The organism is Pantoea pleuroti, assembly GCF_014156615.1.
In the GTDB taxonomy this organism is placed as follows: domain Bacteria; phylum Pseudomonadota; class Gammaproteobacteria; order Enterobacterales; family Enterobacteriaceae; genus Pantoea; species Pantoea agglomerans.
This window is the reverse complement of the sequence record NZ_SBFD01000005.1, coordinates 119,449-290,045: the sequence shown is the minus strand read 5'-3', so window position 1 is coordinate 290,045 and position 170,597 is coordinate 119,449. Positions and strand designations below refer to the sequence as shown.

The following is a 170,597-nucleotide window of genomic DNA, read 5'->3' as shown; positions in this document are numbered from 1 at the left end:
TTGTTTGGCCAGTCCAGCGAAAAGCTGCAGGAGAGGCTGGCGAAAATCGGCGTCACCAACTGGCAGCCGCAGAGCAATCCGGTGGTGCTGTGGGATATCTTCGGCGAGAAAGGCCATCCGGTTCGCGCCACCGTCTCCGATCTCGGGCCGCTGCTGCTGGCGCGACTGCTGAACCTGAATGAGGTGCAGAGCGGCGTATTGCAGATTATTTTCCGCATCGCCGATGACCAGGGTTTGCTGCTGCTGGACTTCAAAGATCTGCGCGCCATGACCCAGTACATCGGTGACAACGCCAAAAGCTTCCAGACCCACTACGGCAACATCAACAGCGCCTCAGTCGGCGCCATCCAGCGCGGGTTACTGACGCTGGAGCAACAGGGCGCGGAGCATTTCTTTGGTGAACCGATGCTGGATATTGCCGACTGGATGCGCGTCGACAGCAACGGCAAAGGCGTCATCAACATCCTCTCTGCTGAGAAGCTCTACCAGATGCCAAAACTCTACGCCACCAGCCTGCTGTGGCTGCTGTCGGAGCTTTATGAGCATCTGCCGGAAGCGGGCGATCTCGATCAGCCAAAGCTGGTGTTCTTCTTTGATGAGGCGCACCTGCTGTTCACCGACGCGCCGCCGGTGCTGCTGGAGAAAATAGAACAGGTCATGCGGCTGATCCGCTCCAAAGGGGTCGGCGTCTGGTTCGTCACCCAGAACCCGGCAGATATTCCCGATCGGGTGCTGGGGCAGCTCGGCAACCGCGTTCAGCACGCCCTGCGCGCCTTCACCCCCAAAGATCAGAAAGCGGTAAAAACCGCCGCCGATACCCTGCGCGCCAACCCAGCGTTTGACAGCGTCGAGGCGATTCAGGCACTGGGCACCGGCGAAGCGCTGATCTCCTTCCTGGATGCTAAAGGCAGTCCGTCGGTGGTGGAACGCGCCATGGTGATCGCCCCCGGCTCACGTATGGGTCCGGTCACAGGCGATGAACGCAACGGCCTGATCAACCATTCACCGCTCTATGGCAAATATGACAGCGAAGTTGATCGCGAATCGGCGTTTGAGAAGCTGCAAAAAGGGTTTCAGGCCGCCAGCGATCAGGCCAGTGCGCCTCCGGCGAAAGGCGACGATGTCGCGGTAGATAACGGCATTCTCGGCGGGCTGAAAGAGATCCTGTTTGGCCGTACCGGCCCGCGCGGCGGCAAGCACGATGGCGTGGTGCAGACCATGGCGAAAAGCGCCACGCGCCAGATTACCAATCAAATCATCCGTGGCGTACTCGGCAGCCTGCTGGGTGGTCGTCGCCGATGAAACCGGCTCTCTGCTAAGATCAGGATATGGATAAACAACACGAACTGAAACGGACGAAACGTCTGGCGCTGCTGCTGTTACTGCTGGCTGCAATTACCTTTATCGTTACGCTTTTTCTGCCGCCCGGCTTCTGGGTCAGCGGCGTAAAAGCGATTGCGGAAGCTGCGATGGTCGGCGCGCTGGCGGACTGGTTCGCGGTGGTCGCACTGTTCCGGCGCGTGCCGGTGCCCTTTATCTCGCGTCATACCGCCATCATTCCACGCAACAAAGATCGTATCGGTGAAAACCTCGGTCGCTTTGTGCAGGAGAAGTTTCTTGATACCGACTCGCTGCTCAATCTGATTCGCCGTCACGATCCTTCCAACCTGCTGGCGCAATGGCTGAATGCGCCAGGCAATGCTGACCGCATCGGGCGTCATCTGCTGCAGGTCATGCGCGGCTTCCTTGATCTGACCGATGATGCGCGGATCCAGACCTTCATGCGCCGCGCAGTGCATCGCGCCATCGACAAGGTCGATCTCAGCCAGACCAGCGCCCTGCTGCTGGAAAGCCTGACGAAAAACAACCGTCATCAGGCGCTGCTGGACGCGGCAATCGAACAGCTGCTGAAGCTGCTGCACAAGCCCAGTACCCGCGAGTTTATTGCCATGCAGCTGGTGCGCTGGCTGAAACGCGAGCATCCGATCAAAGCCAAAATGTTGCCGACCGAATGGCTGGGCGAGCACAGCGCCGAGCTGGTGGCAAACGCGGTCGATTCACTGCTGGATGATGTGGCGCTGGATCAGGGCCATGAGCTGCGCCTCGGCTTCAATCGGGCGGTCGACAAGCTGATCGTTAAACTGCAGAACGACCCGGAGATGGCAGAGCGTGCCGAGGAGATCAAAGGCTGGCTGAAAGAAGATGCCTCATTCAATCGCTACATCGGCGAGCTGTGGAATGATATGCGCAACTGGCTTAAGGCGGATCTCAGCAGTGATGACTCACGGGTGCAGGAGAAAGTGCGTGGTGCAGCATTGTGGCTGGGCGAAACCCTGGCGGCCGACCCGGCGCTGCGTGACTCGATGAATCAGCATCTGGAACAGGCCGCACGCAGCGTTGCACCCGAGTTTGCTGGCTTCCTGACGCGTCATATCAGCGACACCGTGAAGAGCTGGGATGCACGCGACATGTCGCAGCAGATCGAACTCAATATCGGTAAAGACCTGCAGTTTATCCGCATCAACGGCACGCTGGTTGGCGGCACCATCGGGCTGATTCTCTACCTGCTGTCGCAGCTGCCCCAGTTACTCCCGCTGCTGAGCCGATAACCGCCTGGTTTAGCCTGACGTGGGTGGATAGAGGCCAAACTCGGTAATAATGGCGCTAACAAAGCTGCGGATTTTCACCGTCTGGCGGCGGCCCGCCGGGATCAGCACATGCATGGGTCGTGCTGGCCCGGCATAATCGGGCAGCACCTGGACCAGCCGACCCTGTCTGATCTCTTCAGAGAGAATGGTGGCCGGTCCCAGGGTAATGCCATAACCCTCCAGCGCCGCATGCAGGAGCGCTTTCCAGTCATTTGATCGCATGCGCCCCTGCGGATGCACCTCTTCAACCTTACCGGCCTGGCTGAATACCCAGCGGCAGGGTTTTGAGGGCGACCAGATGCCATAAACGAGACAGGCGTGGTTCACCAGCTCCGCTGGCGTGGCGGGCACACCGTGCCGCGCCAGATAGGCTGGCGACGCGCAGGCTATCAGCCGGTAGGGCTGCAGTGGATGGGCGATGATCGAACTGTCCGCCAGCGCACCAATCCGGATCACCACCTCATAACCCTCTTCAAACGGATCGACCAGCCGATCGCTGAGTTCAAGATCGACCTGCGTTTCCGGAAACCGGTCAAGATAGCGGGTCACAAACGGCGCCAGGCTAAAAGAACCAAACGTGACCGGGGCGCTGACCTTCAGCGTACCGGACGGTCGCTGCTGCATATCCAGCGCAATCGCATCTGCTTCCTGCACCTCGGCCAGCACGATTTTACAGCGTTCGAAATAGTTGCGGCCCACATCCGTCAGGCTTTGCCGTCGGGTGGTGCGATGCAGAAGCAGCGTACCGAGATGCTTCTCCAGCATGGCGATATGCTTCGCCACCATCTGCGGTGAGATTTGCAAATGCCCGGCGGCTGCGGCAAACGAGCCCGATTCTGCGACAGTAACAAACACGTTCATGCTGGTGAGCCGATCCATGATTCCCTCCTGTTGGTTGTTTATATTGCGTCTGTTTGTCGATTTATTCACCTCCTGTTTTTAATTAAGGTCAGTGCGTGAAACTTATCGAGGAGCAACGTATGAAAATAGGCATTATTGGCGCAGGCTTTGTTGGCCGGGCGATTGCAAAACTGGCGATTCAGGCGGGACATCAGGTGATGCTCAGCAACTCGCGCGATCCACGAACGCTGTTCAGCCTGAAACCAATGATTGGCTGTGAAACCGGCACCGCCACCGAGGCCGCAGAGTTCGGCGACGTGGTGGTGATTGCCGTGCCGCTCACGGCAACGGAACAACTTCCGGCCACAGAATTGCGGGGAAAAATCGTGCTTGATGCGGTCAATTACTATCCCGACCGCGATGGCGAAATTGTAGAGCTGCTCAATGGCCGCATCAGCACCAGTGAACGGCTTGCCCGCCTGCTTCCTGACAGCCGCATCACCAAGGCATTCAATGCCATCCGCATGACCGATCTTGAAACTCAGGGCCTGCCGCCGGGTGATGCTAACCGGCAGGCGTTACCGCTGGCGGGGGATGATAGCGAAGGGAAAGCAACCGCCACGGCATTATATGAAGCCTTTGGATTTGATGCTGTGGATGCGGGATCGTTAGCAGAAGGCTGGCGTTTCGAGCGTGCGACGCCCGCCTATTGCGTAGCCCTCAATAAAGAACAACTCATCAGGACACTCCAGGAGACCACCCGGCGTTAAGTATAAAAAGCCGGTGGGAATAGAGAAAAGCGGCTGAAACCGTCATTCGCAGACGGCTAATAAATGCATGCTCCCTGAGCTGGCGCGGTTAGCCAACTAAAAAGGCCGCTTTCGCGTAATGCCGATCAGTTAAGACAGAAATGATCGGTTGAACGATCCAGTGGCTGTGTGAAAATCCCTAAAGAGGCATTATCCGCGGGCGGTAAAAAAGAAACCGCAGTGTTACCCGCTGCGGCGTTCTTAAAAGCTTAACTGATAAGCATTAAGCCTCACCAGCAGGGTTTTTTGTGGTCTGCGCCAGGTGATAAACGGTGGCTACGCTTGATCCAGCGCAGCCTGCGCCACGGCCATAAAATGTTTCACCCTCTCCCGATCCACATCGTTCCACCAGACGCCATCCACTTTGAGCGCGCTGGCCACAATAACGGCCTGCGTGCGGCCCAGAATCTGGCAGACGTTGGCGGGCGTGACGCCCGAACCCACCAGCAGCGGTAAGGTAGTTGCGGCGCGAATCTCGTCGATTTCGTCCAGCGTGGCGCTGTCACCGGTACGCTGTCCGGTAGCGATAACCGCATCCGCTTCGAAAAAATCGACATCGCGGGTCAGTTCCTGAATGGAGCGATCGGCCACTATCGCATGACTGCCGTGTTTAACGTGGCTGTCGGCGAACACCCTGATATGTTCGGCGCGCAGCTGACTACGGTAGCGCAGCGCTTTCGCGGCAGCCCCTTCAATAAAGCCTTCGTTGGCGATATAAGCATTGGCCCATTGATTGACGCGGATAAAATCTGCCCCACCCGCCAGCGCGGTAGCGAAAGCGGGTAGTGCGGCGTTCGCCAGCACATTAATACCCAGCGGCACGCCGAAACGTTCGCGCACTTTTTCCGTAATCACGGCCATCAGCGCTGGTGTTTCCGGACCAATATCCTCGGGTTTTGAAAAAGGAATATCGCCATGATTTTCGACAATCAGGCCGTGAACGCCGCCGAGAATATAGTTTTCTGCATCGCGTAATGCGCGATCAATTATCGCGCTGACGGGTTTGCCGCTATATTTTGGCGAACCCGGAAAAGGGTCACAGTGAATGACGCCAATAACCGCTTTAGGGCGGGAAAATATCGCTTGTATTGCATCAATTTTTTCTGCTGATATAGCAACCATCGCTTCTTTATCCTGTTCAGGAAAACACTATGCGTGTTTATGTGGCTGGTAATATTACTGTCGATGAAACCTGGTCTGTTACAGATGTTCCGGCTAAGGGCGCCTCTGTTCACGGTTATAAACGTTCGCAGGATATCGGCGGTAAAGGCGCGAATCAGGCGATACTTTTATCCCGTTGCGGTATTGAAACGTATTTAATTGCCGCGACCGGGTATGACAGCAATGGAAAATGGATCCGTCAGCAGCTCATGAACGAGCCCGTGACGTTACTGCCTGCGCAGCCCATTACTGCGTTGAGCGATACCTCACTTATTCTGCATAGCGCCGATGGCGACAACGCCATTATTACCAGTACAACGGCGGCAGATGCGCTGGATATCAATACGCTTAACCACCATCTTGCCAGCGCGCGTCCGGGCGATCTGCTGGTGCAACAGGGCAATTTCTCGCCCGGGAAAACCCATGCGCTGTTTAGCCTGGCCAAATCACACGGTCTGAAAACCGTATTTAACCCCTCGCCCGTACACGTCGGTTTTGCCTCATGCTGGCCGCTGGTGGATATCGCCGTGGTGAATCAGCACGAAGCGCAACAATTGCAACCCCGCGCAGTGAAAACGTTGGTAACCACACTTGGCAGCGCGGGTGCCTGGCTGACCCAGGGTGGCCAGCGTACGTTTTGCCCGGCGCAATCTGCCAATGCCATAGATACCACTGGCGCAGGCGATACCTTTCTTGCCGTGATGCTGGCTTCCGCGATCCTGCGTGGAGGTGAAATTGATTCATTAGCGCTTATTCATGCCAGTCAGGCTGCTGCGCTGACCGTCAGCCGTCATGGGACACTGCAGGCTTTCCCCACCGCAGAGGAACTCGCCGCACTGCTTCATACAGGCGGCGAGTCAGCGATTACTTAAACATCACGCGGTAGCTATCCACGTTAGCTTTGGTCACCACCGTGGCCGGCACCAGAATGGTTTTTGACACGGTTTTCCCCGACGCAAGCGTGTTCAGGGCTTTTACTGCCTCTTCACCCATCTTTTTCGGATCCTGCTGCAGCACGGCCGTGACATAACCGTCATCAATGCCGCTAATCGCTTTTGACGTCAGATCCCAGCCAAAGACTTTGATGTCCTTCTGGCGCCCCTGGTTTTCAACGGCAGCAATCGCACCCAGCAGTGCCGGTTCACCGGTCGCGTAGATAGCGGTTAAATCCGGGTTACCGGTAATCAGGTTTTCTGCCGCCGTCATCGCGGTATCCTGCACATTCTGGCCATCAACCACATCCGCCACGGTGATACCCGGATTGCTCTTAATGGTTTCTTCAAACCCTTTCTGACGCTGATTCTGCACGGCCGAATTCAGCGCACCCACAATGCCCAGTCGCGCTTTGCTACCCATATTCTTCGCTACATAATCGACAAAATATTTACCAATAATTTTGCCGCCCTCCAGATTATCCACACCCACCTGAGCCGCCTGAGGGCCCGCAGGTAATACCGCATCAATCGCAATCACCGGTATTTTAGCGGCGGCCGCTTCTTTTATAGCGGGCATAATGCCATTGACGTCAATGGCATCCACCATAATGCCCTTCACGCCCTGCTGAATATAATTTTCGATTGCATCATTTTGCGACACGGGATTATCGTTGGCGTTAAAGATCACTAAGTCCTTACCGCTGGCTTTCGCCGCTTCCTGGGCGCCCTTGTTCATCTGATTAAAAAACAGGGCCTGCTGATTAATCTGAACCAGCGCATAAACAGGTGCTGCATGAGCCAAAGAAAAAGCAGAACCCGCAGACAGCAAGCCGGTTGCCAGCGCAACAGCACGCAGTTTTCTGGTGTTAAATGCCATCATCTTAAAATTCCTCGTCGGGAATGAGCGATAACCAGTCGATCTCCGCATCGGGATGCAGAGGGATTATTGTTGGCGGGCAAATATCGTATGAATGGCTTGTTCAGCCTGAACCTGAATAACGTCGCTTCGGTTCACTGTCCATTATGGTGAACACCTGAAACGCGTTAAGCCGGTCTGGGAGTGACTCCCGGGTAATGCGGTAAACTGCTTTTACAATTTGCTTACGGCGGAGTTTTGTCAAGGGATTATTTTATCGTCAGCGACCATGGAAAAAACGGTGTCCGCTGCGCCTAACTATGTTACAGATAACCGATTCCGGGCAAGATGGCAGGTGATATGAGTAAAAAACGGGTGTTGTTATCCGATGTCGCAGCACTGGCCGGGCTGTCAAAAGCGACCGTATCCCGCTATATGAATCAAAGCATTATATTGCCGCAGGAGACCATCGACCGTATTGAAGCGGCGATTCATCAACTGGATTATCGTGGTAACAGCCTAGCACGCCGCCTGAGCAAGGGCGGCAGCGAAACCTTAGGGCTGGTGCTGCCCGATATCACCAATCCCTTCTTTGCCGAACTGGCGGATGCCGCTGAAGAAGCCGCCTCCGCCCATGGCTACAGCCTGGTGCTGTGCATCACCCGTAACCATCCTGGCAAAGAGAGTCAGTTTATTCGCTGGCTGGATACCTGCCAGGTGGATGGCCTGCTGTTTACCACCAACCATTCCGATAACGGCCTGTTGCGCAAAGAAATTAACCGCCACCAGCGCATCGTGTTACTGGACGAAGATATTCCTGGCAGCATGGTGCCGAAAGTGTTTGCCGATAATGTTCAGGGCGGTCGTATTGCCACAGAAAAATTGATCGCCGCGGGTCACCGTCATATCGCCTTTGTCGGCGGGCCAGACGAACTGATGAGCGTGCGCGAGCGCTATCAGGGCTTTTGCACCGCGATGAAGCAGGCTGGGCTGAACGTGCCGCCTGAATGGGTAATGTACGGTGAATATCAGCGTGAGTTTGGTGAACAGGCGCTTGAACGACTGTTCAGCCGCCGTGCGCGCCCTACCGCAGTCTTTGCCGCTAGTGATTATCTGGTGCTGGGTTTGCTGGATGGACTGCGTGCTCGCGGACTGAAAGCCCCCGAGGCGCTGTCGCTGGTCGGCTTTGATGACGCCACTTATGCCGACTTTACTCAACCCCGCATTTCGACCATTCGCCAGCCCGCGCGGGAACTGGGCCGCACGGCGGTTCACATCATGTTGCGCATTTTGAATGACGATCTCGCCGTTCCCGCCGAGACTCGCCTGCCGGTGGAATGGGTGGCGCGCGATTCGATACAAATTTGTTAACAACGTCCCAGAATGGCGCAAAAGTGCACAGCGCTGGCGCAAATAATGAGCTTTTTAATTTCGCAGGGTTATAGTGAGTAAACCGGTTTACTTAAAGTAAAAATTTAAATGCTTTTATTTACAGCGAGTTAGACCGCGAGCATAGAGCCTCTTTACAGGCTGGCACGGATGCTGCAATACCGTAACCGGCAAACAAATATCGTTGTAGCGTGTTGTTCTGTATGTAGCGACAAAAGTTTTATCCTGCAGGTAAACCGGTTTACAAGGGCGTAAACCGTGCAGGATAACCGCTTTTTTACATCCAGAGTAACTGTCCCGTTAGCGGTGATGGGAGTGATCACATGCAGCAAACACAAACTGCCCTGACACGGGTAGAGATGGTGAATATTACCAAGACCTACGGCGCGATACGGTCTCTGCGCGGTGTAAATCTGCGACTGGCCCCGGGTGAAGTGCTGGGTCTGGTGGGCGACAACGGCGCGGGTAAATCCACACTGACCAAGGTGCTGTCAGGCGCCGTCGTGCCCACCAGCGGCACGATTCGTATTGATGGTGAGGATCAGCATTTCAGTAACCCGGCGGATTCACGCCGCTGCCATATTGAGATGGTTTATCAGGACCTATCGCTGTGCGACACCGTCGATGTGGCAGGCAATCTGTTTATGGGACGTGAGCCAATGAAGTCGATTCTCGGCATTCCGTTTCTGGATGAAGAGAAAATGCATGCTGACGCACGAGAAATGCTGAAAGGTCTGGGGATTTCTATACCGGACACGCGGTTGCTGGTGCGCAATTTATCCGGCGGGCAGCGCCAGGCGATTGCGATTGCTCGCGCTGCCGCCTTTGATCCCAAAGTGCTGATCATGGATGAACCCACCGCCGCGCTGGCCGTTGCCGAAGTGGAGGCTGTGCTGGAACTTATCCGTCGGGTGTCGGCCCGAGGCGTGAGTGTCATCCTGATCACCCATCGCTTACAGGATCTGTTCCTGGTCTGCGATCGCATCATGGTGATGTACGAAGGCACCAACGTGGCGGAGCGCCGGGTGGCCGACACGGACCTGACCGAGATCGTCAATTTGATCGTGGGTGAGAAATTTGTCGCCCGCTCTGCCGCAGCGCACTGAGCGAGGTTACAGGATGACTATTATGAATCTGAGCAGTTCCCGTATGGCGCAGCACTCGTTGCCGCGTCGCCTTCTGCACAATCACTCTGGCGTAGTCAGCATCGCGCTGTTCTTCGTGTTTTGCTGTGTGGTGTTTTCTCTGATCACCGGAAACTTTCTCAGCAGCGCTAACTGGCTGAATATTATTCGTCAGAGTGCGCCGCTGCTGATCGTCGCCACGGCGATGACGTTGGTGATTACAACGGGCGGGATCGATCTTTCCGTGGGATCGACGCTGGCGCTGGTCGGCGCCCTGTCCGCTATCGCCCTGAATAACTGGGGACTGCCCTGGCCGATGGTATTACTGGGCGGCTTACTGCTGGGCGCGCTGATAGGCGCCATTAACGGCTTTTTTATCGCCTATGAAGGCATTCCGGCCTTTATCGTCACACTGGCTACGCTGGCAGTAGTGCGAGGTGTGGCGCTGCTGATTACGCAGGGCTACTCCATTCCCATCCCTGCTGACAGCCTGTTCGCCTTTATGGGGCGTGCCTGGGTGCTGGGCATCCCCATGCCCGCACTGATCGGCATCGTGGTGCTGGTGGTCGGCCATATCGTGCTGAACCATATGCGCTTTGGTCGCTATGTCACAGCAATTGGTGCGAATGCGGAAGGCGCACGGCGTAGCGGGATTAACACCAAAGCCGTGACTATGAAGGTCTACATCATCAGCGGCATGGCGGCAGCGCTGGCGGGCATGATCATCACCGCCCGTCTGGGCAGTGGCTCCTCTAACCAGGGCGAAGGCTTTGAGTTGCAGGTGATCGCCGCGGTGGTGCTGGGCAGTACCAGCCTGTTCGGTGGCTTCGGCACCATTATTGGCACGCTGTTAGGCGCGCTATCAATTGCCATCATCCAGAACGGCCTGATTTTGTCGCATATCTCTCCGTTTTACACGCAGATCGCCACCGGTACGATTATTCTGCTGGCAATCTGGCTGAACACCCGCATTCTCAACCCGACGCGATCGGTAGCGAAAGGATAGCGCATGAAACATTCCATTTTTCGCCATCCCGATCCGCTGCCACTGGGCACCACCAGTGGCTATGTGATGACCGTGCTGGGCCCGCTACCAGTGAGTGAAATGGGTGTGACGCTGATGCACGAACACATTTTGCTGGATGCCTCCGGCAAATGGGTACCGCCCTGCTGCTGTAGCGATCGTCATCTGGCGGAGATGCCGGTAAGCATTGAAAACCTGGGCGAGTTGTCCCTCAATCCGCTTATCAGCCGCGATAACTGTCAGCTTTTTGATGTGGATTTAGCGATTGAAGAGCTGATGAAGTTTCGGGCACTGGGCGGCGATACGGTGGTGGACCCCACTAATATCGGCATTGGCCGCGATCCAAAAGCACTCCAACGTATCGCGCGCCTGACCGGGCTGAATATCATCATGAGTACCGGACTGTATCTGGAACCGTCACATCCGGAATGGATGAAAACGATCAGCATTGAAGCGCTTTCCGACAAGCTGATTTATGACCTGGGCGGCAGAGAAGACAAACCCGACGTACTGGCAGGTCTCATCGGCGAGATCGGCGTTTCCAGCCGCTTTACTGCAAATGAGGAGAAATCTCTGCGGGCGGCGGGCCGCGCCAGTGCCGCGACAAGCGTGCCCATTGAGGTACATCTGCCAGGTTGGGAGCGATTGGGCCATCGGGTGCTGGATATCCTTCAGGAAGAAGGGGCTGACCTGCGCCATGTTGTGCTGTGCCACATGAACCCCAGCTTTGCCGATAAGCGTTACCAGCGCGAACTGGCACAGCGCGGAGCCTTTCTGGAATACGACATGATCGGCATGAGCTATTACTACGCCGATGAGTCCGCGCAGTCACCTTCCGATGAAGAGAATGCCCGCGCTATTCGCGAGCTGATCGATGACGGCTTTATTGAACAGGTTTTGTTGTCGCAGGACGTATTCCTGAAAACCATGCTGACCCGCTACGGCGGTCACGGCTATGGCTATATTCTTAAACATTTTATCCCGCGCCTGAAACGCCACGGCTTAAGCGGCGAACAACTTGAAACCTTACTGATTACTAACCCACAACGCGTTTTTGGTGGGTAAGGGAGAACCGTAATGCAGAAGAAAATTTTACTGGTCGGGGAATCCTGGACCAGCACGTCCGTTCACGTTAAGGGCTTTGATCAGTTTGCCACCGCCACCTGGCACAATGGCGCGACCGATTTTATGGCGGCGCTGGCCGACAGTAATTATGCCATCACCTATATGCCCGCCCATGCCGCCGCCACCGAGTTTCCTTTAACACTCAATGGACTTCAGCAGTGGGACGCCATCATTTTGTCCGACATCGGTGCCAATACGTTGCTGCTACATCCGGATACCTGGCTGAAGAGCCAGCGTACAGCAAATCGGCTGACGCTGATTCACGACTATGTGGCCGCGGGCGGCGCGCTGATGATGATCGGCGGCTACTTTAGTTTTCAGGGCATCAATGGTGGCGCGCGCTATCGCAACACGGCAGTTGAGAAAGTGCTGCCGGTTCGCTGCCTTGCCTGGGATGATCGTATCGAAACGCCCGAAGGCTCTTATCCCAGCGTGATCGAATCTCACGCGCTGTTCACCGATATGCCAGACGAATGGCCGTGGTTACTGGGCTATAACGAAGTAGAAATGCACCCAGAAGGTAAACTGCTGGCGACCATTGACGGCACTGAACATCCGCTGCTGGCGGTACGCGAGTATCAGCAGGGCCGCTCACTGGTCTGGACCAGCGATATGTCTGCACACTGGCTGCCGCAGGAATTTGCCCAGTGGCAGGGTTATCGCCAGCTGTGGATCAACTGCCTGGACTGGTTAACGGTGCGCGGCTGATGAACCAGAGCCAGATGCTGGCGCAGCAGCTGCTGCGCTTTGACACCATTAATCCACCAGGCAATGAAGCGGCCTGCATGCACTTTTTGGCGGACTGGCTGGCGGAACAGGGCTTTGACGTCACCTTATCCCCCTTCGGTGAAAATCGCCTGAACCTGATTGCCAGTTTGCCTGGCAGCAAGCCCGGACCGCAGCTGGGTTTTACCGGCCATATGGATACCGTACCGCTTGGCAATGCTGACTGGCAGTACGATCCTTTCGGTGAAGTCGTGGGTGACAAGCTGTACGGGCGCGGATCGAGTGACATGAAGGCTGCTGTAGCGGCCTTCGCCGTTGCCTGCGTGACTCATCAGCAGGCGATTCAACAAGGTTCTGGTGTCGTGCTGTTGATCACTGGCGGAGAAGAGACGGGCTGCGACGGCGCGCGGGCGCTGATTGATACCACTGACCTGCCCGAGGTGGGCGCATTGATCGTCGGCGAGCCTACCAGCAACTATCCGGTAATCGGCCACAAAGGTGCGCTATGGCTACGCTGTGAAACCCGTGGCAAAACAGCGCACGGCGCGATGCCGGAACTGGGCATTAATGCCATTTATCTGGCGGCTGACGCACTGGGCAAAATTCAGCATTTCTCACCTGGCGCACCGCACCCGCTAATGAAACAGCCCACTATTAACGTCGGACGCATTGCAGGCGGCCTGAACATTAATTCTGTGCCCGATCGTACACAGTTTGACGTGGATATCCGTAGCGCACCCAATCTGCAGCACGCCACCATTCGTCAGCAACTGACAACCTTACTGGGAGATAGCGTGACGGTGAGCACTCTGGTGGACCTGCCTGCGGTGCTGAGCGAAGACAATCAGGCCTGGGTTCAATCCGTTTATCAGCACTGCCAGCCGCTTCATGACGCCCTACTGACACCGCGCATTGTGCCCTACTTTACCGATGCATCATTGCTGTTGCCCGCGCTGGGCATGCCGCCCTGCATTATCCTCGGCCCAGGTGAGCCGTCAATGGCACATCAGACCGATGAATACTGCCTGCTGAGCCGGTTAGCGGAAGCAGAGACGCTATATGGTGCATTGATCAATGACTGGATGAGGTAATGGAGGGATGCATCAGACTGCTGGACGAATAGACTGTCACACGTTGCCTGCCACGAAAAAGGCCGCCCTGGAAGGCGGCCTTTTCGCTGTGATTGTCAACGCCGCTTAATCAACATAAACATACTGATAGCGAAGAACGCAAAACTCGGCAGAATCGCTCCCAGAATCGGCGGCAGACCGTAAACCAGACTCAGCGGGCCAAAAATCTGGTCCAGCACGTAGAACAGGAAGCCAAAGCTGATACCGGTCACTACCCGCACACCCATCGACACGCTACGCAGCGGTCCGAAGATAAACGACAGCGCCATCAGCATCATCACCGCCACCGACAGCGGCTGGAAGATTTTGCTCCACATATTCAGCTGATAACGTCCCGATTCCTGGCCGCTCTGCTTCAGATATTTACTGTAGCTATGCAGACCGCGAATCGATAACGCGTCCGGATCCAGCGCAACCACACCCAGCTTGTCCGGCGTCAGATTGGTTTTCCACTCGCCACTCAGGCTCTGTGAACCGGTAATCTGCTTCGGATCGGTGAGATTAGACTCATCAACCTGCGACAGTATCCAGCGCTTCTTAGCCGCATCCCAGGTCGCCGTCGCCGCGTAACGCACGCTCTGCAGACGACGCTGATCGTTAAAGCTGTAGATGCTCACGCCATCAATTTCGTTGTCGCCTTTAATGCGCTCGATAAAGATAAAGCTATTGCCATCTTTCGCCCACAGACCGTTCTGCGTCGAGACCAGTGCGCCACCGTAAAGCTGCTGCGCCCGGTAATTACGCGCCATCTGCTCGCCCGACGGCGCAACAAACTCGCCAATCGCCATGGTCAGCAACACCAGCGGAATCGCCGTTTTCATCACTGACAGCGCAACCTGCATGCGGGTAAAGCCCGCCGCCTGCATCACCACCAGTTCACTGCGCTGCGCCAGCGCGCCCAGTCCCAGCAGTGCACCCAACAGAGCCGCCATCGGGAAGAAAATCTCAATATCTTTGGGTACGCTCAGCAGGGTGTAGTAACCGGCACTCAGCGCGTTGTAGCTGCCCTGGCCGGTCTTGCGCAGCTGATCGACGAACTTGATGATGCCGGAAAGCGACACCAGCATGAACAGCGTCAGCATGATGGTATTGAAAATGGTTTTACCGATATAGCGGTCAAGTACGCGAAACATCAGACCGACCCTCCGCGGGTAAAGCGGGCGCGAATCCGACGCATCGGCACCGTATCCCACAGGTTAAGGAGCACCGCCAGCACCAGATAGCTGATATTTACAACCCACATCCAGAGCGCCGGATCGAGCCGCCCTTTCGCGCCGCTCGACTTCAGCGAACTCTGCAACAGGAAGAAAATCAGATAGAGCAGCATGGCGGGCAGCATCGACAGCACGCGACCCTGACGTGGGTTCACCACGCTGAGCGGCACCACCATCAGCGCCATCACCAGCACCGCGAACACCAGCGTCAGACGCCAGTGCAGCTCGGCCTGAAACTCAGGTGTCTTGTTTGCGAACAGGTCGGTCAGACTCGCCTGTTCTGCATCGTTAGGATCGAGCGTTGCCGCTTTATAGCCTACGATGGCCTGATAATTGGTGAAGTCGGTGATACGGAAATCACGCAGCAGAGCGGTGCCCTCAAAACGGGTGCCTTTATCCAGCGTCACCACCTGCGAGCCATCTTTATGCTGCTCCATGTGACCGCTGTCAGCCAGCACCACTGAAGGACGCGCGTTGCCCTTTGGCCGTAACTGCGCCAGGAACACGTTACCAAAGTTGTTGCCCTTCACATCCTCGACAAACAGCACGGCGCTGCCGTCGCTGGAGGTCTGGAACTGTCCGGCGGCCATTGCTGCCGCACCCGGGTTCGCTTTGGCGTTCTGCGTCACCTCATCCTGATAGCGGGATGACCATGGCCCCAGCCAGATGACGTTCACGGCCGCCACTATCGAGGTAAACAGCATCAGCACCATCGCCGCTTTCACCAGGACGGCCTTACTCAGGCCGCAGGCGTGCATCACGGTAATTTCACTTTCCGTGTAGAGCCGTCCCAGCGTCATCAGGATCGCCAGAAACAGACTTAAGGGCAGTATAAGTTGTGCCATTTGAGGCACACCGAGTCCTAACAAGGTCAGAACGAGGTTTGTCGGCACTTCGCCATCCACCGCGGCACCCAGGATCCTGACTAACTTCTGACAAAAGAAGATGAGTAGCAGGATAAACAGGATAGCCAGCTGGCTTTTGAGCGTTTCCCGAACCAGATATCTAATGATGATCACGCTTAGTACGCCTGTGAAAACTTGTCTTTTTGCAGGAAAATCGCTAGTTTCAACGCTTATCAGCCATTTTTCTTCATCAATGGCCGTCGCCGTAGCTAAATTTGTATGAAAAACGCGTCCGGGTGGTGAAAAAACAACATCTTGTCACCCTGATTCATTATGACCTCCAGCAGCAGAATGTCATGCTGCGACGATGAATAAATGGGTCATGAGCGCGCTACATTCTAGCGGCAGCAGCGGCCGTTGTCTTTAAGATTCAGGAGAGTGCATGGAGTTCAGTGTAAAAAGCGGAAGCCCGGAAAAACAGCGCAGTGCCTGCATTGTCGTTGGCGTTTTCGAACCGCGTCGTCTGTCACCGATTGCCGAGCAGCTGGATAAAATCAGCGACGGCTACATCAGCGCCCTGCTGCGCCGCGGCGAGCTGGAAGGAAAAGTGGGCCAGACACTGCTGCTGCATCATGTGCCAAATATCCTGTCCGAGCGTATTCTGCTGATTGGCTGCGGTAAAGAGCGTGAGCTGGATGAACGCCAGTACAAGCAGGTCATTCAGAAAACCATTAACACGCTCAACGACACCGGCTCAATGGAAGCGGTCTGCTTCCTGACCGAACTGCATGTCAAAGGCCGCAACACCTACTGGAAAGTGCGCCAGGCAGTAGAGACCTCTAAAGAGGCGCTCTACAACTTTGACCAGCTAAAAAGTAACAAAGCGGAGCCACGTCGTCCGCTGCGCAAGCTGGTCTTTAACGTGCCGACCCGCCGTGAACTCACCAGCGGCGAACGGGCGATCCAGCATGGATTAGCGGTCGCAGCCGGTATGAAAGCGGCTAAAGATCTCGGCAACATGCCACCTAATATCTGTAACGCCGCCTATCTGGCGTCACAGGCGCGTCAGCTGGCGGATGCCTTCAGCAAAAATGTCACCACCCGCGTCATTGGCGAACAGCAGATGAAAGAGCTGGGCATGAACGCCTATCTCGCGGTCGGGGCCGGTTCGCAAAACGAATCGCTGATGTCGGTAATTGAATACAAAGGCAATCCGGATGCGGAAGCACGTCCGATTGTGCTGGTGGGTAAAGGGCTGACCTTTGACTCCGGCGGCATCTCCATCAAGCCTGCCGACAGCATGGACGAAATGAAGTATGACATGTGCGGCGCGGCCGCCGTCTATGGCGTGATGCGTATGGTGGCAGAGCTGAATCTGCCGCTGAACGTGGTCGGCGTGCTGGCAGGCTGTGAAAACATGCCGGATGGCCGGTCGATGCGTCCGGGCGATGTGCTGACCACCATGTCCGGCCAGACGGTTGAGGTGCTGAACACCGACGCCGAAGGTCGCCTGGTACTGTGCGATGCGCTGACCTACGTCGAACGTTTCGATCCGGAAGTGGTGATTGACGTGGCGACGCTGACCGGTGCCTGCGTGATTGCGCTGGGTCATCACATCAGCGGCCTGCTGTCGAACCACAATCCGCTGGCGCATGAGCTGATCAGCGCCTCGGAGCAGTCAGGCGATCGCGCCTGGCGTCTGCCGATGGCGGATGAGTTCCAGGAGCAGCTGGAGTCCAACTTTGCCGATATGGCGAACATTGGTGGCCGTCCCGGCGGCGCGATTACCGCCGCCTGCTTCCTGGCACGCTTTGCCCGCAAATATAACTGGGCACACCTGGATATCGCCGGTACCGCCTGGCGCTCCGGCAAGGCCAAAGGCGCCACCGGACGTCCGGTGCCGATGCTGTCGCAATTTCTGTTGAATCGGGCAGGATTGAACGGCGACGATTAAGCGCCCTCTTTTCTGACAGCAAGGGCGGATATCATTCCGCCCTTGATCTTCTGATGAGCAAACCGATGAAAAACGCAACCTTCTACGTGCTGGAAACCGATGCAACGAGCGATGGCCTTAGCGCCGTTGAAGCGCTGGTGTGCAATCTGGCGGAAACACGCTGGCGGGCCGGAAAGCGGGTGTTGATCGCCTGCGAAGATGAACAGCAAGCCATTCGTCTCGACGAAGCGCTGTGGCAACGACCGGCAAACGCCTTCGTGCCGCATAACCTGGCGGGTGAAGGCCCGCGCTACGGTGCGCCGGTTGAGCTGGCCTGGCCACAGCGTCGCGGCAGTTCACCGCGTGACCTGCTGATTAGCCTGCTGCCCCACTTCGCAGATTTTGCTACTGCTTTCCATGAAGTGATAGACTTCGTTCCTTACGAAGACACGCTCAAACAACTGGCGCGCGACCGCTATAAAGCGTATCGCAGCGTTGGATTCCAATTGAATACGGCAGCGCCACCACAGCCGCAAACGACATAGCAGAAATGGAAAAGACATATAACCCGCAAGATATCGAGCAGCCGCTTTACGAGCATTGGGAAAAGCAGGGCTACTTCAAACCGAATGGCGATACCAGCCAGGAAAGCTTTTGCATCATGATCCCGCCGCCGAACGTCACCGGTAGCTTGCACATGGGTCACGCCTTCCAGCAAACCATCATGGACACCATGATCCGTTACCAGCGAATGCAGGGGAAAAATACCCTGTGGCAGGCGGGTACTGACCACGCGGGCATCGCCACGCAGATGGTGGTTGAGCGCAAAATTGCGGCTGAAGAGGGCAAAACGCGCCAGGACTATGGCCGTGATGCGTTCATCGACAAAATCTGGCAGTGGAAAGCAGAGTCCGGCGGCACCATTACCCGCCAGATGCGCCGTCTGGGCAACTCCGTCGACTGGGAGCGCGAGCGCTTCACCATGGACGATGGCCTTTCCAACGCCGTAAAAGAGGTGTTTGTTCGCCTCTATAAAGAGAACCTGATCTACCGTGGCAAACGCCTGGTGAACTGGGATCCAAAACTGCGTACCGCAATCTCCGATCTGGAAGTGGAAAACCGCGAGAGCAAAGGCTCGATGTGGCATATCCGCTATCCACTGGCTGACGGCGCAAAAACGGCCGACGGTAAAGATTATCTGGTGGTCGCCACCACCCGTCCGGAAACCCTGCTGGGCGATACCGGCGTCGCCGTTAACCCGGAAGATCCACGTTACAAAGATCTGATCGGCAAATTTGTGATGCTGCCGCTGGTTGGCCGTCTTATCCCTATCGTTGGCGACGAACATGCCGACATGGAAAAAGGCACCGGCTGCGTCAAGATCACCCCGGCGCATGACTTCAACGACTATGAAGTCGGCCGTCGTCACAAACTGCCGATGATCAACATCCTGACCTTCGACGGCGATATCCGCGACCGTGCTCAGGTGTATGACACCAATGGCGAAGCCAGCGATGCCTGTTCCGATGAGATCCCGGCGGCTTTCCAGAACATGGAACGCTTCGCGGCGCGTAAAGCGATTGTTGCCGCTGTCGATGAACTCGGTCTGCTTGAAGAGATCAAACCCCACGATCTGACCGTGCCTTACGGCGACCGTGGCGGCGTGGTTATCGAGCCGATGCTGACTGACCAGTGGTATGTGCGTACCGCACCGCTGGCGAAAGTCGCGGTTGAAGCCGTTGAAAACGGCGACATCCAGTTTGTACCGAAGCAGTACGAAAACATGTACTTCTCCTGGATGCGCGATATTCAGGACTGGTGTATCTCCCGTCAGCTCTGGTGGGGTCACCGCATCCCGGCGTGGTATGACGATAACGGTAACGTCTACGTCGGCCGCACCGAAGACGAAGTGCGCGCCGAGAACAACCTGGCCGCCGACGTCGCGTTGCGTCAGGATGATGACGTGCTGGATACCTGGTTCTCATCAGGTCTGTGGACCTTCTCCACCCTGGGCTGGCCGGAAAACACCGAAGCGCTGCGTACTTTCCATCCGACCAGTGTGCTGGTCAGCGGCTTCGACATCATCTTCTTCTGGATTGCCCGCATGATCATGCTGACCATGCACTTCATCAAAGATGAAAACGGCAAACCACAGGTACCGTTTAAAACCGTCTACATGACCGGTCTGATCCGTGATGAAGAAGGTCAGAAGATGTCAAAATCCAAGGGCAACGTGATTGACCCGCTGGATATGGTCGACGGCATTTCGCTGGAAGCACTGCTGGAAAAACGCACCGGCAACATGATGCAGCCACAGCTGGCGGAGAAAATCCGCAAACGTACCGAGAAGCAGTTCCCGGACGGCATCGAGCCATCAGGCACCGATGCGCTGCGTTTCACCCTGGCGGCACTGGCCTCTACCGGTCGCGACATCAACTGGGACATGAAGCGCCTGGAAGGCTATCGCAACTTCTGTAACAAGCTGTGGAACGCCAGCCGCTTTGTGCTGATGAACACCGAAGATCAGGATTGTGGACAGAATGGCGGCGAAATGACGCTGTCGCTGGCGGATCGCTGGATCCTGACCGAGTTCAACAACACGGTGAAAGCGTACCGTGAAGCGCTGGATAGCTACCGTTTCGATATCGCGGCTAACCTGCTGTATGACTTCACCTGGAACCAGTTCTGCGACTGGTATCTGGAGCTGACCAAGCCGGTCATGAACAGCGGCAGTGAATCTGAACTGCGTGGCACCCGTCATACGCTGGTTCACGTGCTGGAAGCGCTGCTGCGTCTGGCGCATCCGATCATTCCGTTTATCACTGAAACCATCTGGCAGCGCGTGAAGGGGCTGAAAAATATCAGCGACGACACCATCATGCTGCAGCCTTTCCCGCAGTACGATGCGGCGAAAGAAGATGCCGAAGCGAAAGCGGATATCGAGTGGATGAAACAGGCGATCGTCGCAGTGCGTAATATCCGTGCCGAGATGAACATCGCACTGAGCAAGCCGCTGGATGTGCTGCTGCGTGACTGCTCGCCTGCGGCGCTGCGTCGCGTTGAAGCCAACCGCAACTTCCTGTCGCGCCTGGCGCGTCTGGAAAGCCTGACCATTCTGCCTGCGGGCGAGAAAGGTCCGGTGTCGGTGACCAAACTGGTTGAAGGCGCAGAGCTGTTGATCCCGATGGCGGATCTGGTGGATAAAACCGCCGAGCTGGAGCGTCTGGCGAAAGAGCTGGTTAAGCTGGATGTGGAAATCGAGAAGATCGAGACCAAGCTGGCGAATGAAGGCTTTGTTTCGCGTGCTCCGGAAGCGGTAGTGGCGAAAGAGCGCGAACGCGTAGCGGACCTGCAACAATCAAAAGCAAAACTGATTGAACAGCAGGCGGTCATTGCGGCATTGTAAGCGTCTTAGCTGACAGCTTATTCATAAAGCCGGGCTTGCCCGGCTTTTTTATTGACCTCGTACAAATCCGGAAGAGATGATGACGACCAGCGCCACCCCGCTTATTGACCTCCAGGTGCGGCCGATTACTGCCGCCGATAATCCGCATATCGCCCAGGTGATCCGCGATGTTTCCGCGGAGTTCGGCCTGACGGCTGACAAGGGCTACACCGTTTCCGATCCGCAACTCGACCAGCTGTTTGAGCTCTACAGTGCAGAACAGAGCGCCTACTGGATTGTTGAGTATCAGGGCAAGGTGGTCGGCGGCGGCGGTGTTGCGCCGCTCGCCTGCAGCGCGCCCGATATCTGCGAACTGCAAAAGATGTACTTTCTGCCAGAGGTGCGCGGTCAGGGTCTGGCACGCGAACTGGCGCTGCGGGCGATAGAACATGCACGCAGCCACGGTTTCCGTCGCTGCTATCTGGAAACCACCGCCAGCCTGACGCGGGCCATTAAACTTTATGAGTCACTTGGCTTCGAGCATATCGACAGCGCGATGGGCTGCACAGGCCATGTCGACTGCGAAGTGCGGATGCTGAAGCAATTGTGAAACAGAGGCGGATTCCGTTAACGCGTCCGGATCAGAACGCCGGTACGCCGCTGTGAAAGCGTAATTCGTTGTCGGGTTCGCTAATTAACCGCCCTTCTGTTGCCCCAATCGCCTGCACCCGCGGCGTGATGTCTCTGGTGGCAATCTGCGCCGCCAGGGTTAAATAGTCCTGATAATGCCGCGCCTCTGAGCGCAGCAGCGACAGATAGAACTTCGCCAGTTCGTCATCAAGATAAGGTGCCAGACTGGCGAAACGCTCGCAGGAGCGCGCCTCGATGTAAGCACCGCATATCAGCTTATCCACCAGCGTTTCCGGTTCATGGGTGGTGACTTCGCGCAGCAGCGATTTCGCATAGCGGCTGGAGGTGATCTTCTGATAGACCAGCCCGCGCGACTGCATAATTTCCCACACCTGATAGAAGTGATGCAGCTCCTCTTTAATCAGCAGCACCATCTTCTCCACCAGTTCATCCGCCCACGGCAGCGCATTGCGCACGATGATACGTTTCGTGAGGTTCTTATGGGCGTTGATAAAGTCGCTGTCACCATCTTCGCGGAAGATAAAATCTTCATAAGGTTTCAGCCACGCCAGAATGGCGTCGCCGCTGGGTTTGTCGGCAACATATTTGCGGATCAACCACACTGCGGTCTGCGCGGCTTTCAGTTCGCACACCAGATGGTCGGTTAACAGCAGGGTCAGATTTTCCGGCTTGCGCGCCTCATCAATCCAGGCCTGCGGCGTGCGGCAGTGCAGAAACTGATAGATCGGTTCAAGTAAGGGTGCGTAGTTCATGATGTTAAAACAGGTGGCAGGGGTGACAGGCGGAGAACTCTCCGCCCCGGCTACTTAGTGGCGAATACCATCATCATCTTCATCTTCGATGGCGTCGTCATCTTCATCTTCGGCATCGGGATCTTCAAAATAGGTGCCCCAGCCGTCGTAATCGACGTTGTACTTACCAATCAGATTCACCAGCTGCTCAACCTGCACATCGATCAGTTCAGGCTTCAGGGCGGATTCGCTGATGATGTCGACGCACATCACCGTGGTGCCATCTTCCAGCTCCAGCTCTTCCGGCTCGGTCACTTCATAACCCAGCTTGAACGCATCAACGGCCGCTTTTTCCAGCGAATCAAAATTATTGCATGAGAGATGGTGCTCGATGGTATAGAGCGCATCAGGATCGCTGCCATCCTCCAGCAGCTCTTCAATAATCTGCCGCGTCTCTTCCTGCTGCTCTTCCAGTAATGCTTCATATGCCATGACGATATCCTCTCTGAGTTCGGCAATAATCAATTATTTTCCCATACTGCCCGTCGCGCCACTACACAAAACGAAAAGTTTATTAGCCCTGCACTTGAAAATGCATATTCATACGGTTAGATTGAATTTTAATTCACTTTAATGATTACCGGAGTGTTGTATGAGTCAGCTGTATCAGCGCCATTTCCTCAGGCTTCTGGATTTTACGCCCGCCGAGATTGATCACCTGCTTACCCTTTCCGTGGAATTGAAACAGGCCAAAAAAAGCGCCCAGGAAGTGCAGCATCTGAAAGGTAAAAATATCGCGCTCATCTTCGAAAAAGACTCGACCCGTACCCGATGCTCTTTCGAAGTTGCCGCTTACGATCAGGGTGCGAACGTCACCTATCTTGGCCCGAGTGGCAGCCAGATCGGCCATAAAGAGTCGATGCGCGATACCGCGCGGGTGCTGGGCCGGATGTACGATGGCATTCAGTATCGCGGTTACGGTCAGGAACTGGTGGAAACGCTGGCGGAACATGCCGGTGTGCCGGTGTGGAACGGCCTGACCACCGAGTTTCATCCGACCCAGCTGCTGGCCGATCTGCTGACCATGCAGGAGCATCTGCCGGGCAAAAAGCTCAGCGAGATGACGCTGGTTTATGTAGGTGATGCGCGTAACAACATGGGTAACACCATGCTGGAAGCCGCCGCACAGGTGGGGCTGGATCTGCGTCTGGTGGCACCGAAGAGCTGCTGGCCAGAGGAGCAACTGGTGGCGCAGTGCCGTGAAGCCGCGCAGCAGACCGGCGGGAAAATCACCCTTACCGAACATATTGCCGACGGCGTGAAAGACGCTGACTTTATCTACACCGATGTCTGGGTGTCGATGGGCGAAGCCAAAGCGGTGTGGGCCGAGCGTATCGCGCTGCTGCGTGACTATCAGGTGAATCGGGCGATGCTCGATCTGACCGGCAACCCGCAGGTTAAATTCCTGCACTGCCTGCCCGCCTTCCACGACGATCAGACCACGCTGGGCCAGCAGATGGCGGAACAGTACGATCTGCCCAACGGCATGGAAGTGAGCAATGAGGTATTTGAGTCGCCGCACAGTATCGTGTTCGACCAGGCCGAGAACCGGATGCACACGATTAAAGCGGTGATGGTGGCCACGCTGGGCCAGCGCTGACCGACCAGCACCGCGCAGCTGAGGACGCTGAGTCGCGCCCGCTCATAGCGGGCGATTCACCGTCTGATCTGGCCCGGCCTCTGATCGGCTAAGCAGGCGCAAACGTTTTCCTCTTGCTGCCCCACCGCGAACGGGTATAATGCGGCCCAATTTGCCGGAGGAAATATGCTACAGCACAGCGGACAATTTGACGCTCAATCACGCCTGACCGCAGGCGGTGCTACTGTTTCTTTCGGTCATCGACCCGATCTTAAAAAAGCCCCTTAAGCAGGGGCTTTTTTTTGTCCGCAATCCGGCCGCGCAGAGGAGACAGCTATGGCTAACCCGCTATATCGCAAGCACATTATTTCAATCAACGACCTCAGTCGTGAAGAGCTGGAACTGGCGCTACACACCGCCGCGAAGCTTAAAGCCCATCCGCAGCCGGAACTGCTGAAGCACAAGGTTATCGCCAGCTGCTTCTTTGAGGCGTCGACCCGTACCCGCCTGTCGTTTGAAACCGCCATTCATCGCCTCGGCGCGTCAGCGGTGGGCTTTGCTGACGGCAGTAATACGTCGCTGGGCAAAAAAGGCGAAACCCTGGCCGACACCATTTCAGTGATCAGCACCTACGTCGATGCGATCGTGATGCGTCACCCGCAGGAAGGCGCAGCGCGGCTGGCGACCGAGTTCTCCGGCGGCATCCCGATTCTCAACGCCGGTGACGGCGCGAACCAGCATCCGACCCAGACGCTGCTTGATCTCTTTACCATTCAGGAGACGCAGAGCCGTCTTAATCAGCTGAATGTGGCGATGGTCGGCGACCTGAAGTATGGCCGAACCGTCCACTCCCTGACCCAGGCGCTGGCGAAGTTTGACGGCAACCGCTTCTTCTTTATCGCGCCCGATGCGCTGGCGATGCCGGCCTATATCACCGACATGCTGGATGAGAAGAATATCAGCTGGTCACGTCACGACAGCTTTGAAGAGGTGATGCCGCAGCTCGATATCCTCTATATGACGCGGGTGCAGAAAGAGCGGCTCGATCCGTCAGAATATGCCAACGTCAAAGCGCAGTTCATTCTGCGTGCCGCCGATCTCGCTACGGCACGCGACAATATGAAGGTGCTGCACCCGCTGCCGCGCATCGATGAAATCACCACCGATGTCGATAAAACCCCATATGCCTGGTATTTCCAGCAGGCGGGTAACGGCATCTATGCGCGCCAGGCTCTGCTGGCACTGGTTTTAAACAGCGAACTCGCCCTGTAAGGAGATACCCCCATGACGCAGGACAACAAACTGCAGGTCGAAGCGATCAAACGCGGCACGGTCATCGACCATATTCCGGCGCAGATCGGCTTTAAATTACTCTCCCTGTTCCGGCTGACCGAAACCGATCAGCGGATTACCATTGGCCTGAATCTGCCCTCGGGTGAGATGGGCCGCAAAGATCTGATCAAGATTGAGAACACCTTTCTCACCGACGATCAGGTGAATCAGCTGGCGGTCTATGCGCCCCATGCCACGGTCAACCGCATCGACGACTATGAAGTAGTGGCGAAGATCGCTCCGACGCTGCCGGACCACGTTGAACGGGTGCTGACCTGCCCCAACAGCAACTGCATCAGCCGCAGCGAGCCGGTCTTCTCCAGCTTTGCCGTGAAGCAGCGCGCCGACGATGTGCATCTGAAGTGCAAATATTGCGAAAAAGAGTTCGCCCGCCATGTGGTGCTGGGTCACTGGTAATCGCCCTGCCCGACCTTATAATGGGCAACACCGGCGGCATCGCCGCCTGACGACGTAATCAAAGGAGCAATGATGTCTCGTGAAATCAGTACTGAAAAAGCCCCTGCCGCTATCGGCCCCTATGTTCAGGGTGTCGATCTGGGCAGCATGATCATCACCTCTGGCCAGATCCCGGTGGATCCGGCGACCGGCCAGGTGGCGGATGACGTTGCCGCACAGGCACGTCAGTCACTGGAAAATGTGAAGGCGATTGTTGAAGCAGCAGGTCTGAAGGTCGGCGACATCGTGAAGACCACGGTGTTCGTGAAAGACTTAAATGACTTCGCCACGGTCAATGCGGCTTATGAGGCGTTTTTCACCGAGCATGAAGCTCACTTCCCGGCGCGTTCCTGTGTCGAAGTGGCGCGTCTGCCAAAAGATGTGAAGATCGAAATCGAAGCGATTGCCATTCGTCGCTAATCTCCGTTGTTAACATCTATTGTTAACGAGGGCGCCTGCCTCTCTCCGGCTATCCCGGAGAGAGGCGGTGAATCGCTTAACGCTTAGCCGGTCGCCACAGCCACAGCAGCGCTATCGCCAGCGCAAACAGCACGCCAAAACCGACGCCCGTCGCCACCGCAGGTGCACCCGCCTTGATCGCCAGCGTATAGAGCCCCAGCATGATCAGCATGGCGCTGTTCTCACCCAGATTCTGCACCGCAATCGCATTACCTGAACCGACGCTCTCTTTGCCCCGCGCCTGCAACAGCGCATTCAGCGGCACCACAAAGAAACCACCCAGCGCACCAATCAGCATCAGCACCAGATAGGCATTCAGCAGAGAATGCTGCAGTGCGAAGACGACGACCATCACACCAATCAGCACACCGGCTGGCATACAGCGACGCACCGTTTCAAGCGTCACCAGCTTCGCCGCCGCCGCCGCCCCAATCACGATGCCAATCGCTACCATGGCATTCAGCGTGGTCGGCGTGGTGTTGTCACTGATGCCCAGCGCCACCGGCACCCACAGCACCAGCAGAAAACGCAGCGTCACGCCTGCACCCCAGAACAGGCTGGTGCCGAGCAGCGAGAAGCGCGTCTCCGCATCACGCCATAGCAGCGCGGCGGCACTGAAAAAACTGCGTGCCATCATACCCAGCTGCCAGCTCTGACCGGGACGCGCCGCCTGCAGTTTCGGGATAAACAGGTTGGCCACCACGGCAATGCCATAGGTCAGCGCACAGATCCCCAGCGCCGCCAGCAGATGCCAGTCAGCCAGCATCCCGCCCGCCACTGAGCCGAGCAGAATGGCGGCGATGGTCGATCCCTCCATCAGCCCGTTGGCTTTCACCAGCTTCTCGCCGTGGGTGATCTCACCGAGGATGCCATATTTAGCCGGAGAGTAAGCGGCTGCGCCCGCGCCCACCAGGGTATATCCGAGGAAGGGGTTGAAGCCGAAACAGATCACCAGCGCGCCCAGCAGCTTCAGGCTGTTGGCGAGCATCATCACCCGCCCTTTTGCCATGCTGTCCGCGACCTGACCGACAAACGGTGCCAGCAGAATGTAGGCTGCGACAAAGAGCATCTGCAGCACCGGCTGACTCCAGTCGGGATAGAACTGGCTTTTCAGCACGGCCAGCGTGGCAAACAGCAGCGCGTTATCGCCGAAGGCCGAAAAGAACTGGGCGATAATCACGGCGATCATGCCGCGTGACATCAGCGGCGCATTACGATCAAGGCTCATGCCTGCTCCTCTTCCGCCATTTTTTTCAGCGTGACGTAATCGGGTTTACCGCTGCCCAGCTGCGGCAACTGCTTCATCACCCGGATATCACGCGGCAGCGCCAGTTCTGGCGCACCCAGCTCGCGGGCCGCTTTCTGCAGGTTGTCGCGCGCCAGTTCAGCGTCGGTGGTGAACAGCACCAGTGCCTCACCACGCTGACCATCCGGGCGCAGCGAGGCGGCATGCTGTTTGTCCGGCGACGCTTTCAGGGCGATCTGCTCGACGATCTCCAGCGACACCATCTCACCGGCAATCTTCGCGAAGCGTTTGGCGCGCCCCTGAATCTGGCAGAAACCGCCGTCATCAAAGCTGACGATATCACCCGTGTCATACCAGCCCGCTTCCTGATTGCCTTCACCATCGTCGGCGACCGGCACTTCCAGCACGCCTGGATTCTCAACCCGCAGATACCCTTTCATCACGTTCGGCCCACGCAGCTGCAGCCGTCCGCCCTGCTCAATGCCCGGCACCGACATCAGCCGCGAATCCATGCCCGGCAGAATGCGTCCGACGGTGTGCGCCTTCGCCGCCATCGGCACGTTAATCGCGACCACTGGCGCGCATTCAGTTACGCCGTAGCCTTCAAGAATGCGAATGCCATACTTCTCCATGTAGAGCTGACGGGTGTTCTCCTGCAGCTTCTCCGCCCCCGCCACCACATAGCGCAGGCGGGCAAAATCATAGGGCGCGGCAAAGCGCGCGTAGTTGCCGAGGAAGGTCGAGGTGCCAAACAGGACGGTGCAGTTGCGGTCATAGACCAGCTCCGGCACGATGCGATAGTGCAGCGGGCTGGGATAGAGGAACACCTGCGCGCCGGTCATCAGCGGCGTAAACAGCCCGACGGTCAGACCAAATGCATGGAACAGCGGCAGCGCCGACATAAAGCGGTCGCGCGGGGTGAAGTCGGCGATGGTGCGGATCTGTTCAACGTTTGCCAGCAGGCTTTTATGTGAGTGTACGACGCCTTTGGGATTGCCTTCCGAGCCGGAGGTAAACAGTACCATCGCGGCGTCTTCCGGCTGCTGGGGCAGCTGCGCGCGATGCGGCATCAGCAGATGGGTGACGATCCACAGTTTGTCTTTACTGGTCACGGTATCTTTCAGATCTTCCAGATAGATCCACTGCACATCATCGAGCCCCTGCGGCAGATGCCACAGGTTGCCTTTGTCCAGGAACTGGCGCGACGTGAAGACCGTTTTGATCTGCGCGGCGGTCAGTGCCGCCCGCATGCCGTTCACGCCCGCCGTATAGTTGAGCATCGCCGGAACACGCCCACGCAGTGTGGCCCCGAAAATCGCCGCTGCCGTGACGGTGGTATTGGGCAGCAGCAGTCCTACCACCTCGCGCGGCTGGCTGTAGCGCTCCAGAATACGACCCACGCCCAGCGCCTTCTTCAGCAGTCCGTTGTAGCTGTCAGGTTTGAAATTGACATCTTCGATGCAGCGCTTAAACGCGCCATAACGCGTACGCGCCGCCAGAAACGCCTCAAACAGGGTTTCACGCGGACGCACCGCCATACGCGCTTCCATCATCACATGGTGCAGATGCTCACCGGCCAGCACGCGCCGATCGCGCGCCCGTTTCGCCTCCGGCATCGGAATGCGGGTGGCGGGCAGAATCGTCAGGGTGATGCGCGGGAACAGGCGACGTTTAAATACACCCGCCAGACGGCCAAACGGCGTGTACTCTGCGCCTTCAATGCGCATCGGCACCACATTCGCGCCCGAACGCGCCGCGACAAAACCCGCCCCGCTGTAGATCTTCATCAGCGATCCGGTGACGGTAATGCGTCCTTCCGGGAAGATCACCACCGGACGGCCGCTGTCGATCAGCCTGACCAGCTGTTTGAGCGCCATGGGTTTGGTGGGATCGAGCGGCACATAGTCGATAAAGGGTTTAACCAGCCGCATAAACCAGCTTTCGCTGATGGTTGAATAGACCGCGTAGACCGGTTTAATCGGCAAAAATAGCGCCAGCAATATGCCGTCGAGAAACGACATATGGTTCGGCGTGATCAATACCTTCTGCTTATGCAGTTCGGCGACGTCGCCACGCAGTTCGACCCGCCATAACAGGCGAAATATCAGGCGCAATAGTGTGAAAACCATGCCGGCTCCTTAGCATCGTGAAAATAGCCCCTCACGATGCAGGATTTGACGCGGTTCGACAACAGAATTATCGGTAACCTGACACCGCCTTCAGGGTGCCTGCCAGCCACCGCCCAGCGCGGCAATCAGCGCCACACTGCTGACCCACTGCGTGCTCTGCAGCGTGAGCAAACTCTGCTGCGCACTCAGGCGGCTGTTTTCGGTGGTCGCCACATCCAGATACGTAATCATACCCGCCTCATACTGCAAACGTGTCACCCGCGCCGAGGTCTGCGCCGCGTCGGTGGCGCGCTGCTGCGCGGCGATCTCGCCCTGCAGCGTGTTCAGCTCCACCAGCTTATCTTCCACCTCCTGCATTGCGGTCAGCACCGTCTGACGATAGGTCGCAACGCTGGCATCCCAGCCCGCTCGTGCCTGATCGACCTGTGCCGAAGTCGCACCAAAATCCAGCAGCGTGCCGCTCAGCTCCGGCCCCAGCGACCAGACGCGGTTCGGCAGCGAGAAGAGCGAATGCAGCACGGAAGAACTGACGCCACCGCTGGCGCTCAGGGTCAGGTCGGGATAGTAACCGGCCACCGCCACGCCCACCGCGGCATTGGCCGCGGCCATGTTACGTTCGGCGTAAGCAATGTCAGGACGGCGCTGCAACAGCTCGCCCGGCAGGGCTGCCGGAATCGCGGGCAGCGTGGCCGTCAGCGGCGCGGCGGTCAGGCTGAATTCAGCGGGTGCTTTGCCGGCCAGCAGCGCAATGGCGTGCTCCATCTGTGCGCGCTGCCACTGATAATCCTGCGCCGAGGCGCTGGCGCTCTCCAGCTGCAGTTGTGCCTGAGCCAGGGTCGCCCGCGACGCGGTGCCCGCCTGATACTGGCTGGTAATCACTTTCAGGTAGCGCTGATAAGCATCAACGCTCTGCTGATAGAGCGCGATTTTCTGATCCATGATGCGCAGCTGGAAATAGTCCTGCGCCAGTTCAGACTGGGCGCTCAGGGTAATATTGGCCAGTTCCGCCGCGCTGGCCGAGGCGCTGGCGCGGTTCTCCTCCAGCGTGCGTCGCAGTTTGCCCCACAGATCCAGCTCCCAGCTGGCGCTCAGCTCCGCCTGATGGCTGCTGCTGGTAGTGCGAACGCTGCTGTCAGTCGCGTGGCTGCCGCTGCGCGTCGCGCTGCCGTCATAGCCCAGCGAGGGAAACAGCGCCGCGCGTGACCCACTCGCCAGCGCCTGTGCCTGCCGGTACTGCGCGGCATAATTCGCCACGTTCTGGTTCGAGATGCTCACCTGGTTCAGCAGGCCGCTCAGGGTGGCGTCGTGATAAACCGCCCACCATTCACCTTTGCTTTGCGCATCAAGCGGCGTCGCCTGCTGCCAGCCTCTGGCCTCTTTATAGTGGACCGGCATCACCATCGCGGGGCGCTGATAGTCGGGACCGACGCTACAGCCGCCCAGCAGCAGCATCACAACAAAGGGGATAAGCGGTTTCATGGATCAGGATTCCGTAGGGCGCAGACGACGCCATTGACGTTGAGTGGCACGGCCCAGACGATCGAGCCAAAGATAAACAACCGGCGTGGTAAACAGCGTCAGCAGCTGGCTGAGCGCCAGTCCGCCCGCGATAGCGATACCCAGCGGGCTGCGCAGATCGGCATCACCGCCGCTGCCCAGCGCCAGCGGCAACGCGCCGAAAAAGGCGGCCAGCGTGGTCATCATGATGGGCCGGAAGCGCATCAGGCACGCCTGGGTGATCGCCTGCTGTGGCGACATGCCCTGCCGCCGCTCCGCGTCGATGGCGAAATCGATCATCATGATGGCGTTCTTTTTCACGATGCCGATCAGCAGGATGATGCCAATCAGCGCGATCACCGTGAGCTGCGTGCCGGTCAGCAGCAGCAGTAACAGCGCGCCGACGCCCGCTGACGGCAGGGTCGAAAGAATGGTCAGCGGATGGATGTAGCTCTCATAGAGCACGCCGAGCACGAGATAGACCGCCGCCAGCGCCGCCAGAATCAGCCACGGCATGGTCGCGGTCAGTTGAGAAAAGGCGGCGGCGGTGCCGGCAAAACCGGCGTGAAGGGTCGATGGCAGGCCCAGCTTCGCCATCGCCTGTTTTATCAGTTCCTGCGCCTGTTCCAGTGACACCCCCTCGTTGAGATTAAACGCCAGGGTGCTGGTAGCGGCCTGGCCCTGATGCGCCACCGACAGCGGCGCGTTGCCGCCGCTGAAGCGGGCAAAGGCGGAGAGCGGCACGCGGTCACCACTGTCGTTGATCACATAAAGCTGCTGCAGCGTCTCAGGATTGGCGGTGTCGCTATCCTGCAGTGACATCACCACGTGATACTGATTCAGGGTGTGATAGAGCGTGGCGATCTGCCGCTGGCTGAACGCATTGTTCAGCAGCGTATCCAGCATGTTCACGTTGACGCCCAGCCGGGTGGCGCGATCACGATCGATGGTCAGTTCCACCTCCTGGCCGCCGGTCTGTGAATCGGAGTCCACGCTGTTAAGCTCGGGGATCGCCGCCAGCGCCGCCTGCACTTTCGGCGTCCAGGTGCGCAGCAGATCGAGATCGTCCGCCTGCAGACTGTACTGATACGTGGCGTTGGCGCTGCGTCCGCCAATATGCAGGTCCTGTGCCGCCATCAGGAACATCTGCGCCCCGGCGATGTGACTGGTTTTGCGCGTCAGCCGGTTGGCCACCTCGGTGGCGGTCGCATCGCGCTGATCAAAATCTTTAAGCCGCACAAAGAAGTTGGCGCTGTTGCGGGAGCCAAACATCCCGCTGCCCATCGACGACATCACACTCTCTACCGCCGGGTCTTCCTGAATGATCTGCGTGAACATCAGCATTTTCGGCTTCATCGCCTGGAACGAGATGTTCTGATCGGCGCGCAGCGCACCCATCAGCAGCCCGGTATCCTGATTGGGGAAGAAGCCCTTCTGCACCACGACGAAGAGAAAAACGTTCAGTAGTACGGTCAGCAGCAGGCTGAGCAGCGTCAGTTTCTGATGGCGCATCACCCAGGCCAGCCCGCGCCCGTAGGCGGCCAGCAGGCGATTCAGCTGGTTTTCAATAAACTGCCAGAGCGGATGCGGCCGCAGGCTGACGGGCGGTTTCGGTTTCAGCAGCCGGGCGCAGAGCATCGGCGTCAGGCTCAGCGAGACAAACAGCGAGATCAGCAGCGACACGGTGAGCGTCACGGCGAATTCGCGGAACAGCCGCCCGACAATGCTGCCCATCAGCAGGATCGGGATGAACACCGCGATCAGCGACACGGTCATCGACAGCACGGTGAAGCTCACCTCCTGCGCCCCGCGCAGCGCCGCCCGCAGCGGGCTCAGCCCGCGCTCAATGTGACGGGTGATGTTCTCCAGCACCACAATCGCATCATCTACCACGAAGCCGGTGGCGATAATCAGCGCCATCAGCGACAGGTTATCCAGGCTGTATCCCAGCAGATACATCACCGCGCAGGTGCCGATCAGCGACACCGGCAGTGCCAGCGCCGGAATGATCACCGCCTGCAGATTGCGCAGAAAAACAAACACCACCGCAATCACCAGCAGCACCGCGATCAGCAGCGTCTCTTCGGTGTCATACAGTGAGGCGCGCACGCCAGGCGAACGGTCAACCACCACCTTCAGCTGGGTGTCAGCGGGCAGACTCTTTTCCAGCTGCGGCAACTGCGCTTTTATCGCGTCGATGGTTTCCAGCATGTTGGCACCCGCCTGACGTTTGATACCGATCATCACCGCCGGTGTGGCATTCAGAAACCCCGCCTGATAACGATCTTCCACCGAGTCATAGACCGTGGCGACGTCGCGCAAGCGCACCGCCTTGCCCTGCTGATAAGTGATGATCAGATCGCGGTAGCTGGCGGCCTTCTCAAGCTGGCCATTGCTGTCCACCAGCCACGACTGGTCACTGCTCTGCAAAATCCCTTTGGGCAGATTGGTGGTACTGTTAGCGACGGCGGCGCGCACCGTCTCCAGCGAGATGCCGTAATGGGTCAGCTTCAGCGGCTGCAGATCAATCCGCACCGCCGGTAAGGCGCTGCCCATCAGTGACACTTCGCCGACGCCCTGTACCTGCCCCATCGCCTGTTCGATTTTGCTCTCCGCCAGATCGTAGAGTTCGCCTGGCGTGCGGGTGGCAGAGGTCAGCGCCAGCATCACTATTGGCGCGTCTGACGGGTTAGCTTTGCGATAGGTCGGCAGCGAGGCCATTGCGCTGGGCAGCAGGCTGCGCGCTGCGTTGATTGCCGCCTGAACGTCGCGCGCCGCGCCATTGATATCACGGTCCAGTTCAAACTGCAGGATGATGCTGCTGGAGCCCTGCGAGCTGCTGGAGGTCATCTCACTGATACCGGCAATCTGCCCCAGCGAACGTTCCAGCGGCGTAGCGACCGTCGCCGCCATGGTTTCCGGACTGGCGCCTGCCAGGCTGGCGCTGACCATGATGGTGGGGAAATCGACCTGCGGCAGTGGTGCTACCGGCAGCAGCCGGTAGCCCAGCGCGCCCAGCAGCAGGATCGCCAGCGTCAGCAGCAGCGTCGCCACCGGACGAAAGATAAACAGCCGGGTCAGATTCATTGCCCGCTCCGCGCCCGCTGCTGACGGCGTTTCACCCAGGCGTTGCCGCGCTGCGCCAGCCCATCAAACAGGAGGTAGATCACCGGCGTGGAGAAGAGCGTCAGCACCTGACTGACAATCAGCCCGCCGACAATCACCAGCCCCAGCGGCTGACGCAGCTCTGCCCCGGAGCCGGAGGCCAGCATCAGCGGTAGCGCACCCAGCAGCGCCGCCATCGTCGTCATCAGAATCGGGCGGAAGCGCAGCAGGCAGGCCTGATGAATCGCGTCGCGCGCGCTGAGTTGCTGATGGTGTTCCGCCTCCAGCGCGAAGTCGATCATCATGATGGCGTTCTTTTTCACGATGCCGATCAGCAGGATCACCCCAATCAGCGCAATCAGGCTGAATTCGGTGCCCGCCAGCAGCAGCGTCAGCAACGCGCCCACCGCCGCCGACGGCAGCGTAGAGAGGATGGTCACCGGATGGATAAAGCTCTCGTAGAGGATGCCGAGCACCACATACATGGTGATCAGCGCCGCCAGAATCAGCCACAGCGTGTTGCCGGTGGCGCTCTGAAACGCCGAGGTTTCCCCCTGATAACGCAGCGTGGTGCTCTCCGGCAGCTGCAGCTGCTGCCGCACGTCCGCTATCGCCCGCTGTCCATCCTCCAGCGAATAGCCCGGATTAAGGTTGAAGGAGATCATCACCGCCGGGAACTGATTCAGCCGCATGTGCATCAGCGAGCCGGTGCGCTGGTGGACAGTGGCGATAGAAGTGAGTTTGACCATGCCGCTGCTGGTTGGGCTGGCGCTGGTGTCAGAGGCTGAAGTGGACGAAGACGACGATGTTGACGAAGACGTTGACGTTGATGAAGCCGTGCTGGTGGATGACGACGCCGAACTGCTGCCGGACGATTGCAGCCAGACATCATCAAACGACGCCGGGCCCTGCTGGTATGCCGGAGCCACTTCCAGCACCACCCGATACTGATTCGACTGGGTGAAGATGGTCGAGACCAGCCGCTGACCAAAGGCGTTATAGAGCGCGGTGTCCACGTCCGACGCAGTAATGCCGAAGCGCGCCGCTTTATCGCGGTTCAGCTCAACGTAAGAGACGCGCCCCTGATCCTGCAGGTTACTCACCACGCCATTAAACTCGGGCCGCTGCTGCAATGCCGCCACCAGTTTCGGCGACGCGCTGACCAGATTTTCACTGTCGGCATCATCGAGGGTGAACTGATACTGACTCGGCGAGACCTGATCGTTGACGGTGAGATCCTGCGCCGGTTGCAGATAGAGCCGGATACCCGCCACATCGGCGGTCGCCTGTTTCAGCTGGCTGATCACCTCGCTGGCGCTGAGATCGCGGGAGCCAAACGGCTTCAGGTTGATCTGCAATCGTCCGCTGTTAAGGCTGGTGTTGGTGCCGTCGATGCCGATCGTCGATGAGACGCTCTCCACCGCCGGGTTTTTCAGGATCCGCGCCGACAACGCCTGCTGCCGCGTTGCCATGGCGTTAAACGAGACGTCCTGTGAGGCGACGGTAATGCCCTGAATCAGCCCGGTATCCTGGGTCGGGAAGAAGCCTTTCGGCACCATCATGTAGAGCAGCGCGGTCAGTCCGAAGGTGGCCAGCGCCACCAGCAGCGTCAGTTTCTGATGGTTCAGCACCACGGTCAGCAGCCGGTCATAGCCGCGCACCAGGCGGTCGAACAGTTCGCCGCCCTTGCGGGCAAACGTCGACTGCTGTTCGGGCGGAATGTGGCGCAGCAGATACGCGCACAGCATCGGTGTCAGGGTCAGCGATACCACCATCGACACCAGAATCGCCACCGCCAGCGTAATCGCGAACTCCCGGAAGAGTCGCCCGACCACATCGCCCATAAACAGCAGCGGGATCAGCACCGCAATCAGCGAAAAGGTCAGCGAGATGATGGTGAAGCCAATCTGCTGTGAGCCTTTCAGCGCCGCCTCCATCGGTGACTCGCCCTGCTCCAGCCGCCGGGAGATGTTCTCAACCACCACGATGGCGTCATCAATGACAAAACCGGTGGCGATGGTCAGCGCCATCAGCGACAGATTATTCAGGCTGAAGCCCGCCAGATACATCACCCCAAAGGTGCCGACCAGCGACAGCGGCACCGCCACGCTCGGGATCAGCGTGGCAGCCACGTTGCGCAGGAACAGGAAGGTCACCATCACCACCAGCGCAATCGACAGCATCAGCTCAAACTGGACGTCGCTGATCGAGGCGCGAATGGTCTGGGTGCGATCGGAGAGAATGGTCATCTTCACCCCGTCCGGCAGCGCCGCCTGCAGCGCGGGGAGCTGCGCCTTGATGTTGTCCACCACCTGGATGACGTTCGCGCCCGGCTGACGCTGCACGCTGATCACAATCGCGGGCTGGTTGTTGGCCCACGCCGATTGGAAGCTATTCTCCGGGCCCTGTTCAATGTGGGCGATATCTTTCAGGCGCAGCGCCGCGCCATTCTCATAGCTGAGGATCAGGTTGCCGTACTCGGTTGCGGTGCGCAGCTGGTCGTTGGCGTCGATGGTCACCGAATGATATTTACCGTCAAAGCCGCCTTTGGAGCCATTGACGTTGCTGTTACCAATCAGCGTATTTACCGCCTCCAGCGTCAGATGATGCGCCGCCAGCGCCTGAGGATTCATCTGCACCCGAATCGCCGGCTGGTGGCCGCCCGCCAGCGTCACCATCCCGACGCCGGAGATCTGCGACAGCTTCAGTGCCACCCGGGTGTTGACCAGATCCTGCACCGCGGTCAACGGCAGCGTGCTGGAGCTGGCCGCCAGCGTCACCACCGCGCTGTCCGCCGGATTGACCTTTTTGTAGGTCGGCGGATTGGGCAGGTCGTCGGGCAGCAGGTTATTCGCCGCATTGATCGCCGCCTGCACCTCCTGTTCGGCGACATCCAGCGACAGATCGAGGCTGAACTTCAGGGTAATGATCGACGAGCCGCTGGCGCTGGTGGAGCTCATCTGGCTAAGCCCCGCCATCTGCCCTAACTGGCGCTCCAGCGGTGAGGTGACCGACGACGCCATCACATCCGGGCTGGCACCCGGATAGAGCGTGGTGACCTGAATGATCGGATAGTCGACCTGCGGCAGCGCCGAGGTTGAGAGGAATTTCCAGGCAAAAATGCCCGCGACCAGCACGCCGACCATCAGCAGAATGGTGGCGACCGGACGCAGGATAAACAGGCGCGACGGGTTCATTTCGACACAGCACCCGCAGCGGCGGGTTTCTCATCGGCCAGCGACACTTTGCTGCCGCTGGTCAGACGATCGATCCCTTCCGTCACCAGCCGATCGCCCGGCGAAACACCGCTGAGGATCGCCTGCTGATCGTCTCCGAAAGCGGGACCGGTGGTGACCGCTTTGCGCGTAACGCTGCGATCCTGATTGATCACAAAGACAAAGCTGCCGTCGCTGCTCAGCTGCAGCGCCTGGGCCGGGATCACCGTCGCGCCTTTCAGCACCCGGGTCTGCAGCCGCAGATTCACAAACTGATTGGCAAACAGCGACTCATCCTGGTTGGCGAACACCGCTTTCAGCGCCACGGTGCCGGTGGCGGTGTCGATCTGGTTGCTGATGAACTTCACCTCGCCGCTGCCGAGCTGATGCTGGTTGTCCTGATCATACAGCGTGGCGGGCAGGCTCTGCCCCTGATGCAGCACGCTGACCAGCGTCGGGATTTCGCTTTGTGGCACGCTAAAGGTCACGGCGGCGGGCTGCATCTGGGTAATAGTCACCAGGCCGGTGCTGCTGGCACTCTGAACCATGTTGCCGGGATCGACCTGACGCAGGCCGACGCGCCCGCTGATCGGGGCGGTGATCCGGGCATATTCAATGCTGAGTTTCGCACTGGCGATCTGCGCCTGATCGGCGGCGACGGCACCGCGATACTGCCCGACGGTGGCAATCTGGCTGTCCAGATCCTGACGCGCCAGTGCATCCTGCGCCGCCAGTTTGCGGTAGCGCGCCAGCGTCAGCTCTGCACTTTTCAGCAGCGCCTGGTTTTCGCTGAGTTCGCCCTGATACTGGTTCAGCGTGGCCTGAAAGCTGCGCGGATCGATCTGCGCCAGCAGCTGCCCGGCGCTGACTTTCTGCCCCTCGGTAAAGAAAACCTGCTCCAGCTGGCCGTCGACGCGGCTGGTCACCGTGACGCTGGCGTTGGGGATGACCGTGCCGAGTGCATTCAGCCACACCGGCACATCCGCCGTGCTGGCGACACCGCTGTGAACCAGCGTCGCCCCTCCGCCCATCATGCCATGCGCACCCGGTCTGCCCGACGGCATCCCCTCGCCCGGCCCGTGACCCGCCGACAGCAGACGCCAGATAACCCCAGCGATAATCGCCATCACCAGCAACAGGAGCAGCCATTTAAGCCCAAAGGAACGCGCGGGGCGAGAAAGGTGAGTCATCGTCGAACTCTTCAGATAAGCAAAAAAGAAATCCCGGAACGTGCGGAATGCGGCAGTGAGCGGCGGCGAGCAAAAAAGCGCCAGGCTTCACGGCGGCCATTATCAGTGAAAGGCGACGCGCCTTTCTATTGGCAAACTGTCAGGGTTTCGTTAAGAACGATGTTGATTTAGCGGGGGTTTTTACAGCGGTAACGGCAGGCTCAGGCGAGCAGGCAAAAAAAACCCACGCATCTGCGTGGGTTGGTGTAATAACAGGGTTCTCACTGCCGAAGCGGTGTTGTTTTCACACCCATCAATACCTCTGGGACTGCTATCCTCGCACTGATTGACCGCGCGGAGACAGCAGGAAAACGCAACCGAATTCGGGGAAGTGCAACGAGGTGTGAATATCCTTCACGCCTCGCTTACACTCTGATTTGTCTAAGATTTATCTGAAGGCGTGGCGGCAGGTTTGGTGTAGATGGCATCCGGTGCAATATTCATGTGTTTCAGTACCGGTCCCATGATATTGCCAAACACCGGCGCAGCAACCGAGCCACCGAAGTGATCGCCCGCCGTCGGATGGTTGATCATCACCACCAGCGCCACTTCAGGATGACTGGCGGGAGCGAGACCGGCGGTGTAGTTGACGTAGCCGCCATCATACTTGCCGCTGGTGCCCATTTTTTCCGCCGTACCGGTTTTGGTTGCCAGACGGTAGCCCGGCACCGCGGCTTTCAGCCCGGTTCCGCCCGGCAGGACGTCACTCTCCAGCATGTGCACCACCTCTTTCACCGTTTCCGGGTTGGCGACCTGGCGTCCCATGACCGGTGGCGTAACGCGGGTGATCGACAGCGGACGGTAAATGCCATAGGAGCCGAGCGTGGCGTATTCGCGGGCAATCTGCAACGGCGTCACACGCAGGCCATAGCCAAAGGAGAAGGTGGCCCGCTCGATATCTGCCCAGCGGGTGCGGTGCAACGGAAAGTAGCCGACACTTTCGCCGGTCAGCCCTAAGCCGGTCGGTTTGCCAAGGCCGAACGCATGATAGGTGTTGACCAGCGCTTCGGCGGGCATCGCCAGCGCGAGGTGTGACACGCCGATGTCGCTCGATTTTTGCAGAATGCCGGTCATGGTCAGGCGCGGCCAGTGGCCGACGTCGCGGATCAGGTGGCCGTTAACGCTGTAAGGCGTGGTGTCGATCACCGAATCCGGGCGCACCAGGTGGCGCTCCAGCGCTTCCATCACCACTAACGGTTTGACGGTCGATCCCGGTTCGTAGCTGTCATTGATGGCAGAGTTACGCATCTGCGCGGGCGTTGCCCCTTCATAGTTGTTGGGGTTGAACGACGGATAAGAGGCCATCGCCAGAATCTCGCCGGTGTCGATTTTCACCAGCACGGCTGCACCGGAGTCCGCCTTGTTGATCAGTACGCCGTCGCGCAGTTTGCTGTAGAGCGTGTACTGGTCATATTTGTCGATGCTGAGCTGTACCGTCGGCGGCTGGGTCGGCGGCTGATAGTTGATCATCGCGATGATATTGCCTGCGGCATCCTGCCGATAGACCTCTTTGCCCGGCTCGCCCTGCAATACTTTATCAAAGCCCTTTTCCAGTCCGTTCAGGCCGACGTTATCTGCCCCGACGATGCCGATCAGCGGCGCTGAGGCTTCGCTCATCGGATAGAAACGGCTGTCATCATAGACTTCGCTGATGCCTTTCAGCTTCAGCTCTTTAATATCTTTGGCAATGCCCAGCTCGACTTTACGCCCCAGATAGAGGAAGCGACGTTTCGGGTTGGCGGTGATCTGCGCCGCCAGCTCTTCGGGACGGGTGTTGAGCGCCGCCGCCAGATAGGCCCATTTGGCACTGGTAAAATCGGGGTTGCTCTCCAGCACGCGCTGCGGATCGGCAATCACGTCGCGCGACGGGACGCTGAGCGCCAGCGCTTCACCGTTACGATCCAGCAGCGTGCCGCGACTGGTCGGCAGCGTCACGGTACGCAGCGATCGCTGATCCGCTTCGTGCTCCAGCATCGGCTGATTCAGGAACTGCAGGTCCGCGACGCGCGCCAGCAGCACCACCAGACAGGTCGTGACGCCCAGGCAGATCAGTCGGAAACGAAAAGGGTTAAACGGCGCTTTTATCTGGTCTTTTCCCAGTAGTTTTTTAATCCGGGGCATGGCATTCCGCTGCGCAAAATAAAGAGAAAGGGGCTGGTGCCAGCAGTTATAAAGAAAGCGCTGGCCGTATAACAGGAAAACTGTGTATCAGTTCGTTATCGGCAGCCGATTTCTGGCAAAAAAAAACCTGCGCATCTGCGCAGGTTGGTGTAATCAAGAAAATCTATTGATGTTCACCCATCAATACCTCTGGGACCCTGAATGTAGCAAGAGGGATCGATCGGCTGCCATCTCTCAAACGCAACAGTTACCGGCAAAATGTAACCAGCCATGAGATCCTTACGCTATTGTGCAATCCTGATGTTTTTTGATTTCCACCAGGCAGCTCATGGCGTTTGGCCCCTGCGTCAGCGACGAGGTGCCGATATCGAGCGTCAGCACGTTGGGGTTACCCGCGCGATCGTGCGGCTGCCACGCCTTGCCAAAGCCGGGATCAAACCAGGCGCCGGTGGCGATAATCACTACGCCCTGCGTCACGCCATCGGTGATCCGCACGCCCGCCAGCATCACGCCGCGTGCGTTGCTGACCTCTATCTCGTCGCCCTCCACCAGCCCGCGCGCGGCCGCATCCTGCGGATGCATGTAGAGCGTTTCATGTCCGGCGGTTTTATTGCCCTGCACCGTTTCTGTAGCATCCAGCTGACTGTGTAACCGGTCGGAAGGCTGAATCGAGATCATGTGCAGCGGATAGTCGCGGCTGACCGGCGAACCGAGCCACTCCTGGGGTTCACGCCATTCCGGATGGCCGGCGAAATCGTCCAGCTGGTAGTCCGCAATGGTCTGGCTGAAGAGCTCGATTTTGCCGCTGGCGGTTTTAATCGGATTGGCCTGCGGATCGGCACGAAAATCATCCATAAACTGATAGGGTTTGCCCCCTTCGGGGATCTCCACAAAGCCGCGCTGCCAGAACTCTTCAAACGACGGGAAATCGATGCCTTTACGCTGATGCGCCGTCGCACACTGCTGATAAAGATGGGCGATCCACTGCATCTCGTTGCGCTCTTCGGTGAAGGTATCGCGGTAGCCGAGGCGCTCCGCCAGGTCAGCAAAAATATCGAAGTCGTTGCGCGCCTGATGCTGCGGTTTAATCGCCTGATGCATCGCCAGCACAAAGCGGTCACGGGAGGAGCCGCCGATGTCATTGCGCTCCAGCGTAGTGGTGGCGGGCAGCACGATGTCCGCCATCTGCGCGGCGGGCGTCCAGACGATATCCTGCACCACGACCGTATCGGGCCGCTGCCAGCCCTCCACCAGCCGGTTAAGCTGCTGGTGATGGTGGAAAGGATTGCCGCCCGCCCAGTGCACCATGTGAATGTCGGGATAGTGCAGGGTTTCGCCCTGAAAGCGGTAAGGCTGGCCGGGATTGAGCAGCATGTCGCTGATCCGCGCCACCGGAATCGACAGCCCGGAAGGATTGGGGCCGGTGCTCATCATCGGAGCCGGACCTTCCTGGCGCGGGTTGCCGACGCTGTTCATCGAACCGTGACCAAAAGAGAAACCTGCGCCCGGCAGGCCTGGCTGGCCGAGCATCGACGACAGCGCAATCATCATCCAGTAAGGCTGCTCGCCGCGATGGGCGCGCTGAACGGAATAGGAGCAGGTAATAAAGCTGCGCTTGCCGGTGAGCTGCTGCGCCAGATGCACAATGCGATCGGCCGGAATGCCGGTGATACGGCTGGCCCAGCCGGCGGTTTTCGCCACGCCGTCGGTTTCGCCCAGCAGATAGGCGCGCAGCTGAGGCCAGCCGGTGCAGTGGCTGGCGAGAAACGCTTCGTCAACCGCGCCGCGCTGGGTGATCTCATGACCCAGCGCCAGCATCAGCGCCACGTCGGTGTTGGGGCGAATCGGAATCCACTCGGCGTTAACAAATTCCGGGCAGTCATCGCGCATCGGGCTGATGTTGATCACCGGCGTGCCTTTGGCCGCCAGCTGCATCAGCGCCGGTTTCAGGCTGTGCTGCCCTGCGCCCCCCGAGGCGACCTGGGCGTTTTTCAGCGCCAGCCCACCAAAGGCGACAAAAATTTCGGCATGTTCCACCACCTGCGGCCATTCGGTGACGCGCCCGGTCAGCGGCATGTAGGTGCCAATCACATAGGGCAGGAAGAACTGCGCGGCGCCCCAACTGTAGTTACCCTGCTGATCAACGCCGCCGCCGCCCTGAAAGTAGAAGCGACGAATCAGGGTGCGGGCATGGTTAACACGTCCGGCCGATGACCAGCCGTAGGAGCCGTTGAAAATGCCCGATGCGCCATAGCGCTCGCGAATGCGGCGATTCTCCTCCGCCACCAGATCCAGTGCGGTTTCCCAGTCGACGGCAACAAAATCTTCCCGGCCACGCAGCGTACGGTCGCTCTTTTCGCGTGACTTCAGCCACGAGCGCCGCACCATCGGCTGACGAATGCGTTTGTCGGAATAGACCAGTTCAGGAATGGTGTGGATCATCGGTGACGGATCGGCATCGGCGAAGAAAGGTTCGCAGCCAATCAGGCGATCGTTTTCAGTGACGGCGGTAAAGGCGCCCCAGTGCGCCAGATGTGGCACTTTGGTTTTCATCGTTGTTTTTCACGGTAGCCAGGTGGGAGATTGAGCATAGCATGGTGCGACGCCTCAGCAGAAGACGTGCCTGCGGGTCCGATTTTGCCCCTTTTTGCGACGACGCTGGCATTCTGTCGGGTTGATGTGTCCGCCCTTTTCCGTAACACTGATGCGATGTGTAAACGTTTTCCCCAAAGCAGGTCAACGCATGGCTACCATAAAGGATGTTGCGCGACTGGCTGGCGTTTCTGTCGCCACAGTCTCCCGTGTAATCAATAATTCTCCCAAAGCCAGCGACAGCTCCCGACAGGCCGTAGGTCAGGCGATGGAGCAGCTTCAGTATCACCCGAATGCCAACGCACGTGCGCTGGCGCAGCAATCGACCGAAACGCTCGGCCTGATTGTCGGTGACGTCTCCGATCCCTTTTTTGGCGCAATGGTTAAAGCCGTGGATGAGGTGGCAGGTGACACCGGTAACTTTTTGCTGATTGGTAACGGTTACCATAATGAGCAAAAAGAGCGGCAGGCGATTGAACAACTGATGCGTCACCGCTGCGCGGCGCTGGTGGTTCACGCCAAGAAAATCCCCGATGCAGAACTGGAAGTGCTGATGAAGCAGGTGCCTGGCATGGTGCTGCTGAACCGGCTGATAAAAGGCTTTGAAAAGCGCTGTATCGCGCTTGACGATCGCTACGGCGCCTGGCTGGCAACCCGTCATCTGATCCAGCTTGGCCACCAGAATATCGCCTTTATCTGCTCGACCCACACTATCTCCGATGCAGAAGATCGCCTGCAGGGTTACTACGATGCGCTGAAAGAACATGGTCTGCCGTGCAGCGATCGGCTGGTCACCTGGGGCGAACCAGATGAAGTAGGCGGTGAGCAGGCGATGACGGAACTGCTGGGTCGCGGCAAAAATTTCACCGCCGTCGCCTGCTACAACGACTCAATGGCCGCCGGTGCGCTGGCGGTGCTGAGCGATAACGGCGTTCGGGTGCCGGAAGAGATGTCGCTGATCGGCTTCGATGATGTGCTGGTTTCGCGCTATGTGCGACCGCGCCTCACCACCATCCGCTATCCGATTGTCACCATGGCGCAGCAGGCGGCCCAGCTTGCGCTGGCGCTGGCCAACAATCAGCCGCTGCCGGAAGTGACCCATATGTTCAGCCCGACCCTGGTGCGCCGCCACTCGGTCAGCGGCCCGGCCTGAGGATGCTGTGGCCGGTTTATCCGGCCGCAGCGTTTACTGAAAGGCGCGCAGCAGCGTCTCCAGCGGCCTGACCAGCGCAATCACTGTTTCATCCTGTACCTCTGCGGCGGCATCCAGTGTCGCACGCATCTCCGCCACTTCACTGGCACCAAACGCCTGGTTACGAACGTAAGCATTAACCAGCGCGAGGCCCATGGCGCTCAGCACCTCAATCTGCTGGACGCTCTGTGCCAGCGGCTTCAGCGTTGCACTGGCGTTAATGATCGGCAGCACCGCGCTGGTGTTAGCCTGCCAGCGCTGCAGCGGCGCGCGAACCGCAGAGGCGGCAGCCGGATTATTACGATTGCCGATTAACACGGCGACCTGCTGCTCCAGCTGACGTACCGCCTCACTCTCAGCGGGCAGTACATCTGCCAGCCGGTTCAGGGGTTCATGGTAGTCGTAATGGCCCGCCTGAAACTTGAGATGCTGACGCGTGTAGTATTGCGCCGGTTCCAGCACCTCGGCCAGAACCCGCAGTGGGGCGATGTCATGCCCACTGGCCAGCCGCATCATCTGCTGCTCCGTCTGCGCATGTTGCAGCGTTCCGACCGACACGCTGCTCCAGCGATCCATCGCCGCCAGCCGCGAATACATCGAGTCGGTATTGGTGACATCCTGCGCCGACCATAACCGCTCGGCCACCACGAAGGCGCGCGGCCACAGTTTGGTATCAATAATCTGGCTGTTGATGTTTTCCGCCCACAGCGCCGCCTCGCCACCCAGCAGATTTTGCTGCACCTGCTCAGGTGTGGGCAGCGCGGGCGCGATGCCCGCAGGCGTCTGCGCCAGCCGTTGACCGCTGGTGGGATAACGCACGTTGCCTACCTCTGCATAACCTTTAAGAGCGTTCTGTTGCAGCGTGACCACCGGCTGGAACGGCCCCATCCAGCTATCCACGCTAAACCGCACCTGCCGCGTCGAGAGCCAGTTAATCTGACTGACCATCCGGCGGGCTTTGCCATCGAAGTCGATAAAACCGCGCCAGCCTGGCTCTCCCTGTATCAGCGTAAAGCTGCCCTTCACCGGGCTGCCTTTCAGCCGCGGCATGGTGAATGACCAGCTCTGCGCCTGGTCGCCTGGCCGCAGACGATCCTGGCCGTTGAGGCCCTGTGGCGTGACCTCATTGCGGTAGTGATAGCTGGCAGGCTGAGGCTGATCGAGGTAGAAACCGGTAGAGAGGATGCCGCGGTAGTTCTCTTTTGCCAGCGCGCTCAGCGCATCCTGGCCCTGCCACGACTGGATAAGAATGCTGCGCGGCAAGTCGGGATGGGCAATCTCATCCCAGCCCACCATCTGACGGTGATGGGCTTCCAGGATCTTCTCTACCCGCTGATTGAAATATGCCTGAAGCGCATGGGCATCTTTCAGATCGTGGTCGCGCATAAACTGCTGGATAGTGGGCGAGTCGTTCCACTGTGTCGGATCCACCTCGTCGCCGCCAATGTGCAGCCAGGGGTCGGGGAAGATCGCCGCCATCTCACCCACCAGCGTGTCGATCACCTGATAAACCTGTTCGTTGCTGGGATCGAGCAGCGGTTTAAAGACGCCCCAGCCGCGCTCCATCTGCCAGGGGCCGGGTGCGCTAATCAGCTCTGGCATTGCCACCGCCAGCGCGGACGCATGTCCCGGCATATCCAGCTCGGGCACCACACGCACCCCGCGATCGGTGGCATATTTCACGATCTCCCGCATCTGCTGCTGGCTGTAATAGTTGCCATCGCTGGCTTTCTGCTGCAACTGGGGATAGTGGCTGGAGGCGAAGCGCCAGCCCTGATCGTCGGTAAGATGCCAGTGAAAGACGTTCATCCGCGCGGCGGCGATGCCGTCGATCTGACGTTTAAGCGTCTCCACCGGCATAAAGTGACGCGCCGTGTCGATCAGCACGCCGCGCCACGGAAAGCGCGGATGATCGTGGATGGTGACATAAGGAATGGTCGTGCCCTGTGCGCCGTTTTGTATCAGCTGCAGCAGGGTTTCCATGCCGCGCATCGCGCCGAAACGGCTGGCCGCGGTTAACAGGACGCCGTCGCCATCGACCTGCAACTGATAGCTCTCATCGCTATCAGGTAGCGGCTGCGGATCCACCGCCTTCGCAATGACGATGCGGATAGTCGGTGCTGCCACCGGCTGGGTGGCGGGCAACAGCGGCCAGCCGGTCTGATTACTGATTCGCTCCAGCCAGCGCGCTTCGGCACCCGCCAGATGATCGCCGGTGATTTGCAGCGTCAGCTGCGGCGTCAGGATAAGCGTGCCGCCGCTGGCGGGCTGTTCCACCTGTTGCGGCCAGGGCATCAGCGGCAGCGGACTGGCCTGGGCGATCGGGCAGAGAGCCGAGAGCAGGAGCAGAGAACGGGGTAACCACATTGGCGGGCATCCTTGTAACGTCAACGTTTTGACAGGGCAGAACGTTGATTAAAGTTGCTGCTCGCCAATCCGCCAGTGAATCCTGCAGGAAACCTGAACCAGCACCCGATTTTTTACATCAGCCGGAGTTTTCCAGCCGGTTAAGGCTTCCTTGTTTCAGGTCAAATCTGATCGCAATAATTCTCAGCAATCACTACATGTAGGGAATAGAATCCTCCCGACCCCTATATGTAGTTTATGGAGAGAAAAATGGCGACGGTGGTAATCAAGCGTGATGGATGCCGGACAGGCTTTGATGCGCAGCGTATTGAGCAGGCCGTGGCGGCGGCGGCACGGGCAGCCGAAGTAGAAGACGCGGCCTGGTGCGCGCAGGTCGCTGAGCGCGTGGCATTGCGGCTGGCCGATAGTCCGGAAGTGGATATCCGTGAAATTCAGTGTGCAGTAGAAGAGACGCTGATGGCGGGCCCTTACCCTCAACTGGCCCGCGCCTACATTGAATACCGCCACGATCGCGATGTCGCCCGCGATCGTCAGAGCCAGTTACATCACGCCATTCGCGGGCTGGTCGATCAGACCAATGCGGCGCTGCTGAACGAGAATGCCAACAAAGACAGCAAAGTGATCCCGACGCAGCGCGATCTGCTGGCCGGGATCGTGGCAAAACACTACGCACAGCAGCAGATCCTGCCGCGCGATGTGGTGCTGGCGCACGAGCGCGGCGAGATCCACTATCACGATCTCGACTACTCCCCTTTCTTCCCGATGTTCAACTGCATGCTGATCGATCTGAAAGGCATGCTGACCAACGGTTTCAAAATGGGCAATGCTGAAATCGAGCCGCCTAAATCGATCGCCACCGCCACCGCCGTAACGGCGCAGATCATCGCGCAGGTCGCCAGCCATATTTACGGCGGCACTACCATTAACCGTATTGATGAAGTGCTGGCCCCGTTTGTTGAGCAGAGCTATGCCCGGCATCTGGCGATTGCTGAGCAGTGGCAGATCCCGCAGGCCGAGCAGTATGCGCGCCAGCGTACGGAGAAAGAGTGCTACGACGCCTTTCAGTCGCTGGAGTATGAGGTGAATACCCTGCACACTGCCAACGGCCAGACGCCGTTTGTCACCTTTGGTTTTGGCCTGGGGACGGACTGGGCGGCCCGGCTGATTCAGCAGTCGATTCTGCTTAACCGGCTGGCCGGACTGGGTAAAAATCGCAAGACGGCGGTGTTCCCTAAACTGGTGTTCAGCATTCGCGAAGGCGTCAACCGCCGGGCGGGCGACGTTAATTACGACATCAAACAACTGGCGCTGGAGTGCGCCAGCAAGCGGATGTATCCCGACATCCTCAATTACGATCAGGTGGTTAAAGTCACCGGCTCGTTTAAAACCCCAATGGGCTGCCGTAGTTTCCTGGGCGTTTATGAAGAGAACGGCGAGCAGATTCATGAGGGCCGCAACAATATCGGGGTGATCAGCCTGAACCTGCCGCGCATCGCACTGGAAGCGGGTGGTGATGAAGCGCGCTTCTGGACGCTGCTCGATGCGCGACTGCTGCTGGCTAAGCGGGCGCTGATGACGCGGGTGGCGCGGCTGGAGAAGACCAAAGCGCGCGTTGCGCCCATCCTCTATATGGAAGGCGCCTGTGGCGTTCGGCTGAATGCGGATGATGAAGTCGGCCCTATTTTCCGTAATGGCCGTGCGTCGCTGTCGCTGGGCTATATCGGCCTGCATGAAACCCTGAATGCGCTCAGCGGCGGTCATCAGCATCCTTACGATGACGCGGCCCTGCGCGCCAAAGGGGTAGAGATCATTGCTTACATGCGCGATGCCACCGAGCGCTGGAAAGCAGAAACAGGCTATGGGTTCAGCCTTTACAGCACGCCAAGCGAGAATCTGTGCGACCGCTTCTGCCGTCTTGATGCGGCGCAGTTTGGTCTGGTGCCAGGCGTTACCGACAAGGGCTACTATACCAACAGCTTCCATCTCGACGTTGAGAAGAAGGTCAATCCTTACGACAAAATCGACTTTGAAGCGCCCTATCCGCCGCTGGCGAATGGCGGATTCATCTGTTACGGCGAATACCCGAATGTGCAGCACAACCTCAAGGCGCTGGAGGATGTCTGGGATTACAGCTACGACCGCGTGCCCTATTACGGCACTAATACCCCGATTGATGAGTGCTACGAGTGCGGCTTCAACGGCGAGTTCACCTGTACCAGCCGCGGCTTCACCTGTCCGAATTGCGGCAACCACGATCCGGCGCGCGTCTCCGTTACCCGGCGGGTCTGCGGCTATCTGGGCAGCCCGGATGCGCGGCCCTTTAATGCCGGTAAACAGCAGGAAGTGCAGCGTCGGGTGAAGCATCTGTCTGAAGGACCGCTGGGATGATGCATATCCATCGCTACTATGATGTGGATATCGTTAATGGCCCCGGCACCCGCTGCACGCTGTTTGTCGCTGGTTGCGAACATCAGTGTCGCGGCTGCTATAACCAGAGCACCTGGCGGCTTGATTCCGGCGTGCCCTTTACGCTTGCGATGGAGGAGCAACTGCTGGCGGATTTGCAGGACACCCGCATTCCGCGCCAGGGATTGTCGCTGAGCGGCGGCGATCCGCTGCATCCGCATAACGTGCCGCACATTCGCCGTCTGGTGAAACGGGTGCGACAGACGTGTCCCGGTAAAGATATCTGGCTCTGGACCGGTTACCGGATGCAGGAGCTGAATGCGGCGCAGCGCGCTGTGCTGGTCTATCTCGACGTGCTGATCGATGGCCGTTTTGTCGAAGAGGAGAAGGATGCCACGCTGCAATGGCGCGGCAGCCGTAATCAGATTATCTGGCAGTTACGCTGAGCGGCGCGGGATTTCGCCAGACTCAATGATATTGACGCTCTCGCCCCCCGGCGTAAAAGCCTGCTGGTGCAGACAGCGTGCCACGTCGTGCGCGCTGACCGCCCGCCAGTTGCCCGGCAGCAGCGAAAACAGCGGTCCCGCCAGGCTTTCACCCCGACGCTTCTGCGCGCGATCTCCAAGCAGCAATGAAGGCCGCACCAGCGTGAGGCGCGGCCAGCCCTGATGGCGCAGCGCATTCTCCATTTCGCCTTTGACGCGATTGTACAAAAACGGTGAGTGACGACTGGCCCCGTGCGCGCTGACCACCAGCATCTGCTTCGCCCCCAGACGCAATCCGCTTAACCCGCTGTCCACCACCAGGGTGTAATCAACGTGAATAAAAGCCTGTTTACTGCCCGCCTGCTTACGCGTGGTGCCCAGGCAGCAGAACACCGTGTCCAGCGAACTTTGCAGCGGTCCGAGTACATCGGTGAGATCGGCCTCAACCGGGTTCACCACCTTGTTCATCGCGGGCAGTGGCCGACGGGTTGGCGCGATGATCTCATCGACGCGTGGATCCTCAATCAGTAAGCGCAGCAGATGCGACCCGACTAAGCCGGTGGCACCGGTCAGTAATACGCGATTCATCTCAGATTCATCCTTATTTCACTGCTGACTGGTTAAAAGATAGCTGATCTTAACGGGCTGGCTTGCGTTCTCACTCTCAGCGACCAGGCTTATAGCGTTATCCGGAAAGCGCGTCTCGCGCTCCACACGCTGAAGGAGGAAAAAAATGAGCAAGAAAGTGGCGGTTTTAATTACCGATGAATTTGAAGACTCAGAATTTACCTCACCCGCTGAGATTTATAAACGCGCCGGTTTTGAGGTGGTTACCATTGAGAAACAAGCCGGTAATGTCGTTAAAGGCAAGAAAGGCGAAGCGGAAGTGACCATCGATCGCAGCATTGATGATGTCAGCCCGGCGGAATTTGACGCCCTGCTCCTGCCTGGCGGCCACTCACCCGATGCCCTGCGCGGCGACGATCGTTTTGTTGCTTTTACCAAAGAGTTTGTCGCCAGCGGCAAGCCAATCTTTGCCATCTGCCACGGGCCACAGCTGCTGATTAGCGCTAACGGCGTGCGCGGTCGCAAGATGACTACCGTTAAAGCCGTTGCCATTGACCTGATCAATGCCGGTGCCGACTTCCATGACAAGGAAGTGGTGGTAGACGACGATAAGCTGGTCACCAGCCGCACCCCGGCCGATTTACCGGCCTTTAATCGTGAATCCCTGCGGATCCTCGAAGCGCTGTAAGCCGCGACGCCCTTTTCTGCTGAAAAGGGCGTTTCTATTTCTCCCGCTGCCAGGCAATTTTCTTGCCGAATCCCAGCGCATTATCCGTCATCTTCACTTCATCCAGCACAATCTCCCACAGCGGTGCCGACACTTTGCGTGAGACCGGAAAACGTTTCTGATAAGCGGCTCTGGCGACCTTCTCTGTTGACTCTTCCAGCCGTTTGACCCGGCCACGATATTGCACGCCTTTAATCAGCAGCACGCTTCTGGGCTGGCCATTGACGGTGCCCGCAACCTGCGGATTCTGCACCATTAACTCACCGTGACGGGTATCAGGTTCCGTCATGATCCAGAAGGCCATGCGCGTCTCATCAAAGACGTAGTAGCAGTTAGCGCACCACAGTTGATCGTCGGCGGTACAGCAGAGTGAAAGCACATGCTGCTTTCTCAGATAGCGAACCAGATGGGCGTGATCGGACAAGATAAACTCCTGGCGGTGCACCGGAGAGTGAAGCGCGCTACACTGCCCGGCACCTTTTTTTGGGAAATGATTGCGATGAGTCAGCTGTGGCAACTCTATATCGTCCGTACGGCGAAAGGGAGCCTGTATACCGGTATCACCACGGATGTGGTGCGCCGGGTCGCTCAGCACCAGAGCGGACGCGGCGCCCGCGCGCTGCGCGGCAAAGGTCCGCTGGACCTGGTGTTTCACTGTGACGCGGGCGATCGCGCCAGCGCCTCCAGGCTGGAGTATCAGGTCAAGCAACTGACCCGCCAGCAGAAATTACTGTTGGTGGCGGGCCAGCCCGGCTGTCTGGAGAGCTGGCTGGGTGTTACGGCTGGCGATTAAAGGGTTCGGCGTAGTCGATCTGCCCTTCCGCCCCGTCATACGCATTATCCGCCAGACGGTAGACCTGGAACGTTGCCTCTGTGCCCGGCCAGCGGCTGCGCAGGCCGTGGCGTGCCGCCGGTTCAAAACCAAAACGGTTGAACAGCGCGGGATCGCCCAGCACCACCACCGCGCTGTAGCCAAATTCATTGAGCGTATCCAGCCCCTCGTAAATCAGCTTGCTGGCAATTCCCTGACCGCGCAGCGTCTCATCGACGGCCAGCGGCGCCAGGCCAACCCAGCCGCGATCTTCACCCTGAACGCTGACCGGACTGAATGCGGCATAACCCAGCACCTGTCCCTCATCATCCGTCGCGACCACGCCTAAGGTCAGCAAGCCATCTTCACGCAGCGCCTGAGTCAGTTCCGCCTCTGCTGAGGTACTGAAGCAGCGTCTGAGCAGCGCGTCGATGCCTGCGGCATCCACGCCAATTTCACTACGAATCAACATGCAGCACCTGCGCGCGCCTGTGCGGCCTTCGCGTCCTGTTTCATGCCGGCGTCGACAAATGCCGCCATCTGCTCAATTGCCGTGCGTAACGCGGTGGGCATAGCCTCGGGTTCAATAGCATCCATTACGTTCTTCACCTCAAGTCCCAGTTCAGTGTCACCTTCAATCACCAGCCGGCGTTGAAAGAACAGCATGTCGGGATCTGCTTTACGTGCTGCCACCAGCAACAGATCATTGGCATTGCCCCGAAACCAGACATCCGCTTCGGACTGTTGCAATACCGCCAGTCGGCCGTCCTGCAGCGTGGTTATCCATTGCAGATTGAGATCGGCAATTTCAATACCCAGCAGGCGACCATCCAGAAAGTCTAACTCACCTTCAGCCAAAGCATGGCGAAATTGCCAGTTTAAGAGTTGTTGCAGAAGCAACTTTTTGACCGGGAATGGGGTGAACGCAGCGGGTAACCCTAAGATTTTAGGACCGTTTCTCACACAATGGGCATGTATCCGCTCTAACACTTTCGTCACTCCCTTCAGAAAATTTTACGTATATTGCCATATCCTTTTCTGCGCGCCTCCTCTGAGATCAATAAAAACCGCTGCCATGCAGGTAAAAAAAGCGCCGCCGGGCGGATGAATTTGAATTTCACTGCCCCAAATCAACACGCTGCCCGGACCAGATGCCTAGACTCGACGCCCATCTGCATGTTGAGAGGAATATCTATGGAACTGCTCTGCCCGGCAGGAAACTTACCCGCAGTGCGCACCGCTGTAGAGAATGGCGCTGATGCGGTGTATGTGGGGCTGAAAGATGACACCAATGCCCGTCATTTTGCGGGCCTGAATTTCACCGATAAGAAACTGGCCGAAGCCGCGCGCTATCTTCATCAGCATCGTCGCAAACTGCATGTCGCGATCAACACCTTTGCCCATCCGGATGGCATGGGGCGCTGGCAGCGGGCGATTGATGTGGCGGCGCAAAACGGAGCCGACGCGCTGATCCTGGCGGATATCGCCACGCTGGAGTATGCCGCGACGCGCTATCCCCGGGTTGAACGTCATCTTTCTGTACAGGCTTCGGCAACCAATCTGGAGGCGATTCGCTTTTACCATCGCCACTTCGATCTGCAGCGCGTGGTGCTGCCTCGCGTGCTGTCGATTCATCAGGTTAAACAGCTGGCGCGCAGCACGCCGGTGCCGCTGGAGGTGTTCGCCTTTGGCAGCCTGTGCATCATGGCGGAAGGCCGCTGCTATCTCTCTTCCTGGCTGACCGGTGAATCGCCTAACAGCGCAGGTGCCTGCTCTCCGGCGAAGTTTGTGCGCTGGCAGCAGACGCCGCAGGGCATGGAGTCACGTCTTAATGAAGTGTTGATCGATCGCTACGCCCCGGACGAAAGCGCGGGTTATCCGACACTTTGCAAAGGACGCTATATGGTTAACGACAAGCGTTATCACGTGCTCGAGGAGCCCACCAGTCTGAACACGCTGGAGCTGCTGCCGGAACTGCTGCGGGCAGGCATCGCCTCGGTGAAAATCGAAGGCCGTCAGCGCAGCCCTGCCTATGTCGCTGACGTGGCGCGCGTCTGGCGTCAGGCAATTGATCGCTGCAAGGCGCAGCCGGAACAGTTTGAAGTCGCACCACAGTGGATGCAGACGCTGGGCGATCTCTCAGAAGGTTCGCAAACCACGCTGGGTGCTTATCACCGTGAATGGCAATAAGGAGTCATGATGCAATATGCCCTTGGGCCGGTGCTCTGGTACTGGCCGACCGATACGCTGGAAGATTTTTACCAGCAGGCTGCCCGCAGTAGCGCGGATATTATCTACCTTGGCGAAGCGGTGTGCAGTAAACGTCGCGCCACACCCTATGCCCGCTGGATGGCGCTGGCCCGTGAACTCGCGGCCAGCGGCAAACAGGTGGTGCTGAGCACGCTGGCGCTGCTGCAATCGCCCTCTGAGCTGAAAGAGCTGCAGCGTTACGTTGAGAACGGTGAGTTCCTGATTGAAGCCAATGATATCGGCACGGTAAACATGGCCGCTGAGCGTCATCTGCCCTTTGTCGCGGGTCCGACGCTCAATGTTTATAACGCCGACACGCTGCAACTGCTGGTCAAAGAGGGCATGACGCGCTGGTGTATGCCGGTGGAGATGTCACGTGACTGGCTGCTACAGCTGCTGGAGCAGTGCGAGACGCGGGGTATCCGGCAGCAGTTTGAGGTGGAGGTGCTGGGCTACGGTCATCTGCCGCTGGCGCTGTCAGCGCGCTGCTTCACCGCCCGCTCGGAAAACCGCGCGAAAGATGATTGCGAAACCTGCTGTATCAACTATCCGACAGGCCGGCGCGTCAACTCCCAGGAGGGGCAGCAGGTGTTCGTCCTCAATGGCATTCAGACCATGAGCGGCTACTGTTATAACCTGGGTAACGATCTGGCCGGTATGCGCGGCCAGGTCGATTGCATACGGCTCTCGCCGCAGGATGTGACGACGCTGGCAGAGATCGACCGTTTCCGCGCCAATGAAAACGGCCACGCTCCGCTAATGGTCGCGAAAGGCAGTGATTGTAATGGTTACTGGCGCAAACTGGCGGGCATGACGCTGGCATCCTGAATAAAAGCACATACCGGCTATATTCCTGCTGAGGTTAGCAGTTTTAATATAAGGAATGATGCGTAATACTAAATGGTGCAGGCCTTAACTTAGCGCCTGCGCCATACAACGGGAGTAGTCATGTCTGATAAAAAACCTCTTCGCCTGTCCGTGCTGGATCTCGCACCGATTCCACAGGGCGCGACCGCACGGAATGCGTTCCATAATTCTCTGGCGCTGGCGCGTCAGGCTGAAAAACTGGGCTATCAACGCTACTGGCTGGCTGAACATCACAACATGACCGGGATTGCCAGCGCAGCCACCTCAGTGCTGATTGGCTATCTGGCGGCGAATACCGAGACTCTGAAGCTGGGCTCCGGCGGTATTATGTTGCCTAACCATGCGCCACTGGTGATCGCCGAGCAGTTTGGCACGCTGGCCTCTCTCTATCCTGGCCGTATCGATCTCGGCTTAGGTCGCGCGCCAGGTTCTGACCAGCGCACCATGATGGCACTGCGCCGTCATCAGGCCAACATGCACATCGATACGTTCCCCGAGGATGTGGCTGAACTGATTAGCTGGTTCGATGCCGAAGCGGATGCGCAGCCGCCAGTGCAGCCGGTACCCGGTCTGGGCCTGCAGATCCCGGTCTGGCTGCTCGGCTCCAGTCTCTACAGCGCACAGCTTTCAGCGAAAATGGGCCTGCCGTTTGCGTTTGCTTCCCATTTTGCCCCTGACCAGCTCTTCCAGGCGCTGCACGTCTACCGCGAGAACTTCCAGCCATCGGCGCGTCTCGACAAGCCTTATGCCATGGTCTGCATTAACGTGATCGCCGCAGACAGTGAGCGTGATGCTCGCTTCCTGTTTACCTCGCAGCAGCAGCAGTTTATTAACCTGCGCCGCGGCAAACCGGGCCCGTTACCGGCACCGGTTGAAAACATGGATAACCTCTGGTCGCCATCAGAACAGTATGGCGTACAGCAGGCGCTCAGCATGTCGCTGGTCGGCGATACGGACAAAGTGCGTCATGGGCTGGCCTCGCTGATGCGTGAAACCCAGGCGGATGAAATTATGGTCAATGGCCAGATTTTTGATTCCGAAGCGCGCCTGCGCTCCTTCGCCATTGCGATGGAAGCGGCTAACAGCCTGTAATCAGTTCTGCGGTGGGCGCAATCTGTCCGGGCTCACCGCCAGCTGACGACTATCCCTGGCCGGAGATTGCCCATACAGGCGGCGATACTCACGGCTGAACTGTGACGCGCTCTGATACCCCACCCGATAGCCTGCCGTACCGGCATCCAGCTTTTCCACCATCATCAAACGCCGCGCCTCATTCAGCCGCAGTTGTTTCTGGTATTGCATCGGCGTCATGGCCGTGACGGCTTTGAAGTGATGATGCAGCGAAGAGATACTCATGCCGACACTGCTGGCGAGCCGATCGATCTTCAGCGGCTGATGAAAGTTTTCCCGCAGCCAGCGGGCAGCCTGCGCGACCCGGTTGCCCGGCCGCTCAGCAAGCGCCATATTCAGGATGCGCGAACCTTCCGGCCCGGTCAGCAGCCGGTAGAAAATCTCCTGCTCAATGAGCGGGGCCAGCGCCTCAATGTCCTCAGGGTGGTCAAGCAGGCGTACCAGCCGGATAACCGCATCCACCAGCAAAGGTGAGACCTTATGCACGGTGACGCCACGTTCACTGTCTGGTGTCGCCAGCGGCAGCGTCGGGGGAAACTGTTCGAGGTAGCGCATCAGCCGGGATTCATTGATGGCGATACCAATCCCCAGATTGGGCTTTTCCGGCGTGGCGACGGTGACGCAGGCGCGTACCGGCATATCCAGCGTCACCAGCAGCAGATCGCCCGGACCATAGTGCAGCACCTCATCACCGATATGCAGCGCCTTACCGCCCTGTGCCACCAGGGCAAAACTGGCCCATTGAGCAAAGTGCATCGGCTCAGTCGGTGCTGAAACCCGGCCAAAAAACAGGCAATCTATGGCACTTGAATGCCGCCCATCCTCCGGAGCATGACGGGCAATTAACTGTGCCAGCCCCTGCCACTTCTCACTCTCTGTCACTGTGTTCTCCCCTCCCGCTATCTGTGCTGATATTACCTGACGCTGAGCGGAATACCTGTCCCGTTGCGTTACTTTTGCAGGATCGTGCAAGAAGCTTGCAGGATTGCACTACCCGCTTTTCGGCGCCAGCGCGCATAGTCTTTCGACGCAATCATTACGGCGGAGAACAACATAATGAAGGCACTGCAGAATAAAATCGCGCTGGTAACAGGCGCCTCAAAAGGCATTGGTGCGGCGATTGCCATCGCTTTTGCCGCGGCTGGCGCCCGCGTCGTGGTCAACTATCGTCAGGATGAAGTGGGAGCGGCTGACGTGGTCAGCGATATCGTCACCCTGGGCAGTGAAGCCGTGGCGGTACAGGCAGATATCTCTCTCCTGCGCGATGTGGAACGGCTATTCGCCACCACCGCAGAGTGCTTCGGCGCGCCCGACATTGTGGTGAACAATGCGGGCAGCTTTCATCACGGCGAGTTTGCGGCGCTGACGCTGGAGGAGATGCAGCAGCAGATTAACGTTAACCTGCTGGGTACGCTGATGGTCTGTCAGCAGGCGATTCGTCACTTCCCGGCGCACGGTGGCAGCATTATTAATCTCAGCGCCCTGAACAGTAAAAACAGCACGCCGGGTTCCGTGCTCTGGGCGGCAACCAAAGGCGCAGTGGATACCCTGACCCAGGGACTGGCGCGCGAACTGGGCGCAAAGAACATCCGGGTTAACGCCCTGGCACCAGGCATGATTCTGACGGAGGGATTACTGGCCGCGAAGAGGATGAGCCCGCAGCTCAAGGCACAACTACTGGCTGCCACGCCGCTGGGACGCTTTGGTCTGCCGGAAGATGTGGCGCAGGTTGCGCTGTTTCTCGCCTCAGAAGAGTCCGCCTGGGTCAGCGGCGAACGCGTGATGATCAGCGGCGGTGCCTGACAGGCATAAAAAAAGGGAAGCCATTGGCTTCCCTTTTTGTTACGACGCTAAGTCGTTATGCATCACGACGACGTGGAGCGGCGGCTGCGCCCTCTTCACGACGTGGACCACGGCTACCTTCACGGTTGAAAGTACGTCCGCCGCCTTCACGACCACCTTCACGGCGTTCAGAAGAGAAGCGACGACCACCTTCACGGTTAGCTGCGCCCGGACCGCCTGCACCTGGACCGCTGCGACGCTCACCGCCAGCTGGACGACGGTCACCACGGCCTTCGTTCGGCTGTGCATCACCCAGTAACTGCATATTCATCGGCTTGTTCAGAATACGGGTACGGGTAAAGTGCTGCAGCACATCGCCTGGCATGCCTTTCGGCAGCTCGATAGTCGAGTGGGTACCGAACAGCTTGATGTTACCGATGTAACGGCTGCTGATGTCGCCTTCGTTAGCGATAGCGCCAACGATGTGACGAACTTCAACACCATCATCGCGGCCTACTTCGATGCGGTACAGCTGCATTTCGCCAACGTCACGACGTTCGCGACGTGGACGATCGCCATCACGGCTTTCGCGGTTTTCACGCGGAGCACGAGAATCGCCGCGTGCTTCACGGCTGTCACTACGGCCATCACGCTCGTCACGATCGCGGTATTCGCGACGTGCCGGACGCGGTGCTTCTGGTGGCAGAATCAGAGGACGTTCGCCCTGTGCCATCTTCAGCAGTGCTGCTGCCAGCGTTTCCAGATCCATTTCTTCTTCTGGCTGCATTTTAGCCAGCAGAGCGCGGTACTGATCCAGATCGCTGCTTTCCAGCTGCTGCTGAACTTTAGCAGCAAACTTAGCCAGACGACGCTCACCCAGCAGTTCTGCGTTAGGCAGTTCTACCTCAGGAATGGTCAGCTTCATGGTACGTTCGATGTTACGCAGCAGACGGCGTTCGCGGTTCTCAACGAACAGCAGCGCACGGCCAGCACGGCCAGCACGACCGGTACGGCCGATACGGTGAACGTAAGATTCTGAGTCCATCGGGATGTCGTAGTTAACAACCAGGCTGATGCGCTCAACGTCCAGACCACGAGCCGCAACGTCGGTTGCAATCAGAATGTCGAGACGACCATCTTTCAGGCGCTCAAGCGTCTGCTCACGCAGAGCCTGGTTCATGTCACCGTTCAGCGCGGCGCTGTTATAGCCACTACGTTCCAGCGCTTCTGCCACTTCCATGGTTGCGTTTTTGGTACGCACGAAGATGATGGCAGCATCAAAGTCTTCTGCTTCCAGGAAGCGAACCAGTGCGTCTGTTTTACGACCGTAAGCGGTCCAGTAGCTCTGGCTGATATCAGGACGCGTGGTCAGACTTGACTGAATACGCACTTCCTGTGGATCTTTCATGAAGCGTTTGGTGATACGACGAATCGCTTCAGGCATGGTTGCAGAGAACAGCGCGGTCTGATGATCGGCTGGAATTTGCGCCATGATGGTTTCAACGTCTTCGATGAAGCCCATGCGCAGCATTTCGTCTGCTTCATCCAGCACCAGGCCACGCAGGTTAGAAAGGTCTAACGTGCCGCGTTTCAGGTGGTCAAGCAGACGGCCAGGCGTACCCACAACAACCTGTGGTCCCTGACGCAGTGCGCGCAGCTGCACGTCATAACGCTGGCCGCCGTAAAGGGCAACCACGTTCAGGCCACGCATGTGTTTAGAGAATTCGGTAACTGCTTCAGCAACCTGTACCGCCAGTTCGCGGGTAGGTGCCAGCACCAGGATTTGTGGCGCTTTAACAGTAGGATCAATGTTGTGTAACAGCGGCAGAGAGAACGCCGCGGTTTTACCACTCCCGGTCTGCGCCATGCCTAACACGTCACGGCCCGCCAGCAGGTGAGGAATACACTCAGCCTGGATTGGGGATGGCTTTACGTAGCCCATGCCATTCAGTGATTCAAGGATGTCGGCGTTCAGGCCAAGGTCAGCAAAAGTGGTTTGAATATCAGTCATGTAGTACACGTGCCTCTTAGATTGCGGCGGCCAGTCTACATAACTCGTCGTGAAAACTTTCAGTCATTTTCATCAAAAAGTGTGAACCGGCTCAAATTAAAAGTTTTGACGAACAGAAAAGCCTTCATCCTTTAAGATGATGACTTAACAGGTTTTACAGGCAAATTAAGTTCGTCAGCTATTGCTGGTCAGATTCTGATAAATCGTCTTGTGCCTGGCCGAGTTGCGCCAGTTCCAACAATGCGTATCGGTGTTCAACAAAGTTATTGACGTTGTTGGCCACCGCCAGTTTGAACAACGCTTTCGCGTCGTCCTTCTCCCCCAGACTTAGGTAGTACTTACCTAAATAGAAGTTGGTTTCACTGAGATGTTCAGCGAGCGAGGTGTTATCCGTTGCGTCCGCCTTGAGACTTTCCATCAACGTTTTCTCGTTGATATCTCCAAGGTAGAACTCGACAATATTCCATCCCCATTGATCTCTGACCGCTTTGTCGTGACGCTGTTGAAGCGCGACTTTTGCCTTGTCGACATCCATCTCACGTTCAACGAGATAGAGCCACAAACTGCGGAAAGGATCGTTAGGATCGTCTTGATAAAACGCCAGCAGATCATCTTGCGCTAACTTGTATCGACCGCCGTAATAGAGGGCGATACCACGGTTTAAATGCGCATAGTTGTAAGTTGGATCAAGCTCAAGTACAGAATCAAACGCTTCATAGGCGGCATCAAAGTTGCCCGCCTGCGTTAAATATATGCCTAAGTAGTTAAACACTTCGGGCATATCTGGTCTTATAGACAGCGCTTGCGAAAAATCGTTCCGCGCTAATGCCCGCAGACCTAAACTATCATACAACACTCCGCGCTCATATAATAGCTGTGCGCGTTCATCATCGGTGAGAGCGCGACTGGCAAGAATTTGTTCCATGCGCGCCAGTATCACTTCCTGCTGCAGTGTGGGCTGTAAAGGCACTGCAAGAACTTCGTTCTTACGCCAATTGGAGTTGCTGCATCCTGCCAGCGTCAAAGCTGTCGCAACAAAACACCAGCGCAGAAAAGGCTTCATTTCCCACTCCCGAATACAAACATTGGGATAACCATCCTGTCATCCGCCTGCTGTGCACAAGGATTCCCGCCCTCGCGATGATACAAACGCCCCTCTCTGCCAGGCAGAGAGGGGCAAATCAGCAACGACTTATTCAGCAGCGTCAGGCGTGGTCACCGCGACAGCTTCTTCAGCCTGCGGCTTAGATTCTGTCGCTTCTTTGATGCTCAGACGTACACGGCCCTGGCGATCAACTTCCATCACCTTAACCGGTACTTCCTGACCCATCTGCAGATAGTCGGTCACTTTCTCAACGCGCTTATCAGCGATTTGTGAAATGTGAACCAGACCTTCTTTACCACCGCCGATTGCAACGAAGGCGCCGAAGTCAACGATACGGGTCACTTTACCACTGTAAACGCGGCCCACTTCGATCTCTGCGGTAATCTCTTCGATACGACGAATCGCTTCTTTCGCTTTCAGACCATCGGTCGCAGCGATTTTCACGGTGCCGTCATCTTCAATTTCAATCGTTGTGCCGGTCTCTTCGGTCAGTGCACGAATCACTGAGCCGCCTTTACCGATCACATCTTTGATCTTGTCAGAGCTGATTTTGATGGTGTAAATGCGTGGTGCGAATTCAGAAATCTCAGTACGCGGTGTGCTGATAGCCTGTTCCATAACGCCCAGAATGTGCAGACGCGCACCTCGGGCCTGGTTCAGCGCTTCCTGCATGATTTCACGCGTGATGCCTTCGATTTTGATGTCCATCTGCAGCGCGGTGATACCTTCACGGCTACCGGCTACTTTGAAGTCCATGTCGCCCAGGTGATCTTCATCGCCCAGGATGTCAGACAGAACAACAAACTTCTCATCTTCTTTCACCAGACCCATTGCGATACCGGCAACGGCGGCTTTGATTGGCACACCTGCATCCATCAGCGCCAGTGAGGCACCACAGACAGAGGCCATTGAAGAAGAGCCGTTAGATTCGGTGATTTCAGAAACAACACGAATGGTGTAAGGGAAATCTTCCGCTTTAGGCATTACCGCTAACACGCCGCGCTTCGCCAGACGACCGTGACCAATCTCACGACGCTTCGGCGAACCTACCATGCCGGTTTCGCCAACAGAGTATGGAGGGAAGTTGTAATGGAACAGGAAGCTGTCGGTACGTTCGCCCATCAGCTCATCAAGGTTCTGCGCATCGCGGGTCGTACCCAGCGTTGCAGTAACCAGTGCCTGCGTCTCACCACGAGTGAACAGTGATGAACCGTGTGTACGTGGCAATACGCCAGTACGCACATCCAGACCACGGATCATATCTTTTTCACGACCATCGATGCGTGGCTCGCCATTCAGGATGCGAGTACGAACAACGGTTTTTTCAAGGCTATGCACGATGTCGCCGATTTCTGAACCATCCAGCGTTTCATCTTCAGCCAGCAGCGCAGCGATGGTTTCGTCTTTAATGACGCCAACCTGCGTGTAACGCTCCTGCTTGTCAGTGATGCGGTAAGCATCGCTGATGCGCGCTTCTGCCAGGGCAGCAACACGAGAAATCAGTGCGGTATTGGCCGCTTCTGGCTGCCAGTCCCAGCGTGGTTTGCCCGCTTCAGCAACCAGGGCATTGATGTTTTCAATAACGATCTGCTGCTGGTCATGGCCAAAGACCACGGCGCCCAGCATCTGCTCTTCTGACAGGATCTCAGCTTCAGATTCAACCATCAGAACGGCATTCTGCGTACCGGCAACCACCAGATCCAGACGAGACTGTTTCAGCTCATCTGCGGTTGGGTTCAGGACATATTGATCGTTGATGTAACCAACACGCGCAGAACCAATTGGGCCATTGAACGGCAGACCAGAAAGCGCCAGTGCAGCAGAAGCACCGATCATGGCAACGATGTCCGGATGAACCTGTGGGTTCACAGAGACAACAGTGGCGATAACCTGAACTTCGTTAACAAAACCTTCCGGGAACAGCGGACGAATCGGGCGGTCAATCAGACGCGAAATCAGGGTTTCGCCTTCGCTTGGACGGCCTTCACGACGGAAGAAGCTGCCTGGGATACGACCAGCAGCGTAAGTACGCTCCTGATAGTTCACGGTCAGTGGGAAGAAATCCTGACCTGGTTTAGATTTTTTCTGACCTACTACAGTGACGAATACTGCAGTATCGTCCATGCTCACCATAACAGCGGCTGTCGCCTGGCGAGCCATCATGCCGGTTTCCAGCGTGACGGTATGTTGACCATATTGGAATTTGCGTACGATCGGATTCAGCAAAATCAAAGTCCTTAACTTCGGGGCATGGCTATCTGTAGCCCGCCATTGATTACCAATCTTCAGTTGCATCCTCGCGACTAATGACAACCCTCGACCGCCCCTGCGGTAAAGCCTCTCATTAGCCGCGCGAAATTCTGCAAACTAAAGATCACACTAAGCAACAATACATCAGTTTGGTCCGGATTGCTGCCGATTGCTCGAAAAAAGGGGCCATAAAGGCCCCCTCTTCACGAAACTCGCACAAATCTGATCGTAAGCTGCACAGAGTGCAAAAGCCCGCATAATGCCCCGACGATCAGATTCTTCAGACTTAGCGACGCAGACCGAGACTTTCGATCAGGCTGCTGTAGCGTGCAACGTCTTTACGCTTCAGGTAGTCCAGCAGCTTACGACGCTGAGATACCATGCGCAGCAGACCGCGGCGGCTGTGGTGGTCTTTTTTGTGCTCAGAGAAGTGACCCTGCAGATGAGTAATCTGCGCGGTCAACAGGGCAACCTGAACTTCAGTTGAACCGCTGTCGTTAGCACCACGGCCATATTTAGCAACGATCTCTGCTTTAGCTTCTACGCTTAGAGACATAATAAACTCCAGTAATAAATGAATGTATGGGTGCCGATCTCTAATTCAGCATCCCGCTTTAAAGCCGCGCTATTCTACTCTGCGCCCGATAGCAACGCAAATGCCCCATCAGCGAAAAGTGAACGCCTGGCTCAATCCTGATACTCAACAACCAGACGACGCGGCGCAAGCCGGCCATCGTCGGCAATTTCTGCCATACCGATAAACTTACGCGCTTCGCCTTCCGATACCCTTACCAGCCCCTGCGCAGGCGCATTACTGGCCTGTACCGGCTGTCCCTGGCGGAAGAAATCTGCCACGGCAGGCGGGATATTCACTTCAGGGAAATCAGAGGCGGGGCTGTCCATCGGCAACAACAGCGGATCGAGCTGCGTTTCCAGTGGGATGCCGGCTTCTGTGGCTTCCGTCAGCAGGGTATTGAGCTGTTCCAGCGTCACCATCCTTTCATACGGATAACGGGCAACCTGAACGCGACGCAGCATAATCACGTGCGCACCGCATCCCAGCTTTTCGCCCAGGTCATCGATGATGGTACGGATATAGGTGCCTTTGGAGCAGTGAATTTCCAGCTCCAGCTCATTATCCTGCCAGCGAATAAATTGCAGCTCATAGACAGTGATCGGACGCGGTTCACGCGCAATCTCAATGCCCTGACGCGCATATTCATACAGCGGGCGTCCCTGATGCTTCAGTGCCGAAAACATAGAAGGCACCTGCAGCGTTTCGCCGCGGAAGCTCTCCAGAGCACTGTCCAGATCGGCCTGGCTGAAGCTGACCGGACGCGTCTGCACGATGTTGCCATCGGCGTCTGACGTGTCGGTCCGCTCGCCCAGTCGGGCAATCACGCGGTAGCGTTTGTCGGAATCGAGCAGATACTGCGAAAACTTAGTCGCTTCACCCAGGCAGATCGGCAACATGCCGGTAGCCAGAGGATCCAGCGCGCCGGTATGTCCTGCACGATTCGCGTTAAAGATACGCTTCACTTTCTGCAGGACATCATTCGACGAGACGCCTTGTGGCTTATCCAGCAACAACACGCCATGGACGTCGCGACCGCGACGACGCGGACGACTCATTACGCCTCCTCGTCATCGCCAGTGGCATCCGGACCACGGCGCTCAGTATCGTTCTTCACGACGCTGGTGACGAGATTGGACATGCGCATCCCTTCGACTAACGAGTTGTCGTAGAAGAAAGTCAGCTCAGGCACGATACGCAGACGCATCGCTTTGCCCAGCAGAATGCGGATATAACCTGACGCTTCTTTCAGCGCTTTCAGGCCATGTTTAATCGCTTCTTCATCTTTGTCGTTGAGGAAAGTCACGAACACTTTTGCGTAAGCGAGATCGCGTGAGACTTCAACGCCTGATACGGTGACCATCATGCCAAGACGTGGATCTTTGATCTCACGCTGCAGGATCATCGCAATCTCTTTTTGCAGCTCTTGTGAAACGCGCTGCGGGCGACCAAATTCTTTCGCCATCATTATTTCTCCCAAATAATTCGGGAGGCCAGAGGCCTCCCAAATTGCAACACATCAGCAGTCTATTACTCGATGGTGCGTTTAATTTCGATGATTTCAAACACTTCGATCATATCGCCAACGCGAACGTCGTTGTAGTTCTTCACGCCGATACCGCACTCCATGCCGTTACGCACTTCGTTGACGTCATCTTTAAAGCGACGCAGAGATTCCAGCTCGCCTTCGTAAATCACCACGTTGTCGCGCAGGACACGGATTGGATTGTGACGCTTGATGTTACCTTCCGTCACCATACAACCGGCAATCGCGCCAAACTTCGGTGATTTGAACACATCGCGCACCGCAGCCAGACCGATGATCTGCTGTTTGTACTCTGGTGCCAGCATGCCGCTCATCGCCGCTTTAACTTCGTCAATCAGGTTATAGATGACAGAGTAGTAGCGCAGATCCAGGCTTTCTGCGTCAATGACGCGACGCGCAGAGGCATCGGCACGAACGTTGAAGCCAAGGAGGATGGCGTTAGAGGCCGCAGCCAGGGTCGCATCGGTTTCGGTAATCCCGCCCACGCCTGAACCAACAATCTTCACCTTCACTTCGTCGGTGGAGAGTTTCTGCAGGGAGTCGGAGATTGCTTCTACAGAGCCCTGAACGTCAGCTTTCAGAACGATGTTCAGTTCAGACACTTCGCCTTCGGTCATGTTAGCAAACATGTTCTCGAGCTTAGATTTCTGCTGGCGAGCCAGTTTAACTTCGCGGAATTTGCCCTGACGATAGAGCGCAACTTCACGTGCTTTCTTCTCGTCACGTACCACGGTCGCTTCATCACCCGCAGCCGGCACGCCGGACAGGCCCAGAATCTCAACCGGGATAGATGGACCCGCTTCCATGACTTCGCGACCCAGTTCGTCACGCATTGCACGAACGCGGCCATATTCGAAACCACAAAGAACGATGTCGCCTTTGTTCAGCGTACCTTCACGTACCAGCACGGTGGCAACCGGACCACGACCTTTGTCGAGGAACGATTCGATCACCACGCCGCTCGCCATACCTTCACGGATAGCGGTCAGTTCCAGCACTTCCGCCTGCAGCAGGATAGCGTTTAACAGGTCATCAATGCCGGTACCCGCTTTCGCAGAGACATTAACGAACATGTTTTCACCGCCCCACTCTTCCGGAATGATACCGTACTGAGTCAGTTCGTTTTTAACACGATCCGGATCCGCTTCTGGCTTATCGCACTTGTTCACTGCAACCACAACCGGCACTTTAGCGGCTTTGGCGTGCTGAATAGCTTCGACAGTCTGTGGCATCACGCCATCGTCTGCTGCAACCACCAGGATAACGATATCGGTCGCCTGCGCACCACGTGCACGCATCGCGGTAAACGCGGCGTGGCCCGGGGTATCCAGGAAGGTGACCATACCGTTGTCGGTTTCAACGTGGTAAGCACCGATGTGCTGAGTAATACCGCCCGCTTCGCCAGAGGCGATTTTAGTGGAACGGATATAGTCCAGCAGGGACGTTTTACCGTGGTCGACGTGGCCCATGATGGTGACAACCGGAGCACGAGACTCCTGCGCAGCATCAGTATCACGATCGTCCATTACCGCTTCTTCCAGCTCGTTCTCACGACGCAGGGTCACTTTGTGGCCCATCTCTTCGGCAACGAGCTGTGCAGTTTCCTGGTCGATGACCTGGTTGATGGTCGCCATCGCGCCCATTCTCATCATCGCTTTAATGACCAGAGAACCTTTCACCGCCATTTTGTTAGCCAGTTCGGCTACGGTGATGGTTTCGCCAATCACAACATCGCGGTTAACGGCCTGCGCTGGCTTGTTGAAGCCCTGCTGCAGTGCGCTAGGTTTGCGATGCTTGCCGCCTTTACCGCCACGAACCTGCGCACGCGCTTCTTCACGGTCAGTTTTGGCTTCAGAGTGTTTGTTGCCTTTTTTCGCCGGACGCGCAGCTTTAGCAGTAGTACGCGCACGCGCACGACCTGCTTCAACCTGGCGGTCGTTTTCGTCTTCCGCCTGACGGGCATGGGTCGAAGTGGTGACGTGATAATCGCCTTTATCCTCTTCTTCCGGTTTTTCCCATTCAGCTGATTTCTCTTCAGCCAGACGGCGGGCTTCTTCTGCTACGAGGCGGGCAGCCTCTTCAAGCTTACGGCGGGCTTCTTCTTCAGCTTTACGCTTCAGTTCGGCAGCTTCAGCTTCGCGACGGGCTTTGTCTGATTGCGCAGCCCTGGTCACTTCGTCGGTAGGTTGATTTGTCACTTTATCATTTTCCGCTGCTGCACGTTTGGCCTTGTCAGCGGCTTCGCGCCTGGCTTTATCTTCGGCTTCACGTTGCGCTTTCTGTTCAGCTTCGCGACGGGCTTTTTCTTCAGCCTCGCGTTGCGCCTGCTCTTCCGCTTCACGCTGCGCCTCGGCTTCAGCTTCTGCCTGAGCTTGCTCAGCCTCTGCATCACCCTTCACATAGGTACGCTTTTTGCGGACTTCAATTTGCACCGACTTACTTTTACCCCCGGTGCCTGGAATATTCAAGGTGCTGCGCGTTTTACGCTGCAGCGTCAGCTTAGCTGAACCGACCTGACCGTGTTCACGGTTCAGATGAGATAGTAAGGTTTCTTTCTCTTGCTGGGTCACTGCGTCATTTTCAGACTTAGGGATCCCCGCATCAGCAAATTGCTGTACCAGGCGATCGACCGGAGTCTGAATTTCTGCGGCCAGCGATTTTACGGTTACATCTGTCATGCTGTTCCTTCCTGTTATTACGCGTCATCGCCGAACCAGCAGATATTACGTGCGGCCATAATCAGCGCGCCGGCTTGTTCATCAGACATGCCTTCAATATCCGTCAGATCGTCAACACCTTGCTCAGCGAGATCTTCCAGCGTGCAAACGCCTTTCGACGCCAGGCGGAACGCCAGCGCACGATCGAGGCCTTCAAGATTCAGAAGATCCTCAGCGGGCTCCTGATTTCCAAGACTCTCTTCTTTCGCCAGTGCCAGGGTGGTTAACGCATTTTTTGCTCGTTCACGCAGGGCTTCAATGGTCTCTTCGTCGAGGCCGTCGACTTCCAGCAGCTCGTTGATTGGCACGTATGCCAGCTCTTCCAGCGAGGAGAAGCCCTCTTCCACCAGTACGGTGGCGAACTCTTCGTCGATGTCGAGATGTTTAGTGAACATATCGATCGCTGCATGTGCTTCAGCCTGATGCTTAGCCTGCAGATCATCGACGGTCATCACGTTCAGCTCCCAGCCACTCAGCTGTGAAGCGAGACGCACGTTTTGGCCGTTACGGCCGATCGCCTGAGCCAGATTGCCAGCTTCTACGGCGATATCCATGGTGTGGTTATCTTCATCAACCACGATTGACGCCACATCGGCCGGAGCCATGGCGTTAATAACAAACTGCGCCGGGTTATCGTCCCACAGCACGATATCGATACGCTCGCCACCCAGTTCACTGGAAACTGCCTGAACACGCGCGCCGCGCATGCCCACACAGGCACCCACCGGATCAATACGTTTGTCGTTGGTTTTGACTGCAATTTTAGCGCGCGAACCCGGATCACGAGCAGCGGCTTTAATTTCAATCAGTTCTTCGCCAATTTCTGGCACCTCGATGCGGAACAGTTCAATCAGCATTTCTGGTTTAGAACGCGTCACGAACAGCTGCGCGCCACGCGCTTCCGGACGTACAGAGTAGAGTACGCCACGAATACGGTCGCCTGGACGGAAGTTTTCACGCGGCAGCATATCTTCGCGCAGAATCACCGCTTCGGCATTGCTGCCTAAGTCGAGGGAGATGTTGTCGCGGTTAACTTTCTTCACCACGCCCGTGATAATTTCGCCTTCCTGCTCACGGAACTGATCAACCACCATTGCGCGCTCAGCTTCGCGCACTTTTTGCACGATAACCTGCTTAGCAGTCTGGGTGGTGATACGGTCAAAGGTGACCGATTCAATCTGATCTTCGACATATTCGCCCAGATTGAATGCTTCATCTTCGAAGCGGGCCGCATCCAGCGTGATCTCGCGCGTCGGCTGTGTCACCTCTTCTACGATTTCCCAGCGGCGGAAAGTATCGAAATCGCCACTGCGGCGATCAATGCTGACGCGTACCTCAATTTCCTGCTCATACTTTTTCTTGGTCGCAGTCGCCAGCGCGCTCTCCAGCGCTTCGAAGATTTTCTCACGCGGCAGGGCTTTTTCGTTAGAAACGGCTTCTACAACAGCTAAGATCTCTTTGTTCATCCTGGTTAGCCTCAATCCGGACTTTTAAAAGTGGGGGACCAGGTTCGCTTTCTGAATATTACTCAGCGCGAACACTTCATCGCTACCCTCAACGTGCACCGTGATCATCTCGCCATCAACTGACTTAATGGTTCCCTGCCATTTACGGCGGTTCTGAACGGCCATACGCAACACCAGACTCACTTCTTCACCCATAAAGCGGGTGTAGTGTTCTGCAGTGAACAGAGGACGATCGAGTCCCGGTGAAGAGACTTCTAGGTTGTAAGGGACCGTAATGGGATCTTCAACATCCATTACCGCACTTACCTGGTGGCTGACATCGGCGCAATCATCGACATTGATGCCATCTTCACTATCAATATAGATGCGCAGGATAGATGTGCGACTACGAACGAATTCAATTCCAACCAGTTCGTAACCCAGCGCTTCTACGGGAGCCGATACCAACTCTGTCAATTTTTGCTCTAATGTGGACAAGCCCACCCCCAAGACATAAAAAAAGGGCCTATAGCCCAGTATTACGATTCGCTAATAACAAAAAACCCCGAATATTCGGGGCTTTTAATCACTGGACCCTGTATGCCGCAATGCGGCCCGGACTCCATCCAAAGAATTTTCTTTCAAAAAATAACCGTGAATGCGTCCGTCGATGCATACAGTATATTTGAAAAAGAACTCAAAGGGAAAATTGGTTGCGGGGGCCGGATTTGAACCGACGACCTTCGGGTTATGAGCCCGACGAGCTACCAGGCTGCTCCACCCCGCGTCCGAAAACGTGGCGAATAATACGCCAGACCTGCATAAAATGCAAGGGATACTACTATTTGGTACCGAGGACGGGACTTGAACCCGTAAGCCCAATCGGGCACTACCACCTCAAGGTAGCGTGTCTACCAATTCCACCACCACGGCACTGCACTGACCACAACGATTCGTTGTGCTGACGACCTTACTTAGGAATATCGCTGCCCGGAGTTACCGGTTGAGCTGGCTTTTCAGTCTGTTGAGAAGACTGCGCCGGCGCAGAAAGATTTTCCCACTCGCTTCCTTTAGACGCTTTATTGCTGTTCAGATTACCCAGAACCAGGCTGATGATGAAAAACAGCGCTGCTAAGATGCCGGTTGTACGAGTCATGAAATTACCTGAGCCCGAAGAACCAAACACCGTACCGGATGCGCCTGCACCGAATGAGGCTCCCATATCAGCGCCTTTGCCTTGCTGCAGCATGATCATACCCACGAGGGCGATAGCTACAATAAGGAAAACTACTAAAAGAGCTTGGTACATATCATCCTGTTCCTTGCACGGTAATCGTACAGTTAAAGCTTCAACCAGTATTGATGGGGAGTCTCGTCATCACCCATCAGAAGCGGGTGTGAATACTAACCAAAGGCGCATATCTCTGCAAGTGCAATTTTTACTACCCACACTGTTTGCAGAAAAAAAGGCCATCCCGGTGATTTTACAGGCAGTTCAGCACTCTGCAGACCGCCTGTTACGGTTTTAAACGGCCTTGACCTGATCGGCGATGCGATTCGCCAGTTCGGTGACCTGCGCCTCATTTTCGCCTTCGACCATGACACGAATCAATGGCTCAGTACCTGATTTACGCAGCAGAACGCGTCCGCGACCCGCCAGCGCTTTTTCCACGTCGGCCGTGACAGCTTTTACCGAGTCACTCTGAAGCGGATCATGTTCGCCCGCAAAGCGTACGTTAACCAGGACCTGCGGCAGCATCTTCATGCCACTACAGAGATCGTGCAGGCTCATGTGATTGCGCACCATCGCAGTGAGCACTTGCAAACTTGCAACGATACCGTCACCGGTCGTGGTTTTATCCAGCAGAATCACATGACCGGAGTTCTCTGCACCCAGACGCCAGCCCTTCTCCTGCATCTTCTCCAGTACATAACGGTCACCGACTTTGGCACGGGTAAATGGAATGCCAAGCTGTTTCAGCGCTAATTCCAGCCCCATGTTACTCATCAGGGTACCCACCACGCCGCCGCGCAGCTGTCCCTGACGCAGTGCTTCACGCGCAATGATGTAGAGGATCTGGTCGCCATCAACTTTGTCACCCAGATGGTCAATCATCATGATGCGATCGCCGTCACCGTCGTAGGCCAGGCCGATATCGGCCTTTTCCGCCAGCACGCGCTGCTGCAGCAGTTTGAGATCGGTGGCACCGCACTCTTTGTTAATGTTCATGCCGTCTGGCTGGACACCGATAGCAATCACCGTCGCGCCCAGTTCACGCAATACATTCGGCGCAATGTGGTAGGTAGCACCATTGGCGCAGTCGACCACAATTTTCAGGCCATTCAGATTCAGTTCGCTGGGGAACGTCCCTTTGCAGAACTCAATGTAACGCCCTGCTGCATCGACGATGCGGCTGGCGCGGCCTAACTGCGCTGATTCAACGCAGGTAATCGGCTTTTCCATCTCCAGCTCAATTGACTCTTCAACATCGTCAGGCAGTTTGGTGCCCTCGGACGAGAAGAATTTAATTCCGTTGTCGTCAAACGGGTTATGTGACGCTGAAATCACAATGCCCGCCTCTGCGCGGAAGGTACGGGTCAGATAGGCGATGGCTGGTGTCGGCATCGGGCCGGTAAAGGCGGCCGTCAGGCCCGCCGCGGCGAGACCAGCTTCCAGCGCCGACTCCAGCATATAGCCAGAGATACGGGTATCTTTACCGATGATGATTTTCTTTGAACCGTGGCGCGCCAGCACTTTACCTGCGGCCCAGCCCAGCTTCAGGACGAAATCAGGAGTGATGGGTGCTTCACCGACTTTGCCGCGAATGCCGTCTGTACCGAAATATTTACGATTACTCATGATACTCCTTTTGCTCTTCGGGTCGCTTCGACCACGCGCATCGCTTCAGCCGTCTCTTTTACATCATGGGCGCGAATAATCTGCGCGCCCTGCATTGCAGCAATCACCGCGCAACTCAGGCTGCCGGTTAAACGCTGTGACGGGCCGACGTTTAACAGCTGGCCAATCATCGATTTACGCGACATCCCCACTAACAGCGGCAGGCCGAAGTGGTGAAAATCGCCAAGATGAGCCAGCAGTTCATAATTGTGGCTGAGATTTTTACCGAAACCGAAGCCCGGGTCGAGTATCAGACGCTCTTTTTTAATGCCCGCCGCTTCGCAGCGCGCTATCTGCTGAGCGAAGTAAGTGTCCACTTCGCTTAAAATATTTTCATAAACCGGTGCCTGCTGCATGGTGCGCGGTTCGCCCTGCATATGCATTAAACAGACAGGCAGTCCGGTCGCGGCTGCGGCTTCCAGCGCTCCGGGTTCAGAAAGGGAACGCACGTCGTTAATGATGTGAGCACCCACTCGCGCGGCTTCCCGGATGACGTCAGCTTTAGAGGTGTCCACTGAAATCCAGACTTCGAAACGCTGGGCAATGGCATCGATGACCGGAATCACCCGCTCCAGCTCCTCCTCCACACTCACTTCATCCGCGCCAGGACGGGTTGATTCTCCGCCCACATCGATGATGGTTGCGCCTGCATTGACCATCTCATTGGTATGCGTCAGCGCATCCACCAGCGCATTATGCTTTCCACCATCTGAAAAGGAGTCCGGCGTGACGTTGAGAATGCCCATCACATGAGGAAAAGATAAATCGAGATGGGAATCACGGGCGAACAACTTCATGGCGGAAACTCCTTGCTGATCAATATCTGGATGTAAAAAACCCCGGACCAGCCGGGGTTTTGTCTGACGATGTTGCGTCTTATTTGTTGTACTGCTCTGACATGGTATTGCCTGGGTTTGGCGTACGCGGTTCATCAACCGGACGTGGCGCCTTTGGCGTACCGTTGCTGTCTGAGTTGCTGCCTGGATCTTCCCAGCCCGCTGGCGGACGCACTTCGCGGCGCGCCATCAGGTCATCGATCTGCGGTGCATCGATGGTTTCATACTTCATCAGCGCGTCTTTCATCGCGTGAAGGATGTCCATGTTCTCACCCAGAATCTGACGAGCACGCTGGTAGTTGCTGTCGATCAGGTGCTTAACTTCCTGGTCGATGATGCGGGCCGTTTCATCAGACATATGTTTCGCTTTCGCGACAGAACGACCGAGGAACACTTCACCCTCTTCTTCTGCATAGAGCAACGGACCCAGTTTTTCAGAGAAGCCCCACTGCGTCACCATGTTACGCGCCAGATTGGTCGCAACTTTAATATCGTTGGACGCACCGGTAGAAACACGTTCTGCACCGTAGATGATCTCTTCTGCCAGACGACCGCCGTAAAGCGTTGAGATCTGGCTTTCCAGTTTCTGACGGCTGGCGCTGATCGCGTCGCCTTCAGGCAGGAAGAAGGTCACACCCAGTGCGCGACCGCGCGGGATAATCGTTACTTTATGAACCGGGTCATGCTCTGGCACCAGGCGACCAATAATGGCGTGGCCTGCTTCGTGGTAGGCAGTTGACTCTTTCTGCGATTCCGTCATCACCATGGAGCGACGTTCCGCACCCATCATGATTTTGTCTTTCGCTTTCTCGAACTCTACCATCGAAACCACACGCTTGTTTGAACGGGCCGCGAACAGCGCTGCTTCGTTAACAAGGTTGGCCAGATCGGCACCCGAGAAGCCTGGCGTACCACGTGCAATGATTGCTGCATCAATATCTGTAGCCAGTGGCACACGACGCATATGTACTTTCAGGATCTGCTCACGACCGCGAACATCTGGCAGGCCAACTACAACCTGACGGTCAAAGCGACCTGGACGCAGCAGCGCAGGGTCCAGTACGTCAGGACGGTTAGTTGCGGCGATAACGATAATACCTTCGTTACCTTCGAAACCATCCATCTCAACCAGCATCTGGTTCAGCGTCTGCTCACGTTCGTCATGTCCACCGCCTAAACCGGCGCCACGCTGACGACCGACGGCGTCGATTTCATCGATAAAGATGATGCACGGAGCCGCTTTTTTGGCCTGTTCGAACATGTCACGCACACGGGATGCACCGACACCAACAAACATTTCCACAAAGTCAGAACCGGAGATGGTAAAGAAAGGCACCTTCGCTTCACCGGCAATCGCTTTTGCCAGCAAGGTTTTACCGGTACCCGGTGGCCCCACCATCAGAACGCCTTTTGGAATCTTACCGCCCAGCTTCTGGAAACGGCTCGGCTCACGCAGATATTCCACCAGCTCAGCAACTTCATCTTTCGCTTCGTCACAACCGGCTACGTCGGCGAAAGTGGTTTTAATCTGGTCTTCCGTCAACATGCGGGCTTTGCTCTTGCCGAAGGACATCGCGCCCTTACCGCCGCCGCCCTGCATCTGACGCATAAAGAAGATCCACACACCGATCAGCAGCAACATCGGGAACCACGAAATGAAGATTGAAGCCAGCAGGCTTGGTTCTTCCGGCGGTTCGCCAACCACTTTGACGTTTTTGGTCAAGAGGTTATCGAGCAACTTGGGATCGTTGACAGGAATGTAGGTCGTGTATTTATTGCTGTCTTTTTTAACGACGTTAATTTCACGCCCGTTAATACGTGCCTCGCGGACCTGATCCTGGTTCACTTCCGACAGGAAGGTTGAATAATCAACCCGACGGCCATTCGACTCGCTGGGCCCAAAGCTCTGGAATACTGACATCAGCACGACCGCGATGACTAACCAGAGAATCAGGTTTTTCGCCATGTCACTCAAGGGATTAACCTCATATTACAACGGTGTTAACAGATAGCGTAGGGTACTATAGATCCCGCATACATGGAATCGCAGCAAAACTGCGGACTTCTCCAGCAATTTGGTTATAGTTTGCGCCCAGTCGCCACAATATACACTTCACGTGAACGTGAACGTGAAGCGTCCGGCTTACGAATTTTCACTTTCGTAAACAGGGAGCGAATTTCCCGCAGGTATTCATCGAAGCCATCTCCCTGAAACACTTTCACTACAAAACTGCCGCCAGGTGCCAGGATATCCCGACACATCTCCAGCGCCAGCTCGACTAAATACATCGACCGGGGAATATCTACGGCAGGTGTACCACTCATATTCGGCGCCATATCGGACATGACAACCTGAACTTTTTGATCGCCAACGCGTTCAAGCAGCGCATTGACTACCGATTCTTCACGAAAATCGCCCTGAAGGAAATCGACACCGACTATCGGATCCATTGGCAGGATATCACAGGCAATGACTCGCCCTTTGTTCCCAATTTGCTGTACCACATATTGCGACCAGCCACCGGGGGCAGCTCCCAGATCTACCACGGTCATGCCGGGTTTGAACAGCTTGTCACCCTGTTGTATTTCATCAAGTTTAAACCAGGCGCGCGAGCGCAACCCTTTTTTATGCGCCTGGAGCACATATTTATCGCTAAAGTGTTCCTGAAGCCAGCGGCCGGAGCTGGCCGAACGCTTTTTACCCGTCATAATATTTCCAACTAAATCGTCATCGTAGCGATAAACCTGCACGCAATGGGTTGCGTCGATTTGGTGATATACCCGAGATGGCGGTAGAATGAACCGTTTTCAATCCCTGAGTAAGTAAAAAACTACGATGAATCTAAGTACCAAACAAAAACAGCACCTCAAGGGCCTCGCCCATCCGCTCAAGCCAGTGGTTATGCTGGGTGGCAATGGCCTGACTGAAGGCGTGCTGGCCGAAATCGAGCAGGCTCTGTCGCATCACGAACTGATCAAGGTAAAAATCGCCTCGGAAGATCGTGAAACGAAACAGCTGATCGTTGAGGCTATCGTGCGTGAGACCGGTGCCAGCAACGTACAGGTGATCGGCAAAACGCTGGTGCTGTATCGCCCCTCTAAAGAGAGCAAAATTTCTCTGCCACGCTAAGTGGGCAAAGAAAGTGACATGCTCTTACCTCAGATAAAAGGCCGCAATGCGGCCTTTTTCCTTTCTTTACATTGTGCTTTAACGCTTTTCAAAGCGTAGCAACATCTTAAAGGTATTCCACCTTCAGGATTTCATACTCAACGTCGCCGCCCGGGGTTTTAACGATAGCCACGTCATCGGCCTCTTTACCCACCAGGCCACGCGCCATCGGCGAATTGACCGAAATCAGATTTTGCTTAAAGTCCGCTTCGTCATCGCCCACAATGCGATACGTGGCTTCTTCGTCGGTTTCGACGTTCAGCACGGTAACGGTTGCACCGAAAATCACGCGTCCGGTTTTCGGCATCTGAGTGACGTCGATAACCTGCGCATTGGAGAGTTTGGCTTCAATCTCCTGAATACGACCTTCGCAAAAACCCTGCTCTTCACGTGCAGCGTGATATTCCGCGTTCTCTTTTAAATCGCCATGTTCGCGTGCGTCAGCGATAGAGGCGATAATGCGCGGGCGCTTCACGGTTTTCAGCTCGTTCAGCTCTTCGCGCAATCTTTCAGCGCCTCTTAACGTCATCGGAATCTGATTCATTTAAGCTCCTCGCCATCTTTCCTGTTTAACGATGTCATCCTGACCGGTGACTGCAGAAAAAAGCGTTCTGCGGCGCATTAGCCCGTTTTGCAAATAAAAGAATCCTGACCCGGAGATGCTTCCAGGCCAGAAAAGAGTTTTGCAATTTGATACGTATTTTACCCCAGAGTTCCCTGCGGGTCATCGTTTACTTTGCACCGTCCAGCGACGTAGTATTGACGCCCTCACCTGCCAGTTACCGCGAGATTATGCGATTTTCACGACTTGTTACCGGATTAAGCTGCGCATTTATGCTGCAGGCACACGCAGCGCCAGTTGATGAATACATGCAGTACCTGCCAGACGGTGCCAATCTGGCGCTGATGGTGCAGAAAGTAGGCGCATCAACCCCGATTATTGATTATCACGGAAAACAGATGGCCCTGCCCGCCAGTACCATGAAAGTGGTAACGGCGCTGGCAGCATTGCTGGAGCTGGGTGGCGACTTCCGTTTTCAGACCACCTTTGAGACTCGCGGCGCCATTATCGATGGCACACTGAACGGCGATTTAGTCGCACGTTTCGGCGGTGATCCCACCTTAAGCCGGCAGGATCTACGCAACATGGTGGCGGCGATAAAGAAGCAGGGCATTAACCATATCAAAGGCAATCTGGTTATCGACACCTCCGTTTTTGCCAGTCACGACATGGCGCCGGGCTGGCCGTGGAATGATATGACTCAGTGCTTCAGCGCCCCGCCGGGTGCGGCAATCGTTGATAAAAACTGCTTCTCGGTGTCGCTCTACAGTGCTAATACGCCGGGTGAGAATGCCTTTGTGCGCATCGCCTCCTATTATCCGGCGCATATGTACAGCCAGGTGCGTACCATTGGCCGCAACAGCGGCGAAGGGCAATATTGCGAGCTGGATGTGGTGCCGGGCGAGCTGAACCGTTACACCCTGACGGGTTGTATGCGCCAGCGCGCGGAACCGCTGCCGCTGGCATTTGCGGTGCAGGATGGCGCGGCCTGGGCTGGCGAAATACTCAAGGCAGAACTGCGGTCGTCTGAGATTGACTACAGCGGGCATCTGGTACGACAGACGCAGGTCACCGAACCGGGTACGGTGCTGGCATCGACCCAGTCCGCGCCGCTGCATACGCTGCTGCACACCATGCTGAAGAAGTCAGACAACATGATTGCCGACACGGTGTTTCGCACCATTGGTCATCACTACTTCAATGTGCCCGGCACGTTCCGCGCCGGACAGGATGCCGTTCGCCGCATCCTGAAAGCCAAAGCCAATGTCGACATGGGTAATAGCATTCAGGTGGATGGTTCCGGTCTCTCCCGCCATGACCTGATTTCGCCGCAAACCATGATGCAGGTTTTGCAGTTTATTGCGAAGAATGACAATACGCTGGATTATATTTCGATGCTGCCGCTGGCAGGTTACGACGGCACGCTGCAGTATCGCGGCGGGCTGCATGAGGCGGGGCTGGATGGCAAAGTCTCGGCGAAAACCGGTTCACTGCAGGGCGTCTATAACCTGGCGGGCTTTATTACTACTTCCAGTGGCGCGCGGGTGGCATTCGTTCAGTTTCTTTCCGGTTATGCGGTCCCGCCGGAAGATCAGCGTACCCGCCGTATTCCGCTGGTGCGATTTGAGAGCCGTCTCTACCGCGATATCAATCAGAACAACTGATTATTCAGTCATAAAAAAAGCGCAGCGGTCAGGTCAACCGCTGCGCTTTTTATTGCCTGTCCATCAGAAGCGGGTGTTCACGCTCATATAATAAGTGCGGCCCGACTCGTTAAAGGTATTGGCCCCTGCGCCATAGAGCCACGCTCCGGTGGTGGCATTGCCGGTGGTCTGCGCGTTGCCCTGACGGAAATGACGCTTGTCGAACAGGTTGTCGATACCCACGGTGACGCTGGCATATTTATTAACGTCATAGGTGCCGCTCATGCCTACAACCGAATAGGGGCTAACCTGATCGGTGGCGCTACCGGTGACGGCGTTACCTTTATAGTCATATTTCTTCGGTACCTGTTTACCGTACCAGGTCAGCGTCGTTTGCAGGGAGAGGTCCTGCATCGCCTGCCAGCTCAGCGTCGAATTGAGCGTATATTCCGGAATAATCGACAGACGATCGCCAGTCTCTTTATTCTTACTCTGCAGCATGTAAGTGAAGTTATTGTTCCAGGTCACGCTGTCGGAGAACGGAACATTGACCGTGCCTTCCAGCCCCTCGACGACCGCTTTTGGCACATTTTCCCATTTGTAGATGTCGGTTTTGCCGTTAGATGCGGTGCCGGTTGGCGCCGTGCCAGCCTCGATCTTGTTACGGTAGTCGTTGCGGAACCAGGTCAGGCCCGCCTGGTAGCCGTCGCGCTTCCATTCGACCCCAATCTCTTTATTGATGCTGTTTTCCGCTTTCAGATCGTCATTACCCATCAGATAACAGGCACCGGCACTGGCGGCGCAGCCCTGACCGTTGCTGTAGAGCAGATAGTTCGGGTTGGTCTGATAGAGGCTCGGGGCTTTGTAGGCGCGCGCAATGCCCATTTTCAGGGTGAACTCATCGCCTAATCCCTGTGACAGGTTGAGCGACGGGCTCCAGTTATCGCCGACAATCGAATGGTGATCGAAGCGCAGGCCCGGCGTCAGCATGGTGCTGTCGGTCAGCTCAATATTGTCTTCGGCAAACAGCGAGAAGATCTCCGCCTGTGAATAGGGTGTGCGGCCGGTCGTAGCGATACCGGGAATCGACCCGAAGCTGGCGGCCTGAGTCGTCGATGAAGGATCCTTCATCCGCTGCTGATTCCATTCCGTCCCGAAAGTCGCGGTCTGGTTCACCAGCCATTCAAACGGCACGCTGACCTCACTGTGCAACAACACATCATCCAGCTGGATGGTATTGAAGTTGCTGTTGGCGAAGATGCCTTCGGTGCCGCCCGCCAGCCCCTCATTCAGACGCGCGTTGCGGGTATTCTCATATTGCGCGTAAGTATTGGTGCTGATGCCATTATCCCAGGCACCGGTCCACTTAACAGAAAAGTTCTGCCGATAGAGCCGGTTGGTCTCGTCACCATATTTGCTTTTCACCAGGGCGTTGGTATTGGTGTTCTGCGTGTCCCCGGCATAGAGGTTGCCCTGACGACTGTAACCGGCCCCCACTTCCAGCGTCTGCATCGGCGCAAATGCCCAGCGCAGCAGGCCATGAATATCTTTGTTGATCGAGCCTTCACGGCCCGCCGGGTACGATCCGGCGTAACTGCCGGTGCGGTCTGCGGCGTGCCCTTCATTAATGTCGTAAGCATCAGCCTGCGTTTTTGCCAGTCCGCCATAGAGCCGGAAACTGACATCATCGCCCAGTGGACCTTCAAGGCTGAAGTTGGTGCGACGGGTCGCGCCCTCCTCCTTGTGTTCCGGCACGTTGTAATAGGCGCTCCATGAGCCGTGCCACTGATTATCCATCTCTTTTTTGGTGATGATGTTCACCACGCCGCCCGCTGCACCGTTACCGTAACGGGCTGCTGCCGGACCGCGGATCACCTCAATGCGATCAATGATCTCTGGCGGCACCCAGTTGGTGTCGCCGCGCGTATCACGCTCGCCACGCCAGCCAAGCCGAACCGCGTTGCGGCTGGTCACCGGCAATCCATCAATCAGAATCAGGGTATTTTCCGGCCCCATGCCGCGGATATCGATCTGGCGATTGTTTCCGCGCTGGCCGCTGGTGGAGTTACCGGTCAGATTGACGCCAGGCATGGTGCGAATAATTTCGGCGACATCGCGTGCGGGTGGATGTTTTTTAATTTCGTCGGCGGTGATGGTCGACACACCAGGTGCCTGCAACGTCTGCTCGGCGGCGGTCACCATCATGGTGTCGTCGTGGAGGGTATCGGAGGGGCTGCTGTCGATGGCCGGTTCGCGGGTGGCTTCGGCAGCCACGGCACCGGCAGAAATGAGAGAGGCGGTGAAACCCAGTTCAATCATAATGGCTAACGAAAGCCGGGATAACTTTTTCATTTTTCTGTTCCTGGAGTGCCGGCGAGGATGCCACTGCCGGCGTGCCGGTAAAAAAGTAATAACCTTGCCTGCAACGTTTTCCCCTTGTCGCCGGGCCAGTGTCAGAACCGCTTTGCATCAGTCTGAAAGCCGGTGCGGCAGAGAGGATGCACGCGCTCCCTGTCGGGCGGAAACACCCTATTGCAAATGCAAATAATTATCAATACTATTATTCATAACATGCATGACCCTAATCAAGGGTGATCGAAAGATGGCGCGTATGACGTGGTTAAATGAAGAAACCGGCAGTGAACGCTGGTGGCAACAGCAGCAGCAACGGGGCATTCCTCTGGTTGAAGCTGGCGAAAAGGGAACCTGTCAGGTCACCTTTTTCTGGCGCGATCCCCAGGGTGACACGCAGCACTCCGATACCCGGCGCGTCTGGATCAATATTACCGGCGTAACCGATCATCATCATTCAGCGGTCCCCTCCTCATTAACGCCTGTTCCCGATACCGATGTCTGGTGGTGGCAAACCGCCCTGCCCGCTGACTGGCGCGGCAGCTACTGCCTGATTCCTGATAGTCAGGAAGAGACATTTACCGGGCAGGCCGATATGCAGGCAGTGCGCCAGTGGTGGCGTCAGAAATTCCCGCAGGCGCAAAGCGACCCGCTGAATCCTTTGCGAAGCTGGGCGGGTGGACGCGGAATGAGGGTCTCGCCACTGCACCTGCCACACGCGCCGGATCAGCAGGTGTGGCGTGCGGTTGATGAAGGCCGTGCCGCCGATATTCCGCTGCAACACTATTTGTGGCGCAGCGAACGGCTGGGAAACCAGCGTCAGATCTGGATCTCTGTCACCGGAGACGCCAGTGCAGGTGATCGTCCGCTGGTACTGCTGCTGGATGGTCAGTTCTGGGCACAGAACATGCCGGTTGCCGGCCCGCTTCAGCAACTGACAGAGGCGGGCGAACTGCCCCCTGCGGTCTATGTCATGATCGACATCATCGACCGCGAACACCGCACGCGTGAGCTGACCTGTAACCCTGACTTCTGGCTGGCGATTCAGAACGAGCTGTTGCCGCAGGTTCAGCGCTGGGCGCCGTTTCGTGCCGACAGCACGCTGGTAGCGGGACAGAGTTTTGGCGGCCTTTCTGCCGCTTACGCCACCCTGACCTGGCCGGAAACCTTTGCTGGAGCGATCAGCCTTTCCGGTTCGTTCTGGTGGCCCGCGCGCGGCGACCCCAATGGCTGGCTGCCACAGCAGTTACAACAGGGTTTGCTGCAGGCCCCCCCTCGCCGCTTCTACCTGGAAGCGGGAAGACGCGAGCGGCTGATTCTGGCAGCAAACCAGCAGTTTCAGCGCGATCTGACCGCCGCCGGACATCAGGTCAGCTATCACCCGGTCGAAGGCGGTCACGATGCGCTGTGCTGGCGCGGCGGACTGCTGGCAGGCCTTAAAGCCATGTGGCAATAGCCCTGACCCGCTTATATTCCGCCTTCTGCGCGACACTGAAAGATATCGGATATGCAGGACAGCGGCGTTAGCGCGCCCGGTGACTGCGGACAGGAGACCGACATGCAACAACTTAACCCTTTCGACGATCCGCAACAGGATTGTCAGGTGCTGAAGAACGATCAGCAGCAGTACAGCTTATGGCCCGCCTTTTGTGCGATTCCGGCAGGATGGCAGCCGGTGTTTGGCCCCGGGCCACAGGCTGACTGTCTGAGCTGGCTGAATGAAAACTGGCACGATATCCGTCCGGTTATGACGCAGGACAGAGGCGAAAATGTCTGAGATCACCCTCAACCCGCAGACAGAACAAAAAACGCTGCCACTGGTGGCCGCTCAGCCCGGAATCTGGATCGCTGACCAGCTATCGCCCTATTCCAATGCTTACGCCGTGGCGCATTTTGTCGAACTGCGCGGTGCGCTGAACAGCGCGCTGTTATCACGGGCCATAATTGCTGGCATGCAGGAAGCGGACACACTGAATATGGCCTTTGGCGAGCTGGAGGGTGAACCGCTACAGTGGCCTGAACCCCAGGCTTTCCGCGAGCCTGAGGTGATCGATCTGCGCGACGCCGCCGATCCGGAGGCCGCAGCACGTGCGCTGATGCAGCAGGATATGACCGGCGATCTGCGGGTGCTGAGCGGCGCGCCGCTCTACCATCACAGCCTGTTTAGGCTGGATGAGGATCACTGGTACTGGTATCAGCGATACCATCATCTGGTGGTCGATGGTTTTAGTTTCACCGCCCTGACCCGCCGTATCGCCAATCTCTACAGCGCCTGGCAGCGCGGCGCCACGCCGGAGCCAAGCCCGTTCGTGCCGTTCAGCGACGTCGTTGATGAATATCAGCGCTATCAGCAATCTTCGGGCTGGCAGCGCGATCGCCAGTTCTGGCTGGAGAAAGGGGCGCAGTTACCTGCGCCCGCCTCGTTGTCCGCTCTGCCGCTGGCCGGTCAGAGCGCCAGTACCGACCTGCTGCGCCATACGTTTGCCGTGGATCGCGACACGTTTCAGGCTTTGCTGACGCACACCGGGCAGCACAACCTAAGTGCCGCGGATACCGCCTTTGCGCTGGTGGCCTTATGGCTGGCGCGCCTCACCGGTCAGCATGCGTTCGCCGCCGGTTTCATCTTTATGCGCCGTATCGGCTCGGCCGCGCTTTGCGCCACCGGTCCGGTGATTAACGTGCTGCCAATGGCGGTGCATTACGATCCGGCACAGCCGCTGACGGCACTTGCCGGGCGTCTGGCGGGCGAAGTCAAAAAAATGCGTCGTCATCAGCGTTACGACGCTGAACAGGTGCAGCGCGATCTGGGTCGCTCCGGTGACAGCGATCCGCTCTATGGGCCGGTAATCAACCTGAAGATGTTTGATTACCAGCTCGATTTCGCTGGCATCAAAGGCGTAACCCATCAACTGGCGTCAGGACCGGTACGCGATCTGGAGATTGCTATCTACCTCAGCGAACAGGGCGACCTGACCCTGGAGTTACTGGCTAATGCACAGCGCTACAGCGACACAACGCTGAAGCAACACGCCAGCCGCTTTGGCCTGCTGCTTCAGCAGCTTGCCGTCCGGCCAGCCAGTGCCTGTGGCGAGCTGGACATGCTGATGCCGGAAGAGCATCAGCAGCTCGCGGCGATCAACCAGACTGCCGTAATGCTGCCCGCAGAAACCCTGAGTAGCCTGCTGCTTCGTCAGGCACAGCGTTCGCCGCGCGCTCCGGCACTGGCAGATGAGGGGCATCAGCTTAACTATCAACAGATGCAGCAGCAGGTCGCCGCGCTGGGGCAGCAGTTGATTGCGCAGGGAGTAACTCAGGGTGATATCGTCGCCGTAGCGCTGCCGCGTTCAGTCTTTTTATCGCTGGCGCTGCAGGCGATCGTCAGCGTGGGTGCAACCTGGCTGCCGCTCGATACCGGCTATCCGGACGATCGGTTACAGATGATGCTGGAAGATGCCGCGCCGAAAACGCTGATCACCTGCCGTGAACTGGCCGATCGGCTGGCGGCACTCTCACCCGTCGCGCCACTGTTTTACGACGCGCTGTTAACACCCGTTGATAGCGTACTGATGCAGGCCCCATGCCCACAGGATGGCGCATACATCATCTATACCTCCGGCTCGACCGGCCGGCCAAAAGGGGTGCTGGTCAGTCATGAGGCGATCGTCAACCGTCTGTTATGGATGCAGGATCGCTATCCGCTCGGCAGCGATGATGTGGTGTTGCAGAAAACCCCGAGCAGCTTTGATGTTTCGGTATGGGAGTTCTTCTGGCCGCTCATCGTCGGCGCACAGCTGGTGATGGCACCGCCCGATGCTCATCGCGACCCGGACGCGCTGCAGCAGCTGTTTGCCCGCTACCGCGTGACCACCACCCATTTTGTCCCGTCGATGCTGGCTGCTTTTGTCGCTTCGCTGCAGGAAGATGACGCGATAGCGCGCTGCGCCACCCTGCGCCGGGTTTTCTGTAGCGGCGAAGCGCTGCCCGCAGAGCTATCGCGCCACTGGCAGGCACTGACCCGGGTCCCCTTGCATAATCTTTATGGCCCGACCGAAGCGGCGGTTGATGTCAGCTACTATCCGGCCTTTGGCCTGGAGCTGGCGGCCGTCGAAGGGGCCAGCGTGCCGATTGGCTTCCCGGTCTGGAACACCGGCTTACGGATTCTGGATGCGCGTCTGCAGCCGGTGCCACCGGGCGTGGCTGGCGATCTCTATCTGACCGGCGTGCAGCTGGCGCATGGCTATCTTGATCGTCCCGACCTCACTGCCAGCCGGTTTGTCGCCGATCCGTGGGGTCACGGCTCCCGGATGTACCGAACCGGTGATGTGGCGCGCTGGCTGCCGGATGGTGCGGTGGAGTATCTGGGCCGCAGCGACGATCAGCTAAAAATTCGCGGGCAGCGTATCGAGCTGAACGAGATCGACCACGCCATGGCTGCGCTACCTGGCATTGAGCAGGCCGTCACGCATGCGGTGGTGCTGGGGAGCAGCAGCGATCAGCAGGGCGATGCCCGCCAGCTGGTCGGCTATGTGGTGGCTGATGGCCCGATCGATACCGACGCAATACGTCAGACTCTGGCCTCACAGTTACCGGCGCATATGGTGCCGGTGGCGATTGTTCAGCTGGCGGCGTTACCGCTCAGCAGCAACGGTAAGCTGGATCGCAAAGCGCTGCCGCTGCCGCAAACGCAGGCAGCACTGGCTGGTCGCGCGCCGCATCCCGGACTCGAAACGACACTGGCACAGGCGTTTGCCAGGCTGCTGGAGTGCGAACCAGTAAGCGCCCAGGATGATTTCTTCTCGCTGGGCGGCCACTCCCTGCTGGCGATGCGGCTGGCAGCACAGCTGCGCCGGACGCTGAATCAGCCAGTGTCGGTGGGCCAGATCATGGTGGCATCCACGGTAGAAAAGCTGGCAGCACTGCTCTGCAGCGAGCCAGCGGATGTGGCTCGTGCCGGATTTGAAGCGGTATTACCCTTGCGACGCGGCACTGGCCCGACGCTGTTCTGCTTCCATCCCGCCTCCGGTTTTGCCTGGCAGTTCAGCGTGTTGCAGCGCTATCTGGATGCACGCTGGTCGCTACTTGGCATTCAGTCACCCGACATCACCAGCCCGCTGAACCAGGCGCAGCACCTTGACGCGGTGTGTGAGGCGCATCTGGCGACGGTGCGTCAGCAGCAGCCACAGGGGCCATACTATTTCCTGGGCTACTCGCTGGGCGGCACGCTGGCGCAGGGTATCGCCGCGCGGCTGGAGGCCGAAGGTGAAACCGTTGCCTTCCTCGGACTGCTGGATACCTGGCCACCGGAGACGCAGAACTGGGATGAACGGCGCGGCGAAAATGTGCTGGATCCGGCGGTGCTGGAAGAGGTTAATCGTGAGCGCGAGCAGTTTATCGCTGCGCAGCGGCGGCAGGCCGGTGAAGGAATGGAGGCACTGTTTACTACCATTGAAGCCAACTACGCCAGTTCGGTGCGCCTGCTGGCAACAGCGCGCAGTGCTCGCTTCAGCGGACACGTAACCCTGTTCCTGGCGGAACAGACGCAGCAGCCCGGTCAGGATGCGCGCCGCGCCTGGGCGCCCTATGTCGGCGAGCTGACTATCTGGCCGCTGGACTGTGCGCACGTCGAGATCATCTCACCGCGCATGTTCGAACAGATTGGGCCACGACTGCAGCAGTGCCTGGCGTCGCTGAATCCCTGAGCCGTTCTGACTTTGCGCTTTCTCCACCCGAAGAAAGCGCAGGTCAGCCTCTTCCCAGCGGCACAATCATAGGCGTACCGGCCACCGGATCGTTAATGATGATGCAGCGCAGGCCGTAGATCGCTTCTATCAGTTCCGGCGTGACGATCTCCGCCGGTTTCCCTTCGGCAATGATTTTCCCGTCTCGCATCGCAATCAGGTGGCTGGCATAGCGGCACGCCTGATTGAGATCGTGCAGCACCACCACCAGCGTACGACCATGCTGCTGATTGAGATCCTGCATTAATTCCAGCAACTCAATCTGATGGGCGATGTCGAGCCAGGTGGTCGGTTCATCCAGCAGCAACAGTGGCGTCTGCTGAGCCAGCACCATCGCAATCCACACCCGCTGCCGCTGGCCGCCAGAGAGCGTATCAACCTGCTGCTGCGCTAAGTCTGCCACGCCGGTAGCCTGCATTGCCTGCTGAACAGCCGTCTCATCGTCCTGTCGCCAGCGACCAAACAACGACTGGTGCGGATAACGCCCGCGCGCGACCAGTTCGCAGACGCTGATGCCCGCTGGCGCATTCGAGCTTTGCGGTAGCAGCCCCAGCCGACGCGCCACCTCTTTGGTAGCGTAGTGAGCAATCGCATTGCCATCCAGCAGCACCTGGCCTTTCAGGGGCGAGACCAGGCGGCTTAAGGTACGCAGCAGCGTCGACTTTCCACAGGCGTTTGGGCCAATAATAACGGTCAGTCCACCGTCGGGGATCGCGACGGTGAGATTCTCCGCCACGATTTTTTTGTCATACCCCAGCGTCAGCGCGTCGCCCTGCAAACGTGTTTTCACTGTCATTGGCGTCGCGCCTCCCGTACCAGTAAAGCAATCAGATAGAGTCCGCCCAGGCTAACCGTGATGACGCCAACCGGCAGCTGATAAGGCAGGAAAAAGTGCTGCGCGGCGTAATCCGCGGCGGTTAACAGCAGCGCGCCGCATAAGGCAGCCAGCGGCAGCGCGCCTTTGATACCGCCACACAGCCGACGAGCAATCTGCGGTGCCAGCAGCGCAATAAAGGAGATGGGACCGACCAGCGCGGTAGAGGCGGCGGTAAGGATCACGCCCGTCAGCATCAGCAAAATGCGGCTGCGTTCAACCGGTACACCCAGCGCGCAGGCAGTGTCGTCACCCATCTCCAGCAGACGCATGCGCCGGGCCAGCATGCTTGTGGCCAGCAGCGCCAGCAGCAGCACCGTAATCACCGGCGTCGTTTTCGCCCAGGTAATGCCGTTGAGTGAACCGGCGCTCCAGAGCCCGGCGCTCAGTGCCGCCTCCAGTGAGGCGCTGATAATCAGCCAGCTGTTCAGCGCCATCAGCAGCGCCCGCACGCTGATGCCCACAATAATCAGACGAAAGGTCTCCACGCCGTTGCGCCAGCTGAACAGCCAGACCACGCCCGCGGTGAGCAGTCCGCCAAGCAGTGCCGCCAGCGTCATGCCCTCCATGTTTTGCTGGAACAGCACCAGCGCCACCAGCACGCCGCTGTAAGCGCCGGTATTGAAACCCAGAATATCGGGGCTGCCCAGCGGGTTGCGCAGCAGCGACTGAAAAATTGCCCCGCTGACGCCCAGTGCCGCACCAATCAGCAACGCCATCATGACGCGCGGCAGTCGCCACTCCAGCACAATCAGCTGAATATTGCGCGCTGCCTCGCCGTTGATAAGGGCCCACAACTGGCTGGCGGAGATCGGTAAGGTGCCGCGCGTAATACTCAGAAAGGCCAGCACCCCGCAGGCCATCAGCAGCATCAGCGCATTAATCATCACCCGTTTCATAGCTGCCCTCTTCCCGACTTGCGGCGCACCAGCACAATCAGCATAGGCGCGCCCAGTATGGCCGTGACAATCGACACGCGCAGTTCACCCGGTACCAGCAGCCGTCCCAGAATATCGGCGGCCAGCAGCAAACAGGGGGTGATAAGAAGGGTTCCGGGCAGCATCCAGCGATGATCGTTACCCAGCAGCCAGCGGGCCAGATGTGGCGTCATTAAGCCGACAAAAGCGATGGGACCGACAGCGGCTGTCGCCGCCCCACTCAGCAGCGCAATAGCCAGTAATCCCACCAGCTGGGTACGCATCACCCGGGTACCCAGCGCGGTCGCCATATCACCGCCCATACTCAGGCTGTTGAGCGAACGCGCCAGCAGCAGCGCCAGCAGGCTACCGGCGACTACCGCCGGAAAGGTGGTGCGCAGAATGGCAAAATTGCGGATATCCAGCGAGCCACTGTGCCAGAAACGCAGATGATCGTAGATGTCAGGATTGAGCAGCGATAAACCAGAGGTTAACCCCTCCAGCACCGCGCCCAGCGCCACGCCTGCCAGCGTCAGACGCACCGGGTTAACGCGGCCACCGCCCAGCGCGCCGGTCAGCGCCACCAGCAGGGAGGCCAGCAGTGCGCCCGTAAAGGCAAAGCCAAGCCAGTCAGCGGGGGAATCTGCGCCAGACAGGGCGATGCCCAGCACCACCGCAAAGCCCGCACCGGCGTTGATACCGAGAATGCCGGGATCGGCCAGCGGATTGCGCGTCAGGCTCTGCATCAGCGCGCCCGCCAGACCTAAACTGATCCCGGCCAGCAGACCCGCCAGGGTGCGCGGCAGTCGGGCATCGCGCACGATGACACAATCGACGCGGTTACAGTCGCTGAATAAGGCCTGCGTGACATCATGAAAGGGGATAGATTTGGCACCCAGTATCAGGCTGAGCGCGAGAAGCAACAACAGCAGCATCCCTGAACCTGCTATTGCACGAAGTTGACGCATAACGTTTAAACCTTCACCGATTCATTGAGATCGCAGCACGAGTCATTATGATAATGATACTTGTTATCGTTATTAGTGATTTTTTGTATGTTACCATGACTCCCGGACTCAATGATGAGGAAAATGGGTGCAAAAAAGCGACGTTATGAACAAACCCTCCCACTTTATCGATCTCAGCCTGCTGAGAACCCACCCCGCCTTTCGCGCCATTTTTATCGCCCGCTTTATCTCCATTGTCGCCCTCGGCATGCTGGCGGTGGCGGTACCGGTTCAGATTCAGCAACTGACGCAGTCGCCGCTGCTGGTGGGTCTGGCGGTGACGCTGGCCGGTGCCGGCATGTTTATCGGCCTGCTGACTGGCGGCGTGCTGGCGGATCGCTATGAGCGCCGTCGTCTGATCCTGTTTGCCCGATCCACCTGTGGCCTGGGCTTTGTCGCCTTATGCATCAATGCCCTGCTCCCTTCGCCGTCGGTGATCGCCGTTTTTGTGCTGGGACTGTGGGATGGTTTTTTCGGCGCGATAGGCGTCACCGCGCTGCTGGCGGCAACTCCGGCGCTGGTCGGGCGTGAAAATCTGATGAAAGCAGGTGCGATTACCATGCTGACGGTGCGCTTTGGCGCGATTCTCTCCCCGGCCATTGCCGGACTGGTCATCGCGCAGGGCGGTGTGGCGTGGAACTACGGACTGGCGGCGTTCGGCACGTTGCTGACGGTGTTAACCCTGCTGCGATTGCCGCGGCTTGCGCCACCGCCGCAGCCGCGTGAACATCCGCTGAAAGCACTGGTCAGCGGCGTGCAATTCCTGTTTGCCAGCCCGATTGTTGGCATGGCGGCGCTGGTCGGCGCGCTGGTGACGTTAGCCAGCGCGGTGCGCGTGCTCTATCCGGCGCTGGCGCCACACTGGCAGGTCGGCGTGACGGAGTTAGGGCTGATGTATGCCGCCGTTCCGCTGGGTGCTGCCACAGGTGCGCTCACCAGCGGACGGCTGGCACAGTCACCACAGCCGGGCCGCCTGATCCTGGCGAGTGCTATTGCTGCTTTCGTCGCACTGGCTCTGTTCAGCCTGATGCCGTGGTTCAGCGCCAGTCTGGTCTGCCTCGCGGCCTTTGGCTATTTCAGTGCCATCAACAGCCTGGTGCAGTACGCGATGATCCAGACGCTGACGCCTGATGCGCTGCTCGGCAGGATCAACAGCCTCTGGACAGCGCAGAATGTCACCGGCGATGCGATAGGTGCAGCGATGATTGGCGCGATGGGTTCACTGCTGTTGCCGCAGCAGGCGGCCAGCCTGTCTGGTCTGGCAGCCACCGTGCTGGGCATCATCATGTGGCTGCTGATGGCGCGTCTGCGTCGCTATCAACCGCCTGCACCGGCGGAAACGGGATCATGATTTAACGAACAGCATTTCCAGCCGCGTCAGCAAATTGCTGGCGCTGTAGTAGTCGAGCCGGAAGCTATCCAGCCCCAGCGCATAGACCGCTTTGGCGCGCACAGCTGGGGTCTGTGCCAGGAAAGGGTTGCTCATCACCTGTGCGGCGGTGGGCTCTTCAGCGGCAAACAGCAGATATGATTGACCATTAAGGCCTGCCGCCAGATTTTCCCCTGACAGTTGCAGGATATCTTTACGCTGTCCCATGCTGTGACCAGCCTGAAGAGTGGCTGGCGGCGTCGCCAGGGTGAAGCCCAGTTGCTGCAGTAATTTCCCCTGCGCCGACGCATCCGTCCATAGATTGACTGCCCGGCCATCCCCGTTCCACACCATCGCTGAAACCGGCTGCGGCGGCAGGGTCAGCTTCGCTTTCAGAGCCTTTTCTCGCGCATCAAACTCAGCTTTCCGGGCGGCAGCTTCCGCTTCATGCCCGGTCGCCTCACCCAGCAACGTCACCAGTTGCTGCCAGCTTTTATCGTCGTAATTCACCACCAGCACTGGCGCAATCGCCGCGAGCTGATCGACCAGTTTGATCGCCGAATCATTCCCGGTGGCGCTGACCACAATCAGGTCTGGCGCTTCAGCAGCAATCGCTTCTGCACTGGGCTCACCAATGTAGAGACGTTTTACGCCGCGCTGTTTGGCCACTTCGCCCCACTGACGGAAGAATCCCTGCTTATCAGCCAGCCGACTGCCGGGTGCAGTTGCGCCACTGGCGACGACCGGCGCATCAATGGCCAGCAGCGAGCCTGTCAGGGTCACGCTGGTCGAAACAATGCGCATGGGTGCCTGGGTCAGCGTGATATTGCCTGTTGCCCCGGCGACAGTCCGCGGCCAGCCGGTCTGGGCAGCAGCGGTAACGCTGAACAGGCTGATACTCAGGAAAAACAGCGCTATCGCCGATGTGACACCATGTTTACTCATAGATTTTCGTCCACTTTTACCCGCAAAAAGAGAGAGACCATTTGTGCTGATTTAACCGGCCATGCCAGCTGAATCGCCGCGTAATTATTGACACTTTCGGCTAATCAACGTAGGTTACTGGCCCACAATACAAATGATAATCATTATTAGTTATCTTATCATTTATAGGTGGAAATTATGGTGGAATCGCTGGCATTTGAACATCCCTTGCTGCAGGATTTCCCGGCACTCTGCCGTGGCTTTCTGTTTACCTCTCCCTGGCAAAGCCTGACCACACAGGGCTGTTTTACTACCCTTACCGCGCCGGTGAAGCAGGGTGAGCAACTGACAGGGGAGTTTCAGCAGCAACTACAGCACCATTTTGCTTCAGCCAGAAAACAAGGCATTGCCCATCCCATTCTGGTGGGTGCAATCCCCTTCGACGTGGATCAGCCCGCTGCGCTGTTTATCCCTGAGTCGTATCAGACCTTTAACCGTGACGATCTCAACGCCAGTTCCTCTCTGGCTGAGGCTGAACTGCCGCAGGTGCGTCGCCGCACGGCGGTGCCGGAACATGACATTTTCATCGACATGGTTGCGCAGGCAGTGGCTGCCACGCAGCGCGGCGATCTGGATAAAGTGGTGTTGTCACGGCTGATGGATATCGTGGCGGAACAGCCGGTTGATACGGCCGCCCTGATGCAGCGCATCGTGGCGCAGAACCCTAACAGCTACCACTTTCATCTGCCGCTGCCCGATGGCGGCGCGCTGGTTGGCGCCAGCCCGGAACTGATGATTCGTAAGCAGGGCCGCCAGTTCAGCTCCTGTCCGCTGGCCGGTTCAGCGCCGCGTCATCGCGATCCGCAGCGTGACCATGCCTCTGGCGAAAGCCTGATGCACTCAGCAAAAGATCGTCATGAGCATAAGCTGGTCACGGATGCGATGCGCGCGACGCTGCAGCCGCGCAGCCGCCTGCTGTCGGTCCCCGAGACACCTTCACTGCTGACCACCGCAACACTGTGGCATCTCGCTACGCAGATTCAGGGTGACGTGCTGGACGATCGCGAAAATGCGCTGTCACTGGCCTGTCTGCTGCATCCGACACCGGCCCTCAGCGGCTTCCCGCATCAGCGTGCTCAGGCGCTGATTCAGCGACTGGAGCCATTTGAACGTCAGCTGTTTGGCGGCATCGTCGGCTGGTGTGACGATCAGGGCAATGGCGAATGGGTCGTCACCATTCGCTGCGGTACGGTGAATGGCCCGCGGGTGCGGCTGTTTGCGGGCGCAGGCATCGTAGCGGACTCACAACCTGAATCAGAATGGCGTGAAACCGGCGTCAAACTCGACACCATGCTTCGCGCTTTTGGACTGCAATAAAGGAACCTGTATGACGATTTCCTACAGCCGCTGGCCGGACGATCTGGCCGCACGTTACCGTGAAAAAGGCTACTGGCTCGATCTGCCGATGACCGACATCCTGGAACGTCATCGCGACAGCGAGAGCGTGGCGGTGATTGATGGCGAACGACAATTTACCTATCGCCAGCTGGCGGCGCTGAGTGACAACCTGGCCGCGGCATTGCAGCGTCGCGGCCTGAAGTCAGGCGATACGGCGCTGGTGCAGCTTGGCAACGTGGCGGAATTTTACCTGACGCTGTTTGCACTGTTCAAAATCGGCGTCGCCCCGGTTAACGCCCTGTTCAGCCATCAGCGCACCGAACTGGCCGCCTATGCCAGTCAGATCTCGCCGAGCCTGTTAATTGCCGATCGCAGCCACGCTCTGTTCGCCGATGATGCGTTTATTGCGCAACTTCGCCGCGATCAGCGTTCACTCCAACAGGTGATCCTGCGTAATGACGCTCAGACGGAAAACAGCCTCGACGCCCTGCTGGCTGAATCCGCGGGCAACTTCATCGCAACCCCGACCGCAGGCGATGAAGTCGCCTTTTTCCAGCTGTCGGGAGGCAGTACCGGTACACCGAAACTGATCCCACGCACCCATAATGATTACTACTACAGCATCCGTGAGAGTGACGTTATCTGCGGTGTTACCGCCGACACCCGCTACCTGATCGCCCTGCCCGCCGCGCATAACTTCCCGATGAGTTCGCCGGGCGCGCTGGGTGTTTTTTACGCGGGCGGACAGGTGATCTTAGCCGCCGATCCCAGCGCAACGCTCTGCTTCCCGCTGATTGAAAAGCATCAGGTCACCGATACCGGCCTGGTTCCGCCCGCTGCCAGTCTCTGGCTGCAGGCGATTCAGGAATGGGGCAGCAATGCCGCGCTGGCCTCGCTGCAACGCATTCAGGTCGGTGGCGCAAAGCTGGGCGAAACGCTGGCCGCGCGCATCCAGAACGAGATCGGCTGCACCCTTCAGCAGGTATTTGGTATGGCGGAAGGTCTGGTGAACTACACCCGACTGGATGACGATGAGCAGACCATTCTCACCACGCAGGGACGCCCGATCTCCCCGGATGACGAGGTGTGGGTCGCCGACGATCAGGGTAACCCATTGCCAGCAGGCTCCATCGGTCGACTGATGACCCGTGGTCCTTATACCTTCCGTGGCTACTACAACAGCCCGGAACATAACGCCGCCAGCTTCGATGACCAGGGCTTTTACTGCTCTGGCGATCTGATTGAGATCACGCCCTCTGGCAACATCATCGTGCAGGGCCGGGAGAAAGATCAGATCAACCGGGGCGGCGAAAAGATCGCAGCCGAAGAGATCGAAAACCTGCTGCAGCGCCATGCGGATGTGATCCACGCTGCGCTGGTCTCCATGAGCGACGAGCTGATGGGTGAAAAAAGCTGTGCCTTTATCGTTACCCGTCAGCCGGTTAAACCGGTGGTGCTGCGTCGTCACCTGCGTGAACTTGGCGTCGCAGAATTTAAGCTGCCCGACCGTATTACCTGCGTAGATGCCCTGCCACTGACCGCGGTCGGAAAGGTGGACAAAAAACGTCTGCGCCAACAACTTGCCGATCAACAAGCGCAAGCCTGATCTGTCCGGAGATTTTCAATGGCTATTCCACAACTGACCTCTTATCCGCTGCCAGCCGCCACCGAGTTGCCCAACAACAAAGTGAAATGGATGCTGGAGCCGGACCGTGCCGCCCTGCTGATCCACGATATGCAGCGCTATTTTCTCAACTTCTGGGGCGAAAATAGCCCGCTGGTTGAGCAGGTAGTCGACAATATTGCCCGGCTGCGTCGCTACTGCAAAGCGCAGGGCATTCCGGTGTTTTACACCGCTCAGCCAAACGCGCAGAGCGATGAAGATCGTGCGCTGCTCAACGACATGTGGGGACCGGGACTGAATAAACATCCCGATCAGCAGAAGATCGTGGATGCGCTGGCACCTGATGAGGACGATCAGGTCCTGACCAAATGGCGCTACAGTGCATTTCACCGCTCGCCGCTGGAGTCGATCCTGCAGGAGATGGGCCGCGATCAGCTGATTATCACCGGCGTCTATGCTCATATTGGCTGCCTGACTACGGCCACCGATGCGTTTATGCGCAATATTCAGCCGTTTATGGTGGCCGATGCGCTGGCTGACTTCAGCCGTGAGGAACATATGATGGCGCTGACCTACACCGCGGGCCGTAGCGGAAAAGTGGTGATGACCGCCGATCTGATGCCTGTGCCACTCAGCAAAGATGATCTGCGCGCGTTGATCCTGCCGCTGCTGGAAGATGATGATGCGCCGGAAGATGATGAAAACCTGATTGATTACGGTCTGGATTCAGTACGCGTGATGGCGCTGGCGGCACGCTGGCGTCAGGTACATCGTGATATCGATTTCGTCAGCCTGGCGAAAAATCCGAGCATTGATGGCTGGTGGGCGCTGCTGGCGCGGGAGCCGGCGAAATGAGCCACACATTCGACTTCAGCGGTAAAATCGTCTGGGTAACCGGTGCCGGCCAGGGCATCGGCTATCATACTGCGTTAGCCTTTCATCAGGCTGGCGCACAGGTCGAGGCCTTTGATCAACGTTTCAAGGGCCATGATTACCCGTTTCCCTGCCACACGATGGATGTGGCCGATCCGGCGCAGGTCAAAACGATCTGCCAGCGCGTATTGGCCGCGCAGCCGCGCATTGATGTGCTGGTCAACGCAGCCGGTATCTTACGGATTGGTGCTACCGATGAGCTGTCGTTTGCCGACTGGCAGGCGTGTCTTAACGTCAATGCGGGCGGCGCGTTTAATCTGTTCCAGCAGACATTGCCACGCTTTCGCGAACAGCGCGCCGGTGCCATCGTCACCGTCGCGTCTAATTCGGCTCATGCCCCGCGTATTGGCATGTCCGCTTATGGCGCTTCAAAAGCGGCGCTGCGCAGTCTCTGTCAGACCGTGGGTCTGGAGATGGCGCCCTATGGCGTGCGCTGCAACATCGTTTCACCCGGTTCTACCGACACCGATATGCAGCGCAGCCTGTGGCACACACCGACGGGTGAGCAGGAGATGATTGCCGGCTTCCCGGATCAGTTCAAGCTGGGTATCCCGCTGGGTAAGATCGCGCAGCCGCAGGAAATTGCGGCCACTGTACTGTTTCTCGCGTCGGATCTTGCCAGTCATGTGACGCTGCAGGATATTGTGGTTGATGGTGGCGCAACCCTGGGAGCCTGATGATGACAGCGATCTGGAAGCGATCCATGGATCTTCCCGCCCTGAATGCGCTGGGTGAGAACTCTCTGGTGGCCCATCTGGGTATCGTTTTTACCCTGATAGGTGATGATTACCTGGAAGCGACGATGCCGGTCGATGCCCGTACGCAACAGCCGTTCGGGCTGCTGCATGGCGGTGCGTCCGTGGTGCTGGCGGAGTCGATGGGCTCAATTGCCGGATATCTGGCGGTTGAGGAAGGCAGCAGCGTGGTTGGCGTAGAAGTGAATGCCAGCCATCATCGTGCGGTTTCTGCGGGTATGGTGCGGGGCATTTGCCGTCCACTGCATCTGGGTAAACGCAGTCAGAGCTGGCAGATTGAGATTCGGAACGGTCGGGATCAACTGTGCTGCAGTGCGCGCCTGAGCGTGGCGGTAATGAGCTAGCTGCCGACAGAACAATGCCCCCTTCCAGGCCTGAAAGGGGGCATTGCATATCACGCTGTAGCAGGCGATCGGTTAACGCTGATAGATAATTTCAACGCCTTCGTCGTCTTCATCATCCCAGTCTTCATCCCACTCTTCATCTTCCACTTCAACCGTGTTTTCAATGGTTTCTTTGTGGTAATCGTCCCACATGAACTCCACTTTCTCCGGCTGCTTCTCTTCAAGCTCCGCTTCTTTCGGGTTAGCGTTGATGAAGCTCATCACGTCCCAGCAGAGTTCGTTGACACCGGTACGGCTTGCGGCAGAAATCAGGTAATACTTATCTTCCCAGCCCAGCGCTTCAGCCACCGCTTTAGCCCGTGACTGCGCCTCTTCTTCACTGATCAGATCAATTTTGTTGAAGACCAGCCAGCGTGGCTTGTTGAACAGCTTCTCGCTGTACTTTTCCAGCTCGCCGAGAATGATGCGGGCATTTTCAACCGGATCGCTTTCATCGATGGGATCGATGTCAATCAGGTGCAGCAACACGCGGCAGCGCTCAAGGTGCTTCAGGAAGCGAATGCCCAGGCCTGCGCCATCGGCTGCGCCTTCAATCAGGCCAGGGATATCGGCCACGACGAAGCTCTGCTCGCTGTCCATACGAACCACGCCCAGGCTCGGCACCAGCGTGGTAAACGGATAGTCCGCCACTTTTGGCTTCGCTGCCGATACGGCACGGATAAAGGTCGATTTACCGGCATTCGGTAAGCCCAGCATCCCGACATCTGCCAGCAGCATCAGCTCCAGCTGCAGGTCGCGCTTTTCGCCCGGGGTACCCATGGTTTTCTGGCGCGGACTGCGGTTTACAGATGATTTAAAGCGGGTGTTGCCCAGGCCATGCCAGCCACCTTTGCCGACCATCAGTTTCTGGCCGTGACGCGTCATGTCACCCAGTGTCTCGCCGGTACCCTGATCGATAACCCGGGTGCCGACCGGCACTTTAACTTCGATATCTTTACCGCGTTTACCGGTACAGTCGCGGCTCTGGCCGTTCTGCCCACGCTCGGCGCGGAAAGATTTTTCGAAACGATAATCGATAAGGGTATTGAGGTTTTCATCAGCGATCAGATAAACGTCACCGCCGTCACCGCCATCACCCCCGTCAGGGCCGCCTCTCGGGATATATTTCTCGCGGCGGAAGCTTACGCAACCATTACCGCCATCACCGGCGACGACCAAAATTGTCGCTTCATCTACAAACTTCATTTTCTATCTCCGTCACACAATCGCCTGCAGCACTCTGCAGACGGGTCCGCCAGGGTCTTCTGCGCTGACCAGCGGCGGATAAATCAGGATTGGCTTTCGCCAGTGCGTACATAAAGTGTACAGCAAACTTTTGTGATGCGTCGCTTTTACCGCAACAGAGCGCAGAATGTAAAAAGCCCCGCAGGAGCTGCGGGGCCTTTAATTCGTGCGTTCAGACGTTAAACGTCTGCGTCACGACAACCTTACTCAGCAACGATGCTGATGTATTTACGGTTGTTCGGACCTTTAATTTCGAACTGTACTTTGCCGTCTGCGGTAGCAAACAGGGTGTGGTCACGACCACAACCTACATTGGTACCGGCGTGGAATTTGGTGCCACGCTGACGAACGATGATGCTACCTGCCAGAACAGATTCGCCACCGAAACGTTTTACACCCAGACGTTTTGCATTGGAGTCACGACCATTTCGAGTCGAACCACCAGCCTTTTTATGTGCCATTTGTCAGATCTCCTCTTATGCCGTGATACCAGTGATTTTCACATCAGTGAACCACTGGCGATGGCCTGCTTGCTTACGGTAGTGCTTACGACGACGAAACTTAACGATCTTAATTTTCTCGCCACGACCGTGAGCAACAACTTCTGCCTTGATCATTCCGCCTGAAACCAGTGGCGCGCCGATTTTCACGTCTTCGCCATTAGCAATCATCAGAACCTGGTCAAACTCAATCGTTTCACCGGTTGCGATGTCCAGCTTTTCCAGGCGAACGGTCTGACCTTCGCTTACTCGGTGTTGTTTACCACCACTTTGGAAAACCGCGTACATATAAAACTCCGCTTCTGCGCTTGCCTTTTAGTTCATCAGGCGGCGCGCTAAATATTCACAATAGGGCGCGAATTCTACGCAAAACTCCAGAAGAAGACAAGAGCACTTTGCACACTCTTGCAGAAAAAAAACACAGGCTGAATGCAACCGTTTCTCAGGCAGAAAATTCAAGTACAATCAGTAACAGATTACCTGAACGCTGGCTGGGTAAAAGCACTTACCATGGCAGAGATAACGAGTCATAGCTGAAAAGACGAATGAACTTAGAACAGATTAATGAATTAACCGCACAGGATATGGCTGCCGTTAACCAGACCATCCTCGACCAGCTGAATTCAGATGTCTCGCTCATCAACCAGTTGGGCTACTACATCATCAGTGGTGGGGGCAAGCGTATCCGTCCCATGATTGCCGTGCTATCCGCACGTGCCATGGGCTACAAGGGCGATCTGCACGTGACCAATGCGGCGCTGATCGAATTTATCCACACCGCCACGCTGCTGCATGACGATGTCGTGGATGAATCCGATATGCGTCGTGGCAAAGCGACCGCGAACGCGGCGTTTGGCAATGCGGCAAGCGTGCTGGTCGGTGATTTTATTTACACCCGCGCCTTCCAGATGATGACCAGCATGGGTTCGCTGCGTATCCTGGCGCTGATGTCAGAAGCGGTAAACGTGATTGCTGAGGGCGAAGTCCTGCAGCTGATGAACGTCAACGATCCCGACATCACCGAAGAGAGCTACATGCGCGTGATTTACAGCAAGACCGCGCGCCTGTTTGAAGCGGCCTCGCAGGCCTCGGCGATACTGGCTGAAGCCACACCTGAAGAGGAAAAAGCGCTACAGGATTATGGGCGCTATCTGGGCACCGCTTTCCAGTTAATTGACGATTTACTGGATTACAGTGCTGACGGCGAGACGCTGGGCAAAAATACCGGCGATGACCTGAGTGAAGGCAAACCCACGCTGCCGCTGCTGCATGCTATGCAGCACGGCTCACCTGAACAGGCGAAAATGATTCGTGAAGCCATTGAGCAGGGAAATGGCCGCCATCTGCTGGAACCGGTACTGGAAGCGATGAATCAGTGTGGTTCACTCGAATGGACGCGCAGCCGTGCCGAACAGGAAGCGGATAAAGCGATTGATGCCTTGCGCATTCTGCCCGAATCGCCGTGGCGCAGTGCGCTGGAGTCGCTGGCGCACATGTCAGTTCAGCGCGATTTCTGATCCCTCACGGAGCCTGACAGGCTCCGTTTTTACGTTCCTGCTCTCACTTCTTTTTGTTACCTCTTAGCTGTTGCACTCCTTTTGCATGCCACCCCACAGATCAGATGCTGGATCCAAATATTACTGGAAACTAATGGGAACTATTTGCTATAAAAACCCTAATCTTTCCAGATAACGGTAAAAAGGAAAGCTCACGTCCTGCTGGACGACGCAATGACAGGGAAAAGGAGAACAGGATATGCAAAAAAGGATGGAAGACTGGCACCCGGCTGACATTATCGCGGCGCTGCATAAGCGTGGAATGACACTGGCGGCGCTGTCACGCGCAGCAGGTCTCAGTTCATCAACGCTGGCTAATGCGCTGACACGTCCATGGCCCAAGGGCGAATGGTTGATCGCCGACGCGCTCAAGGTTCATCCGTGTGAGATCTGGCCCAGCCGCTATTACGATCCCGAGACCCACTGCCTGCTGGATCGCAGGAAACGTATCCGGACGCCCGTCGATCACTCCGATAACGCCTGAAAACTCAGGCGATCCTCAGGCGAAAAAAAACCAGCCCCCAAAGGAGGCTGGTTTTTTCAGAGCATCTGCGGGATTACTCTTCGCTGACGCGCTCAATGTTGGCGCCCATTGCTTTCAGTTTATCTTCGATATGCTCATAGCCACGATCGATGTGATAAATGCGATCAACGAACGTCGTTCCTTCCGCAATACAACCAGCCAGAACCAGGCTGGCAGACGCACGTAAATCGGTCGCCATCACCTGCGCACCTGACAGGGTTTCAACCCCATGACAGATCGCCGTGTTGCTCTCAATCTCAGCATGTCCGCCCATACGAATCAGTTCCGGGATATGCATGAAACGGTTTTCGAAGATGGTTTCGGTAATCACGCCCGTGCCTTCCGCGACCATGTTTAACAGAGTGAACTGCGCCTGCATATCGGTCGGGAAACCTGGATGCGGTGCAGTGCGCACGTTGACCGCTTTTGGCCGCTTGCCGTGCATATCCAGACTGATCCAGTCTTCACCGGTTTCGATATCGGCACCCGCATCACGCAGCTTGGCCAGCACAGCATCCAGCGTATCCGGCTGGGTTTTGTGACACATCACTTTGCCACCCGAAATGGCGGCAGCCACCAGGAAGGTACCGGTTTCGATACGGTCTGGCAGGACACGATAAACACCGCCACCCAGACGCTCTACGCCTTCGATGGTGATTTTATCGCTGCCTGCACCGCTGATTCTTGCGCCCAGGGTGTTCAGGAAATTGGCGGTATCGACAATTTCCGGCTCACGCGCCGCATTCTCAATCACGGTAGTACCGGTCGCCAGCGTCGCAGCACTCATGATGGTCACGGTCGCGCCGACGCTGATTTTGTCCATGACAATCAGTGCGCCCTTCAGGCGGCCATTGACTGACGCTTTCACGTAGCCCTCTTCCAGCTTGATCTCGGCACCCAGCTGTTCAAGACCGGTGATGTGCAGATCAACCGGACGCGCGCCGATAGCGCAGCCACCCGGCAGGGAAACCTGACCCTGACCAAAACGCGCTACCAGCGGGCCCAGCGCCCAGATTGAGGCACGCATGGTTTTGACCAGATCGTAAGGCGCACAAAATACATCTACCGCGCTGGCATCGACATGCACAGAACCGTTGCGTTCCACCTTCGCACCCAGCTGGCTCAGCAGCTTCATGGTGGTATCAATGTCGCGCAGCTTTGGCACATTCTGAATCTCGACCGGCTCTTCAGCCAGCAGCGCAGCAAACAGAATAGGAAGCGCGGCGTTCTTTGCCCCGGAAATGGTTACTTCACCACTTAAGCGGGTGGGGCCTTGCACACGAAATTTGTCCATTAACACGGCTCTCAATTAACTAGCTAAAGATTGGACTCGCCAGCGACGAGTTCACCACGCTGGGGATCAGAAACCGTTGAGTTTACGGTCACGCGCCCATTCAGCGGGAGTATAGGTTTTGATAGAGACAGCATGAATGCGGTTATCCGCGATGAATTCCATCAGCGGCGCGTAGACAGCCTGCTGCTTTTTCACGCGGCTCAGTTCGCCAAACAGTTCGCCTACGGCGATCACCTGAAAATGGCTGCCATCATTGCTCATCACATGCACTTCGTCTAAAGGCAATGCTGCCATCAGCACGGCCTGAATTTCACTGTTTTCCATTGGGCTTAACTTCACTTAATAATAATAAGGCTGACATAGTAGAGGAAAGCGGCTGACTCTTAAATACGCAAAAGCCCCTGTTGAAAACAGGGGCTTAGCATAACAACCGGATATCAGGCGCTTTTATCCGCAGAAACAATAATCTGTTGCAGATTGTAAAGCGTTATCAGCGAATGCAGTTTATCGCTGATGCCCGTAAAGCGAGGGGTAATACCCTGTGCTCGTGCGATTTCCCGCAAGTGCACCAGCAGGGCAAGCCCGGAAGAGTCCACACGCTCCAGCGCCGCAACGTCGATGGTATCGACATCTTTAATCAGCGTCTCACGTTGCTGCCACAGGCCCATCAGCGTGTCGCGATCCAGTTCGCCTTTCAGTAATAGCGTGCTGGCTTCCCGCTCCCAGCGTAACGATTCGTGCATTATTGTTGTTTATCCAGCGTGATTGGCTGTGCTGCAGAAGATTTCAGCTGCGCCGTCAGACCATCAATACCTTTGGTACGTAACAGATCGCTCCACTCATTTTGTTTGGTGGTGATCATGCTGACGCCTTCAGCGATCATGTCATACGCCTGCCAGTTACCGCTCTGGCTGTTTTTACGCCACTGGAAGTCGAGGCGAACCGGTGGACGACCATTTGGGTCGATAATGGAAACGCGAATAGCGACAATCTGGGCATCGCCTAACGGCTGCTCAGGTTGAATCTGGTAGCTCTGTCCGTTGTAAAGTGCCAGTGCCTGACCATAAGCCTGCGCCAGATAGTCACCAAAGGCGCTGAAGTAGGCTTCACGCTGAGCGGGGGTCGAATCACGATAGTAGCGGCCCAGCACTAACGCGCCCGCATATTTGATCTGCACATAGGGCAGCAGCTCCTGACGCACAATCTGACGCAGGTAGTTAGGGTCCTGCTTGATTTTCGGCTGCTCGTTTTTCAGACGGGTGAACGTCTTTTGCGCCGCTTCATTCATCAGTTTGTAAGGGTTGCTCTGATCAGCTGCGGTTGCCGTCAGCGGTACCGCAACCACCAGCATGGCAATCATCAGTAAACGTTTAAACATGGTATACCCTCTTCTTTAAGGTTGAGCCGGTGCCGCAGGCGCAGCACTGTCGCCTTCCTGCGCATCCTTGTTTTCACTGTTTTGTTTATTATCGCCGCTCTTATAAAGGAACTGACCGATCAGGTCTTCGAGCACCATGGCGGATTTCGTATCGCGCAGCGTATCGCCATCTTTCAGCATCGCCGAACCCAGTTCAGGATCGTCAAATCCTAAGTTGAGCGCCAGGAATTGCTCACCCAGCAATCCCTGAGTGCGAACCGCCAGCGAGCTGGTGTCTGAAATTTTATTCGCATACTGATCGCTGATGTCCATGGTGACACGCGGCAGCAGCGTTTTCGGCTCTAACGCAATGTTGGTCACCCGGCCAATCACCACCCCGCCAATCTTGACCGGCGAACTGGCTTTAAGACCGCCAATATTGTCAAAGGTGGCGTAGAGCTTCCACGTCGGCTCGGTGCCCATCGACTTTAAATCGGCGACGCGCAGCGCGAGAAACAGCGCCGCCAGTAACGCCATAATCATAAAAATGCCAACCCAGATTTCGCTTTTTTTGCTTTGCATTGCATCAATTCCCAAACATCAGTGCTGTCAGCACAAAATCCAATCCGAGCACCGCCAGTGACGCGTGCACCACAGTGCGCGTCGTCGCGCGACTGATCCCTTCAGAGGTTGGAATCGCATCATAGCCGTTAAACAGCGCAATCCACGTCACGGTAATGGCAAATACTGCACTTTTAATCAGGCAGTTAACCACATCGGCACGAAAATCGACGGCATTCTGCATCGCCGACCAGAAGAAACCAGGATCAATCCCTTTCCAGCTCACCCCGACCAGCGCCCCACCGGCAATCCCTACCGCGGTAAAAATCAGCGTCAGTAACGGCATACTGATAAAACCGGCCCAGAAGCGCGGCGAGACCACCCGGCGCAACGGGTCAACCGCCATCATCTCCATGCTGGAGAGCTGTTCAGTGGCCTTCATCAGGCCGATTTCGGCGGTCAGCGCAGACCCTGCCCGTCCGGCGAACAGCAGCGCGGTCACAACCGGCCCCAGTTCGCGCAGCAATGACAACGCCACCAGCATACCGAGGCTGGTTTCCGCGCCATACGTGTTTAAGACCAGATAACCCTGAAGGCCAAGCACCATGCCGATAAACAGACCGGAAACCACGATGATCAGCAGCGACAGCACGCCGACGCTATAAAGTTGTTTAATCAGTAGCGGCGTGTGTCTGCGGAACGCTGGCTTGCCCACCAGCGCATGAAAGAGCATGAGTCCTGCGCGTCCAAAACTGGCGCACGTTTCAATTCCCTGACGTCCAAATGTCGCCAGCGCCTTCAACACCATCAGTTTAGTTACTCCCTGAGCCGGTTAAATCAGCGAGATAGTCGCCGGCAGGAAAACGGAAGGGAACCGGACCATCCGCATCGCCATCAATAAACTGGCGAACGCGCGGGTCATTGTTCTCTCGCAACTCCGGCGTGGTGCCGTGTGCGATAATTTTTTGTCCGGCCACGATATAGGCATAGTCCGCAATACTCAGTACTTCCGGTACGTCGTGCGAGACCACAATACAGGTCAGGCCCAGAGCATGGTTCAGTTCATCAATGAGTTTTACCAGCACACCCATCGTGATCGGATCCTGACCGACGAAAGGCTCATCAAACATGATCAGTTCCGGCTCCAGCGCGATAGCGCGCGCCAGGGCCACACGACGCGCCATTCCGCCCGACAGCTCCGCGGGCTTCAGCTGGGCCGCGCCACGCAGCCCCACCGCTTCCAGCTTCATCAGCACTGTGCTGTGCAGCAGCGGAGGAGGCAGACGGGTATGTTCACGCAGCGGCCAGGCAACATTTTCATAGACCGTCAGGTCAGTAAACAGCGCGCCAGACTGGAACAGCATGCTCATTTTTTTGCGCGCTTCGTACAATTTAGTGCGAGACAATGACGGAATGTTTTCACCACGGAAAAAGATTTCACCGCTGGTCGGCTGAAGTTGCCCCCCAATCAAGCGTAGCAGCGTGGTTTTTCCTATCCCCGACGGCCCCATTATCGCCGTCACTTTGCCTTTCGGCACGGTCAGCGAAATGTCATCGAAGATGGTGCGATCTCCGCGCGAAAAACTCACGCCACGAACCTCAACCAGATTCGATTGCTGCTGGATCATTATAACCTCTTGTAAGGATCGGGCGTAAACATGGGGTACGATGGTAGCCTGTTCGGTCCTGATTCACGATAGCTTTACAGAAACTTACCGCTAAGATTTGGCGAAAATGGTCATTAAATTTACTTTTGCCGTCCGGACGGTCAAAATCAGCGCCTGTCTCGCCAAACAGAACCTTAAACCGGTCGGGAAAGGCATTGCCGGCCTGGGTTTTTACGCAAGGATTTTTCATGTTCGTAGCTTCTGCACTGCTGATTATCGGTTTGCTTTTACTGGCATATGGTGCCGATCGTCTGGTGTTTAGCGCCTCTATATTGTGTCGATCATTTGGCATCCCGCCACTGATTATTGGCATGACCGTTGTCAGCATCGGCACCTCGCTGCCAGAGATGATCCTCTCCTTTTCCGCCGCGCAGCATGGCCAGATGGATCTTGCTGTTGGCACCGCGCTCGGCTCGAATATTACCAATATTTTACTCATCCTGGGTGCCGCTGCGCTCATGCACCCGCTCAGCGTCCATTCTAATCTGATACGCCGTGAACTGCCGTTAATGTTGCTGGTTACCCTGCTCAGCGGTTTCATGCTGTTTGACAATCAGCTTAGTCGACTGGATGGAATAGGCCTGATCGCCATTGCCGCGATTTATCTGATGGTGGTGATTCGCATTGCGCGTAACGCAGAACGGGATAACAACGACACCCTGACCCGCGAGCAGCTGGCCGAGCTGCCTCGCGAAGAGAGCGGAAATACGGTGGCCTTTCTCTGGCTGGCCGTCGCGCTGATTATCCTGCCGATGTCGACACGAATGGTGATCGACAATGCCACGGCGTTTGCCGACTATTTTGGCGTCAGCGAACTGGTGATGGGCCTGACGCTGATCGCCGTGGGCACCAGCCTGCCCGAGCTGGCAACGGTTATTGCCGGTGCGCTGAAAGGCGAAGATGATATCGCGATCGGCAATCTGATCGGCGCCAACATTTATAATATTGCCATTGTGCTGGGTCTGCCGGCGCTGATTCACCCTGGCAGTGTCGATTATCACGCCTTCGCCCGTGATTACTGGGTGATGCTGGGAGTCAGCGTGCTGTTTGCCCTGCTCTGCCTGCTACGTCGCCGCCGCGTTGGCCGTACGGCAGGCTTATTTTTACTCTGTGGTTTCTTCGTCTGGGTGACGCTGCTGTGGATGCAGCCGGCATTCATGGACGGCTAACAAGGACAGACTCACTATGTCATATCAGCAACCAACAGCATTTGATTTCCAGCAGGCGGGGAAAACCGTACTGCGCATTGAGCGCGAAGGTCTGGAACAACTCGATCAATATATTAACGACGATTTCGCCCGCGCCTGCGCCCTGATCTACGCCTGTCAGGGTAAAGTGGTGGTGATGGGCATGGGCAAGTCTGGCCATATCGGCAAAAAAATGGCGGCGACCTTTGCCAGTACCGGCACGCCCGCTTTTTTTGTTCATCCGGCCGAAGCCAGCCATGGCGATCTGGGCATGGTGAGCAAAAATGATGTGGTCATCGCCATCTCCAACAGCGGTGAGTCGAACGAAATCCTCGCGCTGATTCCGGTTTTAAAGCGCCAGCACATCACGCTGATCTGCATGACCGGACGGCCTGACAGTGCGATGGGCCGGGTTGCCGATGTGCATCTGTGTGTCCATGTTCCGCAGGAAGCCTGCCCACTGGGACTGGCACCGACCACCAGCACCACGGCCACACTGGTGATGGGTGACGCGCTGGCGGTTTCGCTGCTGGAAGCGCGCGGCTTCACCGCGGAAGACTTTGCTTTGTCCCATCCTGGCGGTGCGCTGGGCCGTAAGCTGCTGCTGCATGTGGCTGATATCATGCACAGCGGCGATGAACTGCCGCACGTTACACGGGACGCCTCGCTGCGTGATGCGCTGCTGGAGATTACCCGCAAGAATCTGGGGCTGACGGTGATCGTCGACGATCTGATGAAAATTGAAGGTATCTTTACCGATGGTGACCTGCGCCGCATCTTTGATATGGGCATCGATTTCCAGCGTGCCACCATCGGGGAAGTGATGACGCCAGGTGGCATTCGCGTGCGGCCTAATATGCTGGCGGTGGAAGCCCTGAACCTGATGCAGACCAAAAACATTACCTCGATTCTGGTGGCCGATGACGACCATCTGCTCGGTGTGGTACATATGCATGACATGCTGCGCGCTGGCGTAGTCTGAACAGGAAGAAAAAATGCAACAGGCAACCCACCCGATTGAAACCTGCTACGGCCCGGTCAGCGCTGACGTTATGGCGCGCGCCAGCAGGATTCGTCTGCTGATCTGCGATGTCGATGGCGTGATGTCCGACGGGGTGATCTACATGGGGAATAATGGCGAAGAGCTGAAGGCATTCAACGTGCGGGACGGTTACGGCGTTCGCTGTTTGCTGACCGCCGATGTGGAAGTGGCTATTATTACCGGCCGCAATGCCCGTCTGATGGAAGATCGCTGCAAAACGCTCGGCATCCGTCATCTTTATCAGGGACAATCGGATAAGCTTTTGGCCTATCGTGAACTTCTGGATAAACTGTCTCTTTCCGACGACCAGGTCGCCTACATCGGTGACGATCTGATCGACTGGCCTGTTATGGCGAAAGTGGGATTAAGCGTGGCGGTGGCGGATGCACATCCAATCCTGTTGCCGCGCGCGCATTATGTCACGCGGATTGCCGGTGGACGCGGTGCAGTTCGCGAAGTATGTGACCTGATCTTAATGGCGCAGAACAAATTTGAGGATGCCAAAGGGCAATCAGTATGAGTAAAAGCAGGCGTTGGATAACGCTGATTCTGACCTTGATTGCACTGGTTTTGATCGGCTGGAATCTTACTAACCAGGATGACGAGGGCACGCCAGTCGGGACGGACACTCAGTCACCGACCTATACCAGTGCTGATTCACACACTGTGGTTTACAACCCGCAGGGCGCACTGTCATATAAACTGGTCTCTGACAAAGTGACCTATTTCTCGGATGATGAACTGAGCTGGTTCGACAATCCGGTCATGACCACCTTTGATGAGAACAAAATCCCTACCTGGACGTTACGCGCGGATAAAGCAAAGCTCACCAAAGATCGTATGCTTTACCTGTATGGCCATGTTGAGCTGAATACGCTGACGCAGGATTCTCAGCTTGAGCGGATCAAAACCGATAACGCCCAGATTAATCTTGTCACTCAGGATGTTACCTCTGATGACCAGGTGACATTGTATGGCCGCAGTTTTAACTCCACCGGCATGAAAATGCGCGGCAATTTACGGACAAAAAACGCCGAGTTAATCGAGAAGGTCAAAACCTCTTATGAAATTCAAAATGAACAAAAATAGCCTGAAGCTTTTACTGGCCAGCCTGCTGCTGGCAACCAGCGTTCCGGCGCTGGCTCTGACCGGTGACTCGGACAAGCCCGTCAATATTGACTCGCAGAATCAGGCGCTGGATTTGCAAGGCAATGTCGCGACCTTTACCGGCAATGTCATCGTGACGCAGGGCTCAATTAAAATCACGGCAGATAAAGTCGTCGTGACCCGTCCGGGCGGCGACAGCAAGAAAACTATCGTTGACGCCTACGGTAATCCCGCCACCTTCTATCAGATGCAGGACAGCGGTAAGCCGGTGCAGGGCCATGCCGCAAAACTGCACTATGAACTGGCTAACGATTTCGTTGAACTGACCGGCAATGCGTTCATTGAGCAGCAGGACAGCAACATCAAAGGCGATCGTATTACCTACCTGGTGAAAGAGCAGAAAATGCAGGCTTTCAGTCAGGGTCAGAACAAGCGCGTCACGACTGTACTGGTGCCGTCGCAACTTCAGGACAAAGGTTCGTCCAACAGCGGAAAGAAGAGTAACTGATAGCTATGGCCACATTAATCGCAGAAAACCTGGCGAAGGCATATAAGGGCCGTCGCGTGGTAGAAGATGTCAGCCTGCAGGTAAAATCCGGCGAGATTGTCGGCCTGCTGGGCCCGAACGGTGCCGGTAAAACCACCACCTTTTACATGGTGGTGGGCATTGTGCCGCGTGACGCTGGCCGCATTATTATTGATGATGAAGATATCAGCATCCTGCCGCTGCATGCCCGTGCGCGTCGTGGCATCGGCTATCTGCCGCAGGAGGCATCGATCTTCCGTCGCCTCAGCGTCTACGATAACCTGATGGCGGTCTTGCAGATCCGTGACGATCTGACCGAAGAGCAACGCCAGGATCGCGCCCGTGAACTGATGGAAGAGTTTCACATTGAGCACCTGCGCGACAGCATGGGCCAGGCACTTTCGGGTGGTGAGCGACGTCGTGTTGAGATTGCGCGGGCGCTGGCGGCTAATCCTAAATTTATCCTGCTGGATGAACCTTTTGCCGGTGTTGACCCCATCTCCGTTATCGACATTAAGAAGATCATTGAGCATCTGCGTGACAGCGGCCTCGGTGTGCTGATTACCGACCATAACGTACGCGAAACGTTAGCGGTCTGTGAGCGGGCTTATATCGTCAGCCAGGGGCACCTGATCGCGCACGGCACACCGAATGAAATTCTTGCGGATGAGCAGGTTAAGCGGGTTTATTTGGGTGAAGAGTTCAGACTCTGATAAGGTGTCGTTAATACCGATGTTTACCTGGGAACGATCATCCTGTCTATGAAGCAAGGTTTACAACTCAGGTTCAGCCAACAGCTGGCAATGACTCCGCAATTGCAACAGGCGATTCGCCTGCTGCAACTCTCTACGCTTGAACTCCAGCAGGAACTTCAGCTTGCGCTGGAAAGTAATCCGCTGCTTGAGCAGACTGACCTGCATGAAGAGATCGATTCACGGGAGTCTTCAGAGGCCGAGGCGCTGGATACACGCGAAGCGCTTGAGCAGAAAGAGATGCCTGATGAACTGCCGCTGGATGCGACCTGGGATGAGATCTACACCGCGGGCACGCCTTCCGGCACCGGCACCGATTACCAGGATGATGAGTTACCGGTTTATCAGGGCGAGACGACCCAGTCACTGCAGGATTATCTGATGTGGCAGGTCGGACTGACGCCGTTCAGCGATACCGATCGCGCCATTGCCACCTCTATTGTCGATGCTATTGATGACACCGGATACCTCACCGTTTCGCTTGAAGAGATCCTTGACAGCATCGGTGATGATGAGCTCGAAGCGGATGAAGTTGAAGCGGTGCTGAAACGCATCCAGCGCTTTGATCCGATTGGTGTCGGCGCGCGCGATCTGCGTGACTGCCTGCTGGTGCAGCTTTCACAATATGCGCCCGAAACGCCGATGCTGGCAGAGGCGCGCCTGATCGTCAGCGAACATCTCGATCTGCTGGCAAACCACGACTTCCGCAGCCTGATGCGGGTCACACGCCTCAAAGAAGAGGTGCTGAAAGAGGCGATGCTGCTGATTCAGTCGCTGGACCCGCGTCCGGGTCAGTCGATCAACACCGGCGAACCAGAATATGTCATTCCCGATGTGCTGGTACGTAAAGTCGGCAGCCGCTGGACGGTTGAACTCAATGCCGATAGCGTGCCACGCCTGAAGATCAATCAGCACTATGCGGCAATGAGCGGCGCGACGCGGAACGACAGCGACAGCCAGTTCATTCGCAGTAATCTGCAGGAAGCCCGCTGGCTGATTAAGAGCCTGGAAAGCCGCAATGATACCCTGCTGAAAGTGACGCGCTGTATTGTTGAGCAGCAGCAGGCCTTTTTCGAGCAGGGTGAAGAATTTATGCGCCCGATGGTGCTGGCGGATATTGCCCAGGCCGTTGAGATGCACGAATCGACCATCTCCCGCGTTACCACGCAGAAGTATCTGCACAGCCCGCGAGGCATTTTTGAACTGAAGTACTTTTTCTCCAGTCACGTTAATACGGAAGGTGGCGGTGAAGCCTCCTCTACCGCGATTCGTGCCCTGGTGAAAAAATTAATTTCGGCGGAAAATCCAGCCAAACCCTTGAGCGACAGTAAACTGACCTCCATGTTATCTGATCAGGGGATCATGGTGGCACGGCGCACCGTCGCCAAATATCGTGAGTCTTTATCCATCCCGCCATCGAACCAGCGTAAGCAACTGGTTTGAAAGAAATGAGAAGGAAGACCTATGCAGCTGAACCTGACCGGGCAACACGTTGAAATCACTCCACCTCTGCGTGAATTCGTCAACGGTAAATTTGCCAAACTGGAACACTATTTTGAACATATCAATCAGGTCTATATTGTCCTGAAGGTTGAGAAAGTCACACAGGTGGCTGACGCAACGCTACACGTGAATGGTGGCGAGCTGCACGCCACATCCGAAGCGGAAGATATGTATGCGGCCATTGACGGACTGATCGATAAGCTCACCCGTCAGCTGACCAAACACAAAGATAAACTGAAAAAACACTAACCTTCACGCTAGCGACGCGCGCCTGGCGCGCAGAGCCGACAGGATGGGGCGGATAATCCGCCCCGTTTTGTCATCTGAGCAGGCGCCGTTTGTCACACGCGTCAATACGCGCTGGCGGTGAATGGCCTGGTGAACACGCAAGTGAAACGATAATGAACAACGATCTCACACTGGAATTGAGCACAGTGCTTTCGCCAGACTGCACCCGCAGCGGCGTCCACTGCCAGAGCAAAAAACGTGCGCTGGAAATTATCAGCGAACTGGCCGCTAAGCAGCTCAACCTGCCGCACCAGACGCTTTTCGAAGCGATCCTGACCCGCGAACGCATGGGCAGTACCGGTATTGGAAACGGGATAGCCATCCCGCACGGCAAGCTGGAAGAGGATACGCTGCGCGCGGTTGGGGTCTTTATCAGCCTCGAACAGCCGATTGCGTTTGATGCCGTCGACAACCAACCGGTCGATCTGTTGTTTGCCTTACTGGTCCCGGCTGACCAGTGCAAAACACATCTCCACACCCTGTCACTGGTGGCAAAGCGTCTGGCAGATAAAACGGTTTGCCGTCGTCTGCGCGCAGCGCAGAGTGATGAAGAGCTCTATGCCATTATTACGGAAGTCCAGTCGGAGCAGTAACGCGTCTTTACCGGCCGGGTGCCGGTTTTAAAACGGGAGAGAAGGTCATGGTGCTGATGATCGTTAGCGGTCGTTCAGGCTCGGGGAAGTCAGTGGCGCTCCGTGCGCTGGAAGATATGGGGTTCTACTGCGTTGATAACCTGCCGGTCGTGCTGCTGCCTGAGTTAGCTAACTCGCTGGCAGAGCGCAATATTTCGGCGGCGGTCAGCATCGACGTGCGTAATATGCCTGAATCCCCGGAAATTTTTGAAACCGCACTGAATAATCTGCCTGATACATTTTCCCCTCAGCTGCTGTTTCTCGACGCCGATCGCAACACCCTGATACGTCGTTACAGCGATACGCGCCGTCTGCATCCCCTCTCCAGCAAAAACCTCTCACTGGAGAGTGCGATTGATGAAGAGAGCGATCTGCTGGAGCCACTTCGTTCGCGTGCCGATCTGATCATCGACACCTCAGAGATGTCGGTGCATGAGCTGGCCGAGATGCTGCGTACCCGCCTGCTGGGCAAGCGTGAACGTGAGCTGACCATGGTGTTTGAGTCGTTTGGCTTCAAGCATGGCATCCCGATTGACGCTGACTATGTATTTGACGTGCGCTTTCTGCCCAACCCCCACTGGGATCCCAAACTGCGCCCGATGACCGGCCTCGATCGCCCTGTGGCGGCCTTCCTTGATCGCCACACTGAAGTGCATAATTTTATCTACCAGACGCGCAGCTACCTTGAACTCTGGCTGCCGATGCTGGAGACCAATAACCGTAGCTATCTTACCGTGGCGATTGGCTGCACCGGCGGTAAACACCGCTCAGTCTATATTGCAGAACAGCTGGCAGATTACTTCCGTTCACGGGGTAAGAATGTGCAGTCACGCCATCGTACGCTGGAAAAGCGCAAATCATGACCGTCAGACAAACTGTAGAAATCAAAAATAAGCTGGGTATGCATGCACGTCCGGCGATGAAGTTATTTGAGCTGGTGCAGAGCTTTGATGCCGAAGTACTACTGCGCAATGAAGCGGGCACTGAAGCCGAAGCCAGCAGCGTGATTGCGCTGCTGATGCTCGACTCGGCAAAAGGCGGCCACATTGAGATTGAGGCCAGCGGCCCGGAGGAGATCCCGGCGCTGGCAGCGGTCATTGAGTTATTTGAAGCGGGTTTCGATGAAGATTAACGCTTAGTCGAGCTGATTACGCTGCAGGAAGCCTTCTCCGCCAAGCTGGCGCATCTGACGCAGTATCCACTGCTGCCGCTCTCTGACGTAGCCTGAGGGTGCAGCAGCACGATAACGTATCGGATTAGGCAGCACCGCTGCCAGTAAGGCAGCATCTGCTGCGGTCAGCCGGCTGGCAGGCTTATGGAAGTAGCGCTGAGAAGCCGCCTCAACGCCAAAGATGCCCGGCCCGAACTCCGCAATATTGAGATAGACGGTTAAAATACGCCGCTTCGTCCAGACCGTTTCAATTCCTACCGTCAGACCCGCTTCCAGACCTTTACGCACCCAGCTGCGGCCATCCCAGAGGAACAGATTCTTCGCCGTCTGTTGAGACAGCGTGGACGCCCCACGCATCCGGCTATCGCTGTTATCCAGTACAGACTCAATCGCCGCCACATCGAAGCCCCAATGGGTGGGAAACTTTTGATCTTCTGAAGCGATAACGGCCAGCCCCATCCAGGGCGAAATCTCGTCATGGCCGACCCAGTCTGAATGGGCGACATAACTAAAATCACCGCGTAACCAGGCTCCAATCTGTCGTTCAGCCATCACCGCTGAGAACGGTACGGGTAAGAACGAAAAGAGTAAAATGCCCGCCAGCCATATTCCCAGCCACACCAGTACGATACGACCAACAATACGTCTGATACGCTGCCCGACGCTTCCTTTATGCTTGTTCATGCAATCTTCCCACACTTGTTTCAGACGTTAATCAATCACTCATGTAATCACTGCTAAAAAAGCAGCTTTTTTACGATTATCGCTGAAAACTGACTGGCTGTTTCCAGACTTTATTCAATCATTTTGCATCAACATGCTGCAACAGTTCGAAATAGTTCAAGTACTTCCGCAAAAAAGGAATCGGTTCCATTCATTGCCACTGCTTAGCCTCTTTCCAGATAAACACTTAATAATGAGTAATAAGCACCCGCACAAATCATTTACCATGCTTAACTGTTATTTTTTTCTTAATCCTGCTGAGCCCAAAGGTTAATCAGAATTATCGTTATAACGTATAAATAAACAGCGCTTAATGGTGTCACAGGTTGACAGAACGGTAGTATTTCCTTTCGGCAATAACCCTGATGGCAGAACGACAGAAGGACAAAGCTTTAGATTCTTTTTTATCATTCCAAATCGTTTTGGATAATTCGTGTCATTTCAGGCAGCGCGCTTGCAATATCAGCGCGTTAGCCTCACTTAAAAGGCAAATGCTAACGCGGGCTCACTTTGGTGCTGTTCAGCCTCTGCTTCCCTGCCCGGCAGCGTTAAAACTACACGAAAAAGCGTAAAACTGATTAAAATAACAGCAACACAGCACAGAAATTAATTCCTTACTTGACTGTGTTGCCAAATTAATGTTTTCTGTATTTAAACGCTGCTCAATATCACAAATTTTAATGAATCTTATCGCATGAGAAGATGAATTTGCTAAGGTGATGACAGTGTTAACCAATACCCTGCGGCTGCATTAATTATTCAAATCATAGCGGCCGCAATGATTTCCCTGGTGTTGGCGCAGTATTTCGCGCACCCCGGCCTCGGCTGGGGTCATTTTTTTCCGGGGTATCACTTATCCTGCTCTGCCACCCAGTCGCGTAATACCTGCACATCGTGTCGCCATTCATGCTTCAGCTCATCAATCCATTCCCCCACATTGTCCCACCACGCCGGTAACTCCGGACTCTGGATCTGTTTCGCCAGCATCTGCAAACGCTGCAGCCCGACCGAACCCGCCGCCCCTTTGATTTTGTGCCCCTCTTCAGCAATGCCTTTCTGGTCGCGCGCCATCAGATTCGATTCCAGCACCGCAAGGTAGTCCGGCATCATCTTTTCAAACATCGTCAGGCTTTGGGTAATCAGGCTGGGGCCAACCAGCTCGATATACTGTTCGAGCATCGCGACATCCAGCAGCATCCGGGTTTTGTCATCGCTGACATCAGCGATCTCCTCTTCCGGTTCTGCCTGATAATCCCAGTACTTTTTAATCATCGCAGTGAGTGCCGGCACTGCCAGCGGTTTGCTAAGCACGTCATCCATTCCCGCATCGAAGTACTCTTTTTTGTCTTTGAGGACATTGGCGGTAAGAGCAACCAGCGGGGGCAGATGCGTACCCTGGTACTGCTGGCGAATCGCACGTGAGACATCCAGCCCGGTCATATCGGGCAGCTGAATGTCCAGCAGCACCAGGTCAAACTCCAGCGGGTCAAACATCGCCAGCGCCTCGCTGCCGGTCATGGCGACCTCCACACTGCAGCCCAGCTTCTCCAGTACCGAGCGCGCCACAATCACATTAAGCTCAATATCTTCAACCAGCAGCACGTGCAGCGCAGGCAGTGGCAGGCTGTCGTCCACACCTTCATCCTCCACCTCTTCAGCAATGCGTGGCGCTTTGATCTCTACGGTGAAGCATGACCCCTGTCCCGGCGCACTGTGCACGCGGATATCACCGCCCATCGCCTGCGCCAGGCGGCGTGATACTGCCAGCCCGATGCCGGTACCGGTTGCGGGTTTTCCGCCATGCTGATCTTTGACCTGATAGTACATAGCGAAGATCTTGTCCTGCTCCTCCTGACGGATACCCATGCCGGAATCCTGCACCTCAAAGCGCAGCGTCTCGTCCTGCTCATAGGTTACCCGCACCACGATCTCGCCCTGCTGGGTGAACTTCACGGCGTTACCAATCAGGTTCCACAGAATCTGGCGCAGACGCGTTCCATCGGTCGAGATCATATGCGGCAGCGGCAGTTGCGGCGCGAGCACAAACTTCAGCCCTTTCGGCTGTGCCAGCAGACCAGAGAGGTTTTCTAAATCGGCCAGGAAACCGGTGAAGTCGAGCGGCTGATTATCCAGCTGCACTTTACGGCGCTCGATTTTGTCCACCTCAATCACATCATTGAAGATGTTGCCCAGCGTGATAGCGGAGACGTGGATGGTTTTCAGGTATTTCAGCTGTTCCTGATTAAGGTCGGTGTCCAGCAGGATGCGGCTCAGGCCGACAATGCCATTAAGCGGCGTACGAAGCTCGTGGCTGATCGTAGAGATAAAGGTGGTCTTCTCCCGGCTGGCGTTCTCTAACGCGTCCTGATAGCGCTTACGTTCGGTTATATCGCGGCCAAAGCCCATCAATCCGCTGCGCTTACCCACGCGGTCGTAGTAAGGCACTTTACGGATCTCAAAGCAGGCTTTGCGTCCGTCGGGATATTGCAGCCACTGTTCATAGGTCAGCGAGACGTTGTGGCGGAACACCTTCTCGTCCGTTTCCAGCACCTTAGTGGCCGCTTCATCATCATAGATATCGCGCGGCGTCAGGCCAATCAGCTGCTTTTCGCTTTTGCCGGTCAGCAGCTCCATCGCGCGGTTGCAGCCGGAGAACTGTTTATCGATGTTGCGATAGAAAACCAGGTCAGGCGAGGCATCCAGGAAGGAGCGCAGGAAGGAGGATTGCTGTTCCAGCTCAATCTGTGCCTGCTCACGACGCGTTACCTCTTCACGCAGCTTATCCATCACCTGTTCGCGTGCCAGCTCCGCCTTTTTACGATCGCTGATCTCCTGATTCAGCTGCGTAATGGTCTCTTTCATCTGCTGATTGAGTTCCAGATCGCGGGTACGCATCTCTTCCAGCTTATCCACCAGCCGTGCCAGTCGTTGCCGTGACTCCTCCAGCTGATCGACCACCACCGAGAGAAAATAGACCGCCCAGGGCGTGATCAACAGCCCGAAGAAGACCGAACGCACCACGTCAATACTCTCGACATGGCCCCGCAGTACCATCGTGACCGCCATCTGGACAATCATCGCCAGCACCACCAGCGCAGACGCCAGCAGCAGCGAGAACCTCACCAGTCCAAGCTTCACCATTAAATCAACGTAGTACTGCGCCAACAGACGAATTTGTTTCATAACAACTCCCTGGAAGAGAAACAGCCTCATAATAGCGCAGTTACCCCGCTGCCGTCGCAGCACGTCGCGTGGAGATAAGGGATCAAATGCGCTTTTATGGTGCAGCAGCCTCGCCGATCGGCGACGTTAAGGACAAAGCGGTTAAAACCCTTGACTGACTGTGCCAAATGAATAATCTGTAAGGCCGCCAGCGAATCACCGATTCCTCTGTACGGCCTTTTTTCAATATCCTGGCAGCGTCCTGTCGCGCAGGCACACCCTTTTATATGCATACCCATTCATCTTTAATGCTGTTTTAAGCATGCCCATGCTGATTAATTTTTCTTATAACCAACCGTGGTTTCATTCAAATAGCCGGACATAAGAAAAACAGATACATGCTATGCATCACGGGTGCTGAACAGCATTTAATGCTACCAAAGACCCTGTCACCAGCATGGTGCAGAGATCTGACGCCTGCACTACAGTGAGTCAGTTCACATTTATCGGCCTGTCTCCTGGCATCAGAGTGATACATTTTAAACCATAAAAATCATTAAATTCATAGTCTTAAGCAGATAAAACGCCTGATAATCCCGTCTGACCACCCTATTTGACCTGATTACGCTTTCCCGATAAGTTGGAAATCCGCTGAAAGCTTTCCAGACGGGCCATTGTCTCGGCATATCTATGCAACAAGAAGACTCCCGCGTGGTTTAAGTCATCTCCTTTAAGAGACCGGAAATCAAAGAGCAGCTCAATTAAGGACGTTTTACCGATGTCTGGAGAGAAATGCTCAGGGCTATGACGCGCGCTCGACAGAGCATGGCGATGAAAATGATAGCGCCCCCGTTGCGCTCAGACCCTGAAACAGTGCAGGTAATGTCAAAGCAGTTTAAGGAGACCCTCAATGTCCACTAAAAAACCTCAATCCTATGGCTTGTATGATCCGACAGCAGGCAGTGACAGCTGTGGTGTAGGTTTCATTACGCGTAAGGACGGCGAGCAGACCCACGAGATTCTGCAGATGGCGCACAGCGCCCTGTGTACGGTGCCTCACCGCGGCGGCATGTCAGCGGAAGGCGTTGGTGATGGCGCGGGGGTCAACGTTGATCTTTCGCTGCAATTCTTCCGCAAAATTACCGGCCAGCCGCTGGAAGCGGGACGCTTTGGTGTCGGTAACTTCTTTGTGCCGAAAGATGCTGAGCTGCGTGCGAATGCCGAACGTCTGGTGGATGAAACCCTCAGCAGCTTTGGTCTGCCGGTACTCATGAAACGTGACATGCCGCTCGACAGCAGCGTGACGCGTCCGGCAGCCGCGCAGTTCCAGTTACCGATTCTGCAGTGGATTTTCACTGCGCCACAGGATGTGGTGGATCAGAACGACTTCGAAAAACGCATCTACCGTGCCCTGTTAACCATTGAAGCCCGAGCTTTCACCGAAAGCGAATTTGGCGGTCTCTATCCGCTGTCGCTGTCGTCACGCACGCAGGTGTTCAAAGCCCGTCTGAATTCAAATGAAGTGATCCCTTACTTCAAAGATCTGACCGATCCTGATCATCAGGTGCGCGGGCTGTTTTTCCATACCCGCTTCTCCACTAACACCGATCCCCATACCACGATGGCGCAGCCGTTCCGCCTGATGGCGCACAACGGCGAGCTGAACACTGACCGTAAAAACCGCATCGCTGAGTCCGCGCTGGCGCTGGCCCGTGGCAAGACAATCGTGCGGCCTAAAGGCCAGTCCGACAGTTCGCGCCTGGATCAGAGCATCCACAGCCGTCTGATGGAAGATGACCTCGATCTGATCACCGCCGTGGTGTCGATGATGCCGCCCGCCTGGGAAAACGACAGCGCGCTGTCGCCAGAAGTGCGTGACATGCTGGAGTACTTCTCGCTGTATGAAGAGAAGAACGACGGTCCTGCTGCCTTAATCTTTGGTAATGGCGAAGTAATTGGCGCGCGTCTTGATCGTCTGGGCCTGCGTCCCCTGCGTTCAGTAGAAACCGCTGACTATATCGGTGCGATGTCGGAAGCGGGCCAGATCGCCTTCCCACCTGAAAGCGTGTTGCGTCGTGGGCGTATCGAAGCGGGCGGTATGCTCTATTTCGATCACCGTGAAAAACGCAGCTATACCACGCTTCAGGCGCTGGAAAAACTGGCCGCAGAGAAAGATTATTCGGCGTTGCTGCGTGAAGCGCGCGTCGGACTTGACGATCTGCCCGAGATCCCGGCAGAACAACAGGGTTCACCGCTGCGTTATCGTGGCGATCTGAAAACGTATCAGCGCTTTGTTGCCTACTACTACAACCAGGAAAGCTTCAAGTTCATGATGGATCCGATGCTGAATACCGGCGCAGAGAAGATCTCCGCGATGGGTTACGGCAACGCCATCAACGGCTTATCCGATCATGAAGGCGGCATGGCGCACTACTTCTCTCAGCGCTTTGCTCAGGTCACCAACCCGCCGCTGGACTCTATCCGCGAAGTGGATGGCATGACGCTGCGTGTCGCGCTGGGGGCGAAACCCCATCTGGGCCGCAGCAAAGGCCGTCAGATTGTGGTGCCGACCCCGATTCTCAGCCACCTTGATATGCTGCGTTTACGCGAGCAGACCATCGCACCTTATGCCCGCTTTGAGATGCTCTATGAGCCGGTGATCGGCAAAGATCTGCTGAGCACCACCGCGAACGCGAATGCCCTGGAAAAAGCGATTGATGACCTGGCGCAACAGGTGGTTGATTTTGCCCGTACCCAGGGTGGCATCGCCGTACTTACCGATCGCCATATCTCTTCAAAGCACGCCGCGATCCCGATGCTGCTGGTGGTTTCCGCCATCAACCAGCGCCTGATAAAGGAAGGGTTGCGTCTGGATGTTTCTCTGGTAGTTGAAAGCGGCCAGAGCATCTCCTCGCACCACATTGCCGCCACACTTGGCTTTGGGGCGTCGGCTATCTATCCGCTGGGCGTACAGATGCGCGCAGAGGAGAAATTTGGTGAAGGTGAAGAAGGTAATAAAGCCTTTAAGCGCTATGCCAAAGCGGCTGAAAAAGCACTGATGAAAACCATGGGCAAAGTGGGCCTCTGTACCGTTGAGAGCTACAGCAGCGGCGAGTTCTTTGAGCCTAACTTCCTCAACACCGATGACCCGGTGCTGAAAAAGTATTTCCCGAATATCAAAACGCCGGTGGGCGGCGCAGGCTTCGCGACGATCGCGCAGATGGCCGTTGACTGGCACCAGAGCGCACTGAAGATTCAGGGCGAATCTGAAGTTCCGTTGCTGGGTCTGTTCAAAGAGCGTGCAGAAGGCGCAGGTCACTCCTACGGCACCATCGCCGTGCGGACCTTTATCGATATGACCGAAGAGCCGATTCGCTTTGCTGACAAAGCGCGCGAAGAGGACAACTTCATCCGCCTGATGACGCTGGCTAAACTGGATAATGCGTTTGGCATAAAGCCAGAGACCTTTAAAGACAGCAGCTTTGAGCGCATCCCGGATGAGGTGATCAATAATTTCGCGATTACTGCTGATTACCGTCAGTTCTCAAGCCTGATGTATGAAGAGCGTAAACGTCGCCCGGCGGCCCTGCGCGACATCCTGACATTCCCGGCTGACCTGACCCACATCGACAGCGAAGCGGAGTTCCGTCGCAAGCTGGGACGCTACTCGCTGACCAACAACGGCTTTGCCATTCGTGGCATGGAGTGTGAAGCGGTAGATGGCAGCCTGAATCACTTTATGCTGCGTCTGACCGATGCGATTGAAGGACTGAAGCCTGAGAGCGAACGCCTGCAGAACCTGTCTCGCGCCCTGAAATCCCGCTTCGGTGACGATATTGAAAGCAGCGAAGTGGTGACTGGCGGTCTGAAAGTGACCGCTTACGGTAAAGCGGCCGATTATCTGTCACGTATCTTCACCACCCTGCCCTCACTGCCGCTGAGCGAAGTGCAGCCAGCCTGTGAAATTACCCGTACCTTTGCCTCCGGGGCGATGAGCCACGGCGCGCTGGTGGCTCCCGCTCATGAAGCGGTCGCGCACGGCACCAATATGGTCGGCGGCATGAGTAACTGCGGTGAAGGCGGCGAGCATTACTCCCGTCACGGCACCATCCGTGCCTCACGCATCAAACAGCTGGCTTCGGGCCGTTTTGGCGTCTGGGCTGCCTATCTGGCAGATCCGATGCTGGAAGAGCTGGAGATCAAAATTGGTCAGGGTGCGAAACCTGGCGAAGGCGGCCAGCTACCGGCGGCCAAAGTTACCGTCGAGATTGCTGCCGCGCGTGGCGGTACGCCTGGCGTCGAGCTGGTCTCACCGCCGCCGCACCACGACACCTATTCCATCGAAGATCTGGCGCAGTTGATCCACGACTGCAAAGCCGCGCGGGTGCGCGTTATCGTCAAGCTGGTCTCGTCTGAAGGGATCGGCACCATCGCGGTTGGCGTAGCCAAAGCCGGTGCAGACGTGATTAACGTTGCGGGTAACACCGGCGGTACCGGCGCTGCGTCGGTGACCAGCCTGAAATATACCGGACGCGTGGCCGAAATCGGCATCGCTGAAGTCCACCAGGCGCTGTGCGCTAATGGCCTGCGTGAGAAAGTGCTGCTGCGCTGTTCTGGCGCACAGCAGACCGGCAGCGACGTGGTGAAATCTGCGCTGCTGGGCGGCGACAGCTTTGAGTTCGGTACGACAGCGCTGATGATGCTGAAATGCGTGATGGCGAAGAACTGTAACGTTAAGTGCCCGGCTGGCTTAACCACGAATGCCGAAGCGTTTGATGGCGATCCGCGTCAGCTGGCGCAGTATTTCCTCAACGTGGCGCATGAAGTGCGTGAAATCCTGGCGCGTATGGGCCTGCGTTCCCTGCGTGAGGCACGCGGTCGCTCTGACCTGTTGCACCTGATGGATCACCCGCTGGAAGTGGGCAAGCTCGACTTACGCGCCATGCTTACCGTGGTGCCTGAGCTGAAAATCGACAAGCCGGTTTATCTGGAAAAAGATTTTGAGCTGGATGATGTCTGGATTGAGCAACTGAAGCTGTCGCTGGTGGATCAGGGAAATCCTGACGTCACTCTGGGCAACAACATCGTGCTGAATAACCGAAACAAAAGTGTCGGCGGCCAGCTGGCCATCGATATTGAGCGGATGCTGAACCATAAGCTGAGTTCTGAGCAGCTGCAGGCGATGCCTGCCGTAATGACCGACGATCGCGGTCGTCGCTATCTGGCCCCTGAGAGCGTAAAAATTTCCACCACCGGTTCTGCCGGTCAGTCGTTTGGCGCCTTCTGCAACGATGGCATGCAGCTGACTCATTACGGCACCTGTAACGACGGTGTCGGCAAAGGACAGTGTGGCGGCGAACTGATCGTGATGTCGCCTGGTGGCGGCGCGCAGGATGCCGATGGCAACGTGCTGATTGGTAACTTTGCACTGTTTGGCGCGACCGGCGGACGTCTGTTCGTGCAGGGCCAGGCCGGTGACCGTTTCGCGGTGCGTAACTCCGGTGCCACCGCCGTGGTTGAAGGCGTCGGTGACTTCTGCTGCGAATATATGACCAACGGCGCCATCCTTAACCTGGGCACCTTTGGTAAAGGATTTGGCAACGGCATGAGCGGCGGCTTCGCCTACCAGTACGACCCCTATGGATCGCTGGCCAGCCATGCTGCCGGTGATTCGGTGCAGTTCGGCTCGATTGCCGATCAGGATGAGATGGCCCAGGTGCACAAGCAGGCGGTACTGACCATGCTGAACTGGCATCTGGAGGCGACCAAATCACCGCGTGCCGCCTGGCTGCTGGAGAACTGGGAAACGGAGTGTCACCACTTTGTTTACGTGATGCCGCGTTCGCTGCTGCTCTATCAGGATGGCGGCGAGATTCTGAAAGCCAAGAGCCGCAAAGATCTGCTCGAAGAGCTGTCGACAGCGCTGGCAGGCCATCAGGTGGCGAAGTTTAAAGCCGCATGGCGTCAGGGTAAAACCATCGCCAACGGTGCCGTACCGGCTTATGGCGCGACCGATACGCTGGAAATGTTTGTCCTGCTCAACAACTACACCGTGCTGAGCTTTGCCCAGCAGCTGGCGCTGGGCAAATTACCGAAAGGCACCCCGGTTGAAGATGTGGCAGTTGAAAAAGCGGTCCGTAATCTGTTGATGACGGAAGACTTTTCGCTGATAAGCAAGCTGCAGCGTCATGCCCGTTCCGCCATCGAGAGCTATAGCGATGATGAACTGGCGAGTCTGATTGGTACCAAACGCATGTCAGATTACAAAGCGGCGCTGACGCAACGTAACATCCGCTCCATGCACAGTCTGGCAACCTATGGCTGGATCATGTATCAGGATGCCTGTAACCGGGAAGTGCTGGGCCACCTGCCTGACTTTGAAGAGCTGTTTGCACGTGCGGCATTGCCGGAAATCGCCGCTGCGGTGGGTAAACTCTCCTGACAGTGATACTGATCAGGCTGAACTGAATATTATTAATTGATCATTGCCCGGATTAATCGTTGTACCGGACAGATGCAGCACCGCTCTCCCCTGTCGCACATACTGCGGCGCGGGAAAGCGGAACCGCTTTCACACCGGACAATGCCACTGATGACGGGCGAGAACGGGATTGAGTAAAAGTACCCATGAAAATTCCTTATATTCCAGAAGATGCACCTTTTAATGGCGATCAGAAGTACTGGCTGGCTGGCTTTCTTGCGGGTCTGCACTCCCGTTTGCTGGTATTAGAAGACAAGCAGCAACCCGCCGCGGGCACAGGCGCAGCCGCGACGACGCAACTGCACATTCTTTATGGCTCACAGACCGGCAATGCTGAAGCCCTGGCGCAGACCGCAGCGAAGTCTGCGCGCGCTAAAGGGCTGGTGCCGGTGGTTCAGGCGCTGGGCGATGTCGATCTCGACGTGTTTGCCACCATGCGCCATGTGCTGATCGTCACCTCGACCTATGGCGAAGGTGAAATGCCGGACAACGCGCAGCTGTTCTGGGATGCGATCTCTGCCAGTACCGCACCGCGTCTGGAGCAGATGCATTTCGCCGTGCTGGCGATTGGCGATACCGGCTACGATGGCTTCTGTCAGGCGGGCAAGTTCATTGATATGCGCCTTGAGCAGCTGGGCGCGAAACGCGTGGTTGATCGTATCGATTGTGATATCGATTTTGAGGAGCCTTCCAGCGAGTGGCTGAACAGCTCAATGCCACAGTTTGCCGCCAGCGCGGGCAGCAGCGGTACCGTGCTGGAAAGCGCGCCTGAAGCGCCAGTCATTCCAGGCAGCAACAAATCCAATCCATACGCCGCCGCGCTGATCACCAACAAGCGTTTGTCAGGCGAGCAGTCAGCCAAAGATATTCGTCATTTCGAGTTCGACCTGTCTGACAGCGGCCTGAAGTATGAAGCGGGCGATGCGCTGGGCGTGATTCCGGTCAACGAGCCGTCGCTGGTCAGCCTGCTGCTGACCCAGCTTAACGCGGACTACGAGACGCCGGTGCCCGGCTTTGATCGCAGCCTTGGCGACCTGCTGACCTATCAGTTTGAGATCTCAGAGCCGTCACGCAAGTTAATCGAATGGGTCGGGCAGAACACCACCAACCAGGAGCTGCGTCATGTGTTACAGCATGATGATAAAGATGCGCTGGGCGTATGGCTGTGGGGCAAAGATACCCTTGACCTGCTGCAGCTTGAGCTGACGCGCACGCTGGCGGTACCCGAGTTTGTCGCGCTGCTGCGTCCGCTGCAGCATCGCGCTTACTCTATTTCGTCCAGTTCTAAAGCCCATCCTGATCAGGTGCATCTGACCGTTGCCTCGGTGCGTTATCACAGTGGTGGCCGTAATCGCGGTGGCGTCTGCTCAACCTATCTGGCCGAGCGTGTGCGTCGTGGTGAAAAGCCCGCCATCTTTATCTCACCCAATAAATCGTTCCGCGTGCCTGCCAACAACAGCGCACCGCTGATCATGGTGGGACCGGGTACCGGCATCGCGCCATTCCGTGCCTTCCTGCAGGAGCGCCAGGCAACCGGCGCGCAGGGGAAAAACTGGCTGTTCTTCGGCGATCAGCATCAGGAACATGACTTTATCTATCAGGATGAATTACTTGCCTGGCGTGATAATGGCTTGCTGACGCGTCTGGATCTGGCCTTCTCACGCGATCAGGAGAAGAAGATCTACGTACAGAGCCGGATGCTTGAACAGGGCGCTGAGCTGTATGCCTGGCTGCAGGAAGGGGCTTACTTCTATGTCTGTGGCGATGCATCGCGTATGGCGAAGGATGTGGATAATGCGCTGTATGAAGTGGTTCGCCAGTTTGGTGGCCTCTCCACCGAGCGTGCTGCTGACTATGTCGATCAGTTGAAGAAAGAGAAGCGCTACCTGCGCGACGTCTATTGATCGCGATGGTCTGCTGAAAAAATCCGGCTTGCGCAGGCAGCCGGATTTTTTTATGGCTGACAGGCAAAAAAATACCCGTCGGATGGACGGGTATTCACTGTTATGTCACTGCTATTTCACTACGCGCAGTGAAGGTCGTCCACCACGTGGCGGTGGATCGTCATCAGGCGGTGTCTCGTCATCGCTGGCATCGTCAGGACGATCACCATCAATCACCGACATCATGGTCTCTTCCTGACCCTCTGACGCCTCATGCGTGCCCAGCTCGTAAGCCGGTTCCGGTTCAAACATCGTCCCGGCACCGTTTTCACGCGCATAGATTGCCAGAATCGCCGCCATCGGCACGTTAACCTGGCGAGGAACGCCACCAAAGCGGGCGTTGAACGACACCTGATCGTTTGCCAGATCGAGGTTACCGACAGCACGTGGCGCAATGTTCAGGACAATCTGACCATCGCGCGCATACTCCAGCGGCACCTGCACACCCGGCAGATTAATGTCGACCACCAGATGCGGCGTCAGCTGGTTGTCGAGCAACCAGTCATAAAAGGCGCGCAGCAGATAGGGACGACGTGCAGTAAGTTGCGACATTTCCATACGTTAAGCCCGGGCTTGCAGCCGCATTTCACGTTCAGCTTCAGTTAATGAAGCGAGGAAGGAGTCACGCTCAAATACGCGATTCATGTAACCTTTCAGCTCTTTAGAACCTGAGCCGATCAAATCGATACCCATTGACGGCAGACGCCATAACAGCGGAGCCAGATAGCAATCAACCAGGCTGAACTCTTCGCTCATGAAATAAGGCGTACGGCCAAACAGTGGCGCGATAGCCAGCAGCTCTTCACGCAGTTGCTTGCGTGCCGCTTCCGCTTCCTGACCGCTGCTGTTCTCTACTTTCCTCATCAGGCTATACCAGTCCTGCTCGATGCGGTGCATCATCAGGCGGCTATCACCACGGGCAACCGGATAAACCGGCATCAGTGGCGGATGCGGGAAGCGCTCATCTAAATATTCCATGATGATGCGTGATTCATACAGCGTCAGCTCACGATCTACCAGCGTCGGTACCGTGCGATACGGATTGAGGTCAATCAGATCCTGCGGCAGGTTATCCATTTCGACCTGCTCGATCTCTACGCTGACACCCTTCTCCGCCAGGACGATACGTACCTGATGGCTGAAAATGTCAGTAGGACCAGAAAACAGCGTCATTACCGAACGTTTGTTGGCAGCGACAGCCATGAAAACCTCCAAGTTTGTTCACAAAAAGATACTGCGAATAGCCAACCACACGGCGACTCACTTGCTTATCGAACTCGCACGCAACCTGGTTAGCCGCGCCGTAGATACTGACGCCCCGACAGTGGGGAGGCGCATAACGCACCGGCCTGCGGGCGCAAAGTGACACACAGTTTACCAGATTTTAGGCTGCTTGTGGGCGTGGAATGAATTTTTGCAGGTAAATTGAGCGCGGCGTTACGGTTTTCGCGGGGCGTTAATGGGAAGACAGAAAATAAAAAACCCGCCGAAGCGGGTTTTTTGAGCCAATTGCCGCAGCCGGAGCTGCAAACAATTAACGCTTGGAGAACTGAGGACGACGACGTGCTTTACGCAGGCCGACTTTCTTACGTTCAACCTGACGCGCATCACGCGTTACGAAGCCAGCTTTACGCAGCTCGCCACGCAGTGATTCGTCGTATTCCATCAGAGCGCGGGTGATACCGTGACGGATCGCACCAGCCTGACCAGAAATACCGCCACCTTTAACAGTGACATAGAGATCGAATTTACCAACCAGGTCCAGCAGCTCAAGCGGCTGACGAACTACCATGCGGGCAGTTTCGCGACCGAAGTACTGTTCCAGAGAACGTTGGTTAATTACGATGTTACCGCTACCCGGCTTAATGAATACGCGAGCGGTAGAGCTTTTGCGGCGACCAGTGCCGTAGTTTTGAGTTTCAGCCATTGCCTTTAATCCCGATTAAATGTCAAGAACTTGCGGTTGCTGTGCCGCATGGGTGTGCTCGTTGCCTGCGTAAACTTTCAGTTTACGGTACATAGCACGACCCAGCGGGCCCTTCGGCAGCATGCCTTTAACCGCGATCTCAATCACACGCTCAGGACGGCGAGCAATCATCTCTTCAAAGGTCGCCTGTTTGATACCACCGATGTGGCCAGTGTGGTGATAGTAGATCTTGTCAGTACGCTTGTTGCCGGTTACAGCAACTTTTTCTGCGTTCAGAACGATGATGTAATCACCCGTATCAACGTGCGGAGTGTATTCCGCTTTATGCTTACCACGCAGACGGCGCGCCAGTTCAGTCGCCAGGCGACCCAAAGTTTTGCCCGTTGCGTCAACTACAAACCAGTCACGTTGGACGGTTTCTGGTTTAGCTGTAAAAGTTTTCATCGAAAAGCTTACCCAAATTAAGTTACACGTTGGTGAAATCCCAAACGCTTAAGTAAACGAATGAGGCTCACACGACCATTTTGACCAGCAAGCCACCCCTTCGGATAGAGTTACTGGAACACAGAGGATTTGGGAAAAAAATCCTTTGCTGTAACGTGGGGTCGCAAGATTATAGAGAAGTCGGTTACAAAAATCGAACCCTATTTCGGTATTTATCCCGATTATTCTCACGGCAGGTGCGGTAAACGCAGATACTCTTCGCTCTGCATCTCCTGAAGTCGGGATAAACAGCGCTGGTATTCAAACTTCAGCCGCGTACCCTGATAAATCTCGGTCAGTGACGTTTCTGCCGCGACCACCAGCTTCACATGCCGTTCATAGAACTCATCGACCAGTGCCAGGAAACGCCGTGCCTGATCTTCGGTTTTGTAGATCATCACCGGCACGTCATACAGCAGCACACTGTGAAAACGGCGCGACAGCGCAATATAGTCATGCTGGCTGCGCCCTTCGCCACACAGGGTGGTGAAATTAATCGCCAGCACGCCCTCGCTGACGCCCAGCGTCGGCATCTGGCGGTGATTAATTTCCAGTACCGGCGCATCTTCAGGCTGGCTGCCCGACAGCGCTTTAAACATCCGCGCCATTTCAGCGTGCGTCTCTTTGTTCAGCGGAGAGTTCCACAGGTGCGCGGAGGTCAGCGTGCGTAACCGGTAGTCGATGCCGGCATCCACATTCATCACATCACAATGACGTTTGATCTGTTCAATGGCAGGCAGGAAGCGCGCACGTTGCAGACCATTGCGATAGAGATCATCAGGCGGAATGTTCGAGGTGGCCACCAGCGCAATACCGCGTTCAAACAGCGCTTCCATCAGCGTGCCCAGCAGCATCGCATCGGTGATATCGGAGACAAAAAATTCATCAAAACAGAGGATGTCCGTTTCCGCTTTGAATTTGTCCGCAATAATCAGTAACGGATCGCTCTGCCCCTGAAGCTGCGTCAGCTCTTCATGCACCCGCAGCATAAAGCGGTGGAAGTGCAGACGTAGTTTGCGATCGCCAGGAATAGACTGAAAAAAGAGATCCATGACCCAGGTCTTACCGCGACCGACACCGCCCCACATATAGAGTCCACGTACCGGTTGTGGCGTCTCGATTTTCTCTTTACCGATCAATTTTGACAGGCGACCCAGCAGGCCGGATGTGGCAGGCGCGGCGGATTGTTGCCGGGCAACCAGCGCCTGCTGCAGCGCGTCTAAACGGGTAATCGCTTCACGTTGTACGTCATCGGGCCTGAATTCGCCCTGCGACAGCGCCTGCTCATAGCGTGCAAGCGGAGTTGAGGTTTGCATTGTTGTTTCAAAGTCCCTGAATGGTGTCTGATTCATACCACAGTTGCTGAAAAAAAGGCCGTTCTACACTAAGCCATGCTGCTCCAGAGTTCCACATCCATTAGATTAACGGGTATAGTGACTATTATTGAAATGGTGCAATGCCCTACGGAACAATGGAAATAACACGGGAGTCATTATGACCTGGGAATACGGGCTAATTGGTTTAGTGGTAGGTATTATTGTCGGCGCAGTCGCCATGCGTTTTGGCAACAAAAAGCTGCGTGAGCAGCGCAGCATGCAGTACGAGCTGGAAAAATCGAAAGCGGAGCTGGCGGATTATCGCGAAGAGCTGACCAACCACTTCGCGCAGAGCGCGGAGCTGCTGGACAACATGGCGCGTGATTATCGTCAGCTCTATCAGCACATGGCAAAAGGCTCAAACGACCTGCTGCCGAATCTGCCTGGCCAGAAAAATCCGTTTGCCTATCAGCTGACTGAAGCCGAAGCGGACAACGATCAGGTGCCGGTGCAGATGCCGCGCGACTATTCTGAAGGCGCATCCGGTTTACTGCGTGGCGAGCGCCCTGCCCGCGACTAATCTTTTTGGGGCGCAGCCTGTCTGCGCCCGCTGTTTTTGCGAACCCTGACCGCAAACGACTGTCACACTTATTAATTCCTCCCACCTTTTGCAGCGAGAGCGTTGTAGCAATGAAAAAACAAGCACGCCTGTTTAGCGCATTAGCCCTGAGTATTGGGATGAGCCTTGCCGCCGCGCCAGACGCGATGGCAACGCTGCCAGCACAAATTGCGGGCCAGCCGCTGCCGAGTCTGGCACCGATGCTGGAGAAAGTGTTACCTGCCGTGGTCAGTGTGCACGTGGAAGGCACTGACTCGGGTGCACAGGCTCAGGATATTCCTGAACCCCTGAAACGTTTTTTTGGTCAGATGCCTGGCGGAAATAGTCAGCCACAGCCGTTTGAAGGTTTAGGTTCTGGCGTGATCATCGATGCCGCGAAAGGCTACGTGCTCACCAACAATCACGTGGTCAACGGTGCGGATAAAATCAACGTACAGCTTGGCGACGGCAGTGAATATGAAGCCAAACTGATTGGCCATGATGAGCAGACTGATATCGCGCTGATTCAGATTCAGGGCGCAAAAAACCTTACGCAGGTGAAAGTCGCGGACTCTGACCAGCTGAAAGTGGGTGATTTCGCGGTAGCTATCGGTAACCCGTTCGGTCTGGGACAGACGGCCACCTCCGGTATTATCTCCGCACTGGGCCGCAGCGGCCTGAACCTGGAAGGGCTGGAAAACTTTATTCAGACCGATGCCGCGATCAACCGTGGCAACTCAGGCGGTGCGCTGGTCAACCTTAACGGCGAACTCATCGGTATCAACACCGCGATTCTCGCCTCCAGCGGCGGTAACATCGGTATCGGCTTTGCTATCCCGAGTGATATGGCGATGAACCTCGCGCAGCAGCTGATTAAATTTGGTGAAGTGAAGCGCGGTCAGCTCGGCATCAAAGGCACTGAAATGACAGCCGATATGGCTAAAGCGTTCAATGTCGATGCGCAGCGCGGCGCCTTTGTCTCTGAAGTCCTGCCGCAATCTGCTGCGCAGAAAGCGGGCGTGAAGTCAGGCGATATCATTACGTCGATCAACGATAAGCCGATTACCAGCTTCGCTGAGCTGCGCGTCAAAGTGGGAACCACGCCGCCAGGTGAACAGGTTAAGCTTGGCCTGCTGCGTGAAGGTAAGCCGTTAACGGTTACCGTTACGCTGGAGCAGAGCGCACAGACCACCGCCAGCGCACAGCTGATGTCACCCGCGCTTCAGGGCGCAACCCTGAGTGATGGACAGACTAAAACCGGTGATAAAGGCGTGAAGGTCGATACCATCGAAAAAGGCACACCGGCTGAACAGGTTGGTCTGCAGAAAGATGATGTGATTATCGGCGTTAACCGCAACCGGGTTCAGACCATTGCTGAAATGCGTAAAATACTGGAAGGGAAACCGCCGGTACTGGCACTGAATGTGGTGCGCGGCGATGAAAGTATCTATCTGTTGTTGAGATAAACCTCGCATTACGGCGGACACAAGCGCGTGTGTGTCCGCCGCTCTCATGCTATTCTCCCCTGCGATCTCCCCTGGCGTAATTTAACACCATGTTTCTTAAACTTTTGCGTGCCGTGGTGCTGGGCCTGATTGTGGCGGGTATTTTGCTCGCAGCACTGCCTGCACTGCGTATGGGCAGCGACGCCCTCTATAACCACGAAAATATTACAGACGAAACGCCCTTTAGCTTCAATCAAGGGGTGCGCCGCGCCGTGCCTGCCGTTGTGAACGTTTACAATCGTAGCGCCCACGGCAACAATAACCGTGGCATCACGACCCTGGGTTCAGGGGTCATCATGAATGCAAAAGGCTACATCCTTACCAATAAGCATGTGATCAATAATGCCGATCAAATTATCGTGGCGCTTCAGGATGGCCGCTTCTTTGAAGCGACGCTGGTGGGTTCCGATGGCATGACCGATCTGGCGGTACTGAAGATTACGGCCTCCGGCCTGCCCGTTATCCCCATCAATCCAAATCGCCAGGCGCATATCGGGGATGTGGTGATGGCGATCGGCAACCCCTATAACCTCGGTCAGACGGTCACGCAGGGCATTATCAGCGCCACGGGCCGGGTTGGCTTAAGTTCATCAGGCCGACAGAACTTCCTGCAGACCGATGCGTCAATTAATCAGGGTAACTCCGGCGGCGCGCTGATTAACTCGCTTGGCGAGCTGATGGGCATTAACACCCTGACCTTCGATAAAAGTAGTGATGGTGAAACCCCGGAAGGGATTGGTTTCGCCATTCCAACCGTTTTAGCCTCGAAAATCATGGATAAGCTGATTCGTGATGGTCGGGTGATCCGCGGCTATATCGGCATTACCGGGCGTGAGCTGCCGCCGCTGCATGGACAGGGCAGCAATCTGGATCGGGTTCAGGGCATTATTGTCAGCGTGGTCACGCCAGATGGGCCAGCGGATAAAGCCGGGATTCAGGCCAACGATGTGCTGCTCAGCGTTAATGGCAAGCCGGCCATCTCCGCGCAGGAGACCATGGATCAGGTGGCAGAAATTCGCCCGGGTTCAGTGATTGATGTGCAGGTACTGCGAAACGATCAGAAACTGACGCTGCCGGTCACCATTCAGGAGTTTCCTGACAGCAGCAGTTAGCTGAAACCTGTGCCAGGTCAGGGATGGCCCGGCTGATCACAAAGAAGGCCGCCATCCATGGCGGTCGGCCTCGCCATCCTGGCTCGGACGCTTTGCTCTTCATCCGGGCCAACCCTTCCCCTCTAATCCGCCATCGTTTGTGATTAACCGATTAGCAGCGATCTACCGGAAACGCGATGACATCGCTCAATGACTCCGCTTTCAACGCCAGCATGATGAGGCGATCAATACCCAGTGCGACCCCGGAACAGGCTGGCATGCCATGCGCCAGCGCATCCAGCAGATACGTATCAATAGGATGCACAGGCAGGCCGCGCGCCGCACGGCGACGGTTATCCTGCTCAAAACGCTGACGCTGCTCACGGCTGTCGGTCAGTTCACGGAAACCGTTCGCCAGCTCAATGCCTTTGTAATAGACCTCAAAGCGTTCGGCCACACGGTGATCTTCGGTGCTGATCTCCGCCAGGGCTGCCTGGCTGGCCGGAAAATGATAAACGAAGCAGGGTTTATCCTGACCAATCTTCGGTTCCACACCCAGCATAAACAGCAGCATCAGTAAGGTATCGCGATCTTCTTCTGCACGCGCCAGCTCACCTTCACCCAGCTTCTCTGCCGCTTCACGCAACTGCGCTTTATCCGCTGACAGCGGATCCAGCTCAAGATGGCGGATAAACGCCTGCTGATAGGAGAGCGACTCAGCGCTGTCACACTCCAGCACCTGCTGCATCAGATCGTCGACTTCGTTCATCAGACGGTACATGTCGTAATGCGGCCGGTACCACTCCAGCATGGTGAATTCCGGGTTGTGGTGACGTCCCGCCTCTTCATTGCGGAAGCTGCGCGCCATCTGATAGATCGGGCCACTGCCCGCCGCCAGCAGGCGTTTCATATGATATTCCGGGCTGGTCATCAGCCAGAGATCGCGCCCCTGTGCCGCGCCAGGCCCGACAAAACGCGTCTGGAATGGCACCAGATGGATATCGGTAATGGTTGCCTGGCTCATCGCCGGCGTATCCACTTCCAGCACGCCGCGATCGGCAAAGAAACGACGCACTTCTGCTAAAATAGCGGCGCGTTTTAACAAATTGGCGATGGATGCGCTTGGTTGCCAGCTTGCCGTTTCGCTCATGGTGATGACTCCTGATACAAATTAGGGGGGGAAGTCTACCTGCAATGCCTGCGGCAAACAATCTCGTGCCCGTACTGCCAAAAACAGCGTTTCGGCTTCTATACTTAAGCGGTTAAATCACAAAGGAATCCCACTATGTCTCCATGGAAAACAGTTGTTGCCAGCCTGAGTGCTTTTCTCTCTGTCGCCTGCAGCACTACGCCGCCAAAGAACGTCACGGTCGTAGATAACTTTGACAGCCAGCGCTATCTCGGTCAGTGGTATGAGATTGCCCGCCTTAACCACCCTTTTGAGCGCGGACTTGAACAGGTAACGGCAAACTACAGCCCGCGTGAAGATGGCGGCCTGAAGGTAATCAACCGTGGCTATAACGTCAAAAAGCAGCGCTGGCAGGAGAGCGTCGGCAAAGCCTACTTCACCGGGGAACCCACGCGGGCTTCTCTGAAAGTCTCTTTCTTCGGCCCCTTCTATGGCGGCTATAACGTGATTGCTCTCGATCCGGACTACCGCTATGCACTGGTATGTGGACCGAATCGCCACTATCTCTGGATACTGTCACGCACACCCCAGCTGGAGCCGGGCGTAAAAGAGAAGCTGGTTGATCAGGCGCGTCGGGATGGTTTCCCGGTTGAAGAGTTAATCTGGGTAAAACAGAAATAGTGCAGAATCTGACAAGCCGGTACGAAAAGCATTTCGTACCGGTTGGAATAACAGGTTACTTCGTGCTGTTCTGAATCGCCTGGCCGCCCGCTTCGACATCTTCACCTACGCCACGCGTTGTATTACAAGCTGTGAGCAGGGAAGAGAGCACCAGTACAGAGAAGATCGCAGCAATACTTTTCTTTAACATAACAATGTCCTTTTTGATGGATGTAAAGTACAGCGCTTTAAGCATAGCCGGATTTCCGGCAGTTGCTGCTGGCGAGACTTTAAAAAGGACAATCAGTTAAGGTCATTTTGCTGCTCGCGAAATGGCACCACCTAAGTGAGAGACATCTTCGCCAAAACCGTGGAATGTGTTGCAGGCGCTTAACGCAGAGGAGACCAGCAACGCGAACGCGATTAATTTTGCCAGCTTGATCATTTTTTTCTCTCAGACAAGAAAAAGGCGCACCAGAAGATGCGCCTGCGAATCTTATTTCACGCGTGACACGTATTCGCCAGAGCGGGTGTCAACTTTCACCACTTCGCCCTCTTGCACGAACAGTGGCACTTTCACCACGGCACCGGTAGAGAGTTTAGCTGGCTTGCCGCCAGTCCCTGCAGTATCACCTTTCAGGCCTGGATCGGTTTCGATAACTTCAGCTTCGATAAAGTTCGGCGGCTGAACGGCGATCGGACGACCGTTCCACAGCGTAACGATACATTCAGCGTTATCCTGCAGCCATTTCGCTGCATCGTTTACCGTCTTCTCTTCAACCTGGAACTGCTCAAAGCTTTCCGGATGCATGAAGTGGTAGAACTCACCGTCGTTGTACAGGTAGTTCAGGTTGGTATCTACTACGTCAGCGCCTTCGGCGGAGTCGGTAGATTTAAAAGTTTTCTCAACGCGAGAACCCGTCAGCAGGCGACGCATTTTAACGCGCGCGAATGCCTGACCTTTACCCGGTTTAACGAACTCACTGGATTCGATGGCATACGGCTCGCCTTCAAACATGATTTTAAGACCGGGACGGAAATCGTTGCTAGAATAAGTCGCCATGAAGGCCCTCTACGAAAATTGACACTGGTACTAAGCCAAAAAAATGGCACACATTGTAACCCTAAAAACACCTTCCAGAGAAGATTGGTTGCAGCAACTTGCGGATGTTGTCACCGAACCTGATGAATTACTGCGGATTTTAGCCCTTGATCAGCACACTGAGCTGGCTGAAGGTGCGGATGCGCGGCGTCTTTTCGCCTTACGTGTACCGCATGCGTTCATCCGCCGGATGAAAAAAGGCGATGCGCACGACCCGCTGCTGCTTCAGGTACTGACCCGCCGCCAGGAATTCACTGATGCGCCAGGTTATAGCACCGATCCGCTCGATGAACAAAGCAACGTTGTACCTGGATTGCTGCATAAATACCGAAACCGGGCTTTATTGTTGGTAAAAGGCGGCTGCGCCGTCAACTGTCGCTACTGCTTCCGTCGTCATTTCCCCTATCAGGATAATCCCGGCAACAAGCGTAGCTGGCAGGCTGCACTGGACTATATCGCCGATCATCCCGAGCTGGATGAGATCATTTTCTCCGGCGGTGACCCGCTTATGGCGAAAGATCATGAGCTCGCCTGGCTTATCGCCGCGCTGGAACAGATCCCCCATCTGAAACGTCTGCGCATCCACAGCCGCTTACCGGTGGTGATACCGGCGCGCATTACCGATCAGCTCTGTCAGATGTTAAGCGAGACGCGTCTGCAGGTGGTGATGGTGACGCACATCAACCATGCGCAGGAGATTGATGATGAGCTGCGTGAGGCGATGATTAGCCTGAAGCGTGCTGGAGTGACTCTGCTGAATCAGAGCGTGCTGTTGCGTGGCGTCAACGATAATGCACAGACGCTGGCCACCCTGAGCAATGCACTATTTGATGCCGGCATCCTGCCCTACTATCTGCACGTGCTGGATAAGGTACAGGGTGCGGCGCATTTCTTTGTGTCAGATGACGAGGCCCGCCAGCTGGTGCGTGCACTTCTGTCACAGGTCTCCGGCTATCTGGTGCCAAAGCTGGCGCGTGAAATTGGCGGAGAGCCAAGTAAAACACCGTTAGATTTACAGTTACGTCAGGAATAAAAACGGCCAGCAAAAGGCTGGCCGGTTCAATATGGCAGACTGCCTGATTCACATTATGGGCACTTGTAGACCTGGCCGGTCATTTTGCTGTCGAGTGGCGCAAACGCGGACAACAGGTTCTGCGTCGGACTGGTTGCTCCATAAATCACGTTACCGCCCATCTCCGCTGCGCGATTGCGCAGGTCGTTAGCTGCGCCACGCAGTGCGCTGGTTTCGCCGCCTGCACCGCTCAGCCAGTTGCTCTGTGAGCCGGTAATATTGCCCAGAAGCTGACAGGTATTGCCAGGCTGCTGATCGGTAAACGTCACGCGCTGTCCTGCTGAAGAGAGTTGCGTAGAGCTGCTGCAGCCCGCCAGCAATAACGCGCCAGCCGTCAGTCCGAGCAAGAGGTTAATCCGCATTGTAATCCCCATTTATTATCATCAGAGTCGGGTGGCAGCGTAGCAGAAAAAGGATTTTTCTTTCTGCACATTCATTGCCCTTATCCCGTTATATCGTCTCAATATTTCACGCCGCTTGCAGGCTGGCAAGCGTGCCGATGCTGGTGAATAAAATGAAGCCAGTCGATCAGTCGGCGCAGCCGCAGACAGCGTGACATATCAAGAGGAAAGACGAACGATTGCGCCTTACTTATACTATTTTCCCACCCAAAAGAAAAACCCCCGACCGTTTCCGATCGGGGGTGATGTCAGAGCGTGATGCCCTTAACCGGTGTAGCCATTACGTCGTGCATTTTCGATGCAATCGGCTTTGTTAACGTAGCCCTGACTGGCGGCGCCGGTAATATTGCCGTTGGGCGCCGTTCTTCTCCAGCGCCACTTGTGTGCTTCGTCCTTATAAAATTCCCATTTATCGTGCATTTTTATTTTCCTTAATCTGCTGTTTATCCCTTTCAGAGCGCGCTATTTCGCGCCGGGATCCACGTTAGAGCATCCCGCCCTGACTAAACCATGATGCAGAACATAAAAAAAGTTAATGGGTTTTTCCTGCTGCTGCCAGCATTCAGACGCTGAAAAAGAAAAACCCCCGACCGTTTCCGATCGGGGGTTCTTTGATGACTTAAGCAGTCAACGGCAATTACATCATGCCGCCCATACCGCCCATGCCACCCATACCGCCAGCGCCGCCGCCTAAATCAGGTGCGTCGCCTTTTGGCAGGTCAGTGACCATACATTCGGTTGTGATCATCAGACCCGCAACAGAGGCCGCGTACTGCAGAGCAGAACGGGTCACTTTGGTTGGGTCCAGGATACCGAAGTCGATCATGTTGCCGTACTCTTCAGTCTGCGCGTTGTAACCGTAGTTACCGTCGCCCGCTTTCACGTTGTTAGCGACAACAGATGGCTCTTCACCGGCGTTAGAAACGATCTGACGCAGTGGAGATTCCATCGCGCGCAGCGCAACTTTGATACCGACGTTCTGATCTTCGTTCTGACCACGCAGATCAACCAGCTGTGCTGCCACGCGAACCAGCGCCACACCACCACCAGCAACCACACCTTCTTCTACAGCAGCACGGGTTGCGTGCAGCGCATCTTCAACGCGGGCTTTCTTCTCTTTCATTTCAACTTCAGTTGCTGCGCCTACTTTCAGAACGGCTACGCCGCCTGCCAGTTTCGCTACGCGCTCCTGCAGTTTTTCTTTGTCGTAGTCAGAGGTTGCTTCTTCGATCTGCTGACGAATCTGGGTTACACGGCCCTGAATTGTCGCCTCTTCACCCACACCGTCGATGATGGTGGTGGTATCTTTGTTGATCACAACGCGTTTTGCCTGGCCCAGATCTTCCAGAGCCGCTTTCTCCAGCTCCATACCGATCTCTTCAGAGATTACGGTACCACCGGTCAGGATAGCGATATCCTGCAGCATAGCTTTACGACGGTCGCCGAAGCCTGGTGCTTTAACCGCAGCCACTTTCACGATGCCGCGCATGGTGTTAACCACCAGTGTTGCCAGCGCTTCGCCTTCAACATCTTCCGCGATGATCAGCAGTGGTTTACCGGCTTTCGCAACGGCTTCCAGCACTGGCAGCATTTCACGGATGTTAGAGATTTTCTTGTCAGCCAGCAGGATGAACGGAGATTCCAGTTCAATCGCACCGGTTTCTGGCTTGTTGATGAAGTAAGGTGACAGGTAGCCGCGATCAAACTGCATACCTTCAACCACATCCAGCTCATCCTGCAGGCCGGTGCCTTCTTCAACGGTGATCACGCCTTCTTTACCCACTTTCTCCATCGCCTGAGCAATCAGCTGGCCCACGGTTTCATCGGAGTTAGCAGAGATAGTACCTACCTGCGCAATCGCTTTAGAGTCTGAGCAAGGAACAGACAGCGCTTTCAGTTTCTCAACCGCAGCGATAACAGCCTGGTCAATACCGCGCTTCAGGTCCATCGGGTTCATACCCGCTGCGACCGCTTTCAGGCCTTCGGTGATGATAGACTGTGCCAGTACGGTTGCAGTGGTGGTACCGTCACCCGCAGCGTCGTTCGCTTTAGAGGCAACTTCTTTCACCATCTGCGCGCCCATGTTCTCGAACTTGTCTTCCAGCTCGATTTCACGTGCGACAGAAACACCATCTTTAGTGATGGTCGGTGCACCAAAAGATTTATCCAGAACTACGTTACGGCCTTTAGGACCCAGGGTAACTTTTACTGCGTCTGCCAGTACGTTCACGCCACGCAGCATTTTTACGCGTGCGTCATTACCGAATTTTACGTCTTTAGCTGCCATCTTTAAATATCCCTTAAATTCGTTTCGTTCAGTGAATTACGCGTAAAAATTACGCTTCAACAACGGCCAGAATGTCGCTCTCAGAGATGATAAGCACCTCTTCGTTGTCGATTTTCTCGGTTTTCGCGCCGTAACCTTCGCTGAAGATCACGATGTCGCCAACCTTCACGTCCAGCGGCTTAATGTCGCCACTCTCAAGGATGCGGCCATTGCCGACAGCCAGTACTTCACCACGGGTGGATTTACCGGCTGCGGAACCGGTCAGCACGATGCCGCCAGCTGATTTAGCTTCAACTTCTTTACGCTTGACGATAACGCGATCGTGCAATGGACGAATTTTCATTTGATAGCTCTCCTTTGAGAAGTCCAATCATTCAGTTTTGGGGTTGAACACCGGGCTGCATGGCTTCCGGCCTCGTGACCAGAGAGATAGGGCCGCTGCCACCCACTTTCAAGGGGGCGGACAACAAATTTTTTACCCGCGAGTGATAAGTGATGGCTTTTTGAACAGATAATGGGGCAAATAAAAAACGCAACCCGAAGGTTGCGCCAGTGTGCTGACAAACTCATAACAGGGTGACCCTGGCAGCAACGACTAAGCTCAGGGCGCAGGAAACTGGGTCAGAAGAGGAAAGCGTCCCGCGCCACGGATGGCGCGGGCCGAGCAGTCATGGATGACGATTTTGCGACTTTCCGATCTGACCCTGTTCCCTGAGCGGCTCCGGTCTCACAGTTGACCGGGTCAGTTTTTTCAACAATCTCACGCAACCCGGAGGTTGCACTTTCAGAGGTGACAGTTGCGGTTAACGATCCTTGTGATCGTCATGATGCTCAAGGCGATCGCTGTCTTTACGCTCGAACTCGCCATCCATGGTGTAGCCGCTGTCTGGTCCGGCTCCCGGTCCCCGCCAGACGCGCAGATGAGGCATCAGCTTCAGCGTCAGATGCTTCTGCACCGGTGGCAGCAGCAGCAGCAGGCCCAGCAGGTCGGTAAAGAAACCAGGCAGCAGCAGCAGGAAACCGGCGATGATCAGCGACACGCTTTTGATCATCTCGTTGGCCGGGCTTTCATTACGTGCCAGCTTCTCCTGCATCAGCATAAAGTTTTTCATGCCCTGATTTTTGACCAGCGAGACGCCGATACACGAGGTGAAGACCACCAGCAGCATGGTAAGCAGCACGCCCATGACGTGTGCAACCTGAATGAAGAGGGAAATCTCAATCCAGGCCAGAACGAAAAAGACTAATAACGGTATCCAGCGCACCGTACTCTCCTGTAAGTAGGGGCTGAACGGCAGCGTGCCGGTCAGCAGAAAGCGTTTATCCTGAGGATGATAAGAAAAGAGATGGGCACCCGCGCCGCCATTTTCAACCGATCCTGTCAAATTTATCCTGCGGGGTTAATTTTGTAACCAACTTCACATATCGTTAACCAGGCTGCAGCATTAAGTGATCTGCATGCGTGCTTTTCATATGCATCAGAATATGATCGCACACGCCCCTATGAAGACGGATAATATGTCGGCACGGGTACACCACGACAAAATAAACACATCCTTTGTGATGGTTAGCGGCAACAACAAGAAGGTTATCATGGCGAACAACATTCGTATCGAAGAAGACCTGTTAGGTATGCGCGAAGTTCCGGCGGATGCCTATTATGGCGTTCATACTCTGCGTGCGATTGAGAATTTTTATATCAGCAACAGCAAAATCAGCGACATACCTGAATTTGTCCGCGGCATGGTGATGGTAAAAAAAGCGGCGGCGATGGCCAACAAAGAGCTGCAGACCATTCCGCGCAACATTGCCGATACCATCATTAAGGCCTGCGACGAAGTGCTCAACAATGGCCGCTGCATGGACCAGTTCCCCGTGGATGTTTATCAGGGCGGTGCCGGGACCTCGGTTAACATGAACACCAATGAAGTGCTGGCGAACATCGGCCTGGAGCTGATGGGCCACCAGAAAGGGGAATATCAGTACCTCAACCCCAACGATCATGTGAACAAATGCCAGTCCACCAACGACGCCTACCCAACCGGTTTCCGCATCGCGGTCTACAGCTCGCTACTGAAACTGCTTGATGGCATCAGCCAGCTGGCCGAAGGCTTCCAGCACAAAGCCGATGAGTTCCAGACCATCCTGAAAATGGGCCGCACCCAGTTGCAGGATGCCGTGCCGATGACTCTCGGGCAGGAATTTCACGCCTTCAGCGTACTGCTGAATGAAGAGACCAAAAGCATTCTGCGCACCGCGGAACTGCTGCTGGAAGTGAACCTGGGCGCGACCGCCATCGGCACCCGCCTCAATACGCCGGAAGGTTATCAGCACCTGGCGGTACAGCGTCTGGCGGAAGTCAGCAACCTGCCGGTGGTGCCGGCGGAAGATCTGATTGAAGCGACCTCTGACTGTGGCGCCTATGTGATGGTCCATTCATCGCTGAAACGTCTGGCGGTGAAGCTCTCTAAAATCTGTAACGACCTGCGCCTGCTCTCCTCTGGCCCGCGTGCTGGCCTCAATGAAATCAACCTGCCAGAGCTGCAGGCGGGTTCCTCTATCATGCCCGCCAAGGTCAATCCGGTTGTACCGGAGGTGGTAAACCAGGTCTGCTTCAAAGTGATTGGCAACGACATCACCGTGACGATGGCCTCTGAAGCGGGCCAGTTGCAGCTCAACGTGATGGAGCCGGTGATTGGCCAGGCGCTGTTTGAGTCGATCAGCATTCTGACTAACGCCTGCTACAACCTGCTGGAGAAGTGCATCAACGGCATTACCGCCAACCGCGCGGTGTGCGAAGCCTATGTCTTCAACTCGATTGGTATCGTGACTTACCTCAACCCTTACATCGGCCACCACAACGGCGACATCGTCGGCAAAATCTGTGCGGAAACCGGTAAAAGCGTACGTGAGGTCGTGCTGGAGCGCGGCCTGCTGACGGAAAGTGAGCTGGACGATATCTTCTCGGTGCAGAACCTGATGTACCCGGTTTATAAAGCCAAACGTTATACTGATGAAAACGAACAGTAAGGTTTAACCGACGCTGGTTAACAAAAGGCACACCGCGATCAACACGGTGTGCCTTTTTTTTTGTTAAACAGCACACCCGGCTATTACCGGTTTATCTTTCAGGAGTCATTCATGTTTGTGGTTGAGCTGCTTATCGTCTTGATGGCGATCTGGTTGGGCGCACGTCTTGGCGGCATTGGTATCGGGTTCGCAGGCGGAATGGGCGTGCTGATCCTGACGCTGGGATTTGGCATGACACCCGGCGCTATTCCGTTCGATGTGATTGAAATCATCATGGCGGTGATCGCCGCCATAGCCGCCATGCAGGTGGCGGGCGGGATGGATTATCTGGTGAGCCTGGCGGAACGCCTGCTGCGCCGTCATCCACGCCACGTTACGCTGCTGGCACCGCTGGTGACCTACCTGATGACGCTACTGGCCGGTACCGGACATACCGCGTTCTCAACATTACCGGTGATTGCCGAAGTGGCGAAAGAGCAAGGCGTTCGCCCTTCCCGGCCGCTGTCGATTGCGGTAGTGGCTTCGCAGATCGCGATTACCGCGTCACCCATTTCAGCCGCGGTGGTCTTCTTCGCTACCCTGCTTGAGCCGCGCGGCGTCAGCTATATCACGCTGCTGGCGATTGCCATCCCCTCAACCATGGTGGGCCTCTTCCTGGCGGCTCTGGTGACTAACTTCTTAGGCCGTGAGCTAAAGGATGATGAGGTTTATCAGGCGCGTCTCGCCAAAGGCGAAGTCACGCTGCGTGGCGCCAGCCTCTATCAGGCAAAACCGGGCGCGAAAAAATCGGTGCTGCTGTTTCTGACGGGCATTGTGGCCGTGGTGCTTTATGCCACCGCGACCAGCGCCAGCGTCGGGCTAATCGTCAATCCGCCACTGCCACGCAATGAAGCAATTGTGGTGTTTATGCTGACCATCGCCACGCTGATCAGCCTGACCTGCAAACTCGACACCAGCGAAATTCTCAGCGCCAGCACCTTTAAGTCCGGCATGAGCGCCTGTATCTGCGTGATGGGCGTCGCCTGGCTGGGCGATACCTTTGTGAAGGCACATCTGGCGGAGATTCAGATGCTGGCGGGCGACACGCTGAAAACCTATCCGTGGATGCTGGCGCTGGTGCTGTTCTTCGCCTCGATGCTGCTCTACTCGCAGGCTGCGACCACCAAAGCGCTGATGCCCGCCGCGCTGCTGCTGGGCGTTACGCCGCTTACTGCCATCGCTTCCTTCGCGGCGGTTTCGGCGCTGTTTGTGCTACCGACCTACCCGACCCTGCTGGCCGCCGTAGAGATGGATGACACGGGTTCGACCCGGATTGGCAAGTATGTGTTTAACCACGCCTTTATCATTCCCGGCGTGATCGCCATTGCACTGTCGGTGCTCTCTGGCTTCGTCTTTGGTGGATTGCTGCTTTAGCGCACTCCTCGTGTTACGGATGGAGCGTGCTATCATCGGCGCTCTTTAAAACAGGAGTCACAGGATGAATGCTGTCGTTATCCTCTGCACCGCGCCCGATCAGGCCACGGCGGAGCACCTTGCTGGCTTAGCGCTGGAAGCCAGGCTGGCGGCCTGCGTCACACTGCTGCCGGGCGCCACCTCCTGGTATCTCTGGCAGGGAAAAATGGAGCAGAGTAGCGAAGTCCAGATGCTGCTGAAATGCGACCGCGATCATCAGCAGGCGCTGTGTGATCTGCTCAAAGAAGCTCACCCTTACGATGTGCCCGAACTGCTGGCGCTGCCGGTTCAATATGGAGACAGTGAATACTTGTCATGGCTGCACGCATCTCTCGCTTAATTACGCTTCTGCTGACGCTGTTTATCTGCCTGCAGGCGCACGCTTCACTCTTTTCAAATCCGGCGACCAGTCGCTTTGTGCCGGTCGATCAAGCCTTTACTTTTGACTTCGAGCAGAAGGGCTCGCAGCTCAACCTGCACTGGAAAGTGAAATCGGGTTATTACCTTTATCGCCAGCAGATCCACATCACACCGCAGAACGCGGCCATCGCGCCGTTAACGCTGCCGGCAGGTCAGCCGCATGAAGATGAATTCTTCGGCAAAAGTGAAATCTATCCGCAGGATCTGACGCTGCCGGTGACGCTGCAACAGGCGGCCAGCGGCGCCACGCTCAGTGTGACTTATCAGGGCTGTGCCGCCGCCGGATTCTGTTATCCGCCAGAGACGCGCAGCGTGCCGGTAAGTGCGGTGACCGCCAGCAGCGCACCGCCGCCGGTCAGCGCTCAGCCCGCGCCCGCCAGCCCGCTGCCTTTCTCGCCGCTCTGGGCGCTACTGATTGGTATCGGTGTCGCGTTTACGCCCTGCGTACTGCCGATGTATCCGCTGATCTCCGGCATTATCCTTGGCGGACAGCGCCACTATTCGCTGGGCCGGCTGTTCGCGCTGGCGATGGTCTATGTGCAGGGGATGGCGCTGACCTACACACTGCTGGGAGTGGTCGTCGCGGCAGCGGGTCTGCGCTTCCAGGCCGCGTTGCAGCATCCTTATGTGCTGTTCACGCTCTCACTGCTGTTTATCGTGCTGGCGCTGTCGATGTTCGGCCTGTTTACGCTGCAACTGCCCGCCAGCCTGCAAACCCGCCTGACCCTGTGGAGTAATCGTCAGCAGGGTGGCTCGCTGCCCGGCGTCTTCCTGATGGGCGCGCTGGCGGGTTTGATCTGCTCGCCCTGCACCACAGCGCCGCTCAGCGCCATTCTGCTTTACATCGCGCAGAGCGGAAATCTGTGGGCCGGTGCCGGGACGCTGTGGCTTTATGCGGTCGGAATGGGATTACCGCTGATCGCCGTGACCCTGTTTGGTAACCGGCTGCTGCCGAAAAGCGGCCCGTGGATGCAAACCGTTAAAGAGGGCTTTGGCTTTGTCATCCTGGCGCTGCCGGTCTTCCTGCTGGAGCGGGTGCTGGGCGATGCGTGGGGATTGCGACTCTGGAGCCTGCTCGGCGTCGCGTTCTTTGGCTGGGCGTTCAGCGTCAGCCTGCGCGCCAGCAGCGGTAAGTGGCGCATCGTGCAGATTATCATGCTGGCCGCTGCGCTGATCAGCGCACGCCCGTTGCAGGACTGGGCCTTTGGTGGCCCGGCGGCGCAGCAGAAGGCTGTGGCACCGCTGCCGTTCCATACCATCCAGACGCCGCAGCAGCTCGAAAGCGCGCTGCAGCAGGCCCGCGGCCGCATCACCATGGTCGATCTCTACGCTGACTGGTGCGTCGCCTGTAAAGAGTTTGAAAAATATACCTTTAGTGATAGCGCCGTGCGCGATAGCCTGAATCAGGTACAACTGCTCCAGGCCAACGTCACCGCCAACAACGCCAGTGACAACGCGCTGTTGCAGCATCTTCAGGTGCTGGGCTTACCGACAATTTTGTTCTTTGATGCGCAGGGCCGCGAAATCGCCGGATCGCGCATCACCGGGTTTCTCAATGCCGCCGACTTCCGGGCGCATTTGCAGAAACTTACCCCGTAAACAACACTGGAGTCAGGGCATTGCCCGGTGCATTACCGGGCCTGCATACCAGAGGAGAGTCACTTGCAGCGTGAACAGATACTCGAGCATGCATTGAATGTGCTTGAACAGAACGGCCTCGCCGCCACCCTCTCATTGGAAACCCTGGCGGGTTCCGAATTAACCCGTGACCAGCTTCAGCAGTTCTGGCCCGATCGTGACGCCCTGCTCTACGATGCGCTGCGCTATCACGGGCAGCAGATTGAAACCTGGCGGCGCCAGATCCTGCTGGATGAATCGCTGTCGCCCGACCAGAAGCTGATGGCACGCTATGAGGTCCTGAGTGAGCAGGTCAGCAAAGGACGCTTTCCGGGCTGCCTGTTTATCGCCGCCTGTAGCTTCTACCCGCAGCCCGATCAGCCCATCCATCAACTGGCCGAACAGCAGAAACGCGGCTCATGGCAGTTCACCCACGACATTCTGGTGGAGCAGGCGCTGGATAACCCCAGCATGGTGGCCGATCAGATGGAGCTGATTCTTGAAGGCTGCCTCAGCAAGCTGCTGGTGAAGCGCAATGTGCAGGATGTCGCCACCGCACAGCGGCTGGCGGAGGATGTTTACAGCATCGCGCTGTGCCGTAAAAATGGCGCACTGGCCTGAGGTTTTACCCGCTTTGACTGAAAATCAGGCAATCAGTCACGTTTTCCGGGGTTTTTTAGTGAAAGCCGTTGACGACCCGCGGCCTTTACGGTTTAATGCGCCCCGTTGCCCGAATAGCTCAGTCGGTAGAGCAGGGGATTGAAAATCCCCGTGTCCCTGGTTCGATTCCGGGTTCGGGCACCAAAATTTAAAGAACCCGCCTCTGGCGGGTTTTTGCTTTTGTGGAGCGAACCCGTTATCGAAGGTTCGATACACTCGCCACATCCTGTGGCTCGCCCTCCGGGTCGCGCGATGCAAAAATGCTCCCGGCATTTTCGGGTTCGGGCACCCTATTTAAAATGAACGGACCTCCACGGAGGTCCGTTTTTTTTGCGTCATGTTTATGTCACCTCTACCCTGTTTCGCGCCCTCTTCCGTACAGGTACGCCATTCTGCCGTTGTCCAGCGTCAGGCATGACAGCGACAATCTCTGAACTGCCCCTCAATTCTTCCCCCTCTGCTCGCTTCTCTGAACTTATCAGCTCTGTCAGCGGCCATCCTGGCCTGGATCAGGCGATCACGCTATCTGTCATAGACATTGAGCCTGCTGATTACTCTTTGTCCGGGCCAGCCCCATTTTATCCGATAGTCCGGAATGGTTTTTTTAAAATCATTGCAAACGATCTTTTCTGATCTTTATCAAAGCATATGTTGTGGGCAGCAGAGATAACTTACATCTCTTTCATTGCGATAGACGCACACATAATATACGCCTCAAATGAGAATGAAATCATTCTCCACCCTGATAAATATTATTGCATTTATAAATTTCATTATTTTTATTAAAAATAAAATAACTTATTAACATGGGTATCCAATATACAATACTTATTCTTCAATACTTCGCCTGTATAATAAAAATTCACAGGTTATTTTTTCTTAAAAAAATTATAATGCCCCCATCTTATTATTAAGAGGAGGGCATCACCCCGCATACAGCACAACGCCATAAAAGTAATAAAGAAAAAAATAAATTATATATAAAACCTCAACTGCGATATTTTCGTAAATTTACAATAAAAATATTTCTTATATTTATTGTCAGTCGTTATTTACAAAACACAACAAAGCAAACTCAATAATAAAGGTGATCACATGAAATTGGAGTTTAATAAAAAAGCCCTTCTGGTATTTGGTGTTTCAGCGCTGTTCCCGGTGGGCTCAGCTATGGCGGCAACAACCAGCGGTGGTTCTGTCAATTTTAACGGAAGCGTTGTGACATCAGCCTGCGCCATCAGCGCCAACAGCGCAAACATTGATGTTGATATGGGTGAAGTGCGTACGGTTACGCTGGCCGCTGCAGGCAGTGAAGCAAGCGTGGCTAAAACGTTTTCTATCGCCCTTGAGGATTGCGCAATTGCGGATACCTCAGCATCGACAGAAGAGACACCTATTGCGGCCACCACTGTCGCAGTGACCTTCTCCGGTACGCCTGACAGTAATGATGCCAACAGCCTGGCAGCAGGTGTAAACGGCGGCGCTGCATCAGCGCAGAATGTAGCCATTCGTCTTTATGACGAGCAGGGCAACATCGTGAAACTGGGCGAGGCAGCCACAGCGATTCCACTGCGTAAAGGTGCTAACTCTCTGAACTTCAGCGCTAAATATTATTCGCCAACCGGTGGTGCGACTGCGGGCGATGCCAGTGCAGTTGCCACTTACACCGTAACCTACTCGTAATCATCATGCCCGGTTTAACGACCGGGCATGAATAGACGTTCAGGAGAAAAATAATGCGTTCTTTAAGCTGGGTTTGTCTGGCTGCCACATTGTTTTCATCGGCGGTAAACGCTGGTGGAGTGGGGTTAGGGGCGACACGTATGGTCTACTCCGCTGATGCAAAACAATCAACATTGCAGGTCAGAAATACGCACGCACAGGCCTCGTTTTTAATTCAATCCTGGATGGAAACTGCCAGCGGGGAGCGCACGCAGGATTTCGTTCTTACGCCGCCGCTTTATGTTTTAAAACCAGCAACCGAAAGCGTGGTGAAGATCATCTTTAATGGTCGATCTCTGCCGCAGGATCGCGAATCGCTGTACTGGATGACCGTAAAAGCTATTCCACAACAAATGAAAAACAGTGCTGGCAACTCGCTGCAGTTCGCCTCTGCTAATCGCATTAAGGTATTTTATCGCCCTACGGATCTTCCTGATAACGCTAACGAAGCCTGGAAAAAAATTACCGGTGCATTCAGCGCAGGCAACGTGGTACTGAACAACCCAACTCCCTATTTTGTGACCACCATCAATCTTAAAGTTGACGGTAAGACGGTTGCGCCTGTGATGTTGCCACCTAAATCTAGTGTCACACTAGCGGAGAAATTCAGCCAGGCCACCGCCCTCAGCTTTCAGACTATTAATGACTACGGTGCATGGACACCCGTGAGCCGAACCCCGTTAACCCGTAAATAGACTCTCTGAGGCATAATCGCGTGAAAATGAAAATCGTTTGTGCGGTGGTGGCTTTCCATGCCATGCGGTATACCGCAGCCGCGGAGAGCGATTTACACTTTAACCCCGCCTTCCTTAATGGCGAGAGCGCGTCAGTGGCTGATTTATCCTGGGTTAATACAGGCAGTGCCTTACCGCCAGGCGAATATAATATCAACGTCTATATCAACAAGAATTATGCCTTCACGGGCAACGTCATCTTTGCGGTGGATAAATCCAGCGGGCAGGAGGTCACTGCAGCCTGTCTGACGGCCAGCCAGCTTGATGCGCTTGGCGTCGACATGGCACAGGCAGAGGGTGTCAGCCTGCCGCTGGCAAAACAGTGCTATTTCCTCAGCACACTGTTTCCCGGCAGCAGCGCGGACTATGAGCCGCAAACCCTCACGCTCAACATCACTGTACCGCAGAGCAGGATGCGTAATCTGCCACGCGGCTACGTCAGTCCGGAAAACTGGGAACATGGCATTCATGCCGGGTGGCTGAACTATGTCATTAACGGTTCAAATAATACCTATAAAGGTGAAAACAAAACCCGCGATCAGCAGCTGTTTGCCAGTCTGAACAGCGGCATAAACATTGGCGCATGGCGGCTGCGCGACTATACCACCTGGACCAAAGACACGAATGAGCTGAACCATGTACAGACCTGGCTGCAGCGCGATGTTCCGGCGCTGGGCGCACAGCTTTATGCCGGAGAAACTTACACCTCATCTCAGGTGTTTGACTCCGTCGGTGTCCGCGGGCTGGCGCTTAAAACGGATGACAACATGCTGCCTGCAAGCCTGAGCGGTTACGCGCCCGAAGTTCGGGGGATTGCGCGCAGCAATGCTATCGTCACCGTACGACAGAACGGCAATGTTATTTATCAAACCAGCGTATCGCCCGGGCCATTTGTGCTCAGCGATCTCTATCCCACGTCTTCGGGGGGGGATCTCTCTGTCACTATCAGGGAGAGCGATGGCTACGAAACTCAGTTCAATGTGCCTTTCGCCAGCGTGCCTAATCTGGTCCGCAGCGGCCAGGTTAAATATGCCCTCAGTGCGGGGAAATTCCAGCCGGTCAATAATCAGGCTGCGCCGACATTTGCCCAGGGTGAACTCTTTTATGGCTGGCGATATGGACTGACCTTTTATGGTGGCGCTCAGCTTTCCGAGCGTTATCGCGGGGTTGCAGCGGGCATCGGTCAGAACCTGGGCCGCCTGGGAGCCTATTCACTGGATGTTACCCATGCCCGGAGCCAGCTTGCAGATGATAAGCGCTATACGGGCGACTCCGTACGCCTGCGCTACAGCAAACTGCTCAACGACATCGGGACACGCGTAAATTTCTATTCGCTTCGTTACTCCACACAAGGGTTCTATAACCTCAGCGATACGGCTTATAAAAGAATGAGCGGTGGCAGACCAGAACAGGTCGTGGAAGCGGACGGCACTGTCACCACCCGCTATGAAAATCTCTACGACCTTCGGATGTCACGCAAGGCCAGAAACCAGCTACAGCTCTCGCAGCCGATGGACGAATATGGCTCTTTATCGCTCTCCTGGGATCAGCAAACCTACTGGCATACGTCGAAAACGACACAGGGGATTCAGTTTGCATGGAATACGACATTCCGATCTGCCTCGCTGGGCGTGAGCTTCCAGCGCAGCACCAGTCTGTATGATGACAGTAAAGATAACATTCTGGCCTTGTCGCTCTCGATACCCTTTGGCGATCCCAAAAATTCGACACGCGCACGTTTTTCCACCACTCAGGGGAAATCAGCAGGAACAACCTACAGCAGTGGCGTCAGTGGTTATGTGCCTGGAAAAGATGAACTTTATTACAGCGTAAATCAGCGCTACAACGCACAGAAACAGTATGGCGGCGATGCTGCACTGCAATATAAAGACCATCGGGGCCAGTACAACCTGGGTTACAGCTACGGGCGTGATGCCCGGAATCTCAGCTATGGCATCAGCGGTGGTGCCGTTTTACACGAAGATGGTTTGACGCTGAGCCAGCCGCTGGGCAATACCAATATTCTGATCAAAGCACCCGGAGCCAGCGAGGTTGCGGTTCTTAATCACCGCAGTATTAAAACCGACAGCCGGGGTTATGCCGTCATCCCCTACGCCACGCCCTACCGCGTTAATCGGGTCGGCCTCGACGCCACGACCGCAGGCAGTGATGTGGAACTCGATAATGCCATCATCAGCAAAACACCAACCGACGGCGCGCTGGTGCGAGCCACTATCACTACGCAACAGGGTGCAAAAGCGATGTTTGTCTTACGCCAGAACGGCAAGGAATTACCTTTTGGTACCGTCGTCGCGTTAGCAGACAGCGAAGTCAGCAGCATTGTGGGTGATGGTGGCAGCATCTATTTATCGGGTCTGCCGTTGAAAGGTACGCTTAACGCGGTCTGGGGAAAAGATAACGCGGCCCGTTGTTCTGTTCGCTATCAGCTCAATAAGCAGGATTTTAACGCCCGCACGGGCCTCTATTCTCTGGAGGGAGCATGTCAGTAACAACCCGCCTGGTATGCATCGTACTTCTGTTCGCCTGCACGTGGCCGGTGCGGGGTTACGATGTGCTGGTTTCGGTAAAGGGTAATCTGATCGCCAATACGTGCGTCGTTGCCGCCGACTCGCTGGAGAAAAATGTCCCCCTTGGCGACATCGGTACCAGACAATTAAGTAAAGCGGGTGCGGTAAGCAATATTAAATCTCCGTTCACGCTCACGCTGGAAGCGTGTGGCCCCACCTTTTCTGGCGTAAAGATCCGCTTTAGCGGCACGCCGGATGATATTGATCCGCAACTGATTAAAGTGGCAGAGGGCGGAGCGACAGGCGTGGCAGTGCAAATCCTCGACAAAGATGGCGCGCTTGTCCCACTCGATACCCAGACAACCGCCTATGGTGTGAAGGGGAGTGACAGCGTGCAGATGAATTTTTATGCCCGATTAATCGCCACAACTGCCGAGGTTAATGCTGGCAACGTTTCAGCCATCGCCACCTGGACTACGGAGTATCAATGATGCGTAATTTACTGTTGCTTGCCTGTTTTCATGCCTCGGCCAGCGCGCTGGCTATGGACTGGAAATCAGACATTACGCTCTCACCCCAGCCAATGGAATATTCCGGACCAGCAGACTCCGTGATGCCCGGTGACATTATTGGTTCAACGTGGAGCGCTACGGCCAATGTGGAGGAGGTGTTCTGGTGCGGACTGGTATGGACCTGTTCAAAGGGCACGCTTGAACCCTCCCCCTCGGCTATATCCAGCGGCATGACGGTCACCGTTGATGGTCAAAACTACACAATTTTCGAAACGGGTATACCGGGTATTGGCTACATCATCGGGCTTAAAGATTTTAACGGATCGGAATATGTGCCCTTGCAAACAGGCATCACACAGAGCTATCCGGCCAGCGGTACCAGTGGCTATGCCACAAAGCTGGGCTGGTCAGCAAAAGTGACCTTTATTAAAACGGGAACCGCGTTGAAATCGGGCCTGTATACAACGCCCACTATCCAGGCTGCCATTCTGACGGCCTACAATAATGAAACGAAAACAGCGCAGGTCATTATCAACCCCACCACCATCACGGTGGCCGCCAGCGGCTGTACGGTCAACACCAAAAGTGCGAACGTCGATCTGGGCACGCTGGATATCCGCACACTTTCAACCGTGGGCAGCACCTCACCTTCGGGGACGTTCAACGTCACGCTCACCTGTGATCAGAACATCGCGGTGAATGCGGTCATGACCGACCAGACAACCCCGTCAAACAGTTCATCGGTTGTGACGCTGACGGGCGACTCTACCGCGTCGGGCGTGGGCGTACAGTTTTTCTATAACGGTATCGGTCCCCTGAGCATGGGCCCGGACAGTACGGCTGATGGCACGCTCAATCAGTTCTTTATCCAGACAACCTCATCGGCAAACCAGGTATTGTCACTGCCCTTCCAGGCGCAGTATATCCGTACGGGCGATCTGGTACCCGGAACGGCTAATGCACTGGCGAGTATTACTTTTTCCTATCAGTAATAGATCCATTTTCTGAGCAGATCGACCAGGCAAGGCTGGCTCTCTGAGCCAGCCTGTTTATGACCTGGTCATTGGCAAGAGTGCTTCTCTCTGTACAGCCGGCGTGCAACCCCTCTCGCTTACGCTAAAGACTCGCTTCAGCACGCCACCCACACCGCACCGGCATCCGCCGATTTCACGCACTGCGCGACCCAGCGCACGCCCATTAATCCGGCATGCACGTCGGGATACCAGAAATCCTGCAGGAAGTCGGTGTCACGGCGATCGGTGGCATCCATCGCCAGCGCGAAGCGACGATAGAGATTGGACCAGGCTTCAAATAAACCCTCTGTATGCCCTCCGCCAATGCGGTCCTCTTCCAGTGCCCGCGGGCTTAGATAACCCATGCCGCGCTCCAGAATGCGCACCGGCTCGCCCTGCACCTCATAGCGCAACTGGTTCGGCTGCTCATCCCACCACTCCAGGCTGGCTTTCGATCCGACGACCCGAATCTTCTGCCCGTGCATCGATCCGGCATTCACCGCCGACGCCCATAACGTGCCGACCGCGCCGTTGTCATACTCCATCATCACAAAGGCATTGTCCTCCAGCGGCGCACGCGACGCGACAAAGCTCTGACGCGAACAGAGCAGACGCGTCACTTTCAGCTGTGGCAACATTGTTTCTGCGATAAACAGCGGATGCGTCGCCAGGTCGCCTAACACATAACTCGGGCCGACAAAGCGCGGATCGACCCGCCAGCGGGTGCTTTCACTCTGCAACTCCACCGCCTCATTATGGAAGCCGTGAGCAAACTGCATGTTAACGATGCGGATCTCACCCAGAGCCCCTTCGGCGATCATTTCCCTGGCCTGATGAACCAGCTGATGCCCGGCATAACCGTAGGTGACACCAACAACCTTCTGCTTCTCCCGGCTCAGCTGCTCCAGCTCATCCGCCTCTTCGACCGTAAAACAGAGGGGTTTCTCGCACACCACATGCAGCCCGGCATTTAGCGCCGCCCGGCAAATGGCGAAATGAGTATTATTAGGCGTGGCGACAGACACCGCCTCAATGCCATCTTCACGCGCGGCTTCCCCGGCGAACAGGCTGGCATAATCGGGATAACAGCGGTCCGGTGCCACACCCAGCGCCTGACCAAACTCACGCCCGCGTGCGGCATCAATATCAAACGCCCCCGCCAGCAGCACAAAGTTTCCGTCACGCTGTGCCGCAGAGCGATGGATATACCCAATCTGGCTGGTGCCGCCGCCGCCGATCATGCCCCAGCGCAGTGAGCGATTAGCCGCTTTTTTACCGTTAATCATGCTGTTGTCCTCAGAATCCTGTTGATCGGAGATAGTCCAGGCTGGCTTTAACATCCCGCAGACTGGTGTCGGCATGGCGCGGATCACGCTCCTGTTCGATGGTGATCCAGCCCTGATAGTTACGCTCAGTCAGCAGCGTGCGCACCGCCGGATAGTCGATTGCGCCCTGCCCCAGCGGACACATCACCCCCTGCGCGCAGGCAGTGAAAAAGTCGAGTCCGCGAGAGAGTGCGTCACGCCAGACCCGCTGGTTAACGTCTTTGAAGTGGAGGTAATCGATGCGGGTCCAGTACTGTTGCAGCGAAGCGACCGGATCCATTCCGGCATAATAGAGATGGCCGGTATCCAGGCATAAACCAGCGACCTGATGCGGAATATCACTGACCAGCCGCGCAAGCTCATCGGCAAACTCAATGCAGCCGCCCGCATGCGGATGGATCACCGGCCGCACGCCATACTCCTGCCAGGCAATTTCACTCAGAATGGTGATGTGTCGTATCATGCGCTGCCAGTCGTCAGCGGAGAGCCGTGGCGCTTTTTCTGACTGACCAGCATATTTCGCCCGCTCCGGATTCCCGAAGTCGATGATCACCAGATAAGGCGCGCTGGCACCGGGCGTTCTGGCGGCGGTTGGCACACTGGCCAGCGTACGACACAGGTTGTGGGTCAGCGTGATCAGTTCAGGGAAATGCGCTTCACTGACCAAATCATCAAAAATCGTACCCGCCACCAGCGAAAGCTGATGCGCATTAAGCTGCCGGGTCAGTTCGGCTGCATCGGATGGCAGATAGCCCCAGGGGCCAAGTTCGATACTGGGATAGCCAGCCTGAGCGGCCTCGGTCAGGACTTTCTGCCACGGCGGCAGCCAGGGATTAGCGGGATCGTCCACGCCCCAGCTACAGGGCGCATTAGCAATGTGAAAGGTCATGATATCTGCCTGTGCAGTGAAAACTGCTGGCAGTATCAAATGAAAATTTCATCTCAGACAACAATGAAAGTTTCATTTTTTGATAGAGATCGCGTTTAAATATTCCACAAAATGATAGATTTTTATCAAATAGGCGCTAACCTTTTCTTTTTACAGGTTTTCACGCGTCACGATTTCAAAGGGTACGGTCACCTGTGCAAAATGGTCGCGCTGCTCCATCCGACTGTTGAGACAGGTGGCTATCACCGCCGCAGCCATGACATCAAGACGATGACGCAGCATCAGCGTGATGGTGCCATCAATCAGCGCCAGCTCATCGCCGGGCAACGGACCGTGGCACAGCAGATCGATCTGCCTGCGTCCGCTGTCACGCAGCGCCTGCACCACGCCCTCTATGCCGCCGCAGGGCGCATAAATCATCACCAGATCATCATGGGTCTCCAGCAACTGACGGGTTGCCTGATAGCCGCCGTCACCCGACTCATAAGTCTTTAACGGTTCCAGTACCCGCTGGGTGATACCTGACTCGCGCAGGTAAGAGCGGAAACTGATCTCGCTGCTCTCCTGGCAGGTAAAGCGATGATCGCCCAGCAGCACCCCGACGCATCCCGGCTGACGCAGCAGATGCTGTGCCATCCACGCCGCTGTGCGCCCCGCTTTCTGATTATCAATGCCGACAAACCCCGCATGCTCGCAGGGCGAAAAATCAGAAAACAGCGCGTAAACCCGTACGCCCAGTCGTGACACATCCTGAATCGCGTGACGAATCAGCGGATGATCCAGCGCCACCAGCGCAATCACATCACTGCGCTGTGCCAGCAGACGCAGCGAGTGCGCCACCGCCTCCACTTCGTGAATATCATGCCAGCAAAACTCAGGTTCGCTGCCCTGTGGCTGCTGCGCTTTAAGCTGCTGTTTCAGCATCTCGCCCAGTTGCTGATAAAACGAATAGCGGGCAGGCAGCAGGATAAAACTCACGCGAACTGTTGCTGCGGCAAGGGGTGATGTTGTCCGGATGTGTGCCTGCGTGAGGTGATAGCCCAGCTCGCGGGCCGCAGCCAGCACTTTCTGCTCGGTCACGCTGCGCACCGGCGCGCGGCTATTCAGCACCCGATCCACGGTGGCCACGCCCACGCCCGCCGCCTGCGCAATGGCGGTCATCGTCACTTTTGACATTATCCTTCTCCCTGTTTCTGCTCTCTGTAGCGCTGACTGACGGCTACGCCTTGATATTCTGTTATCTGAGACATCAACACTCTATCGCGACCTGGCCATTTCCTCTCATTTATTTGATAGAAAGTCAGCACCAATCTTGATCGTCCTCGCAAAATGAAACATTCATTTCTTTCTGTATTCTCTTTAAAACGCCCATTTGCTAAAACGGATAAAAATCCTGCGCCGATCGGGTTGATGGGATCACATCATTAAAAGGTTAGAGCGTCGACGGCGGGCTTTCTATAGTGGAGTCCTGAGCAGCACCTGCCTGCACGTACAAAAGGAAAAGTTATGTTCCCTTCAACGCTTCCGCTTCCACGCCTGCCCGTTGCCAGCAAGATACCACAGTTGCGCTGGGGCATTATCGGGCCGGGCTGGATCGCCGACCATTTTGCCGATGCACTGCGCAAGCACACCCACCAGCAGATCACCGCGGTGGCTGCGCGTGACCCGGCAAAAGCACAGGCCTTTGCCGACAAATGGTCAATCAGCCATGCCACGGGCAGTATCGACGTGCTGCTGGCGCGGGAGGATGTTGATGCGGTTTATATCGCTACGCCCCACAACCACCATTTTCCCGATGGTCTGCGCGCCATTGCCGCCGGAAAGCATCTGCTGATTGAAAAGCCGCTGGCGCTGAATGCTCAACAGGCGACTCAGCTTAAACAGGCCGCTGCTGCCGCGAACCTGCTCTGTATGGAGGCGATGTGGTGCAACTTCACACCGAAATATGACGTTATTCGTCAGCTGCTGGAGGATGGTGTACTCGGCGATGTTCACACCCTGATTGCCGATCATGGCGAGTTTTTTACCCCGGATCACCGCATCTTTAACGCCGATCTGGCGGGCGGCCCGATGCTGGATCTGGGTAGCTATCTGGTGGCGCTTAGCGTGTTTGTTGGCGGCGGTGCGCCTGACACGATCGTCGCCCGGGGCCAGCCCGTCCCGGATGGGCGTGTCAACGGTCAGACGTCGATGCTGTTTACCCATCAGCACGGCATGCAGTCGGTGCTGAATACCACCCTGTTCAGCAACACGCCAGGCGGCGCGGTGATCGCCGGACACGAGGCCACGCTGGAACTTTCAGGCCAGTTCTATGCGCCCGGTAACTTCACCCTGACCTCCAGCGATCGGCGTCATCGCCTGCAGTGGCAGGAGCCTGCCAGTCGCTATGAACAGCTCTGTCATGAAATTAACCACTTCGCCTGGTGTATCGGCCAGAACCGGATCGATTCGCCCATCCATTCGCTTGACCAGGCGATTAACACCCTGGCCGCGATGGACAACGTCAGGCAGCAGATTGGCGTGACCTTCAATGAAGAACAGCAACCTTAATGTGCCCGGAGCAGAAAGATGAAAATCGCTTTTGATGTGGATGTGATTAAAGATTTAGGCATCACCCGTATGGTTCATCAGGTGGCCGACTGGGGATACAAATATATCGAACAGTCGCCGCATCCGCAGATCAACCCGTTTTATAAGCATCCTAAAGCCAGCCGTGAAATCATCACCGAGTATAAGAATGCGTTAAGCGCCACCGGGCTGGAGATCTCCTCGTTTATCGTGGTCTATCGCTGGTCCGGCCCGGATGAGCTGCGTCGTCAGGCGGCGGTGAAGAACTGGAAGCGGATGATTGAGATCGCGGTTGAGATGGGTGTGCAGGTGATTAACACCGAACTCTCCGGCACGCCTAACGAGCCGGAAATCTGTGAAGAGATGTTCTATCGTTCCATGGAAGAGCTGCTGCCGATCATCGAACGTGAAGGCATCCGCGTCGAAATCCAGGCGCATCCGTGGGATTTCTGCGAAGAGAATAACGAAACCGTGGATATCGTGAAGTCGTTCCGCAGCGATAACGTGAAGTATATCTACAGCGCGCCACACACTTTCTTTTATGACAAAGGCAAAGGCGATGTGAAGCCGATGCTGGAGTATGCCGGTGACGATCTGTCGCACATGCTGATCGCCGATACCATGAACCATACTAAGCACTGTCGCTACATCGTTAACCCGCCAGGGGTGGATGCCACCATTCACCAGCATGTCGGCGTGGGCGAAGGCGAAGTGGACTTCGACACCCTGTTCAAAACGCTGCGCGACACCGGCTTTGCCACCCGCAGTTATAAAGTCGGCGGTGAACCGATCATCGCGGCGTCTCTGTTTGGCTACCCGGAAAAAATGAAGGTTCAGGCGGTAGAAACCCGCGAACTGATTGAGCGTGAACTGCTGTAACCCTGCCTGCCGTGCAGTCGCTGCTGACTGCACGGCCACCTCCGCTCAGGATAACGAACCACCTGCCTGACACACTTTTATTCACTTTTATCCAGTGCCGCTGCCCGCCTGACATCAGCCCCCTGCAGCACGGCCTTGCGCAGCCAGCAGAGTTAAACCCCCTTTGCAGCACCTGCTACACTCCAGACCAATACCACACCATAAGGCGAACTTTCATTATGTCGGAAAATGCATATCAGCCCGCAAAAGTCTGGACCTGGGACCCTGAAGCCAAAGGTAACGGCGCTAAAACTAATCGTCCGTTCGCTGGTCCCACCCATGAAAAAGCGTTGCCGGTCGGCAAGCATCCTTTACAGCTCTATTCGCTTGGCACGCCTAACGGCCAGAAAGTGACCATCCTGCTGGAAGAGCTGCTGGCGCTTAACGTCAACGATGCGGAATATGATGCCTGGCTGATCCGTATCGGCGAAGGCGATCAGTTCTCCAGCGGTTTTGTCGACATAAACCCGAACTCGAAAATCCCGGCGCTGAGCGACCACTCAGCAACGCCGCCGATTCGGGTATTTGAATCGGGCAATATCCTGCTCTATCTGGCGGAAAAGTATGGCTACTTCCTGCCAAAAGATATCGCTGGCCGCACCGAAACCCTGAACTGGCTCTTCTGGCTGCAGGGTTCAGCGCCTTACCTCGGCGGTGGTTTCGGTCATTTCTATCACTACGCGCCAGAAAAAATTGAGTACGCCATTAACCGCTTCACGCTGGAAGCGAAGCGTCAGCTCGACGTGCTGGATCGTCAGCTGGCAGATAACCGCTATCTGGCCGGTGATGACTACACCATCGCTGATATCGCCACCTGGCCGTGGTACGGCAACATGGTGCTGAATGACCAGTATGGCGGTGCCGAATTCCTGGATGTGCAGTCCTATAAAAATGTGGTGCGCTGGGCGAAAGAGATCGCGCTGCGACCTGCTGTGATTCGTGGCCGCAAGGTCAACCGTGTCATGGGCGACCCGGCCGATCAGCTGCATGAGCGTCATGATGCCGCTGATTTCGATACCGAAACCCAGGATAAAAAAGCTTAAGGAGAGACCTGTGAGTGCATATGTTGTATTTATTCGTGATAACACCCTGAACCAGGACGAAATGGCGATCTATGCCGAGAAAGCGGGCGAGGCTCGCGGCGATCATCAGATCAATCCTCTCGCCTTTTATGGCGAACTGGAAACGCTGGAAGGACAGGAAGCGGAAGGCGTGGTGATTCTGGAATTCGCGAGCCGCGAAGCCGCGCATGCCTGGTATGACAGCCCGGAGTATCAGGCTGCCAAAGCGCACCGTCTGAAAGGCGCTAACTACCGCGTGGTGCTGGTAGAAGGTGTGGCTAAGTAAGGATTCAGGCGGCAGCGATGCCGCCTTTTCTTATTGCAGTGTGATACGCGCCACGCCATCCAGTCCCTGACTGCTGCGATCGTCATTGAAGCCCTGCTTCAGGGTGACGAACAGGGTCTGCCCGTCCGGTGAGACCAGCAGACTGTTGGGATGGCTATCAAATGACCAGCTGTTTTTCACCTCATAGGTGGTGCCATCCAGCTGCAGCACCTTCTTCGATTCGCGCTGGCTGATATAAATCTCATTGCGCTTGCCATTAAACTTAATCCCCAGTGAATCACCCAGATTCAGACGCTTAATGACCTTGCCGCTGCGCTCATCAAACACCAGCGTATTTTTCGCTTTTGAATTATCCGTCACAAACAGGCGACCGGTTGCCGGATCCTCGGCCATATTCAGGAACAGATACTCCTGCCCGTCACCCGCCGTCAGGCGCTGCTCGATTCTGGCACTGCGCGGATTGATCACCAGGATTTCCCCGCTGCCGTTCGCCGCATAAATCCGGTCGCTGACCGGCGAGAAGATGATGCCTGTGACCCACTTCCCGGCATTTTTTATCCGGGTTTTCAGCGTCAGGGTTTTGGCATCAACCACCCAGATCACGCCCGGATCGCCCACGCCGCCGACATAGAGCAGCCCGTCATGCAGAAAGATTTCACGCGTGCCATAGGGCAAGCCTTTCTCGTTTTTCTCGTCAAACATCAGGCGCTTCAGCACCTTACCGTTATCAGGATCGATCTTAGAGATACCGCCATCCAGCGTGTTGGTGGCGTAGAGTGCGCTGCCGTCAGGCGCGCTGATCAGACCAAAGTTTTTCAGGTCGAAATGCCCCGCGCCGGTACTTTGCAGCGTAGAAGCATCAAGACGGTAGATCATGCCGCCGCTAATATCTTTAAATCCCTGCGCGCTGGCGACATAGAGGGCGTTTTTTGCTGGCAGATAGGCCATTTCATACAAACCTTCACCCAGCTCGCGCTGAATCAGGTTATCGGGGCTGGAGGGCTGCATCACCACCGGCGCACTGGCATCCACTTTTTTCGCCGGCATCTGGCACGCCGTCAGGCTGAAGGTGGTCACCATCGCCAGTGTAAGTGCCGCTGTACGCGGGCTGAACAACACTTTCATACTTAACTCCCCTATCTGCCTGCTGCTCCCGGCTGGCCACAACGCAGAGGACAGACAGGAAATAAAAAGAATAAGAATCATACGCAGCCGCTAAAACGCTGTAAACGCAGCGGCACGCTGACGCAACCGAATCAGTTTAATGCGGTATATTTATTGTCCGCAGGCGCCTGGCCGCGCCGGAAACTGCCTTTAAATTCCTGACTAATCAACTGATTGCAGATTGCTCTGCAGAAACGCCACAAATGCGATAATACGCGCCGGAAGCTGACGCTGCGCCTGCCAGACCGCAAAAATATCGCCATCCGGTGCCTGCCAGTCGGGTAACACCGGCAGCAGTTCGCCCGTCGCCAGACTGTGCTGCGCGTCCCACCAGGAACGCAGCAAGATGCCATGCCCATCCATCGCCAGCCGCATCGCCACTTCGCCATCGTTGGTGATCAGACTGCCGCGCACTTTCTGATTGATGCTCTGTTCGCCGCTGGTCAGTCGCCACAGGGTAAAATCGCTGTCGTGCTGGCGCAGTAAAATGCAGTTGTGTTGTGCCAGATCGCGCACTGTCTCCGGCAGACCGTGCCGGGCGGCATAGGCGGGTGAGCAGCAGAGAATGCGCGGATTGGTACGCAGTTTGCGCGCCACCAGCCGTGAGTCGGGCGGTTCCCCGACGCGGATATCAATATCCATGTGGGCATCAAGAAAATTAAGTGGCTGGCTGCTGAGCTGCAGCGAAAGCGAGAGTTCCGGGTGCAGCGCGGCAAAAGCCGAAACGCAGGACGCAATATGCCGACGGCCAAAACCAAATGAGGCGTTGATGTTAAGTGTGCCGCGCAGCTGGGCGGTCTCGCCGCTGACCGCCTCTTCCAGCGCCGCCAGCTGATCCAGCAACGGACGCGCGCCCGCCAGATAGCGGCGGCCTTCCGGCGTCAGCTCCAGTCGTCGCGTGGTGCGGCGCAGGAGTTGCACACCAAGCCGCTGCTCCAGCTGGCTCAGACGTTTGCTGACCGCCGCCAGTGACAGTCCCAGTTCGCGCGCTGCCGCAGTCAGGCTATCCAGCGCAGCCAGGCGAACAAAGAAGGCTAAATCATCGGTGGAGGTGCGGGATTCTCTACTTTTATTCAACACTGGATTGCCTTTCAGGCTCATTATTTCCCCGTAAGCGACAGTTATACTGCGTACACAATTCGAACATCAACCGGAAAGGTACCCTGTGACTGACAAAATTCACTCTGTTGCCGTGATCCCTGGCGACGGCATCGGCAAAGAAGTGATGCCGGAAGGCGTCCGTGTAATGAATGCGGCCGCAGAGAAATTTAACATTCCGCTGCGCTGGGAGTGGTTCGATTACGCCAGTGCAGACTACTGGCAGCAGCATGGCAAAATGTTGCCTGACGACTGGTTTCCACAGCTGAAAGCCTTTGATGCAATCTATTTTGGCGCAGTCGGCTGGCCCGATGTGGTGCCCGACCACGTTTCACTGTGGGGCTCGCTGCTGCAGTTCCGCCGGGAGTTCGATCAATATGTGAATCTGCGTCCGGTGCGACTGATGCCAGGTGTTAAAGCGCCGCTGGCGAATCGTCAGCCCGGCGATATCGACTTCTATGTGGTACGCGAAAACACCGAGGGTGAATACTCCAGCGTCGGCGGCACCATGTTCCCCGGCACCGAACGTGAAGTGGTGATTCAGGAGACGGTGATGACGCGCACTGGCGTCGATCGCATCCTGAAGTTTGCCTATCAGCTGGCGCAGAGTCGGCCGAAGAAACACCTGACCTCCGCCACCAAATCGAACGGTATTGCCATCACCATGCCCTACTGGGATAGCCGCGTTGAAGCCATGGCCGGTCAGTTCCCCGATGTTCGCGTCGATAAGTATCACATCGATATTCTTACCGCCAACTTCGTGCTGCATCCGGACTGGTTTGATGTGGTGGTCGCCAGCAATCTGTTTGGCGATATCCTCTCCGATCTCGGCCCGGCCTGTACCGGCACTATCGGCATCGCCCCTTCGGCCAATATCAACCCGGAAGGCCTGTTCCCCAGCCTGTTTGAGCCGGTTCACGGTTCTGCGCCCGATATCGCCGGTAAAGGCGTCGCCAATCCCATCGGACAGATCTGGTGTGGCGCGATGATGCTGGAGCACCTCGGCTACAAAGCGGCAGGTGATGCGGTGTTAGACGCGATTGAACGCACGCTGGCAGCGGGTGAGCACCTGACGCGCGATCTCGGCGGCAGCGCCAGCACCGAACAACTCGGTATGGCCATCGCCGCCGCGCTGTGATTTAGTCCGGCAACTGCACCACGCACGCAGGGTGCCAGCCTGGCGGTAACGGTTCCGGCCGTACTATCGCCAGGCTGTGCAGCTGCAGATTCTCCACCCCGCGTGCGAACAGGCCCGGCAGCCCGCCGGGATAGCGCTCTACGCCAAAAGCTTCGCCGGTTTTCGGGTCCAGTTTGTAGGCGTTATCCAGCCCCATGCCGGTCGGGGAGTCCGGGTTACAGGGCGGCCGTACGTCATAGTGTCCCTGTGCAACAGGTGCCACGGTCTGCCGCATCTGCAGCTGGCTGATGACCACATCGCGTATCCAGCCCGGTTCTGCCGCATGCAGGTTAATCGCCCCTTCCGCCACGCCCGTAACATTACTGAACTGCACCTGCTCTACGATGCCGGGCGTAATGGCAGGATCGCGCCTGCGCACCGAAATATGCAGCGGATCGGCTTTTCCCCAGTGGCAGGGCGGCGCATGGTGACAGGCAAAAGTCAGATTACTGAACAGCAGACGCCGCATCGCGCCGCCGTCACGCGACAGAATGCCGATGCCACGGTTGGAATCAAAAATGGTGCAGCCGGTCACCGTGATATCTTCCACATCATCCCAGGTTTCAGTGCCGATTTTAAAGGCGCAGCTGTAGCTACGCAGCAGGCAGTTGGTGATCATAATCTGCCGCGCCGGACGCCGCAGCGAGGCCGGTTTGTGGGTGGTTTTGATGCAGATGGCATCATCGGCGGCACTGAGATAGCTATTGCTGACAAACACCGCTTCGCAACTGTCGATATCGAGCGCATCGGTATTCGGCATGGTCATGGCATTGTCGATGGTGAGGTGGTCGATATGCACATGGCGACAGCTCACCAGATGCACCGTCCACATCGGCGCCTGCACGATGGTAAAGGCGGTCAGCGTTACCTGCTCGCAATCTTCAAACACAATGATCCGCGGCCGGTCCGCGCGCGGCAGGCGATAGCCCTGCTCGTCACGCTCAGCGGCAAACCAGGCTTCACCGTCACCGTCTATACGGCCGGTGCCGCTGATGGTGATATTGCGCTGGCCCAGCGCATAGAGCAGCACATTGTGGGACTTCTCAGCACAGCTCAGCGCCTGTACCGCCTGGTAATCAGCCAGCCGCTGACTGGCGATCAGCACCGCGCCCGCTTCAAGATGGAGTTCAAAATCAGAGGGCAGATTCAGGCAGCCGCTGCGATAACGCCCGGCAGGCAGGGTCAGACGGCCACCGCCCACCGCCGCAATCTGATCCATAGCGCGTTGCAGAACGGCCGTGTCCGGGGTTTCGCCATCGGCGACAGGGTGAAAATCAGCAAGGGAAAGGTGCATCATGCGTCTCCCGCAGGATTGAGGAGGAGGAATTGCAGCACGATACGGCGCGGCAAACCTTTGTCTGGCCGCCAGTGCGCCGTTTCGTGCGGGCTATCACAGATTACTTCACGGCCCCTTCGGTGACGCCGCTGATGAACTTGCGCTGGAAAATCAGGAACACCACGATCAGCGGCATAATCACAATCATCGCGCCCGCCATCAGCACCGGAATGTCGATGGTGTTTTTGTTCTGGAAAAACATCATGCCAATTGGCAGTGTGCGTAACTCATCCTTGTTGACCAGAATTAGCGGGATCAGGAACTCATTCCAGGTCCAGATAAACAGCAGCAGCCCCAGCGTTGAGAGGGTCGGCCAGATAGCGGGCACCAGAATGCCCCACAGAATTTTGATCCGCGATGCCCCATCCATTACCGCCGCTTCCACCAGCTCTTTCGGCACCTGCTGAAAAGCGCTGGCGATCATCAGCGTGGTAAAGGGCAGAGACAGGGCGATTTGCGGCAGGATCAGCGCCAGATAGGTGTTGGTCAGCCCCATCCAGCGCAGCTCGTGATAGAGCGGAATGATAAAGGCTTCACTGGGCAACACCATCCCCAGCGCCAGCATCGCTCCGATGACTTTTTTACCGGGGATCTTCAGCCACGCGAAACCGAACCCGGCCAGAATCCCCAGCAGCACGCTGAACAGCACCACCGGAATCACCACCAGCACCGAGTTGAGGAAGTAGACGTTGAAATGTCCCTGCTGCCACGCGGTCAGGTAGTTTTTGAAATTCAGCGAGGCAGGCAGCGTGAAGATCCCCTGAAACAGCTCCATCTGGGTTTTGAACGACGTCATCAGCGCCATCAGGAACGGCAGAATCGTCATCAGCGCCACGATCCAGATCAGCGCGCGTGAAATCACCGGCGTGCTTCGCATCAGTAACGCTCCTTTAAGGCCAGATGGATCAGATAGTTAATCCCTAAAACAATGACCATGCTGAACACCGCTACCGACGAGGCGTAGCCAAAGTAGTGCAGATCAAAGCCCTGCTTATACATAAAGATGTTGGTGACCATGGTGGAGGTGCCCGGGCCGCCCTGCGTCATCACATAGACCAGGTCAAAGGCTTTCAGGCTGGCGATCACCGTCAGCAGCAGTGCAATCCGCAGTTCGGGCCGCAGGCCAGGCAGCGTAATGCGCATAAACTTCTGGCGACGCGACGAACCATCGAGATCGGCCGCTTCCAGCAGTGAGGGATCCATGCGCTGCAGGCCCGCCATAAACAGCACCAGACAGAAGCCGAAGAAGTACCAGGTGGCGACCAGACCCACGGCGGGCAGCGCCCAGGTAAAATCACCCAGCCAGGAGAGTGCCAGCTGGGGCAATCCGATTGCGCGTAATATCTGGTCGATCGGACCAAACGCCGGGTTATAGAGCCAGCGCCACACCACGCCCAGCACCGCCATCGGCATGATGTAGGGCAGGAAAAAGAGAATGCGCAGCACGCTGCGTTCGCTGTTGTTGCGCGTGTCATACAGAAAGCTGCAGAGCAGCAGGCCGACGCCAATCGGCAACAGGGTATAGAACAGCATCAGAATGGCATTATTGCCCAGCGCAATCCAGAACACCGGATCGCTGAACATCCGCAGATAGTTGCTGACGCCGCTAAACACCGGCAGCGAGGTGCCGTCCCATTCGGTAAAACTGATGCCCAGCGAGGCCAGTAGCGGGAACAGCAGAAACACCGCATAGACCAGCACCGCAGGCAGAACATAGAGAAAATTACGCCAGCCACTTAAATTCAACATAACTCTACTCGTGGTTCAGAACGAGGCTCAGACCCGGCTGTTCGCCGGGCCTCCGGCTTAATGCTTCAGCGTTTTCAGGTAACGCTGATAGTTGTTGTCAAAATTAACTACCATCTGATCGGGTGTCTGACGGCCCGCCAGCAGCAGCTGGACGTTCTGATTCAGCTCGGCGTTCATGGTGGGTGTCGCCCAGTCCACATAGTGACCTAAACCGTCATAATCATTGAGCGTCAGCCAGACCTGATACGCCTCGGCCAGCAGCGGATTGTCCGCCGGCATTTTCGCCGCTTTGTTGGTGCTGGCAGGCAGGAAGCCCACCTTCAGCCAGCGGTTCGCCATGGCATCAGAGACCATATAATTGATGAACTTCGCCGCACCTTCCTGCTGGTCTTTGCCTTTGGCAGTGCTGGTGATGGAGAACGCCAGATCGGTACCGCCCACCATCAGCGGCTGCTTCACGCCTTCACCGGCAGGCATCGCGGCAAAGTGAATATCTTTGTTGTCTTTAAACTGGCCGAGATACCAGGTGCCGCTGACCAGGAACGCAGCCTGGCCGTTCTGGAACAGCGTCGCCGCATCGTCGTGACCGATGCCCTGGAAGCCAGGGAAGAAGTACCCTTTGTCGGTCCAGCTCTTCATCATAGAGGCGGCATTGACCAGCTTGCTGTCTTTGAAGGTGCCGCCCACATCGTAAATCAGATTATCCAGCGTCTTGCGGTCGTGGCTCTCAATCTGCGCCTGCCACAGGGTGCTGAGCAGCTGCTGGCCCATGTTGCCATCCAGCAGGCCGAGCATCATCGGCGCGGTGCCCTGCTGCTTCAGTTTCGCCATCGCGCTTTCCAGTTCAGCCAGCGTTTTCGGCACGGCAATGCCCGCTTTATCCAGCAGCGCTTTGTTGTAATAGAGTCCAACCATCTCGCCCAGGCTGGCGACGCCGTAGAGTTTGCCGCTGCCGAACTCGCCGCTGTCTGACCAGCGGTTACGTTTCAGAATCGAGTCCGGGAAGCGTGTAGTCCAGCCGTTGCTGGCGGCGTAGCTGTCGAGCGGCAGCAGCAGCTTATCTTTAACCAGCGAGCCCATATCGCCGCCGCCCTGGTTGACCTGAGCGATCTGCGGGCCATCACCGGCAGTCAGCGCCAGCTTCAGAGGAATACGGGTATCTTCAAAGGAGTGAACCGAGCGGTTAATCACAATGCCGGGATTCTGCTGGGAAAACTCTTTAATCCCTTCATCCACCGCGGCAGTCTGCTCCGGGTAGTTGTAGATATCCCACTCATTCAGGGTAACGGCGGCGTGGGCGGCATGCGAGACGCTGCCCGCCAGCAGGCCCGCTGCCAGCAGCCGACCCACATTGCGAATTCGGAACGAACGAACGGAGGAAACAGACATTATGCTCACCTTCTTCAGACCAGGATCGGCATCCTTTCATCTCACCGCCTGACATCCTGCAGGCTGCAGCCGCACACAAACGCACTCACACATACTTACTTTAATAAAAAAATAAAGTCAAACAGCCTGCGCGGGGAATTGCAACGCTGTGAGCACGCGCAAATAAACAGCGGCATGGCGTGAAATTCAGCACACTGCGCTGGCATTTACACGATTAACCGTGGCGGTGCGTCGCCAGCCACTTTTTCTGTAGCAGGAGATACCAGTGCAATCATTGCAAAATAACCTCCTGATAAAACATACGAAAATCCTATCACGCTCACACTTCCCCCCTTTCACTGGCCGTGAATCTGCTGCCAGCCGCCACAATCCGGGCGTGTTGGCGATCACAGTTGTGCATCCCGATGCCGGTAAACATTGCCGAAGCGCCCGTGTTAGTGAGATAAGGTAATTATTCTATCTTGAAAACTAAGTCCACTTTCATTAACGTAACTTTTATCTGCGGATCTGTTCAATCCCTGACCGATTCACTCACTCACGAGAATTCACCATGGCGAATCAAGGTGTCATTCGTCCGGCCACCCCGGCGGACTACCCGGCGCTCTACCGCATCTGCCTGGAAACAGCCGATGCAGGTGGCGATGCCCGCGCGCTCTATTCCGATCCTGACTATCCCGGCCAGCGTTTTGCTGTGCCTTATGCGCGTTTCGCGCCTGACTTTGCTTTTGTGCTGGAGCGGGACGGTGAGGTGCAGGGTTACGTGGTGGCCGCGCCCGATACCCGCGCGTTTGAAGCGCAGCTACAGGCCGAATGGTGGCCGCAGCTGCAGGAGAAATATCGTGATCGCAGCGCCAGCGCGCCGCTCGACAGCAAAGTGCTCGACTCAATACGCCATCCCGACCAGGCCGCTGACACGCTGGTGACGCAGTGGCCCGCTCATCTGCATATCAACCTGCTGCCGGCGGCACAGAAAGGCGGCTGGGGTCGCCGGATGATTGAGCATGAACTGGCGGCACTGCGCACTGCCGGTGTCAGCGGTGTCCATCTTGGCGTCAGCCTGCAGAATGAGCAGGTCTGTGCCTTTTATCAGCGCATGGGGTTCACCCCAATCCTGCGCAGCAATGCCATCTACATGGGCCAGTTACTCTGAGTGAGGTAGCCGATGACCAGCCTGCGCTTGCAGAATGTGAAGAAGTCTTATGAACACGTTAATGTCATTCATGGCATCGATCTGACGATCAACAGCGGCGAATTTGTGGTGTTTGTCGGGCCATCCGGCTGCGGCAAATCGACGCTGCTGCGGATGATCGCCGGGCTGGAGGAGATCAGCAGCGGGCAGTTGCTGATTGAGGAGCAGGACATGACGCAGCAGCCCGCCACCGAGCGCGGCATTGCTATGGTGTTTCAGTCTTATGCGCTCTACCCCAACATGACGGTGCGCGGCAACCTGGCCTATCCACTTGAGGTAATGAAAAAGTCCAAAGCGGAGATCAACGAGGCGATTGCCCGGACGGCCGCCCGCCTGCATCTCACCGAACTGCTCGACCGCCTGCCGCGCGCGCTCTCTGGCGGACAACGGCAGCGCGTGGCGATTGGCCGGGCAATTATCCGTCATCCGCGTATCTTCCTGTTCGATGAGCCGCTCTCTAACCTCGATGCCGAGCTGCGTTTGCAGATGCGGATTGAGATTGCGCGGCTGCACGCCTCGCTCGGCAATACCATGATTTATGTCACCCACGATCAGCTGGAGGCGATGACGCTGGCTGACCGCATCGTCGTGCTGCGTCAGGGCCGCATTGAGCAGGTCGGCGCACCGCTGACGCTCTATCACGACCCGGATAACCTGTTTGTCGCCGGTTTTATCGGCTCGCCAAAAATGAACTTCCTGCAGGCGGAAATCAGCGCCACGGGCGAGGGCGAAGTGCAGTTGCGGGTGCCGGAACTGAAAATTGAGGGGCTGGTGCTGAAAATCGCCGCCGACTGCCGCGAGGGGCAAACC

Annotated in this window: 153 protein-coding genes and 3 tRNA genes (1 of these 156 running past the window's edge); 76 read left to right on the top strand and 80 right to left on the bottom strand. The window is 56.4% G+C overall.

Annotation, left to right across the window (positions count from 1 at the left end):
- Both EPG66_RS14435 and EPG66_RS14430 read left to right on the top strand, forming a co-directional pair.
- A partial coding sequence (locus tag EPG66_RS14435) for a helicase HerA-like domain-containing protein (protein WP_246379367.1) occupies nt 1-1,302 on the top strand: 1,302 nt, incomplete at its 5' end.
- A gap of 26 nt (nt 1,303-1,328) precedes the next feature.
- Nucleotides 1,329-2,609, top strand: a complete 1,281-nt coding sequence (locus EPG66_RS14430) for a DUF445 domain-containing protein (RefSeq protein ID WP_010251638.1) — start codon at nt 1,329-1,331, stop codon at nt 2,607-2,609.
- Between the two features lie 9 nt (nt 2,610-2,618).
- Here the strand turns inward: EPG66_RS14430 and EPG66_RS14425 are convergent, their stop codons facing one another.
- Entirely contained in the window at nt 2,619-3,527 is a 909-nt protein-coding gene (locus EPG66_RS14425; protein ID WP_083070279.1) for a LysR family transcriptional regulator, read from the bottom strand.
- A gap of 101 nt (nt 3,528-3,628) precedes the next feature.
- Here EPG66_RS14425 and EPG66_RS14420 point away from each other — a divergent pair, with 101 nt between their 5' ends.
- On the top strand, nt 3,629-4,258 hold the full coding sequence (locus EPG66_RS14420) for an NADPH-dependent F420 reductase (protein ID WP_182687296.1): 630 nt from the start codon (nt 3,629-3,631) through the stop codon (nt 4,256-4,258).
- 315 nt (nt 4,259-4,573) lie between these two features.
- On the opposite strand, the gene EPG66_RS14415 is transcribed toward EPG66_RS14420, so the two are convergent.
- Nucleotides 4,574-5,419, bottom strand: a complete 846-nt coding sequence (locus EPG66_RS14415) for a BtpA/SgcQ family protein (RefSeq protein ID WP_182687294.1) — start codon at nt 5,417-5,419, stop codon at nt 4,574-4,576.
- Nucleotides 5,420-5,448: 29 nt separating this feature from the next.
- Here EPG66_RS14415 and EPG66_RS14410 point away from each other — a divergent pair, with 29 nt between their 5' ends.
- The gene (locus tag EPG66_RS14410; RefSeq protein WP_182687292.1) at nt 5,449-6,330 is read left to right on the top strand and encodes a PfkB family carbohydrate kinase; all 882 of its coding nucleotides are present in this window, start codon (nt 5,449-5,451) and stop codon (nt 6,328-6,330) included.
- Here EPG66_RS14410 and EPG66_RS14405 read toward each other — a convergent pair.
- On the bottom strand, nt 6,323-7,273 hold the full coding sequence (locus EPG66_RS14405; RefSeq protein WP_083070289.1) for an ABC transporter substrate-binding protein: 951 nt from the start codon (nt 7,271-7,273) through the stop codon (nt 6,323-6,325). The genes EPG66_RS14410 and EPG66_RS14405 overlap by 8 nt on opposite strands.
- A 324-nt stretch (nt 7,274-7,597) precedes the next feature.
- On the opposite strand from EPG66_RS14405, the gene EPG66_RS14400 reads away from it, so the two are divergent.
- From EPG66_RS14400 to EPG66_RS14375, 6 genes are all read left to right on the top strand, one after another.
- Nucleotides 7,598-8,620, top strand: a complete 1,023-nt coding sequence (locus EPG66_RS14400; RefSeq protein WP_182687290.1) for a LacI family DNA-binding transcriptional regulator — start codon at nt 7,598-7,600, stop codon at nt 8,618-8,620.
- Nucleotides 8,621-8,997: 377 nt separating this feature from the next.
- Nucleotides 8,998-9,744: an ATP-binding cassette domain-containing protein gene (locus EPG66_RS14395; protein ID WP_163658614.1), complete on the top strand. Its 747-nt coding sequence runs from the start codon at nt 8,998-9,000 to the stop codon at nt 9,742-9,744.
- A gap of 22 nt (nt 9,745-9,766) precedes the next feature.
- The gene (locus EPG66_RS14390; protein ID WP_163658388.1) at nt 9,767-10,768 is read left to right on the top strand and encodes an ABC transporter permease; all 1,002 of its coding nucleotides are present in this window, start codon (nt 9,767-9,769) and stop codon (nt 10,766-10,768) included.
- 3 nt (nt 10,769-10,771) lie between these two features.
- The gene (locus EPG66_RS14385) at nt 10,772-11,851 is read left to right on the top strand and encodes a phosphotriesterase family protein (protein ID WP_083070296.1); all 1,080 of its coding nucleotides are present in this window, start codon (nt 10,772-10,774) and stop codon (nt 11,849-11,851) included.
- A gap of 12 nt (nt 11,852-11,863) precedes the next feature.
- Nucleotides 11,864-12,619, top strand: a complete 756-nt coding sequence (locus EPG66_RS14380) for a glutamine amidotransferase (protein WP_083070297.1) — start codon at nt 11,864-11,866, stop codon at nt 12,617-12,619.
- A complete protein-coding gene (locus tag EPG66_RS14375) occupies nt 12,619-13,728 on the top strand; it encodes a M20 family metallopeptidase (RefSeq protein ID WP_083070298.1) in 1,110 nt (369 codons plus the stop codon). Before EPG66_RS14380 ends, EPG66_RS14375 begins: the two co-directional genes overlap by 1 nt.
- 95 nt (nt 13,729-13,823) lie before the next feature.
- Here EPG66_RS14375 and lptG read toward each other — a convergent pair whose 3' ends face one another.
- Complete coding sequence (gene lptG / locus EPG66_RS14370) at nt 13,824-14,900, bottom strand: LPS export ABC transporter permease LptG (protein ID WP_010251648.1); 1,077 nt, start codon at nt 14,898-14,900, stop codon at nt 13,824-13,826.
- Complete coding sequence (gene lptF, locus EPG66_RS14365; RefSeq protein WP_031592614.1) at nt 14,900-16,000, bottom strand: LPS export ABC transporter permease LptF; 1,101 nt, start codon at nt 15,998-16,000, stop codon at nt 14,900-14,902. Before lptF ends, lptG begins: the two co-directional genes overlap by 1 nt.
- Nucleotides 16,001-16,268: 268 nt before the next feature.
- Between lptF and pepA the strand changes: the two genes are divergently transcribed.
- The 4 genes from pepA (at nt 16,269) to EPG66_RS14345 (ending at nt 21,754) form a co-directional block, all read left to right on the top strand.
- Nucleotides 16,269-17,780 carry a leucyl aminopeptidase gene (pepA, locus tag EPG66_RS14360; protein ID WP_010251654.1) on the top strand — a complete coding sequence of 504 codons (1,512 nt, stop codon included), beginning with the start codon at nt 16,269-16,271 and terminating at the stop codon, nt 17,778-17,780.
- A gap of 65 nt (nt 17,781-17,845) precedes the next feature.
- Nucleotides 17,846-18,304 (top strand): DNA polymerase III subunit chi, encoded by a 459-nt coding sequence (locus EPG66_RS14355; protein WP_010251657.1) that lies wholly within the window; start codon nt 17,846-17,848, stop codon nt 18,302-18,304.
- A gap of 5 nt (nt 18,305-18,309) precedes the next feature.
- On the top strand, nt 18,310-21,165 hold the full coding sequence (locus tag EPG66_RS14350; protein WP_115764716.1) for a valine--tRNA ligase: 2,856 nt from the start codon (nt 18,310-18,312) through the stop codon (nt 21,163-21,165).
- A 79-nt stretch (nt 21,166-21,244) separates the two neighbouring features.
- Nucleotides 21,245-21,754 carry a GNAT family N-acetyltransferase gene (locus EPG66_RS14345; RefSeq protein WP_039386850.1) on the top strand — a complete coding sequence of 170 codons (510 nt, stop codon included), beginning with the start codon at nt 21,245-21,247 and terminating at the stop codon, nt 21,752-21,754.
- Nucleotides 21,755-21,785: 31 nt separating this feature from the next.
- Here the strand turns inward: EPG66_RS14345 and miaE are convergent, their stop codons facing one another.
- Both miaE and rraB read right to left on the bottom strand, forming a co-directional pair.
- A complete protein-coding gene (miaE, locus tag EPG66_RS14340; RefSeq protein ID WP_033769520.1) occupies nt 21,786-22,547 on the bottom strand; it encodes a tRNA isopentenyl-2-thiomethyl-A-37 hydroxylase MiaE in 762 nt (253 codons plus the stop codon).
- A gap of 54 nt (nt 22,548-22,601) precedes the next feature.
- The gene (rraB, locus tag EPG66_RS14335; RefSeq protein ID WP_010251675.1) at nt 22,602-23,018 is read right to left on the bottom strand and encodes a ribonuclease E inhibitor RraB; all 417 of its coding nucleotides are present in this window, start codon (nt 23,016-23,018) and stop codon (nt 22,602-22,604) included.
- A 160-nt stretch (nt 23,019-23,178) separates the two neighbouring features.
- Here rraB and argF point away from each other — a divergent pair, with 160 nt between their 5' ends.
- The 4 genes from argF to ridA all read left to right on the top strand — a co-directional run bounded on the left by argF (nt 23,179) and on the right by ridA (nt 26,373).
- Nucleotides 23,179-24,186 (top strand): ornithine carbamoyltransferase, encoded by a 1,008-nt coding sequence (gene argF, locus EPG66_RS14330; RefSeq protein WP_182687288.1) that lies wholly within the window; start codon nt 23,179-23,181, stop codon nt 24,184-24,186.
- A gap of 315 nt (nt 24,187-24,501) precedes the next feature.
- Nucleotides 24,502-25,437 carry an aspartate carbamoyltransferase gene (gene pyrB / locus EPG66_RS14325; protein ID WP_010251681.1) on the top strand — a complete coding sequence of 312 codons (936 nt, stop codon included), beginning with the start codon at nt 24,502-24,504 and terminating at the stop codon, nt 25,435-25,437.
- A gap of 12 nt (nt 25,438-25,449) precedes the next feature.
- Nucleotides 25,450-25,914: an aspartate carbamoyltransferase regulatory subunit gene (pyrI, locus tag EPG66_RS14320; RefSeq protein WP_010251684.1), complete on the top strand. Its 465-nt coding sequence runs from the start codon at nt 25,450-25,452 to the stop codon at nt 25,912-25,914.
- A 72-nt stretch (nt 25,915-25,986) separates the two neighbouring features.
- Nucleotides 25,987-26,373, top strand: a complete 387-nt coding sequence (gene ridA / locus EPG66_RS14315; protein WP_031592621.1) for a 2-iminobutanoate/2-iminopropanoate deaminase — start codon at nt 25,987-25,989, stop codon at nt 26,371-26,373.
- A gap of 76 nt (nt 26,374-26,449) precedes the next feature.
- On the opposite strand, the gene lplT is transcribed toward ridA, so the two are convergent.
- The 8 genes from lplT to EPG66_RS14275 all read right to left on the bottom strand — a co-directional run bounded on the left by lplT (nt 26,450) and on the right by EPG66_RS14275 (nt 43,507).
- A complete protein-coding gene (gene lplT / locus EPG66_RS14310; RefSeq protein ID WP_031592067.1) occupies nt 26,450-27,640 on the bottom strand; it encodes a lysophospholipid transporter LplT in 1,191 nt (396 codons plus the stop codon).
- Nucleotides 27,637-29,787 (bottom strand): bifunctional acyl-ACP--phospholipid O-acyltransferase/long-chain-fatty-acid--ACP ligase, encoded by a 2,151-nt coding sequence (aas, locus tag EPG66_RS14305; protein WP_064704906.1) that lies wholly within the window; start codon nt 29,785-29,787, stop codon nt 27,637-27,639. Before aas ends, lplT begins: the two co-directional genes overlap by 4 nt.
- Nucleotides 29,788-29,877: 90 nt before the next feature.
- A complete protein-coding gene (locus tag EPG66_RS14300) occupies nt 29,878-31,266 on the bottom strand; it encodes an efflux transporter outer membrane subunit (protein ID WP_182687286.1) in 1,389 nt (462 codons plus the stop codon).
- Nucleotides 31,267-31,269: 3 nt separating this feature from the next.
- On the bottom strand, nt 31,270-34,371 hold the full coding sequence (locus tag EPG66_RS14295) for a multidrug efflux RND transporter permease subunit (protein WP_182687284.1): 3,102 nt from the start codon (nt 34,369-34,371) through the stop codon (nt 31,270-31,272).
- Nucleotides 34,368-37,586, bottom strand: a complete 3,219-nt coding sequence (locus EPG66_RS14290; protein ID WP_182687282.1) for an efflux RND transporter permease subunit — start codon at nt 37,584-37,586, stop codon at nt 34,368-34,370. The genes EPG66_RS14295 and EPG66_RS14290 overlap by 4 nt, the downstream gene beginning before the upstream one ends.
- Nucleotides 37,583-38,794: an MdtA/MuxA family multidrug efflux RND transporter periplasmic adaptor subunit gene (locus EPG66_RS14285; RefSeq protein WP_083070307.1), complete on the bottom strand. Its 1,212-nt coding sequence runs from the start codon at nt 38,792-38,794 to the stop codon at nt 37,583-37,585. Before EPG66_RS14285 ends, EPG66_RS14290 begins: the two co-directional genes overlap by 4 nt.
- A gap of 420 nt (nt 38,795-39,214) precedes the next feature.
- Nucleotides 39,215-40,954, bottom strand: coding sequence for a penicillin-binding transpeptidase domain-containing protein (locus EPG66_RS14280; RefSeq protein ID WP_010251720.1), 1,740 nt, complete (start codon nt 40,952-40,954; stop codon nt 39,215-39,217).
- Between the two features lie 279 nt (nt 40,955-41,233).
- A complete protein-coding gene (locus tag EPG66_RS14275; RefSeq protein WP_182687280.1) occupies nt 41,234-43,507 on the bottom strand; it encodes a molybdopterin guanine dinucleotide-containing S/N-oxide reductase in 2,274 nt (757 codons plus the stop codon).
- 190 nt (nt 43,508-43,697) lie between these two features.
- Here EPG66_RS14275 and galR point away from each other — a divergent pair, with 190 nt between their 5' ends.
- Nucleotides 43,698-44,699: an HTH-type transcriptional regulator GalR gene (gene galR / locus EPG66_RS14270; protein ID WP_010251726.1), complete on the top strand. Its 1,002-nt coding sequence runs from the start codon at nt 43,698-43,700 to the stop codon at nt 44,697-44,699.
- A 33-nt stretch (nt 44,700-44,732) separates the two neighbouring features.
- Here galR and EPG66_RS14265 read toward each other — a convergent pair whose 3' ends face one another.
- Nucleotides 44,733-47,105, bottom strand: a complete 2,373-nt coding sequence (locus EPG66_RS14265; RefSeq protein ID WP_182687278.1) for a beta-N-acetylhexosaminidase — start codon at nt 47,103-47,105, stop codon at nt 44,733-44,735.
- A 249-nt stretch (nt 47,106-47,354) separates the two neighbouring features.
- Here EPG66_RS14265 and nrdD point away from each other — a divergent pair, with 249 nt between their 5' ends.
- Together nrdD and nrdG are read left to right on the top strand one after the other, a co-directional pair.
- The gene (nrdD, locus tag EPG66_RS14260; RefSeq protein ID WP_182687276.1) at nt 47,355-49,493 is read left to right on the top strand and encodes an anaerobic ribonucleoside-triphosphate reductase; all 2,139 of its coding nucleotides are present in this window, start codon (nt 47,355-47,357) and stop codon (nt 49,491-49,493) included.
- The gene (gene nrdG, locus EPG66_RS14255) at nt 49,490-49,957 is read left to right on the top strand and encodes an anaerobic ribonucleoside-triphosphate reductase-activating protein (RefSeq protein ID WP_022625291.1); all 468 of its coding nucleotides are present in this window, start codon (nt 49,490-49,492) and stop codon (nt 49,955-49,957) included. Before nrdD ends, nrdG begins: the two co-directional genes overlap by 4 nt.
- Here nrdG and EPG66_RS14250 read toward each other — a convergent pair.
- A complete protein-coding gene (locus EPG66_RS14250) occupies nt 49,949-50,584 on the bottom strand; it encodes an NAD(P)H-binding protein (protein WP_064704914.1) in 636 nt (211 codons plus the stop codon). The genes nrdG and EPG66_RS14250 overlap by 9 nt on opposite strands.
- 145 nt (nt 50,585-50,729) lie before the next feature.
- On the opposite strand from EPG66_RS14250, the gene EPG66_RS14245 reads away from it, so the two are divergent.
- Nucleotides 50,730-51,251 carry a type 1 glutamine amidotransferase domain-containing protein gene (locus EPG66_RS14245; RefSeq protein ID WP_064704915.1) on the top strand — a complete coding sequence of 174 codons (522 nt, stop codon included), beginning with the start codon at nt 50,730-50,732 and terminating at the stop codon, nt 51,249-51,251.
- 34 nt (nt 51,252-51,285) lie between these two features.
- Here EPG66_RS14245 and EPG66_RS14240 read toward each other — a convergent pair whose 3' ends face one another.
- A complete protein-coding gene (locus tag EPG66_RS14240) occupies nt 51,286-51,714 on the bottom strand; it encodes a YhbP family protein (RefSeq protein WP_052271170.1) in 429 nt (142 codons plus the stop codon).
- Nucleotides 51,715-51,789: 75 nt separating this feature from the next.
- Between EPG66_RS14240 and EPG66_RS14235 the strand changes: the two genes are divergently transcribed.
- Complete coding sequence (locus EPG66_RS14235) at nt 51,790-52,083, top strand: GIY-YIG nuclease family protein (RefSeq protein WP_039387048.1); 294 nt, start codon at nt 51,790-51,792, stop codon at nt 52,081-52,083.
- On the opposite strand, the gene EPG66_RS14230 is transcribed toward EPG66_RS14235, so the two are convergent.
- Both EPG66_RS14230 and ubiT read right to left on the bottom strand, forming a co-directional pair.
- A complete protein-coding gene (locus tag EPG66_RS14230) occupies nt 52,067-52,573 on the bottom strand; it encodes a GNAT family N-acetyltransferase (RefSeq protein WP_010251747.1) in 507 nt (168 codons plus the stop codon). The genes EPG66_RS14235 and EPG66_RS14230 overlap by 17 nt on opposite strands.
- Nucleotides 52,567-53,091, bottom strand: a complete 525-nt coding sequence (gene ubiT, locus EPG66_RS14225; RefSeq protein WP_083070388.1) for a ubiquinone anaerobic biosynthesis accessory factor UbiT — start codon at nt 53,089-53,091, stop codon at nt 52,567-52,569. The genes EPG66_RS14230 and ubiT overlap by 7 nt, the downstream gene beginning before the upstream one ends.
- 204 nt (nt 53,092-53,295) lie before the next feature.
- On the opposite strand from ubiT, the gene ubiU reads away from it, so the two are divergent.
- From ubiU to EPG66_RS14210, 3 genes are all read left to right on the top strand, one after another.
- A complete protein-coding gene (ubiU, locus tag EPG66_RS14220; RefSeq protein ID WP_182687274.1) occupies nt 53,296-54,291 on the top strand; it encodes a ubiquinone anaerobic biosynthesis protein UbiU in 996 nt (331 codons plus the stop codon).
- 9 nt (nt 54,292-54,300) lie between these two features.
- Nucleotides 54,301-55,179, top strand: coding sequence for a U32 family peptidase (locus tag EPG66_RS14215; protein WP_069025743.1), 879 nt, complete (start codon nt 54,301-54,303; stop codon nt 55,177-55,179).
- A gap of 120 nt (nt 55,180-55,299) precedes the next feature.
- The gene (locus tag EPG66_RS14210) at nt 55,300-56,310 is read left to right on the top strand and encodes a luciferase-like monooxygenase (protein WP_163637713.1); all 1,011 of its coding nucleotides are present in this window, start codon (nt 55,300-55,302) and stop codon (nt 56,308-56,310) included.
- On the opposite strand, the gene EPG66_RS14205 is transcribed toward EPG66_RS14210, so the two are convergent.
- A complete protein-coding gene (locus EPG66_RS14205; protein WP_031592044.1) occupies nt 56,311-57,231 on the bottom strand; it encodes an AraC family transcriptional regulator in 921 nt (306 codons plus the stop codon).
- Nucleotides 57,232-57,405: 174 nt separating this feature from the next.
- Here EPG66_RS14205 and EPG66_RS14200 point away from each other — a divergent pair, with 174 nt between their 5' ends.
- The gene (locus EPG66_RS14200) at nt 57,406-58,152 is read left to right on the top strand and encodes an SDR family NAD(P)-dependent oxidoreductase (RefSeq protein WP_010251759.1); all 747 of its coding nucleotides are present in this window, start codon (nt 57,406-57,408) and stop codon (nt 58,150-58,152) included.
- Nucleotides 58,153-58,207: 55 nt separating this feature from the next.
- On the opposite strand, the gene EPG66_RS14195 is transcribed toward EPG66_RS14200, so the two are convergent.
- The 17 genes from EPG66_RS14195 to rlmE form a co-directional block, all read right to left on the bottom strand.
- Nucleotides 58,208-60,142, bottom strand: a complete 1,935-nt coding sequence (locus EPG66_RS14195; protein WP_182687272.1) for a DEAD/DEAH family ATP-dependent RNA helicase — start codon at nt 60,140-60,142, stop codon at nt 58,208-58,210.
- A gap of 16 nt (nt 60,143-60,158) precedes the next feature.
- Nucleotides 60,159-60,215 carry a protein YrbN gene (yrbN, locus tag EPG66_RS23270; RefSeq protein WP_098053093.1) on the bottom strand — a complete coding sequence of 19 codons (57 nt, stop codon included), beginning with the start codon at nt 60,213-60,215 and terminating at the stop codon, nt 60,159-60,161.
- A 105-nt stretch (nt 60,216-60,320) separates the two neighbouring features.
- Nucleotides 60,321-61,205, bottom strand: a complete 885-nt coding sequence (gene nlpI, locus EPG66_RS14185) for a lipoprotein NlpI (protein WP_010251765.1) — start codon at nt 61,203-61,205, stop codon at nt 60,321-60,323.
- 129 nt (nt 61,206-61,334) lie between these two features.
- On the bottom strand, nt 61,335-63,473 hold the full coding sequence (pnp, locus tag EPG66_RS14180) for a polyribonucleotide nucleotidyltransferase (protein WP_010251767.1): 2,139 nt from the start codon (nt 63,471-63,473) through the stop codon (nt 61,335-61,337).
- A gap of 310 nt (nt 63,474-63,783) precedes the next feature.
- Nucleotides 63,784-64,053, bottom strand: coding sequence for a 30S ribosomal protein S15 (rpsO, locus tag EPG66_RS14175; RefSeq protein ID WP_003851063.1), 270 nt, complete (start codon nt 64,051-64,053; stop codon nt 63,784-63,786).
- Between the two features lie 131 nt (nt 64,054-64,184).
- Nucleotides 64,185-65,129 (bottom strand): tRNA pseudouridine(55) synthase TruB, encoded by a 945-nt coding sequence (gene truB, locus EPG66_RS14170; RefSeq protein WP_010251781.1) that lies wholly within the window; start codon nt 65,127-65,129, stop codon nt 64,185-64,187.
- A complete protein-coding gene (rbfA, locus tag EPG66_RS14165; protein ID WP_010251785.1) occupies nt 65,129-65,536 on the bottom strand; it encodes a 30S ribosome-binding factor RbfA in 408 nt (135 codons plus the stop codon). The genes truB and rbfA overlap by 1 nt, the downstream gene beginning before the upstream one ends.
- 65 nt (nt 65,537-65,601) lie before the next feature.
- Nucleotides 65,602-68,295, bottom strand: coding sequence for a translation initiation factor IF-2 (gene infB, locus EPG66_RS14160; protein ID WP_031592039.1), 2,694 nt, complete (start codon nt 68,293-68,295; stop codon nt 65,602-65,604).
- Between the two features lie 17 nt (nt 68,296-68,312).
- Nucleotides 68,313-69,800: a transcription termination factor NusA gene (gene nusA / locus EPG66_RS14155; protein ID WP_010251792.1), complete on the bottom strand. Its 1,488-nt coding sequence runs from the start codon at nt 69,798-69,800 to the stop codon at nt 68,313-68,315.
- Nucleotides 69,801-69,824: 24 nt separating this feature from the next.
- A complete protein-coding gene (gene rimP, locus EPG66_RS14150; RefSeq protein ID WP_010251795.1) occupies nt 69,825-70,277 on the bottom strand; it encodes a ribosome maturation factor RimP in 453 nt (150 codons plus the stop codon).
- Between the two features lie 212 nt (nt 70,278-70,489).
- Nucleotides 70,490-70,566 (bottom strand) — tRNA-Met (locus tag EPG66_RS14145).
- Nucleotides 70,567-70,625: 59 nt separating this feature from the next.
- Nucleotides 70,626-70,712: transfer RNA gene (locus EPG66_RS14140), tRNA-Leu, on the bottom strand.
- 37 nt (nt 70,713-70,749) lie between these two features.
- A complete protein-coding gene (gene secG / locus EPG66_RS14135) occupies nt 70,750-71,088 on the bottom strand; it encodes a preprotein translocase subunit SecG (RefSeq protein ID WP_010251798.1) in 339 nt (112 codons plus the stop codon).
- 216 nt (nt 71,089-71,304) lie between these two features.
- A complete protein-coding gene (gene glmM / locus EPG66_RS14130; RefSeq protein ID WP_182687270.1) occupies nt 71,305-72,639 on the bottom strand; it encodes a phosphoglucosamine mutase in 1,335 nt (444 codons plus the stop codon).
- Nucleotides 72,636-73,475, bottom strand: a complete 840-nt coding sequence (gene folP / locus EPG66_RS14125) for a dihydropteroate synthase (protein WP_022625281.1) — start codon at nt 73,473-73,475, stop codon at nt 72,636-72,638. Before folP ends, glmM begins: the two co-directional genes overlap by 4 nt.
- Nucleotides 73,476-73,554: 79 nt before the next feature.
- Nucleotides 73,555-75,480 (bottom strand): ATP-dependent zinc metalloprotease FtsH, encoded by a 1,926-nt coding sequence (gene ftsH, locus EPG66_RS14120; protein WP_031592034.1) that lies wholly within the window; start codon nt 75,478-75,480, stop codon nt 73,555-73,557.
- A 113-nt stretch (nt 75,481-75,593) separates the two neighbouring features.
- Nucleotides 75,594-76,223, bottom strand: coding sequence for a 23S rRNA (uridine(2552)-2'-O)-methyltransferase RlmE (gene rlmE / locus EPG66_RS14115; RefSeq protein ID WP_010251807.1), 630 nt, complete (start codon nt 76,221-76,223; stop codon nt 75,594-75,596).
- 127 nt (nt 76,224-76,350) lie between these two features.
- Between rlmE and yhbY the strand changes: the two genes are divergently transcribed.
- Nucleotides 76,351-76,644, top strand: coding sequence for a ribosome assembly RNA-binding protein YhbY (gene yhbY, locus EPG66_RS14110; RefSeq protein ID WP_010251809.1), 294 nt, complete (start codon nt 76,351-76,353; stop codon nt 76,642-76,644).
- A gap of 106 nt (nt 76,645-76,750) precedes the next feature.
- Here yhbY and greA read toward each other — a convergent pair whose 3' ends face one another.
- Nucleotides 76,751-77,227 (bottom strand): transcription elongation factor GreA, encoded by a 477-nt coding sequence (gene greA / locus EPG66_RS14105; protein WP_010251811.1) that lies wholly within the window; start codon nt 77,225-77,227, stop codon nt 76,751-76,753.
- Between the two features lie 248 nt (nt 77,228-77,475).
- On the opposite strand from greA, the gene dacB reads away from it, so the two are divergent.
- Nucleotides 77,476-78,909 (top strand): serine-type D-Ala-D-Ala carboxypeptidase, encoded by a 1,434-nt coding sequence (dacB, locus tag EPG66_RS14100; RefSeq protein WP_010251813.1) that lies wholly within the window; start codon nt 77,476-77,478, stop codon nt 78,907-78,909.
- A gap of 63 nt (nt 78,910-78,972) precedes the next feature.
- Here dacB and EPG66_RS14095 read toward each other — a convergent pair whose 3' ends face one another.
- Nucleotides 78,973-81,240 carry a TonB-dependent siderophore receptor gene (locus EPG66_RS14095; RefSeq protein ID WP_182687268.1) on the bottom strand — a complete coding sequence of 756 codons (2,268 nt, stop codon included), beginning with the start codon at nt 81,238-81,240 and terminating at the stop codon, nt 78,973-78,975.
- A gap of 250 nt (nt 81,241-81,490) precedes the next feature.
- Between EPG66_RS14095 and fes the strand changes: the two genes are divergently transcribed.
- The 3 genes from fes (at nt 81,491) to EPG66_RS14080 (ending at nt 86,939) form a co-directional block, all read left to right on the top strand.
- Complete coding sequence (gene fes, locus EPG66_RS14090) at nt 81,491-82,696, top strand: enterochelin esterase (protein ID WP_182687266.1); 1,206 nt, start codon at nt 81,491-81,493, stop codon at nt 82,694-82,696.
- A 102-nt stretch (nt 82,697-82,798) separates the two neighbouring features.
- Nucleotides 82,799-83,017 (top strand): MbtH family protein, encoded by a 219-nt coding sequence (locus tag EPG66_RS14085; protein WP_060681688.1) that lies wholly within the window; start codon nt 82,799-82,801, stop codon nt 83,015-83,017.
- Nucleotides 83,010-86,939: an enterobactin synthase subunit F gene (locus EPG66_RS14080; RefSeq protein ID WP_182687264.1), complete on the top strand. Its 3,930-nt coding sequence runs from the start codon at nt 83,010-83,012 to the stop codon at nt 86,937-86,939. The genes EPG66_RS14085 and EPG66_RS14080 overlap by 8 nt, the downstream gene beginning before the upstream one ends.
- Nucleotides 86,940-86,982: 43 nt before the next feature.
- On the opposite strand, the gene EPG66_RS14075 is transcribed toward EPG66_RS14080, so the two are convergent.
- From EPG66_RS14075 to fepD, 3 genes are read right to left on the bottom strand one after another with little or no spacing between them, the layout of a single operon-like run.
- On the bottom strand, nt 86,983-87,774 hold the full coding sequence (locus EPG66_RS14075) for an ATP-binding cassette domain-containing protein (protein WP_182687262.1): 792 nt from the start codon (nt 87,772-87,774) through the stop codon (nt 86,983-86,985).
- Nucleotides 87,771-88,751 (bottom strand): iron-enterobactin ABC transporter permease, encoded by a 981-nt coding sequence (gene fepG, locus EPG66_RS14070; protein WP_109652665.1) that lies wholly within the window; start codon nt 88,749-88,751, stop codon nt 87,771-87,773. The genes EPG66_RS14075 and fepG overlap by 4 nt, the downstream gene beginning before the upstream one ends.
- On the bottom strand, nt 88,748-89,737 hold the full coding sequence (fepD, locus tag EPG66_RS14065) for a Fe(3+)-siderophore ABC transporter permease (protein ID WP_182687260.1): 990 nt from the start codon (nt 89,735-89,737) through the stop codon (nt 88,748-88,750). Before fepD ends, fepG begins: the two co-directional genes overlap by 4 nt.
- Nucleotides 89,738-89,882: 145 nt before the next feature.
- On the opposite strand from fepD, the gene entS reads away from it, so the two are divergent.
- The gene (gene entS / locus EPG66_RS14060; RefSeq protein ID WP_069026566.1) at nt 89,883-91,127 is read left to right on the top strand and encodes an enterobactin transporter EntS; all 1,245 of its coding nucleotides are present in this window, start codon (nt 89,883-89,885) and stop codon (nt 91,125-91,127) included.
- Here the strand turns inward: entS and fepB are convergent.
- The gene (gene fepB / locus EPG66_RS14055) at nt 91,122-92,090 is read right to left on the bottom strand and encodes a Fe2+-enterobactin ABC transporter substrate-binding protein (RefSeq protein WP_083070325.1); all 969 of its coding nucleotides are present in this window, start codon (nt 92,088-92,090) and stop codon (nt 91,122-91,124) included. The genes entS and fepB overlap by 6 nt on opposite strands.
- 177 nt (nt 92,091-92,267) lie before the next feature.
- Between fepB and EPG66_RS14050 the strand changes: the two genes are divergently transcribed.
- The 5 genes from EPG66_RS14050 to EPG66_RS14030 are packed head-to-tail and all read left to right on the top strand — an operon-like array spanning nt 92,268 to nt 97,123.
- Entirely contained in the window at nt 92,268-93,446 is a 1,179-nt protein-coding gene (locus EPG66_RS14050; protein ID WP_182687258.1) for an isochorismate synthase, read from the top strand.
- A 10-nt stretch (nt 93,447-93,456) separates the two neighbouring features.
- Nucleotides 93,457-95,073, top strand: a complete 1,617-nt coding sequence (locus tag EPG66_RS14045; RefSeq protein WP_083070327.1) for a (2,3-dihydroxybenzoyl)adenylate synthase — start codon at nt 93,457-93,459, stop codon at nt 95,071-95,073.
- A gap of 18 nt (nt 95,074-95,091) precedes the next feature.
- Nucleotides 95,092-95,946 (top strand): isochorismatase family protein, encoded by an 855-nt coding sequence (locus EPG66_RS14040; protein WP_069025735.1) that lies wholly within the window; start codon nt 95,092-95,094, stop codon nt 95,944-95,946.
- On the top strand, nt 95,943-96,701 hold the full coding sequence (dhbA, locus tag EPG66_RS14035; RefSeq protein WP_033759623.1) for a 2,3-dihydro-2,3-dihydroxybenzoate dehydrogenase: 759 nt from the start codon (nt 95,943-95,945) through the stop codon (nt 96,699-96,701). The genes EPG66_RS14040 and dhbA overlap by 4 nt, the downstream gene beginning before the upstream one ends.
- 2 nt (nt 96,702-96,703) lie before the next feature.
- On the top strand, nt 96,704-97,123 hold the full coding sequence (locus tag EPG66_RS14030; protein WP_072006708.1) for a hotdog fold thioesterase: 420 nt from the start codon (nt 96,704-96,706) through the stop codon (nt 97,121-97,123).
- Between the two features lie 72 nt (nt 97,124-97,195).
- Here EPG66_RS14030 and cgtA read toward each other — a convergent pair whose 3' ends face one another.
- From cgtA to rplU, 3 genes are all read right to left on the bottom strand, one after another.
- Nucleotides 97,196-98,368 carry an Obg family GTPase CgtA gene (gene cgtA, locus EPG66_RS14025; RefSeq protein ID WP_182687256.1) on the bottom strand — a complete coding sequence of 391 codons (1,173 nt, stop codon included), beginning with the start codon at nt 98,366-98,368 and terminating at the stop codon, nt 97,196-97,198.
- 242 nt (nt 98,369-98,610) lie between these two features.
- A complete protein-coding gene (gene rpmA, locus EPG66_RS14020) occupies nt 98,611-98,868 on the bottom strand; it encodes a 50S ribosomal protein L27 (protein WP_031592019.1) in 258 nt (85 codons plus the stop codon).
- Nucleotides 98,869-98,883: 15 nt separating this feature from the next.
- Nucleotides 98,884-99,195, bottom strand: coding sequence for a 50S ribosomal protein L21 (gene rplU, locus EPG66_RS14015; protein ID WP_008925416.1), 312 nt, complete (start codon nt 99,193-99,195; stop codon nt 98,884-98,886).
- A gap of 257 nt (nt 99,196-99,452) precedes the next feature.
- Here rplU and ispB point away from each other — a divergent pair, with 257 nt between their 5' ends.
- Nucleotides 99,453-100,424, top strand: a complete 972-nt coding sequence (ispB, locus tag EPG66_RS14010) for an octaprenyl diphosphate synthase (protein WP_031592018.1) — start codon at nt 99,453-99,455, stop codon at nt 100,422-100,424.
- Nucleotides 100,425-100,662: 238 nt separating this feature from the next.
- Nucleotides 100,663-100,947, top strand: a complete 285-nt coding sequence (locus EPG66_RS14005; RefSeq protein ID WP_069025732.1) for a helix-turn-helix domain-containing protein — start codon at nt 100,663-100,665, stop codon at nt 100,945-100,947.
- 73 nt (nt 100,948-101,020) lie between these two features.
- On the opposite strand, the gene murA is transcribed toward EPG66_RS14005, so the two are convergent.
- The 8 genes from murA to EPG66_RS13965 form a co-directional block, all read right to left on the bottom strand.
- On the bottom strand, nt 101,021-102,280 hold the full coding sequence (gene murA / locus EPG66_RS14000; RefSeq protein ID WP_010251868.1) for a UDP-N-acetylglucosamine 1-carboxyvinyltransferase: 1,260 nt from the start codon (nt 102,278-102,280) through the stop codon (nt 101,021-101,023).
- A 66-nt stretch (nt 102,281-102,346) separates the two neighbouring features.
- The gene (gene ibaG / locus EPG66_RS13995) at nt 102,347-102,604 is read right to left on the bottom strand and encodes a BolA family iron metabolism protein IbaG (protein WP_010251880.1); all 258 of its coding nucleotides are present in this window, start codon (nt 102,602-102,604) and stop codon (nt 102,347-102,349) included.
- Between the two features lie 113 nt (nt 102,605-102,717).
- Nucleotides 102,718-103,023 carry a lipid asymmetry maintenance protein MlaB gene (gene mlaB / locus EPG66_RS13990; RefSeq protein WP_031592014.1) on the bottom strand — a complete coding sequence of 102 codons (306 nt, stop codon included), beginning with the start codon at nt 103,021-103,023 and terminating at the stop codon, nt 102,718-102,720.
- Entirely contained in the window at nt 103,023-103,658 is a 636-nt protein-coding gene (gene mlaC / locus EPG66_RS13985) for a phospholipid-binding protein MlaC (protein WP_010251887.1), read from the bottom strand. Before mlaC ends, mlaB begins: the two co-directional genes overlap by 1 nt.
- A gap of 15 nt (nt 103,659-103,673) precedes the next feature.
- Complete coding sequence (gene mlaD / locus EPG66_RS13980; protein ID WP_182687246.1) at nt 103,674-104,219, bottom strand: outer membrane lipid asymmetry maintenance protein MlaD; 546 nt, start codon at nt 104,217-104,219, stop codon at nt 103,674-103,676.
- 4 nt (nt 104,220-104,223) lie between these two features.
- Nucleotides 104,224-105,006, bottom strand: coding sequence for a lipid asymmetry maintenance ABC transporter permease subunit MlaE (gene mlaE / locus EPG66_RS13975; protein ID WP_010251894.1), 783 nt, complete (start codon nt 105,004-105,006; stop codon nt 104,224-104,226).
- Between the two features lie 4 nt (nt 105,007-105,010).
- A complete protein-coding gene (mlaF, locus tag EPG66_RS13970) occupies nt 105,011-105,826 on the bottom strand; it encodes a phospholipid ABC transporter ATP-binding protein MlaF (protein ID WP_031592011.1) in 816 nt (271 codons plus the stop codon).
- Nucleotides 105,798-106,055 carry a hypothetical protein gene (locus EPG66_RS13965; RefSeq protein ID WP_124889623.1) on the bottom strand — a complete coding sequence of 86 codons (258 nt, stop codon included), beginning with the start codon at nt 106,053-106,055 and terminating at the stop codon, nt 105,798-105,800. Before EPG66_RS13965 ends, mlaF begins: the two co-directional genes overlap by 29 nt.
- On the opposite strand from EPG66_RS13965, the gene EPG66_RS13960 reads away from it, so the two are divergent.
- From EPG66_RS13960 to npr, 11 genes are all read left to right on the top strand, one after another.
- Nucleotides 106,054-107,034 (top strand): calcium/sodium antiporter, encoded by a 981-nt coding sequence (locus EPG66_RS13960; RefSeq protein ID WP_069025731.1) that lies wholly within the window; start codon nt 106,054-106,056, stop codon nt 107,032-107,034. The genes EPG66_RS13965 and EPG66_RS13960 overlap by 2 nt on opposite strands.
- Nucleotides 107,035-107,050: 16 nt before the next feature.
- Nucleotides 107,051-108,034 carry an arabinose-5-phosphate isomerase KdsD gene (gene kdsD, locus EPG66_RS13955; protein ID WP_010251903.1) on the top strand — a complete coding sequence of 328 codons (984 nt, stop codon included), beginning with the start codon at nt 107,051-107,053 and terminating at the stop codon, nt 108,032-108,034.
- Nucleotides 108,035-108,047: 13 nt separating this feature from the next.
- Nucleotides 108,048-108,614 (top strand): 3-deoxy-manno-octulosonate-8-phosphatase KdsC, encoded by a 567-nt coding sequence (gene kdsC, locus EPG66_RS13950; protein WP_182687244.1) that lies wholly within the window; start codon nt 108,048-108,050, stop codon nt 108,612-108,614.
- Nucleotides 108,611-109,183, top strand: coding sequence for an LPS export ABC transporter periplasmic protein LptC (gene lptC, locus EPG66_RS13945; protein ID WP_064704933.1), 573 nt, complete (start codon nt 108,611-108,613; stop codon nt 109,181-109,183). Before kdsC ends, lptC begins: the two co-directional genes overlap by 4 nt.
- Nucleotides 109,158-109,709: a lipopolysaccharide ABC transporter substrate-binding protein LptA gene (gene lptA, locus EPG66_RS13940; protein ID WP_064704934.1), complete on the top strand. Its 552-nt coding sequence runs from the start codon at nt 109,158-109,160 to the stop codon at nt 109,707-109,709. Before lptC ends, lptA begins: the two co-directional genes overlap by 26 nt.
- A gap of 5 nt (nt 109,710-109,714) precedes the next feature.
- Nucleotides 109,715-110,440 carry an LPS export ABC transporter ATP-binding protein gene (gene lptB / locus EPG66_RS13935; protein ID WP_003851107.1) on the top strand — a complete coding sequence of 242 codons (726 nt, stop codon included), beginning with the start codon at nt 109,715-109,717 and terminating at the stop codon, nt 110,438-110,440.
- Between the two features lie 48 nt (nt 110,441-110,488).
- On the top strand, nt 110,489-111,922 hold the full coding sequence (rpoN, locus tag EPG66_RS13930) for an RNA polymerase factor sigma-54 (protein WP_031592007.1): 1,434 nt from the start codon (nt 110,489-110,491) through the stop codon (nt 111,920-111,922).
- Between the two features lie 21 nt (nt 111,923-111,943).
- Nucleotides 111,944-112,231, top strand: a complete 288-nt coding sequence (gene hpf / locus EPG66_RS13925) for a ribosome hibernation promoting factor (RefSeq protein ID WP_010251913.1) — start codon at nt 111,944-111,946, stop codon at nt 112,229-112,231.
- 152 nt (nt 112,232-112,383) lie between these two features.
- Nucleotides 112,384-112,863, top strand: coding sequence for a PTS IIA-like nitrogen regulatory protein PtsN (gene ptsN / locus EPG66_RS13920; protein WP_010251916.1), 480 nt, complete (start codon nt 112,384-112,386; stop codon nt 112,861-112,863).
- 47 nt (nt 112,864-112,910) lie between these two features.
- Nucleotides 112,911-113,765, top strand: a complete 855-nt coding sequence (rapZ, locus tag EPG66_RS13915) for an RNase adapter RapZ (RefSeq protein WP_010251920.1) — start codon at nt 112,911-112,913, stop codon at nt 113,763-113,765.
- Nucleotides 113,762-114,034: a PTS phosphocarrier protein NPr gene (gene npr, locus EPG66_RS13910; RefSeq protein ID WP_010251923.1), complete on the top strand. Its 273-nt coding sequence runs from the start codon at nt 113,762-113,764 to the stop codon at nt 114,032-114,034. Before rapZ ends, npr begins: the two co-directional genes overlap by 4 nt.
- A 3-nt stretch (nt 114,035-114,037) precedes the next feature.
- Here the strand turns inward: npr and mtgA are convergent, their stop codons facing one another.
- Complete coding sequence (gene mtgA / locus EPG66_RS13905) at nt 114,038-114,757, bottom strand: monofunctional biosynthetic peptidoglycan transglycosylase (RefSeq protein ID WP_010251926.1); 720 nt, start codon at nt 114,755-114,757, stop codon at nt 114,038-114,040.
- A gap of 888 nt (nt 114,758-115,645) precedes the next feature.
- Nucleotides 115,646-117,979, bottom strand: a complete 2,334-nt coding sequence (arcB, locus tag EPG66_RS13900; RefSeq protein ID WP_010251930.1) for an aerobic respiration two-component sensor histidine kinase ArcB — start codon at nt 117,977-117,979, stop codon at nt 115,646-115,648.
- A gap of 889 nt (nt 117,980-118,868) precedes the next feature.
- Here arcB and EPG66_RS13895 point away from each other — a divergent pair.
- Nucleotides 118,869-124,400, top strand: coding sequence for a glutamate synthase-related protein (locus EPG66_RS13895; protein WP_182687242.1), 5,532 nt, complete (start codon nt 118,869-118,871; stop codon nt 124,398-124,400).
- A gap of 185 nt (nt 124,401-124,585) precedes the next feature.
- Complete coding sequence (locus tag EPG66_RS13890; RefSeq protein WP_031592002.1) at nt 124,586-126,343, top strand: sulfite reductase subunit alpha; 1,758 nt, start codon at nt 124,586-124,588, stop codon at nt 126,341-126,343.
- Nucleotides 126,344-126,454: 111 nt separating this feature from the next.
- Here the strand turns inward: EPG66_RS13890 and sspB are convergent, their stop codons facing one another.
- From sspB to zapE, 5 genes are all read right to left on the bottom strand, one after another.
- Nucleotides 126,455-126,940 (bottom strand): ClpXP protease specificity-enhancing factor, encoded by a 486-nt coding sequence (gene sspB, locus EPG66_RS13885; RefSeq protein WP_010251939.1) that lies wholly within the window; start codon nt 126,938-126,940, stop codon nt 126,455-126,457.
- A 3-nt stretch (nt 126,941-126,943) separates the two neighbouring features.
- The gene (gene sspA / locus EPG66_RS13880; RefSeq protein ID WP_009092481.1) at nt 126,944-127,585 is read right to left on the bottom strand and encodes a stringent starvation protein SspA; all 642 of its coding nucleotides are present in this window, start codon (nt 127,583-127,585) and stop codon (nt 126,944-126,946) included.
- A gap of 331 nt (nt 127,586-127,916) precedes the next feature.
- The gene (gene rpsI, locus EPG66_RS13875; RefSeq protein ID WP_008925401.1) at nt 127,917-128,309 is read right to left on the bottom strand and encodes a 30S ribosomal protein S9; all 393 of its coding nucleotides are present in this window, start codon (nt 128,307-128,309) and stop codon (nt 127,917-127,919) included.
- A gap of 15 nt (nt 128,310-128,324) precedes the next feature.
- The gene (gene rplM, locus EPG66_RS13870; protein WP_008925400.1) at nt 128,325-128,753 is read right to left on the bottom strand and encodes a 50S ribosomal protein L13; all 429 of its coding nucleotides are present in this window, start codon (nt 128,751-128,753) and stop codon (nt 128,325-128,327) included.
- Nucleotides 128,754-128,980: 227 nt separating this feature from the next.
- Nucleotides 128,981-130,108, bottom strand: a complete 1,128-nt coding sequence (gene zapE / locus EPG66_RS13865; RefSeq protein WP_031592001.1) for a cell division protein ZapE — start codon at nt 130,106-130,108, stop codon at nt 128,981-128,983.
- A gap of 178 nt (nt 130,109-130,286) precedes the next feature.
- On the opposite strand from zapE, the gene zapG reads away from it, so the two are divergent.
- The 3 genes from zapG (at nt 130,287) to degS (ending at nt 133,323) form a co-directional block, all read left to right on the top strand.
- Complete coding sequence (zapG, locus tag EPG66_RS13860) at nt 130,287-130,688, top strand: Z-ring associated protein ZapG (protein ID WP_003848291.1); 402 nt, start codon at nt 130,287-130,289, stop codon at nt 130,686-130,688.
- Nucleotides 130,689-130,798: 110 nt separating this feature from the next.
- Nucleotides 130,799-132,172, top strand: a complete 1,374-nt coding sequence (degQ, locus tag EPG66_RS13855) for a serine endoprotease DegQ (RefSeq protein ID WP_031591997.1) — start codon at nt 130,799-130,801, stop codon at nt 132,170-132,172.
- 89 nt (nt 132,173-132,261) lie between these two features.
- Nucleotides 132,262-133,323, top strand: a complete 1,062-nt coding sequence (degS, locus tag EPG66_RS13850) for an outer membrane-stress sensor serine endopeptidase DegS (protein WP_010251964.1) — start codon at nt 132,262-132,264, stop codon at nt 133,321-133,323.
- A 151-nt stretch (nt 133,324-133,474) separates the two neighbouring features.
- Here degS and epmA read toward each other — a convergent pair whose 3' ends face one another.
- Nucleotides 133,475-134,452: an elongation factor P--(R)-beta-lysine ligase gene (gene epmA, locus EPG66_RS13845; protein ID WP_003848297.1), complete on the bottom strand. Its 978-nt coding sequence runs from the start codon at nt 134,450-134,452 to the stop codon at nt 133,475-133,477.
- A gap of 135 nt (nt 134,453-134,587) precedes the next feature.
- Here epmA and EPG66_RS13840 point away from each other — a divergent pair, with 135 nt between their 5' ends.
- On the top strand, nt 134,588-135,112 hold the full coding sequence (locus EPG66_RS13840) for a lipocalin family protein (protein WP_010672015.1): 525 nt from the start codon (nt 134,588-134,590) through the stop codon (nt 135,110-135,112).
- Nucleotides 135,113-135,167: 55 nt separating this feature from the next.
- On the opposite strand, the gene EPG66_RS13835 is transcribed toward EPG66_RS13840, so the two are convergent.
- From EPG66_RS13835 to efp, 3 genes are all read right to left on the bottom strand, one after another.
- Nucleotides 135,168-135,302, bottom strand: a complete 135-nt coding sequence (locus EPG66_RS13835; RefSeq protein WP_003848302.1) for an entericidin A/B family lipoprotein — start codon at nt 135,300-135,302, stop codon at nt 135,168-135,170.
- A gap of 102 nt (nt 135,303-135,404) precedes the next feature.
- Nucleotides 135,405-135,536, bottom strand: coding sequence for an entericidin A/B family lipoprotein (locus tag EPG66_RS13830; RefSeq protein ID WP_003848306.1), 132 nt, complete (start codon nt 135,534-135,536; stop codon nt 135,405-135,407).
- A 51-nt stretch (nt 135,537-135,587) separates the two neighbouring features.
- Nucleotides 135,588-136,154, bottom strand: coding sequence for an elongation factor P (efp, locus tag EPG66_RS13825; protein ID WP_008925396.1), 567 nt, complete (start codon nt 136,152-136,154; stop codon nt 135,588-135,590).
- Nucleotides 136,155-136,197: 43 nt separating this feature from the next.
- On the opposite strand from efp, the gene epmB reads away from it, so the two are divergent.
- Nucleotides 136,198-137,226 carry an EF-P beta-lysylation protein EpmB gene (gene epmB / locus EPG66_RS13820; protein ID WP_064704939.1) on the top strand — a complete coding sequence of 343 codons (1,029 nt, stop codon included), beginning with the start codon at nt 136,198-136,200 and terminating at the stop codon, nt 137,224-137,226.
- 53 nt (nt 137,227-137,279) lie between these two features.
- Here epmB and EPG66_RS13815 read toward each other — a convergent pair whose 3' ends face one another.
- From EPG66_RS13815 to EPG66_RS13795, 5 genes are all read right to left on the bottom strand, one after another.
- On the bottom strand, nt 137,280-137,627 hold the full coding sequence (locus tag EPG66_RS13815) for a DUF4156 domain-containing protein (RefSeq protein WP_010251983.1): 348 nt from the start codon (nt 137,625-137,627) through the stop codon (nt 137,280-137,282).
- 303 nt (nt 137,628-137,930) lie between these two features.
- Entirely contained in the window at nt 137,931-138,086 is a 156-nt protein-coding gene (locus EPG66_RS13810; RefSeq protein ID WP_010251985.1) for a YegP family protein, read from the bottom strand.
- Nucleotides 138,087-138,303: 217 nt separating this feature from the next.
- Nucleotides 138,304-139,953: a chaperonin GroEL gene (gene groL, locus EPG66_RS13805; protein ID WP_010251987.1), complete on the bottom strand. Its 1,650-nt coding sequence runs from the start codon at nt 139,951-139,953 to the stop codon at nt 138,304-138,306.
- 49 nt (nt 139,954-140,002) lie between these two features.
- A complete protein-coding gene (locus EPG66_RS13800; RefSeq protein ID WP_010251990.1) occupies nt 140,003-140,296 on the bottom strand; it encodes a co-chaperone GroES in 294 nt (97 codons plus the stop codon).
- Nucleotides 140,297-140,756: 460 nt separating this feature from the next.
- On the bottom strand, nt 140,757-141,218 hold the full coding sequence (locus EPG66_RS13795; RefSeq protein ID WP_010251992.1) for an FxsA family protein: 462 nt from the start codon (nt 141,216-141,218) through the stop codon (nt 140,757-140,759).
- 328 nt (nt 141,219-141,546) lie between these two features.
- Between EPG66_RS13795 and aspA the strand changes: the two genes are divergently transcribed.
- From aspA to EPG66_RS13740, 11 genes are all read left to right on the top strand, one after another.
- Nucleotides 141,547-142,983: an aspartate ammonia-lyase gene (aspA, locus tag EPG66_RS13790; RefSeq protein WP_010251996.1), complete on the top strand. Its 1,437-nt coding sequence runs from the start codon at nt 141,547-141,549 to the stop codon at nt 142,981-142,983.
- 111 nt (nt 142,984-143,094) lie between these two features.
- The gene (locus EPG66_RS13785) at nt 143,095-144,396 is read left to right on the top strand and encodes an anaerobic C4-dicarboxylate transporter (RefSeq protein ID WP_031591989.1); all 1,302 of its coding nucleotides are present in this window, start codon (nt 143,095-143,097) and stop codon (nt 144,394-144,396) included.
- A gap of 64 nt (nt 144,397-144,460) precedes the next feature.
- Nucleotides 144,461-144,775, top strand: a complete 315-nt coding sequence (cutA, locus tag EPG66_RS13780) for a divalent cation tolerance protein CutA (protein WP_031591988.1) — start codon at nt 144,461-144,463, stop codon at nt 144,773-144,775.
- Nucleotides 144,751-146,454, top strand: a complete 1,704-nt coding sequence (locus tag EPG66_RS13775) for a protein-disulfide reductase DsbD (protein WP_182687240.1) — start codon at nt 144,751-144,753, stop codon at nt 146,452-146,454. Before cutA ends, EPG66_RS13775 begins: the two co-directional genes overlap by 25 nt.
- 63 nt (nt 146,455-146,517) lie before the next feature.
- On the top strand, nt 146,518-147,093 hold the full coding sequence (gene dicD / locus EPG66_RS13770; protein ID WP_064704942.1) for a division control transcriptional repressor DicD: 576 nt from the start codon (nt 146,518-146,520) through the stop codon (nt 147,091-147,093).
- A gap of 107 nt (nt 147,094-147,200) precedes the next feature.
- Nucleotides 147,201-147,276, top strand: a tRNA-Phe gene (locus EPG66_RS13765).
- A gap of 951 nt (nt 147,277-148,227) precedes the next feature.
- On the top strand, nt 148,228-148,812 hold the full coding sequence (locus EPG66_RS13760; protein WP_182687238.1) for a fimbrial protein: 585 nt from the start codon (nt 148,228-148,230) through the stop codon (nt 148,810-148,812).
- A gap of 53 nt (nt 148,813-148,865) precedes the next feature.
- A complete protein-coding gene (locus EPG66_RS13755) occupies nt 148,866-149,546 on the top strand; it encodes a fimbrial biogenesis chaperone (protein WP_143789813.1) in 681 nt (226 codons plus the stop codon).
- Between the two features lie 20 nt (nt 149,547-149,566).
- Nucleotides 149,567-152,095: a fimbria/pilus outer membrane usher protein gene (locus EPG66_RS13750; protein ID WP_182687236.1), complete on the top strand. Its 2,529-nt coding sequence runs from the start codon at nt 149,567-149,569 to the stop codon at nt 152,093-152,095.
- Nucleotides 152,086-152,604 (top strand): fimbrial protein, encoded by a 519-nt coding sequence (locus EPG66_RS13745; RefSeq protein WP_083070338.1) that lies wholly within the window; start codon nt 152,086-152,088, stop codon nt 152,602-152,604. The genes EPG66_RS13750 and EPG66_RS13745 overlap by 10 nt, the downstream gene beginning before the upstream one ends.
- The gene (locus tag EPG66_RS13740; RefSeq protein WP_182687234.1) at nt 152,601-153,617 is read left to right on the top strand and encodes a fimbrial protein; all 1,017 of its coding nucleotides are present in this window, start codon (nt 152,601-152,603) and stop codon (nt 153,615-153,617) included. The genes EPG66_RS13745 and EPG66_RS13740 overlap by 4 nt, the downstream gene beginning before the upstream one ends.
- Nucleotides 153,618-153,754: 137 nt before the next feature.
- Here the strand turns inward: EPG66_RS13740 and EPG66_RS13735 are convergent, their stop codons facing one another.
- From EPG66_RS13735 to EPG66_RS13725, 3 genes are all read right to left on the bottom strand, one after another.
- Nucleotides 153,755-154,924 (bottom strand): Gfo/Idh/MocA family protein, encoded by a 1,170-nt coding sequence (locus EPG66_RS13735; protein ID WP_069025664.1) that lies wholly within the window; start codon nt 154,922-154,924, stop codon nt 153,755-153,757.
- 10 nt (nt 154,925-154,934) lie between these two features.
- Nucleotides 154,935-155,852, bottom strand: coding sequence for a TIM barrel protein (locus EPG66_RS13730; protein ID WP_115759069.1), 918 nt, complete (start codon nt 155,850-155,852; stop codon nt 154,935-154,937).
- Between the two features lie 150 nt (nt 155,853-156,002).
- Nucleotides 156,003-157,028 (bottom strand): LacI family DNA-binding transcriptional regulator, encoded by a 1,026-nt coding sequence (locus EPG66_RS13725; protein ID WP_069025662.1) that lies wholly within the window; start codon nt 157,026-157,028, stop codon nt 156,003-156,005.
- Between the two features lie 330 nt (nt 157,029-157,358).
- Here EPG66_RS13725 and EPG66_RS13720 point away from each other — a divergent pair, with 330 nt between their 5' ends.
- The 4 genes from EPG66_RS13720 to EPG66_RS13705 all read left to right on the top strand — a co-directional run bounded on the left by EPG66_RS13720 (nt 157,359) and on the right by EPG66_RS13705 (nt 160,685).
- Entirely contained in the window at nt 157,359-158,402 is a 1,044-nt protein-coding gene (locus EPG66_RS13720) for a Gfo/Idh/MocA family protein (protein ID WP_182687232.1), read from the top strand.
- Nucleotides 158,403-158,420: 18 nt separating this feature from the next.
- Nucleotides 158,421-159,299 carry a sugar phosphate isomerase/epimerase family protein gene (locus EPG66_RS13715; RefSeq protein WP_031593622.1) on the top strand — a complete coding sequence of 293 codons (879 nt, stop codon included), beginning with the start codon at nt 158,421-158,423 and terminating at the stop codon, nt 159,297-159,299.
- Nucleotides 159,300-159,517: 218 nt separating this feature from the next.
- Entirely contained in the window at nt 159,518-160,381 is an 864-nt protein-coding gene (gene yghU / locus EPG66_RS13710; RefSeq protein ID WP_031593621.1) for a glutathione-dependent disulfide-bond oxidoreductase, read from the top strand.
- 10 nt (nt 160,382-160,391) lie between these two features.
- Nucleotides 160,392-160,685, top strand: coding sequence for a DUF1330 domain-containing protein (locus tag EPG66_RS13705; protein ID WP_010252030.1), 294 nt, complete (start codon nt 160,392-160,394; stop codon nt 160,683-160,685).
- A gap of 30 nt (nt 160,686-160,715) precedes the next feature.
- On the opposite strand, the gene EPG66_RS13700 is transcribed toward EPG66_RS13705, so the two are convergent.
- Both EPG66_RS13700 and EPG66_RS13695 read right to left on the bottom strand, forming a co-directional pair.
- Nucleotides 160,716-161,810 carry a YncE family protein gene (locus EPG66_RS13700; protein ID WP_163658350.1) on the bottom strand — a complete coding sequence of 365 codons (1,095 nt, stop codon included), beginning with the start codon at nt 161,808-161,810 and terminating at the stop codon, nt 160,716-160,718.
- 201 nt (nt 161,811-162,011) lie between these two features.
- A complete protein-coding gene (locus EPG66_RS13695) occupies nt 162,012-162,950 on the bottom strand; it encodes a LysR family transcriptional regulator (protein ID WP_083070345.1) in 939 nt (312 codons plus the stop codon).
- A 64-nt stretch (nt 162,951-163,014) separates the two neighbouring features.
- On the opposite strand from EPG66_RS13695, the gene EPG66_RS13690 reads away from it, so the two are divergent.
- Entirely contained in the window at nt 163,015-164,085 is a 1,071-nt protein-coding gene (locus EPG66_RS13690) for a tartrate dehydrogenase (RefSeq protein ID WP_033787519.1), read from the top strand.
- 1 nt (nt 164,086) lies between these two features.
- On the opposite strand, the gene EPG66_RS13685 is transcribed toward EPG66_RS13690, so the two are convergent.
- From EPG66_RS13685 to EPG66_RS13670, 4 genes are all read right to left on the bottom strand, one after another.
- Nucleotides 164,087-165,418, bottom strand: a complete 1,332-nt coding sequence (locus tag EPG66_RS13685; RefSeq protein WP_182687352.1) for a glycoside hydrolase family 28 protein — start codon at nt 165,416-165,418, stop codon at nt 164,087-164,089.
- 103 nt (nt 165,419-165,521) lie between these two features.
- Entirely contained in the window at nt 165,522-166,337 is an 816-nt protein-coding gene (locus tag EPG66_RS13680; protein ID WP_031593616.1) for a carbohydrate ABC transporter permease, read from the bottom strand.
- The gene (locus EPG66_RS13675; RefSeq protein ID WP_010252041.1) at nt 166,337-167,209 is read right to left on the bottom strand and encodes a carbohydrate ABC transporter permease; all 873 of its coding nucleotides are present in this window, start codon (nt 167,207-167,209) and stop codon (nt 166,337-166,339) included. The genes EPG66_RS13680 and EPG66_RS13675 overlap by 1 nt, the downstream gene beginning before the upstream one ends.
- 57 nt (nt 167,210-167,266) lie before the next feature.
- A complete protein-coding gene (locus tag EPG66_RS13670; protein WP_010252044.1) occupies nt 167,267-168,598 on the bottom strand; it encodes an extracellular solute-binding protein in 1,332 nt (443 codons plus the stop codon).
- A gap of 550 nt (nt 168,599-169,148) precedes the next feature.
- Here EPG66_RS13670 and EPG66_RS13665 point away from each other — a divergent pair.
- Together EPG66_RS13665 and EPG66_RS13660 are read left to right on the top strand one after the other, a co-directional pair.
- On the top strand, nt 169,149-169,748 hold the full coding sequence (locus EPG66_RS13665; RefSeq protein WP_031593614.1) for a GNAT family N-acetyltransferase: 600 nt from the start codon (nt 169,149-169,151) through the stop codon (nt 169,746-169,748).
- Between the two features lie 12 nt (nt 169,749-169,760).
- Nucleotides 169,761-170,597 carry the 5' portion of an ABC transporter ATP-binding protein gene (locus tag EPG66_RS13660; RefSeq protein ID WP_109652748.1) on the top strand. It continues 255 nt past the right edge of the window, so the window shows 837 of its 1,092 coding nt (coding positions 1-837); its start codon is at nt 169,761-169,763; its stop codon lies off the right edge, out of view.

Coding starts and splice junctions, on each gene's coding strand:
- EPG66_RS13700 (WP_163658350.1), bottom strand. CDS start 161,810: ATGAAAGTGTTGTTCAGCCCGCGTACAGCGGCACTTACACTGGCGATG.
- EPG66_RS14290 (WP_182687282.1), bottom strand. CDS start 37,586: ATGAACCCGTCGCGCCTGTTTATCCTGCGTCCGGTCGCCACCATTCTG.
- EPG66_RS14275 (WP_182687280.1), bottom strand. CDS start 43,507: ATGAAAACCAAAGTGCCACATCTGGCGCACTGGGGCGCCTTTACCGCC.
- EPG66_RS14300 (WP_182687286.1), bottom strand. CDS start 31,266: ATGAAACCGCTTATCCCCTTTGTTGTGATGCTGCTGCTGGGCGGCTGT.
- EPG66_RS13740 (WP_182687234.1), top strand. CDS start 152,601: ATGATGCGTAATTTACTGTTGCTTGCCTGTTTTCATGCCTCGGCCAGC.
- ridA (WP_031592621.1), top strand. CDS start 25,987: ATGTCTCGTGAAATCAGTACTGAAAAAGCCCCTGCCGCTATCGGCCCC.
- EPG66_RS14245 (WP_064704915.1), top strand. CDS start 50,730: ATGAGCAAGAAAGTGGCGGTTTTAATTACCGATGAATTTGAAGACTCA.
- epmB (WP_064704939.1), top strand. CDS start 136,198: ATGGCACACATTGTAACCCTAAAAACACCTTCCAGAGAAGATTGGTTG.
- nrdG (WP_022625291.1), top strand. CDS start 49,490: ATGATGCATATCCATCGCTACTATGATGTGGATATCGTTAATGGCCCC.
- nusA (WP_010251792.1), bottom strand. CDS start 69,800: ATGAACAAAGAGATCTTAGCTGTTGTAGAAGCCGTTTCTAACGAAAAA.
- EPG66_RS14075 (WP_182687262.1), bottom strand. CDS start 87,774: ATGACAGTGAAAACACGTTTGCAGGGCGACGCGCTGACGCTGGGGTAT.
- rapZ (WP_010251920.1), top strand. CDS start 112,911: ATGGTGCTGATGATCGTTAGCGGTCGTTCAGGCTCGGGGAAGTCAGTG.
- EPG66_RS14040 (WP_069025735.1), top strand. CDS start 95,092: ATGGCTATTCCACAACTGACCTCTTATCCGCTGCCAGCCGCCACCGAG.
- EPG66_RS14385 (WP_083070296.1), top strand. CDS start 10,772: ATGAAACATTCCATTTTTCGCCATCCCGATCCGCTGCCACTGGGCACC.
- EPG66_RS14030 (WP_072006708.1), top strand. CDS start 96,704: ATGACAGCGATCTGGAAGCGATCCATGGATCTTCCCGCCCTGAATGCG.
- aspA (WP_010251996.1), top strand. CDS start 141,547: ATGGCGAACAACATTCGTATCGAAGAAGACCTGTTAGGTATGCGCGAA.
- rbfA (WP_010251785.1), bottom strand. CDS start 65,536: ATGGCGAAAGAATTTGGTCGCCCGCAGCGCGTTTCACAAGAGCTGCAA.
- EPG66_RS13960 (WP_069025731.1), top strand. CDS start 106,054: ATGTTCGTAGCTTCTGCACTGCTGATTATCGGTTTGCTTTTACTGGCA.
- EPG66_RS14080 (WP_182687264.1), top strand. CDS start 83,010: ATGTCTGAGATCACCCTCAACCCGCAGACAGAACAAAAAACGCTGCCA.
- sspA (WP_009092481.1), bottom strand. CDS start 127,585: ATGGCTGTCGCTGCCAACAAACGTTCGGTAATGACGCTGTTTTCTGGT.
- EPG66_RS14380 (WP_083070297.1), top strand. CDS start 11,864: ATGCAGAAGAAAATTTTACTGGTCGGGGAATCCTGGACCAGCACGTCC.
- EPG66_RS13730 (WP_115759069.1), bottom strand. CDS start 155,852: ATGACCTTTCACATTGCTAATGCGCCCTGTAGCTGGGGCGTGGACGAT.
- sspB (WP_010251939.1), bottom strand. CDS start 126,940: ATGGAAATGTCGCAACTTACTGCACGTCGTCCCTATCTGCTGCGCGCC.
- npr (WP_010251923.1), top strand. CDS start 113,762: ATGACCGTCAGACAAACTGTAGAAATCAAAAATAAGCTGGGTATGCAT.
- ubiU (WP_182687274.1), top strand. CDS start 53,296: ATGGAACTGCTCTGCCCGGCAGGAAACTTACCCGCAGTGCGCACCGCT.
- EPG66_RS13720 (WP_182687232.1), top strand. CDS start 157,359: ATGTTCCCTTCAACGCTTCCGCTTCCACGCCTGCCCGTTGCCAGCAAG.
- EPG66_RS13800 (WP_010251990.1), bottom strand. CDS start 140,296: ATGAAAATTCGTCCATTGCACGATCGCGTTATCGTCAAGCGTAAAGAA.
- secG (WP_010251798.1), bottom strand. CDS start 71,088: ATGTACCAAGCTCTTTTAGTAGTTTTCCTTATTGTAGCTATCGCCCTC.
- hpf (WP_010251913.1), top strand. CDS start 111,944: ATGCAGCTGAACCTGACCGGGCAACACGTTGAAATCACTCCACCTCTG.
- EPG66_RS14280 (WP_010251720.1), bottom strand. CDS start 40,954: ATGCCCCGGATTAAAAAACTACTGGGAAAAGACCAGATAAAAGCGCCG.
- rplU (WP_008925416.1), bottom strand. CDS start 99,195: ATGTACGCGGTTTTCCAAAGTGGTGGTAAACAACACCGAGTAAGCGAA.
- yghU (WP_031593621.1), top strand. CDS start 159,518: ATGTCGGAAAATGCATATCAGCCCGCAAAAGTCTGGACCTGGGACCCT.
- miaE (WP_033769520.1), bottom strand. CDS start 22,547: ATGAACTACGCACCCTTACTTGAACCGATCTATCAGTTTCTGCACTGC.
- nrdD (WP_182687276.1), top strand. CDS start 47,355: ATGGCGACGGTGGTAATCAAGCGTGATGGATGCCGGACAGGCTTTGAT.
- pyrB (WP_010251681.1), top strand. CDS start 24,502: ATGGCTAACCCGCTATATCGCAAGCACATTATTTCAATCAACGACCTC.
- yhbY (WP_010251809.1), top strand. CDS start 76,351: ATGAATCTAAGTACCAAACAAAAACAGCACCTCAAGGGCCTCGCCCAT.
- rpsO (WP_003851063.1), bottom strand. CDS start 64,053: ATGTCTCTAAGCGTAGAAGCTAAAGCAGAGATCGTTGCTAAATATGGC.
- kdsD (WP_010251903.1), top strand. CDS start 107,051: ATGTCATATCAGCAACCAACAGCATTTGATTTCCAGCAGGCGGGGAAA.
- ptsN (WP_010251916.1), top strand. CDS start 112,384: ATGAACAACGATCTCACACTGGAATTGAGCACAGTGCTTTCGCCAGAC.
- mlaC (WP_010251887.1), bottom strand. CDS start 103,658: ATGTTTAAACGTTTACTGATGATTGCCATGCTGGTGGTTGCGGTACCG.
- EPG66_RS13830 (WP_003848306.1), bottom strand. CDS start 135,536: ATGATCAAGCTGGCAAAATTAATCGCGTTCGCGTTGCTGGTCTCCTCT.
- EPG66_RS13775 (WP_182687240.1), top strand. CDS start 144,751: ATGGCTGCACGCATCTCTCGCTTAATTACGCTTCTGCTGACGCTGTTT.
- EPG66_RS14215 (WP_069025743.1), top strand. CDS start 54,301: ATGCAATATGCCCTTGGGCCGGTGCTCTGGTACTGGCCGACCGATACG.
- EPG66_RS14210 (WP_163637713.1), top strand. CDS start 55,300: ATGTCTGATAAAAAACCTCTTCGCCTGTCCGTGCTGGATCTCGCACCG.
- EPG66_RS14050 (WP_182687258.1), top strand. CDS start 92,268: ATGGTGGAATCGCTGGCATTTGAACATCCCTTGCTGCAGGATTTCCCG.
- arcB (WP_010251930.1), bottom strand. CDS start 117,979: ATGAAACAAATTCGTCTGTTGGCGCAGTACTACGTTGATTTAATGGTG.
- EPG66_RS14400 (WP_182687290.1), top strand. CDS start 7,598: ATGGCAGGTGATATGAGTAAAAAACGGGTGTTGTTATCCGATGTCGCA.
- EPG66_RS13735 (WP_069025664.1), bottom strand. CDS start 154,924: ATGATTAACGGTAAAAAAGCGGCTAATCGCTCACTGCGCTGGGGCATG.
- dacB (WP_010251813.1), top strand. CDS start 77,476: ATGCGATTTTCACGACTTGTTACCGGATTAAGCTGCGCATTTATGCTG.
- EPG66_RS14350 (WP_115764716.1), top strand. CDS start 18,310: ATGGAAAAGACATATAACCCGCAAGATATCGAGCAGCCGCTTTACGAG.
- zapG (WP_003848291.1), top strand. CDS start 130,287: ATGACCTGGGAATACGGGCTAATTGGTTTAGTGGTAGGTATTATTGTC.
- EPG66_RS13835 (WP_003848302.1), bottom strand. CDS start 135,302: ATGTTAAAGAAAAGTATTGCTGCGATCTTCTCTGTACTGGTGCTCTCT.
- truB (WP_010251781.1), bottom strand. CDS start 65,129: ATGAGTCGTCCGCGTCGTCGCGGTCGCGACGTCCATGGCGTGTTGTTG.
- EPG66_RS13665 (WP_031593614.1), top strand. CDS start 169,149: ATGGCGAATCAAGGTGTCATTCGTCCGGCCACCCCGGCGGACTACCCG.
- aas (WP_064704906.1), bottom strand. CDS start 29,787: ATGGTTTTCACACTATTGCGCCTGATATTTCGCCTGTTATGGCGGGTC.
- rplM (WP_008925400.1), bottom strand. CDS start 128,753: ATGAAAACTTTTACAGCTAAACCAGAAACCGTCCAACGTGACTGGTTT.
- rpmA (WP_031592019.1), bottom strand. CDS start 98,868: ATGGCACATAAAAAGGCTGGTGGTTCGACTCGAAATGGTCGTGACTCC.
- EPG66_RS14085 (WP_060681688.1), top strand. CDS start 82,799: ATGCAACAACTTAACCCTTTCGACGATCCGCAACAGGATTGTCAGGTG.
- EPG66_RS13890 (WP_031592002.1), top strand. CDS start 124,586: ATGAAAATTCCTTATATTCCAGAAGATGCACCTTTTAATGGCGATCAG.
- dhbA (WP_033759623.1), top strand. CDS start 95,943: ATGAGCCACACATTCGACTTCAGCGGTAAAATCGTCTGGGTAACCGGT.
- fes (WP_182687266.1), top strand. CDS start 81,491: ATGGCGCGTATGACGTGGTTAAATGAAGAAACCGGCAGTGAACGCTGG.
- degQ (WP_031591997.1), top strand. CDS start 130,799: ATGAAAAAACAAGCACGCCTGTTTAGCGCATTAGCCCTGAGTATTGGG.
- argF (WP_182687288.1), top strand. CDS start 23,179: ATGAGTCAGCTGTATCAGCGCCATTTCCTCAGGCTTCTGGATTTTACG.
- EPG66_RS14250 (WP_064704914.1), bottom strand. CDS start 50,584: ATGAATCGCGTATTACTGACCGGTGCCACCGGCTTAGTCGGGTCGCAT.
- EPG66_RS14410 (WP_182687292.1), top strand. CDS start 5,449: ATGCGTGTTTATGTGGCTGGTAATATTACTGTCGATGAAACCTGGTCT.
- EPG66_RS13680 (WP_031593616.1), bottom strand. CDS start 166,337: ATGCGAAGCACGCCGGTGATTTCACGCGCGCTGATCTGGATCGTGGCG.
- EPG66_RS13815 (WP_010251983.1), bottom strand. CDS start 137,627: ATGCGGATTAACCTCTTGCTCGGACTGACGGCTGGCGCGTTATTGCTG.
- murA (WP_010251868.1), bottom strand. CDS start 102,280: ATGGACAAATTTCGTGTGCAAGGCCCCACCCGCTTAAGTGGTGAAGTA.
- EPG66_RS13675 (WP_010252041.1), bottom strand. CDS start 167,209: ATGTTGAATTTAAGTGGCTGGCGTAATTTTCTCTATGTTCTGCCTGCG.
- mlaB (WP_031592014.1), bottom strand. CDS start 103,023: ATGCACGAATCGTTACGCTGGGAGCGGGAAGCCAGCACGCTATTACTG.
- EPG66_RS13685 (WP_182687352.1), bottom strand. CDS start 165,418: ATGCACCTTTCCCTTGCTGATTTTCACCCTGTCGCCGATGGCGAAACC.
- EPG66_RS13695 (WP_083070345.1), bottom strand. CDS start 162,950: ATGAGCCTGAAAGGCAATCCAGTGTTGAATAAAAGTAGAGAATCCCGC.
- rraB (WP_010251675.1), bottom strand. CDS start 23,018: ATGGCATATGAAGCATTACTGGAAGAGCAGCAGGAAGAGACGCGGCAG.
- lptG (WP_010251648.1), bottom strand. CDS start 14,900: ATGTTTCGCGTACTTGACCGCTATATCGGTAAAACCATTTTCAATACC.
- ibaG (WP_010251880.1), bottom strand. CDS start 102,604: ATGGAAAACAGTGAAATTCAGGCCGTGCTGATGGCAGCATTGCCTTTA.
- greA (WP_010251811.1), bottom strand. CDS start 77,227: ATGAATCAGATTCCGATGACGTTAAGAGGCGCTGAAAGATTGCGCGAA.
- EPG66_RS14230 (WP_010251747.1), bottom strand. CDS start 52,573: ATGTTGATTCGTAGTGAAATTGGCGTGGATGCCGCAGGCATCGACGCG.
- rpsI (WP_008925401.1), bottom strand. CDS start 128,309: ATGGCTGAAACTCAAAACTACGGCACTGGTCGCCGCAAAAGCTCTACC.
- EPG66_RS13895 (WP_182687242.1), top strand. CDS start 118,869: ATGTCCACTAAAAAACCTCAATCCTATGGCTTGTATGATCCGACAGCA.
- EPG66_RS13840 (WP_010672015.1), top strand. CDS start 134,588: ATGTCTCCATGGAAAACAGTTGTTGCCAGCCTGAGTGCTTTTCTCTCT.
- EPG66_RS13760 (WP_182687238.1), top strand. CDS start 148,228: ATGAAATTGGAGTTTAATAAAAAAGCCCTTCTGGTATTTGGTGTTTCA.
- EPG66_RS14355 (WP_010251657.1), top strand. CDS start 17,846: ATGAAAAACGCAACCTTCTACGTGCTGGAAACCGATGCAACGAGCGAT.
- fepB (WP_083070325.1), bottom strand. CDS start 92,090: ATGAGTAAACATGGTGTCACATCGGCGATAGCGCTGTTTTTCCTGAGT.
- EPG66_RS14345 (WP_039386850.1), top strand. CDS start 21,245: ATGACGACCAGCGCCACCCCGCTTATTGACCTCCAGGTGCGGCCGATT.
- lplT (WP_031592067.1), bottom strand. CDS start 27,640: ATGAGCCTTGATCGTAATGCGCCGCTGATGTCACGCGGCATGATCGCC.
- EPG66_RS14420 (WP_182687296.1), top strand. CDS start 3,629: ATGAAAATAGGCATTATTGGCGCAGGCTTTGTTGGCCGGGCGATTGCA.
- infB (WP_031592039.1), bottom strand. CDS start 68,295: ATGACAGATGTAACCGTAAAATCGCTGGCCGCAGAAATTCAGACTCCG.
- EPG66_RS14095 (WP_182687268.1), bottom strand. CDS start 81,240: ATGAAAAAGTTATCCCGGCTTTCGTTAGCCATTATGATTGAACTGGGT.
- rpoN (WP_031592007.1), top strand. CDS start 110,489: ATGAAGCAAGGTTTACAACTCAGGTTCAGCCAACAGCTGGCAATGACT.
- EPG66_RS13745 (WP_083070338.1), top strand. CDS start 152,086: ATGTCAGTAACAACCCGCCTGGTATGCATCGTACTTCTGTTCGCCTGC.
- mlaE (WP_010251894.1), bottom strand. CDS start 105,006: ATGGTGTTGAAGGCGCTGGCGACATTTGGACGTCAGGGAATTGAAACG.
- EPG66_RS13715 (WP_031593622.1), top strand. CDS start 158,421: ATGAAAATCGCTTTTGATGTGGATGTGATTAAAGATTTAGGCATCACC.
- EPG66_RS14430 (WP_010251638.1), top strand. CDS start 1,329: ATGGATAAACAACACGAACTGAAACGGACGAAACGTCTGGCGCTGCTG.
- EPG66_RS14195 (WP_182687272.1), bottom strand. CDS start 60,142: ATGACTGATATTCAAACCACTTTTGCTGACCTTGGCCTGAACGCCGAC.
- EPG66_RS14235 (WP_039387048.1), top strand. CDS start 51,790: ATGAGTCAGCTGTGGCAACTCTATATCGTCCGTACGGCGAAAGGGAGC.
- efp (WP_008925396.1), bottom strand. CDS start 136,154: ATGGCGACTTATTCTAGCAACGATTTCCGTCCCGGTCTTAAAATCATG.
- EPG66_RS13965 (WP_124889623.1), bottom strand. CDS start 106,055: ATGAAAAATCCTTGCGTAAAAACCCAGGCCGGCAATGCCTTTCCCGAC.
- mtgA (WP_010251926.1), bottom strand. CDS start 114,757: ATGAACAAGCATAAAGGAAGCGTCGGGCAGCGTATCAGACGTATTGTT.
- groL (WP_010251987.1), bottom strand. CDS start 139,953: ATGGCAGCTAAAGACGTAAAATTCGGTAATGACGCACGCGTAAAAATG.
- EPG66_RS14375 (WP_083070298.1), top strand. CDS start 12,619: ATGAACCAGAGCCAGATGCTGGCGCAGCAGCTGCTGCGCTTTGACACC.
- lptB (WP_003851107.1), top strand. CDS start 109,715: ATGGCCACATTAATCGCAGAAAACCTGGCGAAGGCATATAAGGGCCGT.
- nlpI (WP_010251765.1), bottom strand. CDS start 61,205: ATGAAGCCTTTTCTGCGCTGGTGTTTTGTTGCGACAGCTTTGACGCTG.
- EPG66_RS14390 (WP_163658388.1), top strand. CDS start 9,767: ATGAATCTGAGCAGTTCCCGTATGGCGCAGCACTCGTTGCCGCGTCGC.
- EPG66_RS14045 (WP_083070327.1), top strand. CDS start 93,457: ATGACGATTTCCTACAGCCGCTGGCCGGACGATCTGGCCGCACGTTAC.
- cutA (WP_031591988.1), top strand. CDS start 144,461: ATGAATGCTGTCGTTATCCTCTGCACCGCGCCCGATCAGGCCACGGCG.
- pyrI (WP_010251684.1), top strand. CDS start 25,450: ATGACGCAGGACAACAAACTGCAGGTCGAAGCGATCAAACGCGGCACG.
- EPG66_RS13785 (WP_031591989.1), top strand. CDS start 143,095: ATGTTTGTGGTTGAGCTGCTTATCGTCTTGATGGCGATCTGGTTGGGC.
- EPG66_RS14295 (WP_182687284.1), bottom strand. CDS start 34,371: ATGAATCTGACCCGGCTGTTTATCTTTCGTCCGGTGGCGACGCTGCTG.
- ftsH (WP_031592034.1), bottom strand. CDS start 75,480: ATGGCGAAAAACCTGATTCTCTGGTTAGTCATCGCGGTCGTGCTGATG.
- EPG66_RS14200 (WP_010251759.1), top strand. CDS start 57,406: ATGAAGGCACTGCAGAATAAAATCGCGCTGGTAACAGGCGCCTCAAAA.
- mlaD (WP_182687246.1), bottom strand. CDS start 104,219: ATGCAAAGCAAAAAAAGCGAAATCTGGGTTGGCATTTTTATGATTATG.
- EPG66_RS13755 (WP_143789813.1), top strand. CDS start 148,866: ATGCGTTCTTTAAGCTGGGTTTGTCTGGCTGCCACATTGTTTTCATCG.
- rlmE (WP_010251807.1), bottom strand. CDS start 76,223: ATGACGGGTAAAAAGCGTTCGGCCAGCTCCGGCCGCTGGCTTCAGGAA.
- zapE (WP_031592001.1), bottom strand. CDS start 130,108: ATGCAAACCTCAACTCCGCTTGCACGCTATGAGCAGGCGCTGTCGCAG.
- entS (WP_069026566.1), top strand. CDS start 89,883: ATGAACAAACCCTCCCACTTTATCGATCTCAGCCTGCTGAGAACCCAC.
- EPG66_RS13725 (WP_069025662.1), bottom strand. CDS start 157,028: ATGTCAAAAGTGACGATGACCGCCATTGCGCAGGCGGCGGGCGTGGGC.
- pepA (WP_010251654.1), top strand. CDS start 16,269: ATGGAGTTCAGTGTAAAAAGCGGAAGCCCGGAAAAACAGCGCAGTGCC.
- lptA (WP_064704934.1), top strand. CDS start 109,158: ATGAAATTCAAAATGAACAAAAATAGCCTGAAGCTTTTACTGGCCAGC.
- ispB (WP_031592018.1), top strand. CDS start 99,453: ATGAACTTAGAACAGATTAATGAATTAACCGCACAGGATATGGCTGCC.
- fepD (WP_182687260.1), bottom strand. CDS start 89,737: ATGCGTCAACTTCGTGCAATAGCAGGTTCAGGGATGCTGCTGTTGTTG.
- EPG66_RS14395 (WP_163658614.1), top strand. CDS start 8,998: ATGGTGAATATTACCAAGACCTACGGCGCGATACGGTCTCTGCGCGGT.
- folP (WP_022625281.1), bottom strand. CDS start 73,475: ATGAAGTTGTTCGCCCGTGATTCCCATCTCGATTTATCTTTTCCTCAT.
- EPG66_RS14425 (WP_083070279.1), bottom strand. CDS start 3,527: ATGGATCGGCTCACCAGCATGAACGTGTTTGTTACTGTCGCAGAATCG.
- EPG66_RS13670 (WP_010252044.1), bottom strand. CDS start 168,598: ATGTCTGTTTCCTCCGTTCGTTCGTTCCGAATTCGCAATGTGGGTCGG.
- lptC (WP_064704933.1), top strand. CDS start 108,611: ATGAGTAAAAGCAGGCGTTGGATAACGCTGATTCTGACCTTGATTGCA.
- mlaF (WP_031592011.1), bottom strand. CDS start 105,826: ATGATCCAGCAGCAATCGAATCTGGTTGAGGTTCGTGGCGTGAGTTTT.
- EPG66_RS13810 (WP_010251985.1), bottom strand. CDS start 138,086: ATGCACGATAAATGGGAATTTTATAAGGACGAAGCACACAAGTGGCGC.
- EPG66_RS14265 (WP_182687278.1), bottom strand. CDS start 47,105: ATGTGGTTACCCCGTTCTCTGCTCCTGCTCTCGGCTCTCTGCCCGATC.
- galR (WP_010251726.1), top strand. CDS start 43,698: ATGGCTACCATAAAGGATGTTGCGCGACTGGCTGGCGTTTCTGTCGCC.
- epmA (WP_003848297.1), bottom strand. CDS start 134,452: ATGAGCGAAACGGCAAGCTGGCAACCAAGCGCATCCATCGCCAATTTG.
- EPG66_RS14405 (WP_083070289.1), bottom strand. CDS start 7,273: ATGATGGCATTTAACACCAGAAAACTGCGTGCTGTTGCGCTGGCAACC.
- EPG66_RS14285 (WP_083070307.1), bottom strand. CDS start 38,794: ATGACTCACCTTTCTCGCCCCGCGCGTTCCTTTGGGCTTAAATGGCTG.
- cgtA (WP_182687256.1), bottom strand. CDS start 98,368: ATGAAGTTTGTAGATGAAGCGACAATTTTGGTCGTCGCCGGTGATGGC.
- EPG66_RS14005 (WP_069025732.1), top strand. CDS start 100,663: ATGCAAAAAAGGATGGAAGACTGGCACCCGGCTGACATTATCGCGGCG.
- glmM (WP_182687270.1), bottom strand. CDS start 72,639: ATGAGTAATCGTAAATATTTCGGTACAGACGGCATTCGCGGCAAAGTC.
- fepG (WP_109652665.1), bottom strand. CDS start 88,751: ATGAAACGGGTGATGATTAATGCGCTGATGCTGCTGATGGCCTGCGGG.
- kdsC (WP_182687244.1), top strand. CDS start 108,048: ATGCAACAGGCAACCCACCCGATTGAAACCTGCTACGGCCCGGTCAGC.
- EPG66_RS14415 (WP_182687294.1), bottom strand. CDS start 5,419: ATGGTTGCTATATCAGCAGAAAAAATTGATGCAATACAAGCGATATTT.
- degS (WP_010251964.1), top strand. CDS start 132,262: ATGTTTCTTAAACTTTTGCGTGCCGTGGTGCTGGGCCTGATTGTGGCG.